The sequence below is a fragment of the Burkholderia crassaminum genome, assembly GCF_964265005.1.
In the GTDB taxonomy this organism is placed as follows: domain Bacteria; phylum Pseudomonadota; class Gammaproteobacteria; order Burkholderiales; family Burkholderiaceae; genus Burkholderia.
In genome coordinates this window covers 282,422-513,107 of sequence record NZ_OZ183800.1, presented here as the reverse complement: position 1 = coordinate 513,107, position 230,686 = coordinate 282,422, and the positions used below count along the sequence as shown (strand labels likewise).

General features: G+C 66.3%; 188 protein-coding genes, 2 tRNA genes, 3 rRNA genes and 1 riboswitch (2 of these 194 cut by a window edge). Of the genes, 94 read left to right on the top strand and 99 right to left on the bottom strand.

Annotated features, from left to right (window positions below):
• On the top strand, positions 1–611 hold the 3' portion of the coding sequence (locus ACPTTF_RS19395) for a DUF3999 domain-containing protein (RefSeq protein WP_423367807.1). 733 nt of this gene lie to the left of the window's left edge; 611 of the gene's 1,344 nt are visible here — the last part of the coding sequence; the start codon falls outside the window, past its left edge; its stop codon occupies positions 609–611.
• Positions 612–1,026: 415 nt separating this feature from the next.
• Complete coding sequence (locus ACPTTF_RS19390) at positions 1,027–1,674, top strand: lytic transglycosylase domain-containing protein (protein ID WP_423367806.1); 648 nt, start codon at positions 1,027–1,029, stop codon at positions 1,672–1,674.
• Between the two features lie 10 nt (positions 1,675–1,684).
• Here the strand turns inward: ACPTTF_RS19390 and ACPTTF_RS19385 are convergent, their stop codons facing one another.
• The 3 genes from ACPTTF_RS19385 to ACPTTF_RS19375 all read right to left on the bottom strand — a co-directional run bounded on the left by ACPTTF_RS19385 (position 1,685) and on the right by ACPTTF_RS19375 (position 5,679).
• On the bottom strand, positions 1,685–2,383 hold the full coding sequence (locus ACPTTF_RS19385; protein WP_423367805.1) for a response regulator: 699 nt from the start codon (positions 2,381–2,383) through the stop codon (positions 1,685–1,687).
• A gap of 64 nt (positions 2,384–2,447) precedes the next feature.
• On the bottom strand, positions 2,448–4,532 hold the full coding sequence (kdpB, locus tag ACPTTF_RS19380) for a potassium-transporting ATPase subunit KdpB (RefSeq protein WP_423369847.1): 2,085 nt from the start codon (positions 4,530–4,532) through the stop codon (positions 2,448–2,450).
• 358 nt (positions 4,533–4,890) lie between these two features.
• A complete protein-coding gene (locus tag ACPTTF_RS19375) occupies positions 4,891–5,679 on the bottom strand; it encodes a GNAT family N-acetyltransferase (protein ID WP_423367804.1) in 789 nt (262 codons plus the stop codon).
• Positions 5,680–6,011: 332 nt separating this feature from the next.
• Between ACPTTF_RS19375 and ACPTTF_RS19370 the strand changes: the two genes are divergently transcribed.
• From ACPTTF_RS19370 to ACPTTF_RS19300, 15 genes are all read left to right on the top strand, one after another.
• Positions 6,012–6,092, top strand: coding sequence for a potassium-transporting ATPase subunit F (locus ACPTTF_RS19370; RefSeq protein ID WP_423221133.1), 81 nt, complete (start codon positions 6,012–6,014; stop codon positions 6,090–6,092).
• Between the two features lie 72 nt (positions 6,093–6,164).
• Positions 6,165–7,967: a potassium-transporting ATPase subunit KdpA gene (kdpA, locus tag ACPTTF_RS19365; protein WP_423367803.1), complete on the top strand. Its 1,803-nt coding sequence runs from the start codon at positions 6,165–6,167 to the stop codon at positions 7,965–7,967.
• Positions 7,968–8,010: 43 nt separating this feature from the next.
• Positions 8,011–10,167 (top strand): potassium-transporting ATPase subunit KdpB, encoded by a 2,157-nt coding sequence (gene kdpB / locus ACPTTF_RS19360; RefSeq protein ID WP_423367802.1) that lies wholly within the window; start codon positions 8,011–8,013, stop codon positions 10,165–10,167.
• Between the two features lie 22 nt (positions 10,168–10,189).
• Entirely contained in the window at positions 10,190–11,209 is a 1,020-nt protein-coding gene (locus ACPTTF_RS19355) for a potassium-transporting ATPase subunit C (RefSeq protein WP_423367801.1), read from the top strand.
• Between the two features lie 86 nt (positions 11,210–11,295).
• Positions 11,296–11,601: an NIPSNAP family protein gene (locus tag ACPTTF_RS19350; protein ID WP_423367800.1), complete on the top strand. Its 306-nt coding sequence runs from the start codon at positions 11,296–11,298 to the stop codon at positions 11,599–11,601.
• 311 nt (positions 11,602–11,912) lie between these two features.
• Entirely contained in the window at positions 11,913–12,563 is a 651-nt protein-coding gene (locus ACPTTF_RS19345) for an NADPH-dependent FMN reductase (RefSeq protein WP_166965463.1), read from the top strand.
• A gap of 243 nt (positions 12,564–12,806) precedes the next feature.
• Entirely contained in the window at positions 12,807–13,025 is a 219-nt protein-coding gene (locus ACPTTF_RS19340) for a hypothetical protein (RefSeq protein ID WP_021157097.1), read from the top strand.
• Between the two features lie 95 nt (positions 13,026–13,120).
• On the top strand, positions 13,121–14,023 hold the full coding sequence (locus ACPTTF_RS19335; RefSeq protein WP_423367799.1) for a ferritin-like domain-containing protein: 903 nt from the start codon (positions 13,121–13,123) through the stop codon (positions 14,021–14,023).
• Between the two features lie 1,219 nt (positions 14,024–15,242).
• Complete coding sequence (locus tag ACPTTF_RS19330; protein WP_423391198.1) at positions 15,243–24,236, top strand: YadA-like family protein; 8,994 nt, start codon at positions 15,243–15,245, stop codon at positions 24,234–24,236.
• Positions 24,237–24,360: 124 nt separating this feature from the next.
• Positions 24,361–25,023, top strand: coding sequence for an OmpA family protein (locus ACPTTF_RS19325; protein ID WP_423367796.1), 663 nt, complete (start codon positions 24,361–24,363; stop codon positions 25,021–25,023).
• 403 nt (positions 25,024–25,426) lie between these two features.
• Positions 25,427–26,572 (top strand): DUF2827 family protein, encoded by a 1,146-nt coding sequence (locus ACPTTF_RS19320; RefSeq protein WP_166965881.1) that lies wholly within the window; start codon positions 25,427–25,429, stop codon positions 26,570–26,572.
• 14 nt (positions 26,573–26,586) lie between these two features.
• Positions 26,587–27,741, top strand: coding sequence for a DUF2827 domain-containing protein (locus tag ACPTTF_RS19315; protein WP_423367795.1), 1,155 nt, complete (start codon positions 26,587–26,589; stop codon positions 27,739–27,741).
• Between the two features lie 26 nt (positions 27,742–27,767).
• Entirely contained in the window at positions 27,768–28,235 is a 468-nt protein-coding gene (locus ACPTTF_RS19310) for a DUF4019 domain-containing protein (RefSeq protein WP_423367794.1), read from the top strand.
• Positions 28,236–28,265: 30 nt separating this feature from the next.
• On the top strand, positions 28,266–29,402 hold the full coding sequence (locus ACPTTF_RS19305) for a DUF2827 family protein (RefSeq protein ID WP_166965887.1): 1,137 nt from the start codon (positions 28,266–28,268) through the stop codon (positions 29,400–29,402).
• A 24-nt stretch (positions 29,403–29,426) separates the two neighbouring features.
• Entirely contained in the window at positions 29,427–31,394 is a 1,968-nt protein-coding gene (locus ACPTTF_RS19300; RefSeq protein WP_423367793.1) for an FkbM family methyltransferase, read from the top strand.
• Positions 31,395–31,527: 133 nt separating this feature from the next.
• On the opposite strand, the gene ACPTTF_RS19295 is transcribed toward ACPTTF_RS19300, so the two are convergent.
• From ACPTTF_RS19295 to ACPTTF_RS19285, 3 genes are all read right to left on the bottom strand, one after another.
• Positions 31,528–31,950: a hypothetical protein gene (locus tag ACPTTF_RS19295; RefSeq protein WP_407062455.1), complete on the bottom strand. Its 423-nt coding sequence runs from the start codon at positions 31,948–31,950 to the stop codon at positions 31,528–31,530.
• Positions 31,951–32,037: 87 nt separating this feature from the next.
• Positions 32,038–32,853, bottom strand: a complete 816-nt coding sequence (locus ACPTTF_RS19290; protein WP_423367792.1) for an EAL domain-containing protein — start codon at positions 32,851–32,853, stop codon at positions 32,038–32,040.
• Positions 32,854–33,637: 784 nt separating this feature from the next.
• Positions 33,638–34,780 (bottom strand): DUF2827 domain-containing protein, encoded by a 1,143-nt coding sequence (locus ACPTTF_RS19285; protein ID WP_423367791.1) that lies wholly within the window; start codon positions 34,778–34,780, stop codon positions 33,638–33,640.
• A gap of 432 nt (positions 34,781–35,212) precedes the next feature.
• Here ACPTTF_RS19285 and ACPTTF_RS19280 point away from each other — a divergent pair, with 432 nt between their 5' ends.
• Positions 35,213–36,535, top strand: coding sequence for a galactosyl transferase GMA12/MNN10 domain protein (locus ACPTTF_RS19280; RefSeq protein WP_423367790.1), 1,323 nt, complete (start codon positions 35,213–35,215; stop codon positions 36,533–36,535).
• A 203-nt stretch (positions 36,536–36,738) separates the two neighbouring features.
• Positions 36,739–37,437, top strand: coding sequence for a hypothetical protein (locus tag ACPTTF_RS19275; RefSeq protein ID WP_423367789.1), 699 nt, complete (start codon positions 36,739–36,741; stop codon positions 37,435–37,437).
• A 100-nt stretch (positions 37,438–37,537) separates the two neighbouring features.
• Here the strand turns inward: ACPTTF_RS19275 and ACPTTF_RS19270 are convergent, their stop codons facing one another.
• From ACPTTF_RS19270 to ACPTTF_RS19250, 5 genes are all read right to left on the bottom strand, one after another.
• Positions 37,538–39,652 carry a phosphocholine-specific phospholipase C gene (locus ACPTTF_RS19270; protein WP_423367788.1) on the bottom strand — a complete coding sequence of 705 codons (2,115 nt, stop codon included), beginning with the start codon at positions 39,650–39,652 and terminating at the stop codon, positions 37,538–37,540.
• Between the two features lie 564 nt (positions 39,653–40,216).
• The gene (locus ACPTTF_RS19265) at positions 40,217–42,214 is read right to left on the bottom strand and encodes an acetyl/propionyl/methylcrotonyl-CoA carboxylase subunit alpha (protein WP_423367787.1); all 1,998 of its coding nucleotides are present in this window, start codon (positions 42,212–42,214) and stop codon (positions 40,217–40,219) included.
• A gap of 45 nt (positions 42,215–42,259) precedes the next feature.
• Entirely contained in the window at positions 42,260–43,045 is a 786-nt protein-coding gene (locus tag ACPTTF_RS19260; protein ID WP_166965906.1) for an enoyl-CoA hydratase/isomerase family protein, read from the bottom strand.
• 19 nt (positions 43,046–43,064) lie between these two features.
• Positions 43,065–44,672, bottom strand: coding sequence for a carboxyl transferase domain-containing protein (locus ACPTTF_RS19255; RefSeq protein ID WP_423367786.1), 1,608 nt, complete (start codon positions 44,670–44,672; stop codon positions 43,065–43,067).
• A gap of 31 nt (positions 44,673–44,703) precedes the next feature.
• Positions 44,704–45,885: an isovaleryl-CoA dehydrogenase gene (locus tag ACPTTF_RS19250; RefSeq protein WP_059238999.1), complete on the bottom strand. Its 1,182-nt coding sequence runs from the start codon at positions 45,883–45,885 to the stop codon at positions 44,704–44,706.
• 170 nt (positions 45,886–46,055) lie between these two features.
• Here ACPTTF_RS19250 and ACPTTF_RS19245 point away from each other — a divergent pair, with 170 nt between their 5' ends.
• Positions 46,056–46,802, top strand: coding sequence for a TetR/AcrR family transcriptional regulator (locus tag ACPTTF_RS19245; RefSeq protein WP_423367785.1), 747 nt, complete (start codon positions 46,056–46,058; stop codon positions 46,800–46,802).
• A 73-nt stretch (positions 46,803–46,875) separates the two neighbouring features.
• Here the strand turns inward: ACPTTF_RS19245 and ACPTTF_RS19240 are convergent, their stop codons facing one another.
• Positions 46,876–47,364: a MarR family winged helix-turn-helix transcriptional regulator gene (locus ACPTTF_RS19240; RefSeq protein WP_423367784.1), complete on the bottom strand. Its 489-nt coding sequence runs from the start codon at positions 47,362–47,364 to the stop codon at positions 46,876–46,878.
• 199 nt (positions 47,365–47,563) lie between these two features.
• Between ACPTTF_RS19240 and ACPTTF_RS19235 the strand changes: the two genes are divergently transcribed.
• From ACPTTF_RS19235 to ACPTTF_RS19215, 5 genes are all read left to right on the top strand, one after another.
• Entirely contained in the window at positions 47,564–48,643 is a 1,080-nt protein-coding gene (locus tag ACPTTF_RS19235) for a Rieske 2Fe-2S domain-containing protein (RefSeq protein WP_423369845.1), read from the top strand.
• Complete coding sequence (locus ACPTTF_RS19230; protein WP_423367783.1) at positions 48,640–49,605, top strand: PDR/VanB family oxidoreductase; 966 nt, start codon at positions 48,640–48,642, stop codon at positions 49,603–49,605. Before ACPTTF_RS19235 ends, ACPTTF_RS19230 begins: the two co-directional genes overlap by 4 nt.
• 56 nt (positions 49,606–49,661) lie before the next feature.
• Positions 49,662–50,717: a Rieske 2Fe-2S domain-containing protein gene (locus ACPTTF_RS19225; protein WP_423367782.1), complete on the top strand. Its 1,056-nt coding sequence runs from the start codon at positions 49,662–49,664 to the stop codon at positions 50,715–50,717.
• Positions 50,718–50,869: 152 nt separating this feature from the next.
• On the top strand, positions 50,870–52,213 hold the full coding sequence (locus ACPTTF_RS19220) for an MFS transporter (RefSeq protein ID WP_423367781.1): 1,344 nt from the start codon (positions 50,870–50,872) through the stop codon (positions 52,211–52,213).
• 102 nt (positions 52,214–52,315) lie between these two features.
• Positions 52,316–53,413: a porin gene (locus ACPTTF_RS19215; protein WP_423367780.1), complete on the top strand. Its 1,098-nt coding sequence runs from the start codon at positions 52,316–52,318 to the stop codon at positions 53,411–53,413.
• Between the two features lie 22 nt (positions 53,414–53,435).
• Here ACPTTF_RS19215 and ACPTTF_RS19210 read toward each other — a convergent pair whose 3' ends face one another.
• Positions 53,436–53,882 carry a hypothetical protein gene (locus ACPTTF_RS19210; protein WP_423367779.1) on the bottom strand — a complete coding sequence of 149 codons (447 nt, stop codon included), beginning with the start codon at positions 53,880–53,882 and terminating at the stop codon, positions 53,436–53,438.
• A 399-nt stretch (positions 53,883–54,281) separates the two neighbouring features.
• On the opposite strand from ACPTTF_RS19210, the gene ACPTTF_RS19205 reads away from it, so the two are divergent.
• A complete protein-coding gene (locus ACPTTF_RS19205; protein WP_423367778.1) occupies positions 54,282–56,450 on the top strand; it encodes a TonB-dependent siderophore receptor in 2,169 nt (722 codons plus the stop codon).
• Between the two features lie 298 nt (positions 56,451–56,748).
• Here the strand turns inward: ACPTTF_RS19205 and ACPTTF_RS19200 are convergent, their stop codons facing one another.
• A complete protein-coding gene (locus ACPTTF_RS19200; RefSeq protein ID WP_423391171.1) occupies positions 56,749–57,066 on the bottom strand; it encodes a hypothetical protein in 318 nt (105 codons plus the stop codon).
• A 35-nt stretch (positions 57,067–57,101) separates the two neighbouring features.
• Here ACPTTF_RS19200 and ACPTTF_RS19195 point away from each other — a divergent pair, with 35 nt between their 5' ends.
• Positions 57,102–58,304 carry a multidrug effflux MFS transporter gene (locus ACPTTF_RS19195; RefSeq protein ID WP_423367777.1) on the top strand — a complete coding sequence of 401 codons (1,203 nt, stop codon included), beginning with the start codon at positions 57,102–57,104 and terminating at the stop codon, positions 58,302–58,304.
• 44 nt (positions 58,305–58,348) lie between these two features.
• Here ACPTTF_RS19195 and ACPTTF_RS19190 read toward each other — a convergent pair whose 3' ends face one another.
• Positions 58,349–59,224 (bottom strand): LysR family transcriptional regulator, encoded by an 876-nt coding sequence (locus ACPTTF_RS19190; RefSeq protein WP_423367776.1) that lies wholly within the window; start codon positions 59,222–59,224, stop codon positions 58,349–58,351.
• A 414-nt stretch (positions 59,225–59,638) separates the two neighbouring features.
• Here ACPTTF_RS19190 and ACPTTF_RS19185 point away from each other — a divergent pair, with 414 nt between their 5' ends.
• The 4 genes from ACPTTF_RS19185 to ACPTTF_RS19170 are packed head-to-tail and all read left to right on the top strand — an operon-like array spanning position 59,639 to position 63,182.
• Complete coding sequence (locus tag ACPTTF_RS19185) at positions 59,639–60,430, top strand: transcriptional initiation protein Tat (protein ID WP_423367775.1); 792 nt, start codon at positions 59,639–59,641, stop codon at positions 60,428–60,430.
• 8 nt (positions 60,431–60,438) lie between these two features.
• Positions 60,439–61,503, top strand: coding sequence for a molybdate ABC transporter substrate-binding protein (locus ACPTTF_RS19180; protein WP_423367774.1), 1,065 nt, complete (start codon positions 60,439–60,441; stop codon positions 61,501–61,503).
• A 60-nt stretch (positions 61,504–61,563) separates the two neighbouring features.
• Positions 61,564–62,250, top strand: coding sequence for a c-type cytochrome (locus ACPTTF_RS19175; protein ID WP_423367773.1), 687 nt, complete (start codon positions 61,564–61,566; stop codon positions 62,248–62,250).
• The gene (locus ACPTTF_RS19170) at positions 62,247–63,182 is read left to right on the top strand and encodes a c-type cytochrome (RefSeq protein ID WP_423367772.1); all 936 of its coding nucleotides are present in this window, start codon (positions 62,247–62,249) and stop codon (positions 63,180–63,182) included. Before ACPTTF_RS19175 ends, ACPTTF_RS19170 begins: the two co-directional genes overlap by 4 nt.
• Positions 63,183–63,234: 52 nt before the next feature.
• Here the strand turns inward: ACPTTF_RS19170 and ACPTTF_RS19165 are convergent, their stop codons facing one another.
• The 3 genes from ACPTTF_RS19165 to ACPTTF_RS19155 form a co-directional block, all read right to left on the bottom strand.
• Positions 63,235–65,157, bottom strand: coding sequence for an SMP-30/gluconolactonase/LRE family protein (locus ACPTTF_RS19165; RefSeq protein ID WP_423367771.1), 1,923 nt, complete (start codon positions 65,155–65,157; stop codon positions 63,235–63,237).
• 457 nt (positions 65,158–65,614) lie between these two features.
• Positions 65,615–66,046 (bottom strand): GFA family protein, encoded by a 432-nt coding sequence (locus ACPTTF_RS19160; RefSeq protein WP_166965938.1) that lies wholly within the window; start codon positions 66,044–66,046, stop codon positions 65,615–65,617.
• 105 nt (positions 66,047–66,151) lie between these two features.
• Entirely contained in the window at positions 66,152–67,345 is a 1,194-nt protein-coding gene (locus ACPTTF_RS19155) for a porin (RefSeq protein ID WP_423367770.1), read from the bottom strand.
• Between the two features lie 309 nt (positions 67,346–67,654).
• Here ACPTTF_RS19155 and ACPTTF_RS19150 point away from each other — a divergent pair, with 309 nt between their 5' ends.
• From ACPTTF_RS19150 to ACPTTF_RS19135, 4 genes are all read left to right on the top strand, one after another.
• Positions 67,655–68,287, top strand: coding sequence for a LysE family translocator (locus tag ACPTTF_RS19150; RefSeq protein WP_423367769.1), 633 nt, complete (start codon positions 67,655–67,657; stop codon positions 68,285–68,287).
• Between the two features lie 12 nt (positions 68,288–68,299).
• The gene (locus ACPTTF_RS19145) at positions 68,300–68,836 is read left to right on the top strand and encodes a GNAT family N-acetyltransferase (RefSeq protein ID WP_423367768.1); all 537 of its coding nucleotides are present in this window, start codon (positions 68,300–68,302) and stop codon (positions 68,834–68,836) included.
• 111 nt (positions 68,837–68,947) lie between these two features.
• Positions 68,948–69,682 carry a metallophosphoesterase family protein gene (locus tag ACPTTF_RS19140; protein WP_423367767.1) on the top strand — a complete coding sequence of 245 codons (735 nt, stop codon included), beginning with the start codon at positions 68,948–68,950 and terminating at the stop codon, positions 69,680–69,682.
• Positions 69,683–69,737: 55 nt separating this feature from the next.
• Positions 69,738–70,349, top strand: coding sequence for an alpha/beta fold hydrolase (locus ACPTTF_RS19135; RefSeq protein WP_423367766.1), 612 nt, complete (start codon positions 69,738–69,740; stop codon positions 70,347–70,349).
• A 150-nt stretch (positions 70,350–70,499) separates the two neighbouring features.
• Here the strand turns inward: ACPTTF_RS19135 and ACPTTF_RS19130 are convergent, their stop codons facing one another.
• Both ACPTTF_RS19130 and ACPTTF_RS19125 read right to left on the bottom strand, forming a co-directional pair.
• Positions 70,500–71,822 carry an ATP-binding protein gene (locus ACPTTF_RS19130; RefSeq protein ID WP_423367765.1) on the bottom strand — a complete coding sequence of 441 codons (1,323 nt, stop codon included), beginning with the start codon at positions 71,820–71,822 and terminating at the stop codon, positions 70,500–70,502.
• Positions 71,819–72,559, bottom strand: coding sequence for a response regulator (locus ACPTTF_RS19125; protein WP_166965951.1), 741 nt, complete (start codon positions 72,557–72,559; stop codon positions 71,819–71,821). The genes ACPTTF_RS19130 and ACPTTF_RS19125 overlap by 4 nt, the downstream gene beginning before the upstream one ends.
• Before the next feature lie 234 nt (positions 72,560–72,793).
• Here ACPTTF_RS19125 and ACPTTF_RS19120 point away from each other — a divergent pair, with 234 nt between their 5' ends.
• A complete protein-coding gene (locus ACPTTF_RS19120; protein WP_423367764.1) occupies positions 72,794–73,375 on the top strand; it encodes a thioredoxin family protein in 582 nt (193 codons plus the stop codon).
• A gap of 96 nt (positions 73,376–73,471) precedes the next feature.
• Here ACPTTF_RS19120 and ACPTTF_RS19115 read toward each other — a convergent pair whose 3' ends face one another.
• Entirely contained in the window at positions 73,472–74,110 is a 639-nt protein-coding gene (locus ACPTTF_RS19115; RefSeq protein WP_423367763.1) for an FMN-binding negative transcriptional regulator, read from the bottom strand.
• A gap of 122 nt (positions 74,111–74,232) precedes the next feature.
• On the opposite strand from ACPTTF_RS19115, the gene ACPTTF_RS19110 reads away from it, so the two are divergent.
• On the top strand, positions 74,233–75,726 hold the full coding sequence (locus tag ACPTTF_RS19110) for a PLP-dependent aminotransferase family protein (RefSeq protein WP_423367762.1): 1,494 nt from the start codon (positions 74,233–74,235) through the stop codon (positions 75,724–75,726).
• Here ACPTTF_RS19110 and ACPTTF_RS19105 read toward each other — a convergent pair whose 3' ends face one another.
• The gene (locus ACPTTF_RS19105; protein ID WP_166965959.1) at positions 75,727–76,623 is read right to left on the bottom strand and encodes a LysR family transcriptional regulator; all 897 of its coding nucleotides are present in this window, start codon (positions 76,621–76,623) and stop codon (positions 75,727–75,729) included.
• Between the two features lie 372 nt (positions 76,624–76,995).
• Between ACPTTF_RS19105 and ACPTTF_RS19100 the strand changes: the two genes are divergently transcribed.
• On the top strand, positions 76,996–77,847 hold the full coding sequence (locus tag ACPTTF_RS19100; RefSeq protein WP_423367761.1) for a DMT family transporter: 852 nt from the start codon (positions 76,996–76,998) through the stop codon (positions 77,845–77,847).
• 456 nt (positions 77,848–78,303) lie between these two features.
• Positions 78,304–80,535: a penicillin-binding protein 1A gene (locus ACPTTF_RS19095; protein WP_423367760.1), complete on the top strand. Its 2,232-nt coding sequence runs from the start codon at positions 78,304–78,306 to the stop codon at positions 80,533–80,535.
• Between the two features lie 34 nt (positions 80,536–80,569).
• Here the strand turns inward: ACPTTF_RS19095 and ACPTTF_RS19090 are convergent, their stop codons facing one another.
• Together ACPTTF_RS19090 and ACPTTF_RS19085 are read right to left on the bottom strand one after the other, a co-directional pair.
• Entirely contained in the window at positions 80,570–82,456 is a 1,887-nt protein-coding gene (locus ACPTTF_RS19090; RefSeq protein WP_423367759.1) for a WG repeat-containing protein, read from the bottom strand.
• A 60-nt stretch (positions 82,457–82,516) separates the two neighbouring features.
• Complete coding sequence (locus tag ACPTTF_RS19085) at positions 82,517–83,779, bottom strand: hypothetical protein (RefSeq protein ID WP_423367758.1); 1,263 nt, start codon at positions 83,777–83,779, stop codon at positions 82,517–82,519.
• Between the two features lie 278 nt (positions 83,780–84,057).
• Between ACPTTF_RS19085 and ACPTTF_RS19080 the strand changes: the two genes are divergently transcribed.
• Complete coding sequence (locus ACPTTF_RS19080; RefSeq protein ID WP_423367757.1) at positions 84,058–84,510, top strand: nuclear transport factor 2 family protein; 453 nt, start codon at positions 84,058–84,060, stop codon at positions 84,508–84,510.
• Positions 84,511–84,540: 30 nt separating this feature from the next.
• Here ACPTTF_RS19080 and add read toward each other — a convergent pair whose 3' ends face one another.
• Positions 84,541–85,641: an adenosine deaminase gene (add, locus tag ACPTTF_RS19075; RefSeq protein ID WP_166965969.1), complete on the bottom strand. Its 1,101-nt coding sequence runs from the start codon at positions 85,639–85,641 to the stop codon at positions 84,541–84,543.
• A 46-nt stretch (positions 85,642–85,687) separates the two neighbouring features.
• Positions 85,688–87,037 carry an NCS2 family permease gene (locus ACPTTF_RS19070; RefSeq protein WP_423367756.1) on the bottom strand — a complete coding sequence of 450 codons (1,350 nt, stop codon included), beginning with the start codon at positions 87,035–87,037 and terminating at the stop codon, positions 85,688–85,690.
• Positions 87,038–87,131: 94 nt separating this feature from the next.
• Between ACPTTF_RS19070 and ACPTTF_RS19065 the strand changes: the two genes are divergently transcribed.
• A complete protein-coding gene (locus tag ACPTTF_RS19065) occupies positions 87,132–88,043 on the top strand; it encodes a LysR family transcriptional regulator (protein WP_423367755.1) in 912 nt (303 codons plus the stop codon).
• A 41-nt stretch (positions 88,044–88,084) separates the two neighbouring features.
• Here ACPTTF_RS19065 and ACPTTF_RS19060 read toward each other — a convergent pair whose 3' ends face one another.
• The 6 genes from ACPTTF_RS19060 to ACPTTF_RS19035 form a co-directional block, all read right to left on the bottom strand.
• Positions 88,085–89,137, bottom strand: coding sequence for a nucleoside hydrolase (locus ACPTTF_RS19060; protein WP_423367754.1), 1,053 nt, complete (start codon positions 89,135–89,137; stop codon positions 88,085–88,087).
• 10 nt (positions 89,138–89,147) lie between these two features.
• The gene (locus ACPTTF_RS19055) at positions 89,148–90,260 is read right to left on the bottom strand and encodes a porin (protein WP_423367753.1); all 1,113 of its coding nucleotides are present in this window, start codon (positions 90,258–90,260) and stop codon (positions 89,148–89,150) included.
• Positions 90,261–90,421: 161 nt separating this feature from the next.
• Positions 90,422–91,741: a hypothetical protein gene (locus ACPTTF_RS19050; RefSeq protein WP_423367752.1), complete on the bottom strand. Its 1,320-nt coding sequence runs from the start codon at positions 91,739–91,741 to the stop codon at positions 90,422–90,424.
• A gap of 396 nt (positions 91,742–92,137) precedes the next feature.
• Entirely contained in the window at positions 92,138–93,565 is a 1,428-nt protein-coding gene (locus tag ACPTTF_RS19045) for an MFS transporter (protein WP_423367750.1), read from the bottom strand.
• Between the two features lie 403 nt (positions 93,566–93,968).
• A complete protein-coding gene (locus ACPTTF_RS19040; RefSeq protein WP_423367749.1) occupies positions 93,969–94,544 on the bottom strand; it encodes an imm11 family protein in 576 nt (191 codons plus the stop codon).
• Between the two features lie 212 nt (positions 94,545–94,756).
• Complete coding sequence (locus ACPTTF_RS19035) at positions 94,757–95,140, bottom strand: DUF2750 domain-containing protein (protein ID WP_423367748.1); 384 nt, start codon at positions 95,138–95,140, stop codon at positions 94,757–94,759.
• Between the two features lie 686 nt (positions 95,141–95,826).
• Between ACPTTF_RS19035 and ACPTTF_RS19030 the strand changes: the two genes are divergently transcribed.
• Positions 95,827–98,274 (top strand): DUF3772 domain-containing protein, encoded by a 2,448-nt coding sequence (locus ACPTTF_RS19030; RefSeq protein WP_423367747.1) that lies wholly within the window; start codon positions 95,827–95,829, stop codon positions 98,272–98,274.
• A 6-nt stretch (positions 98,275–98,280) separates the two neighbouring features.
• On the opposite strand, the gene ACPTTF_RS19025 is transcribed toward ACPTTF_RS19030, so the two are convergent.
• The 3 genes from ACPTTF_RS19025 to ACPTTF_RS19015 form a co-directional block, all read right to left on the bottom strand.
• The gene (locus ACPTTF_RS19025) at positions 98,281–98,649 is read right to left on the bottom strand and encodes a hypothetical protein (protein ID WP_423367746.1); all 369 of its coding nucleotides are present in this window, start codon (positions 98,647–98,649) and stop codon (positions 98,281–98,283) included.
• A gap of 255 nt (positions 98,650–98,904) precedes the next feature.
• Entirely contained in the window at positions 98,905–99,408 is a 504-nt protein-coding gene (locus ACPTTF_RS19020) for a hypothetical protein (protein WP_423367745.1), read from the bottom strand.
• A gap of 105 nt (positions 99,409–99,513) precedes the next feature.
• Positions 99,514–101,025, bottom strand: a complete 1,512-nt coding sequence (locus tag ACPTTF_RS19015; RefSeq protein WP_166965990.1) for an aldehyde dehydrogenase family protein — start codon at positions 101,023–101,025, stop codon at positions 99,514–99,516.
• 634 nt (positions 101,026–101,659) lie between these two features.
• Here ACPTTF_RS19015 and ACPTTF_RS19010 point away from each other — a divergent pair.
• The 3 genes from ACPTTF_RS19010 (at position 101,660) to ACPTTF_RS19000 (ending at position 105,453) form a co-directional block, all read left to right on the top strand.
• Positions 101,660–103,240 carry an amino acid permease gene (locus tag ACPTTF_RS19010; RefSeq protein WP_423367744.1) on the top strand — a complete coding sequence of 527 codons (1,581 nt, stop codon included), beginning with the start codon at positions 101,660–101,662 and terminating at the stop codon, positions 103,238–103,240.
• Positions 103,241–103,393: 153 nt separating this feature from the next.
• Entirely contained in the window at positions 103,394–104,662 is a 1,269-nt protein-coding gene (locus tag ACPTTF_RS19005; RefSeq protein WP_166965994.1) for an NAD(P)/FAD-dependent oxidoreductase, read from the top strand.
• A 116-nt stretch (positions 104,663–104,778) separates the two neighbouring features.
• Positions 104,779–105,453, top strand: coding sequence for a TetR family transcriptional regulator (locus ACPTTF_RS19000; protein WP_166965996.1), 675 nt, complete (start codon positions 104,779–104,781; stop codon positions 105,451–105,453).
• 75 nt (positions 105,454–105,528) lie between these two features.
• Here ACPTTF_RS19000 and ACPTTF_RS18995 read toward each other — a convergent pair whose 3' ends face one another.
• Both ACPTTF_RS18995 and ACPTTF_RS18990 read right to left on the bottom strand, forming a co-directional pair.
• Positions 105,529–107,334, bottom strand: coding sequence for a phospholipase D-like domain-containing protein (locus ACPTTF_RS18995; protein WP_423367743.1), 1,806 nt, complete (start codon positions 107,332–107,334; stop codon positions 105,529–105,531).
• A 104-nt stretch (positions 107,335–107,438) separates the two neighbouring features.
• Positions 107,439–108,197: a DeoR/GlpR family DNA-binding transcription regulator gene (locus ACPTTF_RS18990; protein WP_039339705.1), complete on the bottom strand. Its 759-nt coding sequence runs from the start codon at positions 108,195–108,197 to the stop codon at positions 107,439–107,441.
• Between the two features lie 208 nt (positions 108,198–108,405).
• Between ACPTTF_RS18990 and ACPTTF_RS18985 the strand changes: the two genes are divergently transcribed.
• The 3 genes from ACPTTF_RS18985 (at position 108,406) to nadE (ending at position 110,842) form a co-directional block, all read left to right on the top strand.
• A complete protein-coding gene (locus ACPTTF_RS18985) occupies positions 108,406–108,591 on the top strand; it encodes a hypothetical protein (protein WP_006480515.1) in 186 nt (61 codons plus the stop codon).
• Positions 108,592–108,913: 322 nt separating this feature from the next.
• Positions 108,914–109,783: a DMT family transporter gene (locus ACPTTF_RS18980; RefSeq protein WP_423369844.1), complete on the top strand. Its 870-nt coding sequence runs from the start codon at positions 108,914–108,916 to the stop codon at positions 109,781–109,783.
• A gap of 210 nt (positions 109,784–109,993) precedes the next feature.
• Entirely contained in the window at positions 109,994–110,842 is an 849-nt protein-coding gene (gene nadE, locus ACPTTF_RS18975; RefSeq protein ID WP_166966000.1) for an ammonia-dependent NAD(+) synthetase, read from the top strand.
• Positions 110,843–110,974: 132 nt separating this feature from the next.
• On the opposite strand, the gene ACPTTF_RS18970 is transcribed toward nadE, so the two are convergent.
• From ACPTTF_RS18970 to ACPTTF_RS18960, 3 genes are all read right to left on the bottom strand, one after another.
• A complete protein-coding gene (locus tag ACPTTF_RS18970; protein ID WP_423367742.1) occupies positions 110,975–112,651 on the bottom strand; it encodes a S10 family peptidase in 1,677 nt (558 codons plus the stop codon).
• Positions 112,652–112,726: 75 nt separating this feature from the next.
• On the bottom strand, positions 112,727–114,331 hold the full coding sequence (locus tag ACPTTF_RS18965) for a S53 family peptidase (protein WP_423367741.1): 1,605 nt from the start codon (positions 114,329–114,331) through the stop codon (positions 112,727–112,729).
• A gap of 249 nt (positions 114,332–114,580) precedes the next feature.
• A complete protein-coding gene (locus tag ACPTTF_RS18960) occupies positions 114,581–115,207 on the bottom strand; it encodes a LysE family translocator (protein ID WP_166966006.1) in 627 nt (208 codons plus the stop codon).
• Between the two features lie 134 nt (positions 115,208–115,341).
• Here ACPTTF_RS18960 and ACPTTF_RS18955 point away from each other — a divergent pair, with 134 nt between their 5' ends.
• Complete coding sequence (locus tag ACPTTF_RS18955) at positions 115,342–115,806, top strand: Lrp/AsnC family transcriptional regulator (protein WP_043180815.1); 465 nt, start codon at positions 115,342–115,344, stop codon at positions 115,804–115,806.
• Between the two features lie 126 nt (positions 115,807–115,932).
• Here the strand turns inward: ACPTTF_RS18955 and ACPTTF_RS18950 are convergent, their stop codons facing one another.
• A complete protein-coding gene (locus tag ACPTTF_RS18950) occupies positions 115,933–116,844 on the bottom strand; it encodes a LysR substrate-binding domain-containing protein (protein WP_166966027.1) in 912 nt (303 codons plus the stop codon).
• Positions 116,845–116,983: 139 nt separating this feature from the next.
• Between ACPTTF_RS18950 and speB the strand changes: the two genes are divergently transcribed.
• Positions 116,984–117,940 carry an agmatinase gene (speB, locus tag ACPTTF_RS18945; protein WP_011353980.1) on the top strand — a complete coding sequence of 319 codons (957 nt, stop codon included), beginning with the start codon at positions 116,984–116,986 and terminating at the stop codon, positions 117,938–117,940.
• A gap of 54 nt (positions 117,941–117,994) precedes the next feature.
• A complete protein-coding gene (locus tag ACPTTF_RS18940) occupies positions 117,995–119,320 on the top strand; it encodes an MFS transporter (RefSeq protein ID WP_423367740.1) in 1,326 nt (441 codons plus the stop codon).
• A 170-nt stretch (positions 119,321–119,490) separates the two neighbouring features.
• Here ACPTTF_RS18940 and metE read toward each other — a convergent pair whose 3' ends face one another.
• Complete coding sequence (gene metE / locus ACPTTF_RS18935; RefSeq protein WP_423367739.1) at positions 119,491–121,785, bottom strand: 5-methyltetrahydropteroyltriglutamate--homocysteine S-methyltransferase; 2,295 nt, start codon at positions 121,783–121,785, stop codon at positions 119,491–119,493.
• Positions 121,786–121,910: 125 nt separating this feature from the next.
• Here metE and ACPTTF_RS18930 point away from each other — a divergent pair, with 125 nt between their 5' ends.
• Complete coding sequence (locus ACPTTF_RS18930) at positions 121,911–122,819, top strand: LysR family transcriptional regulator (protein WP_423367738.1); 909 nt, start codon at positions 121,911–121,913, stop codon at positions 122,817–122,819.
• A gap of 22 nt (positions 122,820–122,841) precedes the next feature.
• Here ACPTTF_RS18930 and ACPTTF_RS18925 read toward each other — a convergent pair whose 3' ends face one another.
• Both ACPTTF_RS18925 and ACPTTF_RS18920 read right to left on the bottom strand, forming a co-directional pair.
• Positions 122,842–123,564 carry a CbtA family protein gene (locus ACPTTF_RS18925; protein ID WP_166966013.1) on the bottom strand — a complete coding sequence of 241 codons (723 nt, stop codon included), beginning with the start codon at positions 123,562–123,564 and terminating at the stop codon, positions 122,842–122,844.
• Positions 123,565–123,577: 13 nt separating this feature from the next.
• Positions 123,578–123,787 (bottom strand): CbtB domain-containing protein, encoded by a 210-nt coding sequence (locus tag ACPTTF_RS18920; RefSeq protein ID WP_006488502.1) that lies wholly within the window; start codon positions 123,785–123,787, stop codon positions 123,578–123,580.
• 33 nt (positions 123,788–123,820) lie between these two features.
• Positions 123,821–123,959, bottom strand: a riboswitch (cobalamin riboswitch).
• A 50-nt stretch (positions 123,960–124,009) separates the two neighbouring features.
• Here ACPTTF_RS18920 and ACPTTF_RS18915 point away from each other — a divergent pair.
• The 3 genes from ACPTTF_RS18915 to ACPTTF_RS18905 all read left to right on the top strand — a co-directional run bounded on the left by ACPTTF_RS18915 (position 124,010) and on the right by ACPTTF_RS18905 (position 127,424).
• Positions 124,010–124,597, top strand: a complete 588-nt coding sequence (locus tag ACPTTF_RS18915; RefSeq protein WP_423367737.1) for a histidine phosphatase family protein — start codon at positions 124,010–124,012, stop codon at positions 124,595–124,597.
• 185 nt (positions 124,598–124,782) lie between these two features.
• Positions 124,783–126,375: an inorganic phosphate transporter gene (locus ACPTTF_RS18910; protein WP_423367736.1), complete on the top strand. Its 1,593-nt coding sequence runs from the start codon at positions 124,783–124,785 to the stop codon at positions 126,373–126,375.
• Between the two features lie 305 nt (positions 126,376–126,680).
• Positions 126,681–127,424: a 2OG-Fe(II) oxygenase gene (locus ACPTTF_RS18905; protein ID WP_423369843.1), complete on the top strand. Its 744-nt coding sequence runs from the start codon at positions 126,681–126,683 to the stop codon at positions 127,422–127,424.
• 595 nt (positions 127,425–128,019) lie between these two features.
• On the opposite strand, the gene ACPTTF_RS18900 is transcribed toward ACPTTF_RS18905, so the two are convergent.
• From ACPTTF_RS18900 to phnS, 13 genes are all read right to left on the bottom strand, one after another.
• On the bottom strand, positions 128,020–129,444 hold the full coding sequence (locus ACPTTF_RS18900; RefSeq protein WP_423369842.1) for a DHA2 family efflux MFS transporter permease subunit: 1,425 nt from the start codon (positions 129,442–129,444) through the stop codon (positions 128,020–128,022).
• Between the two features lie 633 nt (positions 129,445–130,077).
• Positions 130,078–130,190, bottom strand: a 5S ribosomal RNA gene (rrf, locus tag ACPTTF_RS18895).
• 154 nt (positions 130,191–130,344) lie between these two features.
• Positions 130,345–133,226 (bottom strand): 23S ribosomal RNA (locus ACPTTF_RS18890).
• A gap of 280 nt (positions 133,227–133,506) precedes the next feature.
• Positions 133,507–133,582, bottom strand: a tRNA-Ala gene (locus ACPTTF_RS18885).
• 44 nt (positions 133,583–133,626) lie between these two features.
• Positions 133,627–133,703 (bottom strand) — tRNA-Ile (locus tag ACPTTF_RS18880).
• 62 nt (positions 133,704–133,765) lie between these two features.
• Positions 133,766–135,298 (bottom strand): 16S ribosomal RNA (locus ACPTTF_RS18875).
• The 16S, 23S and 5S rRNA genes sit together here with 2 tRNA genes alongside, the layout of an rRNA operon.
• A gap of 506 nt (positions 135,299–135,804) precedes the next feature.
• Positions 135,805–136,356 (bottom strand): phosphonate degradation HD-domain oxygenase, encoded by a 552-nt coding sequence (locus tag ACPTTF_RS18870; RefSeq protein ID WP_423367735.1) that lies wholly within the window; start codon positions 136,354–136,356, stop codon positions 135,805–135,807.
• Positions 136,357–136,360: 4 nt separating this feature from the next.
• The gene (gene phnY / locus ACPTTF_RS18865; RefSeq protein ID WP_423367734.1) at positions 136,361–137,815 is read right to left on the bottom strand and encodes a phosphonoacetaldehyde dehydrogenase; all 1,455 of its coding nucleotides are present in this window, start codon (positions 137,813–137,815) and stop codon (positions 136,361–136,363) included.
• Positions 137,812–139,119 (bottom strand): phosphonoacetate hydrolase, encoded by a 1,308-nt coding sequence (gene phnA / locus ACPTTF_RS18860; RefSeq protein ID WP_423367733.1) that lies wholly within the window; start codon positions 139,117–139,119, stop codon positions 137,812–137,814. The genes phnY and phnA overlap by 4 nt, the downstream gene beginning before the upstream one ends.
• A complete protein-coding gene (gene phnV, locus ACPTTF_RS18855; RefSeq protein ID WP_423367732.1) occupies positions 139,116–139,976 on the bottom strand; it encodes a 2-aminoethylphosphonate ABC transport system, membrane component PhnV in 861 nt (286 codons plus the stop codon). The genes phnA and phnV overlap by 4 nt, the downstream gene beginning before the upstream one ends.
• The gene (gene phnU, locus ACPTTF_RS18850) at positions 139,966–140,886 is read right to left on the bottom strand and encodes a 2-aminoethylphosphonate ABC transporter permease subunit (RefSeq protein WP_423367731.1); all 921 of its coding nucleotides are present in this window, start codon (positions 140,884–140,886) and stop codon (positions 139,966–139,968) included. The genes phnV and phnU overlap by 11 nt, the downstream gene beginning before the upstream one ends.
• Positions 140,864–141,967: a 2-aminoethylphosphonate ABC transport system ATP-binding subunit PhnT gene (gene phnT / locus ACPTTF_RS18845; protein WP_043180847.1), complete on the bottom strand. Its 1,104-nt coding sequence runs from the start codon at positions 141,965–141,967 to the stop codon at positions 140,864–140,866. Before phnT ends, phnU begins: the two co-directional genes overlap by 23 nt.
• Positions 141,968–142,001: 34 nt before the next feature.
• Positions 142,002–143,090: a 2-aminoethylphosphonate ABC transporter substrate-binding protein gene (gene phnS / locus ACPTTF_RS18840; protein WP_423367730.1), complete on the bottom strand. Its 1,089-nt coding sequence runs from the start codon at positions 143,088–143,090 to the stop codon at positions 142,002–142,004.
• A gap of 258 nt (positions 143,091–143,348) precedes the next feature.
• Between phnS and ACPTTF_RS18835 the strand changes: the two genes are divergently transcribed.
• A complete protein-coding gene (locus tag ACPTTF_RS18835) occupies positions 143,349–144,458 on the top strand; it encodes a 2-aminoethylphosphonate--pyruvate transaminase (RefSeq protein WP_423367729.1) in 1,110 nt (369 codons plus the stop codon).
• A 106-nt stretch (positions 144,459–144,564) separates the two neighbouring features.
• Here ACPTTF_RS18835 and ACPTTF_RS18830 read toward each other — a convergent pair whose 3' ends face one another.
• The 3 genes from ACPTTF_RS18830 to aroQ are packed head-to-tail and all read right to left on the bottom strand — an operon-like array spanning position 144,565 to position 147,247.
• The gene (locus ACPTTF_RS18830) at positions 144,565–145,908 is read right to left on the bottom strand and encodes an MFS transporter (RefSeq protein ID WP_423367728.1); all 1,344 of its coding nucleotides are present in this window, start codon (positions 145,906–145,908) and stop codon (positions 144,565–144,567) included.
• 32 nt (positions 145,909–145,940) lie between these two features.
• Positions 145,941–146,795 (bottom strand): shikimate dehydrogenase, encoded by an 855-nt coding sequence (locus ACPTTF_RS18825; RefSeq protein ID WP_423367727.1) that lies wholly within the window; start codon positions 146,793–146,795, stop codon positions 145,941–145,943.
• Entirely contained in the window at positions 146,792–147,247 is a 456-nt protein-coding gene (gene aroQ / locus ACPTTF_RS18820; RefSeq protein WP_423367726.1) for a type II 3-dehydroquinate dehydratase, read from the bottom strand. The genes ACPTTF_RS18825 and aroQ overlap by 4 nt, the downstream gene beginning before the upstream one ends.
• 257 nt (positions 147,248–147,504) lie before the next feature.
• Here aroQ and ACPTTF_RS18815 point away from each other — a divergent pair, with 257 nt between their 5' ends.
• Together ACPTTF_RS18815 and ACPTTF_RS18810 are read left to right on the top strand one after the other, a co-directional pair.
• Positions 147,505–149,397, top strand: coding sequence for a bifunctional sugar phosphate isomerase/epimerase/4-hydroxyphenylpyruvate dioxygenase family protein (locus tag ACPTTF_RS18815; RefSeq protein ID WP_423367725.1), 1,893 nt, complete (start codon positions 147,505–147,507; stop codon positions 149,395–149,397).
• A gap of 288 nt (positions 149,398–149,685) precedes the next feature.
• The gene (locus ACPTTF_RS18810) at positions 149,686–149,949 is read left to right on the top strand and encodes a hypothetical protein (RefSeq protein WP_011353956.1); all 264 of its coding nucleotides are present in this window, start codon (positions 149,686–149,688) and stop codon (positions 149,947–149,949) included.
• Between the two features lie 86 nt (positions 149,950–150,035).
• On the opposite strand, the gene ACPTTF_RS18805 is transcribed toward ACPTTF_RS18810, so the two are convergent.
• On the bottom strand, positions 150,036–150,830 hold the full coding sequence (locus ACPTTF_RS18805; protein WP_423367724.1) for a helix-turn-helix domain-containing protein: 795 nt from the start codon (positions 150,828–150,830) through the stop codon (positions 150,036–150,038).
• A 661-nt stretch (positions 150,831–151,491) separates the two neighbouring features.
• Here ACPTTF_RS18805 and ACPTTF_RS18800 point away from each other — a divergent pair.
• Both ACPTTF_RS18800 and ACPTTF_RS18795 read left to right on the top strand, forming a co-directional pair.
• Positions 151,492–152,628, top strand: a complete 1,137-nt coding sequence (locus ACPTTF_RS18800) for a branched-chain amino acid ABC transporter substrate-binding protein (protein WP_166956589.1) — start codon at positions 151,492–151,494, stop codon at positions 152,626–152,628.
• A 470-nt stretch (positions 152,629–153,098) separates the two neighbouring features.
• Entirely contained in the window at positions 153,099–154,409 is a 1,311-nt protein-coding gene (locus tag ACPTTF_RS18795) for an MFS transporter (protein WP_423367723.1), read from the top strand.
• A 106-nt stretch (positions 154,410–154,515) separates the two neighbouring features.
• On the opposite strand, the gene ACPTTF_RS18790 is transcribed toward ACPTTF_RS18795, so the two are convergent.
• The 5 genes from ACPTTF_RS18790 to ACPTTF_RS18770 form a co-directional block, all read right to left on the bottom strand.
• Positions 154,516–154,953 carry a DoxX family protein gene (locus ACPTTF_RS18790; RefSeq protein WP_166956583.1) on the bottom strand — a complete coding sequence of 146 codons (438 nt, stop codon included), beginning with the start codon at positions 154,951–154,953 and terminating at the stop codon, positions 154,516–154,518.
• Positions 154,954–155,148: 195 nt separating this feature from the next.
• Positions 155,149–155,604: an RbsD/FucU family protein gene (locus ACPTTF_RS18785; RefSeq protein WP_423367722.1), complete on the bottom strand. Its 456-nt coding sequence runs from the start codon at positions 155,602–155,604 to the stop codon at positions 155,149–155,151.
• Positions 155,605–155,683: 79 nt separating this feature from the next.
• Entirely contained in the window at positions 155,684–156,076 is a 393-nt protein-coding gene (locus ACPTTF_RS18780) for a nuclear transport factor 2 family protein (protein ID WP_423367721.1), read from the bottom strand.
• 138 nt (positions 156,077–156,214) lie between these two features.
• On the bottom strand, positions 156,215–157,705 hold the full coding sequence (locus ACPTTF_RS18775; protein WP_423367720.1) for an aminotransferase class IV: 1,491 nt from the start codon (positions 157,703–157,705) through the stop codon (positions 156,215–156,217).
• The gene (locus ACPTTF_RS18770; RefSeq protein ID WP_423367719.1) at positions 157,702–158,853 is read right to left on the bottom strand and encodes a branched-chain amino acid ABC transporter substrate-binding protein; all 1,152 of its coding nucleotides are present in this window, start codon (positions 158,851–158,853) and stop codon (positions 157,702–157,704) included. The genes ACPTTF_RS18775 and ACPTTF_RS18770 overlap by 4 nt, the downstream gene beginning before the upstream one ends.
• Positions 158,854–158,979: 126 nt before the next feature.
• Between ACPTTF_RS18770 and ACPTTF_RS18765 the strand changes: the two genes are divergently transcribed.
• Positions 158,980–159,462, top strand: a complete 483-nt coding sequence (locus tag ACPTTF_RS18765; protein WP_166956571.1) for an Lrp/AsnC family transcriptional regulator — start codon at positions 158,980–158,982, stop codon at positions 159,460–159,462.
• An 85-nt stretch (positions 159,463–159,547) separates the two neighbouring features.
• Here the strand turns inward: ACPTTF_RS18765 and garD are convergent, their stop codons facing one another.
• Entirely contained in the window at positions 159,548–161,101 is a 1,554-nt protein-coding gene (garD, locus tag ACPTTF_RS18760) for a galactarate dehydratase (RefSeq protein ID WP_423367718.1), read from the bottom strand.
• Positions 161,102–161,331: 230 nt separating this feature from the next.
• Here garD and kdgD point away from each other — a divergent pair, with 230 nt between their 5' ends.
• The gene (kdgD, locus tag ACPTTF_RS18755) at positions 161,332–162,246 is read left to right on the top strand and encodes a 5-dehydro-4-deoxyglucarate dehydratase (protein ID WP_423367717.1); all 915 of its coding nucleotides are present in this window, start codon (positions 161,332–161,334) and stop codon (positions 162,244–162,246) included.
• A 183-nt stretch (positions 162,247–162,429) separates the two neighbouring features.
• On the opposite strand, the gene ACPTTF_RS18750 is transcribed toward kdgD, so the two are convergent.
• The gene (locus ACPTTF_RS18750; RefSeq protein ID WP_423367716.1) at positions 162,430–162,981 is read right to left on the bottom strand and encodes a hypothetical protein; all 552 of its coding nucleotides are present in this window, start codon (positions 162,979–162,981) and stop codon (positions 162,430–162,432) included.
• Positions 162,982–163,228: 247 nt separating this feature from the next.
• On the opposite strand from ACPTTF_RS18750, the gene ACPTTF_RS18745 reads away from it, so the two are divergent.
• Together ACPTTF_RS18745 and ACPTTF_RS18740 are read left to right on the top strand one after the other, a co-directional pair.
• Positions 163,229–163,426 carry a type II toxin-antitoxin system VapB family antitoxin gene (locus ACPTTF_RS18745; RefSeq protein WP_006752328.1) on the top strand — a complete coding sequence of 66 codons (198 nt, stop codon included), beginning with the start codon at positions 163,229–163,231 and terminating at the stop codon, positions 163,424–163,426.
• A complete protein-coding gene (locus ACPTTF_RS18740; RefSeq protein ID WP_423367715.1) occupies positions 163,423–163,794 on the top strand; it encodes a type II toxin-antitoxin system VapC family toxin in 372 nt (123 codons plus the stop codon). The genes ACPTTF_RS18745 and ACPTTF_RS18740 overlap by 4 nt, the downstream gene beginning before the upstream one ends.
• 146 nt (positions 163,795–163,940) lie before the next feature.
• Here the strand turns inward: ACPTTF_RS18740 and ACPTTF_RS18735 are convergent, their stop codons facing one another.
• Complete coding sequence (locus tag ACPTTF_RS18735; protein WP_423367714.1) at positions 163,941–165,518, bottom strand: aldehyde dehydrogenase (NADP(+)); 1,578 nt, start codon at positions 165,516–165,518, stop codon at positions 163,941–163,943.
• Between the two features lie 246 nt (positions 165,519–165,764).
• Here ACPTTF_RS18735 and ACPTTF_RS18730 point away from each other — a divergent pair, with 246 nt between their 5' ends.
• Positions 165,765–167,144 carry an MFS transporter gene (locus ACPTTF_RS18730; protein WP_423367713.1) on the top strand — a complete coding sequence of 460 codons (1,380 nt, stop codon included), beginning with the start codon at positions 165,765–165,767 and terminating at the stop codon, positions 167,142–167,144.
• A 64-nt stretch (positions 167,145–167,208) separates the two neighbouring features.
• Here the strand turns inward: ACPTTF_RS18730 and ACPTTF_RS18725 are convergent, their stop codons facing one another.
• A complete protein-coding gene (locus ACPTTF_RS18725) occupies positions 167,209–167,934 on the bottom strand; it encodes a site-2 protease family protein (RefSeq protein WP_423367712.1) in 726 nt (241 codons plus the stop codon).
• Positions 167,931–168,884: a DUF2167 domain-containing protein gene (locus ACPTTF_RS18720; RefSeq protein WP_423367711.1), complete on the bottom strand. Its 954-nt coding sequence runs from the start codon at positions 168,882–168,884 to the stop codon at positions 167,931–167,933. Before ACPTTF_RS18720 ends, ACPTTF_RS18725 begins: the two co-directional genes overlap by 4 nt.
• Before the next feature lie 196 nt (positions 168,885–169,080).
• Between ACPTTF_RS18720 and ACPTTF_RS18715 the strand changes: the two genes are divergently transcribed.
• Entirely contained in the window at positions 169,081–169,929 is an 849-nt protein-coding gene (locus ACPTTF_RS18715) for a helix-turn-helix domain-containing protein (RefSeq protein WP_423367710.1), read from the top strand.
• 52 nt (positions 169,930–169,981) lie between these two features.
• Here the strand turns inward: ACPTTF_RS18715 and ACPTTF_RS18710 are convergent, their stop codons facing one another.
• Positions 169,982–170,608 (bottom strand): LysE family translocator, encoded by a 627-nt coding sequence (locus ACPTTF_RS18710; protein ID WP_423367709.1) that lies wholly within the window; start codon positions 170,606–170,608, stop codon positions 169,982–169,984.
• 155 nt (positions 170,609–170,763) lie between these two features.
• Between ACPTTF_RS18710 and ACPTTF_RS18705 the strand changes: the two genes are divergently transcribed.
• The gene (locus ACPTTF_RS18705) at positions 170,764–171,228 is read left to right on the top strand and encodes an Lrp/AsnC family transcriptional regulator (RefSeq protein WP_048245841.1); all 465 of its coding nucleotides are present in this window, start codon (positions 170,764–170,766) and stop codon (positions 171,226–171,228) included.
• Here the strand turns inward: ACPTTF_RS18705 and ACPTTF_RS18700 are convergent.
• Genes ACPTTF_RS18700 through zigA form a run of 5 tightly spaced genes read right to left on the bottom strand, consistent with a single transcriptional unit; the run spans position 171,225 to position 175,924 of the window.
• The gene (locus tag ACPTTF_RS18700; RefSeq protein WP_423367708.1) at positions 171,225–172,601 is read right to left on the bottom strand and encodes a dihydroorotase; all 1,377 of its coding nucleotides are present in this window, start codon (positions 172,599–172,601) and stop codon (positions 171,225–171,227) included. The two genes, ACPTTF_RS18705 and ACPTTF_RS18700, sit on opposite strands and share 4 nt — an antisense overlap.
• A 3-nt stretch (positions 172,602–172,604) precedes the next feature.
• A complete protein-coding gene (locus ACPTTF_RS18695) occupies positions 172,605–173,165 on the bottom strand; it encodes a carbonate dehydratase (protein WP_166956536.1) in 561 nt (186 codons plus the stop codon).
• Positions 173,165–173,743, bottom strand: a complete 579-nt coding sequence (locus ACPTTF_RS18690) for a 6-pyruvoyl trahydropterin synthase family protein (RefSeq protein WP_423367707.1) — start codon at positions 173,741–173,743, stop codon at positions 173,165–173,167. The genes ACPTTF_RS18695 and ACPTTF_RS18690 overlap by 1 nt, the downstream gene beginning before the upstream one ends.
• Positions 173,737–174,657: a GTP cyclohydrolase FolE2 gene (gene folE2 / locus ACPTTF_RS18685; RefSeq protein ID WP_423367706.1), complete on the bottom strand. Its 921-nt coding sequence runs from the start codon at positions 174,655–174,657 to the stop codon at positions 173,737–173,739. The genes ACPTTF_RS18690 and folE2 overlap by 7 nt, the downstream gene beginning before the upstream one ends.
• A gap of 58 nt (positions 174,658–174,715) precedes the next feature.
• Positions 174,716–175,924, bottom strand: coding sequence for a zinc metallochaperone GTPase ZigA (gene zigA / locus ACPTTF_RS18680; protein ID WP_423367705.1), 1,209 nt, complete (start codon positions 175,922–175,924; stop codon positions 174,716–174,718).
• Positions 175,925–176,132: 208 nt separating this feature from the next.
• Between zigA and ACPTTF_RS18675 the strand changes: the two genes are divergently transcribed.
• The gene (locus ACPTTF_RS18675; RefSeq protein ID WP_423367704.1) at positions 176,133–176,942 is read left to right on the top strand and encodes a hypothetical protein; all 810 of its coding nucleotides are present in this window, start codon (positions 176,133–176,135) and stop codon (positions 176,940–176,942) included.
• A gap of 16 nt (positions 176,943–176,958) precedes the next feature.
• On the opposite strand, the gene ACPTTF_RS18670 is transcribed toward ACPTTF_RS18675, so the two are convergent.
• From ACPTTF_RS18670 to ACPTTF_RS18645, 6 genes are read right to left on the bottom strand one after another with little or no spacing between them, the layout of a single operon-like run.
• Positions 176,959–178,170 (bottom strand): acyl-CoA dehydrogenase family protein, encoded by a 1,212-nt coding sequence (locus ACPTTF_RS18670; RefSeq protein ID WP_423367703.1) that lies wholly within the window; start codon positions 178,168–178,170, stop codon positions 176,959–176,961.
• On the bottom strand, positions 178,167–179,009 hold the full coding sequence (locus ACPTTF_RS18665) for a hypothetical protein (RefSeq protein WP_423367702.1): 843 nt from the start codon (positions 179,007–179,009) through the stop codon (positions 178,167–178,169). Before ACPTTF_RS18665 ends, ACPTTF_RS18670 begins: the two co-directional genes overlap by 4 nt.
• A gap of 55 nt (positions 179,010–179,064) precedes the next feature.
• Positions 179,065–179,721 (bottom strand): methionine ABC transporter permease, encoded by a 657-nt coding sequence (locus ACPTTF_RS18660; RefSeq protein WP_166956514.1) that lies wholly within the window; start codon positions 179,719–179,721, stop codon positions 179,065–179,067.
• The gene (locus ACPTTF_RS18655) at positions 179,714–180,907 is read right to left on the bottom strand and encodes a methionine ABC transporter ATP-binding protein (RefSeq protein ID WP_423367701.1); all 1,194 of its coding nucleotides are present in this window, start codon (positions 180,905–180,907) and stop codon (positions 179,714–179,716) included. Before ACPTTF_RS18655 ends, ACPTTF_RS18660 begins: the two co-directional genes overlap by 8 nt.
• Before the next feature lie 18 nt (positions 180,908–180,925).
• Positions 180,926–182,344, bottom strand: a complete 1,419-nt coding sequence (locus ACPTTF_RS18650) for an LLM class flavin-dependent oxidoreductase (protein WP_423367700.1) — start codon at positions 182,342–182,344, stop codon at positions 180,926–180,928.
• A gap of 13 nt (positions 182,345–182,357) precedes the next feature.
• Positions 182,358–183,188 carry a MetQ/NlpA family ABC transporter substrate-binding protein gene (locus ACPTTF_RS18645; protein WP_423367699.1) on the bottom strand — a complete coding sequence of 277 codons (831 nt, stop codon included), beginning with the start codon at positions 183,186–183,188 and terminating at the stop codon, positions 182,358–182,360.
• 440 nt (positions 183,189–183,628) lie between these two features.
• Between ACPTTF_RS18645 and ACPTTF_RS18640 the strand changes: the two genes are divergently transcribed.
• The 5 genes from ACPTTF_RS18640 (at position 183,629) to ACPTTF_RS18620 (ending at position 189,807) form a co-directional block, all read left to right on the top strand.
• A complete protein-coding gene (locus ACPTTF_RS18640; RefSeq protein WP_166956502.1) occupies positions 183,629–184,993 on the top strand; it encodes a 2-hydroxycarboxylate transporter family protein in 1,365 nt (454 codons plus the stop codon).
• Between the two features lie 103 nt (positions 184,994–185,096).
• A complete protein-coding gene (locus ACPTTF_RS18635) occupies positions 185,097–186,980 on the top strand; it encodes a sensor histidine kinase (RefSeq protein WP_423367698.1) in 1,884 nt (627 codons plus the stop codon).
• Positions 186,970–188,331 (top strand): sigma-54-dependent transcriptional regulator, encoded by a 1,362-nt coding sequence (locus ACPTTF_RS18630; protein WP_166956496.1) that lies wholly within the window; start codon positions 186,970–186,972, stop codon positions 188,329–188,331. Before ACPTTF_RS18635 ends, ACPTTF_RS18630 begins: the two co-directional genes overlap by 11 nt.
• Before the next feature lie 25 nt (positions 188,332–188,356).
• Entirely contained in the window at positions 188,357–188,686 is a 330-nt protein-coding gene (locus tag ACPTTF_RS18625; protein ID WP_423367697.1) for a DUF3579 domain-containing protein, read from the top strand.
• 269 nt (positions 188,687–188,955) lie between these two features.
• Complete coding sequence (locus ACPTTF_RS18620; protein WP_423367696.1) at positions 188,956–189,807, top strand: alpha/beta fold hydrolase; 852 nt, start codon at positions 188,956–188,958, stop codon at positions 189,805–189,807.
• 140 nt (positions 189,808–189,947) lie between these two features.
• Here ACPTTF_RS18620 and ACPTTF_RS18615 read toward each other — a convergent pair whose 3' ends face one another.
• The gene (locus ACPTTF_RS18615) at positions 189,948–190,388 is read right to left on the bottom strand and encodes a PACE efflux transporter (RefSeq protein ID WP_423367695.1); all 441 of its coding nucleotides are present in this window, start codon (positions 190,386–190,388) and stop codon (positions 189,948–189,950) included.
• 98 nt (positions 190,389–190,486) lie between these two features.
• Between ACPTTF_RS18615 and ACPTTF_RS18610 the strand changes: the two genes are divergently transcribed.
• Positions 190,487–191,377 carry a LysR family transcriptional regulator gene (locus tag ACPTTF_RS18610; RefSeq protein WP_423367694.1) on the top strand — a complete coding sequence of 297 codons (891 nt, stop codon included), beginning with the start codon at positions 190,487–190,489 and terminating at the stop codon, positions 191,375–191,377.
• A gap of 74 nt (positions 191,378–191,451) precedes the next feature.
• Here the strand turns inward: ACPTTF_RS18610 and ACPTTF_RS18605 are convergent, their stop codons facing one another.
• Positions 191,452–191,883: a Tautomerase enzyme gene (locus ACPTTF_RS18605; protein ID WP_423367693.1), complete on the bottom strand. Its 432-nt coding sequence runs from the start codon at positions 191,881–191,883 to the stop codon at positions 191,452–191,454.
• Between the two features lie 127 nt (positions 191,884–192,010).
• On the opposite strand from ACPTTF_RS18605, the gene ACPTTF_RS18600 reads away from it, so the two are divergent.
• Complete coding sequence (locus ACPTTF_RS18600; RefSeq protein WP_423367692.1) at positions 192,011–192,607, top strand: TetR/AcrR family transcriptional regulator; 597 nt, start codon at positions 192,011–192,013, stop codon at positions 192,605–192,607.
• 96 nt (positions 192,608–192,703) lie between these two features.
• Here the strand turns inward: ACPTTF_RS18600 and opcM are convergent, their stop codons facing one another.
• From opcM to ACPTTF_RS18580, 4 genes are read right to left on the bottom strand one after another with little or no spacing between them, the layout of a single operon-like run.
• Positions 192,704–194,239 (bottom strand): multidrug efflux transporter outer membrane subunit OpcM, encoded by a 1,536-nt coding sequence (gene opcM, locus ACPTTF_RS18595; protein WP_166956475.1) that lies wholly within the window; start codon positions 194,237–194,239, stop codon positions 192,704–192,706.
• Between the two features lie 10 nt (positions 194,240–194,249).
• Positions 194,250–197,450: a multidrug efflux RND transporter permease subunit CeoB gene (gene ceoB, locus ACPTTF_RS18590; protein ID WP_423367691.1), complete on the bottom strand. Its 3,201-nt coding sequence runs from the start codon at positions 197,448–197,450 to the stop codon at positions 194,250–194,252.
• A 45-nt stretch (positions 197,451–197,495) separates the two neighbouring features.
• A complete protein-coding gene (gene ceoA, locus ACPTTF_RS18585; protein WP_166956469.1) occupies positions 197,496–198,713 on the bottom strand; it encodes a multidrug efflux RND transporter periplasmic adaptor subunit CeoA in 1,218 nt (405 codons plus the stop codon).
• Between the two features lie 32 nt (positions 198,714–198,745).
• Entirely contained in the window at positions 198,746–199,606 is an 861-nt protein-coding gene (locus tag ACPTTF_RS18580) for an alpha/beta hydrolase (RefSeq protein ID WP_166956466.1), read from the bottom strand.
• A gap of 174 nt (positions 199,607–199,780) precedes the next feature.
• Here ACPTTF_RS18580 and ceoR point away from each other — a divergent pair, with 174 nt between their 5' ends.
• The 4 genes from ceoR (at position 199,781) to ACPTTF_RS18560 (ending at position 203,674) form a co-directional block, all read left to right on the top strand.
• Entirely contained in the window at positions 199,781–200,785 is a 1,005-nt protein-coding gene (gene ceoR / locus ACPTTF_RS18575; protein ID WP_166956464.1) for a putative multidrug efflux transcriptional regulator CeoR, read from the top strand.
• 468 nt (positions 200,786–201,253) lie between these two features.
• The gene (locus ACPTTF_RS18570; protein ID WP_166956461.1) at positions 201,254–201,547 is read left to right on the top strand and encodes a DUF4148 domain-containing protein; all 294 of its coding nucleotides are present in this window, start codon (positions 201,254–201,256) and stop codon (positions 201,545–201,547) included.
• A 744-nt stretch (positions 201,548–202,291) separates the two neighbouring features.
• Positions 202,292–202,903 (top strand): M35 family metallo-endopeptidase, encoded by a 612-nt coding sequence (locus ACPTTF_RS18565; RefSeq protein WP_423367690.1) that lies wholly within the window; start codon positions 202,292–202,294, stop codon positions 202,901–202,903.
• A 12-nt stretch (positions 202,904–202,915) separates the two neighbouring features.
• A complete protein-coding gene (locus ACPTTF_RS18560) occupies positions 202,916–203,674 on the top strand; it encodes a hypothetical protein (RefSeq protein ID WP_423367689.1) in 759 nt (252 codons plus the stop codon).
• A gap of 115 nt (positions 203,675–203,789) precedes the next feature.
• Here ACPTTF_RS18560 and ACPTTF_RS18555 read toward each other — a convergent pair whose 3' ends face one another.
• The 3 genes from ACPTTF_RS18555 to selD form a co-directional block, all read right to left on the bottom strand.
• Positions 203,790–204,869: a purine-nucleoside phosphorylase gene (locus tag ACPTTF_RS18555; protein WP_423367688.1), complete on the bottom strand. Its 1,080-nt coding sequence runs from the start codon at positions 204,867–204,869 to the stop codon at positions 203,790–203,792.
• Between the two features lie 236 nt (positions 204,870–205,105).
• Positions 205,106–205,696 (bottom strand): LysE family translocator, encoded by a 591-nt coding sequence (locus ACPTTF_RS18550; protein ID WP_423367687.1) that lies wholly within the window; start codon positions 205,694–205,696, stop codon positions 205,106–205,108.
• Between the two features lie 72 nt (positions 205,697–205,768).
• Positions 205,769–206,833, bottom strand: a complete 1,065-nt coding sequence (selD, locus tag ACPTTF_RS18545) for a selenide, water dikinase SelD (protein ID WP_423367686.1) — start codon at positions 206,831–206,833, stop codon at positions 205,769–205,771.
• A 115-nt stretch (positions 206,834–206,948) separates the two neighbouring features.
• On the opposite strand from selD, the gene ACPTTF_RS18540 reads away from it, so the two are divergent.
• Positions 206,949–207,785: a DMT family transporter gene (locus tag ACPTTF_RS18540; RefSeq protein WP_166956444.1), complete on the top strand. Its 837-nt coding sequence runs from the start codon at positions 206,949–206,951 to the stop codon at positions 207,783–207,785.
• Between the two features lie 32 nt (positions 207,786–207,817).
• Here ACPTTF_RS18540 and ACPTTF_RS18535 read toward each other — a convergent pair whose 3' ends face one another.
• On the bottom strand, positions 207,818–208,921 hold the full coding sequence (locus tag ACPTTF_RS18535) for a porin (protein WP_423367685.1): 1,104 nt from the start codon (positions 208,919–208,921) through the stop codon (positions 207,818–207,820).
• A gap of 350 nt (positions 208,922–209,271) precedes the next feature.
• Between ACPTTF_RS18535 and ACPTTF_RS18530 the strand changes: the two genes are divergently transcribed.
• Genes ACPTTF_RS18530 through ACPTTF_RS18520 form a run of 3 tightly spaced genes read left to right on the top strand, consistent with a single transcriptional unit; the run spans position 209,272 to position 212,461 of the window.
• The gene (locus tag ACPTTF_RS18530; RefSeq protein WP_423367684.1) at positions 209,272–210,171 is read left to right on the top strand and encodes an N-formylglutamate amidohydrolase; all 900 of its coding nucleotides are present in this window, start codon (positions 209,272–209,274) and stop codon (positions 210,169–210,171) included.
• Complete coding sequence (locus ACPTTF_RS18525) at positions 210,168–210,941, top strand: IclR family transcriptional regulator (protein WP_423367683.1); 774 nt, start codon at positions 210,168–210,170, stop codon at positions 210,939–210,941. Before ACPTTF_RS18530 ends, ACPTTF_RS18525 begins: the two co-directional genes overlap by 4 nt.
• Positions 210,942–210,970: 29 nt before the next feature.
• Positions 210,971–212,461: an SLC13 family permease gene (locus tag ACPTTF_RS18520; RefSeq protein WP_423367682.1), complete on the top strand. Its 1,491-nt coding sequence runs from the start codon at positions 210,971–210,973 to the stop codon at positions 212,459–212,461.
• A 118-nt stretch (positions 212,462–212,579) separates the two neighbouring features.
• Here ACPTTF_RS18520 and ACPTTF_RS18515 read toward each other — a convergent pair whose 3' ends face one another.
• A complete protein-coding gene (locus ACPTTF_RS18515; protein WP_166956428.1) occupies positions 212,580–214,091 on the bottom strand; it encodes a PLP-dependent aminotransferase family protein in 1,512 nt (503 codons plus the stop codon).
• A 126-nt stretch (positions 214,092–214,217) separates the two neighbouring features.
• Between ACPTTF_RS18515 and ACPTTF_RS18510 the strand changes: the two genes are divergently transcribed.
• The 6 genes from ACPTTF_RS18510 (at position 214,218) to ACPTTF_RS18485 (ending at position 219,901) form a co-directional block, all read left to right on the top strand.
• Positions 214,218–215,501, top strand: a complete 1,284-nt coding sequence (locus ACPTTF_RS18510) for a 4-aminobutyrate--2-oxoglutarate transaminase (protein WP_423367681.1) — start codon at positions 214,218–214,220, stop codon at positions 215,499–215,501.
• Between the two features lie 92 nt (positions 215,502–215,593).
• Positions 215,594–217,063 carry an NADP-dependent succinate-semialdehyde dehydrogenase gene (gabD, locus tag ACPTTF_RS18505; protein WP_423367680.1) on the top strand — a complete coding sequence of 490 codons (1,470 nt, stop codon included), beginning with the start codon at positions 215,594–215,596 and terminating at the stop codon, positions 217,061–217,063.
• 540 nt (positions 217,064–217,603) lie between these two features.
• A complete protein-coding gene (locus ACPTTF_RS18500) occupies positions 217,604–218,263 on the top strand; it encodes a hypothetical protein (protein WP_423367679.1) in 660 nt (219 codons plus the stop codon).
• A 10-nt stretch (positions 218,264–218,273) separates the two neighbouring features.
• The gene (locus ACPTTF_RS18495; RefSeq protein WP_423367678.1) at positions 218,274–218,810 is read left to right on the top strand and encodes a PAAR domain-containing protein; all 537 of its coding nucleotides are present in this window, start codon (positions 218,274–218,276) and stop codon (positions 218,808–218,810) included.
• Between the two features lie 4 nt (positions 218,811–218,814).
• Positions 218,815–219,462: a M35 family metallo-endopeptidase gene (locus ACPTTF_RS18490; protein ID WP_423367677.1), complete on the top strand. Its 648-nt coding sequence runs from the start codon at positions 218,815–218,817 to the stop codon at positions 219,460–219,462.
• The gene (locus ACPTTF_RS18485) at positions 219,452–219,901 is read left to right on the top strand and encodes a hypothetical protein (RefSeq protein ID WP_423367676.1); all 450 of its coding nucleotides are present in this window, start codon (positions 219,452–219,454) and stop codon (positions 219,899–219,901) included. The genes ACPTTF_RS18490 and ACPTTF_RS18485 overlap by 11 nt, the downstream gene beginning before the upstream one ends.
• A 71-nt stretch (positions 219,902–219,972) precedes the next feature.
• Here the strand turns inward: ACPTTF_RS18485 and ACPTTF_RS18480 are convergent, their stop codons facing one another.
• Positions 219,973–221,517 (bottom strand): methyl-accepting chemotaxis protein, encoded by a 1,545-nt coding sequence (locus ACPTTF_RS18480; RefSeq protein WP_423367675.1) that lies wholly within the window; start codon positions 221,515–221,517, stop codon positions 219,973–219,975.
• 326 nt (positions 221,518–221,843) lie between these two features.
• Here ACPTTF_RS18480 and ACPTTF_RS18475 point away from each other — a divergent pair, with 326 nt between their 5' ends.
• The 3 genes from ACPTTF_RS18475 (at position 221,844) to ACPTTF_RS18465 (ending at position 223,876) form a co-directional block, all read left to right on the top strand.
• Positions 221,844–222,701 (top strand): class I SAM-dependent methyltransferase, encoded by an 858-nt coding sequence (locus ACPTTF_RS18475; protein ID WP_423367674.1) that lies wholly within the window; start codon positions 221,844–221,846, stop codon positions 222,699–222,701.
• Positions 222,698–223,258 carry a GNAT family N-acetyltransferase gene (locus ACPTTF_RS18470; protein ID WP_423367673.1) on the top strand — a complete coding sequence of 187 codons (561 nt, stop codon included), beginning with the start codon at positions 222,698–222,700 and terminating at the stop codon, positions 223,256–223,258. The genes ACPTTF_RS18475 and ACPTTF_RS18470 overlap by 4 nt, the downstream gene beginning before the upstream one ends.
• Before the next feature lie 117 nt (positions 223,259–223,375).
• Positions 223,376–223,876, top strand: a complete 501-nt coding sequence (locus ACPTTF_RS18465; RefSeq protein ID WP_423369841.1) for a DUF523 domain-containing protein — start codon at positions 223,376–223,378, stop codon at positions 223,874–223,876.
• 108 nt (positions 223,877–223,984) lie between these two features.
• Here the strand turns inward: ACPTTF_RS18465 and pcaF are convergent, their stop codons facing one another.
• Positions 223,985–225,187, bottom strand: coding sequence for a 3-oxoadipyl-CoA thiolase (gene pcaF, locus ACPTTF_RS18460; protein WP_166956407.1), 1,203 nt, complete (start codon positions 225,185–225,187; stop codon positions 223,985–223,987).
• Between the two features lie 227 nt (positions 225,188–225,414).
• Between pcaF and ACPTTF_RS18455 the strand changes: the two genes are divergently transcribed.
• Positions 225,415–226,203: an IclR family transcriptional regulator gene (locus ACPTTF_RS18455; RefSeq protein WP_122948127.1), complete on the top strand. Its 789-nt coding sequence runs from the start codon at positions 225,415–225,417 to the stop codon at positions 226,201–226,203.
• Between the two features lie 145 nt (positions 226,204–226,348).
• Here ACPTTF_RS18455 and ACPTTF_RS18450 read toward each other — a convergent pair whose 3' ends face one another.
• Positions 226,349–227,863 carry a M81 family metallopeptidase gene (locus ACPTTF_RS18450; protein ID WP_423367672.1) on the bottom strand — a complete coding sequence of 505 codons (1,515 nt, stop codon included), beginning with the start codon at positions 227,861–227,863 and terminating at the stop codon, positions 226,349–226,351.
• A gap of 97 nt (positions 227,864–227,960) precedes the next feature.
• Positions 227,961–229,280 carry an MFS transporter gene (locus tag ACPTTF_RS18445; protein ID WP_423367671.1) on the bottom strand — a complete coding sequence of 440 codons (1,320 nt, stop codon included), beginning with the start codon at positions 229,278–229,280 and terminating at the stop codon, positions 227,961–227,963.
• A 151-nt stretch (positions 229,281–229,431) separates the two neighbouring features.
• Between ACPTTF_RS18445 and ACPTTF_RS18440 the strand changes: the two genes are divergently transcribed.
• On the top strand, positions 229,432–230,418 hold the full coding sequence (locus ACPTTF_RS18440) for a LysR family transcriptional regulator (RefSeq protein WP_423369840.1): 987 nt from the start codon (positions 229,432–229,434) through the stop codon (positions 230,416–230,418).
• Positions 230,419–230,566: 148 nt separating this feature from the next.
• Here the strand turns inward: ACPTTF_RS18440 and ACPTTF_RS18435 are convergent, their stop codons facing one another.
• On the bottom strand, positions 230,567–230,686 hold the end of the coding sequence (locus ACPTTF_RS18435; RefSeq protein ID WP_423367670.1) for a succinylglutamate desuccinylase/aspartoacylase family protein. It continues 996 nt past the right edge of the window; 120 of the gene's 1,116 nt are visible here — the last part of the coding sequence; its start codon lies off the right edge, out of view; its stop codon occupies positions 230,567–230,569.

Below are 230,686 nucleotides of genomic sequence, written 5' to 3'. Positions count from 1 at the left end.
CCGGCGGCGCGCCCGGCGAGTATCTGTTCGACACCGACGGCGCGTATCCCGTCGACCGCGTGCGCATCGACCTGCCGCAACCGAATACCGTCGCGCGCGCGACGCTGCAGAGCCGCGCCGACGCGCAGGCGCCGTGGCGCGACGTCGCGGGCGCCGTGCTGTTCCGGCTGCAGGGGAAGGCCGGCGAGCAGCGCAACCTGCCGCTCGAGTTCGCGGCGAATACGGATCGCGCGTGGCGCATCGTCGTCGACATGCGCAACGGCGGATTCGGCGGCGGCCAGCCGGCCGTCGCGATCGGCTGGCATCCGGCCGCGCTGACTTTCGTTGCACGCGGCACGCCGCCGTTTACGCTCGGCGTCGGCGACGCGTCGCTCGTGTCGTCGGCCGTCGGCCGCGACGCACTGCTGGTCGGCATGGCGCCCGAAGTGCGGCCCGCGCGCGTCGGCGCGGCGTTGCCGATATCGGCGGTCGTGCCGGTGCCGGCCGCCGATACGGACGCACCGCGCCGCTACGTGCTGTGGGGCGCGCTGGTCGTCGCGGTCGGGGTGCTCGGCACGATCGCATGGCGCCTCGCGAAAGGCGGCGGCGAGTCGAGCAGTCGCGACGAGTGATGCGGCACGAGCATGCTGGGTGCTGGGTGCCGGTTGCCGGTTGCCGGTTGCCGGTTGCCGGGTGCCGGGTGCCGGGTGCCGGTTGCCGGGTGCCGGGTGCCGGGCGCCGGGCGCCGGGCGCCGGGTGCTGGGTGCTGGGTGCTGGGTGCTGGGTGCTGGGTGCTGGGTGCTGGGTGCTGGGTGCTGGGTGCCAGGTGCCAGGTGCCAGGTGCCAGGTGCCAGGTGCCAGGTGCCGGTTGCCGATCGCCGATCGCCGGTCTGCGGTCGCCGGTCTGCGGTCTGCGGTCTGCGGTCTGCGGTCTGCGGTCTGCGGTCGCCCATCTTTACGCGCCGTTTATCGGGCGTGCCGGTTTCTTTCGACGGTCGCAACGCATAACTGCGTACAGTCGTCGCATCGGAACCACGATGCGACGACATGCAGGAAACCTATTCATCGCATGACCTACCGGCGCCGCGCGCGCGCCCGGCGCTCCCGCTGAAGCGGCTTCTGCTGCGCCTCCCGATCGCGCTATCGCTGGCGCTTGCACTGCCCGCGCATGCCGACGACACGCCAGCATCACCGGTCACCGCCGCCAGCACACCCGACGTATCGCTTCCCCCCACCGTCGACACGATCGTCACGACCCTGCGCAACCGCTTTCACGTCGCGTACGCCGAAGCGCGCACGATCGCGCGTGCCGTGCAGACCGAATCGGATCGCTACGGGCTGGCACCGGCGCTGCTGCTCGCGATCATCGCGGTCGAGTCGGGCTTCGATCGCCACGCGGTCAGTGTGGCCGGCGCGCGCGGGTTGATGCAGGTGCTGCCCACCGCCCATCGTGATCTCGTCGCGCATGTGAAGGACCTGTCCGATCCGGCCATCAACGTGCGGATCGGCGCGGCCATCTTCCGCGGCTATCTCGACGATGCAGACGGCGACGTCGAAACCGCGCTCGTGCGCTACAACGGCGGCACGAAACGCTATGCGCAGCGCGTCGCGCTGCGCGTGCAGCAGTTCGACGCGCAATTGCGCCTGGCGAACGGCACGGCGAACGACGCACTGCGCACGGCCGCCAACCCCTGACCGCGCTACGCTACACGGCGCCGGCGAGCCGATAGCCGACACCCGTCTCCGTCACGATGTGCTCGGGCCGCCGCGGATCGCACTCCAGCTTGCGCCGCAGGTGGCCGACATACACGCGCAGGTAGTGCGCATCCTTGCCGTGCGCCGCGCCCCACACCTCGTTCAGCAGGCGGTCGTGCGTGAGCAGCCGGCCCGCGTGATGCGCGAGCACGGCCAGCAACCGGTATTCGATCGGACTCAGATGCACGCGCACCCCGCCGCGCAGCACCTGGCGATCGCCGAGATCGACGCTCACGTCGCCGAAGCGCACGCGCACCGCGTCGAGGCGCCCGCCGCCGGCCTGCCGCCGCAGGTGCGCGCGAATCCGCGCGATCAGCTCGGCCGCGCCGAACGGCTTGGTCAGGTAGTCGTCCGCGCCCGCGTCGAGCGCGGCCACCTTGTCGCTTTCCGCACTCAACGCCGACAGCACGATCAGCGGCGCGGCCGAGCACGCACGTAGCGCACGGATCAGGTCGGTGCCGCCAAGATCCCGCAGGTTCGTGTCCGCGACGATCAGGTCGGGACGGCGCGCACCGACGGCCGCCACGCCCGCGGCGCCGGTCGCGGCCTCGCACACGTGCATGTGTTCGGCCTTCAGCGCGACACGGACGAAATGCCGGATGAACCTGTCTTCGTCGACGATCACGATGACGACGGTCGGTTCGCTCATGTGGCCGCGCCTTCGTCCGGTGCGTCATGCGCGCCTGCGCGCGCGGCGGGGTGAGTGCCCATGTTCAGGCCCATCCGCATGCCACCAGCACCATGTCGATCAGCTTGATGAACGGGAACGGCAGCAGCACGCCGCCGAGGCCGTACAGCAGCAGGTTGCGGCGCAGGAGCGGCGCCGCGCCGAGCGGACGATAGCGCACGCCCTTCAGCGCGAGCGGGATCAGCGCGACGATGATCAGTGCATTGAAGATCACCGCCGACAGGATCGCCGACGCCGGCGACGCGAGGTGCATCACGTCGAGCACGCGCAATTGCGGATACGTCGTCGCGAATGCCGCCGGAATGATCGCGAAGTACTTCGCGACGTCGTTCGCGATCGAGAACGTCGTCAGCGAGCCGCGCGTCATCAGCATCTGCTTGCCGATCTCGACGATCTCGATCAGCTTCGTCGGGTTCGAATCGAGGTCGACCATGTTCCCGGCTTCCTTCGCCGCCTGCGTGCCGGTGTTCATCGCGACCGCGACGTCGGCCTGCGCGAGTGCAGGCGCGTCGTTGGTGCCGTCGCCCGTCATCGCGACGAGCCGGCCGGCCGCCTGATGCTCGCGGATCGTCGCGAGCTTGGTTTCCGGCGTCGCTTCCGCGAGGAAATCGTCAACACCCGCTTCCGCCGCGATCGCCGCGGCCGTCAGCCGGTTGTCACCCGTCACCATCACGGTCTTGATGCCCATCTTGCGCAGCTCCGCGAAGCGCTCCTTGATGCCGCCCTTCACGATGTCCTTCAGCTCGATCACGCCGAGCACGCGAGCGACACCGTCGACGCGCTCCGCGACCGCGAGCGGCGTGCTGCCGCGACGCGCGATGTCGGTCACGACTGCTTCGACTTCGCGCGTGACGCGGCCGCCGTGGGACTCGACGTAATGCGTGATCGCATCCGCCGCACCCTTGCGGATTTCGCGGGCGGGCGCCCCGGTGGAAGTCCCGTTGGGGGAAAGGTCGACGCCGCTCATCCGCGTCTGCGCGCTGAACGACAGGAACACCGGATGCAGTGCCTGCAGGTCACGCTCGCGCAGGTTGAAGCGTTGTTTCGCGAGCACGACGATGCTACGGCCTTCCGGCGTTTCGTCGGCAAGCGACGACAGCTGCGCGGCATCGGCCAGCGCTTCCTCAGTCACGAACGGCGCGGGCACGAACGCCGACGCCTGGCGGTTGCCGAGCGTGATCGTGCCGGTCTTGTCGAGCAGCAGCACGTCGACGTCGCCGGCCGCTTCCACCGCGCGGCCTGACGTCGCGATCACGTTCGCCTGCATCATCCGGCTCATCCCGGCCACGCCGATCGCGGACAGCAAGCCGCCGATTGTCGTCGGGATCAGGCACACGAGCAGCGCGACGAGCGCGGTGATCGTCACGACATGGCCGGCTTTCATCGCGTCGACCGCGAAGGTCGAGAACGGCAGCAATGTGGCGGTGGCGAGCAGCATCACGATCGTCAGGGCGACCAGCAGGATCGTCAGTGCAATTTCGTTCGGCGTCTTCTTGCGCTTCGCCCCCTCGACCATGGCGATCATCCGGTCGAGGAACGCCTCGCCCGGATTGACGGCGACCCGCACGACGATCCAGTCGGACAGCACGCGCGTGCCGCCCGTCACCGACGAGAAATCGCCGCCCGATTCGCGGATCACCGGCGCGGATTCGCCGGTGATCGCCGATTCGTCGACCGACGCGACGCCTTCGATCACGTCGCCGTCGGCGGGGATCACGTCGCCGGTTTCGATGAGAACGACGTCGCCCTTGCGCAGGTCGGTCGACGCCATCACTTCAACGGCCGCGCTCGCATGCGGCGCCGCGAGCTTTTTCGCGACCACGTTGTGCTTCGCACTGCGCAGCGATGCGGCTTGCGCTTTCGATCGGCCTTCGGCGAGCGCTTCGGCGAAGTTCGCGAACAGCACTGTGAACCACAGCCACAGCGCGATCGCGACGATGAAGCCGGCGGGCGCCTCGGCCTGGCCGAACAGCGCGGCGATCCACAGGATCGTGGTCAGGATGCTGCCGACGTACACGCAGAACATCACCGGGTTGCGGAACTGCGTGCGCGGCGTGAGTTTCCGGAACGAATCGGCGATCGCCGGGCGCACGAGCGCGGGATCGAACATCGAGCGCGCGGCGGTGCGCGCGCGGCCGGGCTGCGCGGGGCGCGGGTCTGTCACGGGTGCGAGAGACATGGCGGTTTTCCTTTTGCCGGCACGCCTTGCGCAGCGGCACCCGGCATCGCTCGGGCGATGCCGGATGCCTTCGCGCGAGTTCGCGTGCGGCTTTCCGTTTCCACGCAACCATCTTATGAAGGTTCGCGTGAAGATCGCGGCAAAGGATCGCGTCGGAGCATAAAAAGCGCGTAAACGTCCGTTTCGCCGCGGCGCGGCGGGGGTGTCTCAAGGGCCGTACACGAGCGGGAGCGCCACACTCCGCTCATTCGACGTTTACGCGGCAAAACGGGAAAAATGAGGGCGGCGTTCAGCTCAACGCGTAGCGCCCGTGCTGGCGCGGGCGCCACGGCGACGAACGGCAGCTCGCGGCGCCGGCCGCGCGTCGCGCCGCCCAGCCGGCGCCCCGGCGCACTTGCCGGTCGCGGCGGGCCACCGCGGCCACGCGCAACGGCAACGCATACGCGGCTCGCCGCACGGCCGCCACGCGCGCAACCATTCGCGACGCCGGCGACACGCGGCGCGCGACATGCAGGACGGGCCGCTTGCAAAGGATCGCGCTGTCGTAGCGCTTGCCGTCGAAGCGCATCACGTCGACGACTTCAAAACCCTGCGCGCCGTAGAACGCGAGCAGATGCGAAGCGGGATGCGGCGTATCGAGCGCGAGCAGCGTATAACCGCGCAGCGCGGCCCACTGCTCGGCGAACGACAGCAGCAGCGCGCCGATCCCGCGGCTCTGGCAATCAGGATCCACCGCTACCTGCCGCACGCTCGCGACGCCTTCGCGCCGGTACAGCGAGCACGCCGACGACGGATCGGTTGCATACAGTGTGGCCGTGCCAATCACGCGTCCGCCGCACACGGCGACGTAGCACTCGCCCGCTTCCGCGCGGCGGCGTGTGACGTCCTCGTCCTGGTCGACACACGTGCAGTTGAGTCCCATCGCACCGAGCCGCGCGAACGCGCGATGCAGCATCGGCGTGAGTTGCGCATAGCTGTCGAACGCCGGATCGAAACGCCGCACGATCACCCGATCGGCGCACACGGAAGGCGGCGCGGCAGGTGTGTGTTCGGCGATCGCGTTCCAGGGTATCGACATTGCCTTGCTCCGTGGTTGGGATGCCGGAAGTCTATGAGCGCGCCAGCCGCCCTCGCAAGAAAAAATGTCGTAAAACTTTCAGGCCGCACACGCTCGCCGCGCCGGATTTACGACATTTTTATTTGCGCCGCTCTATACCGTGATCAGGCGATCCACGCACGTCGCGTCACACGGCGCCGGGATCATCGATGCAAGGAAATCGTCGATTTTCATCGGGAGAAACACGATGAACCTGGTTTTCTGGCTGCCGTTCCTGTTCACGCTCGGCCTCGGCGGCCTCGTGCTGTGCCTGCTGTTCGTCGACGCGTGCGAGCGCATCTGAGGAGACGGTCATGGCCTGGCTTGCTGCAATCGTTTCCGCGTTCGCCTTCGTCTATCTGTTCGCCGCGATGATCCGGCCGGAATGGTTCTGACGTTCCGGCGCCGGCACGCACGAGCGTGCCCGATTCGCACGTCGCACTTCACTGACGCAGGGGGAATGGCCCATGTGGACCCTACCGCTATTGATCGTCGTCGCGGCGATCGCCGTGTCGATTCCGCTCAGCCGCTACATGGCGTGGATCATGGACGGCCGCTATCACGCGCCGCGCGTGCTGCGCTGGTTCGAGACGAAGCTCGACAGCGGCCAGCAGAACTGGAAGCAGTACACGGTCGCGCTGCTCGTGTTCAACGTCGCGCTGTTCGTGTTCGGCTTCGTCGTGCTGTCGCTTCAGCCGCTGATGCCGCTGAACCCGCTCGGCCGCGGCGTGCTCGCGCCTTCGACGATCTTCAACACGGTCATCTCGTTCATGACCAACACGAACCTGCAGCACTATTCAGGTGACCAGCACTTCTCGAACTTCAGCCAGATCTTCTTCATCCTGCCGAACATGTTCCTGTCGGCGGCGGTCGGGCTGTGCGCGCTGACCGCGATCATCCGGCTGTTCCGCGGCGAATCGCAGATCGGCAACTTCTTCGTCGACATGTGGCGCGTGGTCGTCTACATGTTCGTGCCGATCGCGCTCGTCGTCGGCACGATCTTCATCCATGAAGGCATGCCGATGACGCTGCGGAGCGACGTGCAGGTGACGACGCTCGAGCCGGCCGCGATGGGTACGGCCGACAACGGGCAGGCGAAGCAGCAGACGCTGATCGTCGGCCCGGTCGCGGCCGTGATTCCGATCAAGATGCTCGGCACCAACGGCGGCGGCTTCTACGGGATGAACTCCGCGCACCCGTACGAAAACCCGAGCGCGCTGTCGAACTTCCTGACGACGCTCGCAATGATGATCTTCCCGTTCTCGCTCGTGCTGATGTACGGCCGCATGCTCGGCCGCGTGCGGCACGCGATCGTGATCTACAGCGTGATGCTGTCGATGATGATCGGCCTCATCGCATGGGCCGTGTACTTCGACACGATGCAGCCTAACCCGGCGTTCACCGCGCACTCGGTCGCGCGCACGTATCCGCTGGCGGGCACCGCGCACTCGGTGACGATCCCGCCCGTCGCGGCGCTGCCGGTCGACCAGCATCTCGGCAACCTCGAAGGCAAGGAATTGCGCTTCGGCACATCGGCCGGCGCGACGTTCGCGGCGATCACGACCGACGTCACATGCGGAGCCGTCAACGCCGAGCATGACAGCCTGAACCCGCTCGCGGGCCTGTCGCCGCTGGTCGGCATGTGGCTCAACTGTGTGTTCGGCGGCAAGGGCGTCGGGATGATCAACCTGCTGCTGTTCCTGATCGTCGGCGTGTTCCTCGCGGGCCAGATGGTCGGTCGCACACCTGAATATCTCGGCCGCAAGGTCGGCGCGCGCGAGATGAAGCTCGCGATGATCGCGCTGCTCGTGCACCCGATCCTGATTCTCGGGCCGACCGGCGTGTTCTCCGGAACCGACTGGGGCACGAAGGCCGAGGCGAACCCCGGCGCGCATGGCTTCAGCGAAATCACCTACCAGTTCTCGTCGGCATCCGCGAACAACGGCTCCGCGTTCGACGGCCTCGGCACCAACTACGGGTTGAACGCGAACCCGAACCCGGCGCCGACCGCCGTGCAGTGGGATGTGTCGACGGGCCTCGTAATGCTGTTCTCGCGGTACCTGCCGATCGTCGCGCCGGTCGCGATGGCCGCGTTCCTCGGCCGCAAGAAGCGGGCGCCGGCGACGCTCGGCACGATGCGCGACGACACCGCGACGTTCGGCTTCCTGCTGCTCGGCACGATCGCGATCGTCGGCGCGCTGCTGTTCCTGCCGGTCGCCGCGCTCGGCCCGCTCGCGGATCACCTGGGCCCGATGCCATTCGGCGGATGACGCACGCCGTGCCTCGACAACCTGCCCACAGGACGGAGTCATCATGAAAACCACGCCCCTGACGCCCGATACCCTGCACGCACCGCCGGTCGCGCCGAAGCCGCCGCGCAAGCCGCGCGACCGGCTGTTCGCGCCGGAGCTGGTTCGGCTGGCGCTCAGGCAGTCGCTGATCACGCTGCGGCCGGATATCCAGTGGAAAAACCCGGTGATGTTCGTCGTCGAGATCGGCGCGGTGCTGACGCTCGTGTTCATCGTGCAGATGGCGCTCGGCGCCGCACACAGCCAGGCGCCGCTCACCTACTTCATCGCGCTGTTCTGCTGGCTCGCGCTGACCGTCGTGTTCGCGAACTTCGCGACCGCGATCGCGGAAGAGCGTGGCAAGGCGCAGGCCGATTCGTTGCGTCGTGCGCGGCACGACACGCAGGCCTACAGGCTGCGCGACGACCGGTCGTACGAAACCGTGTCGTCGGGCGCACTGCGCCGCGGCGACCTCGTGCGGGTGCGCGCCGGCGAAGTGATCCCGGGCGACGGCGAGATCGTCGAGGGCACGGCATCGGTCGACGAATCGGCGATCACCGGCGAATCCGCGCCGGTGATCCGCGACGCGGGCGGCGACCGCTCGGGCGTGACGGGCGGCACGACGGTGCTGTCCGACGAGATCACGGTGCGCATCTCGGCCGGCCCCGGCGAATCGTTCCTCGACCGGATGATCGCGCTCGTCGAGGGTGCGGTGCGCCAGCGCACGCCGAACGAGATCGCGCTGACGCTCGTGCTGTCCGCGTTCACGCTGATCTTCCTGATCGTCGTCGTGCCGCTGTGGCCGATGGCGCTGAACGCCGAGCGCTACATGACGAGCTACCTCGGGCTGTCCGAGCCGCTGCACAGCCTCGGCACCGACGTGCCGACACTCGTCGCGCTGCTCGTCTGCCTGATTCCGACGACGATCGGCGCGCTGCTCGCGGCGATCGGCATCGCCGGGATGGACCGCGCGCTGCGCGCGAACATCATCGCGAAGAGCGGCAAGGCGGTGGAAGTTGCAGGCGACATCGACACCGTCGTGCTCGACAAGACCGGCACGATCACGATCGGCAATCGCCGCGCGACCGGCTTCATGCCGGTCGGCAGCGCGGACGAGAACGAACTGAAGCGGCTCGCGTCGCTCGCGTCGTTCGGCGACCTGACGCCCGAGGGCAAGAGCATCGTGTCGGTCGTGTCGCCGCTCGCGCCGTACGCAGGCGGGCATCCGGTACCCGACGGCGCGGTCGTGATCCCGTTCAGCGCGCAGTCGCGCATGAGCGGCATCGACCTGCCTGACGGCCGCACGATCCGCAAGGGCGCGCCCGATGCGGTCATCGCATGGGTCCGCGAACGCGGCGGCGACATCCCGTACGGCCTCGCGCCGATCCTCGAGCATGCGGGCAAGCAAGGCGCGACGCCGCTCGTCGTCGCGAACGGCAACGAGATCACCGGCGTCGTGATTCTCGAGGACATCCTGAAACCCGGCATCCGCGAGCGGATCGGCCACCTGCGCAGCATGGGCCTGCGCACGGTGATGGTGACGGGTGACAACGCACTGACCGCGGCGACCATCGCGCGGCTCGCCGGTGTCGACACGTTCATTGCCGAAGCGACGCCGGAGCGCAAGCTCCAGTACCTGCGCGAAGAGCAGGCCGAAGGCAAGCTCGTCGCGATGATGGGCGACGGCACCAACGATGCGCCCGCGCTCGCGCAGGCCGACGTCGGACTCGCGATGAACTCGGGCACGCAGGCGGCGAAGGAAGCCGGCAACATGGTCGATCTCGACAGCGATCCGACCAAGCTGATCGAGGTGATCGAGATCGGCAAGCAGTTGCTGATGACGCGCGGCGCGCTGACGACGTTCTCGATCGCGAACGACGTCGCGAAGTATTTCGCGATCGTGCCCGCCTTGTTCGCCGGCACGTTGCCGTGGCTCGGCGCGATGGACGTGATGCACCTGCATTCGCCGACGTCGGCGATCCTGTCGGCGGTGATCTTCAACGCGCTGATCATCCCGCTGCTGATCCCCGTCGCGCTGAAAGGCGTGCGCTACCGCCCGCTCGGTGCCGACGCGCTGCTGCGCCGGAACCTGCTGGTCTGGGGACTCGGCGGCGTGATCGTCCCGTTCGCGGGCATCAAGCTGATCGACGTCGCGATGACTGCGCTCGGCCTCGTGTCTTGAGCGCGCACGCAAGGAGAGCATCATGTTGCGCCATCTGTCGAAGAGTCTCTGGCTGCTCGGCTTCATCGTCGTGCTGGTATGCGGCGTTTATCCGGCCATCCTGTGGACGATCGGACAAACCGCGTTCCCGTTCCAGGCAAACGGCAGCATCGTCGCGGGCCCGGACGGCAAGCCGGTCGGCTCGTTGCTGATCGCGCAGCCATTCACGCGCGACGAATACTTCCAGAGCCGCCCGTCGGCCGTGTCGTACGACGCGTCGGCCTCCGGCTCGTCCACGCTCGCCGCGGCCAACTACGCACTGCGCGACCGCGTCGCGCGCGCGATCGCGCCGGTCGCCCGCTACGCAGGCGGCCCGAAGGCCGGCCAGCTCGTCGCGCCTGACGTGGAAAAGTGGTTTCAGGCCGACCTGGCGGGCGGCAAACCGCACATCGTCGCGCAATGGGCCGACGCGCACAATGCGCTCGCGCAAGCCTGGGTTAGCGCCGACGCGACGCACGGTGCGACCGTCGATGCATGGGCGAAACAGCATCCTGACGCGGTGAAGCAATGGATCGCGGCAAACCCTTCGACGCCGCAGCCGAAAGCGCCTGACCTCGCGGTGCCATTCTTCGAGTCGTTCTCGGCGGATCATCCAGGGATGTTCCCGTCGGCCGTCACGCACACCGCCGCCGACGGCAAGAAGAGCACGGCGATCGAGCCCGTCAACACCGGCACGGACATCCAGACGATCTTCTTCGACACGTGGCGGCAAGATCACCCCGACGTCGCGCTGCAGAACGTGCCCGGCGATTTCGTGACGACGTCGGGCTCGGGGCTCGACCCGGACATCACGCTCGCGAACGCGCTGTTCCAGCTCGATCGTGTGGCCGGCGCGTGGGCGAGCGATACGAAACGGCCGGCGGTATCGATCCGCGCGGAAATCGCCGCGCTGCTTCAGCGCGACGCGCACGCACCGTTCGCGGGACTCGCGGGCGAACCGATCGTCAACGTGCTGCAAACCAATCTCGCGCTGCGGCGCATGTACGGTGCACCGCCCGCGTGACGGCGCGGTGTTGGGGGCACCGTCGTTGACACACTGCGGCGTCCGCTCCAGACTCGTGCGTTCCGCTTCCCGAATGGTGCGCCACAGTGATTACCTGCTTCCTTCGCTACGTCATCGATCCGTACAAGCTCGACCAGTTCGAAACCTACGGCAAGATGTGGATTCCGCTCGTCGAACAGTTCGGCGGCACGCATCACGGCTACTTCCTGCCGTCCGAAGGGGCAAGCAACATTGCGCTCGCGATGTTCTCGTTCCCGAGCCTCGCCGAATACGAGCGCTACCGCGAACGCTCGAAGGACGATCCGGCCTGCCAGGCCGCGTTCCGCTACGCCGAGGAAACGCGCTGCATCGTCAGCTACGAGCGCAGCTTCTTCCGGCCGGTGTTCGAATAACGGGCAACGTCCGCCGGCATCACGCCCCCTTTTCCTGACCGGGACAAAAAAAAGCCCCGCCTGCATCCGCGCGGCGGGGCCAACCCATGTCAGTAGAGACATCATGGAGGAGACGGGCCCATCTTATCGACCACGGCCGGCCCTCCCAACCAAGCATTTCTGCTATCGATCCGCGCGGGCGCGCACACGATTGCCCCCGCCGCCCGGCATATCGATAGAACGAAAAGTCGTTTTCAGAGTGGCGACGGGGTCGTTACCATCTGGTTTTAAGCCTGTGCTTAGCCGGGCAAGCCATCCCCAAGGAGCGCCCCTTGACTGCATTCGATCAACACCGCCGCCCGTTCGTCGTCGGCATTGGCGGTACCACCCGGGCAGCGTCGTCGACCGAACGCGCGCTGTCGTTCGCCTTGCGCGGCGCGCAGGCGGCCGGCGCACGCACGCGCCTGTTCGACGGCCCGTTCCTGCATACGCTGCCGCACTACGCCCCCGAACACAAAACGCTGACCGACGCGCAGCGCGAACTGATCGACGCCGTGCGCCAGGCCGACGCGATCATCATCGCGACGCCCGGCTATCACGGCGGCGTCTCCGGCCTCGTCAAGAACGCACTGGACACGCTCGAGGAACTGCGTGCGGACGATCGCCCCTATCTCGACGGACGCGCGGTCGGCCTGATCGTCACCGCGTATGGCTGGCAGGCAGCCGGCACCGTGCTGACGTCGCTGCGTTCGATCGTGCACGCGCTGCGCGGCTGGCCGACGCCGTTCGGCGCGACCGTGAACACGCTCGAAACGCGCTTCGACAGCGCCGACAGCTGCTCGGATCCGAAGGTTGTGGCCCAGCTCGAGACGGTCGGCGCGCAAGCGGCCGAGTTCGCGCTCGCGTTCGCATCGCATCGCGCGGCCGCGCATGCGGCATCGGTCGATGCGCTCGCGCCCGTGCTGAAGATCGCCAACCAGTAACTTCCCCGCCTTCCACCGCCCGCGCCCGGCCGACCTGGTTCTCCGGCGCGGGCGGTGCTCGTTCGGACGAGCGGCCACGCGCCGTACACGCCGACACCTCTCCCCGGTTGCCCTTTCCCTGCGCGTCGCGCCCCGCGCCGATAACGATTCGGCCCGCCGCGTGATTTGCATTGGCCGAAAGATTGGTTCACGCGGCAGGCGGGTTTTCGTACGCTGAATCTCCGAACTTTCTCCGCGCACGCCATGAACCGTACGATCCGCTACAAGGGCTACGAAGTCGCCCCCGCTGCCGCCCGGTTGCCGAACGGGCTGTTCGCCGCCAACCTGACGATCGCGAAGGCGAGCAGCGGCCCGTCGCCGCGCTCGGTTTCGTTCGACGCGATCGATTTCTTCTTCGAGGAAGAGCACGCGCTTGCCTACGCGTCCCGCTGGGGCCGCCTCTGGGTCGACACGCACGCGTGACGCACGCCTGGCCGGCGTGCACATGGCCGCTCGAAAATACGCGTTTACGGAAGCTATGCAAAAATCTTTCGGTCCGTAATCGCACAACAATAGCCATGAGTGACACGCTGCAGGAAGCGCATGCAGCCGCAGATCACGCAATGCGCAACTGGACCTTCGAGAGGCAAGGTCCGGTCCGGATCGGTTCCGATGCGCACATGCAGATGTTCTGCCGCATGCTGCTCGACACACACAACCCGTACAAGCCGGCGGTGATCGACTGGCCGGCGCTCAAGCCCGACGAACTCAAGCGGCTCACGTCGCTGCCGATCTGGGACATCGCGGTGCAGACCGAGGGTCGCGCATCGATCCGCGTGGCAACCTACGCGGAGTCAATCGACGATCCGCTGCTGCGCCGCGCGCTCGAGATGGACGGCGGCGAGGAAGCGCGCCACAAGGTCGTGCTGTCGAAGCTCGTCGAGGCATACGGTATCCGGCTCGCCCCCGAGCCGCCCTACCCGGCACCGAAGGACCCCGAGTGGTCGTGGATGATGACCGGCTTCAGCGAATGCATCGACAGCTTCTTCGCATTCGGCCTGTTCCGCTCCGCGCAGCGCTCCGGCTATTTCCCGCCCGAACTCGTCGACACCTTCGAGCCCGTGATCCAGGAAGAAGGACGCCACATCCTGTTCTTCGTGAACTGGTATGCGTGGTACTGGCGCAGCCTGCCGTGGTGGCGGCGGCCCTGGTTCTTCGCGCGGGTCGCGGCCGTATGGGTCCATTTGATCCGGGACCGCATCAGCATCGCGCGCGGCATCGACACCGACGGCGTCGCGCACGACGCGAACTTCCCGGCGACGAACACCGCCGACATCGGCGAAGCGTTGAACCCGCGCGAGCTGATCGCACTGTGCCTCGCCGAGAACGATCGGCGGATGGCCGGCTACGACAAGCGCCTGTTGCGTCCGATGTTCGTGCCACGCATGGCGCGGCTCGCGCTGCGGTTTCTCAAGAAGTAAGGCGAGTGCTCCGGGCAATGGCCCGGCGGCCGGATGGCCCGGTCGAGTAACCGGGCAACGCCACTCGGCGATCAAAGCGTCGGGGCGGCTGAATTCCGACCGGAGGCCAGCCGCTGGCTATTGCATCGTCCGCATCCGGGCGCGCAACAGCGCGATACGCAGCGATCGACGCATCCGTTCTGTTCCGTGACCCGAGTCCCGAGTCCCGTTCGAACCTCGGAGCGCGTTCGCCGCACTCGCATGGCGGGCCGCATCCCTTGGCCCGCGGCCCACTAGAAGTCGCGACATCGCATGCGGTGCGGAACCTCACCGACAGGCATCCGCCTGCCGGATGTGGCGCACCCGACACATTTACTCCCGCCCTTTTTTCGCGGCGCTTCGGGGCGCGCGGACAAATTGTCACACCCAGGATTTGACGATTCGGGAACGTCGCAGCCGACGCCGGCCAGCGCCTTTAACAACCTGTCGCCGGCACACGCAAACTGAAGCGGGGAACGCCTCCCGGACGGGTTCGCCCCCTCTTCGAATCTCACCAAAACGTCAACTTCATCGAAATAGTCAATAGGACAAATTCGAAAGATGAATGATGACGGCCCCGTCCAATGCCCTGTAGCACTTTTTTACAACTTCGACGCGCCAACCCGCCCGGAACGCCCGTCACGCGGGCCATCGCAGCGACCGAGATGCGCAAATCAGCACAGCCCGATGTTCGGCATTTCAAATTAAATCGATTTACCATTAACCCAATAAATCAACAGAAAATCGACACTCAAATCCTGAATTAACAAATTAACAAGACAGCAATCATATTATCCATCAGCACATCCACACACATTACAATTACGAAAGAAACACGTCGGCCGCAAACGTTTGCTATTTCATTTGTCTTACGTTTGAGTCACCCCAATGTGTAACCTACCGCACAAAACAAACGCAACACATTGATTTTTATAAGAAAAATAGATGATCTGGCGGGAAATTCGAACCCTACTTTAAACATTCTTACATCTTTCAAATTCATTCTTCGTTGATACATCAAAACGCGATGTATTAACCATCCTTTAACTTTCCAAACCCGCTATTTATCACTTTTTATCAATCTAAAAAAACCTCCTCCAATAAACTCCGCCCATCAATTTTGAGATTCGCGCGAGCGCACGGAGTATTCCTCTAACGAAAGAGACCGGTGTGTGGCGTGCACATTTGGAGGTAGCAGGACATGAACCGCACATACCGCTCGATCTGGAACGAAGCCCTCGGCGCCTGGGTCGCTGCGTCCGAACACGATTCGGCACGGGGCAAGCCGAACAAGTCGGCTGTCGTGAAGGCCGTCGCGGCCGCTGTGCTCGTGGCGGGGGCGGGCGTCGCGCACGCACAATATGCCGCGGGCAATGGCGGCGGTGGCGTGACTGCGCTTGGCGCACAGTCGATCGCAATCGGCGGTAACAACAGCAGCACGACGACGGCCAGCGGGTCGACGTCGATCGCGATCGGCGCGAACGCGACGGCTGCGGGCAATTATTCCCAGGCTTTCGGCCAGGCCACGACGGCGACCGGCGCCAGCGCGATCGGTATCGGCTCCGGCGCGAAGGCGCTGAACACGGGCGCAACCGCAGTCGGCAACGACACCACGGCATCGGGCCAAAGCGCAATCGCAATCGGCGGCGGCAACAGCTCGGGCACGGGCGGCGCCGTGGCGTCTGGCACCAACTCGATCGCGCTCGGCCGGTTCTCGAATGCGTCCGCCAGTGGCGCGAACGCAATTGGCTCGAACGCGACGGCGACCGGCACCGATTCCATCGCTTTCGGCACCAACGCCACCGCGAACAATACGTCCGTCGCAGTCGGCCGCGGGGCATCGGCCACCGGCACGAACGGCTCGGTCGCGATCGGCAATTCGGCCACGTCGTCGGGCCTGGGTTCGATCGCGATGGGTACGGTCGGCAGCTTCTCGGCCACCACGGTAGCGACCGGCACGGACGCCCTTGCACTCGGTAACGGCTCGACGGCCAGCGGCAGCTCCGGCGCCGTGGCTGTCGGCTCGGCCGCCGTGGCGTCGAACTCCTATGCGACTGCCTTCGGCTCGAACGCGACCGCGTCGGGTTCGGGCTCCGTTGCATTCGCGCAAAGCGCCACTGCATCGACCACCAACGCCATCGCCATCGGCGTCGGCTCGACCGCGAACGTCGCGAATTCGGTCGCACTCGGCAGCAGCTCCGTGACGAACAGTGCGCTGACGACGACGTCCGGCGGCAGCACCGCCGTCAACAGCACCACGATCGGTGGTCAGTCGTTCGGCACTTATCAGGCCGGGACGCCTACGGGCGGCATCGTCAGCGTCGGCCAACCGAATGCGGAACGCCGCATCCAGAACGTCGCGGCAGGCCTCGTCAGCGCAACCAGCACCGACGCGATCAACGGCAGCCAGCTCTACGCCGTGGCGAGCACGACGACGTCGAACATCACGAGCCTGTCGACGTCGACGTCAACGGGGCTTTCGTCGGCGAATAGCTCGATCGGTTCGCTGTCGACCTCCACGTCGACGGGTCTGTCGTCCGCCAATAGCTCGATCGGTTCGCTGTCCACGTCGACCTCGACTGGTATCACCTCGCTGTCCACTGGTATCAGCTCGGCCAACAGCTCGGTCGGCTCGCTGTCGACTTCCACGTCGACGGGCTTGTCGTCCGCCAATAGCTCGATCGGTTCGCTGTCCACGTCGACCTCGACTGGTATCACCTCGCTGTCCACCGGTATCAGCTCGGCCAACAGCTCGGTCGGCTCGCTGTCGACTTCCACGTCGACGGGCTTGTCGTCCGCCAACAGCTCGATCAAGTCGTTGTCCACGTCGACCTCGACCGGCCTGTCGTCCGCGAACAGCTCCATCACTTCGCTCTCGACTTCCACGTCGACGGGTTTGTCGTCGGCCAACAGCTCGATCGGTTCGCTGTCCACTTCGACTTCGACCGGTATCACCTCGCTGTCTACCGGCATCAGCTCGGCCAACAGCTCGGTTACTTCGCTGTCGACTTCCACGTCGACGGGGCTGTCGTCCGCCAACAGCTCGATCGGTTCGCTGTCGACGTCGACTTCGACCGGTATCACCTCGCTGTCCACCGGCATCAGCTCGGCCAACAGCTCGGTTACTTCGCTCTCGACGTCTACGTCGACGGGTCTGTCGTCGGCTAACAGCTCGATCGGTTCGCTGTCGACGTCGACTTCGACCGGTATCACCTCGCTGTCTACCGGCATCAGCTCGGCCAACAGCTCGGTTACTTCGCTCTCGACTTCCACGTCGACGGGCCTGTCGTCGGCTAACAGCTCGATCGGTTCGCTGTCCACGTCGACCTCGACTGGTATCACCTCGCTGTCTACCGGCATCAGCTCGGCCAACAGCTCGGTTACTTCGCTCTCGACTTCCACGTCGACGGGCCTGTCGTCGGCTAACAGCTCGATCGGTTCGCTGTCGACGTCGACTTCGACCGGTATTAACTCGCTGTCCACCGGCATCAGCTCCGCCAACAGTTCGGTCACTTCGCTGTCGACTTCCACGTCGACGGGCCTGTCGTCGGCGAATAGCTCGATCGGTTCGCTGTCCACGTCGACTTCGACCGGCATCAACTCGCTGTCCACTGGCATCAGCTCAGCCAACAGTTCGGTCACTTCGCTGTCGACCTCCACGTCGACGGGCCTGTCGTCGGCGAATAGCTCGATCGGTTCGCTGTCCACGTCGACTTCGACCGGCATCAACTCGCTGTCCACTGGCATCAGCTCAGCCAACAGTTCGGTCACTTCGCTGTCGACCTCCACGTCGACGGGCCTGTCGTCGGCTAACAGCTCGATCGGTTCGCTGTCCACGTCGACCTCGACCGGCATCAACTCGCTGTCCACCGGCATCAGCTCGGCCAACAGCTCGGTCACTTCGCTCTCGACTTCCACGTCGACGGGTCTCTCGTCGGCCAATAGCTCGATCGGTTCGCTGTCCACGTCGACTTCGACTGGTATCAACTCGCTGTCCACCGGCATCAGCTCGGCCAATAGCTCGGTCACTTCGCTCTCGACTTCCACGTCGACGGGTTTGTCGTCGGCCAATAGCTCGATCGGTTCGCTGTCCACCTCGACCTCGACCGGTATCAACTCGCTGTCCACCGGCATCAGCTCGGCCAACAGCTCGGTCCTGTCGCTGTCGACCTCGACGTCGACGGGTCTCTCGTCGGCCACGAGCTCGATCGGTTCGTTGTCCACCGGCCTGAGCACGGTCACGGTCAAGACGGACAACCTCGGCACGAGCACGGCATCGGCACTCGGCGGCGGCTCCACGTACGACCCGACGACCGGGACGGTCTCCGCACCCGCATACACGACTTACAACGCGAACGGCACGACGTCGACCGCGAACAGCGTCGGCTCGGCGATCAACAACATCAACAGCCAGGGCATCAAGTACTTCCACGCGTACTCGACTGGCCCCGACAGCACCGCGACCGGCACCGACGCCGTCGCAATCGGCAGCAGCGCCGTCGCCAGCACGAACAATTCCGTCGCGCTCGGCGCCGGCTCGCAGACGGCCCCGGCCGTTGGCACGAGCAGCGCGACCGTCGACGGCGTCACGTTCGGCGGATTCGCAGGCACCTCGCCGGTTGGCACCGTCAGCGTCGGCAGCGCCGGCAACGAACGACAAATCACCAACGTCGCGGCCGGCCAGGTGACGTCGACCAGTACCGACGCGATCAACGGCAGCCAGCTCTATTCGGTCGCCCAACAGGTTGGCACCGCAACCAGCGCCATTTCGTCGCTGTCGACTTCGACGTCGACGGGGCTGTCGTCGGCGAATAGCTCGATCACGTCGTTGTCGACGTCGACCTCGACGGGCCTCTCGTCGGCTAACAGCTCGATCGATTCGCTGTCCACCTCGACGTCGACTGGCCTGTCGTCGGCTAACAGCTCCATCACGTCGCTGTCGACCTCCACGTCGACCGGTCTGTCGTCGGCAAATAGCTCGATCACGTCGCTGTCCACCTCGACGTCGACGGGCCTCTCGTCGGCTAACAGCTCGATCACGTCGCTTTCGACTTCCACGTCGACCGGCCTCTCGTCGGCGAATAGCTCGATCACGTCGCTTTCGACCTCGACCTCGACCGGCCTCTCGTCGGCGAATAGCTCGATCACGTCGCTGTCCACGTCGACCTCAACCGGCCTCTCGTCGGCCAACAGCTCGATCACCTCGCTGTCGACTTCCACCTCGACCGGCCTGTCGTCCGCGAACAGCTCCATCACGTCGCTGTCGACCTCCACGTCGACCGGCCTGTCGTCGGCCAACAGCTCGATCACGTCGCTGTCCACCTCGACGTCGACTGGCCTGTCGTCGGCCAACAGCTCGATCACGTCGCTCTCGACCTCGACCTCGACCGGCCTCTCGTCGGCTAACAGCTCGATCGATTCACTGTCCACGTCGACCTCGACCGGTCTGTCGTCCGCGAACAGCTCCATCACGTCGCTGTCGACCTCCACGTCGACCGGTCTGTCGTCCGCGAATAGCTCGATCACTTCGTTGTCGACCTCGACCTCGACTGGCCTCTCGTCGGCGAACAGCTCGATCGATTCGCTGTCGACCTCGACCTCGACTGGCCTGTCGTCCGCGAACAGCTCGATCACGTCGCTCTCGACGTCGACCTCGACCGGCCTCTCGTCGGCCAACAGCTCGATCACGTCGCTCTCGACGTCGACCTCGACCGGCCTCTCGTCCGCGAACAGCTCGATCACGTCGCTCTCGACCTCCACGTCGACCGGCCTCTCGTCGGCGAATAGCTCCATCACGTCGCTCTCGACCTCGACGTCGACCGGCCTCTCGTCGGCTAACAGCTCCATCACGTCGCTGTCGACTTCCACCTCGACTGGCCTGTCGTCGGCTAACAGCTCGATCGATTCGCTGTCCACGTCGACCTCGACGGGCCTGTCGTCGGCGAACAGCTCGATCACTTCGTTGTCGACCTCGACCTCGACCGGCCTGTCGTCGGCCAACAGCTCGATCACTTCGCTGTCCACCTCGACGTCGACCGGCCTCTCGTCGGCCAACAGCTCGATCACGTCGCTGTCCACCTCGACGTCGACCGGCCTCTCGTCGGCTAACAGCTCGATCACGTCGCTGTCCACGTCGACGTCGACGGGTCTGTCGTCGGCCAATAGCTCGATCGACTCGCTGTCCACGTCGACCTCGACGGGCCTGTCGTCGGCTAACAGCTCGATCACTTCGTTGTCGACCTCGACCTCGACCGGCCTGTCGTCGGCTAACAGCTCGATCACTTCGCTGTCCACCTCGACGTCGACGGGTCTGTCGTCGGCCAATAGCTCGATCGACTCGCTGTCCACGTCGACCTCGACGGGCCTGTCGTCGGCTAACAGCTCGATCACTTCGTTGTCGACCTCGACCTCGACCGGCCTGTCGTCGGCTAACAGCTCGATCACTTCGCTGTCCACCTCGACGTCGACCGGCCTCTCGTCGGCGAATAGCTCGATCACGTCGTTGTCCACGTCGACCTCGACCGGTCTGTCGTCGGCCAACAGCTCGATCACTTCGTTGTCGACCTCGACCTCGACCGGCCTGTCGTCGGCCAACAGCTCGATCACGTCGCTGTCCACCTCGACCTCGACCGGCCTGTCGTCGGCGAATAGCTCGATCGATTCGTTGTCGACCTCGACCTCGACTGGCCTGTCGTCGGCGAATAGCTCGATCACCTCGCTCTCGACCTCGACCTCGACTGGCCTCTCGTCCGCGAACAGCTCGATCACGTCGCTGTCGACCTCGACCTCGACCGGCCTCTCGTCGGCGAATAGCTCGATCGACTCGCTGTCGACTTCGACCTCGACTGGCCTGTCATCCACGAACAGCTCCGTCACGTCGCTGTCGACCTCGACCTCGACCGGCCTCTCGTCCGCGAACAGTTCAATCACGTCGCTGTCCACCTCGACCTCGACGGGCCTGTCGTCGGCGAATAGCTCGATCGATTCGCTGTCGACTTCGACCTCGACGGGCCTCTCGTCGGCTAACAGCTCGATCACTTCGCTGTCGACTTCCACGTCGACCGGTCTGTCGTCGGCCAACAGCTCGATCACTTCGCTGTCGACTTCCACCTCGACGGGTCTGTCGTCGGCCAACAGCTCCATCACGTCGCTGTCGACTTCCACGTCGACCGGTCTGTCGTCGGCCAACAGCTCGATCACATCGCTGTCGACCTCCACGTCGACCGGCCTGTCGTCGGCCAACAGCTCGATCACATCGCTGTCGACTTCGACGTCGACCGGTCTGTCGTCGGCCAATAGCTCGATCGACTCGCTGTCGACTTCGACCTCGACGGGCCTGTCGTCCGCGAACAGCTCCATCACGTCGCTGTCGACTTCCACGTCGACCGGTCTGTCGTCGGCCAATAGCTCGATCGACTCGCTGTCGACTTCGACCTCGACGGGCCTGTCGTCGGCCAACAGCTCGATCACGTCGCTGTCGACTTCCACGTCGACCGGCCTGTCGTCGGCGAATAGCTCGATCACTTCGCTGTCCACCTCGACGTCGACTGGCCTGTCGTCCGCGAATAGCTCGATCACCTCGCTGTCCACGTCGACCTCGACCGGCCTGTCGTCCGCAAACAGCTCCATCACGTCGCTGTCGACTTCCACGTCGACCGGCCTGTCGTCGGCGAATAGCTCGATCACCTCGCTGTCGACTTCCACCTCGACCGGCCTGTCGTCCGCGAACAGCTCCATCACGTCGCTGTCGACCTCCACGTCGACCGGCCTGTCGTCGGCCAACAGCTCGATCACCTCGCTGTCGACATCGACCTCGACCGGCCTCTCGTCGGCCAACAGCTCGATCACATCGCTGTCGACCTCCACGTCGACCGGCCTGTCCTCGGCTAACAGCTCGATCGATTCGCTGTCGACTTCCACGTCGACCGGCCTGTCGTCGGCCGACAGCTCGATCACCTCGCTGTCGACCTCCACGTCGACCGGCCTGTCCTCGGCCAACAGCTCGATCACGTCGCTGTCGACTTCCACGTCGACCGGCCTGTCCTCGGCCAACAGCTCGATCACGTCGCTGTCCACGTCGACCTCGACCGGCATCAGCTCGCTGTCCACCGGCCTGAGCTCGACCAACAGCTCGGTGTCGTCGCTGTCGACCTCGACCTCGACGGGCCTGTCGTCGGCGAACAGCTCGATCACGTCTCTGTCCACGTCGACCTCGACCGGCATCAACTCGCTGTCGACCGGCCTGAGCTCGACCAACAGCTCGGTGACGTCGCTGTCGACCTCCACGTCGACCGGCCTGTCCTCGGCCAACAGCTCGATCACCTCGCTGTCGACCTCCACGTCGACCGGCCTCTCGTCGGCGAACAGCTCGATCACCTCGTTGTCCACCTCGACCTCGACCGGTATCAGCTCGCTGTCCACCGGCCTGAGCAGCACGAACAGCACGATCCTGTCGCTGTCCACGTCGACCTCGACCGGCATCGGCTCGCTGTCCACCGGCCTGAGCACGACGAACAGCTCGGTGACGTCGCTGTCGACTTCGACCTCGACCGCGATCAACGCTGCGAAGACGCACTACTACAGCGTCAACGACAACGGCGTGCAGCAAAGCAACTACGCCAACGACGGCGCCACCGGCACCAACGCCCTCGCGGCCGGCGTCAACGCCAGCGCGGCGGGTACGAGCAGCGTGGCAGTCGGCGACGGTTCGAACGCGCAGTCGGCAGGTGCGGTCGCGATCGGCCAGAACGCATCGGCCACGGGCGGCAAGGCCGTGTCGATCGGCTCCGGCAACACGGCAACCGGCGACGGCGCAGTCGCGATCGGCGACCCGAGCATCGCGACGGGCACCGGCGCGGTGGCGATGGGCGCGAACGACACGGCGACCGGCAACGGCGCAGTGGCGCTCGGCAACGCGAACACCGCAACCGGCGCGAGCGCACTTGCCCTCGGCAGCTCGAACCAGGCCACCGCGGACAACACGATCGCGCTGGGCAACCAGTCGACGGCCAGCGCCGTCGGTGCACAGGCCTACGGCTCGAGCGCCACGGCCAGCGCGGCCAACGCGCTCGCACTGGGTTCGAACGCCACCGCGAACGTCGCCAACTCGATCGCACTCGGCGCGAACTCGGTCACGGGCAACGCAGTCGGCACGTCGAGCGCCACGATCGGCGGTGTCACGTACTTCTTCGCGGGCAGCTCGCCGGTCGGCGTGGTGAGCGTCGGCGCACCGGGCCAGGAACGCCAGATCACGAACGTCGCCGCCGGCCAGATCTCGGCCACGAGCACGGACGCGATCAACGGCAGCCAGCTCAACGCGACGAACAACGCGGTCAACGCGCTGTCGACGTCCACCGCCTCGAACGTCGCATCGCTGTCGACCGGCATCAACTCGCTGTCGACGGGCCTGAGCGCGACGAACAGCTCGGTGTCGTCGCTGTCCACGTCGACCTCGACCGCGGTCAACTCGCTGTCCACGGGCCTGAGCACGACGAACAGCAACGTCAACTCGCTGTCGACGTCGACCTCGACGGGCATCGGTTCGCTGTCCACCGGCCTGAGCACGACGAACAGCAACGTGGCCTCGCTGTCGACCGGCGTGACCAACATCAACAACACGTTGAACTCGCTGTCGACGACGATCAACAACAACACGACGCGCGCCGCCAACAACAACGGCGTCGCCGCCGACATGAACGGCACGGGCTCCGACGCACCGAAGGTCACCGCCGGCTCGAACTCGGTGGCGATCGGCGCGAATTCGAATGACGGCGGTCGTTCGAACGTGGTGTCGGTTGGCAGCGACACGCAGCAGCGCCAGATCGTGAACGTCGCGCCGGGTACGCAAGGCACCGACGCGGTGAACGTGAACCAGCTGACGCAGGTGCAGACGACGCTGTCGACGGCACTGTCGGGCCAGCAGGCGCAGATCAACTCGCTGGGTTCGCAACTGCAGCAGACCGACCAGATGGCGAAGCAGGGTATCGCGGCCGTCGGCGCGATGGCGTCGATCCCGCAGCTCGATCGCGACGCCAACTTCGGGATGGGTGTGGGCACGTCGACCTTCCTCGGCCAGAAGGCGATGGCGGTCAACATGCAGGCCCGCATCACGGAGAACCTGAAGGCGTCGATCAACGGCGGCTTCAGCGGCGGTCAGAAGGTGATCGGCGCCGGCATGCTGTACCAGTGGAAGTAACACGTCGCGCCGCCAGGCCGCCCGGCTCGCCAGCCGGACGGCCCGCGGCGGCCCCGACGGCCGGACGAGCCCGCCGCGCAACCCGTGGCGGGTTTCAGTCAACCCAAGCATTGAGGATGTAACCGTGAACAAACTCGCTCTTGCGCTCGCACTTTCCGCAACGGCCCTCGCCGCGTGCTCGACCGCATCCGGCCCGACCTACAGCGCTTCCGAACTGCAGCCGCGCGACGGCGTGCGCACCTTCCAGGTGGACTGCCATGGCCTGTTGTCCGGCCCGCAAACGTGCATGAAGGCTGCCCGCAAGATCTGCGGCGAAGAGCCGGTGCGCGCCGTCGACTCGGCCCGCGCGCTGCGCGACAAATCCGATCCCGCGACGCTCGTGTTCCAGTGCGGCGCGGCACCGGCCGAAGCGGCCTCGGCCGCCACGCCGGCGGCCGCCGTCGTCGAACAGGTCAACCTGTCGGGCGACGCGCTGTTTGCCACCGACCACGCGACGCTTGCCCCGACCGCGCGCGAATCGCTCGACCGTTTGCTGAGCGAGCGTGCAGACCACACGTACTCGCAGGTGAGCGTCACCGGCTTTACGGATTCGGTGGGCAGCGACGACTACAACCTCGCGCTGTCGAAGCGCCGCGCCGAATCGGTCGCGGCGTACCTGAAGGCACACGGCCTGAAGACCGACTCGTTGACGGTCTCGGGCCGCGGCAAGGCCGATCCGGTCGCGTCCAACGCGACGCCTGAAGGCCGAGCCAGCAACCGCCGCGTCGAAATCCGCCTGCAGCACTGAGCGGGCCGCCGCCGCGCGCGGCGCCCCGATCCGGCCGGCCTCCAGCGCCGCGCCGGACCCGCATCCGACCTCTGCCGGACAACCCGGGCGCCGCTTCGCCGGCACCTGGCTCCCATTGACCGGCAGCTATGTCAAAGTTCGTCACACCCCGCCAAAACCGGCGGTTTCCGTGCCACAATCGCCGCAGACAGTCGCCGGGGCAACCTGCCCGAATCGCGCGCCGTGCCAGGCGTGCCCGATGACACGCCGGGAACCGGCTGCCGCCTTCGCGAACCAGGTCGCCCGATTCGCCCGCTGCGGCGCACCGGCGCAACTGCAACCATGACAATCCACGGCGCGCCGCTTCCAGGCCAGACGCTCGACGCGATGCCCGGACGCACGCCGCCGCAGAGGAAACCAACCGGTGACGGACATCAATGAAGCCGCCTCGGGCGGCACCCGCAAGCAACGGCCGGCCGTCGGCATCTCGCTGTTTGCGCGGGACGGCCAGGCGATCTGGGAAAACGGGATACACCAGAACATCGCGTTCCTCGCGATGATGCTCAAGCGCTCGGATCGCGTCGGCCCTGTCTACTTCCTGAACGGCGGCGACGCCAACGCGCTGCCGGCCGGCCTCGAACTCGACGGCCTCGACATCCCGCTCGTGAAGCCCTCCGACGTCACGCACGAACTCGACGTCGTGATCGAAATGGGCGCGCAGTTGCCGGTGGAGTGGCTCCGACACATGAAGGCACTCGGCAAGAAAATCGCCGCGTTCTTCTGCGGGCACGTGTACGCGGGCCTGTGCGAAACCCCGATCTTCGGCAAGCCGTCGGGGCACGTCTTCAACGGCGCGCCGTTCGACGAAGTTTGGCTGCTGCCGCAATACGACAAGACCGCGGCGCCGATGCTGCAGACCATCCTGCGCGCGCCCGTCCACCTGATGCCGCACATCTGGTCGCCGTACTTCCTCGAGCGGCGCATCGCCGCGCTCGCCGCGGAAGGCGCGACGTTCGGCTATCGGCCCGGCCGCCGCCCGTGGTACCTGGCGATGCTCGAGCCGAACATCTCGGTCGCCAAGTCCTGCCACTACCCGATGCTGGCATGCGACGAGTTCTATCGCGCGCGGCCGGACGCGGTGCAGCACATGTTCGTCGTCAATGCGATGCACATGAAGGAGCATCCGACCTTCGTGCACTTCGCGAACAGCCTCGATCTCGTGCGCCAGCACAAGGCGACCTTCGAGCCGCGCCTCGACCTGCCGGGCTTCATGGCGCGCCACGCGGATGCGGTCGTGTCGCACCACTGGGAAAACGGGCAGAACTATCTGTATTACGACGTGCTGTACGGCGGCTATCCGCTGATCCACAACTCGACGCTGATCGGCGACGCCGGCTATTACTACCCGGACTTCGATTCCGCCGCGGGCGGCCGTGCGCTGCTCGACGCGTGGCTGCATCACGACGAACGCCTCGACGACTACCGCGCGAAGGCCGGCCGGCTGCTGCAGTCGGTCTCGATCGACAACCCCGCGAACCTCGACGCGTTCGTCTCGCGTCTGGTCGCCTGAACCGGAGAATACGCATGTCGGACTCCAATGCCCGTCAAGCGCCCGGCGAGGGCAAGCGTCTCGTCGTCGGCGTGTCGCTGTTCGTGCGCGGCGCCGGCCAGTCGCTGTGGGAAAACGGCATCTTCCAGAACTGCCTGCTGCTGATCCTGCTGCTGCGCCAGTCGCCGCTCGTCGCCGAAGCCGTGATGGTGAACGGCGGCGAACAGGTCGCCGATCCGCAGATGATGCTCGGCGAATGGAACGTGCCGTTGCTGTCGATGGACGAAGCGCTGGAACGCTGCGACGTGCTGATCGAAATGAGCGCGCAGTTCGGCGCGGATTACCTGCGCGCGTTCCGCGAGCGCGGCGGCAAGGTCGTCACGATGCGGGTCGGCAACGACTACGTGATCGACATCGAACGCGCGATGTTCGACAAGCCGTCGGGTTTCCTGTTCTCGGGCGCGCCGTACGACGCCGTGTGGACGATTCCCGAATTCGAGCGCTCGTGCCTGCACTATTACCAGACGGGCCTGCGCGCGCCCGTGACGATCGTCCCGCACATCTGGCACCCGATGCTGTTCGACAAGGCGCGCGCGACGCTCGGCGCCGGGCTGTCGTTCGGCTATGAGCCCGGCAAGCCGCGCTGGCGCGTGACGATGTTCGAGCCGAACATCTGCATGGTGAAGACGAGCGTCATCCCGATGCTAGTGGCCGAGGAAGCATATCGCGCGAAACCCGATTTCCTCGAGTTCGTGCGCGTGTGCAACACGCTGCACCTGAAGGAACATGCGACGTTCGTCCATTTCGCGAAGAGCCTCGACATCGTGAACCACGGGATCACGACGTTCGAGAGCCGCTACGCGGTGTACGAGTTCATGGCCGCGTACGGCGATGCGGTGGTGTCGCACACGTGGGAAAACGCGCAGAACTACCTGTACTACGAGCTGCTGTACGGTGACTACCCGCTGATCCACAACTCGCCGTTCCTCGGCAAGGCCGGGTATTTCTATCCGGACTTCGACTGCCAGGCCGGCGGCCGCGCGCTGCTGCAGGCGTTCGCCGAGCACGACGCGAACCTGGAAGCGTACCGCGAGCAGTCGAGGCACGTGCTCAGCTCCGTGAGCATCTACAACCCCGCGAACGTCACCGCCTATACGGACGCGATCGCCACCCTCTATCGCGACGCGTGACGCGCCGCCTTCTTCCGGACTCCGACATGACCGCACGCACGACCCTCACCCGCGCCAAATGGCTGATCGGCTGCGCCGTTGCTTCGATCGCGATCGGCGCGCATGCGCAAGCCGAAGGCGAATCGGCCGACGCGCTGCTCCGCGACTCGGACGCCGTGTTCAAGCAGCTCGACGCCGGCCAGTACAGTGCGGTGTGGACCGATGCCGCCGGGTTCGTGAAGGCGCGCATCAAGCAGGACCAGTTCGCGTCGGACATGCAGCGTGCGCGCCAGTCGGTCGGCACGGTCCGCCATCGCGGCTGGGCGCAGATCACGCGTATCCGCTTTACCAACGCGTCGACGACGCCCGACGGGCTCTACGCGAACGTCGATTACGCGACGACGCTGACGAGCGGCACGACCATGTTCGAGAAGCTGAGCTTCCGCCTCGAGGACGACGGCCGCTGGCACCTGACCGGCTATGTGCCGCGCCAGTCGCAGAACTACACGCCGTAAGCCGCGCAACGCCCGCACCACGGAGCCGTCATGAAACTCAATGTCGCGATAACGATGAACGTGCAGCGCGACGCGACGCAGTCGATCTGGTACAACGGCGCGAACCAGCACTGCGTGTACCTGTACATGCTGCTGAAGCAGTCGCCGCTGATCGGCGAGGTCTGGCTCGCGCACGACGAAGGCGTCACCGAGTATCCGCAGGCGCTGATGATGGACGCGTTCGGCGACGCGCTGCGGCCGCTGTCGGCCGTCGTCCACCAGACCGACCTGCTGATCGAGATGAACGCGTTCATCGACTCGTCCCACACGGAAGCCGTGCGCCGGCGTGGCGGCAAGTGCGTGTCGTACCGCTTCGGCAACGACTACGTGATCGCCGTCGAGACGATCAACTTCGAGAAGAACCAGTGGCGGCCGAACCCGCACCGTGTGCAGTTCGACGAGATCTGGACCAACCCGCAGCACATGCACACGTGCGCAGCGTATTTCCAGGCCGTGTACCGCGCGCCGGTGATCGAGCTGCCGCACATCTGGTCGCCGTATTTCATCGAGCGCAGCCTCGATGCCGATCCTGAACTGAAGGCGCGCTTCGGCTATCGCAACCACGGCCCCGCGAAGCGCATCGCGTTCTTCGAGCCGAACCTGAATGTCGTGAAGAGCTCGATCGTGCCGATGCTCGCCGCAAACGCGTGCTACGTCGAACATCCGGAGCTCGTCGAGCACGTGTACATGACCAACACGTTCGACAAGAAGGAAAACGTCGCCTTCAAGCATCTCGCGCTCGGGCTCGAGATGGTGCGCGACGGCAAGGCCACCGCCGACGTGCGCGCGCCGTTCGTCGCGTGGGCCGCGCATCACACCGACATCGTCGTGTCCCATCACTGGGAAAACGGCCTCAACTACCTGCTGTACGACGCGCTGTACGGCAACTACCCGCTCGTGCACAACTCGCCGTTCCTGCGCGACGTCGGCTACTACTATCCGGATTTCGAGATCTTCGATGCGGCACGCGCGATCGCGACCGCCGCGCAGACGCACGACGCGCGGCTCGACGACTACGCGGCCGCAGCCCGCCGCTGCCTGCACCAGGTCGACACGCTCGCCGAACACAACGTCCGCGCGTATTCCGCGCAAATCCAGCACCTGTTCGCCGATCGAGTGCTCGGCTGACCTCATTCGTCCCCGCTACTACCCATGAATCAGACCGTCCGCAATTTCGTCGTGATCGATTCGATTCACGGTCCGTTCGTCATCAACCGGCACTGCGCGTATCAGGCCGAGGCACTGATCAAGACCGGGCGGCCGCACATCCAGGCCGAGCTCGACACGATCCTGAGGGTGATCGACCAGTTGCCGGACGATGCGATCGCTGTGGACGGCGGTGCGAATGCGGGGCTCGTATGCGTGCCGATCGCCCACCGGTTGCGGGCGCGCGGCGGCCGCGTGTACGCGTTCGAGCCGCAGCGCACGCTGTTCCATGCGCTCGGCGGCACCGTTGCGCTCAACCAGCTCGACAACGTCCACCTGCTGAACATGGGGCTGGCCGGCGCCAACGGCACGATGAAGGTGCCCGACGTCGACTACGGACAGGACGCCGACTTCGGCCAGGTCTCGCTCGTCGACGCGCACGCGGAAGGCGGCACGCCGACGCCCGTCATCAGGCTCGACTCGCTCGGCCTGCCGCGGCTGGATTTCCTGAAGCTTGACATCGAAGGCATGGAGATCGACGCGCTGCGCGGCGCACGCGGTCTGATCGAGACGCATCTTCCCTGGTGCTGGATCGAATACTGGAAAGTCGGCGAGGCGCCGATCATCGCCACCTTTGCCGGCCTCGACTATACGTTCTACCGGATCGACCGGCTGAACCTGCTTTGCGTGCCGAACCCGCGCTGGGACCGGCAGCGGCTGGTCATCTCGATCGAGCCGATCGCCGTCGCATCGCCGGCCGAAAACGATACGAACCCCGCGGCAACCGCCGACACCGACGCGCCTGAAACGAACTGGAACCGCGCGCTCGACCATGAGTCGCGCTGCGAGTGGGGACATGCAATCGGCCGCTGGCAACGTGCGCGCGGCCGCGGGCTCGACGACGATGCGATCGCGCTGCAACTCGCGTCGTGCTACGGCTTCGCCGGGGCACCCGACGCCGGGCTCGCGGCGCTCGAACACTTCGGCGATCCGGCCGCGCTACCCGACTCAACGCGCGGACGCATCGAGCTGTCGCGTTCGTTGCTGCTGCTGCGCGCCGGCCGGCGCGACGAAGCCGCTCGCGCCACCATTGCGAGCGAAAACGTCCTGACGGCCGCGCAGTTCGGACTGCCGACGGAGCGGCTCTACCAGGGCCAGCCGCTGCAGGGCAAGCGGCTGCTGGTGCTCAGCTACGGCGGTGTCGGCGACCAGCTCCAGTACGCGCGCTACCTGCATGCCCTCGACACGCTCGGCTGCGCGAGCGTGACCGTCGTCGTTCCGGACGCGCTGACGGGCCTGATGCGTCATTCGTTCCCGCACATCGAATTCATCGGCGCGCACGGCGCGTGGGTCGACGCGTCGCAGATCGCCCACGACTACTGGTGTTCGTTCCTGGTGCTCGCCGCATTGTTCGGCTACGCGCCGGCGCCCGCAGGATCGGCGGCCGCGTACCTGTCTTGCCCGCCCGAGCACGCGGCCGCGTGGCGCGAGCGCGTGTCACGCGACGGCCACGGCGCCGGCATCCGTCGCATCGGGCTCAACTGGCGCGGACGCGACGAAAGCGACGCGCGCTTCCATCGCGCGGCCAGCCTGCGCGACTTCGCGCCGCTGACGCGGATGCACGGCCACGCCGCGTACTGCATCAACCGCGACCTGTCCGCGCAGTCCGAGCAATCGGACCTGCCGGTGACATTCCCGCATCACACGATCGGCAATTTCAGCGACCTGGCGGCGCTGATGCTCGCGCTGGACGCCGTGGTGACCACCTGCACCGCGCACGTCCACCTCGCCGGCGCGCTCGGCGTGCCGGCCGTGCTGCTGCTCAGCCCGAAAGCCGACGCGCGCTGGGAAACCGGCTCGCGCACCGCCCTGTATCCGGGGGTCCGGATCGTGCGCGCCGCGCACGTCGGCCAATGGGACGACGCGGTCGACCGCGCGATGGCGTTCGTGCTCGGCGGATTCGGGAAGGATTGATCGGTTTGCCGGGAGGTTCGCCGGGAGATTTGCCGCGAGTCCGGGCCGCTACGCGCGAATGATGCCGACGCGGGCCACGCGCATCGCGCTGTGCCGGGGGCACGCCACCGGCACGAACAGGCGTGAAAAGGCGCTACACCAGCACCCGGTCGCCGCTCTGCGCGGCGAACACACGGCCGTGCCGCCGGCCCGTCCGTGCGAGCACGGCGAAGCAACGCGCCACCAGCCGGCTGGCGCCGCCGGACTGCTTGACGAGGCTGTCGGATACACCACGCGCGATCGCCGAATCGTCGCCGCACGCGCCCGCGATCACACCCGCGTAATAGTGCCGCGCGGCCAGTTCGCGGCCGCCGGCATCGAGCGGCTTCATCCGCCGAATGCGACGCGCAATGGCTTTCAGGCCGTCGAGATACGGCGCGACGTCGATCGGCACTTCGGTCGATTCGGCGCCCAGCTGCCACAGCATGTCGGCCAGCTCGGCGATCGCGACGAGCTCGCGTGCACCGGCCACCTGCGTGCCCGTTCCGCCTCCGGCCTTCGTCCCCGCCATGCCCATGCCCCTTTGCGATTCGTCCCGGCCACGCGCCGGCCACGCCCGACACCGGCGTGCATCGTGCACGCCGCCCCGCCTGTTACCGCGCCGTCACGCGGCAGCCGGCGACCGCCATGAAAAGCGGATGCCCTGCGCCCAGGCGACGCCGGCATCCACGATGATCTGCCGGTCGATCTCGCTCTCCACGCCTTCGACGACGACGTGCCGCGCGCCTTCATGCGCGAACGCGATCAGCCTGCGGAACTGGTAGCGCCCGATCGCGTTGCGCTTGATCATCGACAGGATCGAACGATCGAGCTTCACGATGTCGGGATTGCCGACCACCAGGTTGTTCAATGCGCTGAAGCCGACCCCGAAATCGTCGATCGCGATGCGGCACCCGGCCTGCCGGAAGCGGTTCACGAACGAACGACCCGCGACGGGATTCAGCGGCCCCGTCTCCGTGATCTCGACCACGAGCCGCGCCGCGACCGACGGCTCGCGCTCGAGCCGCCTGAAGATGGCCAGCCACGCGTCGTCGACGACCGCGCTCGTCGCCGCCACATTGCAGCCGTAGACGGCAGCCGGATCGGCGCGCAGCGCGTCGATCGTCCGGCCGACCACGAGCCGGTCGAACCACCGCATCAGCCCGAGCGCCTCGAGGCGCGGCAGGAACGCGAGCGGCGGCAGCGCATCGCGCTCGCCCCACCGCAATCGCGCCAGGCATTCCTGGTACAGCACACCGCCCGACAGGTCGGCCCGGCACACGGGCTCTTGCGCGAACCCGAGGCGGCTTTCCACGAAACTGCGTACCGACGCGAGGTCGGGATGATCGTCGGGGGAGCCGAACACGAGATCGATGTCGTCACGATTCACTTCCCGATTTGCTTCCTGATTCGCCCCCTGGCGAGCTTCGACCGCATTCATCCGGCGCTCCGGCAAATGGCGAGCCGCCGTTCGCGGCTCGACCTCAAGAAACATGCGGAGCAAGCCGACCATGACGCGCTCCGCCGCCTACCCGGCCCATCCTGTTATGTCGATCTTTTCCGGGAGCGTACTTTTCGCTTCGGCGCGCCGTCAAATTCGATATTTTCAACGATATCCAGTTACTGGAAATACACCATGCATGCACGATACCGAATGTGCGACAGGTCACACTAACGCAAATCACCGAACCCCGATCCGGATATTGTTTATTCCGACCACCTAAACAAGCTTATCCGAATCAATTCCCACGTAATTTGCGGGCCTCGCAAATCGGGAAATCTTCAATTAATCTGATAAATACCGGCCTGTGAGCACCACCCCGCTCGCTACCATGCCGGCCGTGAAGGCTGGCCACCCGGTTTGCTCTTCGCTGAAAACCGGCCGCCGCACGTCATTCGATCGTCGCAGCGTTCAATTTTCCCGTTTCAAACGAATTATTAAATTTCTAAACCGAATAAAACAGCCTTTAATCGATAATATCAAGTTAAATCATATGATGATTATCAATTGAACCATTTTTAACAATCTTAAAGACTTGTTAACCTCTAAAATGATTTCCGACGGACTTCCCTCGGAGCCGTCAATTTCGTGCCTTCAAAAACCGTCGAACCGATCGGGTTCGGCGGTTTCTTTTTTAACGGCATTATTTCGTCAGACATTAGGGCGGGACAATCCCGATGGCGGACCGCGGCGCAACGGTGTGCGCCGCGGGAAAAATCGGGCCTTATGCGGCCGATGCGCCGACCAGGTTCGCGAGCAGTGCGTCGTATTCGGCGACGAGCGCCGGATTCGCCGACGTATAGCGGCCAAGGATCTCGCGCTGGCGCCGCGTGTACGCTTCCCAGTCGTCATCGTGCGTATGCAGCGCACGCAACAGCGCATCGGCGCCCTGCTGCACGTCGTTGTCCGGATAGTAGTAGCCGAGATCGGGCGCGAGGCTCGCGTTGTGCACGAGCGGATAGCCCTGCCAGCACACGTCGAAATAAAAGTAGTTGAGCGGGTTCGACCATTGGTGCGACACGACGATATCGGTCAGGTCGGCGAGGAACAGCGGCGTGTCGAAGCGCCCGACGAAACTCGCCTTGCCCGCGCGCACGATGTCCAGGTAGTTCATCAGCATCACGAACTCGGGGCTGTCGTGCGCGAGGCGATCGGCGTTCGTCACGTGCGTGAAGCAGATCGCGTCGGGGTCGCGCCGATACGCTTCGTCGATGATCAGCATCGGATACACGCAGAACTTCACGACGTTGTGGTTCGGCTCCATCACCGTCAGCCGCTTGCCCGGCTCGCTGCGCGGCCGGTATTCGCCCTGCTCCGGCAGCGACTGCGCACGCGCGCTCAGGAACATCGGATCCCACACGAACGGCACGACGCGCCCCGGGCAGCGGCGCAGCGACTGCAGGAACGGCAGCGACGACGGCGCGATCTGCGGAATCGCCCACACCTCGTCGTAGCCGCGGTTGATGAACAGCGAATCCCACAGCCGGCGGCCGAACAGCATCGATTCCATCGCGTTGATGTACTCGACGCCGCAGCAGTAGCTGACGAGCTTCGCGCCGCGTGCTTTCAGGTAGGCCGTCTGCTCGGCGTCGATCTGCCCGCCGAGCTCGATCACCACGTCGAGCGAATCCTTCATGTCGGCGAACGCGCGCGTGTCGAACACGTTGCGATCCCACGGCAGCGCGTCGGTGAGCGGCACGTCGGTGGTGTTGACCAGCGTCACGCGGTAGCCATGCGGCGAAGCCATCAGCAGCTTCGCGAGAAACAGCGCGTTCTGCTTGATGCCGTTGATCCACAGGCTTTCGTCGGGGGCACGCAGGCCGATCGTGATACCGATGCGCAGGCCGTTCAGGACAGGAGACGTCATCGTCGGCGGGATGAGAGGTTGGATGGGGATGGAATGGATGCAGTGTAGCGCGCGAAGCGCCGCCCGCGTCAAGCGGCGCACGCCCACGGCAACCCGGCATTTTAGCGGAGCACCGGCCGCATACTGTCAGGGATGGTCAGCGCCCCTCCGGCGCAAGCAAATCCGCGAGACGGTTGTGCGATACTCGGGCGACCCGCCGCGCCACCGGGTTGCCGGGCGGTATCGGCACCGGGGCCGGCAGAAAACGACCTCGCAGCAACGCTGCTGAAAAATGGCTGACAGAATGGAACGCGACGCCGCGCAAGTCTTCCGGGCAATCCGTCACGAGCAGGGGCGGCACGCGCGGCAAAGCATGCCCGGCCGCGAAGCCGCGCCGACACGCACCGCGCCCGGCGCCCGCCGTCCTCCGCTGCGCGACCTTCGGAGCGCACGATGATCGTCCTCAGCCATTTCAGTCAGGCCGCACCCGCCAGCCTCGACAATCACCGGCAATACGCACAGGCGCACGGCTATCGCCACGCATTCGTCGACGCCTGCGCGATGCCGCAGGCGCTGCCGCTGCGGCCGCTGTATCGCTACGAATCGCTGCTCCACGTGCTGCGCGGCGCGCAGCCCGACGAACTCGTGCTGCTGCTCAGCGAAGACGCGGCGATCATCGAGCCCGTCGCGCTCGATCGCCTGATGCGCGGCCGCGACATGCTGTTCGTCGACGCGTTCGCGCCCCCGCTGCCGCAGGTCGACGTGCAGATCTGGCGCAACACGCCGGCCGTGCGGGCGATCGTGATGCAACTGGTGCAGCGCTGCAAGCTCGGCAGCGAACCGCGGCTGACCTCGGAGGCCGCGCTGTTCGCGGCGCTCGACACGCATCACTACATGACGCAAATCGACGGGCTGTATCCGGTCATGCCGTCCAGCCCCGACCTCGATCCGATGTGGAGCCGCGAACCGACGTTCGCAATCAGCATCGACGACACCCCGGACGATCCCGAACGGAAAGGCGCGACGCCCCGCTTCCGCGACACGCTCGTGGCGTACGTCAATCGATGCCGTGCGGCCGGCCGGCCGATGTTCTCGTTCGATCACGACGCCGCGCGCACGCCGGACGAAGCCGCCGAGCGCAGCACCTACAACCCCGGCCGTTCGATTGCGTTGATGACGCTCTACACGCCGAACATCGGCAGCTATGCGCGCATCGCCGAACGGAATTTCCGGCGCTACAGCGACGCGCACGGCTACACGCTCTACGTGCATCGCGACATTCCCGCCGAAATCGGCATGAAGGCGACCGGCAACTGGTTCAAGCCGTGGCTGCTGCATGCGTACCTGCAGCATCATGAATGGGTCGTGTGGCTCGATGCCGACGTGCTGATCGCCGATCAGCAGCAAGCGCTGGAACCGCTGCTCGAAGGCCGCGACTGGCTGCTCGCGCAGGACATCGGCCAGTGGGCGTTCAACTCGGGCGTGATGGCGTTCCGCCGCACCGAGCGCAACGACGCAATGCTGCGCGACATGATGGCGACGATCGCCGCGCTGCACGACCGGTCGAGCGTCTATGCGAGCGACGGCGACCAGCTGCATTTCATTCGCGCGATGGAGCGCGACGGGCAATTGCACGGCGAAGGCGTGGCCGATCTCGTCAGCTTCAACACGCCCTGGCTGTTTCGCCGCACGGACAGCTACATCGTGCATTACTACGGGATGTGGTCCGCGATGCGGGCGCTGATGATGGCGCAGGACGACGGGCTGCTACGCTGACGCCTTCGTCCGGAGCCGCTCGCACGACTGGACGTTTGTTCTATCCAGCCGCATGGGTTGTCGCATGTCGGGAAGAAAGACGAGCAACGCAGTGTGATGGGGCCTCGAACCGTTGATCGCGGCGTTTGCGACTGCGCACGAATAGGTGGATCCGTTACATCGATACGATCATTTTTTCGAACCAGCCTTGATGGGAGGTCAGATTGGAACAGATCGGGTATTCATGGCCCACGTTTGATCAACTCACCCAGCACCTGGTCAAGTCGATCAATCCGAGCAATATCCTGGATATCGGGGCCGGAGGCGGGAAATACGGGCGCCTGCTCAAGAAGGTCGTGCCGGATTGCCGTTTCACGGCGCTGGAATGCGATGAGGAGACGCATCCGTTCCTGATCGAGAACGGGTACGACGACATCATTTCCGGTGTCAGCGACACGCTTTATGAACGATCCGGCGACGCGTACGACACGGTCATCCTGGGAGATGTCATCGAACACATGCGCCACTCCCACGGTCGCGATTTACTGGAATTTCTCAACTACCGATCGCGATACATCATCATCTCGACCCCCGAGTGCATGCCGATGAGCACCGCATCGTACTTCGAGAGCCACAACTCCGTATGGCGGCCCGACTCATTCATGTGGCATGACTTCTGGGCGCATCAGCAATGCGGAATCATGCATTTTTATTTGCTCAGGGGGCACCTCGACTGGAACGCAACGCGCCTCGACGCTCTCGTGAACTCCGCAAATGCTTCGAGCCTGTTCAATACGCGCGCCAGCAGCGAACTCGAGGCCACCAACGAGAAATTGCTCCAGCCAGTCAACCTGACGCTCCATGACTCCCGATACATGGAAAAAATCGATGGCGACCAATATGCGGTCTTTCGCCCCATGTGATTGCGTGACCCTGAATGAGAAAGGCGCCATGCGGCGCCTTTCTCATTTCTGACATACCCTCATCGCGTGCCGGCGCGGGCCCGGCACGCACGGATAACCGTCAGATCGGCGCGGTCGTCGGCGCCACGGCGGCCGGGTCGGTGATGCTGGCCTTGCCGGTTTCGACGTGCCCCGCGATGCGGCGCGTCCAGCCCGTATTCCCCGCCACTGCGAACTGCAGGTCGTACCAGTGGCTGCTGCACGACAGATCCCAGTGTGCCTCGACGCTCTTGCCCGGCGGAATCGTCAGCGTGCGTGCCGCGGTGCCGTACGCGACGTCGGTCGCCGTGACCGTCAGCGCGCTGGCGCCCGCATTGGCGAGCGTCACGTACACGTCGCCGTTGGCGACGTCGTAGCACGCGGTGATTTCAGGCTTCGCGCCGGCATCCGCGGCGGCCGATCCCGCGAAGCGCCGGAAATAGCCGTTCGGCCCCCACACGCTCACCAGGTAGTTCCCGCTCGCATCGAGCGTCCACGTATCGGTCAGCTGCTTGCCCGCTTCGACCGTGTAGCGGCGCGGCATCGCGGTGGGGTCGCCCGTATAGGCCCAGAAATGCGCGCCCTGCGTGCCGGTGTTCGCGAACGTCACCGCGTAGCCTTGGGCCTGCAGCTGGCCCGTCACGTGCAATTCGTACGGCAGCGCGCGCGCCAGCCGCGTGCCGGGCTCCTGCGCCGTCACGACCTGCTGCGCGGTGCTGGCCGGTGCGGTCTGCGACGACGCGCGCGAACATTGCAGGTCCGCCTGCGCGACATACGCCTGCGTGCTCGGCAGGGTCGGCAGTGTGGCATCCGATTTGGAGAAGTCGAGCGCCGACGTCAGGTCGCCGCAGATCGCGCGGCGCCACGGCGAGATGTTCGTTTCCATCACGCCGAAGCGCTTCTCGATGAATTGCAGCACCGACGTGTGATCGAAGACCTGCGAGCAGACGAAGCCGCCCTTCGACCACGGCGAGACCACGAACATCGGCACGCGCGGGCCGAGGCCGTACGGCAGGTTGTCGGCCGTGTAAGTGCCCGTCTGCGTCGAGGTCACGACGTTGTGCCGCTCGAGCGACACGTCCACGGTGCTCATGCCGGAGCCCGGCAGCGTCGGTGCCGACGGCGGCACGACGTGATCGAAGAAGCCGTCGTTCTCGTCGTACATGACGAGCAGGACGGTCTTGCTCCACACGTCCGGATTCGACGTCAGCGCATCGAGAATGGTCGACAGGTAGTACGCGCCGTAGAGCGGCGTGAACTTCGGATGCTCCGAATACGCGGCGGGCGGCAGCAACCACGAGACCTGCGGCAGCGCGTTCGCCTGCACGTCGGCCTTCAGCTGCGTGATCGGGCGCGTGCTCATCCCGCGCGTCTGCAGCGACGAACCGGCCGGCGCATTCACGAAGTTGTTGAAGCACGCGAGCATGTTCGTGCCGTAGTTGCCGGTGAAGTTGTCGAACCCGGTGCCCTGCTGATAGATCTGCCACGAGATGCCCGCTTTCTCGAGGCGCTCCGGATACGTCGTCCAGCTGAAGGGCGGCAACTGGATCTTGTCGAACTGGTTGTCGATGTAGTCGGTGTTGTCGAGCAGCGGGCCGCCGCCCGTGCCGAGCGGGTCGACCATGCCCGTCATCAGGTACATGCGGTTCGGGTGCGTGTTGCCCGGGATCGAGCAGAAGTAGTTGTCGCACACGGTGAACGCGTCCGCGAGCGCGTAATGGAACGGGATGTCGTCGCGGACGTGGTAGCCCATCGTCATGTTCGACTTCTGCACCGCCCATTGATCCGCGCGGCCGTTGTCGATCGCGCCGTGCGTCGTCGCCCACGTATGCGGCAGGCCGCCGATGCACTGCGCGTTCACGCCCGGGTTGGTCGTGTCGTAGCGGAACGGCGCGATCACGCTCGTCTTGTCTTCCTGCCGCGGCTGGAACCACACCGGCTTGCCGTTCGGCAGCGTGACCGGGAAGCGGTCGTTATAGCCGCGCACGCCGCTCAGGTGACCGAGGTAGTGGTCGAACGAGCGGTTTTCCTGCATGAACACGACGATGTGCTGGACATCCTGGATCGTGCCCGTCACGGTATTCGGCTCGATCGCCAGCGCCTTGCGGATCGATTCGGGAAGGAGTGCGGTGGCGGCGGTCGCGCCGGCGAGGCCGGCGGAGAACTTCAGAAAATCGCGTCGCGAATGGGTGGCCATGCTGGTTGCTCTTGATTGGATTTCTGGTGGAAACGGCCGGGATCAGGAAGCGGGCGACGAGGCAGGCGCGGTGAAACCGGGCGGGCAGTGCATCTGCGCGGTGGCGACCACGCCGCCGCCGCATGCGGCCTTCTGCTGCGCTACAGGTGCGGCGGGTGCAGCCAGGTCGTCGTTGCAGGCACCGAGGAGTGCTGTCAGCGCGATCAGACCAACGACCGCGAAAGGCCGTAGGGCCGACTTTCGCATAACTTCTCTCCGTGGATGTGATGACGTGACACAGGCGCGGGTGCGCACCGGTCATATCGACGGCGAGATGCTAATTACGACGTGTTACACGACGGTGTCGCGTCAAGAGGCGCGCTGCGTGCATGCAGGGAACGGCACGTGTCGCAGCGGAAGGGATAGCGAAAAACGTAATGCAATCGAAAGATTCGTATTGCTTCGTTTTTGCCGATGCGATCGGAGCAAGTCCGTCGCGGTATCGGTCGCGCAACGAATCGCGACGCTTTTTTTGCGGGCCGGCAGCCGCAGCAACCGGCCCGCATACAGCGAAACAGGCCTTGCTCAGCCTTCCGCCATCATCAGCAACTGCGCGCCGTCCGAAACCTGGTCGCCGACGCCGTACAGCACTTCCGCGACGACGCCCGCGCTCGGCGCGCCGATCGTGTGCTCCATCTTCATCGCTTCCATCACGATCAGCGGCGTGCCCGCTTCGACCTTCTGGCCCGGCTCGACCAGCACCGCGATCACCTTGCCGGGCATCGGCGCGGTCAGGCGGCCGCCGCCCTGCTCCGTGTCACCCGCATGCGCGAGCAGGTTGCGCCATTCGAACGCCTCGGCCGCGCCCTGCGTGAACACGTGGAAGGTGTCGCCGTCCGCAACCACGCGGCCGCTGCTGCGCACGCCGCCGAGCGTCACGTCGAAATCGAGCGGCGTGGCGCCGCGCGTCCACACGAACGGTTGCGCGGCTGCGTCGCCGGCCGCGAGGCGCGCGACGGCGCCGTCGTCCTCGTACGTGACCGTCACGTCCGCTTCGCGCTCGGCCGCATGCCATTCGAGCGTGCGGCGATAGCCGCCGTTCAGTCGCCAGTCCGGCAGCGCGCCCCACGGCGATGCACCCTGCACGGCCGCGCCGCGTTCGCGCGCGAGCAGCGCCGCGCACGCGAGCGCGAGCATCGCGCGCGGCGGCTCTTGCGGCGCGAACAGCGCGTCGTGGTTGCGTTCGATCAGGCCCGTGTCGAGATCGGCCGTCGCAAACGGCTCGCACGCGACGATCCGCTGCAGGAACGCGGCATTCGTGTGCAGGCCGACCACTTCACATGCACGCAGCGCGCGCAGCATCAGGCTCAGCGCTTCCGCACGGTCCGCGCCATGGACGATCAGCTTCGCGATCATCGGATCGTAGAACGGCGTGATCGCATCGCCTTCGCGCACGCCGCTGTCGACACGCACCGATGCACCGATCGCGAACTCGACGCCTGCCGGCAGCCGCAGGTGCTTCAGCGTGCCCGTGGACGGCAGGAAGCCGCGCGCCGGGTTCTCCGCATACAGGCGCGCCTCGAGCGCATGGCCCTGCACGCGCAGTTCGTCCTGCTGCAGCGGCAGCGGCTCGCCGGATGCGACACGCAGTTGCCATTCGACGAGATCGAGCCCCGTGACCATCTCGGTGACCGGATGCTCGACCTGCAGGCGCGTGTTCATTTCCATGAAGTAGAACGCATCGCCCGTCATGATGAATTCGACGGTGCCCGCGCCGACATAGGCGACTGCGCGCGCAGCCGCGACGGCTGCCTCGCCCATCGCACGGCGCAGGTCGTCGGGCAGGCCCGGCGCCGGCGCTTCCTCGAGCACCTTCTGGTGACGGCGCTGCACCGAGCAGTCGCGGTCGAACAGGTACACGGTATTGCCGTGCGTATCGCCGAACACCTGCACCTCGACGTGGCGCGGGCGCGTCAGGTATTTCTCGATCAGCACGCGATCGTTGCCGAAGCTGCTCGCGGCTTCGCGCTGGCACGACGCGAGCGCCGCCGGGAAATCGGCGGAGCGCTCGACCACGCGCATGCCCTTGCCGCCGCCGCCCGCGCTTGCCTTCAGCAGCACCGGGTAGCCGATCTCGTCGGCTTCGCGATGCAGGTTGCCGGCATCCTGGTCGTCGCCGTGATAGCCGGGCACGAGCGGCACGGCGGCCGCGTGCATCAGCGCCTTCGCGGCGGCCTTCGAGCCCATCGCCGCGATCGCGTCGACCGGCGGCCCGATGAAGACGATGCCGGCCGCTTCGCACGCATGCGCGAAATCTTCGTTCTCGGACAGAAATCCGTAGCCGGGGTGGATCGCCTGCGCGCCGGTTGCACGCGCGGCTTCGATGATGCGCTCGATGCGCAGGTAGCTGTCGGCGGCGGCCGAGCCGCCGATGTGGACGGCTTCGTCGCACGCGGCCACGTGTTTCGCGTTCGCGTCCGCGTCGGAATAGACGGCGACGCTCGCGATCCCGAGACGTTTGCACGTCGCGGCGACGCGGCACGCGATTTCGCCGCGGTTGGCGATCAGAATCTTGTCGAACATGGCTTCGGTGTCGTCCGGAAAGAGGGGGTCACGCGTTCTGCGCGATCATTCACGCCACGACGGCGTGCGCTTTTCGAGGAAGGACGCAATCCCTTCGCGCGCTTCGGCGCCGGCGCGGGTTCGCGCGATCCAGTCGGCGGTCTGCTCGATCAGCGTCGCGTCGAGCGCACGGCCGGCCACGTCGGCGACGAGCCGCTTGCACGCCTTCACCGCATCGGGGCCGTTCGCGACGAGCGTCGCGGCCAGCTTCGCGACGGTTTCGTCGAGCGCTTCGGCCGGCACCGCTTCGTGAATGAAGCCGAGCGACGCCGCGCGCGTGCTGTCGAACACCTCGGCCGTCGTGAAGTAGCGGCGCGCCGCGCGCTCGCCCATCGCACGCACCACGTACGGCGCGATCGTCGCGGGGATCAGCCCGAGCCGCGCTTCCGACAGGCAGAACTTCACGCCGTCGGCAGCAATCGCGATATCGGCCGCGGCCACCAGGCCCACCCCGCCCGCGTAGGCATCGCCATGCACGCGGGCGATCACCGGCTTGCCGCAGCGATGGATCGCCTCGAGCATCCGCGCGAGCTTGCGCGCATCGGCACGGTTCTCGTCGTCCGAGTAACCGGCCATCTTCTTCATCCAGTTCAGGTCCGCGCCCGCGCAGAATGCCGCGCCTTCCGCGGCAAGCACGATCGCGCGCACGCCTTCATGCGCGTCGAGCCATTCGAACGCGGTGGTCAGCTCGGCGATCGTCGTCTCGTTGAACGCGTTGCGCACGTCGGGACGTGCGAGCGTGACGGTCGCCACACGGCCGGCTTCGCTTACCTTGATCGTTTCGTATCGCATCGTTCAGCCCTCCCGGCCGTTACATGCGGAACACGCCGAAGCGCGTCTCGTCGATCGGTGCGTTCATCGACGCGGCAAGGCCAAGGCCCAGCACATCGCGCGTCTGCGCGGGGTCGATCACACCGTCGTCCCACAGCCGCGCACTCGCGTAATACGGATGGCCCTGACGCTCGTACTGGTCGCGGATCGGCTGCTTGAACGCGTCCTCTTCCTCGGCGGACCACGAACCGCCCTTCGCCTCGATGCCGTCGCGACGCACCGTCGCGAGCACCGACGCGGCCTGCTCGCCGCCCATCACCGAGATGCGCGCATTCGGCCACATCCACAGGAAACGCGGGCCGAACGCGCGACCGCACATTCCGTAGTTGCCGGCGCCGAACGAGCCGCCGATGATCACCGTGAACTTCGGCACCTTCGCGTTCGACACGGCCGTCACCATCTTCGCGCCGTGCCGCGCGATGCCTTCGTTCTCGTACTTGCGCCCGACCATGAAGCCCGTGATGTTCTGCAGGAACACGAGCGGGATCTTGCGCTGGCAGCACAGCTCGATGAAATGCGCGCCCTTCACCGCCGATTCGGAGAACAGGATGCCGTTGTTCGCGACGATCCCGACCGGGTGCCCCCAGATGTGCGCGAAGCCCGTGACGAGCGTCGTGCCGTAGCGCGCCTTGAATTCGTCGAATTCGGAATCGTCGACGATGCGCGCGATCACCTCGCGCACGTCGAACGGCTTGCGCGTATCGACCGGAATCACGCCGTACAGGCTCTTCGCGTCGTAGCGCGGCGGCTTCGGCTCGCGCAGCGCCACCGGCGATGCGATCTTCGGCGCGAGATGATCGACGATGTTGCGCGCGATCGACAGCGCATGCGCGTCGTTCTGCGCGAGATGGTCGGCCACGCCCGACAGGCGCGTGTGCACGTCGCCGCCGCCGAGATCCTCGGCGCTCACTTCCTCGCCGGTCGCGGCCTTCACGAGCGGCGGCCCGCCCAGGAAAATCGTGCCCTGCTCCTTCACGATGATCGACTCGTCGCTCATCGCCGGCACGTATGCGCCACCGGCCGTGCACGAGCCCATCACGACGGCGATCTGCGCGATCCCCGCCGCCGACATCGTCGCCTGGTTGAAGAAGATGCGGCCGAAGTGGTCGCGATCGGGAAACACGTCGTCCTGGTTCGGCAGGTTCGCGCCGCCCGAATCGACGAGGTACACGCACGGCAGCCGGTTTTCCGCGGCGATCTCCTGCGCGCGCACGTGCTTCTTCACGGTGACCGGATAGTAGGTGCCGCCCTTGACCGTCGCGTCGTTGCACACGATCACGCATTCGCGGCCGGCGATGCGGCCGATCCCGGTGATGACGCCCGCGCCCGGCGCGTCGTCGTTGTACATGCCATTCGCCGCGAGCTGCGAGAACTCGAGGAACGGCGCGCCCGGATCGAGCAGTTGCGCGATGCGGTCGCGCGGCAGCAGCTTGCCGCGCGACAGGTGCTTGTCGCGCGCGGCCTGGCCGCCGCCCTGCGCGAGCTGTTCGATCTTCGCGCGCAGCTCGGCGACGACCGCCTCGAGCGCCGCGGTATTCGCGCGGAAGTCTTCCGAGCGCGGGTTCAGTTTCGATTCGATGATCGGCATCGACGGGGCTCCGTTCGCGTGTCGTGGGGCGTTACATCGTTTCCGCGAACAGCTCGCGGCCGATCAGCATCCGGCGGATCTCGCTCGTGCCGGCGCCGATCTCGTACAGCTTCGCATCGCGCCACAGGCGCCCGACCGGGTATTCGTTGATGTAGCCGTTGCCGCCGAGAATCTGGATCGCCTCGCCGGCCATCCACGTCGCCTTCTCGGCCGTATAGAGGATCACGCCCGCGCAGTCCTTGCGCACCTGGCGGATGTGGTCGCTGCCGGCCGAATCGAGGTGGCGGCCGACCGCGTACAGGTACGCGCGGCATGCCTGGAACGTGGTGTACATATCGGCGACCTTGCCCTGGATCAGCTGGAATTCGCCGATCGACTGGCCGAACTGCTTGCGGTCGTGGATATACGGCACCACCGCGTCGAGACACGCGGCCATGATGCCGGTCGGGCCGCCCGACAGCACCGCGCGCTCGTAGTCGAGGCCGCTCATCAGCACCTTCACGCCGCCGTTGAGCTGGCCGAGGATGTTCTCCTCCGGCACTTCGACGTCCTGGAACACCAGCTCGCCCGTGTGCGAGCCGCGCATGCCGAGCTTGTCGAGCTTCTGCGCGACCGAGAAACCCTTCATCCCCTTCTCGACGATGAACGCGGTGATGCCGCGCGAGTTGGCTTCGACGTCCGTCTTCGCGTAGACGACGAGCGTGTCGCAATCGGGGCCGTTGGTGATCCACATCTTCGTGCCGTTCAGCACGTAGCGATCGCCGCGCTTGTCGGCGCGCAGCTTCATGCTGACGACGTCGGAGCCGGCATTCGGCTCGCTCATCGCGAGCGCGCCGATGTGTTCGCCCGACACGAGCTTCGGCAGGTATTTCTGCTTCTGGGCCTCGGTGCCGTTGCGGTGGATCTGGTTCACGCACAGGTTCGAGTGCGCGCCGTACGACAGGCCGATCGACGCCGATGCGCGCGAGATCTCCTCCATCGCGACCATGTGCGCGGTGTAGCCCATGTTCGCGCCGCCGTATTCCTCGGCCACCGTCATGCCGAGCACGCCGAGATCGCCGAACTTCTTCCACAGATCCATCGGAAACTGGTCGGTGCGGTCGACCTCCGCCGCGCGCGGCGTGATTTCCTTCGCCGCGAACGTCGCGACGGCGTCGCGCAGCATCTCGATGTCTTCACCGAGCATGAATTGCACACCGGGCAGGTTGATCATGTCTCCTCCGTCTCCAGAAAGTGTGTGGCACCCACCGATTTCTGAGTTTCGCTCAAATCGAATGAATGCACCGATTCATTGACCAATACAGCGTAAATTTTGCACAGTTTCGCGCCTCGTCGGGTTCGGCGTCAATAGTTTTTTGAGTGACACTCAGATATCATGCCGAGATGACAGCCGCTACCGCCGACACCATGACCGCCACCGTCAAAGCCGACCGCGCCGACACGTCGCGCGCGCCCGCCGGGCGCAAATCCCAGCAACGCGTGCAGGACATTTTGCGCGCCGGCCGGGAAGTGTTCGCCGAAAAAGGTTACGAGCATGCGACGGCCGCCGAGATCGCACAGCGCGTGGGCGTATCGGAGGCGACGGTGTTCAGCTACTTCCGCGGCAAGCGCGAGCTGTGCGCGCGGGTCATCGCGGATTGGTACGACGAAAACATCGCCGCATTCGAGGAAGGGATGCCGCAGGACGCGTCGGTCCAGCAGCAGTTCGCGTTCATCGTGCGCACCCACCTGCGGCTGATGCTGGTGAACGGCACAGGCCTGTGCGCGCTGGTGCTGTCGGAAGGCCGCGCGAAGCAGCATGCGCTGAGCGACGAGCTCACCGCGCTGCAGCGCCGCTACACCGCGCCGCTGATGGATGTGCTCGCGCGCGGCCAGGCGGCCGGGCAGGTGCGTACCGACCTGCCGCTGAGCCTGTTGCGCTCGATGGTGTTCGGGCCGATCGAGCACGTGCTGTGGGATGCGATCCTCGGGCACCGCAAGCTCGATACGGAAACGACGGCTACGCAGCTCGTCGACATGCTGTGGGCCGCCGTACAGCCGCCGGCGCCGGAGCAGGCGGCGCTCGTGCGGTTCAGAAATGAAGTGGCGGAAGCCGTGCGGCGGCTGGAAGGGGAAGGCACGCGCGGGTGACGCGCGGCAGGCAGCGCGCCCGTCGCCCCGTCGCCGCTTTCCGCTTTCCGCTGTCGCGCAGGGCTCGGGGCCGCTACGACTCGTCGCTGACGCGCAGCGGCGCGCGGCTCTGCTCGTTGTTCAAGTGGACGAACTTGCGCAACAGGCGCACCAGTTCCTGCGAATCGTCCTCTCCCATCCCGTCGAACAGGCCGGCACGCAGTTCCTTCACCGACGGAATCAGGTGCGTGAGCAGCTCGACGCCAGTCGGCGTCAGCAACAAGCGGCGCTGACGTCGCGGCAACACTTCCCGCACGATCAATCCTTTCGCTTCGAGCCGGACCGCTAGATCCGCGGTCGTCGACGTGTCGAGCGCCACCCGCTGCGCCAGCGTCACCTGATCGAGCCCCGGGCACTCGTAGAGCATCCGCAGGACGGCGTACTGCACCGGCGTCACGTCCCGGCCCAGCTTCTCGTAGAACATCGCGACGGCAATCTGGTGCGCGCGCCGGATCAGGTGCCCAGGCTCGTCGTACAGGTCGAGCGGGAAAGCCGGCGCGTCGGCGGGATTCGTTTTTTCCATGAATGAGTCGATGACAGAGGCGACGCGCGCCGGTTGCGCGCGCCGACGGCATGGCGCTGCCTCGCGCCATTTCCCGGGAAAACCAGTATACCGCTCGCCTTGCCCCAGCCAATCTCGATGAGTACACTGAATCTCATTCAGTACACGGAATGAAGAAATGCCGCATACCAGCGGCACCGCCCTGAAGGAGACGAGGAACGTGTTTCTCAAGAACGCTTGGTATGTGGCGTGCACGCCCGATGAAATCGACGGCAAGCCGCTGGGTCGCAAGATCTGCAACGAGTCGATGGTGTTTTACCGCGCGGCGGACGGCCGGGTCGCCGCGCTCGAGGATTTCTGCCCGCACCGCGGCGCGCCACTGTCGCTGGGATTCGTGCGCGACGGCGTGCTCGTGTGCGGCTATCACGGGCTGGAAATGGGCTGCGACGGCAAGGCGACCGGCATGCCGGGCCAACGCGTCGGCGGCTTCCCCCCGATTCGCAGCTTCCCGGTGGTCGAGCGGTACGGATTCGTGTGGGTCTGGCCGGGCGAGGCGTCCGCCGCCGATCCCGCCAAACTGCCCGCCCTGGCGTGGGCCGAGAATCCGGCCTGGGCGCACGGCGGCGGCCTGTATCACATCCGTTGCGACTACCGGCTGATGATCGACAACCTGATGGACCTCACGCATGAGACCTACGTGCATGCGACGAGCATCGGCCAGAAGGAAATCGACGAAGCGCCGCCGAAGACGACCAGCCACGGCGACGAAGTCGTCACGAGCCGCTTCATGGAGAACGTGATGCCGCCGCCGTTCTGGCAGATGGGGTTGCGCGGCAACGGGCTGGCCGACGACGTGCCGGTCGACCGCTGGCAGATCTGCCGCTTCACACCGCCGAGCCACGTGATGATCGAAGTGGGCGTCGCGCACGCGGGTCACGGCGGCTACGATGCGCCGGCCGAGTTGAAGGCCTCGTCGATCGTGGTCGATTTCATCACGCCCGAAACGGACACCTCGATCTGGTATTTCTGGGGCATGGCGCGCAACTTCCGGCCCGACGATCACGTGCTGACCGCCGAGATCCGCGAAGGCCAGGGCAAGATCTTCGCCGAGGATCTCGAGATGCTCGAGCGCCAGCAGCTCAACCTGGAAAAGTGGCGCGACCGCAAGCTGCTCAAGCTCAACATCGACGCCGGCGGCGTGCTGTCGCGCAAGGTGATCGAACGGCTGCTCGCCGAAGAAAACGCGGCGAGCCCGCAGCGGCCCGTGATTCCGGTCGTGCAGATCAAGGAGGCGTCATGAGCGCCTCGACATTGACCGTCCGGGTAGCGCGCAAGTGGCAGGAAGCGCGCGACATCTGCGGCTTCGAATTCGTCAGCGACGACGGTTCGCCCTTGCCGAGCTTCGACGCCGGCGCCCATATCGATGTGCATCTGCCGGGCGGGCTCGTGCGTCAGTACTCGCTGTGCAACCACCCGGAACACGGCGATCGCTATCAGATCGCCGTGCTGCGCGATGCCGATGGCCGCGGCGGGTCGCGCGCGATTCACGACGCAGTCCGGCAAGGCGATACCGTGCGGATCGGCGTGCCGCGCAACCAGTTTCCGCTCGCCCCCGACGCCCCGCATCACCTGCTGCTCGCGGGCGGGATCGGCGTCACGCCGATTCTCTGCATGGCGGAACGGCTGTTCTCGTCCGGCATGCCGTTCGACCTGCACTACTGCGCGCGTTCGAGCGACCACATGGCCTTCGTCGAGCGAATCAACGCAGCCGGGTTTCACGATCGCGCCCGCTTCCACGTCGACGACGGTGCCCCCGAGCAACGCTTCGACCTGGCCGCCGTGCTCGCCGCGGCGCCCGACGGCACGCACCTGTACGTATGCGGCCCGCGCGGCTTCATGGATGCAGTGCTGAACGCCGCGCGCGAGCGCAACTGGGGCGAAGCGCGCCTGCACTACGAGTTCTTCGGCGGCGCAGTTGCGTCGTCCGGTGCAGACCGTGCGTTCCAGGTCCGGATCGCGAGCAGCGGCAGGGTGATCGATGTGCCGGCCGAATGCACAGTCATCGCGGCGCTGGCCGCGAACGGCGTCGACGTGCTGACGTCGTGCGAGCAAGGCGTATGCGGCACCTGCGCGACGCGCGTGCTCGAAGGCGAGCCCGATCATCGCGATTCGTATCTCACCGAAGCGGAACAGGCGGCCGGCGACCAGTTCATGCCCTGCTGTTCGCGATCGCGAAGCGACCTGCTGGTACTCGATCTGTAGATCTGTAGACGGACCGCCCGACACGCGGCGGCCAACCACAATACTGGAGACGATCAATGGAGCAACATGCCCGACCACCGATCAATACTACTAAATTCCCGATGGACCGATGGTGGGTTGCCGCGCTGTCATCCGAACTGACGGACAAACCCGTCGCCCGCACGCTGCTCGGCCGTCCGGTCGTCCTGTTCCGGTTGCCGTCCGGGGAAGTCGGTGCGCTGGAGGATCGCTGCTGCCACAAGTCGCTGCCACTGTCGTGCGGCTCGCTCGAAGCACGCGGCCTGCGCTGCGGCTATCACGGCCTGCTGTTCGACCGCGGCGGCACGTGCGTGGAAATTCCCGGCCAGGCGCGCATTCCGGCGAAGGCGTGCGTGTCGTCGTATCCGGTGCAGGAACAGGACGCGATCATATGGATCTGGATCGGCGCCGACGCGCACGCTCAACCGACCTGCGCGCCGCCGCGCTACGCGTTCCACGCGGATCCACAATACCGGTTCGGCGGCGGCAACTACCATTACGACGCGCCGTATCAACTGATTCACGACAACCTGATGGACTTGAGCCACCTCGGCTATGTCCATCTGAAAACGATCGGCGGCAACGCGCCGCTGCACATGGGCGCGGAAACCCGCGTCGGCAGCGACGGCGACACGGTGACGCTGGTTCGCCGGATGCCGGATTCCGACCCGCCGCCGACCTACACCGCTGCGTGGCCGTTCGCAGGCCGCGTCGATCGCTGGCAGGAAATCGAATTCCATGTGTCGCACATCCGGATCTGGACCGGCGCGATGGACGCCGGCACCGGCGACCTGCACGATCCGGCGCGCGGCGGCTTTCACATGCGCGGCTTCCACGGCATCACGCCCGAGACGGACACCACGACTCACTACTTCTGGACCGTCGCGACCAATCCGCAACACGACGTCGAGCGCGTCGCGCAAACGGTCATAGAGCAATCCGCGGCGACGTTCGATGAAGACAAGAGCGTGATCGAAGCGCAATACAGGAATCAGCTGCGGTTTCCCGGCGGCCACCAGATCGACATACACGTCGACGCGGGCCCCAATCGCGCGCGGCGCGTGATCGAGCGGTTGCTGCTCGAACCCGCGTAAGCATCGCGCCGACGACGCCCGCCAGCCGACGGTCGCGACGGGCGTTCCACGGGTTGCCCGTCAGCCCGTGCAATCGCTTTCGTCCCATTCGCCGTGTCCGGCTTCGATGTCATCCCATTTAATTAGTCATACTATTCACAAGGATCTTTGACGTGAGCGCAAACATCCGCAATACGATCGACGAATCCCCGATGAGCGCGTTCCAGACGATGGCGGTCACGGCCTGCGTCGTGCTGAACATGCTCGACGGCTTCGATGTACTGGCCATCGCGTTCGCCGCGCCGCATCTGGCGGCCGAATGGAAGCTGAGCGGCAAGGAAATCGGCCTGCTGCTGAGCGCCGGGCTGGCCGGCATGGGCATCGGCTCGGTGCTGATCGCGCCGCTGGCCGACCGCGTCGGCCGCCGCCGCATCATCCTGCTCTGCCTCGCCGTGATCTCGACCGGGATGCTCGCCTGCGCGGCCACGCACAGCACGCTGCAACTCGCCGTCGCGCGTGCGTACACGGGGCTCGGCATCGGCGGCATGCTGGCGAGCCTGACCGTCATCAGCGGCGAGTACGCGTCGAACAAATGGCGCAGCGCCGCGATCGGCATGCAGTCGACCGGCTACGCGATCGGCGCCACCGCCGGCGGCGTCATCGCCGGCTACCTGCTGTCGACGTGGGGATGGCGCAGCGTGTTCGCGTTCGGCGGCATCCTGACCTTGCTGTCGATCCCGATGGTGCTCGCACTGCTGCCGGAATCGCTCGACTTCCTGCTGGCGCGGCGTCCAGACAACGCGCTGCGGAAAATCAATCGCATCCTCGCAAGAATGAAGCGCGCGCCGATCGACACGCTGCCGGCCGCGACTTCTTCCATCGACACGGCGAACCCCGCGTCGAGCTGGATGGCCGTGTTGCGCGCACCGCTCGCGCGCCGCACGATCGCGTTGTGGATCGCGTTCTTTCTCGTGATGGGCAGCTTCTATTTCGTCGTGAGCTGGACGCCGAAGCTGCTGGTCCAGGCCGGGCTGTCGGCATCGCAGGGCGTGACCGGCGGCGTGCTGCTCAATCTCGGCGGCATTGCGGGCGCTTCCCTCTTCAGCCTGCTGTCGACGCGGTTCGGCCTGCGCAACCTGCTCGGCGCGACGCTGCTGCTCGGCGGCGTACTGATGGTCGTGTTCGGCGCGAACACGGGCTCGCTCGGCATCGGGCTGACGGTCGGCGTGTTCCTCGGCGCCGTGATCAATGCGTGCGTGGCCGGCATGTATGCATTGTCGCCGACGCCGTACCCAGCCGAGATCCGCACGACCGGCATCGGCCTCGCGGTCGGCATCGGCCGCCTCGGCGCGATTCTGTCGCCGATGACGGTCGGTGCGCTGCTGGACGACGGCTGGTCCGTGTCCCACCTCTATCTCGCGTTCCTCGTGCCGATGGCCGGTGCGGCAATCGCCGTCGCCGTGGCGGGCACGCGTACGGCGGTACCACGCAGGCAACGCGACCCGGCGATGTCGTAACGCGCGACGCCCGCAGTCTTGCCGATACCCGTCGGCATCCCGGATACGTCCGGGTCATTAAAACAATCGATAAGCATATCTACATACTGTTTGGAGACAGCCATGAAAACGAAACTGGGTGCCGCACTCGCGACGACGGCGCTGGCGCTGGCCGGACCGGCCTGCGCGCAAAGCAGCGTGACGCTTTACGGGATCATCGATACCGGCGTGTCCTACTACAACAACGCCGCGCACGGCGGATCGTTCACCGGCATGCCGACGCTGACCGGCGAAGTGCCGTCACGCTGGGGGCTGCGTGGCACGGAGGATCTCGGCGGCGGCTACCAGGCTTTCTTCGTGCTCGAAAACGGCTTCCAGCCCGGCACCGGCGCACTGAACTATGGCGGGCGCCTGTTCGGGCGACAGGCGAACGTGGGCGTGAACAGTCCGTTCGGCGCGCTGACCCTCGGCCGCCAGATGAACATGTCGATGATCGTGCTGACCAACGCCGACGTGATCGGCCCGTCGATTCATTCGATGGCGGATTTCGATTCCTACCTGCCCAACGCGCGCAGCGACAATGCGATCGGCTACAAGGGCACGTTCCACGGCGTGACGCTCGGCGCCACCTACAGCTTCGGCCGCGATGCGGCCGGGCCGGCAGGTCCGTCAGCGACGGGCTGCGCCGGACAGGTGCCCGGCGACTTCGTCGCCTGCCGCCAATACACGGCGATGCTCGCGTATGACACCAGCAACTTCGGGCTGGCCGCGTCGCACGACGTGATGCGCGGCGGCGGCGGTGCGCTCGCGCCGCTGAACAATCCGGCGTACACCGACACGCGCGACATCGTCGCCGGCTACGTGAAAATCGGCCCCGCGAAACTGGGCGCCGGGTGGATCCGCCGCAACCTCGCGGCGGCCGAACACCTGCAGGCCGACATCGTGTTCGCCGGCGGCACGTACTACGCGACGCCCTACCTCGCGCTCGACCTTCAGGGCGTCCGCTACCTGCAACGCCGAGAAAACAGCGAAGGCGGCACGAATGCCACGCTGTTCGTCGGACGCGCGAACTATTTCCTGTCGAAGCGGACGACCGTCTATACGTCGGTGGGCTACATGTTCAACAGCACACTGGCCGCGAACGCGGTCGCCGCCGGCGGGACGGTCGGCACCGGGATGAACCAGCTCGGCGTGATGGCCGGCATCCAGCAGAAGTTCTGAACGCCGCGCGCCCGCGCGCCGGTCAGTTCGCCAGACGGCAATGCGCCAGCTTCAGGCCCGGCAACACGGGTGCATCGATATACCCTTCGTTCACGCAGCTGAAGCGGAAAGCCGTCGACGTCACGAACGGCTTGATCTCGCCGCCAGGGAATTTCGGCTTCAGCGCATCCTGGTCGGCCACGTCGAAATGCGTATCGAACTGCTCGCCGTCGGCCGTCAGCGCACCGAAGTACGTGCCGCCCGGGTCGCCGCCCATCCGGATCACGGCGCCGACGAACGCGAGGCGCTTGCCGTCGTACTTCGCCTTCGCGGCGGCCATGTCCTGCGTATAGGCCTCGATCACGGCGCCGTAGTGCGCGTCGATCGCGGGTTCGGCGTCCGAAGCCGCGCAAGCGGCCTGGTGAACGCCCGCCAGCAGCGCGCAGGCCGCAAGCGCGGCCGCCGCGAACGGCGCGGAAATCTTCTTCATGGGTGGTCTCCCGTCTAGCGTGGTGGTTGAAGTGATTGAAGCCCGGCGCAACGCCGGATGAATTCGCTTCCGTTGCTTTAATCGTTCGAATGGCGGAATACGGCTGCGATCACTTCATCACCCGCATGGTCGTGCGCGGTGCTTGGCGCCGCGCGAAACGCGACGTGACAGGAAGATGACATGGTGCGGCCCCCGGCTCTCTCATTGAATTTCACTGCGTCTGATTTTGGTCGCTACGGTAGCAGACGGCCAACGGCCCGGCAACCAACGCCCGCGCGCCGCCGGGTCGCATCATTACAATTGCAAATGATTCTCATTACATATATCATGCGGACCTTGGTCGCCACGAAACGTCGCGGCCCGAAACACGATCCTTAGTACTCCGTCCTGCATCGATTCATGCCATCCCGTCGAACGCCCCGCCGCGTCCGGACCCTGCGTCCGTGGCGCTCGAGCCTGCCTGCCCTGATTTCCCTTTGCGTCGCGAGCGGCGCGCATGCGGCCAACGCCGAAGCCGCTGCCCCCGCATCGGCGCCCGCGACGCCCGCCGGGAAAGCACTCCCCGCCATCAACGTCAACGCATCGTCGGCCGTCGACCCGACGATCGGCTATCAGCCGCGCACAACGAGCATCGCGGGCGGCAGCGACCGTCCGCTGAAGGAGATTCCGCAATCGGTCGCGGTGGTGAGCAGCAGCGTGATGCAGGACCAGCAGGCGCGCTCGCTCGACGACGTGCTCGGCAACATCAGCGGCGTCACGCAGACGAACACGCTCGGCGGCACACGTGACGCGTTCATCAAGCGCGGCTTCGGGTCGAACAACGACGGCTCGGTGCTCGTCGACGGCGTGCGCACGCCGGTGCTGCACAGCTATCTCGCGACGATCGACCGCGTCGAGGTGCTGAAGGGCCCGGCCTCGCTGCTGTACGGGATGCAGGATCCCGGCGGCGTGATCAACCTCGTCACCCGCAAGCCGGAAGACACGTTCGGTGGCTCGATCTCCGCGTCGCGCACGAACCACGGCGGCAGCAGCGCACAGTTCGATCTCACGGGCCCGCTCGGCAAGCCGGGCCAGGTCGCGGGCGGCACGCTCGCGTTCCGGCTGACCGGCGAATACGACACCAGCCGCTACTGGCGCAGCTTCGGCCGCGAACGCAACGCGCTGATCGCGCCCGCGCTGTCGTGGCACGACGCGAACACGTCGATCGACGTCAGCTACCAGTACGTCGACTACACGATGCCGTTCGATCGCGGCACCGTGCTCGTGAACGGCCAGCTCGACGATGCGTTGCGCTATCGCCGCTACGAGGAAGCATGGTCGCAAAGCAGCGGCATCCAGGAAACGCTGCGTACGCGCATCGAGCACCGCTTCTCCGATGCATGGCGCGTGCGCGCGACCTACGGCTGGGGCCGCGATCGCTACGACCAGTACATCACCCGCGCGACCGCGTTCAACAGCCGCACCGGCGCGATGACGCGCTCGTCCGATGCGAACCTCGGACGCAACGACTCCGACCAGATCGCGACGCTCGGCCTGCTCGGCAACGTGACGCTCGCGGGGATGAACCACGCGATCTACATCGGTGGCGAATACGAACGGCAGCGCAGCTTTCGCGGCGACACGATCCGCGGCAAGGCGACGACGGGCTTCAATCTCTACGATCCCGTGTACGGCCTGCTCGCAGCGGGCGGCACCCCCAACGCGAAGCAAAGCGATTCGCGCTCGGTCGTGCATGCGTACTCGACGATCGTGCAGGACTCGGTGAAGATCACCGACCGCCTCACCGCGGTGGGCGGGTTGCGCTGGGAAAACTGGCAGCAGGAATCGGGGATGGGGCGGCCGTTCGCGTTCGCCGACCGCTCGCGCGGCACCGTCTGGCTGCCGCAGTTCGGGCTCGCGTATGCGCTCACGCCGGCGCTGACCGCCTACGCGAACGTGAGCCGCTCGTTCAAGCCGAACGTCGCGACGAATGTCGCCGCACCGCTTGCGCCGGAATACGGCCGCGTGCTCGAAGCCGGGCTGAAGTTCAGCCTGAAACCCGCGATCACCGGCACGCTCGCGGTCTACCAGATCGACAAGCGCAACGTCGCGGTCACGGTCGGCGACATCACGTCGACGATCGGCACCGCGCGCTCGCGCGGGATCGAGCTCGACGTCGCCGGGCAGATCACGCGTCATCTGAGCGTGATCGGCAGCTATGCCTATACGAATGCGACCGATCGCGACAGCAACACGCCGCTCGCCAACGTCGCGCGCCACACGGGCAGCCTGTTCGCCGTGTACGACACGGCCATCGCGAATCTGCCCGGCCGCTGGCGCTTCGGCGGCGGCGCACGCCTGGTCGGCGCACGCTCCGGCGACACGGCGAACAGCTTCACGCTGCCCGGCTATGTGACCGTCGACGCCTTCGCAGCCTACGAAACGACGATCGGCAAGTTCCCGACGCGCTTCCAGCTCAACGTGAAGAACCTGCTCGACAAGACCTACTACCCGTCGAGCAACAACAACCTGATCGTCGCGGTCGGCGAGCCACGGCTCGTCACGTTGACGACGACGGTGTCGTTCTGACGTTCCGACGTTCCGACGTTCTGACGTTCTGACGTTCTGACGCTCTGATGCTCTGACGCTCTGACGCTCTGACGCTCTGACGCTCTGACGCTCTGACGCTCTGACGTTCCGACATTCTGACGTTCTGACGCTCCGACGCTCCGACGCTCCGACGCTCTGATGGCCTGATGGCCTGATGCGTGCGTGGGCCGGCCCGAATACGGCGGCCCACGCGCAACACCCGCATTCGCGGCCACTCGCTACGCGTAGCGGCTCGCCCCTTCTCCCCGGTGCAGCATCCCGGCCGCTTCGTGATCGGTCACTGCGAATCCGCGCGCGTTGTGCCGGACAACGCGGACAACGACGCGGCGACGAAACTGCGCCCGATCATCCGGCGAAACACGAACGACAGCGAATCACCCCGTTGCTCGCCGCCGACACCCTCGCCCGATTCTTCTTGACCGGCGCTTCGCGCGACACCTGACGCCGTCATCCACACGCCTTCCCGGCCCCCACTTTGCCGCCCGCAAAAATGCATCCGGGCGATGCAATTCCGCCCGCTCCCGAACCGCATCGCACGCCGTATGATCGCCCCGGCCTTTTCTCGAGGCGGCCCAATGCGCGCCGCCATCTGCATCCGCTCACGCGCTCCGCCCCAACCACCCAGCGACCATGTCCAACTTCTCACTCATCCTCGTCGTCTCCATGTTGAGCGCCTTCGGCCTGATCGCGTCCGACGTCTACCTGCCCGCGATGCCGTCGATGGCCCACGAGTTTTCGATCGGTGCCTGGCAGATGCCGCAGACGGTATCGGCTTACCTGATCGCGCTCGCCTGTGCGCAACTGGTCTACGGCCCCCTCTCCGATCGATGGGGGCGCAAACCCGTGCTGACGGCCGGCATCCTCCTGTACATCGTTGGCTCGATCGGCTGCGCAAGCGCAGCCGGCTTCGCAAGCTTTCTCGGATGGCGCGTGCTCGAAGCGCTCGGCGCGGCGTCCGGCCTCGTCATCGGTCGCGCGATCATCGCCGACACCTGCGACAAGCACGCATCCGCGAAGGTCTACAGCATCGTGTATCCGCTCGTGTCGCTGTCTCCGGCACTCGCCCCCGCAATCGGCGGAAATCTGGCTGCGTGGTTCGGGTGGCGGAGCGATTTCATTTTCGTCGCCGCGTTTGGCGTCGTCGCGCTCGCGCTCGTTCAGCTTCTGCTGAAGGAAACTCGTCCGCCCGTCGCGCCGGGGCAAAATCGCGCCGCGCCGCTGGCCGGCTTCGCGGACGTGCTCGGGGACCGGGCATTCATCCGCTACACGCTCGTCGTCTGCGCGATCTATTGCGCGTGGTTCGTTTACCTGACGCAGTCGCCGTTCATCTTCTCCGGCCTTGGCCTTTCGGAACAGCAAAGCGGCTGGCTTTACCTGCCGCTGACCGCCGGCATCATTTCCGCCAACATGATTGCGCGCCGCATGCTCGACCGGATGTCCTACGACTCGATCGTCGTGGCCGGCGTGAGCTGCTTCGTTGCCGGCGGCATGGCGTTCGCCCTGTGCGAATCGTGGCACGTCAAAGGCATCCTCGCGATCGTGATGCCGATGTTGCTCATCAGCCTGTCGAATGGATCGTCGCTGTCGCTTGCGGTCTCGGGCGCCATTGCGAGCGGACACGGGCGCGCGGCCACGGCGTCGGGGCTGGTCGGCTTTTTCCAGATCGGCAGTGCCTCGCTCGCTGCCACCGTGTCCGGCGGCCTGCTCGGCACCGGCAGCCACGTGCTGGCTGTGGCCATCCCGTTCTTCGCGATCGTCGCGGCAATCGCGATCATGCCGCGCTGGTATGCCGCGCGGCGCACGCTCTCGACGCGCAACTCCCTGACCCGTTGAGCACCCGCGCCTGCACCGTCATGATTCCGGCGTGATCCCGGCCGCTATCGATAGCGGTCGAACGAAGCCGCGATCTCGGCGGTAACCGCCCGGACGCGCGCCGTCCGGTTCAGGTCGGTATGCGATACGAGCCAGACCTGATACGGCGCGGCTCGCGTCCTGTCGGGCCAGAGTCGCACGAGCGAATCGTCCTCTTGCGCCATATACACGGGGAGTTCGCCTATACCGATACCCGACCGGATCGAGGTCGCCAGCATCAGGCTCGAACCCACTTGCGCAACGATACGCCCGCGTTCCATCGACTCGCCGCACAGCGTGTACCCCTGGTTGGACGTCGTGCCGGGCTGGTAGACGACCAGGTCATGCCCTTCGAAAGCGGACCCGATCGCGGGCGCGCCATGTGCATCCAGATACTCGTGACTCGCGAACAGCCCGACGTCCCATTCCGCGAGCTTCCGGCGCACGAGATCGGGATTTTCCGGCATCACGGTGCGAATCGCGAGATCCGCATCGCGTCGCGTCAGGTTGAGCACCTGCACGGACGTCGTCAGGACCACGTGTATCGCCGGACATTTCCGGCGCAATTCCCGTATCGCGGGAACGACGAAATCCATCGCGAGGGAATCGGTCGTCGTCACCCGAACCTCGCCTTCGAGGCGATCGTCCGAGCCCTGGGCGCGACGCTCGAATTCGCACGCCGCTTGCTCCATTGCTTGCGCGGCCTGCAGCGAGTGCTCGCCGATCTGCGTCACGACATAGCCGGACGACGTCTTGAGAAACAGCTTCGCCCCGAGCGCCTTCTCCAGTGCCGTCAACCGTCGCCCCACGGTGGCCTGATCGACATCGAGAACGGCCGCGGCCTCGCGCAGCGTCCCGGTTCGATGAACTGCCAGAAAAACGCGGGCATCGTCCCAATTCATGAGTATCGTTCTCTCTCGGCAAGGCATGTGTGAATTCCAGGGAGGCAATTATACAAGTCGGTCCTCTGCTACCCATCACACATAATCAGTCATCCATATCAACAGGATGATCGACTCTCCGATCGACTCTCTCCGATCGACGCCGAAACCGAAACCGTCCGCAGGAAGCCCCTTAACGACTCGCGCGCCGACAGAGGCCGGTTGCAACGATCGAACTGATGGCCGTTGCACCGACCGCCCCGCCTCCAGCCTCCCGCCCTCTCGCCCAATCATCAGACCCCCGAATATCTCCCATCCGATATCGCGATTTTCCGTACCGGGCGCGCGCCGCTAGACTGGCTACGCATTCGCGACGCCGCGTCGCTGCACGGCAACGCGACACGCCCCCACAAAAACGATTCCGGGAGATACCCCATGTCCGACCGGCACGCGCGCCGAGGCGCGCTCAAGACACTCGGCCTCGCGGCCGGCACCGCGCTGCTCGCCGCCGCCCGCCCCGCTCGCGCCGCCACATCTGAAACCGGCGCGCTGCTGCCCGGCGGCGCCACGCACCTCGCCGACCTCACGCGCCGCCTCGCGGCCGCGCCGCGACGGCGCGACTTCAAGACGGTGCCGATGATCCTCGAACGCCCCGACCAGTGGGATCACGCGGCGCTCGCCGAACTGACCGGCTACCGCGGCGGCCCGAAGCAGGTATGGGACAACACCGAGCTCGGCGGCCCGTGGCTGAACCTGATGCGCAATTCGCTGAACGCGCAGATCTGGTCATACCGTCATCCGGATTTCCTCGTCGTATCGGCCACGCACGGCAGCGCGCATCTCGCGCTGTTCGACCAGGCCGCATGGGACAAATACGGCCTCGCGACATTCGCCGGCGCCGCGTTTCCGGCCAACACGCTGCTCGACGCGAAACCCGCGCAATCGAAGGGCGCACAAGACCACGAGTTGCCCGACGGCGCGTTCTCGTCGCACGACAACAGCATCGCCGCGCTGCAGCAGCGCGGCGTCGTGTTCCTGTCGTGCCACAACGCGATCTGGGAACTCGCGGAACGGCTCGACGGCGCGAACGCGAATCCCGACAAGCTGCCGCTCGATGCGCTCGCGGCCGACCTGACCAACCACGTGATCCCGTCGGCAATCGTCACGCCCGGCGCGGTCGGCACGCTGCCCGAACTGCAACAGGCCGGCTTCACGTACGCAAAATGAACCCCTCGATGACATCGATCCCCATGCAACCGCCATCGCCATTGCACCGCCGTCGGCGCACGCTGCGCGCCGCGCTGGCCGCCTGGCTCTGCTGCGCCTCGGCGCTGTCGCTCGCCGCGCCGGCCGGCCCCGCCGCGAACATCTTCCCGCCCTGGCAGGACGGTCGCAACAACGACGCAACGCACCGTGGCCTCGAATTCACGGTGCCGCAGGTCGACGTGCTCGCCGATTTCCACGGCGACCTCACTGCGCCGAAGCTCGTGCTGTTCGTCGGCGGCAACTATTTCTTCGCGATGGCGCCGCTCGTCGCGAAGTTCGAGGAAGATCATCCCGAGTACCGCGGCCGCATCTACTGGGAGACGATCCCGCCCGGCCTGCTCGTGAAACAGATCCAGGCGGGCGGCACGATCACCGTCGGCAACATGACGTGGACGGTCAAGCCCGACGCGTATTTCGCGGGGCTCGGCAAGATCAACGGGTTGATCGCGGACGGCACGCTCACCGGCCCCGCCGTACCCTACGTGACGAACCAGCTGACGATCATGGTGCGCGCAGGCAATCCGAAGCGCATCGCGTCGCTGAACGACCTCGCGCGGCCCGACGTGCAGCTTGCGATGCCCAATCCGGAATTCGAAGGCGTCGCGCGGCAGATCCGCGCGTCGCTCGTGAAGGCCGGCGGCGACGCGCTCGCGCGTACCGTCTACGACGACAAGGTGCGCGCCGGCACGACCGAGCTCACGCACATCCACCATCGGGAAACCGCGCTGTTCCTGATGCAGGGGCGCGCGGACGCGGGTGTGCTGTGGCAATCGGAAGCGGCGTTCCAGGAGCAGGTCGGGCATCCGCTGATGCACATCGACATTCCGGCCGAGCAAAATACGACTGCGATCTACGCGGGGGCGATGGTGAAGGACGCGCCGCATCCGGAGGCCGCGCGCGCATGGCTCGCGTTCATCCGGTCGCCGGAAGCGTTCAGGATCTTCCAGCGCTACGGCTTCGGCCGATATGATGCGGCGACACCGGCGCAGCATCTCGCGCCGGAGCAGAAGGAGAAGCAGCCCGACGCGGGCTGACCGCAAGGCCGCGCCGGCAGTCCGGCGGCGCACCCGCGGCCTACAACAAGGAGGGGACACGTGAACGATACGGTGGACACACCGCGGCGCCGGTTCGCGCCGCTGCTGCTCGCTGCGGCAACGCTGCTGGCCGGCCACGCGCGCGCAGACGACGCGGCACTCGGCAAGACGCTCGCGACGCAGGGCTCGACGACGGGCGTCGCCGCCTGCATCGGCTGCCACGGCAGCCAGGGCGAAGGCAACGCGGCGGCCGGCTTCCCGCGCCTCGCGGGCACGAACGCCGCGTACCTGTCCGCGCAGCTTGCCGCGTTCGCCGACGGCAGCCGCCAGAATCCCGTCATGCAGCCGCTCTCGAAACTGCTGACGCCGCACGAGCGCGATGCGGTATCCGCGTACTTCGCGAGCCTGCCCGCACCGGCCGGCATCGTCGCCGCCGACGACACGTCGATCGATCCGGCGAACACCGGCGCGTGGCTCGCGACGCGCGGACGCTGGTCGCAGGGCCTGCCCGCGTGCGCCCAGTGTCACAGCCCCGGCGGCCTCGGCGTGGGCACCGCGTTTCCGCCGCTCGCGGGCCAGCCCGCCGCCTACATCGCCGGCCAGTTGAACGGCTGGAAACACGGCACGCGCCCGCCCGGGCCGATGGCGCTGATGCAGGCGATCGCCGGCAAGCTGTCCGACGCCGACATCGACGCGGTGGCCGCCTACTACGCGCGCGGCGGCGCCGCACAAGGAGACAAGCGATGATCGACCGCACGACGCTGATCCGCCGCACCCGCGCGGCACTGCTCGGCGCGGCCTGGATGCCCGCGCTCGCGTTCGCGGCCGCACCGCAGGATGCACCGGCCACCGCTTCCGCACCCGCGCCTGCCGCCGCTGCGACGGCAGCCAGACCGTTCGCGCCGCCCGCCGAATCCGCGATACCCGCCGACGAGTTCGGCAAGACCGTGAAGCTCGGCGAGCAGATCTTCCTGCACACGCCCGAGTTCGCGGGCAAGTACGTCGGCAACAAACTGACCTGCGCGAGCTGCCACCTCGACGCGGGCCGACGGCCCGACTCGAGCCCGATGTGGGCCGCATACCTGCTGTATCCGGCGTACCGCAGCAAGAACGGCCACGTGAACACGTTCGCCGAGCGCCTGCAGGGATGCTTCCGCTACAGCATGAACGGCAAGGCGCCGCCCGCCGGCGATCCGATCCTCGTCGCGCTCGAAACCTATTCGTACTGGCTCGCGAAGGGCGCGCCGGTCGGCACGAAGCTGCCGGGGCAGGGTTTCCTGAAACTGCCGCCGCCCGCGCAGAAGGCCGACTATGCGCGCGGCGGGGCCGTCTACACGCAGCACTGCGCGCTATGCCACGGCGCGGACGGCCAGGGGCAGTCGGGCGGCGGCAAGGCGGTGTTCCCGGCGCTGTGGGGCGCGCGTTCGTTCAACTGGGGCGCGGGGATGGGCGACATCCGCAACGCAGCCGGCTTCATCAAGGCCAACATGCCGCTCGGGCTCGGCGGCACGCTGACCGATCAGGAGGCGTGGGACGTCGCGACCTTCATGGACAGCCACGAACGGCCGCAGGACCCGCGCTTCACCGGCTCGGTGCAGGACACGCGCGCGAAGTTCCACGATTCGCCCGATTCGATGTACGGGCTCAGCGTGAACGGCCGCGTGCTGGGCGCACCGTGACGCGGGCGCCGAGCAGGCCCTGCGGCCTGCTCGGCCCGCACGACCTGCGCGTTCACGGATGCCAGCGGTACACGATCATGCTGGTGCCGTTGTAGTTGTCCTTCGTGATCACGTATTCGCCGGTCGAGCGCAGGTACGCGCGAATCCCGTACATCGAGTCGACGTCGTTGCCGACGTCCATCGCCGACGTGTTCGAGTTGGTCAGCGTCGTGACGAGGGCGCCCGTGTTGAGGTCGAACACGTCGACGTTCGGCACGGTGTGCACGTAGCCGACGAACAGGTAGTGGCCGGCCGCCGCGATCGATTTCGGGTTCGCGCTCGTCAGGTTGATCACCGGGTTCGGCGCGCTCGTGTTGCCGTTCTTCCAGCCGTGATAGACCTCGATGTGCCCGTTCATCGCGGTCCAGTCCCAGTTGCCCGCGAGGCCCTGCGCGAGGATCATCGTGTCGCTGTCCGCCTGGTAGAGGATGCGCGTGACCGGCGCCACGGTGCCCGGCACGGCCGTCGTGACCGGCTTGCCCCACGACGGCTTGCCGGTCGCGTCGAAGCCCGTCATCGGGTAGCGGGTAATCACGTTGGAGCCGTTCAGCCCGGCCCACACGTCGCCGTTGCCGTCGATGTCGAAACCGGCCGTGACCTGCAGCGTCGTGTTGAACGGCTTGCCCGGCAGCGAGCCGGCCGGATTCGCGATATAGCCGGTCGCCGGCGTGAAGTAGTAGAAGTTGAAGTTGCCGGGATTCTGGCCCGACGCGACGAGAATCCGGTTGCCGCCGACCGTCACGAGCTGGCCGAAGTGCTGGCCGCGCTGGTAGTCGTTCATGTCGAGGCGCGGGTCCTTCGGATAGGTGAACGGATCGACCGTGTTCGCGACGAACGTGCCGCCCGCCGAGCCCGTATACACGTTGTTGCCGCTGTAGAAGAACGCGCCGTCCGTCGCCGGGTCGGGCGCGGCGATCGCCTCGAAGTTCAGCGCCTGCAGCTTCCATTGCAACGCGCCCGTCGGGCCGTATGAATGCAGGTCGGTGCTGCCGTTGCGCCCGAGATCCCAGCCCCCGCCCCACGCGTTGTTGAGCACGTACAGGTTGCCGCCGGAATCCTTGCCGATGCCGACCACGCGCGTGAAGCGCTTGTCGCCGACCTGCCCCTTGATGCCCGACGTCGTGTCGAGATAGCCGCCCTGCACGCCGAACGTGCCGACCTGCTGCGGCAACCCGGCGAGGCTGTAGCGCTTGATGTTCATGTCCGGGCCCTGGTCGCCCACCAGCAACTGCCCCGTCGACGCGTCGAAATACAGGGCCGACGGCCGTGCACCGGCCGCCATCTGGATCGTGTTCATCAGCGTGCCGGTCGCGCCGTACTGCACGACCACGCCCGCGCTCATCCGGGCAACCCACAGGTTGCCCGCCGCATCGATCGCCAGCGCGCCGGGCCCGGTCACGCCGATGTCGCGCTGCCAGACGCCGTCGGTCGTATAGACGCGCACGCGGTTGCCGTAGAAATCGCTCGCATACAGCAGGTTGCCGGCCGTTGCGAGGCCGGTGATCACGTCCGGGTTCGGGAGGCCCGTCCACGTGCTGACCGGGATGCGCAGGTCACGCTGGTTCGTGCCGCGGTTGTAGCGGCCCACCGAGCCGCTGCCGAAGTTGCGGTTGTAGCCAAGCGCAACGAAGATCGACGTCGCGTTGCCGGTGATCGCGCCGCCCTGGAATTCGTCGTGGATGCCGATGGTGCCCATCGGCTGGCCGTTCTGGTAGAGCGCGACGCCGCCCGCGTTCTCGTCCCAACGCGACGCCGTGTAGATCACGCCCTCGGGCGCGACCCACATCGAGCGCGCGGCGTTGCCGACGTGCTGGGCCAGCGTGCCGTACGTGTTCGCGAGCCAGTCGGTCGAGTATTGCGCCTGCGCGTGACTTGCCGGCGCCAGCATCGCCATGCACATTCCCAGCAATGCCGCCCGAATTTGTTTCATTGACATGAATAATGCTCCCGAACGTTCAATTGTCGACACTGTAAATCGCGGCGCATGAAATATTGGTGATTACGGCTAAATCGCATTCGCCGTCATCCCGAATTATTCACTCCGCTCTTTTTGCCGTCCGGCGCTTTTCCGTCAACGATGGTCAAACCCGCTCACCGCGCCGTAACGGCTTGCCGGCCGCACGATTTCGGTGCTTTTTCCCCGGCATTTTCTTCCGGATTGTTCAATACGGATGCGTCATTTTTTCTGAAATGCCCGCATTGCCTTTTTCATTCCCCGGAAATGGGCTCGATGATTACAAATCGAAATTGAAATGAAAGAGAAAAAATATTATCCGGTGCGATCGCGTCGATGCGATTCAGCGCAGCGGCATGCGGCGGGAGGAAGGGAGGAGAAAGCGGGATACGGCGGAGAGAACCGCGCGCCAGCCGTGCCGGCACGCGGCCGCGATCGTTCAGTTCGCGTCGTCGAGCGTCGGGCCGTCCCAGCCGTCGAGGAATTTCGGCAGCGCGTCCACGACGTCGATCACGCGGTGCCGGTAGAACAGGTGCATCGTCGGCTGCAGGTCGCCGGGCAGTTGCCCGCCGTGCGCACGCGCCGCCAGGCTGTTCGGTACGACGCGCATGCCGAGCCGGTTGGTGCCGAACACGATCTCGCCGCAGGACGCGCAATACGTGCGCGACATCGACTTCGCCGGATGCGGGAACGTCGCATGGCCGCCTTCGACGGCAACCTGCTCCGGCGGCCACGCGGTCGCGGACAGCACCGGCGTGCCGTAGAAATCGCGGCAGGTCGCGCAATGGCAGTTCGCGCGCGCCGCCGGCTCGCCACGCAGCGTCACGGTGACGGTTCCGCAAAGGCAACTCGCGGAATGCGTTCGGGTCATGTCGTCTCCTCGAAGAAGGGAGGTGACAGTATAGGATAGGAGCATGCGTGCAACGTCGCCTGCATCAGCTGCGGGCAACGTTGCGGCCGCAACGATCGCTGCGCGTCAGAACTTCTGGCGCAGGCCGAGGCTGACGATGGCCTGCGACCGCGAATCGGACGAGTGGCCGTTCGCCTTGTCGGATACCGACGCGGTCGCGGCCACCGGCCGGCCGAGCGCGTCGAGCGTCATGCCCGATGCATGCTGGTACGCGCCGAGCAGGTACACGCTGGTGCGCTTCGACAGGTCGTAGACGGCGCCGAGCGTGACGTTGTGATACTGCGCGCGGTCGTCCACGCCATCGACATCGCTGCCGCGCGTGTAGCTGTAGCCCGCGAAGAGTTGCGTCTGCGGGCGCACGTTCCAGCGCGTGAACACGCCCGCGACGTTGAACGTCGCGTGGCCCGTGAACAGCGACTGGCCGCCGCTGCGGTACTGCACGTTGCTGTAGTTCACCCCGACGACGGCCGGGCCGAAGTCGTAGGTCGCGCCGGTCGCGATGATCTGCTGCGACTGTGCGCTCGCATAGCCTTCGTTGATCGACGAGTTGAACAGCCCGTCGTCGGTGCTCTGCCACTTGCCCGCCGTCGGGTCGGTCGCGCCCGTCTTGCTGTTGTCCGAACGCTCGTAGCCGACACCGACGCGCAGCGGGCCCGCCGCGTACGCCGCGCCGACGCTCCACGTGTTGCGCTGCTTCATGCTGCCCGGCTGGCTGCCGAAGCCGTACAGCGCGCCGAACGTGAAACCCGAGTAGTTGGCGCTCGTGTACTTGATCGAGCTGTCGACGCGCGCCGTCTGGTCGAGGTCGTCGATGTCGCCCGGGTGGGCGCCGAAACCGCCGATGTACGACGACGGGCCGACCGGGCTCACGAAGTCGTCGAGCGACGTGTACTGGCGGCCGAGCGTGACCGTGCCGTAGCGGTCGCTGCCGAGGCCGACGAACGCCTGGCGGCCGAACTGGCGGCCGCCCTGGCCCGACGTGCCGTTCGTGATGTCGAAGCCGTTCTCGAGGACGAACAGCGCGCGCATCCCGCCGCCGAGATCCTCGGAACCCTTGATGCCCCAGCGGCTGCCGGACAGGTTGCCGGTCGTGAGCCCGACGCTCGAATGGCCGGTGTACGCGCCCGCGGAGCCGACCCGTTCGTTGCTGCGATAGGTCACGCCCGCATCGACGATGCCGTACAGCGTGACGGAGCTTTGCGCGGCGGCGATGCCCGCGAACGAGAGCAGCAGCGGGGCTGCGATCAGTTGCTTGTTCATGATTGTCGTGTCTCCGGGCGGTGAACCCGTTGTTCTGGCTGTCAGTTGCGAGTAGCGCGCGGGCGGCGAGATCCGCCGGCGGTGCGAGGCCGGCGGCGTCCGCGCGCGACGACGCGGCGGGCATGCCCGCTGCGGCCTCCATGCTAAATGGAACCGGTTTCAATCGATAGCGGAATAATGAAAACAGTTTCTTGCCAAAATCGAGATAGTCGAACGGGCGGCCGTGTGCGCAACCCGCCGTCCCTGTACAGCCCGTGAGGGCGCAGCCGATAATCGAACCCGCGCCGTCCATCCATCGGGAGTGCCTGCATGCATGAAACGACCCTGCTGATCTTCGCCGCCGTCGCCTTCGTCGGCATCGCGACACCCGGCCCGACCGTGCTGCTCGCGCTGACCAACGGCTCGCGCTACGGCGTGCGCCGCGCGGCCTACGGCTTCGTAGGCGCGATGCTGTCCGATTTCGTGCTGATCGTCGCGGTCGCGCTCGGCCTCGGCGCGCTGCTGATGGCGTCGGCGTTCTGGTTCTCGGTGGTGAAGTGGCTCGGCGCCGCGTACCTCGCGTATGTCGGCATCCGGCTGCTGATGTCGAAGGGCTCGCTCGACGTCTCCGCCGCGCACGCCGGCGCGGCATCCGGGCGCAACGCGTCGATCTTCGCGAAGAGTTTCCTCACGGCGGTGACGAACCCGAAGGGCTATCTGTTCTTCTCCGCCTTCCTGCCGCAGTTCCTCGACCCGTCCGCGCCGCTCGCGCCGCAATACGTCGCGCTCGCGGTCACGTTCGCGATGCTCGACGGCGCGGTGATGTTCGGCTACGCGCTGCTCGGCGCACGCGCGGTGCGGCTGCTGAAGCGCGCGGGCGCGCTGTGGCTCGAACGCACGTGCGGCGCGATGCTGCTCGCGCTCGCCGGATCGCTGGCGCTGTACCGACGTCATGCTTCGTAGGAGCGGACGCCGATGAAAATCGCTGCGCCGCCCCGCTCCGGCTTTCCTGGCCTGTCGCTCCGCCAGATCGAACGTGCCGACCTCGACGCGTGGTACGCGTACCTGTCGAACCCCGACGTGTTCCGCCACACGAGCTGGAACCTGCGCTCGCCCGCCGATCTGCTGCCGCTGTTCGACACCATCGAATCGACGGACCCGGATTCGGTCCGGCGACTCGCCGTGATCGACGACGCATCGGGCGCGCTCGCCGGGACGATCGGCCTGCATACCGTATCCACCGTGAACCGCTCGGCGGAGATCGCATACGATCTCGCGCCGTCGCACTGGGGGCGTGGAATCGCGAGCGCGCTGTGCACGGCCGTCACCGCGTGGGCATTCGCCGACGGCGGCTTCATACGCATGCAGGGCGTCGTGCTGACCAGCAACGCGGGCTCCGCGCGCGTGCTGCAGAAGTGCGGCTATCGCTACGAAGGGCTGTTGCGCGCGTACAAGATGGTGCGCGGCACGCCGGGCGATTTCGCGATGTACGCGCGCCTCGCCACCGACTGACGCGCCACCCGCGGCTTCACGCCAAACGGCTCACGGCGTCGCATGCGCGCGCCATTGGACGGCCTGCGCCGAATTGGCGACAATCGCCGTTCCCTTCCCCGACGATCCGCCATGAAAATCGCCGCGCTGTCCGACATCCACGGCAACCTCGCCGCGCTCGACGCGGTGCTCGACGACGTCCGCCGCCGCGGTGCCGACGTGATCGTCAATCTCGGCGACATCCTGTCGGGCGCGCTCCATCCGCCCGAAACGGCCGACCGCCTGATCGCGCTCGACCTGCCGACCATCAAGGGCAATCACGAACGGCAACTGCTCACCGGCGATCGCGAATCGATGCGGCTGTCGGATCGCTGGGCGCACGACACGCTGCGCGCCGAGCATCTCGACTGGATCGCCGCGCTGCCCGAACGCGCGACGCTCGACGGCGACGTGTTGATGGTGCACGGCACACCCGGCAGCGACCTCGTCTATTTCCTCGAAACGGTCACGCCCGACGGCTGTCGCGCGGCGACGCCCGATGAAATCGCGCGGCGCGCGGGCGACGAACCGGCGTCGCTGATCCTGTGCGGCCACACGCACATCCCGCGTACGGCCAAGCTCGACGACGGCCGGCTGATCGTCAACCCGGGTAGCGTCGGGCTGCAGGCGTACGCGGACGACCTGCCGCATCCGCACCGCATCGAGACGGGTTCGCCGCATGCGCGCTACGCGATGGTGTCGCGTACGGCGGCCGGCTGGAACGTCGAATTCCATGCGGTCGAATACGACTGGCACACGGCCGCGGCCACCGCGGCAACGCGCGGACGCGACGACTGGACCGTCGCGCTGCGCACCGGCCGGTGCTGATGCCCGCGCTGCCCGATCACCCCGCTTCGCTTCTTTCGAAAGGAAACCGAGCGCCATGCCCGTTCCGTCGCAACTGCTGTTCCTGCCCGGCGCATCGGGCAGCACCGCCTTCTGGCAACCGCTCGCCGGGCGCCTGACGCATCCGGCCGAGCGCCGGATCGTCGGCTATCCAGGCTTCGGCGACACGCCACGCAATCCGGCCGTCGACGATTTCGACAGCCTCGTGCGTCATGTCCTGGAAACGATCGACCGGCCGACCGCCGTGATCGCGCAATCGATGGGCGGCGTGATCGCGATGCGCGCGGCGCTCGACAAGCCCGGCCTGATCACGCACCTCGTGCTGACGGTCACGTCCGGCGGACTCGACATGGAAGGGCTCGGCGCGCAGGACTGGCGCACCGGTTTCGCGCAAGCCAACCCGCAGCTTCCCGACTGGTTCCTGACGTTCCGTGCCGACCTGTCGCGGGATATCGACCGCATCGCGCAGCCGACGCTGCTGCTGTGGGGCGACGACGATCCGATCAGCCCCGTCGCGGCCGGCCGGCGCCTGCTCGAACGGTTGCCCGACGCGCAGCTGCATGTCGTGGCGGGCGGCCGGCACGATCTCGCGGCCGTGCATGCGCAGACGCTCGCACCGCTCGTCGATGCGCATCTGCAGCGCGTGTGATGTCGCGCGCTTCAACGTCAGCTTCGGTTTCGACGTCGGCTTAGGCTTCGACTTCGACTTCGACTTCGACTTCGACTTCGACTTCGACTTCGACTTCGGCTCCGACTCCGGCACGAACCTGACACTACGCGGCTCGCGCACCGCTCCCCGTCACCCCGCATTGCGCAGCGTGAGCCGCGCCTCCAGCCCGCCACCGTCCGTCCGGTTGTTCAGCGTAAGCGTGCCGCCCATCGCGAGCGCGAGTTGCCGTGCGATCGCCAGGCCGAGCCCCGTGCCGCCCGTCTCCCGGTTGCGCGACGTCTCCACGCGCCGGAACGGCTCGAACACCGCGTCGAGCTGATCGTCCGGAATGCCGGGCCCGCGGTCGAGCACGGCGATCACCGCGCCGCCGTCCGGCGCGGCGTGCACGTCGATCTCGGCCGCCCCCGCGAACTTCAGCGCGTTGTCGACGAGGTTGCCGACGATGCGGCGCAGTGCCTTCGGCCGCGTGACGAGCGCGAGCGGCGCGCGGGCGTGCAGCGCGACGTCCTGCCCCGCATCCGTGTAGTCGCACACGATGCTGTCGAGCAGCGCGTCGAGATCGATGCGGCGCGCGGCCTCCTCGGTGCCGTGCAGCGTCCGCGCGTACGCGACGCCCTCCTTCACCAGATGCTCCATCTCGATCAGGTCCTGGCGCAGCTTCGCACCCTGCGTATCGTCGTCCATCACGTCGACGCGCAAGCGCATCCGTGTGATCGGCGTCTGCAGGTCGTGCGAGATCGACGCGAGGATCTGCATGCGCTCGGCCATGTACTGCGCGATGCGATCCTGCATCGCGTTGAACGCCCGGGCGGCGCGCGCGACTTCCGACGGCCCGCCCTCGTTCAGCCGCTCGCCCTTCAGGTCGGGGCCGAGCGCGTCGGCGGCCTGCGCGAGCTGCTTGAGCGGCCGCGTCGCGAGCCGCACCGCGAGCCAGCAGCACGCGGCCAACACCGCGAGCTGCAGCACAAGCACGACCGGCAGCCAGCCCGACAGCGGCACCGTCGACATCGGATGGATGTCGATCGTCAGCGGCGACCCGTCGGTCAGGCGCAGATGCACCTGCAGATGTTCGCGGTCGCCGGGAATCGCGTTCGCGGTCAGCGGGTAGTCGCCGCCGATGCCGTCGGAAATCGACCGCTCGACGCGCGCCGACAGCCGCGCTTCCGGCGGCGTACCGGTCTCGCCGGGCCCGAGGATGAACGCATAGCTGCGCCGCGCGAGGCGCGGCAGCCACGCGGCCCGCTCGGCCGGCGGCAGGTGGTCAAGCAACGCGACCGAGCTCGCGACCTCGCGCTCGATGTAGCCCATCATCAGGTTGGTGGTCGCCTGGTCGCGCTCGGTGACGGTGAGCCAGAACGACAGCGTCTGCGCGAGCGCGAGGCCCACGCACAGGATCAGCGCGAGCCGCGCGAACAGCGAGCGCGGCCAGTGCCACGACGTGCGCGCGCTCATGGCGTACCGTCGACGGCGGTCACGGCCGACGAGAACACATAACCCTCGTTGCGCAGCGTCTTGATGTAGCGCGGTTCGCGCGCGCCGTCGCGCAGGCGCTGGCGCAGCCGGCTCACGAGCAGGTCGATCGACCGGTCGAACGGGTCGGACTGCCGCCCCTGCGTGAGGTTGAGCAACTGGTCGCGCGTCAGCACGCGCTGCGGGTTGTCGAGGAACACGCGCAGTAGCCGGTATTCGGCGCCGCTCAGCGCGACCAGCGTGCCTTCGGTATCGAGCAGGTGGCGCCCGGTCGTGTCGAGACGCCATTCGCCGAACGCGAGCATCGCGGCCGTTTCCGTCACCTGCATGCCGGGCGGCAGCATGCGCGCGCGGCGCAGCACCGAGCGGATCCGCGCGAGCAACTCGCGCACCGCGAACGGCTTGGCCAGGTAGTCGTCGGCGCCCATCTCGAGGCCGATGATGCGGTCGGTTTCCTCGCCGCGTGCGGTCAGCATCAGCACGGGCACCGTCCGGAACTTGCCCGCCCGCAGGTCGCGGCACAGCGTGAGGCCGTCCTCGCCCGGCATCATCAGGTCGAGCACGATCAGGTCGGGCGCGCCGTCGTCCAGCACGTTGCGCATCTCGCGGCCGTTCGCGGCCAGCGACACGCGCATGCCGTTCTTCTCCAGATAATCCGCGATCAGTTCGCGGATCGCGCGATCGTCGTCGACGATCAGCACGTGGTCGATCTTGTCCATGGGTCGTTTCGGTATCGAGATGTCGGTGTGTCAAGGCAGGCGATGTCCCCTTTTATACCGCACGGCAGGCACGCGTTTGTATCCCAATGTATCGCGCCGCCGTGACGACACACAACATTGCACATGCGCGGCCTGCCGGACACATCGCAGATACGTCGGCGCCGCCTAATGGGGCCTGTCGAAACCCGTCCGGCCGCCGCCATCGAGCGCCGGCCTCCCGCTCAGGAGAACGCCATGCTGCCCCGACTCAAGACCGCCGCCCTCGTCATCGCCCTTGCCGCCACGGCCGGGCTAGCCGCGTTCGCCGGCACCCGCGACGACGCGAGCATGCCGGCCTCGCAGGCCGGAACGGCGGCACCCGATTTCACGGGCATCGACCGCTGGCACAACAGCGCGCCGCTGACGCTCGGCCAGTTGCGCGGCAAGGTCGTGCTCGTCGATTTCTGGACGTATTCGTGCATCAACTGCATTCATACGATTCCGTACGTGAAGGAGTGGGACCGCAAGTATCGCGACCAGGGGCTCGTGGTGGTCGGCGTGCATACGCCCGAGTATCCGTTCGAGCGCGACGCGGGCAATGTCGCCGATGCGATCAGGCGCTTCGGCATCCGGTACCCGGTCGCGCAGGACAACCGCTACGACACGTGGCGTGCGTACGGCAACCAGTACTGGCCCGCGCTGTACCTGATCGATGCGAACGGGAAGGTCGTTTATACGCGCTATGGCGAGGGCGGGTACGACAAGACCGAGGCCGCGATTCGCGGCGCGCTCGCGCAGGCGGGAGAAGGCATGAAGGGGGTGACGCGCGCGCAGTAACGGGCGGCGAGCGGGGGTGGCACCCACCCGCGCTCGCCCCGCGCGTCATGCACGTCATGCACGTCGCTTGTGCGTCGCTTGTGCGTCGCTTGCGCGTCACCCGCGTTTCGCGTCGGCCGCCGCGAGCATCGCCTCCCCGATCGCGAGGTTGCCGTCCGCGACCAACGCTTCGCCGGCGCCGCGGATATCGGCTTCGTCCTTGTTCTGCCCGAGCTTGCGCTTGCCGACGAGCCGCGTGATCTCGATCTGCAGCCCGACGATCGACTCCAGCATCATGTCGATGTAGTCCTTCGGCGCGTCGCCCATCTTCCACGGCACCGGCTGCGACGCCTCGTGCGTACGCGTCAGCCGGGCGACCACGCCGCGCACGAACTTCTCGTCGTCACGCACCGTGATGCGGCCGTGCGCATGTACGACCACGTAGTTCCAGGTCGGCACCTGCCGGTGCGCAACATGCTTGCTCGGATACCAGGTCGGCGAGATATACGCGTCGCCCGCGCGGAAGATCGCGAGCACCTCGTCGCCGTTCGCGACCTCCTGCCAGACCGGATTCGCGCGCGAGACATGCGCGTGCAGCTCGCCGAGCCCGCCGTCGGCGGGCAGCAGTTCGAACGGAATGTGGTTTGCGTCGAGCCCGTTCCTGCCATGCGTGATCAGGCTGCCGAACGGATGCTGCACGATCAGCTCGCGCAGCACGTCGGGATCGGGTTCGTTGAAATCGGCGGGGACGTACATGTCGGCTCCACGGTCGTACGGGTTGGAAATGGCGCAGGCGCGAGCCCGTCATGCGGCGATTGTGATCCCAAACTGGTTTATGCTGTAGAGCCGGTTTGGAACAATTTCAGCAGACCAGAATCATGGCAAGAACGGCCCGGATCGTCGAAATCCCGTCGCTCGGCGCGCTCGACCGCGCGGCCGGCGACCTGAGCCGCCAGCTCGCGCAGGCGCTGCGCGAAGCCGTGCGCCGCGGCGACGTGCTGCCGGGCGACACGCTGCCGTCCACGCGGCTGCTCGCAACATCGCTGCAGGTTGCACGCGGCACCGTCGTCGATGCGTATGCGCAGCTCATCGCCGAAGGCTTTCTCGAATCGCGCGGCGGCGCGGGCACGCGGGTCGCAAACGCGCTCGCCGAACCGCCGCCCGGCAACGAACCCGCCCCGCCGGCGCCACGCCAGCGCCCGGCACATGCGGGCCTGCCCGAGCCGGCCGCCGCCTTCGCGCGAATCGCCCGCGAATTCCGGCCGCTGCCGGCGATGCCGTTCGCGATCTCGGTGCCGATCGGCCTTACCGCGCCCGACGACATCTGGCGCCGGCTCGGCAACCGCCTGCGCGCGCGCGGCGCCGGCGCACCGTCCGGCTATGCCGATCCGCAAGGCGCGCTGCCGCTGCGCGAAGCGATCGCCGACTACGTGCGCCGCTCGCGCTCGGTGCGCTGCGATGCCGGCCAGGTCGTGATCACGAGCGGCACGCAGCAGGGGCTGCATCTCGCGAGCCAGCTGCTGCTCGGCGCGGGCGACCGGGCCTGGGTCGAGAACCCGGCCTATCGTGGCATCACCGCGCTGCTCGAGAGCACCGGGCGACACGATGCAATGGTGCGCGTGCCGGTCGACGCCGACGGTCTCGACGTCGACGCCGGTATCCGCCTCGCGCCCGATGCGCGCGCCGCGTTCGTCACGCCGTCGCACCAGTATCCGCTCGGCATGCCGCTCAGCATGGCGCGGCGCAATGCGCTGCTCGCGTGGGCGCGTGCTCGCCACGCGTGGGTGGTCGAGGACGATTACGACAGCGAGCTGCGCTACGAAGGCTATCCGTTCCCGTCGCTGCAGGGTCTCGCCCCCGATCGTGTGATCTACCTCGGCACGTTCAGCAAGATCCTGTTTCCGTCGCTGCGGCTCGGCTACGTGATCGCACCCGACGATCTCGTGCCCGCGTTCTGCGGCGCGCGCGTACTGATGGATCGCCACGTGCCGACCGCCGACCAGCACGTGCTGGCCGCGTTCATCGCGGAAGGCCATCTCGACCGCCACATCCGCCGCGTGCGCGGCGTGTATGCGGAGCAGCGCGCGCTGCTGATCGACACGCTCGGTGCGCGGCTGCCGCGTGAACGCGCGTGGGTACAGCCGGGCGATCAGGGCATGCACGTCGTGCTGTGGCTCGCGGAAGGGATCGACGATCTCGACGTGGTCGAGCGTGCCGCGCAAGCCGGCGTCGCGGTGCGCGCGGTGTCGCCGATGTTCGCGCCGGGCACGGCCCGCCCGGGGCTCGTGCTGGGCTTCGGCGGGTTCGGCCGCGCGCAGATGGAAGCGGCCGCGCAGCGGCTCGCGGCGGTGGTGTCGTCAGCGGAACCTTGATCAGCGCTCATGTCCGCCGCCATTCCAGGCCGCATCGGCCAAGGCCAGAAGTTTGCTGGCAGGTGCCGAAAGCGGTGTCGACATGTTGTGAATTGCAAGGGTGTTGAACCATATGGGTTCGTCGACCTCGACGAACTTCACTCCGTGCCAGTCGAACATCTCGACGGAAAGCGGATCGACCACCCCTATGCCTGCACCATGACACACCATGGATGCAACGGTCAGCGCGTAGGCGACCTCGATGACGACATTGAGTTTCTCGCCCCGATTCGCCAGCAATGCATCGAGTTGACGGCGTGACGTATCCCTCGACGAAAGCGCAATGAACGGGTAGTCCACCAGATCGAACAGCGACACCCTGGATTGTTGTGCAAGGACATGATCCGCTGGCACTGCAAGGACTGCTCGCCGCCTTGCGATCGATCGGGCAACCAACCCATGCGTATCGATCAATTCGGCGGCAAATCCTACGTCGCATTGCCCGCTCGAAACACGCTCGCGTACTTCCTGGGACGAGTAAATTTCGTAGCGGACAAGCAGATCCGGCATGTCGCAGCGCAATTGCGTGATCAAGGCAGGCAACGGCCCGTATCCCAGCGCGGGCAGACTCGCAATCGTCAGGATTCCGCTCCGCCCTTCCCGCAGGCTCGTTGCCCGCTCCCGGATCACATCCATCCCGGCGAACATGCGATCGACTTCGATCAGGAGCGCCTTGGCCTCCGGCGTCGGGCGCAGCCGGGCGCCATCCCTGTCGAACAACTTGAGGCGCAACGTCGCTTCCAATTGGCTGACGAGCCGGCTGATCGCCGATTGCGACGTGTGCATCAGATCCGATGCGCGGGTTGTCGTGCCGGTCGTCATGACAGCCCGGAAAGCTTCGAGTTGGCGTGGATTCATCGACATCACCCATATCAATGGCGACTACCTGCAAGTCAAAACTGCATTGGGAACAAAGTATCTGATCACGCATTATCTACGCGTCAGGTATCCACTATCGATATAGATCGGCCAACAAGGTCGACATGACCGAGAGTGCTTGTCGAATCGACAGGCAATGCAGATTCCCCGAGGACTGGCCCCATGAGCGTATGTATCGACGAAACGGAAATGCTTCGGCAACTCGAACCTGCAGATGCCGCACGCGCACGACCTGCTATCCAACTACGAAACCGCCATACAGCGCTTCATCAGCGATAAAGGAGTGGGCAATTGTCATCCGACCATCCTTCAAGAGACCACACAGGCACAGGCGGCAACGATCTACCGTCAATGGTCAACGACCTTTGGAAAAGCGGAGTCCTGCTAGCGGTCCTGGCCTCCTTCACCTTCAGCATCATGAATGCGCTGGTAAAGGAAATCAGCGCGACACTGCCACCGGCCGAAATCGGTTTCTTTCGCGGCACGATTGGTGCGGTACTCGTGTACCTGTTGATGCGACGCGGCAACGTGTCATTTTCCCGCAGCGACCTGTCGATGCTGATCGTGCGCGGGTTGCTCGGCGCGTTCTATCTCGTCTGTTACTTCTATGCAATCGCGCATATTCCTCTCGCCGATGCGAGCATCCTCGCGCACCTTTCCCCGGTTTTCATCATCCTGCTCTCGGCCGTCTTTCTGAAGGAGCATATTCCCAGACAAGTGTGGTTGCTGCTCCCGGTCATCCTTGCCGGCGCCTTTCTGATCATCAAACCCTACCAATACTCGAGCTACTCGATCTATGCAGGGCTCGGACTGTTGAGCGCGGTGTTTGCGGGGGGCGCACACGTCGCCATTCGCCAGCTCAGCACCAGGCATCACGCGTACGAGATTGTTTTCTACTTTCTTGCCATTGCGGCGCTCGTTTCGGTTCCGCTGATGTGGAATGATTTTGTCTGGCCGGATACGCCGCGCGAATACGGCCTCTTGCTGGCACTCGGAGGCGTTTCGCTGTTCGGACAATTGTTTCTCACAAAAGCATTTACACACGAAAAAGCATCCGTCGTCGCTGTAACACGCTACATCGGCATCGTGTTCAATGCGTCATGGGGCTGGATCTTCTGGCATGAATCAATGGACATTGGATCAATCGCCGGCGGCATCCTGATCATCGTTGCCTGCATCAATTTGTCTCGACTCAAAACCTGAATCGTCGCGATGGCTTGTCCGGATCTATCGGGACCATTTCACATCGGCTCCGACCACCGCTTTGCGTCCGGCCTCCCGAGTATCGCGAGGGCTGCCGGCGTGCGTTCATCCAAACCAGCCCGTTCTCGTTTACACCGGAACCGTAAGCCGACGAGTACACCTGTCCACCAGGAACATGTGAAGTAGACGGCCTGCACCGGCAGCGTACCGACGCCAGCGTCTACACATGCGCTTCTGACACCGGTCAGCGGAGCAGCGCACTGATGGAGGCCGCCGCGCAGCGGCTCGCGGATGGGGTTTCGTCTGCGGAATCGCGGCCGCGCGCGCCGCAAAAGGTTGTCGGCAAGCAACAAACGTAATCGTCTGTAAATCCTGCAAGCAAACGGCCGTTTTGGCCCGCGTCGCACGTGTGTCGTTTGCTAGGATCGCGCCTCTTCCATCCGCGCTCCTGCCGCCTTGAACCGCTTCGTGCCGCTTCTCCGAGACGCCTGGCTCCGTTGCCGCGCCCGCGTCGCCCCGTTCGCCGCCGCCTGCGGCGCGCGCCTCCGCACGCTGTGCGCCGGCGCGCTGCACCGCCTGCGTCATCCGACGCGCCGCGGCGTCGCGCTGACGCTCGCCGCGATACCGGTGCTGGGCCTGCTGGTGCTGCTCGCGTTCGTGCCGTTCACGCCGAGCATCGGCGACATCCGCAAGGCGCGCATCGACCGCCCCGCGCGCGTGCTGTCGGCCGACGGTCAGGTCATCGCCGAGTTCCGGCCCGTCAACCGCGAATGGGTGCCGCTCAAGCAGATCTCGCCGCACATGGTCGACGCGCTGATCGCGACCGAGGACCACCGCTTCTACTCGCATCACGGCATCGACTGGCGCCGCACGCTCGCGGCCGGGCTGCATACGTTCTCGGGCAGCCGCCAGGGCGGCTCGACGATCACGCAGCAGCTCGCGCGCAACCTGTATCCGGACGAAGTCGGCCGTTCGCTGACGCTCACACGCAAGGTGAAGGAACTGATCACCGCGTTCAAGATCGAGTCGGTGTACAGCAAGGACGAGATTCTCGAGACTTACCTGAACACCGTGCCGTTCCTGTACAACGCGTACGGCGTCGAGATGGCCGCACGGACCTATTTCGGCAAATCGGCCGACCAGCTCGACATCGTCGAAAGCGCGACGCTCGTCGGGATGCTGAAGGGCAACAGCTACTACAACCCGGTGCTGAATCCGGAGCGCGCGGTCCAGCGACGCAACATCGTGCTCGGCCGGATGGCGGCGATGGGCATGCTGTCGCCGCGGCAGCTCGCGCAATTGCAGCGCCGGCCGCTGCGCGTCGACTTCGAACCGCAGACCGCGCAACCGGGCCCGGCGCCGCACTTCGCGGTGCAGTTGCGCAAGTGGCTGATCGCCTGGGCCGACCGCAACAACTACGACCTCTACTCGGACGGCCTCGTCGTGCGCACGACGCTCGATGCGCAACTGCAGGACATGGCGACGCAAGCGCTGACGCAGCAAACCGACCGCCTGCAGGCAGTCGCCGACAGCGCATGGCGCGGCCCGTCCGGCTGCGGGCTGCGCAACGACCTGTTCCGCGGCTTCATCCGCCAGACGCCCGACTATCGGCAAGCTCGCGACACCGGTCTCACCGATGTCGCCGCGCTGAAGCAGCTCGGCGCCGACCGGGCGTTCATGCGCGCGCTGTGCGAGCGCAAGACGCAGGTGCAGGCCGGCTTCGTCGCGATCGATCCGCGCAACGGCGCGATCCGCGCGTGGGTCGGCAGCCCCGATTTCGGCAGCGAGCCGTTCGATCACGTCGTGCAGGCGCGGCGTCAGCCGGGCTCGACGTTCAAGCCGTTCGTCTATGGCGCCGCCTTTGCCGACGGCATGCACCCGGGCGATACGTTCGTCGATCGCCCCGTCGCGATCCCGATCGGCGCACACGCAGTGTGGCGTCCGACCGATGCCGAGCCGCCGACCGACGCGCCGATGACGCTGCGCGACGCGCTCGCGCTGTCGCGCAACCGCATCACCGCGCAGGTGATGCAGCGCGAAGGCGCGGCCAGGGTCGCGCAGCTCGCCCGCGCGATGGGCGTGCGCGAGAGCCCGCTCGACGCGGTACCGTCGCTCGCGCTCGGCACGAGCCCCGTCACGCTGAAGGAAATGGTGTCCGCATACGGGACGATCGCGAACCGTGGCGTGTACGTCGCGCCGCAGATGATCACGCGCATCGAGGATCGCGACGGCAAGGTGCTCGCCGCATTCAACAGCGCGCCGCCCGAGCGCGCGTTGCCGGTGGCGGCCGCGCAGACGCTGGTCGACGTGATGCGCGGTGTCGTCGATTACGGGACCGGCGCGGACATCCGGTCACGCTACGGGATCCGCGCCGACGTCGCGGGCAAGACCGGCACGACGCAGGACAACACGGACGGCTGGTTCATCCTGATGCATCCGCAACTGGTAGCCGGCGCATGGGTCGGCTTCGACGACGGCAGCGTGACGCTGCGCAGCGACTACTGGGGGGCGGGCGCGCACAGCGCCTTGCCGATCGTCGGGTCGTTCTACGACGCCGCACTGCGTGCGCGCGCGATCGATCCGCATGAGCAGTTCTCGCCCGACTTCCGGCCGCGCAGCGCACCGGCGCCGACGCCGAAGCGGCGTCCGCATCCCGGCCTGTTCGACTGGCTGAGAATTTTCCGCTGAGCGTGCGGCCGGCGGATCACGCCGGCCGCACGTGTCATCGACGCGACGTCGACACGTGCCCGTCCGCGTACAGCCAGACGGGCGCACCGTCGTCGCGTAACGCCGCGACCGGTTCGCCGCTACTCCAGTTCCGCGCGATCGCGACGCGACGCACGAACCACGGCATCAGTGTCGTACGCGCCGCGTTGCCGTCGAACAGCGCATCGTCACCGATGCGCGTGTAACGCGCGGGGTGCAACTCGGTGCCGTCCGCGCGAAACACGGCCACCCGCACGTCGTCGCCCGCTTCGTCCTCCACCCCGGCCAGCCAGCCGTGACCAGTGCCCCAGTACAGCCCGGACACGTCGTCACAGCGTCCCAACGCGATCGTTGTGCCCGCATCCAGATCGCAGATCGCGACCCGTATCGGCTCGTCCGGCAGGATGCCGATCGCATGACGCCTGAGCAGCGCGTGCGGCACGGTGCCATCGTCGGGCAACCACGACAGCGCGCCCATGTTCACGAAATCGAACGGCGTCAGCACGCGGCCGAGCGCGTCGACGATCGCGCAGCGCCCGTCGTCGCGCCGCACGATATGGCGGATCGCGCCGAGTTCGGCCACCGTCTCGGTCCGTTCGCCGTCGATCAGCCGGGCGATTTCCGCGTAACGCGGCTCGACGACCACGCGGCCCTTCAGGTCGACGAGGCCGACGTGATCGTCACGCTGCGCGAGAAACGCGCCGTGCTCGAACGACCATTCGAGCGACGCCCATTCGGGCCGCGCCAGCCATTGCCCGTCGCGACCGACCAGCCCCCAGCGCTCGCCTTCGCACACCGCGACGGCGGTGCCGTTCACGAATTCCTGCACGTCGTCGAAACGCGGCGGAATCACCCACGCGCCGTTCGTGTCGACGAAGCCCCAGCGGTCGTCCACGCTCGCCGACGCGAGCCCGTCGGAGAATTCGCCGAAATCGTCGAGCGACGGTTCGAGCACCCATGTGCCGTCCGTGCGCACGAGCCCGAACCGCTCGCCGACGCGCACGCATGCGATGTCCTCGCTGAAGTCCCACACAGCGTCGAACGCCGGCTCACGCACGACGCGCGCGCCGGCTTCATCGGCAAGCAGCAGGCCGACCTTGCCGTCGCGCGCCACCCATAGCAGCCGGTCGTCGTGTGCGCCGCTGCGCCACAGGTTCGTCCACTCGGGCGGCACGATCACGTCCCACGCATCGTCGGTTTCACGCCGCGCGCCCCACAGGCCGTTGCGTGCGCGAAAGCTGAACGTGTTGTAGTCGAGCCAGTTTCCATGCACTTCGCCGGCGTCGAACATCTCGGCGAACGTCACGCCGCGCGGCGGCTCCTGCCGGTCGAAATAGTGATGCGACACGCCGCCGAACCCGAAGCCCCACGCCCAGTCGGGCCAGGCGGCGGGCGTGCCGATCTCCAGCGCAGCGCGCACGCCGCGCACGTCGCGGAAGTCCATGCAGTTCGCGACCTGCCACCACAGGCGCGTGCAGTTGGCACGCTCCCGCTCGATGAAGTCGGCCGGATCGCCGCCGTCGAGCCACGACAGCTCGTCGAGGTTAGCCGAAAACCGCGGCGCATCGTGCGCATCACCGAGCACGTCGATCGACTCGCCGAGGTGACGCACGAGCGCGTCGAACTGCCGTGCGAGCGCCGGATCGTCGCCGGGCAGCGGATGCGCGACGACGAACGACGCGAGCCGGCTGATTCGCGCATGCGCCGCGCGTGCGTCGCTGGCGAGATCCGGCGTGCCGGCGTCGCCGAACACGCGCTGATCCGTAATCGCGTCGCCCGCGCCACCGTCGGCGAGCAGCACGCGCCACAGCAGCGGAAAGTGATTGCTGGATTCCGCGAACTCGATCGTTCGCGCGTCGTCGCCGTCACCGGACTGGAGATAGAGCCATGCTCGATTGCCCATCGGAAGGGTCGCCCTCGTTGTTGTGTCGTCGTGCGTCGCGGTACGCCGGGTCGGGCGCCATCAGCGCGCCGCTGCCGCCTTCAGCAGCCGCAGGATCTCCGGATCGTCGCCCGCATCGGCCAACACCTTCGCCGTCGGCTTCACGCCGACACCCAACAGCCGTCGCACGCCCTCGACATGATGCTCGATCACCTCGCCGTGAAGCAGCGTGTCGCTCTGCAGCACCACCGGGTTCGTATCCTTCACGAGCAGCGCGAACACCGCCGCCGACACGGGCGGATTCAACGCGTCGGACAACGCGGCGTCGGCGAGATGGTACGGATTGTTGTCGTGGATCTGCCAGCCCAGTGCGCCGCTCGCGTGCAGCTTGCCGAGCGCGGCAAGCGCGTCCGCTTCCGGCAGCTTCACGAGCTCGGTGACGAGGTCGCTCGCCTGCTCCTCGCGGCCGTCGCGCAACGTGTCGGGCGGCGGCAGGTTCGGCACCAGCAGGTCCAGCACGAGCGCCTGCCGGCGTGCGCGGTCCGGCGACGCCTTGGCACCGTCGTCCGAACGGTTGTGGCGCAGCAACTGGCCGGCCACGCGCCAGCGATCGTCGCTGCCATGCTCGTCGCGCGGCACCTGGTGTGCACGCAGCATCACGTCGAGCCAGCGCCACATCGCATCGACCGTCTTCGCGTCGTTCGACGACACCCCGTCGCCGACGATTTCGTCGAGCGTCTGCCCGCACACGAACGCGCGCTGCTGCACCGGGTCGAGACCGGCGAAGTAAGTGTGCACGCGGTCCGACAGTCCATCGAAGTCGGCCTGGCTCATGTCGGGCGCATGGTAGCCGGGGCACGGCCCCGCGCTGGCGACCTCGCGGCCCCGCACCGCCTTCACCGCGGCCGGCGGCGAATCGCCGCTGCGCGCGACCGGATACAGCTCGATACCGTCGACCTGGAAGCCCTGCTCCATGCGCAGCAGGACGCCCGTGGTCGAATGTTTCGTTGTGAAGTTGCTGCCCGTGATCGACGTGACCTGATACGGCGCGCCGATCGGCATCTTGATCAGCTCCCCACCCGGCACGTCGAGCACACAGGCGCCCGGCGGCGCCTTGTCAGGGCCGTCGGTTTCCAGCTCGGCCTCGTGCGTCGGTGCCGTTTCGACACTCCACCGGCCGGCGTCGCGCCCGCGCAGCACGATCTCGCCGCCCACTTTCTCGACGCGCAGCGTCGCGGGTTTGCCGGCGGCCGGCGCGTAATCGCCGAGCAGCCCGTCGCAGGCACTGCCGGCTCGCGCGGACAACGAGACGAACATCATCAGACAGAAAACAGGAATGCGCACGGCGGGCCTCTCAGGATTCGAATTGTTGTCGGAATGCCGGCGCGGACGCGCACGGCGGCAGCGACACGACCGGGCGCCGCCGGACGCCAATATAGCGAACGCGACCGATGTATGCCAGCCCGCAAGGCGGCATGTCGCGCAACGCGGTGCGCAGCGATGACGCAACGCGTGCACGGCATCGTGCCTGAACGATGCGCCGCCTTAGTCCACCTGGACGAAGCGGCCCGGCCACGCACCGCGCACCATCGCCGTCATCGTCCATCGATGCCGGAGGCCGCATGACCGCAAGCGCTGTCGAAATCGCAAACCTGCTGTACCGCTACGCGGAATTGCTCGATGGCGGCGACCTGCCGGGCGTCGCCGAGCTGTTCCGGCACGCTCGCATCAAGACGAAAGAAGGTGCGCCGACGATCGGCGCGGATGAATTGCTCGCGCTGTTCAGCGCGAGCGTGAAACGCTACCCGTGCGGCACACCGCGCACGAAGCATGTCGTCACGAATCCGATCATCGAGATCGACGAAACCGCGCATCGCGCGACGGCGCGCTCGTACTACACGGTGCTGCAGGCCGTCTCGGGATTCCCGCTTCAACCGGTCGCGGCAGGCCGCTATCACGACGCATTCGAGCGCGTCGACGGCGTGTGGCGTTTTTCATTTCGCGACTACACGCTGTTCGATTTTGCGGGCGACCTGCGCTACCACCTGAACCTGAACGAACCGCCGGCCGGTTGACGCACCGGCCGGCAGCCAACACGGTCGCGCTCAGCCCGCCGCGAGCGTGGCGGCCAGCGCATCGAACTCCGGCGCCCATGCCGCGCGCCACGCGGCCTTCGTCGCATCATCCGCCCACGCGCCGTCGATCCCGTTCAGCATGAACTGCTTCAGCTCGGCGACGGTAAAGCCGAAATGGCTGAACATCAGCTCCCATGCCTCAGACGGGTTCACCTTGTGCAGCGTCGGATCGTCGGTGTTCGGATGGATCTTCAACCCGAGGCCCGGCATCTTGCGCATCGGGTGCAGTTCCGCCCACTGCTCCGGCGGCAACGTACGCAGGTAATACGAGTTCGTCGGCACGACGGTGAAGACGATCCCGCGTTCCGCGTAGCGTGCGCACAGCTCGGGGTTATCGACGATCGTATAACCGTGATCGACACGATCGACCTGCAGCAGATCGACGGCCGTCTCGACGTTGCGCCACGGCATCCCGAACTCGCCCGCATGCGCGGTCGTGCGAAAACCGGCCGCGCGCGCGTTGCGGTAAGCCTTCCAGAACAGTTCCGGCGGCCGGTCGTTCTCGCGATAGTCGATCCCGAGCCCCGCCACTTCATCCGCGCGATGCGCCTTCATCCATTCGACGATCGCCACCGCCTCGTCGGGATCCTGCTCGCGGTCGATGCTCGGGATCAGGCGCGCGCCGATCCCGAAGTCGCGGGCGGCGTCGCGGATCGCCGTCACGATCGCGGCCTGCGCGTCCGCATACGCGATGCCCGACACACGCACCGTGCCCGTCGGATTCCAGAAAAATTCCGCATGCCGAACGTTGTGCGCGGCCGCATCCTCCAGATACTCGTAAGCGATCCGCCGCAGGTCGTCGGGCTGCGTGAGCAGATACTTGTCGAGCGCGCGCAGCACGTGCAGCACGCCGACCGGCTTCTCGCCGCGCGCATAGAACGCGTCGATCTCCGCGCGCTCGATCGGCGCGCCGCTGCGCTCGGCGAGCGCGACGAACGTGTCGTGCCGCACCGCGCCGAGCAGGTGGCAATGCAGCTCGACCTTCGGCAGCGCGTGGAAGAAGGCCCGATGGGCCGGCGTGATGTCGATGCCCGTGCGCGCGGCCGGGACGTTGCCTGGTGTTCCCTTCATTTCAGTCTCTTTTGCGGTAGTGCCATTGCATCGCGAATGCCGTCTCTCAATGCGGCTTCACGACGGTCCAGAAGTAATAGCCGAGCGGCAGCGCGAGCACGACGAGCCCCCACGACACGTCGCGCCAGCGGCCGGCCAGCAGCTTGACGAGCACGTAGCACAGCAGCCCGCCCGCGATGCCGGTGCCGAAGCTGTTCGACATCAGCGTGAGCAGCACCATCGACATCACGGGCAGCGCATCGGTGAAGTCGTCGAAATGCGTATGACGGATCGTCGCGAACATCGACAGCCCGATCAGGATCAGCGCCGGCGCGGTCGCCTCTTTCGGGATCGCGAGCGCAACCGGCACGAACAGCAGCATCGCGGCGAACAGCACGGCGGCGGCCAGCGACGACAGCCCGCTGCGGCCGCCGGCCTCGACGCCTGCCGCCGATTCGATCAGCGCGGTCAGCGCGGGAATGCCGAACACGGGCCCGATCGTCGCGGCGAGCGAATCGACGAGGAACGGCCGGTTGATGTTCGGCAGGTTGCCCTGTTCGTCGAGCAGGTTCGCCTTCGCGCCGACCGCGAGCGCGGTGCCGAGCGTCGAGAAGAATTCCGCCGCGAAGAACGCGAACAGGTACGGCGCGGCCGCAAGGCTCAGCGCGCTGCCGATGTCGAGCTTGAACGCGATCGGCGCGATGCTGTGAGGCAGCGACACGAACGACGCGGGCAAATGCGTAACGCCGAGCGGCACGCCGGCCGCTGCCGCGACGAGGATCGCGATCAGGATCGCACCGGGTACCTTGCGTGCCTGCAACACGATCGCGATCGCGAGGCCGATCAGCGCGACGAGCGCACCCGGCCGCGAGAAATCGCCGAGCGCGAACGCGTTGGTCTTCGCGTTCGCGACGACCATCCCCGCATTGCGCAGCCCGAGCATCGTGACGAACAGGCCGATCGACGCGCCGAGCCCGAGCTTGATCTGCACCGGTATCAGCTTCATCACGACGCTGCGCGCGCCGAGGATCGTCAGCAGGAAGAACAGGATGCCCGACACGCAGGCGATGCCGAGGCCCGTCTGCCAGCCGACATGCTCCGTCGTCGCGAGCGTCACGCCGATGATCACCGAGCCGCCGATGCCGGGGCCGACCAGGAACGGCAGGTTCGCGTAGAGCCCCATCAGCGTGGTGAACAGCACGAACACGATGATCGTCGCGGTCGTCGCCGCGCCGCGCTCCATGCCGCCCGTCGCGAGCAGCGACGGGATCACGACGAGCAGGTACGCGGCCGCGAGAAACGACGTGACGCCCGCGATCGTCTCGGTGCGCACGCTCGTGCCGCGCGCGGCGAGCGCGAAGCGGCGTTCGAGCCAGTTGGCCGGCGCTCGCGCCGGGATCGTGTCAGTCGCTGACATGGTGGTTCTCCTGTGATTCCGAATATTGTCCTGTGTCGATTCACGCAGCGCGGTCTTATACTGCCGCGTACCGCATTCCGACCGTTATTGCCCGATGTCGTCCGACCGCTCGTCGCTGCTGCCCGCGCTCACGCTGCGGCAGGTCCAGCACTTCGTCGTGCTCGCCCACGCACGCAGCTTCACGCAGGCCGCGCAGGCGCTGTCGCTCACGCAGCCCGCGCTCACCGCGTCGATCCGCCAGATCGAGTTCCTGCTCGGCGGGCGCCTGTTCGCGCGCTCCGCGCACCGGCTCACGCTCACCACCGCGGGCGAGGCCGTGCTGCCGCTCGCCGAACGCCTGCTCAACCAGGCGCGCGGCACGTTCGACGACATGACGCGGCTCATCGGCGAACGCATCCAGACCGTGCGCATCGCCTTCATCCCGTCGGTCGCGGGCCGCCTGCTGCCCGCGCTCAACGCACTGCGCGACGCCTACCCGACGCTGCGCTTCACGCTCACCGACCTGCCGAACAGCGCGCTCGTCGAAGCCGTGCGCGACAGCGTCGCGGATCTCGGCATCGGCGTGCGCGAACCGGACAGCGACGACGGCACGCTGCGCTACCGGCAGCTCTTCGAGGACGAGATCGTGATCGTCGTGCGGCACGACGATCCGCTCGCCCGCGCGAAGAGCGTCACGTGGGCGAAGCTCGTCGATCGCGAGCTCGCGGTGTTCGTGCGCGGCAGCGTCAGCGAATCGCTGCATCGCACCGGCGGCGCCGAGAAGCTGCGCCTGAACGTCACGTACCGGATGGAATACACCGAGCCGCTCTACGCGCTCGCGCGCAACGGCCTCGCGACCGCCGTGCTGCCAAGCCTCTACACGATGCATCTGCACGATCCCGAACTCGTCGCGCTGCGCGTCGACAAGCCGCGCGTCACGCGCGCGATCTCGCTGATCTCGCTCGCCGGCGACGATCGCGGCCCGCACGTGCGCGCATGCCGCGAGTGGATTGCGAAGCACATCTGATTGCGTTGACCGTTCGCCGTTCGCCGCATGACCGCCCAGGCTCAGGGCAGCTTCGCGATACGCTCGACGAGCGTCGCGTAGAAGCGGTCCGCGTCGACCTCGTTGATCCACGTCGCGTTCGCCGCGCGGCCGCTGCGCCCGTTCCAGTCGACGACGGTTTCGCCGAGCGTCCACTGCCCGGTCGTCTCGACCATCACGTTCACCTTGCGCCCGCCGAACAGCGTCGGGTCGACGAGGTAGCCGACCGCGGTCGGGTCGTACATCGGCGCGTCTTCGACGCCGCGCCGCTTCTTGTTGTACGCAAGCTCGGCATCCATGATGTCCGCGACGATCGCGCCGCAGCGGTTGCCGAGCGCGCGGAACGGCGCGACACGTGCCGGCGTGATCGGCGCCTTCACCGCGACGTCGCGCGGCAGCACGACGATCGGCACGCCGCTGCCGAACACGACTTCGGCCGCCTGCGGATCGACGTAGATGTTGAACTCGGCGGCCGGCGTAATGTTGCCGCGCTCGAAGAACGCGCCGCCCATCAGCACGATCTCGCGCAGCGCACCGCGAATCTGCGGCGCTTCGACCAGCGCGGTCGCGAGGTTCGTCAGCGGCCCGAGCGCGCACAGCGTCACGCTGTTCGGCGCCGCGCGACTCAGCGTATCGACGAGATACGACACCGCGTGGCCCGCAGCGAGCGGCGCGCGCGGCTCGTGCAGCTCGACGCCTTCGAGCCCCGTCTTGCCGTGCACGTTCGCGGCCGTCACGAGCTCGCGCACGAGCGGCCGCGGGCAGCCCGCGTAGACCGGCAGCGTCTTCGTGCGGCCGGCCCAGTCGCGGATGATCCGCGCATTGCGTTCGGTCAGGTCGAGCGGCACGTTGCCCGCGACGGCGGTCAACGCGCGCACGTCGAGCCGGTCCTGCGCGCCGAGTGCGAACAGGATCGCGATGGCGTCGTCCTGCCCCGGGTCGGTATCGATGATCACCGTGCGGCGCACGGCATCGCCACCGGCCGCGAACGCGCCCGTTTCGGGCAGCAGCGCGGTGCCGGCCAGCGCGGCGGACAGTTTCAGGAAGGTGCGGCGGGATGCGATCGGATGGGTCATGGTCTGGCGCTCAGAAAACGTGCCGGACGCCGAGCGTCGCCATCATCTGGCGCGTGCTGGTCGAGCGCGCGTACGCGAAGATCTGCGCATGGTCCGCGTCGCCGGCCGCCTGCTGCGCGATCACCGTCAGCGCGACGTCGGTGCGTTTCGACAGGTAGTAATCGGCCTGCAGGTTCACCTGATGCCATTTCGGCCGCTTGTCGATCACGTCGTACTTGCCGTTCGTGAACGCATACGCGGCGCCGAGAAAGAGCTGCGGCGTCATCGTGTAGACGACGTTCACGCCGAGGTTCTGCAGGTGCAGGTGCGAATTGTCGAGGTAATCGTAGCGCACGTCGGTAAACATCGCCGCGAACTGCGCGCGGCCGATCGTGTAGAAGCCGCCCGTGCCCGCGATCCGCTGCCGGCTCGCATACGCCGCGGGCGACATCGCGCTCTTGCTGAATATCAGCAGCGGCGACGCATAGTCGTTCGCGATCGCGCCGTCCTGGTTCGTCGCGCTGTAAGGATGGTTGTACTGCGCGTAGACCGCGCTCCAGCGCAGCGGGCCCTGCTCGTAGCCGAGCCCGAAGCTGTATGCGCTGTTGTTCGCGAAGCCCGTCGCGTTGCTGAAGCCGTACAGCGCGGTGAATTTCAGGCCGTAGTAGACCGGGCTCACGTACTTCACCGAGTTCTGTACGCGGATGTCGTTGTAGCCGTTGTCGTTGTCGCCGATGTTCACGCCGTTGCTCGCGATGATCACCGGCCCGATGTAGTCGTGGATCGCGTCGTACTGGCGGCCGAACGTCAGCGAGCCATAGGTGCGGTCGGCAAGGCCGACGTAGGCCATCCGTCCGAATTCGCGACCGTTCTGCGCGGCCGTGCCCGTCATCACGTTGAAGCCGTTCTCCAGCTGGAAGATCGCGGACAGCCCCTGCCCGAGATCCTCTTTGCCCTTCAGCCCCCAGCGCGGGTTCTGGTTCGTGCCGGACAGCGCCTGCCAGGCGTTCTTGCCGCCCTGGTTGGTCGCGAACCCGACACCGGCCGAGATGAGACCGTACAGTGTGATGCTGCTTTGCGCACAGGCATGCGTCGCGAAGGCGCCGAGCATCGCGAGCGGAGCGAGCTTGTAGAGAGTTTTCATGCGGGTCGTGTGATCGGTGGTGGTCCAGGCGCGGCAGGGTTCCGCGAAACTGGCCTCGACTATACGAACCCGGATCGGATAATAAAAGTTTGCTTTTCTTATGTATCAATAAAACGGATTTATTCTCATCCTGGCATCGCCCACCCACGGCGGGCCGGCGGTCAATCCGCCGTGTCGCCGCCCTTCGGCACCTTCGACCACGCCTTGTGCCCCGGCATCGGCGACCAGGCCGGGCGGGCCTTGCGCGCGCTGTCGATCACGACCAGGTAGCGGCCCGCGATCGGCGTGATGTCGCGGTCGCGCCGCAGCACCCACAGCGACTTGCCGGCCTCGACGCGCGCCTGGTAATCGTCGTCGAGCAGGCCGTGACGATCGAAGAACGTGTTCAGCGAGGCGGGAATCCGCACGCAGCCCTTCGAATGCCGGATGCCGAGCAGCGATTCGAGGCGGTCAGGATCCGTCGCATGCATCTGGAAACGCATCGGCGACACGCCGCCCTTGCCCCAGCCGCGTTCGCCGTCCACCCAGCCGAAGTCGTAGATGCGCATGTCGCGGCGGCCATAACCGCGTATGCCGTTCTCGTTCGTCGTGCCTTCCGCGCGGAAATCCATGTTGTCGGGCGAGTGATGGAACACGCCGAGCGGCGTCAGGAAATGGTCGTACTTGCCCGGCAGCCCGGTGCCGACCGGCGAAGCGCCGATCAACAGCCATGCGTTCGCCGGCGTTGCACGGAAGTAGATGAAAAGCGCCTGCACGTTCGGCGCGCGGTCGACCATCGCGACGTATTCGCCGGCGAGGTTGCCGAGATCCGCGTCGGTGAGCGCCGCCTGGAGCCGCTGGCCGTAGGCGCGTTGCTCGCTTGCCGGCACGTTCAGGCGCCGCGTGACTTCCTGCGTGAAGCGCTTGCGCATGTCGATCGCGCGCGCCGTCGCATTTTTCGCTTCCTCGGCCGATAGCGGCGGATGCTGGCGCGGCGGGGTTGGCGCGGGTGTCTCTGCCTCGCTGGCCGGTACGGCGGATGCAGCCGACGCGGCGGAAGCCGCCGACGAAGGCGCTGCAGTGGACGCGGCAGAAGCTGCCGATGCGCCCGACGCCGCGCTGGCAGGTTCCGCATGATGCGCATGCGATGCCGCGGGCGCGGGCTGCGCGGCCGATGCGCCCGACGATACATGCGCCGGCGACGCCGGATGGACACGGGACGCCGCAGACGTGGGCGACGCAACTGCTGAGGATGACGTAGCAGCGGACGACGGTACGTCGGACGCGGCAAGGGCAGGCCGCTCGGCAAGAACGGAAATCGGCAGTGCGACAGCGAGCCATGCATACGTGGCGACTGCGCGGGTAAGGCAACGCGGCTTCGCAAATCGCCGCGTCAGATTGGAAAGCATCATACGTTCGAAGCCATCGGCCGATCCGGCCGCCGCATGCTGCTGTTGCGAGCGGTGCATCTTCCGCGCGAGCCATCGATACGTCCGGCGCATCGTGTGCGCCCGGCGCCGACGCCTCTTCGCGGCGGAGCCGCTCGCTGATGCAACGCGTACGATCCGATGGCGGCTAATGAGTCGTCAGACGTTTCATTCTACTCGTCTGCGCAAGAATCGGCAGCGACGAAAGCTGCGGTTTCACGGCGGATTTGCGCTTCGTCACGCTTTGTTTCAACTCGTTGCCGCTCGCGTTGTCGTTGCGTGGCAAGCTTGTTTTTTTGGGGCGTTTTGGCGTGTACCGGGATGCGAGCCGTAGGCTTGTATTTTTCGCTACGATGCGATGTCTTCTCCACATCGATTCGCATGCCATATCATTTTCTATGCGGCTCGCTCAGTGCAATCACATTGCACGCACGCCGCATGAACCGTGCGACATGCGTGCACATTCCTTGACTACTTCGAGATGGTTTCGAGCGCGATGCCCTTCGTGCGCGGCCCCATGAGCCCGATCGCGGCCATCACGACCACCATCGCGCCCGCGATGAACGCGAACACGCCGAAGGTGCCGAAGCCCTTCAGCACGGCCGCGATCACGAACGACGAGAAGATCGCCGAGAAGCGGCTCCACGAATAAACGAAGCCGACGGCCCGTGCACGGATCGACGTCGGGAACAGCTCGGCCTGATACGCGTGGAAGCTGTACGACATGATGTTGCTGGCGAGCGTGAGGCCGATGCCGAGCACGATCAGGAATGCGCCCACCGTCGTCTGGCTGAACAGCAGCCCGCAGACGACGATCGCCGCCGCCATCGCGACGATCACCGACTTGCGCTCGAAGCGGTCGGCGATCACGAGGCCGATCAGCGGGCCGACCGGCGCGGCGAGTGCGATCACGCTCGAATACATCAGGCTCGACGTGATCGTGATGCCCTGCTTGATCAGCAGCGTCGGCACCCAGTTCGCGAAGCCGTAGAAGCCGACCGTCTGGAACACGTTGAAGATCGTCATCATGATCGTGCGGCTGCGATACGGCTGCACCCACATGTCGCGGAAGCTGCCGCGCGGCGGCACGGGCTCGGCGGGCGCGGGTGGCGGCAGCGGCCGGCCGTACTCGGCTTCGACCTTCGCCTCGAGCGCGCGCATGATGCGGTCGGCTTCGTCGACCCGGCCCTGCTGCGCGAGCCAGCGCGGGCTTTCCGGCAGTCCGCGGCGGATCCACCATACGAACAGCGCGCCGTGCGCACCGATCAGCACGACCCAGCGCCAGCCGTCGAGGCCGAACGGTGCATGCGGCACGAGCAGGTAGGCGAGGAACGCGACCACCGGCACCGCGACGAAGCCGACCGCCTGCTCGCACGCGAATGCGCGGCCGCGAATCTGCTTCGGTACGAGCTCGGAGATGTACGTGCCGATCGTCACCATCTCGACGCCCAGGCCGAGACCGACGACGAAACGCCAGAAGTTCAGCCCGGCGGCGGTGTCCTGGAACGCCATCACTACGTTCGCGGCGGTGTACCACAGCAGCGACCACGTGAAGATCGCGCGGCGGCCGAAGCGGTCGGCGAGGAAGCCGCATGCGATCGTGCCGATGAAGAGCCCGGAGAACAGCGCGGCGATGAAGCTCGCGACGCCCGTGGTGCCGAACAGGCCGTGCGTCGTCGCCGAGAGGATGCCGCTTTTCACGAGGCCGGGCGCGACGTAGCCGCTATAGAGCAGGTCGTAGAGCTCGAAGAAGAAGCCGAGGCTCAGCAGGACGACGAGCTTCCAGACGGTACGTGTGGGCGGCAGGCGGTCGAGGCGGGCCGAGATGGAGCCGGGGTCGATCGCCGCAGGGTGGGCGGCGCCTGCTGCGGTGAGCGAGTCGGGCTGGGTGGATGCCATGGTGGCAAGTCTCCGGATTCTTGATTGTCTTTGGCGCTGGCAGAGGGGAACTGGCGAGCGGCTTCGCGCATTTTAGCGAGGCGCGCGTGAGCACATCAATCGGCTGAAGCACGGCCCGCGCGACAGGGTTGCCTACCACTGGAAATATCCGACACCGACACTCGCGGCATCCTGATAGTACCGGTCATACAGCGCGCCATTCAGCATGCCGACCGGGCATCCCGGTGCCGCACGTTGAGACAGGACGTAATACCTCACGGTAGGCTGCTCCTCACCTGACAAGCCCGACGATCGCCGATCATCGACAACGGACCGCGATTCCGAAGCGGGACGCGTACTGTTCGCCCCGCATCGGTTCGATGGCTCACACGGAACCTTCCTGAGACTGCCGCCCGGTCCGGCGTCAACCGACCGGCGGGATGCCGGTGGTGAACCTGACACCCTTGTTCGCGGCGCGCAGTACCGCATCGGCCAGTTGATCGCCGACGACGATGTATGACGCGGAGTCGCATTGTCGGCCCATGCCGTTGGCCGGAAAGTCGGCGCGCAAGACCAGCCTTCTGAAACCGACCGTGGCGTCGGGGAACCCCGGGATTTTCACCACGATCGGCTCGGACGCGTCGCGATCGACCACGTCGACTGTCGTCGTCGGGTTGAGCAGGAAATACGAGCCTTCAATCGCCTCGCCGCCCGATCTGATCACTGCCGGGATGAACTGCACATCATCGTTATCCACCCGCGCTTCGATCGCCATACGTACCGCTTCGTTGACGAGCGGAACCAGGATGTCCGACCAGATGACGCCGTAATCCCGAATCCTCGACCGCCCGTTTCGCGGCAGTTCGAACGACAGGGGCACGGGTGTAGCGACGCGCGTTGCCGCCTGCAGCTCGAACCGATCCATCTTGCTCGCGGCCTCGTCGTAGCGGGCCATTCGGCTTGCCGGATAGTCCGCTTCCGTGGTCCAGATTTTCGTCATGCTTCCTCATCCGGTTCGGACGTACCCGTCGCGCTGACCCCATCATTGCCCCTGAAGCTCGGTGCTATGTTCCACCAGCCTCGGTTCATGCAGAACGATCCAATGCATTGGCCGGCCGGGGCGCCGAGTGAATGACTTCGCATTGATTGACGGAATACCCCGTGCCCCCCCCTCTCGACCCGATTCGCGCCCGGTAACGGGCGCGCATGAATTTACTCATACTGCGTCAACTCCGCGCGGATCGACGCCAGCAGATCGAGCGGCAATACAAGCGACCCGCTGTCTTCCGGCGTCGGAAAAACGGCACATACCCTTTGATCCCTTCCCATCCCGGGCAACCAGCGCGACAGAAACGCGTCGAGAGGAATCGCCTGCGCATGAAAGCCCGCCCATTCGTCACCGGCACAGATCGCCGCGAAGTCCTGCTCGGGCCAGAATGGAATCACGATGCGCCCCTCCGCGGCCGCGGTCGCCCAACCCGTATTGAACAGGCCCCAGACAACTTCAGAGTCGGCAATCTTGCGAATGAAATAATCGGATCGGGCGTGAGCGTCGAGCCGCAGAACGCTTTCGATCTTTCGTGGGTGAGCCGCCATCAAACGCCTCCGCGTCGATGTCGAGCCTGGCGGAAAGCGGCGGCGGGCTTGCCCGGGATAGACATCGCGTCGGCCGCCGGCGCCGGCCGTCCGACGTTCGCACGGCCGATACGCCGCGCGCCACTGTCACCGAACGGCTCGATGCAGTCCGAACCGGCATCGGTCGGCCACGGCGCAGCCCGTTCGTCCGCCGTGCCCACGGGAAGTGTTTGATCTGCCACGCTCTAAGGATGCCTGTCGTTGTTCGTGTTCGGATGCCCGGCGACGGCTTCCGCGTCTCGTGCCGCGGATGACCTGCCGGCGGCTCGCGGCATTGTACGACGGCCACGCAGCCGGGAAATGTCCGGTCGCCGGTCCGCCCCGGGGCCCCTCACGGAGATCATGCCCCGTTTATCCGGCTCATCGGCGCGCCGACTTTATGTAAATGTCGTAACCGTCTGTCCCGCCGCTTGCCCCGACCGACTGCAGAAAACGCGCCCTTTCCGCCGCGACTCGCGCCGACAGACCCCCGGTAAAACAAGGCGACCGGGATTTCCCGTAGTCCGTCGCGCATGCCTACCCCGGAGACGCCACAGATGCAGATTCGGAAATGGTTCGCCCCACACCCCGGTAACATGCTACCGGGCCAATCACCGGCTTCCGGCTGCCTTTCGGCACCCGGCACTGTCGGCAAATCGTAAGCATTCATGTTCATACAACGACTATCCACGTACGCCCGCCGGATCGCGCTGATCGCGCTGCTGCAGTTCGCGGCGATCGCGACCGCGTCGGCGTTTCCGGAGGCTGCTTCCGCCCCGGGCGCAAGCGGCGTCGGCGCGCCCGTGCCGGCCATCTCGCTGAACGACGCCGTCGCGCAGCTCAAGCAGATGCAGGTCGAGCTCGACCGCATCAAGCAGCAGACCTCGACCGCGTCGAGCAGCAAGGAGCTGGACGGGCTCGACGACTCGGCGCAGGAGCTGAGCACCGACGTCGTGAAACTACAAAGCGATCTCACGCCGCAACGCGCCCAGATTCAGGCACAACTCGACGTGCTCGGACCGCCGCCCGCCGAGGGCGCTGCGCCGGAAACGGCAGCCGTCGCGAAGCAACGGGCCACGCTGAACGCGCGCAAAACACAGCTCGATGCGGCGCTGAAGCAGGCCGCCGACCAGAAAACCGGCCTGACGAACCTGGCCGAGCAATTCGCAAAGCTCCATCGCGGCCTGCTGAAGAACCAGCTCGCGTTCCGTTCGGGCGGCATTTTCAGCGCGCAGTTCTGGCTGCCGCTGTTCCATCTTTCGCCGGACGACACCCAGCGGCTCGGAGATTTCGACGAAGAAATACACGACATGCTGCGCTCGTCGTGGGTGCCCGGACAAAAGGCGATCACCGTGCTGCTGCTGATCGCCGCGTTCGCGGCATGGATGGGCGGCCGCCGGCTCATCGAGCGCGGGCTCGCCTGGCTCTGCGTCAACCGCCTGCCGGCCACCCGCTTGCGCCGCAGCGCACTGGCGTTATCCATCGCGCTGTCGACCCTGCTGGCGACCGCCATTGCCGTTCAGATCCTTTATCTCGCCGTCGCGCGCCGTTACGACCTCACGTCGGGACTGACCGATCTGTGGGACCAGTTCGCGAAGCTCGCCGCGACCTGCGCACTGATCGCCGGGCTCGGCCGCGCACTGCTCTGCACGAAGCATCCGTCGTGGCGCCTGCCCGCGCTCGCCGATCCCGTAGCGCTCGCGATGAAGCCGTTCCCCGGCATCCTGGCCGCGCTGCTGCTCGTGTCCGGCACGCTCGAATCGATCAACCGGATCGTCGACACCAGCCTGTCGGTCACGCTGTTCGGTCGCGGCATCGTGTCGCTCGTCGTCACGCTGACGGTCGGCGCGTCGCTGTTGCGCGCCAACCGCGCGCGCAGCGTGCTCGCGGCGGCGGGCGAGGCACCCGAGCAGCGCTCGACGCTCGCGGGGCTGATCCATGCCGGTGTCACGCTGGCGATCGTCGCATCGCTGATCGCACTCCTGATCGGTTACATCACGGTCGCGCGCTTCATCACGTACGAGCTCGTGTGGTTCGAGATCGTGCTGTGCACGACCTACATCCTGATCCAGTTGACGCGCGACGCGAGCGAAAGCCTGTTCTCGTCGAGCCTGGCGACGGGTCAGCAGATCAAGCACCTGTTCGCGCTCGAGGATCGCCACCTCGACCAGGCGCGCACGGTGCTGTCCGGTTTCGGCACGAGCCTGCTGATGCTGATCGCGGCCATCGCGCTGCTGACGGGCGGCTTCGGCACGACGCCGAGCGACCTGCTCGACAGCGCGGTCGCGATGATCGGCAGCCAGCGGCTGCAGAGCCTGAACATCATGCCCGACCGGATCCTGAACGCGACAATCGGGTTCGCGATCGGCTTCTATCTGTTGCGCTCGCTGCGGCGCTGGCTCGACAGCGAGTTCATGCCCGCGCTCGGCATGGATACCGGGATGCGTGTATCGCTGATCACGCTGTTCACCAACGTCGGCTACGTACTGCTCGTGCTGATGACGCTCGGGCTGCTCGGCGTGCGGTGGAACAACCTCGCGTGGATCGTCAGCGCGTTGTCGGTGGGTATCGGCTTCGGCCTGCAGGAGATCGTGAAGAACTTCGTATCCGGGTTGATCCTGCTGACCGAGCGCCCGGTGAAGGTCGGCGACATGGTCAGCATCGCGGGCGTCGAAGGCGACATCCGCCGCATCAACGTCCGTGCGACCGAGATCCAGCTCAGCGACCGCTCGACCGTGATCGTGCCGAACTCGCAGCTGATCTCGCAGAACGTGCGCAACGTGACGATGGGCAACAGCACGCAGGGCGTCGCGACGCTGGTGCTGACGTTCCCGCTGAACACCGATCCCGAGCAGGTGCGCGACCTGCTGCTCGACGCGTATCGCTCGCACCAGGCGATCCTCGAGAAGCCGGCGCCGTCGGTGACGTTCAGCCAGCTCACGCCGGACGGAATCACGCTGAGCGTGACGGGTTACGTGTCGAGCCCGCGGATCGCGAGTTCGACGAAGAGCGATCTGCTGTTCGAGATCCTCAAGCAGTTGCGCGCGGCGGGGATCACGCTGTCGAGCCCGCAGATGCTGGTCGTGCAGAACATGCCGGCGGCGGCGGAGAAGTGATGCAGGCTACGCGCCGGGTGGCGTCGCGCTGAACGGTCGGGTCGGCTGTCCGCGGTCGATGCGAAGGTTCACAACATCGTCTGCGGATACCACCCATGCATCGCCGGCCTGCGTCACGAATGCGATGGCGCCGTCCGTACGCCGGGCGGCGACGAACGGGTCCAACGTCGTCGACATCACGACCCAGTCGACATGGTTTCCCGTGCGCTTGTAGAAGAATCCGTATGACCCGTGCGACGCGCCCTCGCCGCCTGCATAGATCGCGCCGTCGATCTCGATCGAGAATCGTTCGAATGCATCGGTGACATCCGATTCGTCGATACCGATCAAATCATCCAGCGCCAGCCGCGCACCAGCAATCGTGTAGCCGATCACGCGCGTGCGGCTCAACGCGATGCAGTCCGCGTAGAAAAACGATTCGCTTCGTATCAGATCCGCGAGCGTGTCCATTCGTGTCCCCGTCCCGATCGGTCAATCGATCGTGACCGTCTCTTCCCAGCCGTAGACGATCTCGTCGCTCGCCTCGTCGTCTTCGTGACAGGTAATCGTGATCAGGTTGTCGCTCGGATCGCGCAGATGCGCCGCTTAGCCGGCAATCATCCGTGCCACCACGTCGAACCGTCCGCCGCATCACACGCACGCACGCGGCGGTAGCGGAATCCCACTCTGTTCCAGAACGGCGATCGCCTTGCGAAGAAACGCCAGCGGAAGATCGGTGTTCGCGCCGTACAGATCGACGATTCCAACCTCGACGACGGCTTCGACCAGCGCCGCGAATGTCTGCGACTCGCCATCCGGCAGCACCGATTCGATGGCTGCCGGAACGGGATCGCCTCTACCGTTCAGTTCGAGCAATGCACCTTTCCGCTCCCACTCCGGCAGGCTTCGAGCACCCGCGACGGCGTCGAGATGAGCCAGGAGCGCATCGATGGCCACGTGCGACACCCCTTTCGCGTCGCAATAGCGACGCAAACAGGAAGACGCATAAACCTGCATGCCGACCGGCGACGACCCCGCCAGGCTCGCAAGACATTCATTTCCGTTCACGATCTCTGCACCGTCGACCCGGGCCGGCACGCACGCGCGCCGTTCCCGGCATGTCATCGAAAAAGCACCGGCGCCGAACGACGCCAACGCGCACGATACCGCATTGCGCCGCGCCAAACACAACGGGCCGGCACCGCAACGCGGCAACCGGCCCGATTCATCGTCAAACGGTGCGACACGCACCGCGCGACATCACACGTCGAACTTCACGCCCTGCGCCAGCGGCAGCTGCCGGCTGTAGTTGATCGTATTCGTCGCGCGGCGCATATACGCCTTCCACGCGTCCGAACCCGACTCGCGGCCGCCGCCCGTTTCCTTCTCGCCGCCGAACGCGCCGCCGATTTCCGCGCCGCTCGTGCCGATGTTCACGTTGACGATCCCGCAGTCGCTGCCCGCTGCCGACATGAACTGCTCGGCCTCGCGCATGTCGTTCGTGAAGATCGCCGACGACAGGCCTTGCGGCACCGCGTTATGCAGTTCGATCGCGTCGTCGAAGTTGTCGTAGACCATCACGTACAGGATCGGTGCGAACGTCTCGCGCTCGACCACGGCCGATTGCTTCGGCATCCGCACGATGGCCGGACGCACGTAGTACGCATCCGCGTGACCGACGTCGACGCGCTCGCCGCCCTTCACCTCGCCGCCCTGCTCGCGTGCATCGCCCAGCGCCTTCTGCATCGCATCGAACGACGCGCGATCGACCAGCGGGCCGACCAGCGTGCCTTCTTCGAGCGGGTTGCCGACCTTCACCGACACGTAGGCCTTCTCGATGCGCGGCAGCAGTTGCTCGACCAGGCTGCGATGCACGATCAGGCGACGCAGCGTCGTGCAGCGCTGGCCGGCCGTGCCGACCGCCGCGAACGTGACCGCGCGCACCACGAGGTCAAGATCCGCGCTCGGCGCGACGATCATCCCGTTGTTGCCGCCGAGTTCGAGGATGCCGCGCGCGAGGCGCTGGCTCAGCACCTTCGCGACTTCCTGGCCCATCCGCACGCTGCCCGTCGCGCTGACGACCGGCACCTTCTTCGACGCCGTCAGCACCTCGCCGACATCGCGCATGCCGAGCACCAGCTGGCTCAGGCCCTTCGGCGCGACGCCCGGATGCGTCTTCTCGAACTCGCGCAGCGCCTTCTCGAGCAGCACGTGGCACGCAATCGCGGTGAGCGGCGTCTTCTCGGACGGCTTCCACACGACCGAATCGCCGCACACGAACGCCAGCGCCGCATTCCAGGCCCACACCGCAACCGGGAAGTTGAACGCCGAAATCACGCCGCACACGCCGATCGGGTGCCACGTTTCCATCATCCGGTGGCCCGGGCGCTCCGACGCGATCGTCAGGCCGTAGAGCTGGCGCGACAGGCCGACCGCGAAATCGCAGATGTCGATCATTTCCTGCACTTCGCCGAGCCCTTCCGACGTGATCTTGCCGGCTTCGAGCGTGACGAGACGGCCCAGTTCGGCCTTGTGCTCACGAAGCACGTTGCCGAACACGCGCACGAACTCACCGCGCACCGGCGCCGGCACCGTGCGCCACTTGAGGAATGCGTCGTGCGCGGCGTCGATCTTGCGCTCGGCGTCGGCGGGCGTGTCGACGGCCAGCGTCGCGAGCGTCGCGCCGTCGAGCGGCGAACGCGCGGTCAGCGCATTGCCTTTCCACTGGGCGAGATCGATATCGAGCGCGGCAAGAATGTCGTTGAATTGCATCACTTCCTCTTCAGGGACAGATTGATCGGTGCGGCGGCAGCGCCGCCCGCGTGATTCGATTGGAGCGCGTTCGCGCGCCCGGTGCAAGCGGATGCGCAGCGCGGCGGGCCCGGTGCGCCGTACGGCGCATCGCGCTGCGCCGCCGCCGGAAGCCCGGCCGGACGGCGCGCCCCCGCCTCGCAAGGCACGATCCATGAAACACATTGTCGGTGGCCACAAGTCGGGCCGCTATTGATATTAACTCACGACTTCATTCCCAAAACGCAACAACTCGATAGGCCCACCCCACGCGCTTCTGCGCCGATATAGGACGTTTCCAAAGCCCGTAGCCGGGCCGTCGGACGCATCGCGACACGATGCAAGTTGATGACAAACCTGCATCACCCTGTGCGGAAATATCGTTTGCCGGCCGTGCATCGGGCACACACAATCGTTGCGACGTCGAGGTGCAACGCACCCGGCGCGCCGCCGGCCGCCACGACTGCAGCCGGACGCCAGACGAAGGCGACACGCATCGCGATCCGGCTCATCAGGCCCGCTTCCGCACCGCATCACCGCTGCCCGGCCCACGGCCGGCAACGCGTCGCGCTTCGTCACCAAAAAACAATCCCGGAGACAGCGCCCAGCGCCCGCCATGCATTCAGATGCCCGCCCCGATTCACCCCGTCCGTCCGGCTCGCCGCCCGCGAAGCCGTCCCTCCACCGTGCGCTGCAGGCACGCCATCTGCGAATGATCGCGATCGGCGGCTCGATCGGCACGGGCCTGTTCGTCGCGTCCGGCGCGTCGATCTCGCAGGCCGGCCCCGGTGGCGCGATGCTCGCGTACATGGTGATCGGGCTGATGGTCTATTTCCTGATGACGAGCCTCGGCGAAATGGCCGCGTTCATGCCGGTGTCGGGCTCGTTCGCGACCTACGGCGCGAAGTTCGTCGACGAAGGCTTCGGTTTCGCGCTCGGCTGGAACTACTGGTACAGCTGGGCCGTGACGCTCGCGGTGGAGCTCGTCGCCGCGCAACTCGTGATGAACTACTGGTTTCCGCACGTACCGGGCATGTGGTGGAGCGCGCTGTTCCTCACCTTGATCTTCGCGCTCAATGCGTTGTCGGTGCGCGGCTTCGGCGAAGCCGAATACTGGTTCGCGTTGATCAAGGTGCTGACGGTGCTCGCGTTCGTCGGCGTCGGCCTGCTGATGATCTTCGGGATCATGCAGGGCGGCCCGAGCGCGGGCTGGGGCAACTTCACGATCGGCGACGCGCCGTTCGCCGGCGGCTGGGCGACGATGCTCGGCGTCGCGATGATCGCGGGCTTCTCGTTCCAGGGCACCGAAATGATCGGCGTCGCGGCCGGCGAATCGGAAAACCCGCGCACGACGATCCCGCGCGCGGTGAGCCAGATCTTCTGGCGGATCCTGCTGTTCTACGTGTTCGCGATCTTCGTGATCGGCGTGCTGATTCCCTATACCGACCCGAGCCTGCTGAAAAGCGACGTGACCGACATCGGCGTGAGCCCGTTCACGCTCGTGTTCCGCCACGCGGGCCTCGCATTCGCGGCCGGCGTGATGAACGCGGTGATCCTCACGGCCGTGCTGTCGGCCGGCAACTCGGGCATGTACGCGTCGACGCGGATGCTCTACAACCTCGCGGTCGAAGGCCGCGCACCGAAGATCTTCGCGAAGCTGTCGCGCGGCGGCGTGCCGCGCAACGCGCTGTATGCAACGACGGCCGTCGGCGCGCTGTGTTTCCTCACGTCGCTGTACGGCGACAAGACCGTGTACCTGTGGCTGCTGAACACGTCGGGCATGGCCGGCTTCATCACGTGGCTCGGCATTGCCGTCAGCCACTACCGGTTCCGCAAGGGGTTCCTGAAGCAGGGCTACCGGCTCGACCAGCTGCCGTACCGATCGAAGTGGTTCCCGTTCGGCCCGCTGTTCGCGTTCGCGTTGTGCGCGGTCGTCGCGCTCGGCCAGGATTACCAGGCGTTCCTCTCCGACAAGATCGACTGGGTGGGCATCGCCGCGACCTACATCGGCCTGCCGTTCTTCCTCGCGATCTGGCTCGGTTACGCGCTCGTGCGCAAATGCCGCCTCGTGCGCTACGAAGACATGGAGATCGCACCGTGGATCGAACGCAACGCGACGCCTGAAACCGCACCGCAGGCCGAAACCGGCTACGCGGGCTACGTCGCCCGTCCGGCCAACCCGACGCAGGGCGCCTGAGCGCCCGGAGCGGCCCGCATCGGCCGACTTCGCACCGGCCGCCGCCCACGCGCGGCAGCCGGTGCGCTGCCCCCCATTCGACGCGGCGCGCGCGTTCAGGCAAGATCGACGCGCGCCGCCTGTTTTTCCGCCGTTACGAGTCAACGAAATCGCATGCAGAACTTCTACGAAGCCACCGTTACCCGCCAGCCCTACCCGCAACTGACCGGCACGATCGACACGCAGGTCTGCATCGTCGGCGGCGGCCTCGCCGGCCTGTGCACGGCGCTCGGCCTCGTCGAGCGCGGCGTGCATGACGTCGTCGTGCTAGACAGCGAACGGGTCGGCTTCGGCGCATCGGGCCGCAATGGCGGCTTCGTCTTCGGCGGCTACAGTCTCGACAACGCCGACCTGCTGCGCACGCTCGGCCGCGACGAAGGGCGCCGGCTCTACCGGCTCACCGTCGATGCGGTCGAACTGATCCGCGCGCGGATCGCACGCTACGACATCGACTGCGACATCGTCGACCAGGGCGTGATGCTCACGAACTGGTTCGACGATCCTTCGCGGCTCGACAGCGTGCGCACGCTGATGAAGGACGAACTCGGCGTCGACTGGGAACCCGTTTCGACGGACGCGCTGCGCAAGCGGCTGAAGACGCAGCGCTATTACGGCGGCCTGTTCGAGCCGAATGCCTTCCACTTCCATCCGCTCAAGTACGTGCTCGGCGTCGCGGCGGCCGCATCGCGCGGCGGCGCGCGCGTGTACGAACGCTCGGCCGCGCTCGGCATCGCGCGCGAAGGTGCCGGGTACGTCGTGCGCACGGCGCAGGGCACGGTGCGCGCGAAAGACGTCGTGTTCGCCGGTGGCGGTTATGCGCGCGGCGTGTCGCCGCGCATCGAGCGCGCGGTGCTGCCGATCGCGACCTACGTGATCGCAACCGAACCGCTCGGCGCACGCCTGCCGGACGCGATCGACGCACCGTACGCGATCTACGACACGCGTTTCGCGTTCGACTATTACCGCCCGCTGAAGGACACGCGCATCCTGTGGGGCGGCCGGATCTCCGTGCTCGACCGCGGCCCCGACGCGATCGCACGGCTGCTGCGGCGCGACCTGCTGCGCGTGTATCCGCAACTGGAAGGCGTGAAGGTCGACTACGCGTGGGGCGGGCTGATGAGCTACGCGCGGCACAAGATGCCGCAGATCGGCCGCGACGCGGACGGCGTGTGGCACGCGATCGCGTTCGGCGGCCACGGGATGGCGCCGACCACGGTTGCCGGCGAAGCGCTCGCGGCCGCACTGGCCGAAGGCCGGCCGGTGCCGGAAGGCTTCAACGCGTTCGGGCTCACGCGCACGTTCGGGCTGGCGGGCCTCGCTGCCGCACAGCTCACGTATACGGCGTACCAGGCGCGCGACGCGCTCGCATCCTGCCGTCGCTGAGCGGCGGCCACGGCGGCCGAAACCGCCCTGCCGATTAGAGCGGAAGGTCGGCCGGGCGGGGATTTCCCACATGCTAGAATGGCTTTTCCAAGCCGCCGAAGCCACAATAAATTCACATGAAAGCAGGAAGCAAGGCCGCCACGTCCGACACCCGCGCGCTTCCGTCCGATACGCGGCGCAAATACGATCCCGAGCAAACCAAGCGCAACATCCTCGACGTCGCCACGCAGGAATTCTCCGCGATGGGGCTCGCCGGCGCGCGCGTCGATGCGATCGCCGAGCGTACCAACACGACGAAGCGGATGCTCTACTACTACTTCGAAAGCAAGGAAGGCCTGTACGAGGCCGTGCTGGAGAAGGTGTACGGCGACATCCGCGCACTCGAGCAGGAACTGCACGTCGGCGACATGGAGCCGCGTGAAGGCATGCGCCGCCTCGTCGAATTCACGTTCGACTATCACGACAAGCATCGCGACTTCGTTCGCCTCGTGTCGATCGAGAACATCCACGGCGCGAAGTATCTCGAACAGCTTAAGTCGTTCAAGAACCGCAACGTCAGCATCATCAAGACGCTCGAGGAACTGGTCGAGCGCGGCGCGGCAAGCGGCGCGTTCCGCCAGGACATCGACGCGTTCGACCTGCACCTGCTGATCAGCTCGTTCTGCTTCCACCGCGTGTCCAACCGCTACACGTTCGGCGCCGCGTTCGGCCGCGACCCGTCGGCGCCGCGCCTGCGCGCACGGCATCGCGACACGATCGCCGACGCCGTGCTGCGCTACGTCGCCGCATAAGCGGCGGCGGCAGCCGGTTTCCCGGCCAGCCTCACGTCGGGCGCGCGACATCCGCGCCCGTCGCGCTCGCGTGCATCAGTCCGTCGGCGCGGTCGACGCAAGTGCTATCCGCGCCTTTTCTTCCGGGCTTCCCGCCACGTAATACTTCTTCGCCCAACTCGAATCGGGCGCAAGCGCGAGCCGCGCATGCGTACCCGTGCCCGTATCCGCGCCCGCGCCCGTGCCGTGCTGCTTCGCATTGATCGCCAGCGCCCGCGCGCGATAGTGCTCGTAAAACCGCAGGAATTCCGCGAGATAGATCGCCGAGATCCGCGAGTCGCGGATCTCGAGCAGGTTCTCGTCGTTGTACTGCTCGGAATTGCGGCTCATGTTCGCCGAGCCCGTATAGACGACCGGATGCGCGCCCTCCGCATCGATCACGATGAACTTGTGATGGATCACGACGGGCGGAAAGGCCGGTGCCGGTTCACCCGGGAAGAGGCGCAGCTCGGGCTCGAAACCCTGCGGCACGGTGGCCGGCGAGAAATACGCGGCATCGATCACGTCGTGGTTGTCGCGGCTGCGGTGGTACAGCTCGAGGTTCGCGAGCGTGGCCGCATCGAGCGTCTGGCCGGCCTGCTGCTGGGCATCGGCCTTCGTCGCGCTGCCTGCGTTGATTTTGTTCACCAGGCCGAACATCATCAGCCCGCGGTCGCCGGCCGCGAAGCACGCGTCGCGCAGCGCCGCGTCGGTCGGCATGAACAGGCAGAACGACACCGAATGCTTCGCGGCCGCGATCGCGGCGACGATCGTGTCGATCTCGGTGCGCTGCCCCGCCGGCTCCGGCGAAAACGCGAGCCGCACCTGCGCACTGCCGATCGTCATCGGCTCCGACCACCCCGGCGACAGCTTCGCCGTCTCCGCGATCGACGGATTCCCGGCCAGCGCCTGCGCGCGATCGTTGTACAGCGCGGCAAGCGCGGGCGAATCGAACGCGTGCAGCACGTTCGCCTGTTCCGTGAGCCCCTCGGTCGTGAAGTTCGCGGAGCCGGTCAGCACGCGTGAGGGCACCGCGTTCGACGCCGCATCGGTCACGATGAACTTGTCGTGCATGATGTGCGTCTTGTCGCGCGGCGCGAGCGTCGCGAGGCCCTGCAGCGCGTCGACGGCCGGCTGGTTCGGCGACGGCAGCGGCGGCTTGCCCTTGCGCGCCGTCGTGTGCGCGTCGTAGACGATCGCGAGCGACGCTTCGCCGTGCTGGCGCCCGAATGCTTCGAATGCGGGCAGCACCCACAGCGTGTCGGTCAGGTGATAAACGGCCGACGCCGCGCGCGACGCGGGGTCGAGCATCTCCGCGAACACCTGCTCCATGTCGTTCGCGAGCCACGTGCGCAGCTTCAGCGCCTGCGCGTCGCTCGGGGCCGCATTCGGCGCGAGGCCCAGCGCCGCCACCTGCTTCGCGAATGCCTGCGAGCTGACCACCGCGCGGTTGAACCACGTGCCGATGCCATCCTCGACATGCGCGGGCAGCACGACGTTGCACACGCCGGCTTGCGCGTCGAGTACCTGCAGGTTCGCCGGCGTGCCGACGACCGGATAGACGTCGTAGCGGAACGACGCACCGCGATCCTGCGGATCGATGCGCGCGTCCCACCACATGAATTTCTGGATCGGCGCCTGGTCGGTCGGCGCGTCGCCCTGCGTGTGCGCGGCCGGGCCGTCGAACGTCAGGCGGTTCGGCAGCCAGCTGTCCGGCGCGCGCGTCTTGCCGTCGGCCGACCAGAAGCCCGGCGTGCGCCGGATCGCGAAGCCGAGGAAATCGGCACGCGACGCCGCATCGGGCCAGTCGAAGGCCAGCAGGACCAGGGTGGGGGAAAGATAGCTGCGCACACTGACGGTCATTCGTTGCTCCCTGGCTTGCGGCCGGTCGAGATGAATGGGTCAGTCTTGACGGCGGTTCTTCCCGCGCAATGACGGTTCGATGAACCTTGTATGTCGGACGCGCGTCAGTCGCACACGAGCAGCTCGATCCCGCGCGCGGTCAGCGCGCGGCGCACGGCCTTGTCGGGCGCGCGTTCGGTCACGAGATAGCGGGCAGCGGCCGTGCCGTTGATCCTCACCGGCGTCACGCGGCCGAATTTCGAATGGTCGGCAACGATCATCGCGGTGCCGGCCGCCGCGATCATCCGGCTGCGCACCTCGGCCGCGAGCCGCGAGTAGTCGGTGCATTCGCCGTCGGGCGTGATGCCGCCGGCGCCGACGAACGCGAAATCGACGTGGTACTGCGCGAGCTGCTGGATCGTGTCGAGCCCGAACGTGGCGTCCTCGTCGTCGGACAGCTCGCCGCCGAGCAGCGTCACGCGATTGCCGTTGCGCCGCGCGAGCACGAACGCGGTGCGCCAGTCGTTCGTGTAGATCGACAGCCGGTGCCGGTCGGCGAGCGCGAGCGCAACCGCATGCGGCGTGCTGCCCGAATCGATCAGCACCGATGCATCGTCGGGCACGAATTCGGCCGCGCGCCGCCCGATCGTGCGCTTCGCTTCGGCGTTCGCGGCTTCGCGCTCCGACAGGCTCGGCTCACGGCGATCCGCGGCCAGCGCACCGCCGTGCGTCATCACGAGCAGGCCGCGTGCGGCCAGTGCGTTCAGGTCGCGCCGCACGGTCTCGCGCGACACGTCGAGCGAGCGGACGAGTTCCGCGACCGACAATGCGCCCGATCGCCCGAGCTCCGACAGGATGAATTGATGACGTTGTTCCGCCAGCATCGCGTGTGCGCCCGAGGCGACTGGTAATGGGTAAGCCGACCATTGTATTACGGCCGTTTGACCGGGATTTGACTGCGGCGGGAAACCGGGCAGGCCGCGTTTCCCGAAAGCGAAATTCTGTATTGCCTGACGCGCGCGAATCGGCGCGGCGCCGGTTGCTACACTTTGCGCTTCGCCGAATGACAGACCAAGCAAAGGGGCTCGCGCCATGTATCGCAAAGGCAGTGTGATCGAAATCCAGTTTCCGCCCGAACGTCTCAACGACGCGGCCGGCGATCCGTACTGGATCGACCTGACGCTCGACGAGGCTCGCCGGCTCTACGAACAGCTCGCCGCGCGCTTTGCGACCGACGCACGCGCCAACCAGCCGCTCGACACGTTCTCGATCGACTGATCTTCGCTGCTTCACGCTCGCCCGCTCCGCATGCCGGGCGGCGCCTCTCCCCTTCCCGCGGCATCGCCCGGCCCACACCGACGGCCGCATGTGCGACACATTCGGCACGTTCGGCACATTCGGCACATTCGGCTCGTTCGGCTCGTTCGGCTCGTTCGGCTCGTTCGGCTCGTTCGGCTCGTTCGGCTCGTTCGGCTCGTTCGGCTCGTTCGGCTCGTTCGGCACGCAGCATGAGTGCAGGATTCGACAAGACGCCGGCATCGCTTCCCCCGATACTGGCCGACTTCACGATTCTGTCCGGCCGCATCGCGGCCCGTCACGCATGCTTACCTCGATCGTCGCCGCCGCTTTCGTCGCACTCTGGTCCACCGGCTTCATCGTTGCGCGGGCAATCAAGCCCTACGCCGATCCCAACCTGTTCCTGCTCGCGCGTTTTGCGGGCACGGCCGCGCTGTTCGGCGTGGTGGCGCTCGTCGCGCGCGCGCCGTGGCCGGCCCGGCGCGAATGGCCGCGTCACCTGATCGCGGGCGCGCTGCTGCAGGGCGTCTATCTCGGCGCGAGCTACTGGGCCGTCGCGCAAGGGCTGAACGCGGGCGTCATGGCGCTGCTCGGCGCGCTGCAGCCGCTCGCCACCGCCGTGCTCGCCGTCCCGCTGTTCAACGAGCGCCTGCCCAGGCGCGGCTGGTTCGGGATGGCGCTCGGGCTCACCGGCGTCGCGCTCGTGCTGGCGCCGAAGGTTACGGGCGGTGTCGCGACGCCGCCGGGCGCCGCGCCTGCGTGGCTCGTCGTCGCCGTCTCGGTGCTTGCGGTCGGGTCGATCACCGCCGGCTCTCTGTATCAGAAAGGCAAGCTCGCGAAAAGCGACCTGCGCACGGCGGTTGCCGTCCAGAACTTCGGTGCGGCGATCGTCGCGGCCATCTTCGTCGCGCTGCTGCACGAGACGCGCTGGATCGGCGCGCCGGCGCTGTGGGTCTCGCTCGTATGGGGTGTCGTGTTCCTGTCCGGCGGCGCGGTCACGATGCTGATGTGGATGCTGCGGCGCGGCAACGCCGCGCGCGCGACGTCGCTGCTGTTCCTCGCGCCGCCGCTTGCCGCGCTCCAGGGCTACTGGCTGTTCGGCGAAACGCTCGCGGCCATCCAGCTCGCCGGCTTCGCGCTCGCGCTGGTGGGCGTCGTGCTCGCGCGGCGCTAAAGCGCGCCACCGGGCCGGTACCCGCATCGGAGCGGCACGCAAGGAGGCCCATCGCGCGGCATCCTGCACCCGCCCGGCGCACCGTGCACCACGGCGATGCAGCCCGTCTCGCCGAAGCAACGCGAAACCGCCGGATCGCACGCCCGGCGCGGCGCCGCGCCGCGATTGCGCTTATGATGGGCGCCTTGATTTCGTTCCGGAACTCCCTTCATGACATCCGCCGATTACGCCAGCCGCCAACGCGCGATCATTGCCGAACTGAACGTCGCCCCGCACTTCGACGCCGAGGCCGAGATCGCCCGCCGCGTCGAATTCCTCGCGCAATATCTTCGTTCGACCGGCCTGCGGACCTACGTACTCGGCATCAGCGGCGGCGTCGATTCGTCGACGGCCGGCCGGCTCGCGCAACTGTCGGTAGAACGCCTGCGCGCCGACGGCTACGATGCACGCTTCATTGCCATGCGCTTGCCGAACGGCGTGCAGAACGACGAAGCCGATGCGCAGCGCGCACTCGCGTTCATCCGCGCGGACGAGGAGCTGACGGTCAACGTGAAGCCGGCCGCCGATGCAATGCTCGGCGCACTGGCCGCGTCCGGCCATGCCTTCGAGACGCCGGCGCAGCAGGACTTCGTGCACGGCAACATCAAGGCGCGCGAGCGCATGATCGCGCAGTACGCGGTGGCTGGTGCGCGACGTGGCATCGTGATCGGCACCGATCACGCGGCGGAATCGCTGATGGGTTTCTTCACGAAGTTCGGTGACGGCGGCGCGGACATCCTGCCGCTCGCGGGGCTGAACAAGCGTCGCGTGCGCGCGGTGGCCCGTGCGCTCGGCGGCGAGGAACTGATCGTGATGAAGGTGCCGACGGCCGACCTCGAGGAACTGCGCCCGCTGCGCCCCGACGAGCACGCGTACGGCGTGAGCTACGACGAGATCGACGATTTCCTCGAAGGCAAGCCGGTCAGCGACCATGTGTACGAGACGGTGCTGCGCTTCCACGAAGGTTCGCGCCACAAGCGCGCGTTGCCGTACACGCCGTTCGACTGGCCGACCGCCTAAGCGGCTAGCGCGGCGGAACGACCGCCGCGTCGCAATCCGGCGCTGCGGCCTGGCAACCGGCCGGCGGCGTCGGGGCCCATCCGCCGCGCGCGGCCGTGACGGCCACACGCGGCAACCCGGCGACGGGCACCGCTACGCGTGCCCGCCCGTCTTCGTCGCCTGCAGCGCGCGAATCCGCATCCGCGCCCCCGTGTCGCTGACCGTCGCGTCGTACATCGTCGCGAGATCGCGCTTGAGCGCGGTGCGCGATCCGCCGTCGAGATACACCATGTGCCCCGACGGATAGAAACGCGCGGACAGGTTCTGCCGCACCTTCTGGTCCTCGAGCGGCATCTGCTGCAGGTCGATCACGGTCTGGTAGAACGGCGTGACGAAATCGTAGAAGCCGTTCGCCGACAGTACCTTCAGGTCGACGTTCAACGCCATCACCGCGGCGAGATCGCCGGCCGTATAGAGGATCACGTTCCCCTGCGCATCGATGCCCTGCTGCGCGCCGGTCGGGTCGATGTGGCTGAAATCCCAGTTCTGGAACGCCTGGTCGTTCAGGTCCGTGAACGCGGAATTCGACGTGAACTTCAGCTGCTCGTTCAGGTAGCTGTTCCACATCGCCGTGTAGACGCCCGTCACGGCCGTCATCGTCGGATCGTTGCCGCCCGAGTTCGGGTCGATCTTGCCGGCGATGCCCGACGAGATCCCTGTCACGCGGCCGTCGTACGAGCCGAGCGCGAGCCCCTGCGCATGCAGCAGCGTCGTCAGGAACAGCGAATTGCCGCGTGCGTCGTAGCCGGCGATATTGAGGCTCCACGATTGCAGCGTCGCGGTATCGATGCCCGTGTATTGCGACAGTTTCTGCACGGCGGCCGGGTCCGCATGCGGGACCGCGCGCAGCGCGTTCAGGTAGTCGGTACGCGAGAACTGCGCGACTTCCTCGACGAACGCGCCGAGATCGGTCGGTGCCGGCGTGACGCCGAGTTTCTTGTGATACCACGCATCGGCGGCCGCGGTCGGCAGCGCGCCGACCGGGTTGCCGGCCTGCCGGTAGTCGAGGATCGACGATTGCAGCGTGACGCCGTTCAGGTCGACACCGTCCTCGTGCAGCTTGTACGCGAGCACGCAGCTGCGCGCGGTGCCGTACGATTCGCCGAACAGGTATTTCGGCGAATTCCAGCGGTTGTTCTTCGTCAGGTAGCGCTTGATGAACTGCTTCAGCGAATCCGCATCCTGGTCGACGCCCCAGAAGTTGCGGTTCTTGTTCGGCGCGACGGCCGCCGAATAGCCGGTGCCGACCGGGTTGATGAACACCAGGTCGCTGTGGTCAATCATGCTGTCCGGGTTGTCTTCCATCTGGTACGGCGCGGGCGGCGTGAACCCCGGCATCGACGTCTTGATGCGCTTCGGCGCGAACGAGCCCAACAGCACGAACACCGACGACGAGCCGGGCCCGCCGTTATAGAAGAACGTCACGGGCCGCGTTTCTTCCTTCGCGCCGTCGGCCGTAAACGCGACGTAGAAGAGCTTCGCGGCCGGCTGCGAACTGCTCGGGTCGACCGTCACGAGATGGCCGGCCGTCGCCGTGTAGGCAATGCGCTTGCCGTCGATCAGGATCGTGTGATGCGTGATCGCGGCCGCCTCGGTCGTGTCGGTCACCGAGTCGTCGGGGCCGTTGCCGTACGCGACCGGATCGAAGAACGGCTGGTCGCGGCCGTGGGCCAACGCGACCGGATTGACGGTCGGCGGCACGCCATGCGAATTGTGGTCGCCGTGATGCAGCGGATACACGCCGCCGGAAGATGCGGAATCGATGCCCATCGTGCTGCTCCTGGAGGTGAGAAAAAGGCGCGGGCAAGCAGCCCGCGCCATACGGAAAGCCGTGTACCGCGGCCGTCAGCTCGACGGCTTGCGCACAAGGATCGCGGCGAGCTGCGCGCCGTTCGGGCTGCCGAGGCCCGTGCAGGCATCCCAGCCCTGCGCGGCCGCATACGTACCGTTCGAGCCCTGCGTGATGTCGCGCAGCGCACCCGGATTCTTGTACAGCACCGGATTGACCCAGCCGGCGGCCGCACCGCCCGCCGCGCTCGCCGCCGCATTGATCCGCGCGATCAGCGCGGCCCACAGCGGCGCGACCGCACTCGTGCCGCCCATCACCGTGGCCGTGCCCGCGATCGACACTTCGTAGCCTGTCTGCGGCGACGCATCGCCGGCAACGTCCGGCACGCCGCGCTTCGCGAGCGGTGTGCTGCTGCCATCGGCGCGCGTGACGGTCAGCCCCTGCTGCCACGCCGGCAGGTCGAACAGCGTGCTGACGCCGCCCCCGCCCGCGCCGCCGCCGGCCGCCTCGTCGTTCCACGTGACCTCGCTGCGGATGCCCTGCCCGGGCAGCGCGTCGAGCTGCGTGCCGCCGCAGCCGAGCACATACGGGCTCGATGCGGGGAAGTCGACATGGTCGGCGCCGTCCTGCAGCCCGTCACCCGAGCCGCTGTCGCCGGATGCCGCGCACACCGTGATGCCCTGCGCGGCCGCCGCCTGCAGCACGCGGTTGAACGCCTGCGCGGACTGCGCCTGCCAGATCGCTTCGGGGCCGCCCCAGCTGATCGAGATCACTGACGGCTTGTTGGTCGTGTCGCTGACGGCCGCGTTCACGGCCTGGATGAAGCCTGCATCGCTGTTCGACGCGAAATAGACGGCGATCTTCGCGGCCGGCGCGATTGCGCCGGCGATCTCGATGTCGAGCGCGACTTCACCGTCCGGGCCGCTCGGGTCGCCGGTCGGCGTGTTGCGGCCGGTGCCGACGTTGACGTCGACGAGCGTCGGCGGCGTCGTGATGCCGAGCCCGCGGAAATACTGCTGGATGTCCGCCGCGCGGTAGCCGCCGCCGAGCTCGATGATCGCGATGCACTGCCCGGCGCCGTCGCCGGCCGGAAAGCCGTACAGCGATGCCAGCTGGATCGGGGTGAACGTGACGCCCGCCGCGCCGCCGCGCGCGGGCTTGAACGGTGGTCGCAGCCGGAAGTGCGGCCGCGCCTGCGGACGGCTGTCGAGGCCGAGCACGGCCGTGACGGCGTCGCCGAGATCGTCGGGCAGCGCGATCGGGCCGGAGCGGCCGCGATACTGGCCGATCGACTGATGCTCGAAGCGCTCGAGTTTGACGCCGAACGCGGCTTCGAACTGCTGGATCGTGCCGGACAGCACGACGACGCTTTCGACCGGATCGACGCGATCGACCGTCAGTTGGTGGCGACGCGCGAAGTCCTCGGCCTTGCGAATGTCGTCGGGATTGGCGGAAAAACGTTGCGCGAAGGTTTCGCGCGACACCGGTTTCGCTTGCGCGTCGCCGGTGGCGAGCTGGTGAAGCAGCGTATCGAGTTGCCCTTCTTCCTGCCGCCGCAACATGATCGTGACGTGGATGCGTTCTGCCGGATCGCACGGGCCGAGGCACTTGGACTCGGCGACGATTCGGGGTTCACGGTCGGCGTGAAGATGCCTTGCCATGTTCAGACCCTCCTTGGTACCGCGTTGCACGGAACAGCCAGGAAATCGGACAGGGCCAGCGGGAGACGGTTCCGTTCGGTCGGTCGGGTTCGCGACAGCGCGAAGTAACAGGGAGTTTAGAACAGTCAGACGATTTGCGCGCACGTCCTTCTGCGGCGGGGCGCACGCGCGGGCCGGCGTTGCGCGCGGCCCTCATCCGCTGCGGCGACACGCCGCGCGACCTGCGCGGGCGCAACACCGCAGCGGCACTCAGTCCATCGACAGGCGCAGCGCAAAGCCGATCAGCGCCGCGGAAAACGTCCAGCGCTGCACCGTCTGCGCGAGCGGATGCGCCCGCATCCACGCGGCGATCCGCGACGCGCCGAACACGCACGCGAGGTCGAAGCACACGCCGGCGGCCACCAGCAGCGCGCCCAGCTCGAACATCTGCAGCACGACCGGCCCGGCCTCGGGGCGCACGAACTGCGGCAGCAGCACCGAGCAGAACAACAGCGCCTTCGGGTTCAGCAGGTTGGTGAGCAGGCCCTTCACGAACGACTGGCGCAACTCGCCCGCCGTGGCCGCCGCTTCGCCGTCGCCGAGCGCGAACACGGGCGAACGGAACACCTGGATCGCGACATAGGCGAGATAAAGCGCGCCGCCGTAGCGAATCACTTCGTACAGCCACGGCGCGCTGCGGATCAGCGCCGCGACGCCGCAGGCGGACAGCGTCACGTGCGCGGTGCGGGCGAGCGACAGGCCGGCGGCGGCCGCCATCCCCGGCCGCACGCCGCGGCCGATGCTGGTCTGCAGCACGAGCGCCATGTCCGGCCCCGGCACCGCGTAGATGGCCGCCAGCGCGGCGAGATAAATCAACAGCAAATGCGTGGAAATCATGGTCTGCCCCTGTCCTCTTACGGCGATATGTTGCCGCCAGAGTGCGAGGGATTATTGGCCATCTTTGGCTCAGGATTGGCGATTCGTAGGGGAATCCGCCACAATCGTCGAATCCGCACCAGGAATCCGCCACCATGACCGAACTCGACAAAACCGACCGCGCCATCCTTGCCGCGGTGCAGCGCGACGGCCGCCTGCCGATCGCCCGCCTCGCCGACACCGTGGGCCTCTCCGAGACCCCTTGCGCGCGCCGCCTGAAGCGCCTCGAAACCGACGGCTACATCGAGCGCTACCGCGCGCAGCTGTCGCGCCAGGCGCTCGGCTTCGGCGTCGTTGCATTCGTGCTCGTGCGGTTCGCGACGCACGACCGCAAGACCGCCGACCGCTTCGAGCGGGAAGTGCTCGGCATCGAGCGGATCCTGGCGTGCCACAACGTGGCGGGCACCGCCGACTATCTGCTGCAGGTCGTGGCGCGCGATCTCGACGATTACGGCACGTTCCTGCGCGAATCGCTGCGGATGCTGCCGGGCGTGACGTCGATCGAATCGGCACTGTCGCTGCGCGAGGTCAAGCACGACGCGGGGCTGCCGGTACCGTGATGCCGGCGGGCGGACGGCACACGCGCGCCGCGCCCGACGCCCGATTTGTCACTTCGACGCCGATCGATGTGGGCCGCATCGGGCCGCGTCGCTGCAACACTCGCTGACATTGTTGATGCCGGCGGCCTACGCGATGTCGGACGGTTGGTGTGCGCGTTCGAGATCCTCGAGAAACGCTTCCACGAGCGGATTGCCGCGCCCGTTGCGCGCGACGACCATGTGGAACGTGACGTCGTAGCGCAGTTGCTCCGGATTGAGCGGCGTGAGCAGCCCCTGCGCGACGTAAGGCGCCGCGAAGTGCTGCGGCAGATAGCCGAGGTGGTGGCCGGACAGGATCAGCAGCGCGACGGCCTCCATGTTGTCGGCCGTCGCGGTCACGCGGTCGGGCGTCGTCGACATCTGCGCTTCGGGTAACGGATACGAGCGCCACGCCCATTCGAAGCCCGCGACGTCGGCCGGCGTCAGCGCGCCGGCGCCGTCGAACAGCGGATGGCCGCGGCCGCAGTACGCGACCTGGCGCTCGATGAACAGCGGCGTGTAGTGCAGCGACGGCACCCGGTGCCAGAAGTAGCCGACCGCGATCTGGATCTCGTCGCTCAGCAGTTTCTCTTCGAGATCGCCCGGCGCGCGCACGGAGATCGAGAAACGCACGGCCTCGTCGCGCGTGCGGAACGCGGCGATCGCCTCGGCGATCCGCGCGTTCTGGCTTACCGGCGTATGGCCGATCAGGCCGATGTGCAGCGTGCCGACCAGTTGGCGGTCCATGTGCCGCGCGGCCATCCCGAATTCGTCGAGCGCCGCGAGCAGCTTGCGGCTCATCGCGTGGAACCGCTCGCCCTTCGGCGTGAGCCGGAAACCGCTGCGGCCGCGCTCGCAGAGCCGGTAGCCGAGCCGCGTTTCGAGCGACGAAAGCTGCGCGCTGATCGTCGACTGCCCGACGTTCAGCACGGCCTGGGCGGCCGACACACCGCCCGCATCCGTGACCGCGAGAAACACGCGGATCAGCCGCAGATCGAGGGTCGACAGATTTCCCAGCACGTTCATCCCCTTCTATACATCGATGAAAATCGATGTTTACGTCGATATCTTCGCATTCTTCTTTCCCGGCTGAGCGCGTAAAACTGTGCGCCAAGCCGCGTCGGATGATACGGCAACCCCACATCGGAAGAGACAGCCCATGAACGACCACACCCATTTCCAGCCGCTCGGCGGCAATGAAATGCCGCGCTGCGGCGGCATCGCGACGATGATGCGCCTGCCGCACGTGGCGAGCGCCGAAGGCCTCGACGCCTGTTTCGTCGGCGTGCCATTCGATCTCGGCACCTCCAACCGCACCGGCGCGCGCTTCGGCCCGCGCCAGATCCGCACCGAATCCGTGCTGCTGCGCCCGTACAACATGGCGACGCGCGCAGCCCCCTTCGATTCGCTGCAGATCGCCGACATCGGCGACGTCGCGATCAATCCGTACAACCTGCACGATTCCATCGCGCGCATCGAAGCCGCGTACGACGCGATCCTCGAACACGACTGCAAGCCGATCACGCTCGGCGGCGACCATACGATCGCGCTGCCGATCCTGCGCGCGATCCACCGCAAGCACGGCAAGGTTGCATTGATCCACGTCGACGCACACGCCGACGTGAACGACACGATGATGGGTGAAAAGATCGCGCACGGCACGCCGTTCCGCCGCGCGGTCGAGGAAGGCCTGCTGCACGGCGACAAGGTCACGCAGATCGGCCTGCGCGGCACGGGTTACGCCGCCGAGGATTTCGACTGGTGCCGCGAGCAGGGCTTCCGCGTCGTCCAGGCCGAGGAATGTTGGAACAAGTCGCTCGCGCCGCTGATGGAAGAAGTGCGCGCACGCGTCGGCGATACGCCCGTCTACATCAGCTTCGACATCGACGGCATCGACCCGGCCTACGCGCCGGGCACCGGCACGCCGGAAATCGCGGGCCTCACGGTGCCGCAGGCACTCGAGATCATCCGCGGCGCGAAGGGGCTGAACATCGTCGGTTGCGATCTCGTCGAAGTCGCGCCGCCGTACGACCCGTTCGGCACCACGGCGCTGCTCGGCGCGAACCTCGCGTACGAGCTGCTGTGCGTGCTGCCGGGCGTCGCGTACCGCGACTGATCCCGGCACCACCACTATTCCAAATCAAAGGATTCCAGAGGAGCACACATAAAGATGGGGACTTCCGTCAAGCAACCCAAGCGGGCGGCGCTCGCGTCGTTCGTCGGCACCACGATCGAGTGGTACGACTTCTATAGCTACGCGACCGCCGCCGCCATCGTGTTCGGGCCGCTGTTCTTTCCCGGCGAAAACCGCTTCATCAGCCTGCTCGCATCGTTCGGCTCGTTCGCGGTCGGCTTCTTCGCGCGGCCGCTCGGCGGCGTGATGTTCGGCTATCTCGGCGACCGCTTCGGCCGCAAGCGCTCGCTGCTCGCGACGTTGATGCTGATGGCCGTGTCGACGGTCGCGATCGGCCTGCTGCCGACCCATGCGCAAGCCGGTGTGATCGCACCGATCCTGCTCGTGCTGATGCGGGTGCTGCAAGGCATCGCGGTCGGTGGCGAATGGGGCGGCGCGGTGCTGCTCGCCGGCGAGCATGCGCCGGAAGGCAAGCGGACCTTCTTCGCATCGTTCGCGCAGCTCGGCAGCGCGAGCGGCCTGATCCTGTCGATGCTCGCGTTCGGCGCGATCAGCACGCTGTCGAAGGAAGACATGATGAGCTGGGGCTGGCGCGTGCCGTTCCTCGCGAGTTCCGTACTGCTGATCGTCGGCTTCGTGATCCGTGCAAGCGTGTCGGAGTCGCCCGAGTTCGAGGAAATCAAGAAGAGCGGCAACATCGCGCAAAAGCCGCTGCGTGAAGCGCTCAAGTACTGGCCGCTGCTGCTGCTCGCGATCGGCGCGAACGTGTACGGCATCGCCGGCGTGTATTTCAGCAACATCTTCATGATCAGCTACGCGACGCAATTCCTGTCGCTCGACCGGTCGATGGTGCTGCATTGCATGACGATTGTCGCGGTGCTGCAGTTCGTCGTGCAGCTCGCGGCCGCGTTCCTCGCGCAGCGCTTCGGCACCACGCGCGTGCTGCTGATCACCGGCGCATGGGCCGCGATCGTCCCGTTCGTCATGCTGCCGCTCGTGCACATGGGCACGCCGCTGTCGATCACGGTCGGCGTCGGCCTCGCGACACTCGCGGAATCGGGCTATTACTCGGTGGTCGCGGGCTTCGTCAGCGGCATCTTCGTCGCACGCATCCGCTACACGGCGATCTCGATCGCCTACCAGGTGTGCGGCGCGCTCGCCGGCGGCCTCACGCCGCTGGTGGCGACCATCATCGCGCAGAACACCGCGCCGCAATGGTGGCCGCTCGCGATCCAGTACACGAGTGCCGCCGTGCTGTCGTCGCTGTGCGTGTGGCTGATCTCGCGCCGCGTCAGCATCGACGATGCCGGTGCGCCCCGCAAGCAGGACGACGCGCTGCCGCGCGGCGCGCGCACCGTGTAATACCCGCGCACCGGCGCAGGCAGCTTCACCCGCCCGCCCGGTCGTCGCAAGCAAGGGCAGCGCACCGCGCTGCCCTTTTTCATTTGCCCGTACGGAAGTACGAGCGCAAGGCAGGCATCGCGTTGCGCATGCCACCGAGCGCGCAATACGACAGGCCCGCGTTGCCCGCGTCAATGCACCTGGCTGCGCAGCGTCTTCGCGGCGGCGACCATGTTCGTCAGCGCCGGGATCACTTCCGCCCACTGGCGCGTCTTCAGGCCGCAATCCGGGTTCACCCACAGGCGCTCCGCCGGAATCCGTTCGGCCGCCTTCTTCATCAGGCCGACGATATGCGCCTGCGTCGGGATGTTCGGCGAATGGATGTCGTACACGCCCGGCCCGATTTCGTTCGGATACTTGAAGTTGTCGAACGCGTCGAGCAGCTCCATGTCCGAGCGCGACGTCTCGATCGTGATCACGTCCGCATCCATGTCGGCGATCGACGCGATGATGTCGTTGAACTCCGAATAGCACATGTGCGTGTGGATCTGCGTATCGTCCTGCACGCCGTTCGCAGTGATGCGGAACGATTCGACCGCCCAGCGCAGGTACTCGCCCCATTGCGCGCGGCGCAGCGGCAGCCCTTCGCGCAGCGCGGCCTCGTCGATCTGGATCACGCGCACGCCGGCCTTCTCGAGATCGAGTACCTCCTCGCGGATCGCAAGCGCGAGCTGGTAGCACGACACCGAGCGCGGCTGGTCATCGCGCACGAACGACCAGTTCAGGATCGTCACCGGGCCGGTCAGCATCCCCTTCATCGGCTTGTTCGTCAGCGACTGCGCATACGTGATCCATTCGACCGTCATCGCCTTCGGGCGGCTGATATCGCCGAACAGGATCGGCGGCTTCACGCAGCGCGAACCGTACGACTGCACCCAGCCGAACTGGCTGAACGCGTAGCCGTCGAGCTGTTCGCCGAAGTATTCGACCATGTCGTTGCGCTCGGCTTCGCCGTGCACCAGCACGTCGAGTTCCAGTGCTTCCTGCTCGCGCACGCTGCGTTCGATTTCAGCCTGCATCGCGGCCCGGTAGCCCGCATCGTCCAGCGCGCCGGCCTTGAACTGGCTGCGCGCGTGACGGATTTCGCCGGTCTGCGGGAACGAGCCGATCGTCGTCGTCGGGAACGCCGGCAGGTTCAGTCGCGCCGACTGCTTCGGCGCACGCTGCGTATAGGGGCTCACGCGGTTGCCGAGCTGCGCGTCGATCCGCGCGATCGCGGCCTTCACCGCCGGGTTGTTCACGCGCGGCGAGTTGCGGCGCGAATGGATCGCGGCAGCGTTCGCGGCCAGTGCATCGGCCACCTTGTCGCGGCCTTCGTTCAGCGCGGTCGCGAGCACCTTCAGCTCGTCGAGCTTCTGCAGCGTGAACGCGAGCCACGAGCGGATTTCCGCATCGAGCTTCTCCTCGCTCGCGAGATCCACCGGCACGTGCAGCAGCGAGCACGACGGTGCGACCCACAGGCGCTCGCCCAGTTGCTTCGCGAGCGGTTCGAGCCAGTCGAGCGTCGCGTTCAGGTCCGTCTTCCAGATGTTGCGACCGTTGATCGCGCCAACCGACAGCACGCGCTCGGCCGGCAGTTCGCGCACCAGCGCGTCGACTTCGTCGCGGGCGTTGATGGCATCGACATGCAGGCCGTCGACCGGCAGCGAAGCCGCGAGCGTCAGGTTGTCATGAAGCTGGCCGAAGTAGGTGGCGAGCAACAGCTTGATGCGGCGCGTTTCCAGCGCCTCATAGGCGGTGCGTAATGCCTGACGCCACTCGGCGTCGAGTTCGGTGACGAGAATCGGCTCGTCGATCTGCACCCATTCGACGCCCTGCGCGGTCAGCGTGTCGAGCAGCGCGCCGTACACGGGCAGCAGCTTCGGCAGCAGCGCGAGGCGGTCGGAATCGTCCTTCGCTTTGCCGAGCCACAGGTACGTGACGGGGCCGATGATCACCGGCTTCGCGTTCACGCCCTGCGCCTTCGCTTCAGCCAGTTGCTGCAACAGGCGCGACGGGTCGAGCGAGAAATTCGTGTCCGCGTGGAATTCCGGGACGATGTAGTGGTAGTTCGTATCGAACCACTTCGTCATTTCGCCGGCCGCGACGCCGCCGCAGCACGCCGCATGTTCTTCCGCCGACTGTGCCGAACGGCCGCGCGCGACGCGGAAATAGTTGTCGAGCGCATCGCCATGGAAATCCTGCACGCGCTTCGGCAGGTTACCGAGCGTGAAGCTCATGTCGAGCACCTGATCGTAGAACGCGAAGTCACCGATCGGGGCCAGGCCCAGGTCGCGCTGGTCGTTCCAGTGACGCTGCCGCAACTCGGCGCCGAGCGCCTTCAGCTCGTCGCGCGACGATTCGCCCTTCCAGTAGCGTTCGAGACCGAACTTGAGTTCGCGCTTCGCACCGATGCGCGGGAAACCGAGGTTGTGTGTCGTGACCATGAGCTGCCGTCCAGAAGAAGTGAAGATCCGGCAGCCATCATAGGGATTTCAAACCATGAAATAAAATGGCATTATTTCATTCATCCATTAAAGTTGCTCATGCATCTGTTACGCGAGCGATATCCATGCTGGAACGATTCCATCTCGTCGTCATTCGTGAGGTCGAGCGTCAGGGCTCGCTGACCGCGGCCGCCAATACGCTGCACCTCACGCAATCGGCACTCAGCCATACCGTCCGGAAAATCGAGCAGCAGCTCGGCACGCCGATCTGGGATCGGGAAGGTCGCGGCCTGCGGCTTACCCAGGGCGGGCAGTATCTGCTGAAGCTGGCGAACCGGCTGCTGCCGCAGTTCGAGCTCGCAGAGGAGCGGATGAAGCAGTACGCGAAGGGCGAGCGCGGCACGCTGCGCATCGGGATGGAGTGCCACCCGTGCTACCAGTGGCTGCTGAAGGTCGTGTCGCCGTACCTGTCGCGCTGGCCCGACGTCGACGTGGACGTGAAGCAGCGCTTCCAGTTCGGCGGCATCGGCGCTCTGTTCGGCTATGGCATCGACGTGCTCGTGACGCCCGATCCGCTGAACAAGCCGGGCCTGCGCTTCGACCCTGTGTTCGACTACGAGCAGGTGCTGGTGGTCGCCGACTCACACCGGTTCGCGAACGCCGACTACGTGACACCCGAGCAATTGACCGACGAGATCCTGATCACCTACCCGGTCGAGACCGACCGGCTCGACATCTACAACCAGTTCCTGACGCCGGCCGGCATCGTACCGAGGCGGCACAAGTCGATCGAGACGACCGACATCATGCTGCAGATGGTGGCGAGCGAGCGCGGCGTGGCCGCGCTGCCGAGATGGCTGGCCGACGAATACGCCGACCGGATGCCGGTCGTGCCGGTCAAGCTCGGCAAGAAGGGAATCGCGAAGCAGATCTTCCTCGGCATCCGCGAGGCGGATGCGTCGATCGACTATCTGGCCGCGTTCGTCGCGCTGGCGCGCGAATCGACCGGGAGCGCGCCGCGCATGCTGCGCTAGGCGCGCCCCGTTGCAATGCGCGTCAGGCGGCGCGCAGGCCGGTGCGTTCGCCGCGCTCGACCCATGCGCCGAACAGCAGGCCGATCGTCGTCCACATGATCACCTGCATGCCGATCGCCGCAACGCGGAACTTCCACAGCAAGGCCGCCGGGAAATCGGCCGGTAACTCGCTGATCGACGGCAGCCCGATCTGCACGGCCGCGATGATCGCGACAAACACGAGCCCGGCGACGATCGACGCGTTCCACTGGCCGAGCTTCGCCAGCAAATGGCGGCGCACGCTGACCGAGAACACCATCGTCGCGACCGAGATCGCGATCATCAGGAAGAACAGGCCAGTGCGATAGCCGATCGTGTCGGGATCGCCGACCGACGGCGGATTGGCCGGGTACTTGAGGTTCGGCACGATCACGAGCGCGACGAATGACGCCAGTGCGAGCCAGGCGGCCAGCGGCCGTGCCCGGAGGCGGCTGCCTCGCCCGTAGGCATACGCGAAGACCAGCGAGAACAGCCCGCCGAATGCCGCGCCGTAGGTCACGACGCCCGTCAGCAGACCGAGGCCGGCCTGCGTGTGGCGGCTGACCAGCTCGGGCTCCGGTGCGTCGCCCTTGGCGGCGTCGGCTTTTTCTTCGAAGGAGATTGCCTGATCGACTTGCGGTTCGCCGACGACTCTCGCGAAACCGAACGTGAGGAGGCCTGCGGCGATGCCTGCGAGCATCCCGCGCATGAGCAGCTTTCCGACCATCATGAACTCCGCGTCAGTGGCAGGGGAAGCCGAGCAGATGGCGGCCGTCGTGGACGAATTCGTGGACGTACATGCCCGGCACGAGTGACGTCGCACCTTGTTCCGCACCCACGAAATAAAGGGCGAGCAACAGGATCAGGCCGACGAACACGGCCCACGGCAACAGTTCACGGACGGGGATGGGCGCCGGCACGACCGCCGGCTTCAGCACTGCTTCGCTCATGGATGCACCTCAGGGGAATCGCGCCCCGGCAAATGTTGAATGGGTACGAAGGCAGGTCTGGCTTCCGGGATCATGGATTCCCCGGTTACAGTGGCGCGACCGCGCCGGAATTGCACCGGCTTCCGCGTTTCGTATCGGGCGAATTGTACGCGCGAACGTTCGCGTATTGAAGTAATCGCACGGTGGCGATCGCGTCCCGCCCCGGAGCCCCCGAAAACCGACATGAACATGCATGCCTCGCTGCGCCTGATCGCACACGCATCGACCCGGGCGATGCGCACCGGCACGTTTCCCGACGACGATCCGCTCGACGCGCACGGGCTCGCCGAAGCCGCGGCACTGCGCAACCGCTGGACGGACGTCGCCGGCTCGCTCGTGCTGTGCAGCCCGGCCCGCTGTGCGGTGCAGACCGCCGATGCATTCGGACTACGCGCCGACATCGACGACGCACTGCGCGACGTCGACTACCGGAACTGGCGCGGCAAGCGGCTGCACGACCTCGCGCGCGACCTGCCTGACGAATTGAGCGCGTGGATCGGCGATCCGTCCGCGTCGCCGCACGGAGGCGAATCGTTCGACGCAGCCATGCGCCGCGTCGGCGCATGGATGAACGCGCTGCAACACGGCCGCGACATCGTCGCCGTCACGCATGCGCCGATCGTTCGCGCGGCCGTCGCGCATGCGCTGCAGCTGGATCCCGACGCGGCAACCCGCATCGACGTTGCGCCGCTGTCGTGCACGACCTTCGCTGCGTCGCCGCACGGATGGAAGTTGATCGCCGACGACGATCGGCGCGACACTGCCACCTAGCCTCCTGCCGTGTTGCGTTCGCGATATCGCGCACGACGCAAGCCGACGTGCCGCGTCGTATCGCAATCGCATGGCGACGACCACCTTACGTCGCCGTAAGACATACCGTTCGCCATCCCTGCTGTCATCAAACTGACTGCTAGCCGAAGCTAGGATCAGTCGCGGTTCCCTTACGAGATACCGTCATGAATCAACCTGCTTCGTCTGCCCCGAACTCGCCGGGTTCCGTCGAGCGCACCAGACAGCTCGGCTATGCCGTCTTCCTGCTGGTGCTCGCGATCGGCGCGATCTATATCGCCACGCACCTGATCGACGATCTGTCGCCAGTGCGCGAAGGATCGCTGTTCCCGTACCTGATGCTCGGCGCCGCGTTGCTGATCGCGCTCGGCTTCGAATTCGTCAACGGTTTCCACGACACCGCGAACGCAGTGGCCACCGTGATCTATACGCACTCGCTGACGCCGAACGTCGCGGTGATCTGGTCCGGCATGTGGAACTTCCTCGGCGTGATGGTCTCGAGCGGCGCCGTCGCGTTCGGCATCCTGCAGTTGCTGCCGGTCGAGCTGATCCTGCAGGTCGGCAGCGGCGCGGGCTTCGCGATGGTGTTCGCGCTGCTGATCGCCGCGATCGTGTGGAACCTCGCGACCTGGTATTTCGGGTTGCCGTCGTCGAGCTCGCATACGCTGATCGGGTCGATCATCGGCGTCGGGCTGATGAACCAGTTGATGCACGGGCCGTCCGGCACGAGCGGCGTCGACTGGGGCCAGGCGCTCGGCGTCGGCAAGTCGCTGCTGTTCTCGCCGATCGTCGGCTTCCTGTGCGCCGCGCTGCTGCTGCTCGTGCTGAAAGCCCTCGTGCGGGTTCCGGAGTTGTACAAGGAACCGCCGAAGGATCAGCCGCCGCCGTTCTGGATTCGCTGCCTGCTGATCCTGACCTGCACGGGCGTGTCGTTCGCGCACGGTTCGAACGACGGGCAGAAAGGGATGGGCCTCATCATGCTGATCCTGATCGGTACGGTGCCGACTGCCTATGCACTGAACAAGGCCGTCACGCCGGCCGAGACGCAGACCTTCGTTGCGGTCGCAAACCAGGCAGCCACGACGTTCGGGAAGTACACGAACGGCGTCGCACCGTCTGCGAACCCGCGCGCCGACGTCGAGCTTTACGTGCAGCATCGCGAACTGACGCCGGCCGTGATCCCCGCCGTTCAGCAGTTGTCCACGTCGCTCGCGACCGCGGTTGGCGCGTCGGGCTCGATGGCGGCCGTGCCGCAACACGACATCGACAACGTGCGCAATACGATGTATCTGGTGTCCGAAGCAATCCGCCTGATCGAGAAGTCGGGTCAGCCCGCGTTCGCCGCCGACGACAAGCTCGCGATCGACAACTATCGCAAGCAGCTCGACCACGCGACCAAGTTCATTCCGACATGGGTGAAGGTTGCGGTCGCGATCGCACTGGGCCTCGGCACGATGGTCGGCTGGAAGCGGATCGTCGTGACCGTCGGCGAGAAAATCGGCAAGCAGCATCTGAAGTACGGACAGGGCGCGTCGGCCGAACTCGTCGCTATGCTGACGATCGGCGCGGCCGACGTTTACGGATTGCCCGTGTCGACGACTCACGTGCTGTCGTCAGGCGTCGCGGGCACGATGGCGGCGAACGGCTCCGGGCTGCAATGGAGCACGGTGCGCAGCCTCGTGCTGGCGTGGGTGCTGACGTTACCGGCGTCGATCGTGCTTGCCGGCGGGCTCTATTGGCTGTTCCGGTCGGTGGCGTGATTCGCGTTGCGACGGGTGGCCGGTGTGAGCCGGCCGCCTGTCGTGGAAGATTCGCCGCTCGCTTCTCTGCTTCTCTGCTTCTCCGCTTCTCCGCACTGATACGTCGCAGCCTTCGATGTGTCCGTGCGCGTCCCGTGCCCTCTCCTTTCACTTCCGAATTGAAGCGCAAGATCTGGAGCGCACCTGCGCACGAACGTCGCTAGACTGGGTTCATCGACTTTCTTCGTGGCTCCAACCGCGCACGCAATGCTTCCGAGCATTTCGCACGGTTCGGCGCCACATCGCTGACGAACCGAGGGATGCCCGTGAACATCGCCGATCTGCCACCTGCCGTCGAATCGCCGGACATCGCACAACGCCTCGACGCCATCGACTGGCCGACTGTCGGCGCCGAACTCGATCGCTATGGATGCGCGCGCGTGCCGAGCCTGATCTCGGCAAGCGAGTGCGCAGCACTCGCGTCGCTCTATCCGCGCGATGCGCTCTATCGCTCGCGCGTCGTGATGGCACGGCACGGATTCGGCCGTGGCGAATACAAGTATTTCGCGTACCCGCTGCCCGCGGTCATTGCCGAGCTGCGCGCGACGATCTACCCGCATCTCGCACCCATCGCGAATCGCTGGAACCAGGCGCTCGGAATCGACGTCCGCTATCCGAAAGACCACACGACATTCCTCGATCGCTGCCATGCGGCGGGGCAGACGCGACCGACGCCGCTGATCCTGCAATACGGTCCCGACGACTACAACTGCCTCCATCAGGATCTCTATGGCGAGCACGTGTTTCCGCTGCAGGTTGCGATCCTGCTGTCGGCGCCCGGCCGCGATTTCACGGGCGGGGAATTCATGTTGACGGAACAGCGGCCACGCATGCAATCACGAGCGGAAGTGGTGCCGCTGATGCAAGGCGACGCGGTGATCTTCGCCGTGCACGGCAGACCCGTGCAGGGGACGCGCAGCGTCTATCGCGTCAACCTGCGCCACGGCGTGAGCCGGATCCGCAGCGGCCACCGCCACACGGTCGGCATCATCTTTCATGACGCGCAGTGACGACGATCGGGATATGCACGACGCTGCCATGTCGTCCATCATACGCGCGGATCCACGCGGGAAATGCCGCGCATCTGACATGCCAATCGCGCGTGATCGATCAGGGTTCTTAGCGAACGGGTATCACCGCGCGATCAGCTCGTTCATCCGCTGTGGTGGATGACCGCTTTCGCTTCCCGCGATACCTTCACGACACGATAGATCGATGTTCCGAGTGAGCGACAGTGAGCCCAGGCACTCACTTGTCGCAGCACAAAGTCGGCGGAAAATCGGTCTATCCTCGCGCTACATTAACCCGCAGTCTGTCTCCCGAATCGGGAAGTGAGCGACAAGGAGCCCAAACACGCACCTGTCGCAGCACAAAGTCGGCGGAAAATCAGCCTATCCGCGCGCTACATTAACCCGCAGTCTGTCTCCCGAATCGGGAAGTGAGCGACAAGGAGCCCAAACACGCACCTGTCGCAGCACAAAGTCGGCAGAAAATCAGCCTATCCGCACGCTACATTAGCCCGCAGTCTGTCTCCCGAATCGGGAAGTGAGCGACAAGGAGCCCAAACACGCACCTGTCGCAGCACAAAGTCGGCGGAAAATCGGCCTATCCTCGCGCTACATTAGCCCGCAATCTGTCGCCCGCATCGGAGGCGAGCCGTGCATAGCCCGGCAACGTCAGCAGCGCGAGCACGCCCGCCGCGACAAATGCCCAGCGGAAATCGTCGAGCACGTAATGCATGCCGGCAGCATCGCCGCGCACCAACGCCGCGAGCCGCAGCGACAACGCACCGAACGCGATCCCCATCCCGATCGTCATTTGCTGTGCGGCACTCCACAGCGTGCTGGCTGCACTCGTCTGATGAGCCGGGATATCCGCATAGGCGAGTGTCGCGAGCGTCGTGAACTGCATCGACCGCGTGAGTCCGTAGACGAATACGACGAGCAGCGTGATCGTCAGCGGCGTCGACGCGGTCAGCCAGCCGCACGCAATCGTGAAGATGCCGACAATTGTCACGTCGACGAGTGCAACGCGCCGGAAGCCATATCGGTCGAGAATCCAAGACGTTCCCGCCTTCATCCCAAGATTGCCGAGCGCGCTCGCGAGCAGCAACAGGCCGGACTGGAACGGCGACAGCCCGAAGCCGATCTGGAACAACAGCGGCAGCAGGTACGGCACGGCGTTGATCGCCATCCGCGTGATCGAACCGGTGATCACCGTCACCGAGAAGGTCGGCACCTTCAGCGTGGTGAAGTCGAGCAGCGGATGCGCGCAGCGTCGCGCATGCAACCACGCTGCCGCGCCGAACAGCACGCTCGCACCCACCAGGACGCCCGCGCGCGTGAAGTCGACATCCTGCTGGCCGGCCGCTTCTGTACCGATCAACAGACAAGTCAATGCGCCACCGGCCAGCACGAATCCAACCCAGTCGAGCGGCCGTTGCTGGTCGGCCCGCGTGTTCCGGACGATCAGCCAGGTACAGACCAGCGCGGCAATACCGAACGGGACATTCAGCAGGAAGATCCAGCGCCATGACGCATAAGTTGTGATGAAGCCGCCGATCGGCGGCCCGACGACAGGCGCGACGATGCCCGGCCACGTGATCGTCGTGATCGCTCGCATCAGCTTGGCCTTTTCGGTGCTGCGCACGACGATCATCCGTCCGACCGGCACCATCATTGCTCCGCCAACGCCCTGCAGCAGCCGTGCAGCCGTGAACGTCACGACGCCCTCGGACAACCCGCACAGCACCGACGCGCCGGTAAAAACGACGATTGCACTAGCGAACACCGTGCGCGAGCCATAGCGGTCCGCGATCCAGCCGCTGATCGGGATGAACACCGCCAGCGCCAGCATGTAGGCCGTCATCCCCAAGCTCAGCGCGTTCGGCCCGACGCCGAACGAGCGCGCCATTTGCGGCAGCGCAGTCGCGATCACGGTCGTGTCGAGGTACTCCATGAAGAACGTTGCGGCGACGAGATACGGCAAGAAGTCGGTCGTCCGACCACCTTGGGCAGGGCTGTCAGTCATGAACGATGCAGGAGACGGAATGCGAAAAACACCGATCGCCGGCAGATGTGGACAAGCGCCGCGAATCGGGACGAATGGCGATATTACCCCGAAGGGCTTGCTCTCCGCTCTGTAGCGCATGTCGCGTAAACGGACTTTATGCGCATAGATTTCCATGCGGAATTCAGTCCGTGCTCGCCGAGTGTCGCCTGCGATCAGGTCGACGCAGCACGTCGAAAAATGGATGACTCACGCAGTCTTTCGCCAATACGCACCATTCATTGCGCATTTTCGACGAACGTCGTGCATCGTCCGCCATTACAACTTCACCTGTAGACAGAACGATATTGGCTGGGCGCCAACTGAAGGAGTCAGGTATGTGCTGGGGCCGCCGCTCGACCTGATCACCATTGTCGTGAACAGCGGGTGGCTGGATGTTTGAATGGTGGTCTCGGCCCGCGCCGGCTAGCGGTGCGAGGCCAGGCCGATCGGGCCGACCACCTTTTGCGCTGTCCCGTAGATGGCAATCCTGGAGAATCCGCACCCCGGCCCCAGCTCGAGCTGCAGCCTAGCGGCCCATCCCGATCCCCCACGTATTTCCGTCGCCGAAATGCAAGAACCCCGCCTTTCGGGCGGGGGTTCTTGGCTTAGGGAGCCTGACGATTACCTACTTTCACACGGGAATCCGCACTATCATCGGCGTAGAGTCGTTTCACGGTCCTGTTCGGGATGGGAAGGGGTGGGACCGACTCGCTATGGTCATCAGGCAAAGAGGGTTGTTGCGCTGCTTCGCAGCACAACCAATCTTGGAAGAAGCAGTAATTTAGGTTGTGTGTATCACACACGAGAATCCAACTTGTCGCTCTGGATCTTGCGGCCAGTGCTGTCGCACGGCGCCGATCTACAAGGCAGACTTGTTATAGGATCAAGCCTTACGGGCAATTAGTATCAGTTAGCTGAACGCATTACTGCGCTTACACACCTGACCTATCAACGTCCTGGTCTCGAACGACCCTTCAAGGGGATCTAGTCCCCAGGGATATCTCATCTTAAGGCGAGTTTCCCGCTTAGATGCTTTCAGCGGTTATCTCTTCCGAACATAGCTACCCGGCGATGCCACTGGCGTGACAACCGGTACACCAGAGGTTCGTCCACTCCGGTCCTCTCGTACTAGGAGCAGCCCCCTTCAAATATCCAACGCCCACGGCAGATAGGGACCAAACTGTCTCACGACGTTTTAAACCCAGCTCACGTACCTCTTTAAATGGCGAACAGCCATACCCTTGGGACCGGCTACAGCCCCAGGATGAGATGAGCCGACATCGAGGTGCCAAACACCGCCGTCGATATGAACTCTTGGGCGGTATCAGCCTGTTATCCCCAGAGTACCTTTTATCCGTTGAGCGATGGCCCTTCCATACAGAACCACCGGATCACTATGACCTGCTTTCGCACCTGCTCGACTTGTCGGTCTCGCAGTTAAGCACGCTTATGCCATTGCACTATCAGCACGATTTCCGACCGTACCTAGCGTACCTTCGTACTCCTCCGTTACGCTTTGGGAGGAGACCGCCCCAGTCAAACTGCCTACCATGCACTGTCCCCGACCCGGATCACGGGCCAAGGTTAGAACCTCAAACAAACCAGGGTGGTATTTCAAGGACGGCTCCACCGAAACTAGCGTTCCGGTTTCATAGCCTCCCACCTATCCTACACAGATCGGTTCAAAGTCCAATGCAAAGCTACAGTAAAGGTTCATGGGGTCTTTCCGTCTAGCCGCGGGTAGATTGCATCATCACAAACACTTCAACTTCGCTGAGTCTCGGGAGGAGACAGTGTGGCCATCGTTACGCCATTCGTGCAGGTCGGAACTTACCCGACAAGGAATTTCGCTACCTTAGGACCGTTATAGTTACGGCCGCCGTTTACCGGGACTTCAATCAAGAGCTTGCACCCCATCATTTAATCTTCCGGCACCGGGCAGGCGTCACACCCTATACGTCCACTTTCGTGTTTGCAGAGTGCTGTGTTTTTATTAAACAGTCGCAGCCACCAGTTTATTGCAACCCCTTCACCCTTTGCCCGCAGGGGCATCAAGCTACAAGGGCGTACCTTATCCCGAAGTTACGGTACCAATTTGCCGAGTTCCTTCTCCCGAGTTCTCTCAAGCGCCTTAGAATACTCATCTCGCCCACCTGTGTCGGTTTGCGGTACGGTCATCGTTAGACTGAAGCTTAGAGGCTTTTCTTGGAACCACTTCCAATTGCTTCGCTCCCTAAGGAGCTCGCGCCACACCCTTGAATTACGCACCCGGATTTGCCTAAGTGCCTTCTCCAATGCAGCGACCGGGACTTCCAACACCCGGACAACCTTCCGCGATCCGTCCCCCCATCGCATCTAACAATGGTGCAGGAATATTGACCTGCTTCCCATCAGCTACGCATTTCTGCCTCGCCTTAGGGGCCGACTCACCCTACGCCGATGAACGTTGCGTAGGAAACCTTGGGCTTACGGCGAGGGGGCCTTTCACCCCCTTTATCGCTACTCATGTCAGCATTCGCACTTCTGATACCTCCAGCATCCCTTCCGAGACACCTTCGCAGGCTTACAGAACGCTCTCCTACCATGCGTGCAAAGCACGCATCCGCAGCTTCGGTATATAGCTTAGCCCCGTTACATCTTCCGCGCAGGACGACTCGATCAGTGAGCTATTACGCTTTCTTTAAAGGGTGGCTGCTTCTAAGCCAACCTCCTGACTGTTTTAGCCTTCCCACTTCGTTTCCCACTTAGCTATATTTGGGGACCTTAGCTGGCGGTCTGGGTTGTTTCCCTCTTGACACCGGACGTTAGCACCCGATGTCTGTCTCCCGTGATTGCACTCTTCGGTATTCGGAGTTTGCTATGGCGGGGTAATCTGCAATAGACCCCCCAACCATGACAGTGCTCTACCCCCGAAGGTGAGACACGAGGCACTACCTAAATAGTTTTCGGAGAGAACCAGCTATTTCCAAGTTTGTTTAGCCTTTCACCCCTATCCACAGCTCATCCCCTAACTTTTCAACGTTAGTGGGTTCGGACCTCCAGTACGTGTTACCGCACCTTCATCCTGGCCATGGATAGATCACTTGGTTTCGGGTCTACGCCCAGCAACTGAACGCCCTATTCGGACTCGCTTTCGCTACGCCTGCCCTATACGGTTAAGCTTGCTACTGAACGTAAGTCGCTGACCCATTATACAAAAGGTACGCCGTCACCCCTTACGAGGCTCCGACTGTTTGTATGCATGCGGTTTCAGGATCTATTTCACTCCCCTCCCGGGGTTCTTTTCGCCTTTCCCTCACGGTACTGGTTCACTATCGGTCGATCACGAGTATTTAGCCTTGGAGGATGGTCCCCCCATCTTCAGACAGGATTTCACGTGTCCCGCCCTACTTGTCGTACACTTAGTTCTTTCATACTGTTTTCGCCTACGGGGCTATCACCCGCTATGGCCGCACTTTCCAGAGCGTTCGGCTAACAATACAAATAAAGAGTACAAGGCTCATCCCATTTCGCTCGCCACTACTTTGGGAATCTCGGTTGATTTCTTTTCCTGCGGTTACTTAGATGTTTCAGTTCACCGCGTTCGCTTCACATGGCCTATGTATTCAGCCATGGATACTCCAAAAGGAGTGGGTTTCCCCATTCGGACATCTACGGATCAAAGCTTGTTTGCCAGCTCCCCGTAGCTTTTCGCAGGCTACCGCGTCCTTCATCGCCTGTGATCGCCAAGGCATCCACCACATGCACTTGTTCGCTTGACCCTATAACGAGTCTGTCTCGTTACAGGTTGAGTTCTCGCGTTGTGCCGTATTCCAATTGAGTCAAACATAGAGTTCGAATCATCTTGAGATACATCGATACAATCACAACCCGGATAACTTTCACGTCCATCTCAAGACGCTTCCGCTATCCAAATTACTTACTTCTTCCAGATTGTTAAAGAACGACAGCCGATACATACTACGTATCACTCTGACTGGCTCAATCGCCAATGCAAAATTCTCGGTTCATCGTATGAACCAAGCCCTTAGCGTTGGTGATTGGTGGAGGCAGACGGGATCGAACCGACGACCCCCTGCTTGCAAAGCAGGTGCTCTCCCAGCTGAGCTATGCCCCCATTGAGTACAGATGACCTCAGGTACCTACCATCAGACAAGACATTGGTGGGTCTGGTTGGATTCGAACCAACGACCCCCGCCTTATCAAGACGGTGCTCTAACCGACTGAGCTACAGACCCCTGAGTCTGTCTTTAATTTACAGCCGATAAGCGTGAGCGCTCAATTTTGCGAGAAGCTCTGGAAAGGAGGTGATCCAGCCGCACCTTCCGATACGGCTACCTTGTTACGACTTCACCCCAGTCATGAATCCTACCGTGGTGACCGTCCTCCTTGCGGTTAGACTAGCCACTTCTGGTAAAACCCACTCCCATGGTGTGACGGGCGGTGTGTACAAGACCCGGGAACGTATTCACCGCGGCATGCTGATCCGCGATTACTAGCGATTCCAGCTTCATGCACTCGAGTTGCAGAGTGCAATCCGGACTACGATCGGTTTTCTGGGATTAGCTCCCCCTCGCGGGTTGGCAACCCTCTGTTCCGACCATTGTATGACGTGTGAAGCCCTACCCATAAGGGCCATGAGGACTTGACGTCATCCCCACCTTCCTCCGGTTTGTCACCGGCAGTCTCCTTAGAGTGCTCTTGCGTAGCAACTAAGGACAAGGGTTGCGCTCGTTGCGGGACTTAACCCAACATCTCACGACACGAGCTGACGACAGCCATGCAGCACCTGTGCGCCGGTTCTCTTTCGAGCACTCCCACCTCTCAGCAGGATTCCGACCATGTCAAGGGTAGGTAAGGTTTTTCGCGTTGCATCGAATTAATCCACATCATCCACCGCTTGTGCGGGTCCCCGTCAATTCCTTTGAGTTTTAATCTTGCGACCGTACTCCCCAGGCGGTCAACTTCACGCGTTAGCTACGTTACTAAGGAAATGAATCCCCAACAACTAGTTGACATCGTTTAGGGCGTGGACTACCAGGGTATCTAATCCTGTTTGCTCCCCACGCTTTCGTGCATGAGCGTCAGTATTGGCCCAGGGGGCTGCCTTCGCCATCGGTATTCCTCCACATCTCTACGCATTTCACTGCTACACGTGGAATTCTACCCCCCTCTGCCATACTCTAGCCTGCCAGTCACCAATGCAGTTCCCAGGTTGAGCCCGGGGATTTCACATCGGTCTTAGCAAACCGCCTGCGCACGCTTTACGCCCAGTAATTCCGATTAACGCTCGCACCCTACGTATTACCGCGGCTGCTGGCACGTAGTTAGCCGGTGCTTATTCTTCCGGTACCGTCATCCCCCGACCGTATTAGGGTCAAGGATTTCTTTCCGGACAAAAGTGCTTTACAACCCGAAGGCCTTCTTCACACACGCGGCATTGCTGGATCAGGCTTTCGCCCATTGTCCAAAATTCCCCACTGCTGCCTCCCGTAGGAGTCTGGGCCGTGTCTCAGTCCCAGTGTGGCTGGTCGTCCTCTCAGACCAGCTACTGATCGTCGCCTTGGTAGGCCTTTACCCCACCAACTAGCTAATCAGCCATCGGCCAACCCTATAGCGCGAGGCCCGAAGGTCCCCCGCTTTCATCCGTAGATCGTATGCGGTATTAATCCGGCTTTCGCCGGGCTATCCCCCACTACAGGACATGTTCCGATGTATTACTCACCCGTTCGCCACTCGCCACCAGGTGCAAGCACCCGTGCTGCCGTTCGACTTGCATGTGTAAGGCATGCCGCCAGCGTTCAATCTGAGCCAGGATCAAACTCTTCAGTTTAAACCTGTTACTGTTTTCGGTTCAGTTAAGAACCGGTCGCTCACTCAAAGCTGACAGGAATATGAATCACTTCATAAACCTGACTTACTTTAGTGTGAGACTCTTGATACTTTCGCTATCTGATCCGAGGATCAGCTCGCTGCCATCAAGCGCCCACACTTATCGGCTGTTAATTTTTAAAGAACATTTCTGCGAGGAACTTCGTGTTTCTCAGCAGCGCTGCGTTTTCAGCAGCAGAGAAGCGAGATTATGAACCGTGTTTCGCAGCTCGTCAACAACTTTTTTACACCATCGTTGCGACTGCGGGGTTCAACTTCCAGGCCAGTTGCGCGCTCCAGACTGCAGCACACCGCCAACCCTGCTTCCCTCTTCCGCGCCGCGTTTCCGTTAGCGCGAAAGAGGCGTGATTGTAGGCACGCTTGTCGAACTGCGCAAGGGGTTTCGCAAAAAATATAAGGCCCCGCACGCTATCGCGTGCGGGGCCTTATATACAGGCAGCCTAACCGTCAGGCCGCGCGCACCTGGCGCCCGACGATCTCCATATAGTGATCGAGATCAGGCGTCACTTTTCCTTCTTCCTTCGCCGTATCGTCCCAGCGGCGCAGACGCAGTGCGTCCTCCGCGAACGGGCGCTGCAGGAATGCCGCCGTCTCCTCTTCACTGAAGATGCCGCCCTGCAGCGCGAGGCTGCGCACCGAGTCCGGCGACAGGCTCTCGAAGTAGCCGGCGTCCGTGCGGCACAGGCAGCGCTTCGCGTCGACGTGCAGCCGGATCGGCTCCAGCACCGCGTCGGAGAACAGCGGCCGCAGGAACGGCAGCACATAATACTGATGCAGATCGTCGATCCCGCGTGCGCTCGGCGTCTCACCCTGGCGATTCAACAGATGCCCGAGGTCATGCAGGAACGCCGCCGCGACCAGTGCCTCGTCCGCACCCGCCTCTTCCGCCAGCAATCCGCTCTGCAACGCATGCTCGAGCTGCGTCACCGGTTCACCGCTATAGGCCACATGGCCATGTTCACGATACAGCCCGTGGATCTCTTCCACCGTCAATGCCATTCATTCACTCCCAAGGCAGCGAAAACGTCTTCAGGTTCGTAAAGCTCTTCATCGCCTCCTGAACGCCTTCCTTGTAACCGAGCCCCGAATCCTTGATCCCGCCGAACGGCGACAGCTCGATCCGGTATCCAGGCACTTCCCATACATTCACCGTGCCGACGTTCAGTTCGTTCACGAACCGCACGACCGCCGCCGTGCTGTCGGTACACACACCCGACGACAGCCCGAACGCCGTCCCGTTGCTGATCCGGATCGCGTCGTCGATCGTATCGAACGTGATCACCGGCGACACGGGCCCGAAGGTCTCCTCGCGCACGATCGTCATCGACGGATCGACGTTGTCGAGCACGGTCGGCGAATACAGCGCGCCGCGCCGCACGTTGCCGGTCAACAGGCGCGCGCCCTGCGCGACCGCCTCCCCGACGCGCGCCTCGAACAGCCGCGCCGCCTCCTCGTCGATCACCGTGCCCATTTCGTTCGCGGGATCGAACGGATCGCCGTACTTCCATGCGCGCGTCTTCTCGACGAGCAATTCGGTGAACGCGGGCGCGATCGAGCGCTGCACCAGCATCCGCTTGACGGCCGTACAGCGCTGGCCCGAATTCCGGTACGACCCGAGCACCGCCAGCGACGCCGCGCGTTCGAGGTCGGCGTCGTCGAGGACGATCAGCGGATCGTTGCCGCCCAGCTCCAGCACGATGCGCCGGTAGCCGGCCCGCGCGGCAATCGCCTTGCCGATCGCCACACCGCCTGTGAACGTGATCAGCGACGCATGCGGGTGCGTGACGAGCTCGTCCGCGATCTCGCGCGGATCGCCGGTCAGCACCTGCAGCATCGGCTCCGGCAGCCCGGCTTCGACCAGCAGGTCGGCCAGGTAGAACGCCGACAGCGGCACCTTCTCCGACGGCTTCACGATCACGCGGTTGTTGGTCGCGATCGCCGGCGCAATCTTGTGCGCCACCTGGTTCATCGGATGATTGAACGGCGTGATCGCGACGATCACGCCGTCGAGCGGCTGCCGCTGCGAAAACACGCGGCGCGCCTTGCCATGGGGCGTCAGGTCACACGAGAAACTCTGCGCGTCGTCGCGCAGCGCCTCGACCGCCGCAAACTTCAACACGTCGGCAACGCGGCCGATCTCGTAGCGGGAGTCCTGTTTCGACAGCCCCGATTCGAGCGTGATCAGGTCGGACGCTTCTTCAATGCGCTCGCGCAACAGCGCGGCCGCGCGTTCGAGGATCTGCGAACGCTCGTAACGCGTGAGCTTCGGCCGATACGCCATCGCATAGTCGAATGCCGCGCGCACGTCGTCGACGCTCGCCAGCGGCACCGTACCGACACGCGTGCCCGTGTAAGGATCCATGACGTCGAGCGTGCGTTCGCGCGTCGCGCGCGTGCCGCACCAGCGCAGCGCCTCCGCGCGAAACGCCGGGTGATCGTGTCGGGGATGAGCCATCATGTCGCGACCCGGTTCAGCACGAAATCGAACACGTCGAAGTTGCGCGGGCGACGCGCAGGATCGACCGGCTCGATACGGCGATTGAACAGCAGCGGGACTTCCTGCTCCGACACGCCGCCATGCGAACGCAACGGCACGGTGAGGCCCGACAGATCGTGTTCGCGCTCGCGCGTGCCGAGCGTCATGTCGCGGCGGCCGATCACGACGAGATCGCCGATCCGGTCGGCCGGCAGCTCGAAACGTGCGGCGGCTTCCGCGTTGTCGAGCACGAGCTCGACGCCGTCGAGGCTGCCGACGCGCCACATCGCCTCGGCCTGGTCGACGCCCGGCGCCAGATAAATGGTCGCGAACGAGCCGAGCGCGCCGTGGTGCACGACGTACGGATCCGTGATCGGCAGGATCACGCGCGCAGCCTGCGCGCCATACCAGCCGTCGAATGCATCCTGCAGATAGATGACGTTCGGCCGGCCCGTCGCAGGATCGTGCTTCGCGTTCATCCCGTGATCGGCCGTCAGACCGATCGCCCAGCCGAGCGCGTCGAGCTGCGCGAGATAGCCGTCCATCATCGCGTAGAACGCGTTCGCGCCGGCACTGCCCGGCTCGCACTTGTGCTGCACGTAATCGGTGGTCGACAGGTACATCAGGTCGACCTGGCGCGTCTGCGCAAGCCGTACACCGGCTGCAAACACGAATTCGGACAATGCCGCGCTGTAGACGTCCGGCGACGGCAGGCCAACCCAGTCGAGCACGTCGACGATCCCGTTTTCCGCGAGATTCGCCTGCGCGGCCTTCTCGGCCGAAAAGCAGATGCCGTTCAGCTGCCAGCCGAGCAGCCGGCGCAGCTTGTCCTTCGCCGTCACGACGGCGACCCGCGCACCGGCGTCGGACGCCGCCGCGAGCAGCGTGCCGGCCCGCAGGTAGGCCGGGTCGTTCATCATGACTTCGGCGCCGCGTCCGCCGTCGGCGGCCGGGTCCCAGAAATAGTTGCCGCAGATCCCGTGGACCGACGGCGGCACGCCGCAGACGATCGACAGGTTGTTCGGGTTGGTGAAGGTCGGCACGACACAATCGGCGCGCCAGGCCGTGCCTTCCGCGATCATCCGGCCGATGAACGGCGCGACGCCCGCTTCCACCGCCCGTTCGAGATAGTCGTACTCGCAGCCGTCGACGCAGACGACGACGGTCGGCTCGACCGGCAGCCGGTAGTGCCGGCCGTTGACGTCGACGGAGCGTCCCGCGAGACCCGTCGCTGCGCCGGCTGCCGACACGTCACCGGGTTGGCGCAATGCAAACGCGGCGTTCATGATGCCCCCCGCTTGCCGCGCGGCACGCGCGCGGCGATCAACAGCAGCGCCGCGAGCGACGCGCCAAGCATCAGCAGCGACAGCGCCGATGCCGGAAGGTAATACCCCCGCTCCACCTGGCCGATCACGACGATCGGCACGGTTGCGAAGCCGGGCGGATAAACCGTCAGCGTCGCACCGAGCTCGCCGAGCGACAGCGCGAAGCCGAGTGCGAGGCTCGCACGCAGCGCCGGCACCAGCTGCGGCAACAGCACGCGGCGCAGCACCATCGCGGGCGGCGCGCCGAGGCTCGCCGCCGCTTCGCGCAGCACGGTCAGTTCCGGACGCAGCGCGGCGGCCGCGCAGCGATAGCAGAACGGCAAGATCAGCGCGAGCTGCACGAACACGACGATCGCCGCCGAGCTCGACAGGTCGACCGGCTTCTGGTGATACGCGATCAGCACCGCGAGCCCGAGCACGACGCTCGGCACACCGTTCGGCACCATCACGAGCGCGTCGACCACCGCGCCAAGGCCGCGCCGGTCGCGCCCTTCGAGCGCCAGCGCGAGCCACAGCCCGAGGATCGTGCCGACCGCCGACACGCCGAAGCCGATTTCGAGGCTCGTCAGCAGCGCGTCGTATTCCGGCGACCCCAGCCGCTCGAACCAGCGCAGGCTGTAGCCGGCCGGCAAAATCGTGCCCGACCACTGGGTCGACACGCTCGACAGCGCGACGACGACGACCGGCAACACGAACAACCAGAAGCACGCGAACGCGGCCAGCGCGAGCGCCGCGCGCGACGCATGCTTGAGCACCGTGTCGCCCCAGCCGATCTGGTGGCGCGGCACGGCTTGCCCGATACGGAATTCAGCGGACATCGTTCCCTCCCGTCGCACGCCGGTTCACCCGGCGATAAACCGCATACAGTGCCAGCGACAGCGCGAGCATCACGACCGCACCGGCCGACGCGGTCGGCAGGTCGAGGTCGACGGTCGCGCTGCTGTAGATCGCAACCGGCAGCGTTACCAGCCGTGCGCTGCCGAGCACGAGCAGAATCCCGAATTCGTTCAGCGTCAGCAGGAAGCACAGCACGGTGCCGGCGGCGATGCCCGGCCACGCGATCGGCAGTACGACGCGGCGGGAGAGCATCCAGCCGGAAGCGCCGAGGCTGCGCGCGGCTTCGATCAACCGCAAATCGAGCGTCGCGAACGACGCGAGCGTCGGCCGCACGACGAATGGCGTATAGAACACGGTCTGCGCGAGGATCACGCCGCCGATGCCGAACAGGAAATCGAGCGGCGGATTCTCGAGATGGAACAGGTGCTGCAGCGCGATACTGATCGAGCCTTGCGAGCCGTACAGGAAGATCAGCGTGAACGCGACGAGAAACGACGGGAACGCGACGTACAGCTCCAGGAAGCGCGTGACGAGCGATGCGCCCGGAAACGGCTTGAAGAACAGCAGCGCGGCCAGCAGCACGCCGAGCACCGACGCGGTGCCCGCGCTCGCGAACAGCACGCCGAGCGTGGTCAGCAGCACGTTGCGCGTGTCGGGGTTGCCGAAGAACGTGCGGTACGCGGCGAAACTCAGCCCGTGGTCGCCCGACACGCTCAGCAGCACGAGCCGCACGAGCGGGTAGACAACGAGCGGGCCCAGCACGACGATCGCGAGCGCGGCCAGATGCAGGTCGCCCATGCGCTTGCGGCGCCGCGCGGCGGCGGCGTGCGCGGCGGCCGACGCGAGCACGTGCGGCGGCAGGCCGGCTTCAGGGCTCGATAAGGACGACATCGTCTGCCTCGCAATGCAGGGAAACGCGCGCACCGCGCTCGGGAGCCGCACCGCGGCCGCGTTGCATCGTGACACGCACGGGCTCGTCGGGCGCCGCATCGATCGTGACCGCGATCGACAGATCCGCGCCCTGCCATTCGACGGACGACACCGTGCCGTGCAGCCCGCCCGCGGCGGGCGGCATCACGGTCAGGCGCTCGGGGCGCACGCAAGCCACCTTGCCGCGCACTTCATGACGCGGATCGCCGAGCGGGAAGATCACGTGCGGCGGCAGCAGGTTCGCCGGGCCGAGATAACGCGCGACGTAGCCGTCCTGCGGCGCGTCATACAGCTGCTGCGGCGTGCCGAGCTGCGCGATGTGGCCGTCGCGCATCAGCAGCGCGCGGTCGGACAGCACGAGCGCGTCGTCGCGGTCGTGCGTCACGCAGACGACGGTCAGGTTCGGCAGGCGCTCGTGCAGCGCCTTCAGTTCGCTGCGCACCGAGGCGCGCAGGTTGGCGTCGAGCGCCGACAGCGGCTCGTCGAGCAGCAGCACGTCCGGCTCGATCACGAGCGCGCGCGCCAGCGCAACGCGCTGCTGCATCCCGCCCGACAGCTGCGCGGGCAGGTGATGGCCCGCATCGCCGAGCTGCACGAGCTTCAGCGCATCGGCGACGCGGCGCGTCACTTCCGACGACGCCATGCCGCGCGCGCGCAGCCCGAATGCGACGTTCTCGAACACCGACAGGTGCGGGAACAGCGCGTAATTCTGGAACAGCAGACCGAGGTTGCGCTTGTGCGGCGGCGCATAGGTCAGGTCACGCCCGGCAACGGTCAGCGTGCCGGTCAGGCCGTCGGCCTTCACGAACCCGGCGATGAAGCGCAGCAGCGTGGTCTTGCCGCAGCCGCTCTTGCCGAGCACGGTCAGAAATTCACCGGCACCGATCGACAGCGACAGATCTTCCAGCACCGTGCGTGCGCCGTAGCGCACGCTCAGGTGTTCGATCTGCACGCCGCCCGGCGCGCCGGACCGCAGCGTTGCTTGCGGTTCGGCGGCGCCGAATGCGCCGGGATGGGTCAGGGTGGTTTCCACCGGGTTCATCCTCTTGCTCACTAATACAGGCGGCGTGCGCCGATCACTTCGGCTTGACGACGTCGAGCTGCTTGCCCGAGCTGCCGATCACGTCCTTCTTCCAGCGCTCGATCCACACCGGCTTCTTCGCCATCACCTGGGTCCAGTCGACCGGGATCAGCTTCACGCCCGCGATCGCCTTCTTGACCGCTTCGCCGTTCTTGCCCGCCAGCGGCACGTCCGTGCGGCCCGGGATGCCGTACATGTCCGGCACCTTCGACTGCACTTCCGTCGACATCAGGTAGTCGATCAGCTTCTTGCCGGCGTCCTGGTTCGGGCCGCTCTTGATCAGGCCGATGCCGTACGGGAGCTGGAACGTGGTCGGCTGGTCGCCTTCCTTCGCGGCCAGGAAGATCGGCTTGACGGACAGCGCGCCGTGTTCGGCGTCGTCGAGGTCCATCTGCAGGTCGCCGTTCGCGACGCTGATCTCGTTACGCGACAGCAGCACGTTCAGGTAGCCCGTGCCCTTCGTGTGGAACTTCACGCTTTGCGACAGCTTCGCGAGGTAGTCGAACGCCTTGTCCTCGCCCATCAGCGACGTCGTCAGGATCAGCACGGCCATCCCGTCGCCGGCCGTGGCCGGGTTCGAGTAAGCGACCTTGCCCGCGTAGGCCGGCGACAGCAGGTCGGCGAACGTCTTCGGCTGGTTCTTCACGACATCCGGGTTGATCGCGAACGAGAAGTAGTTGTTCACGAACGTCGCCCACGTGCCGTCTTCCGCCTTCGCAATGGCCGGCACGTTCTTGTAGTTCACGCTCTGGTACGGCTGCAGCAGGCCCATCTGGCCGGCTTGCTGAATGAACGGCGGCAGCGTGACGATCACGTCGGCCTTCGGGGAATTCTTCTCGATGTTCGCGCGGTTGACGACTTCGCCGCTGCCCGCCGTCACGATGTTGACCTTGACGCCTTCCTTCTTCTCGAAGGCCGGCAGCACATCGCGATAGAGGTTCTCGAGACCGTCTGCCGTATACAGCACGACCGCGCTCGCCGCATGCGCGGGCAACGCGGCGCCCATCAGCCCGGCGACGCTGGCGGCCAGCGCAAGCTTGCGGAACGCGCCGGCAGCGGCGCGCGAGGAATTCTGCAGTGTCATCTCACTTCTCCGTAGGCGGAACACCAAATGGCCGGGGCACGATCCGGCTCTCCTGTTATCTCGGGCAAGGCCGATCAACGGCCTGCCTCGCCGCCGCGCTGAAGTCTGGTTTCTCGCGGCAAGCGAAGGATCACAGCGTTCGATGACAAACCCGTGACGAGTGCCACAATTTCCAAAAAATGACACATTTTGCCAATATCATGCAAGTCATTCAGAAATGCCGCCCGGCGTTTCTTCCAACCTTTGCAAGGGAAAACCATGTCCGATCCGATTCTTCTTACGCCCGGCCCGCTCACCACGTCCGCCACAACCCGCCACGCAATGCAACATGACTGGGGCTCGTGGGATGCTGCTTTCAATCAACTGACGGCCAGCGTCTGCGCGGATCTCGTCGCCATTGCGCACGGCGGCGACGAGTACGTGTGCGTACCGATGCAGGGGAGCGGCACGTTCTCGGTCGAAGCCGCGCTCGGCACGCTGGTGCCGCGAGACGGCGTCGTGCTGGTGCCCGACAACGGCGCGTACTGCACGCGCATCCTGAAGATCCTCGGCCGGCTCGGTATCGAAGCGATCGCCTTGCCGTTCGGCGAGGACGCGGCCGTCGATCCGGCCGCGATCGAAGCCGCATTCGCACGCGAGCCGCGCATCACGCACGTCGCACAGGTGCATCTGGAGACGAGTGCCGGCATCCTGAACCCGCTCGACGATATCGCCGCCGTGTGCCGGCGTCACGGCAAGCGGCTGATCGTCGACGCGATGAGCTCGTTCGGCGCGCTGCCGATCACGCTGGCCGGCAGCGGGATCGATGCGCTGATCTCGGCGAGTGGCAAATGTCTAGAAGGCGTGCCGGGGATGGGGTTCGCGATCGTGCGGCGCGACGCGCTCGACGCGAGCGAAGGCAACTCGCCGTCGCTCGCGCTCGATCTCCATGATCAGTACGCGTACCTGCGCAAGACGGGCCAGTGGCGCTTCACGCCGCCGACGCACGTGATCGCCGCACTGCGCGCCGCGCTCGACCAGTACCTCGCCGAAGGCGGCCAGCCGGCGCGCGGCGCGCGCTACGTGGACAACTGCCGGACGCTGGTCGAATCGATGCGTGCGCTCGGCTTCACGCCGTTCCTCGACGCAAGCGTGCAGGCGCCGGTGATCGTCACGTTCCATGCGCCCGACCACCCGGCCTACGATTTCCGCCGCTTCTACGACGCGGTGCGTGACGCGGGCTTCATCCTGTATCCGGGCAAGCTCACGCAGCTCGAGACGTTCCGCGTCGGCTGCATCGGCGCGATCGACTCGAACGATATCCGGCGCGCGGTCGCGGCGATCGCGCAGGCGGTCGAATCGCTCGGCATCGCGGTGCAGCGCGCATAAGCGCGGCACTATGCGAGCCGGCGGATCCGCCGGCGCGTGCAAGCAAAAAAGCCCGGCGGCCTTGCGGCTGCCGGGCTAACGCACTGGATGTGCGTGGAGCCGGTGCTTACAGCTCGATCCGCTTGATGTCGCCGACGACGAAGATGTACGACGCCGCGCCGACCAGCGCGATCACGCCGATGAACACGAGCGCGCCGACGAACGAGCCGGTCGACGCGACGATGAAGCCGACGACCAGCGGCGTGACGATCCCCGCGAGGTTCGCCGCGAAGTTGAAGATGCCGCCCGTCACGCCGAGCAGGCCGTCCGGCGCGATGTCCGACACGAGCGTCCAGCCGAGCGCGGCCATCCCCTGCGCGAAAAACGCAACCGACATGATCGCGATCACGGCTTCGTTGCTCTTCACGTAGTTCGCGAGAATGATCGTCGATGCGAGCAGCAGGCCCGCGATGATCGGCAGCTTGCGTGCAAGGTTCGCGGACTTGCCGCGGCGCAGCAGCCAGTCGGAGAAGATCCCGCCGAACATCACGCCGACCGACGCGGCGATGAACGGCATCACCGCGAAGAAGCCGATCTTCAGCCAGCCCATGTGGCGCTCGGTGGCGAGGTAGGTCGGGAACCAGGTCAGGAAGAACACGAGCGTCGAGTTGCCGGCGAACTGGCCGAGGCAGATGCCCGCGAGCTGGCGCTTCTTCAGCAGTTTGCCGGCCATCGCCCAGCTGAACTTCTTCTGCCCGCCCTTGCCGCCTTTGTCGCCGTCCTTGCGTGCACCGTGCACGAGACCGCCACCCGCCTCGATATACGCGAGCTCCTCCGAGTTGGCGCCCGGATGGTTGCGCGGCTCATGATAGAACTTCCACCAGACCAGGCCGAACACGATGCCGATCGTGCCGACAACCCAGAACAGCGAGCGCCAGCCGAACGCGCCCATCAGCGCGAACAGCACCGGGCTGAAGAACGCGAGGCCGATGTACTCGCCGACGGTATAAGTGCCGGTCGCCATCGCGCGCTCGTTCTGCGGAAACCACGTCGCGACGACCCGGCTGTTGGTCGGGAAGCACGGCGCCTCTGTCACGCCGAGCCCGAGCCGGCATGCGAACAGCGTCGCGATGCCCGGCACGAAGCCCTGCAGGAACGTGCACAGCGACCACAGTGTCATCGACCAGTAATAGGTGATCTTGCTGCCGAAGCGGTCGAGGAACAGGCCGCCGGGCACCTGCATCGCGACGTAAGTCCACGAAAACGCGGAAAACATGATGCCCATCACGGCCGCGTTGATGCCGAGCTCCTTGGTGAGCTGCGGCGCAGCCACCCCCAGCACGGTACGGTCGAGATAGTTGATCATCGTGCCGATCGCGAGCAGCGCGAGAATCTTGTAACGCGCCGAGGTGCGCCGGACCGTGCCGGCCGCCTGCGCCGGCGCGGCGCTCGTGTGGGTGGTGTGCTGCATGGTCGTCTCCTGGTCTCTCTTTCTGTAAGGGGTCAGCGCGTGACGAGCGACTGAAAGTGATCGAACATCCGCTCGGCATCGGGCGGGCGTCCGGTGAAGATCTCGAACGCGTCGACGGCCTGGTAGACGGCCATCCCGCCGCCCGGCAACGTGGCGCAGCCGGCCGCGCGCGCGGCGTGGATCAGTTCGGTTTCGAGCGGGAAGTACACGATGTCGGCCACCCACATGCCGGCGTGGAGCAGCTCGGCCGGCAGCGGCAGGCCCGGATGCTTGGCCATGCCGGTCGGCGTCGCGTGGATCAGGCCCGTCGCGACACGCATCGCGTCCGCGAGATCGCCGCCCTGTACAACCCGTGCCGCGGGGAAGCGCTGCTGCAGCTCGGCCGCGAGCGCGGCGGCGCGCGTGCCGTCGACATCGAAAATCGTCAGTTCGGCCGCGCCCATCTGCAGCGCAGCATGCGCCACGGCCGCGCCCGCGCCGCCCGCGCCGAGCTGGACGACGCGTTCGAGCGACGCGTCGGGCAACCCGCGGCGGAACGATTTCGCGAAGCCCGACCAGTCGGTGTTGTGGCCGATCCGCTTGCCGTCCTTGAACAGCACGGTGTTCACTGCGCCGAGCGCACGCGCATCGTCCGACAGCGCGTCGAGGTGCCCGATCACGCGCTGCTTGCACGGGTGCGTAATGTTCAGGCCGTTGTAGCCCATCCGCTGCGCGTCATCGAGCAGTTGCGGCAGTGCGTCGGCGGTCACGCCGAGCGCGTCGAGATCGATGCGCCGGTAGACATAGCCGAACCCCTGGCGGAATCCTTCTTCCTCGTGCATCGCGGGCGACAGCGAGCCGCCGATGCCCTGGCCGATCAGGCCGATCAGAAACGACGGGCGGCTCATCGTGCGGCTCCCTGCGCGAACAGCGTCGCCAGACGCTGCAGCGCGAAGGCGTAGCCTTCGGTGCCGCAGCCGCAGATCACGGCTTCGGCGACCGCCGACACATAGGAATGGTGGCGGAACACTTCGCGACGATGCACGTTCGAGATATGGACTTCGATCACCGGCTTCGCGATCGCGGAAAGCGCATCGGCCAGCGCCACCGACGTATGCGTATAGGCAGCCGGGTTGATCACGATGCCGTGCGTGTCGTGACGCGCGGCATGCAGCCAGTCGATCAACTGGTGCTCGGCGTTCGACTGGCGGAAGTCGATGTCCAGCCCGAGCCCCTCTGCCGCCGTGCGGCAGCGCTGCTCGACGTCGGCGAGCGTTTCCGCGCCGTAGATATGGGGCTCGCGCGTCCCCAGCAGATTCAGGTTCGGGCCGTTCAGCACCAGCACCTTGTGCTTGCTCATGGTGGTTCTGCTCCTAAAACAGGGGCGGACCGTGACCGGCATCGCCCCGAAAACATCGGAATTTGGCGCTAGTGTGCGCCCGGGAATGCGGACTGTCTTTTCGGGTTTTCGCTAATTTGTACCACCTAGTTAGTTTGTACAATACGCATCACTAGCCCAGTAAATTCGGGATATGGCGTTCGCCGGGAATTCAACGACTGGTTCATTCAGGGCCGGTTCGATCGACGCCATGCCCCGCTCATCCGCAGGATTCGCCCATGCAGCGCTCGATCGCCACCGTGTCACTTTCCGGCACGCTCGCCGAGAAACTCGCCGCCATCCAGGCCGCAGGCTTCGACGGCGTGGAAATCTTCGAAAACGACCTCGTCTACTTCGACGGATCGCCGGCCGACGTCCGGCGCATGGCCGCCGATCTCGGCCTCGACATCGTGCTGTTCCAGCCGTTTCGCGACTTCGAAGGCGTGAGCGCGGCCCAGCTCGCCCGCAACCTCGACCGGATCAAGCGCAAGTTCGACGTGATGCATGCGCTCGGCACCGACCGCATCCTGGTGTGCAGCAACGTGTCGGCCGACACGATCGCCGACGACGGACTACTCGTCGACCAGCTCGGCGCGCTCGCCGAGGCCGCGCGGCAGGCCGGCGTGGTCGCCGCGTACGAAGCGCTCGCGTGGGGCCGCGTCGTGAAGCGGTACGGCCATGCGTGGAAACTCGTGAATGCCGTGAACAGTCCGCACCTCGGCCTCGCGCTCGACAGCTTCCATACGCTGTCGCTCGACGACTCGCCGGACGCGATCGCCGACATCCCCGGCGACCGGATCGCGTTCGTGCAGATCGCCGATGCGCCGAAGCTCGCGATGGACGTGCTCGAATGGAGCCGCCACTACCGCTCGTTCCCCGGCCAGGGCGACTTCGACCTCGCGCGCTTCACCGCGCGCGTGATCGAATCGGGCTATACGGGGCCGCTGTCGCTCGAGATCTTCAACGACGGATTCCGCGCCGCGCCGACCACGGCCACCGCCGCCGACGGCCATCGCTCGCTGCTCTATCTGGAAGAACTGACGCGCGGGCGGCTCGCGCAGGACGGCCGCGCGCCGGCCGCCAGCCAGCCGCTGTTCGCGCCGCCGGCACCGCCCGCGCACGTCGGGTTCCAGTTCATCGAATTCGCGGTCGACGCACAGGCGGCGGCGACCGTCGGCGAATGGCTCGGCCGGATGCGCTTCCGGCTCGCGGGCCGGCATCGGTCGAAGGACGTGACGCTGTTCCAGCACGGCGCCGCGTCGATCGTGCTGAACGCGGAGCGCGACTCGTTCGCCGACGCGTTCTTCCAGCAGCACGGGCTGTCGCTGTGTGCATCGGCATTCCGCGTCGACGACGCGAAAGTGGCGTTCCAGCGCGCGGCCGGCTTCGGCTATGCGCCGTTCTCCGGCCGCGTCGGGCCGAGCGAACGGGTGCTGCCGAGCGTAAAGGCGCCGGACGGCAGCCTCGAGTATTTCGTCGACGAAACACCGAACGCGCCGACGCTGTATGAATCGGATTTCGTGCTGACCGACATCGACGGCCCGAGCGAAGTCGGCCCGCTGACCGGTATCGACCACGTGTGCCTCGCGCTGCCGGCCGACGCGCTCGATACGTGGATCCTGTTCTTCAAGACGGCGTTCGGCTTCGAGGCCGAGCGCAGCTGGCTCGTGCCCGACCCGTACGGGCTGATGCGCAGCCGCGCGGTGCGCAGCGCCGACGGTTCGGTGCGGATCGCGCTGAATGCGTCGGTCGACCGGCACACGGCGGTTGCCGAATCGCTCGACCGCTACCACGGCACGGGGCTGAACCACGTCGCGTTCCGCACGGACGACATCGTGAAGACGGTCGCCGCGTTCGCGGCCGACGGCATTCCGTTCCTGCGCATTCCGCCGAACTACTACGACGACCTTGCCGCACGCTACGCGCTGCCTGACGAACTGATCGACACGCTGAGCACGCATCACCTGCTGTACGACCGGGACGAGCACGGCGGCGAATTCCTGCACGCGTATACAGAACTGGTCGACAACCGCTTCTCGCTCGAGATCGTCGAGCGGCGCGGCGGATACGACGGCTATGGCGCGGCAAACGCGGCCGTACGCCTGGCCGCGCAGGCGCAGCGCAGGAAATAAGGGAAGGAAAAGAAGCGGGATTTTGGGGCCAAACCGTATCGGCAGCCCGTAGCTAACTTAAAGGGCCGCATCCCGCGCGCACCATCGTGGTGAATTGCGCGGCGGTGCCCCCGCCCGTGCGGCTGGCCGCGATCGGGCCGGAAGCCGCGCGCCGTATGACGTTACATCCCGTAACCCATACCGCAGCGCAGCATCCCATCGCCCGCCACGGTTTTAAGAATCGCTTAAGTCTTCGACGGCACCATCCGCAACCAGTACCCGATAGTTATCTCGAAAAGGAGGAAAGCGATGAGCGCCGTAGAAGCACCCGCGGGCCGCCAGGCCGCGCCCCCTGCAAAGAAGACGATGCTGCGCCGCCTGCTCAGTCATCATGAAATCGCGACGCTGCTCGTGCTGCTGCATGCACCGATCGGCGCAAACGCCAAACCCGAACTGCCTGCGCTGCAGGAAGCCGGCCTCGTGGAGATGGTCAAGCTCGACGCCGATACGGCACCCAGCTTCCGGCTCACCGAAAACGGCACCGCCGTCCTGAAAGGGCTCGGCTACCGCTGAGCCACGGTTTTCACCGCTTCACCGTTACCCCGTTTCCCCGCATCGCCCCGATCCCTGCGACTCGTCGGCTCTTCCGGCGTGTCGCGTCACCCTGCCCGATCCTGCAGCATCAACCGGTATTCCGTCGGCGTCACGCCGACCGTCGCCTTGAACTGGCGCGTGAACGCGCTGTGATCCGTATAGCCGCATAGCGCCGCGACGTCGGTCACCTTGTCGTGCGTGACGAGCAGCGCGGTGGCCGCATCGAGCCGCGTCTTCAGCAGCACCTGGCGCGGCGTCAGGTGGAACACCTTGTGGAAGTAGCGTTCGAGCTGCGCGACCGACATCCCGGCCATCTGCGCGAGCTGCTTCAGGTTCAGCGGCTGCACGTAGTGATCCTGGATGTGCTGGACCACGTCGGCGAGCCGGCTGTACGCCGGGTGCGATCCCTCGTGCGCCTTCAGGTCGCGCGAGATGCCCGCGAGGCCGACCACCCTGCCTGCGGCGTCGCGCAGCGGTTCCTTGCAGGTCAGGCACCAGCCCGGCTGACGGCCCGGATACAGGTGCAGCTCGAGCTGGTCCATCAGTTGCTGGCCGGCGTTGATCGTCGCCATGTCCTGTTCGAAATAGCTCCGGCCGAAACGGCGCGGAAACACTTCGTCGGTCGTCTTGCCGAGCAGGTCGCGCTTGTCCTTGTAGCCGCAGCGCATCGCCAGCGTGCGATTGACGAGCGCGTAGCGGCCGCTCGCGTCCTTCACGAAGAACGCGACGTCCGGCAGCGCATCGAACACCGGTTCGAGCAGGCGGAAGTGCGCGAGCATCGCGCCGAGATCGGCGTTGTCGGGCTGGTAGCGCAACGTGTCGGACAGGCTCATGGGCGGTACGGCAAGCAAGGGCGTCATCCCGGCAACCGCAATGCGAGTGGCAGATGGCGTCGATTATAGAAGCGCCCCTTCGATCGCGTCGCGCCGATCGCAAAGGCGGGCAAGTTGGCGGTGGCCGTCACGTCGCGCCGCCGATCGTCCGGCATCGGCACGCGACATTCGTTGCATGCACAACCACTGCGCCGCGCGCATGGCGGCCGGCCACGGATCCGCTTGGGTCGACGCTGCAGCAACGCATGCGCCGATGCCGGCCTGCCATGAGCACATGGGCTCACCGACGCCCCGGCACCGCGCGCCCGGACTCGCCAGCATAAAAATGAGACGGCGCAGCGTCTTGGCGCGTTTGCGCATTCTCCATGACGATTTCGGCACATATCAGGGTTATCGACGATATGCCGATATCGTCGCCGCCCGCGCACCGAACGCGCAAGACGCCCGCATTTTCGCTATCTAGACTTCGCTTCACGGTCACGAGACGACCTTCCGCCGCGGCAGCAATCGGCGTGCACGGCCTGCGGCATCGGCCATCATGCGCGCCGATTCCGGCACAGCCCGGGCAGCCCGCGGCAAGCACGCACGGCCCTCGCATCGGCCTGCCGACCGAACCGTCTCGCCCGGTTTACCGGTGCCGGCCCGCCAGCCGGCGGCGGCCCAACCACGCCATCAAGGGGAAGTGAAAGTGAAGCTGAAGGTATCGCACGTCGCGCTGGCCGCTGCCTGCGCACTGTCGGGCGCACACGCCATTGCCGCCGACGTCGTCAAGATCGGTTTCGCCGCACCGCTGACCGGCCCGCAGTCGAACTACGGCACGGACATGCAGAAGGGCGTGCAGCTCGCGATCGCCGATTTCAACGCGACGCGTCCGACGATCGGCGGCAAGCCGGTCACGTTCCAGCTCGATTCGCAGGACGACCAGGCCGACCCGCGCACCGGGACGACCGTCGCGCAGCGGCTGATCGACGACAACGTCCGCGGGATCATCGGGCACTTCAACTCGGGCACGAGCATTCCCGCGTCCGACCTGTACGATCGCGCGGGGCTGCCGCAGATCTCGATGGCCACGTCGCCGCAATACACGGCGCGTGGCTACAAGACAACCTACCGGCTGCTGACGAGCGACGCGCAAGCGGGCCGCATCGTCGGCACGTACGCGGTGAAGACGCTGCGCTTCAAGCGCATCGCGATCATCGACGACCGCACGGCCTACGGCCAGGGCATCGCCGACGAATTCGCGAAAGCCGTCGAGGCGGCGGGCGGCACGATCATCAAGCGCGACTTCACGAACGACAAGGCGCTCGATTTCTCCGCGATCCTGACCAACCTCAAGGGGATGAACCCGGACGCGATCTTCTACGGCGGCGGCGACGCGCAATCGTCGCCGATGATCCGCAAGATGCGCCAGCTCGGGATCAAGGCGGCGTTCGTGACGGGCGAGATGTCGCGCTCGCCGACGTTCCTGAAGGTCGGCGGCGACGCGGCCGAAGGCGCGATCGTCTACATGGGTGGCCTGCCGAAGGAGAAGATGCCGGGCTTCGCCGGCTACGCGGCACGCTACAAGGCGCGCTTCAACGAAGACGTGATCACCTACTCGCCGTACTCGTATGACGGCACGATCGCGCTGCTCACCGCGATGAAGGACGCGAACTCGACCGACCCGAAGGTGTACACGCCGTATCTCGGCAAGGTGTCGGTCAAGGGCGTGTCGGCCCCGAGCATCGCGTACGACGCGAAGGGCGACCTGAAGGACGCACCGGTCACGATCTACAAGGTCGAGCACGGCGCGTTCAAGCCGGTCGATACGATCGCCGGCAACTGATACGCCAGTGTAGTGTTCGGTGCCAAGCGGTGCTTATGGGCCTGCGGATTCGCGTTCGCGGCAACGCGCAAACCGCAGCGATGCCCAGTGGCATCGCGAGGATTTGCAACGCCGCCACGGGCGCGAAGGCGCGGCTCATAAGTGCCGATTAGCGCCGAACACAGCACTGGACCCCGCGCGGCGCGTCAGCGGCTCACCGGCCGCCCGCGCCGCGCGCGCTTCGGCGCACGCTACGAAACCTTCCCCGGCGCACACCCGCGCGCGCATTTCGCGCTCCTGTAGAATCCCCCCACCCGCTTTGACGCTTCGTCCCCGCCGCGCCCCATCCCGGTGCGGCGGCGCGTGTTTCGTGCCTCACCCGGCACACGACACGCTTCGACGACGCAAGCCGCGCCTTGTCAGTCCATGCCGATAGCGGGCCCTGGAGACGCAGCACCGACAACAACATTCGAAAACCGATCGTCCTGACCATGCAAGCTTCCGAATTGAGCGGCGTGCCTCGCGCCGCCGAACGCGCGCTCACGCGCAGCGACTACAAGACCCTTGGCCTTGCCGCACTCGGCGGCGCCCTCGAGTTCTACGACTTCATCATCTTCGTATTCTTCGCGCCGGCAATCGGGCAACTGTTCTTCCCGCACGACATTCCCGACTGGCTGCGCCAGCTGCAGACGTTCGGCATCTTCGCGGCCGGCTATCTCGCGCGCCCGCTCGGCGGCGTGATCATGGCGCACTTCGGCGACCTGTTCGGCCGCAAGCGGATGTTCACGCTGAGCGTGCTGATGATGTCCGTGCCGACGCTGCTGATGGGCCTGCTGCCGACCTACGACACGATCGGCATCCTCGCGCCGGTGTTGCTGCTGCTGTTCCGCGTGCTGCAGGGCGCGGCGGTCGGCGGCGAAGTGCCGGGCGCGTGGGTGTTCGTGTCCGAGCACGTGCCGTCGCGCCACATCGGCTATGCGTGCGGCACGCTGACCGCGGGCCTCACGGCCGGCATCCTGCTCGGCTCGCTCGTCGCGGCCGGTATCAACAGCCGCTACTCGGCCGCCGAAGTCGGTGCGTTCGCATGGCGCATCCCGTTCCTGCTCGGCGGCGTGTTCGGGCTGTTCTCCGTGTACCTGCGCCGCTGGCTGCATGAAACGCCGGTATTCGCCGAGATGAAAGCGAAGAAGGCGCTCGCGGCCGAAATTCCGCTGAAGGCCGTGCTGCGCGACCACGGCCGCGCGGTGATCGTGTCGATGCTGCTCACGTGGATGCTGTCGGCCGCGATCGTCGTCGTGATCCTGATGACGCCCGCGCTGCTGCAAAAGCAGTTCCACCTGACGCCCGCGACGACGCTGTTCGCGAACAGCGTCGCGACGCTGTGCCTGACGGCCGGCTGCATCACCGCGGGTTCGCTCGCGGGCTGGATCGGCGCGAAGCGCGTGCTCGGCATCGGCGGCATCGGGCTGGCCGCATGCTACTACCTGTTGTTCGTGCAGGTCGCGGCCGACACGTCGACGCTGCCGCTCTACTACGGGATCGCGGGCTTCATGGTCGGCACGATCGGCGCGGTGCCGTTCGTGATGGTCAAGAGCTTCCCGGCTGTCGTGCGCTTCTCGGGCATCTCGTTCTCGTACAACGTCGCGTATGCGATCTTCGGCGGCCTCACGCCGATAATCGTGTCGCTGATGATGAAGTCGAATCCGCTCGCGCCGGTCGTGTACGTCGCGGCGATCTGCGTGCTCGGCGCGATCGCCGTGCAGTTCTCGAAGGATGCGAAGGACGTGAAGGACACGCATTGAGCACCGCCGCGCACGCGGCTTCGTGAATGCATGAACAAAGGGCCGAATCCCGCGGGATTCGGCCCTTTTGTTTTGCTTCAGCGCAACGGCAACGGCGCGTGTGCGATCAGCGCAGGCTACCGTACGTCGAACTCGGCCGGCGCAGGCCGTCGATGCTCGCGCCGCCCGCGCCCGTGACGAACAGCAGCAGGAACCCGCCGGCGATCGCAATGTTCTTCCAGAAATGGATCACCATGTCGTGCTGGACCGCGGCGTCCGTCGCGTCCCAGAAATTGTGCCCGACCATCGCGGTTGCGACCGTGTAGAACGCCATCAGCAGCGCGAGCGGCTTCACCTTGTAGCCGACGATCAGCAACAGCCCGCCGAGCCCCTCGATTGCGACGACGATCGGCCCGATCACCTGCGGATACGGCACGTTCAGCCCATGCAGGTAACCGATGAAATCGCCGTAGCCGAGCAGCTTCATCACGCCGCCCCACAGGAACAACGCCGCCAGCGCCAGGCGCGCGAAAAAAATGACGCCGGAATCGACGGAACGCGTCATGCCTCTCTCCTCGTATGCAATTCGGCCGCGGCCGCCCGGGGCATGCCCTGACGGCCTGGCGCCGCGCAGCCCTGCGGGGCCCGCGGCAAATGGGCCAGCATAGACAGAGTTTCGGCCGTGTCCAAGAAAAAGGTTGTAGCAAATCTTTACACGGCGGCGGCCGCGCGGCCCGAAGGCGCGGTATGGAAAAGGCGTTTACCCCGCGTCGCTCAACAGCACGCCCTTCTTGAAGATGAAGCAGCCATAGCCGCGCAACTCGCCGGTGACGATCACCGCGTATGCCTGCTGCGCGCGCTCGTAAAACGCGAACCGGTCGATACCCGCAAGCGGCACCGAACGGCCTTCCGCGCGATCGATCTCGGCTTGCACTTCGCGTTGCACGGGCGGCACCGCCGCCGCATCGCCGACGACTTCCATCCGCCACGCGGGCGTGTCGACGAACGTATCGAGCGGCAGCACGGACAGCACCGCGCGCACGACGCGCGCCGAATCGGCGCCGTCGATCCGCAATGCGCGGCCGACCACCGTGTGCTCCGCGACGGATTCCGCCGGGAAATTCGCGTCGCAGATCGCGATTTCATCGCCGTGGCCCATCGCACGCAGCGTGTGCAGGATGTCGGCGTGCAGCAGCGGGTCGAGATTTTTCAGCATGTCGGCAAGTCTCCGGGATCAGGAACGAACCGCGTAACGTTACCCGATCCCGGTGGCTGCTGCGCATGCATCGCTCGCGTCACGACGCCGCGGCCGGCATTTCGTCGATGAAACCCGTGATCGTCGCGAGGCGGCCCGATGCGTCGACCGTGCCGAAGTCCGAACCCTTCACGATCGCCGCGCCGTCAGGCGACACGAGCGCCCACGAGAACCGCAGGTGCTGGCCGAACGTGTCGACGTCGGTCGTGCGGCGGAAGCGGAACGCAGGGAAACGCTCCTGCACGGCCGCGATCATCGTGTCGATGCCCGCATGGCCGTCGCCGGCCATCAGCGGATCGCGATAGGCCGCGTCGCTCGCGTAGGTCGCATCGATCAGCGCGCGGCGGCGTGCGACGTCGGGTTCGTTCCATGCGTCGAAGTAGCGGTCGATCAGGTCGGCGTGAACGGACGAAGCGGATTGGGCGGTGTTCATAGCGAGGCTCCTTGTGTCGATGAGGTGACGGTGTCGCGAACGTTGCGTGTTTCGTATTCGCGTGCAGTCATCGTCGCCGGCCTCGCGCGGGCGGTCGATTACGTACGAGGTAAGGAAATCGCGCCCGCGCCGCCGCGATCAGCCGGCCGCGTAGTCGACCGCCAGGCTCCACGCCGGATCCTCGTGCTTCGCCCAGTACGCATCGAACAGCCGGCGCGTCATCGGGCCCGGCCGGCCGTCGCCGATCGGCACGCGGTTCAGCCGCGTGACGGGCATGATCCCGCCGGCCGTCGACGTGATGAACACCTCGTCCGCTTCGCGCAGTTGCGCATCGTCGACGCGACCGGCCTGCGCGTCGATGCCCATCGACGCCGCCAGCTCGAACACGGTCTGCCGCGTGATGCCGTGCAGCACGCCGCGCTCGGGCGTCCGAAGCCGGCCGTCGCGCACGATGAAGACGTTGAACCCGGGCCCTTCGGCGATGCTGCCGTCCGTGCACTTCAGCACGACCGACTCCGCGCCTGCGTCATAACCCTTCAGCAGCCCCGCGACGAGGTCGAGCCAGTGGTAGTTCTTGATCTGCGGATCGACCGATTCGGGCGGAATCCGCCGCACGTCGTCGACCAGATGCAGGTGCAGGCCCTCGCACAACTGCCGCTCGTTCGCAACCGAGCCGTACGGCACCGCGAACGCGATGAACTGGTTCACCGCGTCGCGCGGGTCACGGCTGAAGGTGGGCGATACGCCGCGCGTGCACAGCATTTCGACGTACGCGTTGCGCAGGCCCGAGCGGCGCACGCATTCGACGAGGATGTTGCGCAGCGCGTCGTCGCTCAACGGTACGTCCAGCCGCAGCCTCGCCAGCGAGCGCCTGAACCGCGCGATGTGCTGGTCGAGACGGAAGAAGCGGCCATTCCACACGTGCACGGTGTCGTACGTGACGTCGGAATGCAGGAAGCCCCAGTCGAGCACCGACACGCGTGCATCGGCGATCGGAATGAAGCGGCCGTTCATGTACGCGGCGCCCGGCGGATACACGGGTGCTCCGGCAGACTGAATGCTCTCCGGCGCCGTACGTTTTGCGTCGGGCGCGTGCGGCGCATAGTCGACCTGCGCGGCAAACGACGCACGATCGGCGTCGAACACGCTGCGATGCACGACCGCATTCGGCCCCGCCGCGCGATCGAACGACAGCTTGCCGTCGAGGTGGTCGATCTCGTGCTGCATCAGCTCCGACACATCGGGCGACAGCGCGTCGCGCCGATGCAGCTCGCCGTCGAGCGTCGTGTACTGCACGCTCACCGACGCATGGCGCTCGACACGCACGAACAGGTCGGGAAAGCACATGCAGTCGTCCCACAGCGTCATCCGCGCCTCGCTGCGCCACACGATTTCGGGGTTCGCGATCACGTCGGGCCAGCCGTCCAGCGCGAGCGCAATCATCCGTTGCCCGACGCCGATCTGCGGCGCGGCGACCGCGCGGCCGAAACCGTGTTCGTCGCGAAACGCACGCAGCGCGGCGCGCAGTGCGCTTGCCGCTTCGCGCACGGCGGGATCGGTAACGTCGCCGACCGGCCGCGCGACGTCGCGCAGCGATGCGGTGCCCACGGGAAGAATCCGCGTATTCATTTCACTATCTCCGACAAAGTCACCTTGTTGCCTCCTTTGAACGTCGAAATCGTCGCCGCCGGGTTGCGCAGCTCGCCGTTCGCGTCGAACGCGATCCGGCCGGTCACGCCCTGGAAGTCGACGCGATGCAGCGCGTCGACGATCTTCGCCGGATCGGTAGACTGCGCGAGCATCACCGCGTGGTAGACGGCCATCATCGCGTCGTAGGCGTACGGTGCGTAGAGCTGCACGGGGGCGCCGTACTGCTGCGTGAAGCGCGCCGCGAACGCGGGGCCGCCCGGCATCTTCGCGAGGCTTCGGCCGCCGTCCGCGCACACGAGGTTGCCGTCAAGCGCATCGCCGGCCAGTTTCAGGATCTCGTGCGTGCACAGACCGTCGCCACCCAGCAGCGGCGCGGCGATCCGCAGCTTCTTCATCTGCTTGAGCATCGGCCCGCCCTGCGTGTCCATGCCGCCGAAGAAGATCGCGTCGGGCGCACGGCCCTTGATCAGCGTCAGCGGCGCGCCGAAGTCGAACGCCTTGTCGGTCGTGTATTCGCGTGCGACCACGGCGGCGCCTGTCTTCCCGAGCCCATCGGCGAACACGTCCGCGATGCCCTGCCCGTAGGCCGTGCGATCGTCGACGACACCGATGCGGCGCGCGTGCAGCTGCTCGACCGCATAGCGGGCGACGGCCTGCCCGAGGAAGTCGTCATTCGCGAGCATCCGGAACGTGGTGCGATAGCCGAGACGCGTGAACGCCGGGTTGGTGGCCGACGGCGTCAGCTCCGCAATGTTCGCCGTCGCGTAGAGCCGCGCGACGGCGATCGACGTCCCCGAATTCTGGTGGCCGATCACGGCGCTGACGTGCGTATCGACGAAGCGCTGCGCGACCGTCGTCGCGACCTTCGGGTCGGCCTGGTCGTCCTGCGCGTCGAGCGCGAACGTGACCGGATGCCCGGCGACGCTTGGATGCGCCGCGTTGATTTCGTCGATCGCGAGCCGGATGCCGCGCGCGCTGTCCTCGCCGAAATGCGCCTGCGCACCCGTGAGCGCGCCGGCAAAACCCACGACGACCGTGTCCGCGCCGAACGCGGGAACGGCCGGCACAAGCGACACAAGAGGCACCAGCAGCACAAGCGGCGCCAGCAGCAGACGTCGGGAACGCATGATGTTTTCCTCGCAGCTTCGTCGTTGACGGATGCTACGATTATCGGCAGCCGTCGCGAAATCCGATAAACATCGGGCGACCTCATTCGTGCGTTTGTTTCGTTTTTTCTCTCCGAAGGAAATCCGATGAACCCCGCCGCCGCGCCGCTCGACGATTTCGACCTGCGAATCCTCGCCCGCCTCCAGCATGACAACCAGATCACCAACCAGGCGCTCGCCGCCGAGATCGGCCTGAGCCCGCCCGCGTGCCTGCGCCGCGTGAAGCGGCTGCGCGACGAGCGCTATATCCAGCAGGACGTTTCCGTCGTCGATCCGACCAAGGTCGGCCTCCCGTTGACGATGCTCGTGCTCGTGCAGGTCGAACGCGAACGGGTCGACCTGCTCGACGAATTCAAGCGGTTCCTGAAATCGCTGCCGGAAGTCATGCAGTGTTATGTGGTGACGGGGCGCGCCGATTTCGTGCTGATGATCGCGATGCGCGACATCGACCATTACGAGGAGTTTTCCACGCGTGTATTCCGGCAGCACCACAACATTCGTCACTTCGAGACGATGGTCGTGATGTCGCGCGTCAAGGTCGGGCTGTCGCTGCCGATTGACATCGCGTAACGATCGCCCGTCGCGGCCACACGCGCCGCAATGAAAACGGGCGCCCTCGGGCGCCCGCATCGTCCGGCGGCAACGGCCGCGCGTGTCAGGTCACCGGCGCCGGGTTGAACAGCGTCAGCGCATTCGCGAGCTTCCATTGCTCGGCCCACGTGCGGCGCTTGCCGCTCGCGACGTCGAGCATCAGCCGGAACAGTTCCCAGCCGGTGTCCTCGATCGTCGCCGCGCCGGTCGCGATCTGCCCCGCATCGAGATCCATCAGGTCGTGCCAGCGGCGCGCGAGATCGCTGCGCGTCGCGACCTTGATCACCGGCACCTGCGCGAGGCCGTACGGCGTACCGCGGCCGGTCGTGAAAATGTGCAGGTTCATCCCCGCTGCGAGCTGCAGCGTGCCGCATATGAAATCGCTCGCGGGCGTCGCCGCGTACAGCAGCCCCTTCTGCTTCGCGCGATCGCCGGGACGCACGACGCCGGCGATCGGCGCGCTGCCCGACTTCACGATCGAGCCCATCGCCTTCTCGACGATGTTCGACAGGCCGCCCTTCTTGTTGCCGGGCGTCGTGTTCGCGCTACGGTCGACGCGGCCGCGCTGCAGGTAACGGTCGTACCAGTCCATCTCGCGGATGATCTCGCGCGCAACGTCCTCGTTCGCCGCACGCGACGTGAGCTGCGCGACGCCGTCGCGCACTTCCGTCACTTCCGAGAACATGATCGTCGCGCCCGCCCGCACCAGCAGGTCGGCCGCAAAGCCGACGGCCGGATTGGCAGTCAGCCCCGAGAACGCGTCGCTGCCGCCGCACTGCACGCCGACGACGAGATCCGACGCCGGGCACGTCTCGCGCCGGCGGCGGTTCAGCCGCTCGAGATGCGATTCGGCCATCTTCATGATCGAGTCGATCATCGAGTTGAAACCGACGTGCGCGGCGTCCTGCAGGCACACGACACCGCCGTTGTCCGTCGCGCCGTCGGCGGTCACCGGAATCGTGCCGGGCGGCAGCAGGCGCTCGGGCTGCAGCTTCTCGCAGCCGAGGCTCACCGTCATCACCTCGCCGCCGAAGTTCGGATTCAGGCTGATGTTGCGCAGCGTGCGGATCGGGATGTCGGCGTCGGGTGCGTCGATCGCGACGCCGCAGCCGTACGTGTGCTCGAGCCCGACCACGTCGTCGACGTTCGGGTAGCGCGGCAGCAGTTCGTCCTTGATCCGCTTCACCGCGTGCTCGACGACGCCCGACACGCACTGCACGGTCGTCGTGATCGCGAGGATGTTGCGCGTGCCGACGGAGCCGTCGGCATTGCGGAAGCCCTCGAACGTATAGCCTTCGAGCGGCGGCAGCGGCGGCGCGGCACGGGTCGCAAGCGGCAGGTCGTCGAGCCCCGGCGGCTCCGGCATGCGCATCGTGCGCTCGTTGACCCAGCTGCCGCGCCGCAGGTCGGTCAGCGCGTAGCCGATCACCACGTTGTAGCGGACGACCGGGTCGCCGGCCGCGAGATCGACGAGCGCGACCTTGTGCCCCTGCGGTACGCCTTCGCACAGCGTCAGCCCGTCGGCGAACGTCGCACCTTCGGGCAGGCCGCCGTCGTTGACGACGATCGCGACGTTGTCGTCCGGGTGCACGCGGATGTAGAGAGGGGAAGCAGTCATTGCAATTCCTGGAGGCTATCGGCCATATTGTTAGTCATCATACGACATTCAACCTCACCCGACGATGCTGCGTAAACCCTTATCCGGAAAGACCCTACCCTTGAGCGACCAGCAAACCGCTTGCGTCACCTTTCCCCTCGTTGTACGATGACATACAACGACATCGCCAATTCGGCTCGTATGCCGTTCCCGACGAACCCAGCACTCGCGCTAGACGGACGACCCCAACCATGACTTCACCGCAAGAACTCAAACAGATCATCTCCCACGGCCTGCTGTCGTTTCCGCTGACGGATTTCGACGCCGACGGCAGCTTCCGCCCGAGCACCTATGCCGAGCGCCTGGAATGGCTCGCGCCGTACGGTGCGAGCGCGCTGTTCGCGGCCGGCGGCACCGGTGAATTCTTCTCGCTCACGCAGCGCGAGTATTCGGACGTGATCCGCGTCGCAACGGAAACCTGCAAGGGCAAGGTGCCGATCCTCGCCGGCGCGGGCGGTGCGACGCGCGTCGCGATCGAGTATGCGCAGGAAGCGGAGCGCCTCGGCGCGAGCGGCGTGCTGCTGATGCCGCACTACCTGACCGAGGCGAGCCAGGAAGGGATCGCCGATCACGTCGAGCAGGTGTGCCGCGCGCTGAAGATCGGCGTCGTGGTGTACAACCGCGCGAATTCGAAGCTGAATGCCGACATGCTCGAGCGCCTCGCCGACCGTTGCCCGAACCTGATCGGCTTCAAGGACGGTGTCGGCGAAATCGAGAGCATGGTCACGATCCGCCGCCGCCTCGGCGACCGCTTCGCGTACCTCGGCGGCCTGCCGACGGCGGAAGTCTATGCGGCCGCATACAAGGCGCTCGGCGTGCCGGTGTATTCGTCGGCCGTGTTCAACTTCATCCCGAAGACGGCGATGGAATTCTACGAAGCGATCGCGAAAGACGACCACGCCACCGTCGGCCGCCTGATCGACGACTTCTTCCTGCCGTACCTGAAGATCCGCAATCGCCGCGCAGGTTATGCGGTCAGCATCGTGAAGGCGGGCGCGAAGCTCGTCGGCCATGACGCAGGCCCGGTGCGTGCACCGCTCGTCGATCTCAACGACGAAGAAGTCGCGCAGCTCGACGTGCTGATCAAGAAGATGGGCCCGCAGTAAGCGGGGATGGCCGGCGCGGGGCCCTGATCGGCGCCGCGCCGGCCGGTTGTTGCGTCGCGCGCCGGTTCGACGGTGTTGCGACCGTTCGCAGCACTATCCGCGCACGCACCCGCCGCGATGCGTGACGCCTCCGGCGCAGCGCTTCGCCTGACGCCGCCCCGCCTTGCAGGCCGTCCGGCCCCGTCACATCTGCGCGATGATCCCGACGATCCGGTGACGCACGTTCGCGAGCCTCACCCGCGTCGCCTCGATCTGGCCCTGCGTGCCCGCACGCGTACGAGCATTCGATTCGCCGTCGAGGATCTGTCCGAGCACGTCGCGGTCGACGACCGCATCGAAGAACCGGCCGACCGTGATCGTCGCCGACTGCTTCGCAGTCGCGAGCTGGCTGTTCGCCTGCATCAACGCTTCGGTGCGCAGATTCGAGTCGCGTTCGTCGATGCCGCGCCGATACTGGAGCGCGAACACCAGCGCTTCCATGTCCTGCCGGAAACGGCGCACGGCCTGCCCGAACACGAGCGAATGCGTGTCGGCGCCCATGACGAGCCGCCCCTGGTTAATCGTCACGTCGAATTCGCTGCCGCCCAAGTCGCGCTGAAATTCCAGCAGCGCATTCGCGAGCACGCGCCCTTCGCTGTATTGGCCGATCTGGGTGCGCACGGATTTAGCGACGTCGCCGATCGCTTTCCACAATCCGGCCGCGAACAGGTGATCGCCACGCTTGTTGATGTTCATTGGAGGTTCCCTCGGTGTTTTTTTCGGTCTCTCAGGCTTGCCTGCGGGCCGGCTGGGCCGAGGCTTCGCTACTGTAGGAGAAATTCGGGGAACGGGGAAGGCGCCATTTACGACCGTTTTACACTCGGTACCGCCACGCCGACCACCCGATCCGACACCACGCCTGCTCACCCCCTATCGGCACACCGCATCACGAGCGACATCAATCGGTGACATAACTGATGCCTCGATCTTTTCGGAGCCGATCATGCGCACCACCTTATCGCTGGACGACGCCCTGCTCGCCAAAGCGCAGCAGTTGACCGGCGTCACCGAAAAATCGGCGCTGGTCAGAGAAGCGCTGCGTGCGCTGATTGCTCGTGAAAGCGCACGACGGCTGGCGCGCCTCGGCGGCACCGAACCCGATCTCGAATCCGTCCCGCGCCGTCCATCGGAGCCAGCATGATTCTTGTCGACACTTCGGTCTGGATCGATCACCTGAGCGCTGGCGATGCAACGCTCACCACGCTGCTGGAAGCCGAACGGGTATTGATCCATCCGTTCGTCGCCGGCGAACTTGCGCTCGGCAGCTTGCGTGATCGCGAAACCGTGCTGGATGCGCTACGCGACCTCCCCGCCGCCGCGGCAGCAACCGATGACGAAGTTCAACGCATGATCGACGTCGCGCCACTTTACGGACTCGGCATCGGTTACGTCGATGCCCACCTGCTCGCGTCGGTCCGACTGACCAGCGGCAGCAAGCTGTGGACACGCGACCGCCGTCTGCTGGCTGCGGCCGAACGTCTGCAACTCGCCGCCCACCCCGCTCACTGACCGAACAAACCCGGCAGCACCGAAATCCATCATGCAAAAAAGGCGGAAGCGGCCCACCGGCCACTTCCGCCTTTTGGTTTCCGCGTGCAGACACCGACCCCGACGCACCGGCCGCCGGGAATCCCGCCCTCAGCCGATCCTGCCCGTCACTCCACCTTCCCGTCCCGCAGCCGCGGAATCGCGAGCGGATTCTTCTCCTGCAGCCCTTCCGGCAGCAGATCGTCCGGGAAATCCTGGTAGCACACCGGCCGCAGGAAACGATCGATCGCCGTCGCGCCGACCGACGTGACGGCCGGGTTCGACGTCGCGGGGAACGGCCCGCCATGCACCATCGCGTCACACACCTCGACGCCGGTCGGGTAGCCGTTCACGAGCAGACGCCCGGCCTTGCGTTCGAGGATCGGCAGCAGGCGGCGGGCGAGCGGCTTGTCGTCGGCGTCCATCTGGAGCGTGGCCGTCAGCTGGCCCTCGAGCGCGTCGAGCACGCGCGCGACTTCGTCGAGATCGCGGCAGCGCACGATCAGCGACGCCGGCCCGAACACCTCGTGGCTGAACGCCGGCTCGGCCAGGAATGCCTGCGCGCCGACTTCGTACAGCGCGCCGCCGGCCTGGCAATCGGTCTGCGCGGCTTCGCCCGCGCCGATTTCGCGCACGCCCGGCAGTTCGGCCAGCTTGCCGCGGCCGTTGCGATACGCATCGGCAATGCCGCGCGTAAGCATCACGCCGGCCGGCTTCTTCGCGAGCGCCTGCGCGGCGATGGTCTCGAAGCGGTCGAGATCGGGGCCGTCGATCGCGAGCACGAGGCCCGGGTTGGTACAGAACTGGCCGACGCCGAGCGTCAGCGAATCGACGAAGCCCGTCGCGATCGCGTCGCCGCGCGCGGCGAGTGCCGCCGGGAACAGCACGACAGGGTTGATGCTGCTCATTTCCGCGTAGACGGGAATCGGCTGCGGCCGCGCGTTCGCGAGCTGCACGAGCGCCATGCCGCCCTGCCGCGACCCCGTGAAGCCGACGGCCTGGACCGCCGGATGGCTGACGAGCGCCGCGCCGACCACACGGCCGGGGCCGACCAGCAGCGAGAACACGCCGGCCGGCATGCCGGTTTTCGCGACGGCGGCGCGGATCGCGCGGCCGACCAGCTCGGACGTGCCGAGGTGCGCCTCGTGCGCCTTCACGATCACCGGGCAGCCGGCCGCGAGTGCCGACGCCGTATCGCCGCCTGCCACCGAGAACGCGAGCGGGAAATTGCTCGCACCGAACACGACGACGGGCCCGAGCCCGACTTTCTGCAGCCGCAGGTCCGAGCGCGGCAGCGGCGTGCGGGCAGGCTGCGCGGGATCGATCGACGCGGCGAGGAAGCGGCCGTCGCGCACGACGCGCGCGAACAGCCGGAGCTGGCCGACGGTGCGGCCGCGCTCACCCTGCAGCCGCGCGACGGGCAGGCCCGTTTCGGCGTGTGCGCGCTCGATCAGCGCGTCGCCGAGTGCGACGATTTCATCGGCGATCGCGTCGAGAAACGCCGCGCGGGCCGCGAGCGGCTGCGCGCGGTACGCGTCGAACGCGTCACGCGCGAGTTCGCAGGCGCGCTCGACATCGGCCTGCGCCGCGACGCCGAACGCCGGCGCGTCGATCGGCGCGCCCTTCGACGGGTTGAACGCGCGCAAGGTACCGGCCGAGCCGACTACCGCTTCGGCGCCGATCAGCATCTCTCCTGTCAGTTGCATGGGTGTGCTCCGTGGTTCGGGAATAGGTGGCTCATTGTAGCCCAACAGATATGATGTCCGCCCACCAAACATCAATATTCACGCCAACTGCCGGACCAGCGCCAATGCGCGAGAAATCCTTATTCCACGAGAGAATCCCCGGAGTTATTACCATTTCACGTCATCATCGCGAGGGAAAACCCGAGGTTTCTGCGTTTGCTTATTGCCAATAAACTGCCGTCATGTCATACGACGACGTACATTAAAGTGCCTAATCAGACCACCTCCCGCGACCTTCCGCTCGACCTCGCCCGCACCGCGCGCCGGACCGCCGTGCGCTACTGGATCCTGGCAATGCTGTTCGTCGTCACGACGCTCAACTATGCGGACCGCGCGACGCTGTCGATCACCGGCACGCCGATCCGCAAGGCGTTCGGCATCGATCCGGTGACGATGGGCTACATCTTCTCGGCGTTCAGCTGGGCGTACGTGCTCGCGCAACTGCCGAGCGGCTGGCTGCTCGATCGGTTCGGCGCACGGCGCGTGTATGCGGCAAGCATCTTCCTGTGGTCGGCATTCACGCTGCTGCAGAGCACGATCGGCCTCGGCGGCAGCGCCGCGTTCGCGGTCGCCGCGCTGTTCGCGATGCGCTTCGCGGTCGGTATCGCCGAAGCACCCGCCTTTCCCGCGAACGCGAAAGTCGTCGCGAGCTGGTTCCCGACCGCCGAGCGCGGCACCGCGTCCGCGATCTTCAACGCCGCGCAGTACTTCGCGGCCGTGGTGTTCTCGCCGCTGATGGCGTGGCTCACGCATGCGTACGGCTGGCACCAGGTGTACCTGTGGCTCGGCCTCGCGGGCGTCGCGCTCGCGTTCCTGTGGCTGCGCGTGATGAAGGACCCGGCCGACCATCCGGCCGTGAACCGCGCGGAACTCGAGCACATCGAGCAGGGCGGCGGCCTCGTGCGCACGACCGTGCGCGGCACCGACGGCCAGCGCTCGGAAGGCAGCCGCGTCGCCGGCTGGTACTACGTGCGCCAGCTGCTGTCGAACCGGATGCTGATCGGCGTGTATCTCGGCCAGTATTGCGTGAACGTGCTCACGTACTTCTTCCTCACGTGGTTTCCGATCTACCTCGTGCAGGCGCGCGGGATGTCGCTGCTGAAGGCCGGCTTCATGACGTCGCTGCCCGCGATCTGTGGGTTCCTCGGCGGCGTGCTCGGCGGGATGCTGTCGGACGGGCTGATCCGCCGCGGCGTGTCGCTCACGCTCGCGCGCAAGATCCCGATCGTCGGCGGGATGGCGCTGTCGATGGTCATCATCGGCTGCAACTACGTCGATAGCGAAGCGCTCGTCATCGTGCTGATGGCCGTGTCGTTCTTCGGCAAGGGCATCGGCTCGCTCGGCTGGGCCGTCGTCGCGGATACCGCGCCGAAGGAAGCGATCGGCCTGTCGGGCAGCCTGTTCAACATGTTCGGCAACACGGCCGGCATCGTCGCGCCGATCGCGATCGGCTACCTTGTCGGCGCGAGCGGCTCGTTCAACGGCGCACTCGTGTTCGTCGGGCTGAACGCACTCGTCACGGTATTCAGCTATCTCGTGATCGTGAAGGACATCAGGCGCGTCGAATTGCGCCATCGCGACGCGTGAGATGCGACGAACAGGAAGGAAATGGAACACGACGGCGGCCGCGAAAACGGCCGCCGTTTTTGCGTCAGGTCGACGAATGCGCGACGCGCAGCATGTCGTGCACGCCGGACGTCATCAGCGCGAGAAACGCGAGCAGGCCGACATAACACAGCGCGTACGTCGTCTTCGTCTCGATCGACGTCGCGTAGTACACGCGGTTCTCCGGCGCATCGGGATCGTAGCGCCACGCGCGCCGTAGCTGCGGCAGCGCGAGGATCGCCATCACGATCAGCAGCGGGCTCGGGCGGTACACGAACAGCGCGATCAGCACGGGTACGCCCGCGAACCAGATGCGCGGCGACAGCACCGCGGTGATCCGCCCGCCGTCGAACGGCGACAGCGGAATCATGTTGAACAAGTTGAGGAAGAAGCCTGTGTACGACAGCGCGAGCAGCAGGTTGCTGTCGTAGTGGCGCGCGGCCGCGTAGCAGGCCAGCGCACCGAGCGTGCCGACGAACGGCCCGGCGAGCCCGACGTACGCCTCGGTTTCCGCGTCGTGCGGCATCTCCTTCAACTGGATCCACGCGCCGACGAACGGGATGAAGGTCGGCAGCCCGACGTCGAGCCCGCGCCGCTGTGCGGCCATGTAGTGGCCGGCCTCGTGCACCAGCAGCAATGCAACGAAACCGGCCGCGAACCGCCAGCCGTAGAACAGCGCGTAGACCGCGATCGACGCCAGCATGGTGCCCGCCGACACGAGCACCTTGCCGAGCTTGAGGCCGCCGAAGATCAGCAGCAACAGCTTCGTCATTCCTTGCGCTCCGTGCCGGATGCGTCGGATGCGTCGGCGACGGCCGGCACCGCGGCCGGCTTCGGCTTGCGCCCGAAGAAGCGCTTCAGCGCCGCGCCGCCGGCCAGCAGCGCGACCGCGCCGACCTTGAAGAACTTCACCGCGAACGCGCCGATCAGCGCGAGCAGGCCGAGCTTCTTCGCGCCGACGCCGACGATCAGCGCCGCGAGGCCATACTCGGCGACGTGGTCGGTCGACTTGTTGAAGTCGGCGTAGCGCTTGCCGTCGTTGAAGCTGATGTTCGACAGCAGCTCGTCGGCCGACGCCTTGTATTTCGGCAGATCGGCGAGCGTCGACGCCATCGTCAGCGACAGGTAGCCGTCGCGGCCGAGCACGAGCGTCCGGTAGTTCACGCCGTCGTTCTCGGCGTTCGGGGCCGCGCCCTTGTCGCGGATGATCGCGGACCATACGAGCCGATGCGTGGCCGCATCATATGCGGGCGCCTTCGCCCAGCCGACCACCTCGGTTTCCGGCAGGCCGCGTTCCTTGCGCCCGGGGTTGTCTTCCTCGGTGCCGGACTGCAGGCTCTTCAGCAGTTCGTCGGGCTTCCAGTCCTTCGCGTCGTCGTCGCGAATATAGCCGCTCGGCTCGAACGACACGACCGAGATCCAGTCGGCGTCGGGATCGTCGGGCAGCACGAGGCCGACCAGCTTCGTTTCGTCGATCGAGTTGCCCATCGAGCGCAGGTAGCGGCCAGCTTCGGCAGCCGGCACGAACGATTCGCCGGCTTTCAGCTTCAGCACGGCTTCGTGTTTCACATCGATGTCGGTCGGGCCCTTCACGACCGCGTCGTTGGCGGCCGCGGCGGCGGCCCTCATTTCCACCTGAGCCGCTTCGGTCTGCGCGTGGCCGCTGATCGCGGTGAATGCAAGCGTCGCCACGCAGGCGAGCCGGACGGCAAGTTTTTTCATTGTTGGATTCCCCTGGAATGCCTTGTCGTAAATATGCACGGCGTCGGCCCATGCGTTTTCAATCGCGGGTCCGGCGTCGTCTCTCAGTTGGCACGGGGGCTATGGTAACGCAGCGCCGTGATACGCCCGGGGAACGGCGCGACGCTTACGTCGCAGGTAATGCCCAAGGTGCGCGGGATTGCCTATCATCTGCTGCATGAACCCGACCGCCGCCCTCCATTCGCCCTCCCCGTCCGCCGGCCGCGCAGCCGGCATCGGCCCGCTGCTGCGCACGTGGCGCCAGCGCCGGCGCCTGAGCCAGATGGCGCTCGCGCTCGACGCGGAAGTCTCCGCGCGTCACCTGAGCTTCGTCGAGTCGGGCCGCGCGCAGCCGAGCCGCGAGATGGTGCTGCATCTCGCCGAGCGTCTCGACGTGCCGCTGCGCGAACGCAATGCGCTGCTCGTCGCGGCCGGCTTCGCGCCGCTGTTTCGCGAACGGCCGTTTTCGGATCCGCAGCTCGATGCCGCGCGCCATGCGGTCGAAGCCGTGCTGCGCGGCCACGAGCCCTACCCGGCGCTCGCCGTGGACCGCCACTGGACGTTGCTCGCCGCGAACCGGATGCTCGGCGCACTGGTCGCGCAGGCCGATCCGTCGTTGCTGCAACCGCCCGTCAACGTGCTGCGGCTGAGCCTGCATCCGGATGGAATCGCATCGCAGATCGTCAACTGGCATGAATGGCGCGCGCACATCCTGCATCGGCTGCAGCGGCAGATCGATGCAAGCGGCGACCGCACGCTGCACGCGCTACGCGACGAGCTCGCCGCGTATCCGGCGCCGGCCGGGCAACCCGACGACCCGCCGGCGCGCGCCGACTTCGCGGATATCGCCGTGCCGCTAAGGCTGCGCACGGCGGCCGGCGAGCTGACGTTCTTCAGCACAACGACAGTGTTCGGCACGCCGGTCGACGTGACACTGTCGGAGCTGGCGATCGAGGCGTTTTTTCCCGCGAATCCGGAGACGGTGGAAGCAATGCGGGCGCTGGCGGACGCATTGCCGGTGCAGTAACGCGTGCTGTCGGCGCCATCGCGCCGGCGGCACGCGTACGAGGTAACGGCGATCAGCGGCGCTCGAGCGCCAGCTTCACACCCAGCCCCAGCAGGACCACCCCGCTGACGCGGTGCATGCGCGTCAGTATCCGCGGGTTGCGGCGGATCGATGCCGACAGCAGGCCGGCGAACACGGCAACCGGCCCCTTGACGAGAAACGTCAGGCCGGCAAAGGTCGCGCCCAGCACGAACAGCGACAGCATCGGATGCGCGGCGCCCGCCGGCACGAATTGCGGCAGGAACGCGAGATAGAAAAGCGCGACCTTCGGATTCGACACGTTGGACAGCGCGCCTTGCGCGAACGTGCGAAGCCGCGATGCCTGCGCGCCGTCGCCGCTCGCGAGCGTCAATTCGCCCGACGAGCGCAACAGCGTGATGCCGAGGTACAGCAGGTACAACGCGCCGACCACCTTCAGCGCCGTGAACAGCCATGCGGATGCCTGAAGCAGCGCGCCGAGCCCGAGCGTCGCGAGCATCGTGTGCACGAGCAGTCCGACGCTGACGCCCGCGGCGGTCACGAGGCCCGCGCGCGTGCCGCCGGACAGCGTGCGCGACATCACGAGAACCATGTCCTGACCCGGCGTGACGATGATCAGCAGCGACGTTGCGATGAATGGAAGCCAGGATAGATGCGACATGGGATAGCTCCTGAACGGGATGGCCGACGGGCGGGAATCGCCCGGCCTGTCGTCAGATTATCGGCGCCTTCCCATGGAGATTGGATGCGTATTCGGCTACTTCGACTCTCGTAATTGGCGCTATTCTCTAGCATTCACCGATCGGGTAGTCAAAAATGCCAACCAAACTGGACGCGATCGACCGGCGCATTCTGCGTGCTTTGCAACAGAATTCGAACCAGACGAATGCGGAACTCGCGCAACAGGCCGGGCTGTCCGCCACGCCCTGCCTGCGCCGCGTGCACTTGCTCGAAGAACAGGGCGTGATCGACGCGTATGTCGCGCTGCTGAACCCGGCCGCCGTCGACCTGCGATTCACGGCGTTCGTGCGCGTCACGCTCGAGCGCCAGGACAAGAAGACGGTCGAACGCTTCGCGCGCGAGATGGAACAAGCGCCCGAAGTGCTCGAATGCCACCTGATGGCCGGCAGCTACGACTACCTGCTGCGCGTGATCGCCCGCGATCTCGACGATTACCAACGCTTCCAGATGGAGACGCTCACGCAGATCGAAGGCGTCCGCAACGTCGAAACCGAGATTCCGCTGAAGCGCATCAAGCAGACGGTTCGCTTGCCGATCTAGGTGTCGAGGAACGTCACGGCCTGCCCCTGCGGCTCCCCGTTCAGCGCACCGTCGCGCACCACGACCTGCCCGCGCACGACCGTATGCACGGGCCAGCCCGTGACCGCGCACCCGTCGTACGGTGTCCAGCCGCATATGCTGGCGATCCATTCGTCGCGAATGATCCGCCGCGCGTGCAGGTCGACGATGCTGAAATCGGCGTCGTAGCCCACCGCAATGCGCCCTTTGCCCGCGATGCCGAAAACGCGCGCCGGCCCGGCGCTGGTCAGGTCGACCAGCCGTTCGAGGCTCAGGCGGCCCGCATGCACGTGATCGAGCATCAGCGGCAGCAACGTCTGCACGCCGGTCATCCCGCTCGGCGACTGCGGATAGGGCCGGCGCTTTTCGTCGCGCGTATGCGGCGCGTGATCGCTGCCGATCACGTCGACCACGCCGTCGCGAACGGCCTGCCACAGCGCGTCCTGATGATGCCGCTCACGCACGGGCGGATTCATCTGCGCGAACGTGCCGAGCCGTTCGTAGCAATCGGGCGCATGCAGGCTCAGGTGATGCGGGGTGACCTCGACGGTCACGCGACGCCGATGCCGAGCGAGCCACGCCATTTCCTCGGCGGTGGACACGTGCAGCACATGCAGCCGGCGGCCCGTCTCGGCGGCCAGCCCGACGATGCGCCGCGTCGCATCCAGCGCGCTTTGCGGGTCGCGCCAGCGCGGATGGTCGCGCACGTCGCCGCTTGCCTCCACGAGCGCCCGGCGTTCGCGTAGCCGCGCTTCGTCCTCCGCGTGCACGGCCATGCGCCGCCGCCCGTTGCGCACGATCCGGCGCAGCACGGCTTCGTCGTCGGCCAGCAGGTCGCCGAACGAACTGCCCATGAAGACCTTCACGCCCGCGCAGCCCGGCAGGGTTTCAAGCGTCGGCAACCATTCGGCGTTCACGGCCGAGCCGCCGATGTAGAACGCGTAGTCGCACCACGCACGGCCGCGCGCCCGCTCCAGCTTGGCCTGCAGATCCTGCGCGGTCAGCGTCAGCGGATGCGTATTGGGCATCTCGAAAATCGTCGTGACGCCGCCGAGCACCGCGCCGCGCGTGCCGGCCTCGATGGTCTCCTTGTGCGTCAGGCCCGGTTCGCGGAAATGCACCTGGCTGTCGACGACACCCGGCAGCACATGCAGGCCGCCGGCATCCAGGAGGACGTCGGCGCTCCAGGTGCCGTGCAACGCACCCAGCGCGACGACGCGGCCGTCCACGCACGCGACGTCGATCCGCTCGGCACCGTTGGGCGTCATCGCCGTGCCACCGTGCACGAGCAGGTCGACATGGCGTCGCTTCAGCGCGTCGGTCGCGCCTCCTTCACGTCGAACGGATTCGTCCATGACTCAGAACTCGTTCTGGATGTGCTTGTAGCCCAGCACCAGGGCATTGTTCGTACGCGCGACGTCCTCGGAGAAGTCGCTCGCGTCGGCCGTCACCTGCGGCAAGGCGGCGAGATCGGTTTCCGGCCCGATGCGCTCGGTCGAGCGCACGTAGAAACCCGGCGGCAGGTGGCAGCCGTCGACGACGGCGTTGTAGCGCACCACGCAGCCGTCGTCGATGGTGCAGTTGAACAGCACGCTGTTGAAGCCGACGAACACGCCGTTGCCGACCTTGCACGGCCCGTGGACGATCGCGCGGTGCGCAATCGACGTGTGCTGGCCGATGGTGACGCTCGCGCCCGACTTCGAATGGATCACCACGCCGTCCTGGATGTTCGAATGCGCTCCGATCACGATCGGCGCGATCCGGCCGCCATCGTCCGTTTCGTCGGCTCGGATCACCGCGTACGGGCCGATGAACACGTTCTCCTCGACGATCACGAGCCCGCACAGAATGGCGGTCGGATCGACGAATGCACTCGGATGTATCTGCGGCAAGTCGCCGCGCGGATTCTTTCTGATCATCAGGATTCCTGCGTTGAAATGGAGCGACCGCGCTTGATGCGCTCGAACAGGCCCGGATCGCGCCACTGCCCGGCGATGGCCGGCGCGAACACGATGTCGTCCAGGTCGATGCGGCCCATGCGCGGGTTGAACGCATCGTCGCGAAAACACTGCGCGTAACCGGTCTCGGTCTCGTGAACGATGATCGAATGCAGCCGCACGCCGGCTTCGCCGTTCGACATGCGCGTGCAGGACAGCGCCGCATCGACGAGGCGAAACAACACGCGCGAGAACTGCTCGGCGCTCGGCGACACGGGCAGCAGCACCCAGCGCTCGGAATGCCGGCGCATGCTCTCGACATAGCACGGGTCGTCATCCGACCATAGCGTCACCGCATGGTCGAACGCGTCGATCAGGTCGCGCACGTCGCCCTTGAGCAGCCCGAAGTCGTAGATCATCTGCCCGTGATCCAGCGCATGCGCTTCCAGCAGCAACTCGACACGGTACGAATGGCCGTGAATCGAATGCGAGCAGCGCCGCGTGCTGCAGCCGCGCACCACGTGCGCGTTCTCGAACCGGAACAGCTTGCGAATCAGCATGCGTCGGCGCCTTCGCGAACCGGCGCGGCCCAGGCCACCGCATCGTGCGGATGCAGGCTTTCCAGATGGCGCACGTGCACGCGCGGGTTCGCATGGCGGCCGTCGAGCGCGGCCTGGACCCGGCGTGCGGCATCCTCGACGAACATCAGGTTCCCGCCGTTCAGCACCGCGAACGCCTGCTCGTCCGCGCGCTTGACGGCCGTCTGCACCGGCGTGCCGAGCGCGTGCTCGATGCGATCGATCAGGTCGATCAGCCCCAGCGTCGCGCCATCCGCCGGCAGCCCCACGCTGACGACGGCTTCGCTACGCTGGCTGTGCGGCGTAGCCGCCGTCGCATGCCGTTTCAGCCACGCGGCGACCGCCTCCGGTTCCACGCGATCGTCGCGGCCGAACGCAGCCAGGAACGCCTGCTCGACCCAGTGCCGCGACAGCGCGGCCGAGCACGGGCACGTCGACGAATAGACGACCGTCACCTCCGAGCGCAACTCGAACCCGAAGTCGGTCAACGTCGCGTCGATCCGAACCGGATAGGCCTTCCACCCGGCGAGCCCGTCAGTCACCAGCGCGGCGCGGCGCGCCAGCAGGTCGAAGCGCAGCCGTAGCCGCGCACTGCGCGTGTCGCAGTCGCGATGGCTGTCGACCATCGCATGCAGCACATGCCGGAGGCCGGCCGGCGACAGCGCCGCACCATCGCCGAGCCCGTCGAGCAGCCGGTACAGCCGCGACATGTGGATGCCCTTCACGTGCGGCGCGGGAAGGTCGACCTGCACGTCGGCGCGTGCATGCACGTCGCGCCGGCAGCCGGGCTCGGCCACCGCAACGGGCAGGTCGATGCCCTGCATGCCGACCCATTCGAGCGGGCGGCGGCCCGGCGCGGCATCGGTCAGGGAGATATCGGGAAGGGGTGCATTCATGCTCGGGGTCCGGTGGAGCGCCTTCTCCATCCGGATCGATGCAGGAAGCGCGTTCAGGTCAGGGCCAGTCGCGAAACGGGTTGTCCCACGTGGTCCAGTGTTCGGGGCCGGTGGCCATCTCGGCGTCGGTCAGCAGACACGCGTCGAAGCGCGCGCGCAGCGCGGGCTCGTCCATGTCCATGCCGATCAGCACGAGTTCCTGCCGCGCGTCGCCGACGCGTTCGTCCCAGCGCGCGCGGATCTGCGCGACGGCTTCCGCGTCCTGCGGCCAGCGCTCGGGCGGCACGGCCGCCCACCAGTGGCCGGCCGGCCCGTGCCGCGCGACCGCGCCGGCCTGCGACCACGAACCGGCGACGGTCGGATGGGTGGCGAGCCAGTAAAACCCCTTCGAGCGGACGACGCCCGGCCATTCGCTTTCGACGAGATCGAAGAAGCGCTGCGGATGGAACGGCCGCCGCGCGCGGTAGACGAAGCTGCGGATGCCGTACTCGTCAGTCTCGGGCGTGTGCGTGCCGCGCAGCTCCTGCAGCCAGCCCGGCGCGCGCGACGCCGCGTCGAAATCGAACAGGCCCGTGTCGAGCACGCGCTCGAGCGGCACCTTGCCGAATTCGGCGATCTCGATCCGTGCCCGCGGGTTCAAGCCGCGCAGCAGCGCGACCAGCCGCTCGCGTGCGCTGTCGTCGATCAGGTCGATCTTGTTGATCACGATCACGTCGCAGAACTCGATCTGGTCGATCAGCAGATCGACCACCGTGCGCGCATCCTCGTCGCCCATTGATTCACCGCGCGACTGCAGGCTGTCGCGCGATGCGTAGTCGCGCAGGAAATTGAACGCATCGACCACCGTCACCATCGTGTCGAGCCGCGCGACTTCGCCGAGGCTGCGGCCGTCCTCGCCTTCGAACGTGAACGTCTCGGCCACCGGCAACGGCTCCGAGATGCCGGTCGACTCGATCACGAGCTGGTCGAAACGCCCTTCGCGCGCGAGCCGGTCGACCTCGATCAGCAGATCCTCGCGCAGCGTGCAGCAGATGCAGCCGTTGCTCATCTCGACCAGCTTCTCGTCGGTGCGCGACAGCCCCGCGCCGCCGTCGCGGACGAGCGCCGCGTCGATGTTGACCTCGGACATGTCGTTGACGATCACCGCGACGCGCCGGCCCTCGCGATTGTTCAGGATGTGGTTGAGCAGCGTCGTCTTGCCGGCGCCGAGGAAGCCGGACAGGACGGTCACGGGAAGACGCGTGGACGGAGGGAGTGCGAGGCTCATCGGGCGATTCCGGAAGGGACGTGGACGATCATCGAGTGATACATTGTATCGCAACGATATAACATATCATTTTGGGCGTCCAGCAGATCGGTCGCGAGGCATCGCTTTCGCACGAACGGACGGCGGCATCCGCACCGCGCGTGGCATGCCGATTGAAAGGTGTGGTTGATAAGCTTGCCGGCGAGACCGTTGGCCGACTCCCCACACGATGAACAAGAAAATACTGTCCGCGCTGTCACTCTGCGCCGCGCTGCCCTGCGTCGCGCTCGCCCAATCGATCGCAGCCCCGACGCTGAAGCCCGGCGATACCTGGACCTACATCAACACCGTCGAACTCGGCCCGAACGGCTGGCGCCAGTCGCGTGACGAGATTTCCGTGCAGCGCACGACACCCGGGCACATCTACGTCGAAACCCGGCAAAGCGGCACGACGCAAGCGCCGCGCGAATTGATCGTCGACGCGGACTGGAGCCGGGCGCGCAGCGTCAACGGCACGGAAACCGTGGTGAACCGCCCGCTCGCGTTTCCGCTGACGGTCGGCAAGACCTGGGCGATCAGTTACACCGAGTCGCACCCGAATCCGCAGCACGCGTCGGAAGCGTACGACACGCATTACAAGGTCGTCGGCCCCGACACGGTCACGGTGCAGGGCGGGAAATTCGATGCGATCAAGATCGAGGCCGAAGGCACGTGGAAGGCGCAAGGCGCACCGGGGCAGTCGATCACGTCCGGCGTGTCCCGCAACGTGAACGGCTCGACGATCGTGATGCAAAGCCGCAACAACGGCACGGCGGAACAGACCGGCAAGACCTACAAGGCGTTCTGGTATGTGCCGGCGGTCGGGCGCTGGGTGAAGTCGGTCGAGGAGTACTACGACACGAACGGCGTGCGCACCGCGCGCTATTCGAACGAACTGGCGTCGTACCGGCGCGCGGGAACGGAAGGCAGCGCGCCGCTGGCCGCCCAGCCCGCGCCGGCAGCGGCGCCGCCGGAAGGCACGCCTCCCGGCGATCAATGACCCGGCGCGCGCCCGCTTACGTATAGAGCGACGCCGGCGGCAGTTCGCCCGCCAACGCGAACCGGCCCACATCGCGCAGCCGGTAATCGAGCGGATCGTGCAGCGTATGCGTGCGCGCGTTCCGCCAGAAGCGGTCGAGCCCGAGCGACGCGGCCGTCGCACGCGCGCCGCATGCATCGAACAGTGCCTCGCCGTTGTCGAGCGCCGCGCGCTGCGCGACGATCTTCGCCTCCGATACCGCGAGCGCCGCCTCGGCGCGCTCGTCCGCCGTCAGCGCCTCCTGCCGCGCCCACGCGTGCTGCAATGCGGCCGCCGCGCGATCGGCGAGCGCCGCCGCGGCGAGCGCCCGCACGCGCATGTCGCCGAAGCGCTGCAGCGTGTACGGATCGTCGCCCGCCTGTGCGACATCCGACTGTATCCATGGGCGACCATGCTTCAGCACGTAGTCGCGCGCTTCCGCCAGCGCGCCTTCCGCGAGCCCGACGAACAGGTTCGTCAGCACGAGCTGCGACACGAGCGTGCGCAGCGTCGCGCGCGGTGTCGGCGGCGCTTCGGAGCGGTGCAGCACCTCGTCCGGCGCGAGCGTCACGCCGTCGAAGCGTACGCTGCCGCTGTCGGTCTGGCGCTGGCCGATCGGATCCCAGTCTTCGTTGACCGTGATCCCCGCGCGATCGGTCGGCACCACGCCGAACACGGTGCGGCCGGTGTCCGGATCGTGCGCGGACACCGTCATGCGCTGCGAGCCGCGCGTGCCGGAACAGAAGCCCTTCACGCCGTCGAGCCGGTAGCCGCCGTCGGGCGTCGCCGTGGCCACGAGCCGCGTGTCGAGCGGATTGACCGCATTGCCCCACCACCAGCCGTGCTCGACCGTGCCGCGCAGATAGCGTTCGCGCTGCGCGGCGCTGCCCCACACGTCGACGCTCACCACCTGCAGGCACTGGAACCCGACGAGATGCGCGAGCGCACTGTCGACACGCGCGATCCGCCGGATCGCATCGTAGATCTCGGGCCACGCGGCGTCCTGCCCGCCGAATGCACGCGGCACCGCAAGCGTCAGCAGGCCCGCGTCGGCGAGCCACTGTTTCTCCTGCGCCGCATGACCGCCCGCGCGGTCGCGGGCGGCGGCGGTCGTGCGCAGCGCGTCGATCGCGCGCGCCAGCGCATCGCGGTCGAACGCGCGTGCACGGGAATCCGGCGCGAATGTTGCCGGGCCGCGTGGATCGTTCATGCGAGGGCTTCCTGTTCGACTGCTTCACCCGACAGCGGCACGAGCGCGTCGAGCCGGCGGCCGGTCAGCCGCGCCAGGATCTCGCGCCGCCAGTCGTCGTAGATCGCGCGGTAGTCGGCGATATCCGCGCCGAACACGTGCGCGGTGTGCGCGTACTCGTCGTGCAGGTAACCGTCGAGCCGCGCCTGCATTTCCTCGTCGGCCGCGATCACGCGATCGATCAGCGCGTCGCGCTCGGCCGCCGGCAGCGCCTTCAACGTGTCGAACCACCACTGGACGATCTGCACGCGATGCCACTCCTCGTCCGGCCGGATCCGGTTCTCGCCATGCTCGCGCATCGCGCTGTCGCCGATACGGCCGGTCTTGCGCTGGATCCACAGCTTCGCGAGGATGTGCAGCTCGTAATGCCACTCGAACGCGAGAAAGCCCGCGACGTCGCGTACCGCGATGTCGCCGATGCGCGCCCAGTGCGCGGCGACGAGCCGGTCGACTTCCGGCAGCGGATCGCGCCCCGTCAGTTCGGTCACGCGCTCGCGGCCGATCACCGCGTGTGCGCCGTCGTCGCCGAGCTGGCGCGACAGGATCAGCTGGAAATGCGGATCGTCGCGGAACAGCGTGTCGATCGCCTTCGCGACGACCTGCACGATGAACAGGTCGTGCGACGCCATCTTCGTGTAGTAGTCGGCGACGGCGGCCAGCTCGTCGTCATTGCGCGGCTCGCGCGGCGGCGTGGCCAGCTTGGCCGGGAAGCCCGGACGATGGCGTCGCGCCACGTCGAGAAACAGCGCTTCCTCGAATTGTCCGGTCCATTCGCGCGGCGCGCCGATGGGCAAAGTCATGATGTATCGGTCTCTCAGGATCGTTGATAAGGCGAGCGGACGCTTGTGGCGTCGCTCAGGTACGCCGGGTCACGCGTCGGACCAGACGGTCGCCCGTGATTTGCACGGCCGAAACGAGTGCGATCAGGATCACGATCACGGTCACCATGACGGTCGTGTCGAAACGCTGATAGCCGTAGCGGATCGCGAGATCGCCGAGCCCGCCCGCGCCGACGGCGCCCGCCATCGCGGTCGAGCCGATCAGCGCGACGACGGTAATGGTGAAGCCGCCGAGCATGCCGGGCAGCGCTTCGGGCAGCAGCACGTGCCAGACGATGTGGCGGCGCTTCGCGCCCATCGCGAGCGCGGCCTCGATCAGCCCGCGATCGACTTCACGCAGGCTCACCTCGGCGATGCGCGCGAAGAACGGAATCGCTGCGATCGACAGCGGCACGACGGCCGCCCATACGCCGATCGTCGTGCCGATCAGCACGCGCGTGAACGGCAGCAGCGCGACGAGCAGGATGATGAACGGCGTCGAGCGGAACACGTTGACGAGCGCGCCGAGCACCGCGTTCACGCCGCGCCGCGCGTAGATGCCGCCGGGTGCGGTCGTCACGAGGATCACCGCGAGCGGGATGCCGATCAGCGCCGCGATCGCGGCCGACGCGGCGACCATCGACAGCGTGTCGCGAATCGCGTCGAGCAGTTCGGGCCACCAGAGATCAAACATAGCCGAGCACCTCCGCGTGATTCGCGTGGCGGCGCGCGCGTTCGAGCAGTGCGGCCACCGCGCCGCCGCGGGCCAGCGATTGGTCAGCATCATCCACGCGCGGTGCTGCCGCGATCACGAGCCGCCCTTGCGCATGCCCCTGGATGCGCTCGATCCCGCCGTGCAGGAACCGCACGGAGCCGCCGAGCGCCGCCGCGAGCGCGCCGACATCCGGCTCGCCGCCGCTCTCGCCCGTATAGCGGACGTCGAGCACGACCTGCGCGCCTTCAGGCAACGCGGCCTGCTCGGGCAACGGCTGCACGCGCGCGGCCAGTTCGGCCGGCAGGTCGTGCACGAGCGTGCTGAGCAGCGCGCGCGTCGCGCCGTGGCGCGGATCGCCGAACACGCGCCACACGGGGCCCGTTTCGACGACTTCGCCCTGTTCGATCACCGCGACCGTATCGCACACCGCGCGGATCACTTCCATCTCGTGCGTGATCAGCACGATCGTCAGCCCGAGGCGACGGTTGATGTCGGCGAGCAGCGCGAGGATCGACTGGGTCGTCTCGGGATCGAGCGCCGAGGTCGCCTCGTCGCACAGCAGCACCTCGGGATCGTGCACGAGCGCACGGGCAATGCCGACGCGCTGCTTCTGCCCGCCCGACAGGCTGGCCGGATACGCGTCGCGTTTCGCGGCCAGCCCGACGAGTTCGAGCAGCGCCTCGACCTTGCGCACGCGCTCGGCCTTCGGCACGCCGGCGATCTTCAGCGGCAGCGCGACGTTCTCGAACACCGTCTTCGCGGACAGCAGGTTGAAATGCTGGAACACCATGCCGGTGCGACGCCGCAGCGCGACGAGCCCGTCCTCGTCGAGCGCGCCGACGTCGACGCCCTGCACGCGCACGCGGCCCGAGCTCGGCCGTTCGAGCCCGTTCACGAGCCGCAGCAACGTCGACTTCCCGGCGCCGCTGCGGCCGATGATCCCGAATACCTCGCCGCGCCGCACGTCGAGCGTCACGTCGCGCAGCGCAGCGGCCTGGCCGCGCGGCGTCGCGAACACCTTGCCGACCTGCTCCAGCGACACGGCGGCGCCGCCGGCCGATTCGGCCGACACGGCCGCTGCGTCATGCGCCGCGGCAGCGGCACCGGCACCGGCACGCGCGGCCGATGCGTCGATAAAACCCAGCGTATCGAACAATTGCGTCATCGCTTCGCTCCGTCACGTTCAGGCATGCGCGGGATGCGCGGGTTCCGTTGCCGGCGCGGCGGCCGGCCGGTGCTGCGCGCCCGTGTGCCACGCGGGCAGGCGCGGGCCCGCGCCGAACAGCTTCTCGCGCAGCGTCGGCGCGGGATCGTAGTCTTCCTTGTAGACGCCGCGGTTCTGCAGCTCGGGCACGACCCAGTCGACGAAATCCTCGAACGACTCCGGCATCACGGTGCGCGTCAGGTTGAAACCGTCGATGCCGGTCTCGTCGATCCACGACTGCAGTTCGTCCGCGACCTGCGACGGCGAGCCGACGATCGGCGCATAGCGCCCGCCGAGCGACATCTGTTCGAGCATCCGCCGTACCGTCCACGTGCCGGCCGTGCTCTTGCGCGAGATCGCGTCGACGGCCGACTGGATCGAGTCGGTCTTTACGTACGAGATCGGCTCGTCGAGGCCGTACTTCGCGAAGTCGATGCCGGTCGAGCTCGCGAAATGCGCAAGGCCGGCTTCGGGGCTCGCATAGCGCCGGTATTCGTCGAACTTCTCTCGTGCGAGCAGCTCGGTCTCCGCCGTCACCACGCTCACGCCCGCGAAGATCCTGATCGATGCCGGGTCGCGCCCCTGCCGCGCGGCAGCCGCACGGATGTCGAGCGCCGCCGCACGCGCGGCGGCCTTGCTTTGGCCATTCACGAACACGCATTCGGCATGACGGCCCGCAAACTCGACGCCGCGCGCGGACGCACCGGCCTGGTATAGCACCGGCGTGCGCTGCAGCGACGGCTCGCTCAGGTGGATCGCATCGATCGAATAGAACGGCCCGTCGTGCTTCACGCGCCGCACCTTGCCCGGCTGCGCGAACACGCGCGCCTGCGCATCGCGGATCACCGCGTCGTCGTCCCAGCTCTGCTCCCACAGCTTGTAGACGACGTCCATGTAGTCGTCCGCGCGCGCGTAGCGGTCGTCATGGCCGATCTGCTGCGCGAGGCCCATGCCGCGCGCGGCGCTGTCGAGATAGCCGGTGACGATGTTCCAGCCCACGCGCCCTTTCGTCAGGTGATCGAGCGTCGACATGCGGCGTGCAAACAGGTAAGGCGGTTCGTAGGTCAGGTTCGCGGTCACGCCGAAGCCGAGATGCTTCGTGACCTGCGCCATCGCCGGCACGAGCAGCAGCGGATCGTTGACGGGCACCTGTACCGATTCGCGCAGCGCGGCATCGGGGCCGCCGCCGAACACGTCGTACACGCCGACGATGTCCGCAAGGAAGATCCCGTCGAACTTGCCGCGTTCGAGCGTTTTCGCGAGGTCGGCCCAGTAGTCGAGATCGGTGTAGTGCGCGGAGCGGTCGCGCGGATGCGTCCACAGCCCGTGGTTGATGTGCCCGACGCAGTTCATGTTGAACGCGTTGAGCAGGATCTTCTTGCGGTTCGCCGTCGTCATATGCCCGCCTCGATCACCACGCGATCGCGTACAGCGAGCCGAACGCGTTGTCGAGCGCACGGCGCACGGCCGGCGACTGCTGGTAGATCGCGATGAACTTGCGGATGCGCGGATCGTTCACGCTGTCCGGCCGCACGACCCACTGGATCGCGAAGATCTTGTTCTCGGTGCCGTCGAACAGCAGCGCGCTGTTCGGGTCGGTCGTGCCGGCGAGCTTGATGAAGCTCGGGTAGCCCTGCGCGAGATCGACGTCGTCGAGCGAACGCGCGAGTTGCGACGCCTCGAGCGGGATGATCTTCAGGTGCTTCGGATTCGACACGATGTCGTGTGTCGTCGCGCGGTAGTCGGCGCCCGGCTTCAGCGTGATGAGCCCCGCGCGCTGCAGCAGAAGCAGCCCGCGCCCGCCGTTCACCGGATCGTTCGCGATCGCGACCTTCGCGCCGTCCTTCAGCTCGCTGAAGTTCTTCACCTTCTTCGAATAGAGGCCGATCTTCATGATCGTGCCGGGCGCGATCGACACGAAGTTGTAGCCGCCCTGCTTGTTCGCGTTCTCGAGGAAGGGGATGTGCTGGAAGTAGTTGACGTCGATGTCCTTGTTCGCGAGCGCCGCGTTCGGCGTATTCCAGTCGGTGAATTCGATGATCCGCACGTCGAGCCCCTGCGCCTTCGCCTCCTTGGCGGCAACCTTCAGCGCCTCGATCTGCGGGCTGGTCGAAATGCCGACCTTCAGCGGCGCGGTGTCGGCCTGCGCACCATTGAGCAGCGCGACGCCAAGCAGCGCGGCGGCCAGCAGGCGCGTGATGCGGCCGGCGGAAAAGCGGGCGGAAAAAACGGCATGCAGCATGGAAACCACTCTCCTGTCCAAAGACGGTATCGACTGATGCGCGACGCCGCGGCGAACGCGCGGGCGTTCTCCGGACAGGGGGCATCACGTCGGAAAAGGATCAGCCGATGATAGAGAGCGGCGCGGGGACGGTCTACGAAGCGATTGTGCGAAGAAAATCGCGCGCGGCGATATGGCGGGCGGCCATGCCGGATCGGGGGCCTGACCGGGCGCCCGAATCCCGCGTGGCCGCGTGGCCGAAATCTCGGCCTGGGCGCCGGGAGAATTCCGAAATCTCGGCCAGCCGGTCGGGCCACACATTCCACAGACGAAACAAACGCCTTATAAATCAATGCATTAAAAAATCTCCGACAGGCCGGATTCCTGGCACGAGGGTTGCGTAATAGACGGCACACGATGCCGCGAAGCCATGCAGGCATTCCAACATCAGGAGACACGTCTTGCAGACCTCTATCCATACCCCGTCCCATCCGGAGCCGGCTTCCGACGCCGTCGCCACCCCGCGCGAGCGCTTCTGGCCGGAAGGCTGGTGGAAACTGATGGAAATCCGCATCGGCATCATTCCGCTGCCCGTCTACTTCATCCTGCTCGCGCTGATCGTCGGTTTCGCGGTGACGGGCAAGGTGCCCGGCGAGATCTCGATGGCGATCGCCGTGCTCGCGTTCTTCGGCTTCACGTGCGCGGAACTCGGCAAGCGCCTGCCGCTGTTGCGCAACATCGGCGCGGCCGCGATCTTCGCGACCTTCGTGCCGTCGGCGCTCACGTACTACCACCTGCTGCCCAAGCCGGTGCTGAACCTGACGGTCGAATTCACGAAGTCGACCAACTTCCTGTACCTGTTCATCGCGTCGATCATCGTCGGCAGCATCCTGAGCATGGACCGCCGCGTCCTGATCCAGGGCTTCCTGAAGATCTTCATCCCGCTGGCCGCCGGTTCGGTCGCGGCCGCGATCGTCGGCACGGCGGTGGGCACCGCGCTCGGCCTCGGCGCGCGCCACACGCTGCTGTACATCGTCGTGCCGATCATGGCGGGCGGCGTCGGCGAAGGCGCGATTCCGCTGTCGATCGGCTATTCGGAACTGATGCACCTGCCGCAAGGCGAGATGTTCGCGATGGTGCTGCCGCCGGTGATGCTCGGCAGCCTGACCGCGATCATCCTGTCGGGCGCGCTCGACATGCTCGGCAAGCGCATGCCGCACCTGACCGGCAACGGCCGCCTGCAGGTCGGCGAATCGGGTGACATGACGCCGGAAAGCGAAGAGATCCGCGGCCACGTCGACGTCACGCACATCGCGGGCGCCGGCATCACGGCGATCACGCTGTACCTCGTCGGCCTGATGGCGTTCAAGCTGTTCGGCCTGCCCGCGCCGGTCGCGATGCTGTTCCTCGCGGTGCTCGTGAAGCTCGCGCGCGCGGTGTCGCCGCCGCTGCAGGAAGGCGCGTTCGTCGTCTACAAGTTCTTCTCGACCGCCGTCACGTATCCGCTGCTGTTCGCGATCGGTGTCGCGATGACGCCGTGGGACAAGCTGACCGCCGCGTTCACGATCGTCAACGTCGTCACGATCGTGTCGACCGTCGCGACGCTGATGGGCACCGGTTTCGTGGTCGGCCGCCTGATGAAGATGTACCCTATCGACACCGCAATCGTGAACGCCTGCCACAGCGGGCAAGGCGGCACCGGCGACGTCGCGATCCTGACTGCCGCGAACCGGATGCAGCTGATGCCGTTCGCGCAGATCGCGACCCGCATCGGCGGTGCGATCGTCGTCACGGTCACGCTGATCCTGATCGCACACTTCGGATGACGCGCCGCCGCGCGCACCGTCGCGCCGGCCGCTTCGCACGCGCCGCCGCCGGCCTTGCCGGCGCGCGGCGCGCGTCGTTCGGGGCGGCCGGTTGCGGGCTTCGATGAGGGCGAACGTGCAGAAGAGCTTCAAGGGAATCCCGTGGTGGGGCTGGGCATCGGCCGGCGTGCTGTATGTGTGCGTGGCAGCCGCGGCCGTTGATTTCGCGTGGGAACGCGCGATCGACGCGCTCGAGGAAGCCGGCGCGCACCGGCTCGACCTGTATGCGTCGAGCCTGAAGAGCGAACTCGGCCGCTTCGAGATCCTGCCCGGCCTGGTCGCGCGGCAGGACGGCGTGCGCACGATGCTGAAAGCCGCGCCGCACGATGCCCCCGAACTCGTGCACACGGTCAACACGTACCTCGAAGCCGTGAACCGCGACGCGGGCAGCGGCGCGGTCGACGTGATCGACCTGCAAGGCGACGTGATCGCCGCCAGCAACTGGAACGAGACGCTCAGCTTCGTCGGCACTAACGTGTCGTACCGGCCGTATTTCAAGGACGCGCTCGCGCGCGGCAGCGGCCGCTTCTTCGGCATCGGCACCAACACCGGCGTGCCGGGCGTCTACTTCGCCAGCGCGGTGCGCGACGACGGCGTGCCGATCGGCGTGGCCGCCGTGAAGATCAGCGTCGATCCGCTGGAATCCGCATGGCGCGCGCCGGGCGTCGCCGCGATGGTCGTCGACGGCAACGGCGTGGTCGTGATCTCGACCGAACCCGCGTGGAAATTCACCGCGCTGCGCCCGATCACCGCGCAGCAGCAGCGCGACATCCAGGCGTCGCGACAATACGCGGGCCGCACCGTCGACGCGCTGCCGTACCGCCGCATCGGCGACCGCAGCGCGGCCTCGTGGTTCGGCACCTTCCCCGATCCCCGGCACACCGGCCGCACCACACGCTATCTCGTGATGTCGCGCCCCGCGCCGCAGACCGGCGATTCGCTGATGGTGCTGCTCGACATCGCGGGTGCGCGGCGCCAGCAGCAGACGGCCTTCGTGTTCGTCACCGGCGCGTTCCTGATCGCCGCGCTGCTGGCCGGCTACGCGATCCAGCGCCGCCGCGCGATCGTCGCGCGGCTGAACGCGCAGGACGCGCTGCGGCGCGCGAACGACCGGCTCGAGCTGACCGTCGCGCAGCGTACGGCCGCGCTGACGGCCGCGAACGAACAGATGCAGCGCGAGATCGTCGAGCGCGAGCGCACCGAGCAGCGGCTGCGTGCATCGCAGCAGGAAGTCGTGCACGCGGGCAAGCTCGCGGTGCTCGGGCAGATGGCCGCCGGCCTGACGCACGAGCTGAACCAGCCGCTCGTCGCGATCCGCACGCTGTGCGACAACGCGCGCACCTTCTTCGAGCGCGGCCAGCCGGCGCCGGCGCTCGCCAATCTCGAACGGATCGGCAAGCTCGTCGACAGCATGGCCGTGCTCACCGGCGAGCTGAAGACCTTCGCGCGCAAGCCGGACGTCGAGCGCGTCGCGGTCTCGCTGAACGAGGCCGTCGCGCATGCGCGGCTCATCTACGATGCGCGGATTCGCGACGAAGGCGTGCGGCTCGACGTGAACATCGCGCCCGGCACCGCCGTATCGGCCGAGTCGAGCCAGTTGCAGCAGGTGATCGTGAACCTGCTCGGCAACGCGCTCGACGCGGTGCACGATGCGCCCGTGCGCCGCATCGTCATCGAGGCCACCGGGCCGGACGAAGCCGGCCGCGTGCGCTTCACGGTCGCCGACAGCGGCGCGGGCATCGCGCCCGAGGTGCTGCCGCACCTGTTCGAGCCGTTCGTCACGACCAAGCCGCGCGGCCAGGGCCTCGGGCTCGGGCTCGCGATCACATCGCGCATCGTCGAGGCGTTCGGCGCGAAGATCGCCGCGACGAACCGCGACGAAGGCGGCGCGCAGTTCAGTATCGAATTCGCGGCGGCCACGCTGCAAAGGACAGAGCATGGAAGATGAGATTCGGGTGCTGGTCGTCGAGGACGATGAAAACGTCCGGATCGGCGTCGAGCAGGCGGTGGCGCTTGCCGGCTTCGCGGTCGATGCATTCGCGTCGGCCGCCGACGCGCTTCATCACGTCGCGCCCGGCGCGCCGGTCGTGATCGTGTCGGACGTGCGGATGCCGGGCATCGACGGGCTGCAGCTGCTCGATCGCGTGATGGCCATCGACGCGCAGATCCCGGTCGTGCTGATCAGCGGCCATGCCGATATCTCGACAGCCGTCGGCGCGATGCAGGTCGGCGCGTACGACTTCATCGAGAAGCCGTTCTCGTCGGACGTGATCGCAGGGCGCGTCGCGCGCGCGGTCGAGAAGCGCCGCCTGACGCTCGAGGTGCAGGGCCTGCGCGCGGCGCTGAACAACTGGCAGGGCATCGAGGCGTTCGTGCTCGGCAAGTCGCCCGCGATGGCCGACGTGCGCAAGAAAATCCTGCGCCTCGCCGGTACGTCGGTGTCGGTGCTGATCACCGGCGAAACGGGCACCGGCAAGGAACTGATCGCGCGCAGCCTGCACGACTTCGGCGGCCGGCGCGACGCGCATTTCGTCGCGCTGAACTGTGGCGGCCTGCCCGAACAGGTCTTCGAAAGCGAGCTGTTCGGCCACGAGGCCGGCGCGTTCACCGGCGCGATCAAGAAACGCATCGGCAAGATCGAATGGGCGGACGGCGGCACGCTGTTCCTCGACGAGATCGAGACGATGCCGGTTCCGCTGCAGGTCAAGATGCTGCGCGTGCTGCAGGAGCGCGTGGTCGAGCGGCTCGGCGCGAACGAGCTGATTCCGGTCGACTGCCGCGTGGTCGCCGCGTCGAAGGCCGACCTTGCCGAGCTCGCGGCCGACGGCCGCTTTCGCGCGGATCTTTTGTATCGCCTCAACGTCGCGCAGATCGAACTGCCGCCGCTGCGCGAGCGGCGCGAAGACGTGCCGCTGCTGTTCGAGCATTTCGTGCTCGCGGCTGCGCGGCGCTTCGGGCAGCCGGCGCCGGTCGTCACGGCTGCGCAGGTGTCCGAACTGATGACGCATGCGTGGCCCGGCAACGTGCGCGAGCTGCAGAACGTGGCCGACCGCTTCGTGCTCGGGCTGACCGGCGACAGCCTGCTGTCGTCCGGTGAGGCGCCGGCCGTGGGCGGCACGCTCGCGGAACAGCTCGCGTATTTCGAGCGGATGCTGATCGAGGACATGCTGCAGCGGCACAACGGCAACGTCGCGGATGCCAGCGTTGCGCTCGGCATGCCAAAGAAAACGCTCTATCACAAGCTGCGCAACCTGCGGATTCCCGCGCGCGGCGACGCGGCGGCCGATGGCGGCGAATGACGCGAACGAGGATACGCAGAACAGCATGGATCGCATCGAAGTCACCGAACACGGCCGCGTCACCGGCCATCTGATCCGCGGCGTCACGCGCGCGCAGAAAACCTTCCGGCCGAGCGACTGGCCCGAGCGCCTCGCGGGCGTCATCACGTTGTTCGTCGGCGAGCGGCGGCCCGGCTATCCGTGCGCGCTGTCGCGGCTCGCGATGCCCGTCGTCGACGGCAACGTCAAATGCCTGTTCGTGTCGGACGAATTGCGCACCGTCTGCGCGGACGCATTCGACTTCGCGATGCAGTTTGCGACCGACAACGACCTCCCCGTCGAACTTCAGACTGCGCCTGCGTTGACGGTGCGCTGAAACGCGGGCCGCTTTCGCGGCTCGCGCCCTTCCCTTTTCCCGGTTGCGATGCGCAGATGCGCAGGCCGCCACACGCCCTTTCCAGGCGTGTCCGGCTTCACGACCAATCGTTAGACGATTGAAAGCATCGACACCCATCCCCCTCCGACAAGGGTTTGCGGCCGAGCCATCAATAAAATTGATCGTCACGATGAAAATTATGCGTTTTCCTTGCAGGTCGCCGTGATGCATAGTTGCGTCGTGTTGACGCACCTTTGAGTCTTTCAGTCATGAACATGCGAATCGAGCCGTCCGTGCTCGCGAACCCCGACCTGCAATTTGCGACGCTTTCGTCAGGCATCAGCCTGCCGTATGTCGAGCGGGGCAGCGGTGCGCCGATGGTGTTCGTGCACGGCTCGCTGTGCGACTACCGCTACTGGGATCCGCAACTCGCCGCGCTGTCGGCCCACTACCGCTGCATCGCGCCGAGCCTCAGCCACTACTGGCCGGCCGTCGAAGCGGGCATCCAGGACGAATTCAGCTGGCAGAACCACGTCGACGAACTCGCCGAATTCATCGACGCGCTCGATCTCGGCCCCGTGCATCTGGTCGGCCATTCGCGCGGCGGCAGCGTCGCGTTCAACGTCGCGCGCCAGCATCCGCACCTCGTCGAGTCGCTGACGCTCGCCGATCCCGGCGGCCCGCTGCAACAGCCGGGCGTGCGCGAAGCCGCGCTGCCGGCCGCCGCACTTGCGCTGCGCACGAAGGCCGTGAACCTGATCGGGCAAGGCGACGTCGAATCGGGCCTCGAGATGTTCGTCGATTCCGTGAGCCTGCCCGGCGCGTGGAAGAAAAGCACGTCGCGCTTCCGCACGATGGCGATCGACAACGCGAGCACGCTGCCGAAGCAGCTGCGCGACCCGCTGCCCGCATATTCGCAGCAAACGGCCGGCGATATCGCATGCCGCACGCTGCTGATCGACGGCCAGCGCAGCCCGAAGATGTTCCGCAACAACGTCGACACGCTGTCGCAATGGATCGGCAATGCGCAACGACAGACCGTTGCCGGTGCGTCGCACGGAATGAATGCGGCGAGCCCCGCCGTGTTCAACCGCTTCGTGCACGAGTTCGTCGCCGCGTAAGTACCGTCGCATGAGGCGGCTTCAGAGCCGCCTTGCTGCAAGCCTCTCCCAAGACGATGCGGGCACTGCCCGCATCGCTTCTCCATCGGCCGGCGTGTGTCGTCGGCGCATCCGTTTCGTCACGCACGCTGCGCGCCGCATCAAGCCGCCGGTTCGACCTTGCGCGTGACCGCATCCGGCAGCCCGAACACGCTGTCGAAGGCCCAGTTGTACGTGAACGTGAAGATCGGGAAGAACACGATCAGCACCGCGTCGTACAGGAACGCCTGCAGCAGCGACACGTCGAGCCACCACGCGATCAACGGGATCAGGAACGTCACGAGCGCGACCTGGAAGCCGATCGCATGCAGCACGCGGCGACCGACCGTGCGCGTCATCGCCGCGCTGCGCCGCTCCCACGCCTCGAACGCGAGGTTGTACAGGAAATTGACGGTGACGCCCGTCGTCGAGATCATCACGCCCAGCAGGCCGCTCGTCGCCGCGCTCGCGCCGCTCAGCATGCCGAGCACCGACGATGCGACCAGAATGCCGAGCACCTCGAACATCACGACGTAAACTACGCGTCTCTTCCACCCTTGCATGACCATCCACCTTCATCTCGAACAAGGTGGCGAGACTATCAGCGGGCCTGCGTCCGCCAAAGTCAGGTCCTTTCAATTTTTCTGACAGGAGGCCGCCGATGCTGACCAGCGACCACATCGACATGCTGCTGACCGTCATCGACAAAGGCTCGTTTTCCGCAGCCGCGCGTGCGCTCGGCCGCACACCGTCGGCGGTCAGCATGGCGATCGCGAACCTCGAGGCCGAACTCGACCTCGTACTGTTCGACCGCGGCACGCGCGAACCGACACCGACCGCCGCGATGGCCGCGCTGCTGCCCGACGCGCGCTCGATCGCCGAGCAATTGCAGGTGCTGCGCGCACACGCGCAGCACTTGTCGGAAGGTGTCGAAGACACGCTGCGGCTCGGCGTCGCGGCCGAAATCGACAGCGCGCCCGTCGCCCGCGCGCTGGCGGCAGTCGCCGCGAAGTATCCGGCGCTCGCGGTCAGTGTCGTCACGGCGCCGCAGGACGCGATCGTCGACGCGCTGCATCGCGCCGCCGTCGATCTCTGTGTGGCGTACTGCGGGCTCGACCTCCATCCGCAGGAACAGATCCACGCGCTGTGGACCGAGACGCTCATTGCCGTCGCCGCGCCGGCCCATCCGCTGATCGCCGAAGGCGCGCATCCGGAAGCGATCGAGCGGCTGTCGGGCTTCCGGCAGATCGTGATCGCCGATCCGGAGCGGCCGTTGACCGACGTGCGGCCGTTGATCGGCAACCGCACGTGGAAAGTGACCGACATGGCGACCGCGATCGCGCTCGTGAAGGCCGGTCACGGTTGGGCGAACCTGCCTGCATCGGTGATCGGCGGGTACGTCGCCAACGGCGAACTCGCGCCGCTCGTGTTCGAGAACATCCGCAACGGGTTACCACTGCCCGTGTACCTGCGGCGGCCGAAGCATACGGGGCTCGGCAAAGCGGCGAGCGAACTGATTCGCGCACTGCGAACTGCATGCGACTGCAGGTAACCGGTGCGGCGGCGGTACCGCCGCACCGTCGGTCAACGCCCGAGGGCTTGACCGTTAGTTGCAGCTAGTCGCAGTCAGCGCGAGGCAGCCGCCGCACTCTGGATCGAATCGACGAGCGAAGCGTTGTCGTACCGTCGCCCGGCAATGCCCCATCCGCCATCGACGGCATGCACGACGTTCACCCACACTTGCGCGGGCGTCAGCCGCCCGCCCGCCCGATGCAGCACGATCTCGGTCGCCCGTTCGACGAATTGCCGCTGCTTGTCGGGCGCCGCGAGCGCCACGGCAGGCAGCTTCAGCTCGACGAACGCGGCGGGCTCCGCGCGGCCGTGCACGAAGGTCCGGTTGCGCGGCAGCACGTTGAGCGTGCCCACCACGTTCGGCGCCAGGAAGCCGTTCCCGGTCAACCCTTCGACGTCCAGCAGCGCATCGGTCAACTCGGCAAACACCGGCCCTTCGTCGTCCTGCGTGAAAACCCCTTCGGATACTGTCAGCGTAATCGGCATCGCACTTTCTCCAGGTCAGGTCATCGGAATCGTGACGTGATATAAATATCAGTCACTCTCTATACATTAGACACTGATCACTCTCTATGCAAGCGATAAAGAGCGATCGCTCTGAAGCGAGCCTGTCATGCGTTATTCCGTCGAGCACAAACACGAAACCCGCACGCGAATCCTCGAGGCCGCGAGCCGCCTGTTCCGCGAGGAAGGCTATGGCGGCTCCGGCATCGGTCCGCTGACGAAGGCGGCGGGCGTCACCAACGGCGCGTTCTACGGGCATTTCAAGACGAAGGGCGAAGCGTTCCGGCAGGTCGTCCTTGATGGCCTCGACCAGCTCCGGCAAGGCGTCGCGACGTTCAAGGCCGAGCACGGCGCACGCTGGCGCCGCCCGTTCGTGTCGTTCTACCTCGGGCCGCGGCGCACCTGCGCACTCGGCGAAAGCTGTGCGCTGCCGAGCCTGTCCCCGGAAGTGATGCGCGCCGACGACGAGACGCGCGACGCCTATGAGCAGGCGCTGCGGCAGATCGTCGACGACGTGTCGGCCGGGATGGGCGACACCCCCGACGACGACCGCGCGATCGCGTTCCTCGCACTGCTGTCGGGCGGCGTCACGCTCGCGCGCGCGGTGCGCGATCCCGAACTGGCGCAGCGCATCGCCGATGCGGTCGGCCGCTACGCGGTGGTCATCGCCGAGCGCACGGACGTGAAGCCCGACGAGCAGCCGTAACGCGCGGCCAATAAAAAACCCCGATCCGCATTGCCGCGAATCGGGGTTCTGCTTCGATCAGCCTTCTGTCTGAACGGCCCTTGGCGGGCCTCGGCATCAACGCGCGGCGACCTCCGCCTTGACGGACGCCGCATCGCCAACCGCCGTCGGCGCCGCACCCCACCCGCCGCCGAGCGCGCGGATCAGGTTGACGGTCGATACGGCCTGCGCGCCGGTAAGCTGGTTCGCCTGCAGTTGCGACTGCAGCACCGAGCGCTCGCTGTCGATCACGTCGAGATAGGCGACCTCGCCTTCCTGGTACTGCGTGCGCGACAACGTCGCCGCGCGCCGCGACGCGTTGACAGCCGCATCCTGCGCGCGGATCTGGTCGTCGAGCAGGCGCAGGTCGGCGAGATTGTCCTCGACCTCACGGAACGCGACGAGCACCTGCTGCCGGTAGTTCGCGACCTGCTCGTCGTACTGCGCGCGCGCCTGCTGCACGCCGGCCGCACGGCGTCCGCCGTCGAACAGCGGCAGCGTCAGCGCAGTGCCCGCGAACGGCCCGAGCAGGAACGTACGGCTCGACCACAGGAACAGGTTGCCGAGCGTCGACGCTTCATAACCGAACGCCCCGGTGATATCGAGCTTCGGGAAGTACGCGGACTTCGCGAGGCCGATCCGCGCGTTCGCGGCCGCCATCGCACGCTCGGCCGCCGATACGTCCGGACGGCGTTCGAGCAGCGCGGACGGCAGGCCCGGCGGCACCTTCACCGCGACCGGCACGATCGGCGTTTCCTTGAACCCGAAATCCGCCGGCGCCTTGCCGAGCAGGATCGCGAGCGCATGCTCGGACGCCGCACGCCGGCGCGCGACGCCGACCGCATCGGCCTGCGCGCTGGCCAGCTCGTTCTTCGCGCGCGACACGTCGAGTTCGCTGATATCGCCTTCGTTGAAGCGGCGCTGCACGAGCTTCAGTGCCTGGTCGCGCAGCTCCACCGTGCGGCGGTACAGATCCTGGTCGGAATCGAGCTGGCGCAGTTCGAAGTAGTTCTGCGCGACATCCGCCTGCAGCGCGAGCTGCACCGAACGGAACAGCGCTTCGCTCTGCGCCTGGTCGGCACGCGACGCCTCGACGTTGCGACCGACACGGCCGAACAGGTCGGCCTCGTACGACACCGTACCCTGCGCGCGCCACAGCGTCGCATTGGTCGGGCCCGTGCCCTGCGGCTGGAACTGCGACGCCGACGACAACCCTTCGCGCGTCGGCCCGAAGCCGGCACCGACCTGCGGGAACCATTGCGAGCGCGCGGTACGCGTCGCCGCACGCGCTTCCTCGACGCGCGCGGCCGCAGCCTTCAGGTTCTGGTTCGCGGCGAGTGCCTGCGTCTCGAGCGAATCGAGCACCGGGTCGCCGAACACCTTCCACCATTCGCCGCGGTGTTCGCCGTCCGACGGCTCGGCCGTCTTCCACGTGCCGGCCTGTTCGCCCGCGGCGAGCGTCGGCGCTTCCTTGAACGCGGCGGGCGTCGACACATCCGGGCGCTTGTAGTCGGGCCCCACCGCGCACGCGGCGAGCAGCGTCGCGAGCAGGGTGCTCGCGGCCGCCACCTTCGCGAAGCGCATCAGGCCGTTCGTGTTGTGCATGTAGTCCATCTTTTTATCCTCAAGCATCCGGAGCCGGTACGCCGGGGGGCGTCACGCCATAACCCGCCGAGTCCTTGCCGGCGACGTGAATCTTGCCGCCCGCGAGCGTACGCAGCACGACGTAGAACACCGGCGTCAGCATCAGCCCGAACAGCGTCACGCCGAGCATCCCGAAGAACACCGCGACACCCATCGCATGGCGCATTTCCGAACCGGCGCCCGTCGACGTGACGAGCGGCACCACGCCCATGATGAACGCGATCGACGTCATCAAAATCGGGCGCAGCCGCAGCCGGCTCGCCTCGATCGCGGCCTCGAGCGGCGTCCTGCCGTCGTGTTCGAGCTCACGCGCGAACTCGACGATCAGGATCGCGTTCTTCGCCGATAGCCCCACCAGCACCATCAAGCCGATCTGCGTGAAGATGTTGTTGTCGCCCTGCGTGAGCCACACGCCTGTGAGCGCCGACAGGATGCTCATCGGCACGATCAGGATCACCGCGAGCGGCAGCGTCAGGCTTTCATACAGCGCGGCGAGCACGAGGAACACGAGCAGCACGCTGATCGGGAACACATACATCGCCGAATCGCCTGCAAGAATCTGCTGATACGTGAGGTCGGTCCATTCGAACCGCACACCGCGCGGCAGCGTTTCATGCGCGATCCGCTCGATCGCGGCCTGCGCCTGCCCCGACGAGAAGCCCGGCGCCGGGCCGCCGTTGATGTCGGCCGCCGTGTAGCCGTTGTAGCGCACGACCATTTCCGGGCCGAACGTCGGCGTCACCGTGACCAGCGACGACAGCGGCACCATCTCGCCCTTGTCGTTGCGCGTCTTCAACTGCAGGATGTCGTCCGCGCGCTGGCGGAACGGCGCGTCGGCCTGCACGCGCACCTGGTACACCCGCCCGAAGCGGTTGAAGTCGTTCACGTACAGCGAGCCGAGATACACCTGCATCGTGTTGAACACGTCGGTGACGGGCACGCCCAACTGCTTCGCCTTCACGCGGTCGAGATCGACGTTGAGCTGCGGCACGTTGATCTGGTAGCTCGTGAACAACGGGCCGAGTTCAGGCGCCTGCTGCGCACGCTTGATGAAATCGTTGGTCGCATCCGCGAGCCGCGCGTAGCCAACCGCGCCGCGATCCTCGATCTGCATCTTGAACCCACCGAGCGTACCGAGGCCCAGCACCGGCGGCGGCGGGAACACCGCGACGAACGAGTCCTTCATCGCGCCGTACTGCTGGTTCAGCGCACCCGCGATCGCGCCCGCCGACAGCGCCTTGCCATGCCGTTCCGAGAACGGCTTCAGCGTGACGAACACGATGCCCGCGCTCGAGCTGTTCGTGAAGCCATTCACCGACAGCCCCGGGAACGCCACCGCGCTCTCGACACCCGGCTGCTTCAGCGCGATCGAGCCCATGTCGCGGATCACCTTCTCGGTACGGTCGAGCGACGCACCGTTCGGCAGTTGCGCGAACGCGATCAGGTATTCCTTGTCCTGCGCGGGCACGAAGCCGCCCGGCACGACCTTCGACACCAGCACGGTCGCGCCCACCAGCACGAGGTACACGCCCAGCATCGCCGTCTTGCGCGACAGCACGCCGCGCACGCCTCGGCCGTAGTTCTCCGCGCCGCGATGGAACACCTTGTTGAAGCCGCGGAAGAACCCGCCGAGCACGCGGTTCATCACGCGCGTGAGCCAGTCTTCCTTCTCGCCGTGCCCCTTCAGCAGGATCGCGGACAGCGCCGGCGACAGCGTCAGCGAGTTGAACGCCGAGATCACCGTCGAGATCGCGATGGTCATCGCGAACTGCTTGTAGAACTGGCCGGTCAGGCCCGACATGAATGCCAGCGGCACGAACACGGCGACGAGCGTCAGCGCGATCGCGATGATCGGCCCGCTCACTTCCTGCATCGCCTTGTAGGTTGCCTGCCGCGCGTTCATCCCGCTCTCGATGTTCCGCTCGACGTTCTCGACGACGACGATCGCATCGTCGACCACGATCCCGATCGCGAGCACCATCCCGAACAATGACAACGCGTTGATCGAATACCCGAACGCGAGCAGCAGCGAGAACGTGCCGATGATCGACACCGGCACCGCGATCAGCGGAATCAGCGACGCGCGCCAGGTCTGCAGGAACACGATCACGACGATCACGACCAGCGCGATCGCTTCGAGCAGCGTGTGCACGACGGCCTTGATCGACGAGCGCACGAACTGCGTCGGGTCATAGACGATCTTGTAGTCGATGCCCGCCGGCATGTCCTGCTTCAGCTCGGCCATCGTCTTGCGCACTTCGTCCGAGATCTGCAGCGAGTTCGCGCCCGGCGACTGGTTGATCGCCATCGCGACGGCCGGCTTGTTGTCGAGCAGCGAGCGCAGCCCGTATTCGGACGCGTCGAGCTGGATCCGCGCGATGTCGCGCAGGCGCGTGACGCCGCCGTCCGGCGTCGTCTTCACGACGATGTCGCCGAATTCGTCTTCCGTCTGCAGGCGGCCTCGTGCGTTCACCGACAGCTGCAGCGGCGTGCCGGGCAGCGACGGCGAAGCGCCGATCACGCCGGCCGCGACCTGCACGTTCTGCTCGCGGATCGACTGCACGACGTCCTCGGCCGACAGCCCGCGCTGCGCGACCTTCTGCGGATCGAGCCACACGCGCATCGCGTAGTCGCCCGAACCCCACAGCTGCACCTGGCCGACGCCCTGGATCCGCGACAGGCGATCCTTCACGTTGATCAGCGCGTAGTTGCGCAGGTAAGTCATGTCGTAGCGGTTGTCCGGCGAGATCAGGTGGACCACCATCGTCAGCGTCGGCGAGCTTTTCACCGTCGTGATGCCGAGCCGTTGCACGTCTTCCGGCAGGCGCGGCAGCGCCTGGTTCACGCGGTTCTGCACGAGCTGCGTGGCCTTGTCCGGATCGGTGCCGAGCTTGAACGTGACGGTGATCGTCATGTTGCCGTCGCTGTTCGCCTGCGACTGCATGTAGAGCATGTCCTCGACGCCGTTGATCTGCTCTTCAAGCGGCGACGCGACCGTCTCGGCGATCACTTTCGGGTTCGCGCCCGGGTACTGCGCCTTCACGATCACGGAAGGCGGCACGACTTCCGGATACTCCGAGATCGGCAGGAGGAACATCGCGATCACCCCGCCGAGCAGGATGATCACCGATAGGACTCCTGCGAAGATCGGCCGGTCGATAAAGAATTTTGAAATGTTCATGTGTGGCTCTGTCTGGTTGAACGCGGATGCGAAGCGGCGGGCCGCTTACGAATCCGCCTTCGCCGGTGCGGCCGGCTTCGCGTTGTCCGCCAGCGGCGCGGACGGCGCGTCACCGCCCGTCATCGGGACCATGTGCGGCTTCACCTGTTCGCCGGGGCGAACGCGCTGCGTGCCGTTCACGACCACGCGATCGCCTGCCGCGAGGCCGCTCACGATCACGCGCCGGTTGCCGTGCTGCATCCCCTGCTGCACTTCGCGGTACGACACGCGGCCCTGCTGGTCGACGACGAACACGAACTTCTTGTCCTGGTCGGTGTTGATCGCCGCGTCGTCGACGAGCAGCGCCTCGTGCGGCGCGCTGCCGCCCACCTTCACGCGTGCGTACAGGCCCGGGACGAGCGCACCGTCCGTGTTGTCGAAGCGCGCGCGCACGCGGATCGTGCCCGACGACGTGTCGAGCCGGTTGTCGACCGAGTCGATCTCGCCGCTGCGCGAGTAGCCGGTTTCGTTCGCGAGGCCGAGCTCGACCGGCACCTTGCGGCCGTTGCGCGCGCCGTTGATGTATTGCAGGTAGGTCTGTTCATCCGCGTCGAACGACGCGTAGATCGGCGACACCGACACCAGCGTGGTGAGCGGCGCGGCCGACGCGCCGGCCGACACGACGTTGCCGAGCGTGATTTCCGCACGCGACACGCGACCCGAGACAGGCGCGGTGATCCGCGTATAGCCGAGGTTGATGCGCGCCGTTTCCAGCGCAGCGTCGGCGGCCTTCAGGTTCGCCGCCGCCTCACGCGCCGCGTTCTGCTTCTCGTCGTAGTCGCGCTTTGCGATCGCGTTGTCGCCGATCAGCCGCTGCGCGCGCTGCCAGTCGGTCTGCGCGTAGCCGTTGCGCGCCTGCGCGGCCGCGAGCTGCGCGGCCGCGCGATCGGTTTCGGCCTGGTACGGGCGCGGATCGATCACGAACAGCACGTCGCCCTTCTTCACGAGCGCGCCGTCCTTGAAGTTCACCGCGACGATCGTGCCCGACACCTGCGGGCGCACGTCGACCTTCTCGACCGCTTCGAGGCGGCCCGAATAACTCTGCCAGTCGGTGACGGTCTGCGGCACGACGGTCGCGACATCGACTTCGGGAAGCGGCGCTGCCGATTTCTCGGGCGCGTTCGCGTTCACGCGCATCGCGCCGAACGTTCCGAGGCCGACGACGGCGAGCGTCACGATCGCCGCTGTCGCGATTCGGGAGCGGGAGGTGCGTAGGATGGCCATGTGGATCTCCAGTAAACGTGGATTGGTTTTGGTTATTCGGAACGGTTCGGCTGGCGCGCCTGGAAGCGGCACTGGAAGAAGCGCACGGCTTCCTCGAAGGCGGCTTCGTGCGTCGCGAGCGCGGCGTGCGTGATGTCCGGATAGCGGATCACCTGCGTGAGCACGCCCGACGAGATCAGGCAGCCCGCATATTTCTCCGCCTCGACATGCAGCACGTCGTTCTGCGCGGTGACGACGAGCGTCGGCGGCAGGCCCGCGAGGCGCACCGATTCGAGCGGCGCCGCGTACGGATGCATGCGTTGCGCGGCCTGCGGCAGATACGCGCGATAGCATGCCGCGCATTCGCGCGCGGTGATGTCGGAGGCGAGGCGCTCGGCGTCGCCGATGCGCGTCATGCTCGGGTCGAGCATCGGCCCGAACAGCGCCTGCGCGACGATCGACACTTCACCGCGGTCACGTGCGATGAATGCCAGGCAGTTCGCGAGCTGGCCGCCGGCATCATGGCCGGCGACACCGATCTTCTTCGGGTTGCCGCCGAACGCGCGGGCGCGCGTCGCGGCCCACACGGCGGCGCGATACGCATCCTCCGGCGCGGCCGGAAAGGGATAGGCCGGCGCGAGCGAATAATCGACCGACACTACGAGAGCTGGTAAGCGTTCTGCTAAAAAACGCGCGGCGAAATCGGCGTCTTCGAGCGAACCGCGGACGAAGCCGCCGCCGTGGAAATAAAGCACTACTGGCAACCCGGTTTTGTCCGGGCGCCGGTAGAGGCGCAGCACGATGTCCTGCGCGTAGCCGGGAATTTCCACTTCGGCGACCGTCAGCGCCGCGCCCGCCGTGGCTTGCGCGGGCAACGCGGCTTTCAGGAATTTGCTGAATTCAGAAGCGTCCATGACGATGCAGCATCCATTTCGAGATGGAACGAATTCTGGGTCCGGCAGACATTGGGATAAATGCCTATAATCCGGCAACACAATTCAACGCCCCCGAACAATCCGAGGCTGCGTTTACCCACGAGGTAGCGCAGCCTTGTTGTTCCGGCGGCAAATTAGATTGCGGAGGTTGTGATGGACCGGCTTCAGGCCATGCAGGTGTTTACTCGCGTCGTCGATACAAGCAGCTTCACCAAGGCAGCAGAAACGCTCAGCTTGCCGCGGGCGTCCGTCACGACGATCATCCAGAATCTCGAAGCATTCCTCGGTGTGCGGCTGATGCACCGGACCACGCGCCGGCTGTCGCTCACGCCGGACGGCGCCGCGTACTACGAACGATGCGTGCGGATCCTCGCGGACGTCGAGGAAACCGAGGCGAGCTTCCAGGCGAACAACCGGAAGCCGCACGGAAAGTTGCGTATCGACATGCCGGGTTCGATCGGGCGGCTGCTCGTGATTCCGTCGCTGTGCGAATTCCATACGCGCTATCCGGACATCGACCTGCAGCTCGGCCTGTCCGACCGGCCGGTCGACCTGCTGCAGGAAGGTGTCGATTGCGTGATCCGCGTCGGCGCACTGCAGGACTCGTCGCTCGTCGCGCGCCGGGTCGGCCTGTTCGAATGCGTGACGGTCGCGTCGCCCGACTATCTCGCGCGCCACGGCGAGCCGAAGACGATCGACGACCTGAGCCAGCACAAGGCAGTCAACTACTTCTCGAGCCGCACCGGCCGCACGATCGACTGGACGTTCCTGACCGGCGGCGAGGAAGTCGAGATGAAGATGGAGGGCATCGTGTCGGTGAACGACGCGGATGCGTACGTGACCTGCGGAATCGAAGGCTTCGGGCTGATCCAGCCGCCGCTCTTCATGGTGCTGCCGCATCTGCGCGAAGGCCGGCTCAAGGAAGTGCTGCCCGGCGTCAAGCCGCTGCCGATGCCGATCTCCGTCGTGTATCCGCACAGCCGTCATCTGTCGCCGAAAGTGCGCGTATTCGTCGACTGGGTCGCCGAGGTGTTCGACCGTTGCCCGCTGCTGAGCGGCAAGGGCAGCCTCGACGCAACGTGCAGCAAGCGTACGTTCGAGGAAGCCGAACGCGCGCCGGTGCTCGACACGCCGGTCATCAACGAGTGGGTCGCGTAAGCGACTGAACCGCGCGGCTGAATTGCGCACCTGAACCAGACGCGCGGGCTGCGAGGCCCGCGCGTCGTCCCGCCTCCGCGCCACGCTCCCGCCCGGCGCGCCAGATCCTTCCCGAATCCGCAGCAAACCTTTGTGCAGTGCGACGCAATCGTTCGCATGCGTCGTCACGCGCCGCCGCCGCACCCTTGCGAGGCCCGCTGCAAGCGGGTTTGAGCGATTTCCGCATAACCCTGCCACGCGTGCGGATGTCGATTGTTCCACTGACACGACAATTCAATTCGCATCTGCCGCATTTATCGCGACGGAACAGATACCTAGAGTAAACCCTGTCGCGCACCTCGTTGCGCATCGAACAGATCCCGCTTGATGGGACCGGAGTAAGCGCCGAAGCGCCAACTCCGACTGCGCAAAGCATGGGATCTGAGTAAGCGCTGAAGCGCTAACTCATATCGACACAGGAGCTACACCATGAACCGCCGCCATCTTCTCTCCGCCCTCGCGCTTACGCTCGCCGTGTCCGCTCCGGCCTTCGCCGATTCGGGCACGCCGCACGCCGGCGACTACGGCAATACGTCGTGGTACTCGCAGCACTACGGCCCGCGCACGCGCGCCGAAGTGAACGCGGAAGTCGAGCAAGCACGCAAGGACGGCACGCTCGCCTACCTGCGCAAGGCAAATTCGTATCCGCAAGGGCTCGAACTGGCGCAAGGCCCGTATCGCTCGATGCCGGAAAGCAACCAGCTCGCCGGCGGAGGCCGGTAAACGCGCAACGCCGTGCAACGGGTTGCCCCGTGCACGGCGTCGCGATTCCCCTCTCGACGACTCGCCGAGTCATTCAGCTAGATAGTTAGTTGCAGGAGCACATGATGAACGATCAACTTCCTTCGCCGCTCGATCACTGGGACGACACCACGCCGGTGTGGACGCCGTTCCGTTCGGCCCCGCACGCGCATTGACCTCTCTGCCGCCGGGCCCTCATCCGGCGGCCGTCAACGACACGGCACGCCGTCGCGCCATTCGCTCCAGTGCGTGACGATGTCCTGCATGAGCGGGTTGCCGGCGTGATGATGGTTTCACGCGCTCGGCAGCGAGCAGATTTTCCCTTATCGCTTTGACGTGTCCGCGTCGAGCCGATGCTGCTGCCACGACATCCATCGCAGCGACACGATTCGTGACGTTGCCCGCCGGAAATCCAGCGACCAAGTCGTGCCAATACCCGACACGTCAATTGACACGGGGGCATTCATATGCCGGGTCATGCTGTGACGTAACACTCGACGGTCTAACGAGCGCACACAGCAAGTCCAGGCGGTTCGGTGCAACCGCCACGCAGGTTGAGCCTGTGAACGCACACCTCTTCGTTGCGAGAGGTTTGGGGACTTGCGCTCCTCCCGATTCACACTTCCCAAGATTTGTTCACCTCGTCAACGGCAATTTGGCGCGCTGACGGTCGACGCCTGATGCCTAGCATGAGCACTCCCAACAAGTTCCATGCGGAGAGTACCCATGACTACGTCGTCAGAGCCGGGTGTATCGCTCGGCGTGCCCACGATATGCCCGAACATGCCGGATTCGGAGTTCAGGAAACGAATACTTGAATTGCGAGACGAGGCGGTGACGATCACCGAGCAGCGCCGGAGGGATTTGGTTCGATGGAGCCCCGCCACTGAAGCTCGGGTTGTCGAGTGGTTCGGGTCGGCGCATTTCGATACGACACGAAGGCTGATATTGGGACTCGGCGCGCTGGCCAGCGTAATGGCTAGTCTCGGCCCACGAAACTTCGTCCGCATCGGCTCCGAGGCCGATCGCGCAACAGGATGTCTGCCGAACACGAAACATGTCGACGCCGAGGTCGCACACGTCTGTCGTCCGGACACGTCAACCCATACCATCGCCATCAATCTCCCTTTTTGCTCACTGCCCCAACGATCGGCCGGCAATCTCTCGTCGCAGCAACTGACGATCGTTCACGAATGCGCACATTTTGCAGACACATTCGATGCGGACGACCATCCCGGCGCATACGGGCGTTCGGCTTGCGCCCAGTTCGCGAGGCGTCATCCGGACAAGGCGATCAGCAATGCGGACAATATCGCCTGGTTCATTCTGGCGCGGTAGATCGGAGAACCCATGCGACATGCTTTCCCGACAATATTGAGCGCTGTCCTGTTACTCCCGATACAGGCGGATGCATGCAAGATCCTGCTGACCGATGGCATGCAACTGCCAATGAATTCATCCGAAATCAGCAATGCCGACAGGCTCTCGGTCGTCAGGCATTACCTGACGGCCAGGGAATGGACGCGCGAAGGTGCAACGGCATCGGTGGAGGCGGCGGCCTACGATTCGGAACACAACCCCATGCAACTGGCGCGGCAACGTGGGGACCGGATGAGGTCCTTTCTCGTGCAACTGGGCATGCTGCACGAAGACATCTACGTCAGCGAGCGCATCGTGTCTCGCAGGAACGGCAAGCTCGATCCCGACGATGCAAAGCAGCTTTGGGTTCAGTTCGTTCCCAAATGCCCGCCCGCCGGGTGCCAGAGTCTCTGCAATTCGCCTGCTACACCGGGCGTCGCCAGTTACGCACTGACACCCGAGACCCCCGGCCCCGCGCCCGGCTCGAATCGCTTTACGTGCAACGACAACAGGGAGCCCACGCCAGCGCGTTTCGCGACATCGGAGCACTGGACCGCTCGCACACGTAACCAGACCTTGTTTTTACGGGATGAATACAAGAAGCCGCTCGCACATATCTGCTATCGGATCAGCACCAGCGCAGCGCAATACATCGGAATGACGGATGAGCGCGGCCAGACCGCGACTGTGCAGCTATTGGGGCCTGAATATACGCGAATTGAACTCAAGCTCGCCCAGCCCACGCGGTGAGTCCCTGCGTCCGGCGCCCGGGGCCTGGGGTCGGGTTGCCCCGGGCGACACTGAATCGCCCGGAGCCCGACCACGCGCGATCAGTCGAGTGACTCCCGCGCGTCGCTACATCAACTCAGCGGCGCGGCACCCCATCGCGCCACTCGCCCCAGTGCGTCACGATGTCCTGCACGAGCGGGTTGCCCGCGCGATACAGGTTTTCGGTCGCCGGGGCGAAGCCGCCCTGGTCCGCGTAGTTCAGCAGGTTGTCGGCACTCGTCTGCCCCGCATACGGCCGGTCGAAATCGGACCCGGTGCGCAGCACCGCGACACGCGACAGGTCGACCCGCTTCACGCTCGCCGCACGCTTGAGCGCTTCATACGTCGCGTTGTCTTCCTGCGCGGTCATGCAGTAGGTGCCCTTGCCGTCGGTCAGGATCTTCGTCCACTGGCGCGCGCGCTCGCCGATCAGCGTACCCGAGAACCACGTGTTGCCTGATGACGTATCGCACTGGATCACCGTCGGCGGCCGGTTCGCCGGCGCATACGTGAACTTCGCGCGCGCGGCCTGCGCCTGTGCACTGTCGGCGAGCACGACGTTGCGCGACAGCGCGACAGCGGCGTCGGTCAGCTGCGGGTTGAGCTGGAACACTTCGGTGCGATAGTCGAGCGGCGGCTTGTCGTTCGGGCTCTTCGTATTGATGCCGAGAAAGCCGGTATTCCAGCCGGCCGGAATCTCGCGTGCATCGAGCTCCCACTGCAGGCTGAAATCGACGAGGTACTTCGACCACGCGGCCGAACCGACCGTGCCTTGCGCGGGATCAACACCCGCGATGCCGGAGATCAGGAAATACGTGCGGCGCAGATCGAAGCGCTGCGAGAACGTGAGCGCCATGATCGTCGCCGACGCGTTCGCGTAGCCCATGCCGGTCGTGACCACGCACACGTCCTGCTTGTTGCAATGAACGTTCGGGTAGTCGGGCGACAGGCCGGGCACGGCGATGTCGCGCCACGGGCCGATCCGGTCGAGCCATGCCTGGCCCTCCGGACCGAACATCGTGATGATCATGACCTTGACCGGGCGGCCCTGTGCACCGGTCTCGGCGAATGCATTGTTGCCCGCGTTGTTGCCCTGGTTGTCCTGCGCGATCGACGGCGCGGTCGCACAGGCTGCGAGCGAGAATGCAGCGGCGGAAAGAATGGAGCGAGTCAGCATCGGCGTTCCTTGTTTCGAGGATGTTGGGTGAGAACGGCTCTCGTAGACTGCGCGACGGAGTATAGAACGGGCGTGCCCGATGCGGAACCCGACTACGAAACGACGGCGGGTGCGGGTGCGCGCGGGAATCGCACAGGAAATGCCCTCCGCGCGCCGCGCATACCTTCAGGAATACTATCCGGTTGATCGACAACGATACGTCGATCGCACCTGCACGCTCGTCGCCCGGCAAACCGCTACAGCCGCGCCAGCCCCGCCACCCCGTAACCCAACACGACAAGCGCGGCGACCACATGGCTCGCCGCGAGCAGCCCCGGCGACTTCACGATACGGCCGATCACGCTGCCGCCGAATGCGAACACGAGCTGCCCCGCGAGACTGCCTGCAAACACGCACGCGGCACCGAGCAGCCAGTGCCGATGCGCGCCGGCGGCGGCCGTTGCATACCCGTAGAACAACAGGATCGTCAGCGGATTCGCCAGCGTGACGAAGAACATCGATGCAAACGGGCGACTGCCCGGCGGCCGCGCTTCGCCGTCGAGCGTGCGGCGGCGATCCCGCAGCGCCTGCCACAGCATCCGCGCCCCCATCGCGAGCAGCACGAGCGCGCCGACCAGGCGAAACCACGACAGGTGCGCCGCGAGCGTGCTCGCGAGCATCGCGCCGAGCGTGAACGCGACGACCGCATAGCAGCCGTCGGCCGTCGCGACACCCACCGCCGCGCGCACGCCGCTGGCGGTGCCGGCGCGCATCCCGTAGTTCGCGATCATCAGCGCGACGGGCCCGACCGACAGCGCGATCATCAGCCCGAACAGGAAATCGTTCATCGGTCGTCGATGCCTTCGATGGAAGGCATCGATTCTAGCGACCGCACAATAATCCGCTGTGGCGATTCGGCGTCACGCGACATCGACGCGCGCAGGCCCGTCCACCATCTCGCCGATCACGCCCGCGCGGTCGAAGCCGTCGGCACGGAAGCACGCGAGCACGTCGTCGACAGCCTCGGGCGCGCATGCGACCAACAGGCCGCCCGATGTCTGCGGATCGGTCAGCAGCGCCTGCGCGACGGGCGGCAGCGTGTCGGCCAGTTGCACGTCCGCGCCGTACGCGGCCCAGTTGCGGCCCGACGCGCCGGTGAACACGCCGTCGGCCACGAACGCCTCGACGCCCGTGAGCCACGGCAGCGACGCATAGTGCACGCGGGCGGTGAGGTGCGCGCCGCGTGCGAGCTCGAGCGTATGGCCGAGCAGGCCGAAGCCCGTGACGTCGGTCAGCGCGTGCACGCCCGGCAGCGCGGCGAGTTCGGTGCCCGGGCGGTTCAGCTTGGTGGCCGTCGCGACCATCTGCGCATAACCCGCGGCATCGAGCTGGTTCTTTTTCAGCGCGGCCGACAGCACGCCGACACCGAGCGGCTTGCCGAGCACGAGCACGTCGCCCGCACGCGCGGCCGCATTGCGCTTCACACGCGACGGATGCACGACGCCGATCGCCGCGAGCCCGTAGATCGGTTCGACCGAATCGATCGAATGGCCGCCCGCCACCGGAATGCCGGCGTCCGCGCACACCGATTCACCGCCGCGCAGCACGGCCGCGATCGTCTCGTGCGGCAGCACGTTGATCGGCATCCCGACCAGCGCGAGCGCGAGGATCGGCTTGCCGCCCATCGCATAGACGTCGGACAGCGCATTGGTGGCCGCGATGCGGCCGAAGTCGAACGGATCGTCGACGATCGGCATGAAGAAGTCGGTGGTCGCGACGATCGCCTGCTCGTCGTTGAGGCGGTAGACGGCCGCGTCGTCGGACGTCTCGGTACCGACCAGCAGATCAGGAAACAGCGCGGGCGGCGTCGCGCGCTTCAGCAGCTCGGACAGCACGCCCGGCGCAATCTTGCAGCCGCAGCCGCCGCCGTGCGACAGGCTCGTGAGGCGCGGAACGGCAGGCTGGGCTTGAGTGGCTTCGGTCATCGTCGGCATCCGGTGAATAACAACACGCCATTATCGACAATTCCGTGCGAGTGCGCCCGATACCCACATAATGACGGCGCGCTCCCCGCTCCCGCCGCCTTCCACACCTCCGTCCATGGACCACCTCTTCATCGGCCTCGTGCTGTGCTCCGCGTTGCTGCACGCCATCTGGAATGCCTTCCTCCACGTCAGCGAAGACCGGCTCGTCCAGCTCGGCACGATGTCGCTGCCCTATTTTGCGTTCGGCGTGGTCGGCGCCGCGCTGCTGCCCGCGCCGGCACCCGCCGCGTGGCCGTACATCGCCGCGTCGGCCGCGCTCGAGGTCGCGTACTGCTTCACGCTGGCGCGCGCATACCGCAGCGGTGAGTTCGGCCAGATCTATCCGATCGCGCGCGGGATCTCGCCGCTGCTCGTGTCGGTGCTCGCGCTCGCCTTCCTCCACGAACAGCCGACACCGTTCGGCTTCGCGGGCATCGCGCTCGTGTCGTTCGGCATCATGTCGCTCGCGCTGCGGCGCGGCTTCCGGTTCTCCGGCGAAGGCGTGCCGTTTGCGCTGCTCACGGGTGTGTTCATCGCCGCATATTCGATCTGCGACGGCATCGGCTCACGCGCATCCGGCAGTGCGCTCGGCTACATCGCATGGGTGTACGTGCTGTGGAGCGTGCCGCAGTTCGTGCTGGTCTGCGCGGTGCGTGGCGGCCCGCGCGCGGTACTCGGCTCGCGCACCGCACTCACGCAGGGCGCGATCGCGGGCACGATCTCGCTCGCCGCGTACGGGATCGTGATCCTCGCGTACCGGTACCTGCCGGTCGGGACGGTGTCGGCGCTGCGCGAAACGAGCTCGATCTTCGCGGTCGCGATCGGCTGGCTCGTGATGCGCGAGCGGCCCGGCGCGCAGCGGCTCGCCGCGTGTGCGCTGGTGGTCGCGGGCGCGGCGCTGATCCGCCTCTAGGCGGCGCGCCCGGCCCGCGGCCTGCCGCCGTGTCAGAACTTGTGGCGGATGCCCGTCACCGCGACGATCTGCGTGCGTGTGCTCGACGGATTCGAGATCCCTTCGATCGCGGCCACCGTGTTCGATGAAGCGCGCTGGTAGAACGCGTTCACGTAGACATCGGTGCGCTTCGACAGGAAATACTGCGCGCCGACGCTCGTCTGCAGGTAGTGCGAGCTCGGCTTCGGCCCCTGCGACGCGAGCACCTGCGTATAGGTTTCGCCAAGCGCGAACTGGAGCGCGGGCGTCATCAGGTAGCGCACGCTGCCTTCGTAGTTGTTGAAGCGCATCGCGCCGCCCGTCTGCAGGTTGAACAGCGAGCTCGTGTACAGCAGCCCGAACGTCGCGGCGCCCCATGCATACGCACCGCCCGCGCCCCAGATCTGCTGGCGCGTCACGCCCTTGATGAACGTGTAGTAGTTGTCGGACGCCGCCGCGCCGGTCGTGTCGAGCGCCGGATGATCGACACGCACGTACGCCGCGCCGAGTTGCAGCGGCCCGTTCTCGTAGCTCGTACCGATGCTCCACACGCGGTTCTGCGAGAACGACGTCGAATTCGAGAAGCCGTACAGGCCGACCGCGCGCAGCCCGTACCACGTGGGCGTCTGGTACTGCACCGAGTTGTTGGTGCGGAACGTGTTGTTCAGGTCGTCGGTGTCGAACGGATGCAGCGCGTACTGCGTGAGCGCGGTGGTCGCGCCGATCTGCAGCGGCTCCAGCACTTCCTGCGCCGCGTTGTACTGGCGGCCCATCGTCAGCGTGCCCCAGCGGTCGTTTTCCAGCCCGACGTACGCCCGGCGCCCGAACAGCCGGCCGCCCTGGCTCGCGGCGCCGCTCTCGATGTTGAAGCCGTTCTCGAGCCGGAACACCGCGCGCGTACCGCCGCCGAGTTCCTCCTTGCCGAGCAGCCCGAAGCGCGTGCCCTGCTCGTTGCCGCCGGTCGCCTGCCACGCAGCGTGGCCGTTCTGGTTGTTCGTGTACGTGATCCCCGAATCGACCACGCCGTACAGCGTCACGCTCGATTGCGCCTGTGCATGCGTCGCGCCTGTCGCCATTGCGATACCCGCCAGCGCGACCGTCATCCCTTTCCGCTTCATCTCCGACCCCTTTTTGTCGATTGAATATGGGGAGCGATTTATCTCGCCCTTAACGTGTTTTATTGAATAAAACATCGTCTTATTCATTGTCGAATTCGGCGATTTGAAGCGTCAAGCGATGCCAAAAATCGCACGCGGGAGTCAAATACCCCTGAATCGCAACGCGTTTCGAGGAACGAAACAAGCCCAATAACCACGGGCATGACAGACCGATCGCGACGCGTAATCCCGGTATCGCAAAAAGCCCTTGACCGCGATTTTCAGTCGTTGTGAAATATTGATACGCTGTTTTAATGATTAAAACAAACGAACGAGACGCTCCAAGAAACTAGGTAAAGAACCTGATCCCCATGCTGACGTTTAATTGCAACAACGCGACTGCCGGCGCATCGCCCTCGCATTTCGTCGCGACGCCGACGGTGCCGGCCCTGCCGATCGTCGTCGACTCGCCGCACAGCGGCATCGCCTATCCGCCGGACTTCGCCACCGTCGCGCCCGACGACGCGATCCGCACGACCTGGGACGCGTACATCGACGAACTGTGGGCCGGCGCCCCCGCGCGCGGCGCCACGCTGCTCGGCGCGACGTTTCCGCGCGCGTACATCGATCCGAACCGCGCGGAAACCGACATCGACGCGACGCTGCTCGCCGAGCCGTGGCCCGAGCCGCTCGCGCCGCAGCCGTATACGCAGCGCGGGATGGGGCTGATCCGGCGCGACGCGTTGCCCGGCGTGCCGCTGTACGACCGCAAGCTGTCGCTCGCGGAAGTGCGTCACCGGATCGACGCGTACTACCTGCCGTACCGCCGCGCGCTCGCCGGCATCGCCGAGCCGCTGCATGCCACGCACGGTGCGCTGTGGCACATCGACTGCCATTCGATGAAGTCGCGCGGCAACGCGATGAACGTCGACGCGGGTGCGTTGCGGCCGGACGTCGTCGTCAGCGACCGCCGCGGCACGACCGCCAATCCGGCCTTCACCGCGTGGACCGCGCAATGGTTCGTCGATGCCGGCTATCGCGTACAGGTCAACGACCCGTACCAGGGCGGCGATCTGCTGACCGCGCTCGCCGATCCCGCCCGGCAACGCCACAGCATCCAGATCGAATTCAATCGCGCGCTGTACATGGACGAGGCCGCGTTCGCGAAACACGCGGGCTTCGCCACGCTGAAGCGCTCGGTCGACGCGTATCTCGACGCGCTCGCCGATTACGTCCGTGCGCGCATCGCGCCGCAGGGAGAGACAGCATGACGACCTACATCGTCGACGCCGTCGACAGCGCGCTGAAGCTGCTGACCTACGTGGCCGAGCATCCGCACCTCGGCGTGACCGAGCTGGCGTCGCAACTCGGCATCAACAAGTCGCGCACGTACCGGATGCTGTGCACGCTCGAACTGCACCGCTTCGTCGTGCAGGACCCGCGCACGTCCACCTATGCGCTCGGCCCGCAGGCGTTCGTGATCGGCGTGGCCGCATCGCAGCAGAACGCGCTCGTGCGCGCCGCGCACCGGCACATGCTCGCGCTCAACCAGGCGATCAACGAGACCATCGTGCTGCGCGTGCGCGAAGGGCTCGAATCGGTGTGCGTCGCGCGTTGCGAAACCACGCACGCGGTGCGTACCGTCGGCGCGGTCGGCAACCGCCGGCCGATCAATTTCGGCGCATCGGGCAAGGTGCTGCTCGCGTTCGCGCCGGATGCCGTGCGCGACGAATATCTCGCGCAACTGCGCCGCAACGGCCAGGCCGACGACCCGGCGAAGCTCGCCGCCGAACTCGACGCGGTCGCGCGCAAGGGCTACGCGGTGAGCAGCGGCGAGGTGACGCCAGGTGCGGTCGGGATCGCGGTGCCGGTGCCCGACCTGACGGGCGCGACGGTCGCGTCGGTCAGCGTGACGGGGCCCGAGGTGCGCGTGAGCCATGCCGACATTCCCGACTATCTCGAACGCCTGCAGGCGTGCAGCCTCGCCATTTCCGCCGAACTCGGCTACGTCCCGGCGCGCGCCGCGCTGCAACCGGCCTGACGGCCCGCTTCTTCTTCGACGAGGATCCGATGTCCGCTTCTTCCCCGAACCCGGCCGGCGCGCCCGGCGCCGACACCGCCGCACGTGCGGCCGACGATCCCGCGGCGCCTGCCGCTCACGCGCCGCATCCGCACGGCAAGATGCTGCACCCCGTCGTGATGATGTTGTGGGTGCTCGCCGCCGCGATCGCACTCACGTGGCTCGTCGACTCGGGCCAGTTCGCCCGCAACGGCCGGCTCGTCGTACCCGGCACCTATCACGTGGTACCGAAGACGACTGCGCTCACGACGCTCGTTGCGCCGGCCGTCAGCCACAGCACGTCCGCGCAGGCGCTGCCGGCAAGCCTCGTCTCCGCGTTCGTCGCGGTGCCGCAAGGGCTGCTGAAGAACGCGCCACTGATCGTGATGGTGATGTTCGTCGGCGGGATGTTCGGCGTGATGCGCCGCACGGGTGTCGTCGATGCCGGCATCGACCGGCTGCTGCAACTCACCGGCAACAATGCGTACCTGCTGACGCCGCTGCTGATGATCCTGATCGGGCTCGGCAGCACGCTGCTCGGCTTCATCTCCGAGTATCTCGTGATCATTCCGATGGTGGTCGTGATCGCGCGGCGCCTGGGGCTCTCCGACCTGTTCGCGGTCGCGCTCGTCGCGCTCGCCGCGAAGATCGGCTATATCGCGTCGGTCACGAACCCGCTCGCGCTCGCCGTCGCACAGCCGCTCGTCGGCGTGCCGCTGTTCAGCGGCGTTGCGCTGCGCGCGGCCATATTCGTCGTATTCCTGACGATCGGCATCCTGTACCTGCTGCGCTACGTGCGCAACACCGGCTATCGGGCCGGGCAGACCGCGGCGGGCCACGCCGCGCACGCGGCCGCGAAGCTGTCATTGCGCCACAAGGCGACGCTGCTGGTGTTCGCCGCGGCCGTCGCGATGCTGATCTACGGCACGCGCGAACTGAAATGGGGCAACGTCGAACTCGCAGCGTTCTACGCGGCCGTGAGCATCGCGACGGCCGTCATCGGCCGGCTCGATTCGCGCAGCGCGGCCGATGCGTTCGTCGACGGGATGAAGAACATGATGCTCGCCGCACTGCTGATGGGGCTCGCCGCTTCCGTCGAACTGCTGCTGCAGAACAGCCTCGTGCTCGACACGCTGATCCATTTCTTCACGCGGCTCGCGGACGGGCAATCGCCGGTGTGGGTCGCGAACGGGCTGATGGGTGTGCAGATGGTGCTCGACGTCTTCATTCCGTCGGTGTCGGGCAAGGCCGCGGTCAGCATGCCGATCATCGGGCCGATCGCGCAACTCTCCGGCGTGAGCGGGCAGACGTCGGTGCTCGCGTTCGTGCTCGGCGGCGGGCTGACGAATCTCGTCACGCCGACGTCCGGGATGCTGCTCGCGTATCTGGCAACGGCGCGCGTCGATTTCGGCGCGTGGATCCGCTTCGTGCTGCCGCTGTTCCTGACGCTGCTCGCGCTGTCGTGCGTCGTGCTGACGTTCGCGGTGTGGATCGGGTATTGAGGTTCGCGACAGGGTCGGCAGAACGCGCGTGCGCTCGGCGGTGCGCAGCGCGTGCCCCCTACCCGGCTCGATGGCGGCGGCGGGCATCGCAACCCAATACCGCAACCGGAAGCGCCGTTCAAGCCACCGCCACCGCCCCACCGAACGCCCGCTCGTCGATCGCCTCGGCGAGCGTCGCGAACGCCGTCGCGATCTCGTCCTCCGGCACGCACGCATAACCGAGCAGCAACCCCGACGCCGCACGTTCGCGGTCCGCGTAGTAGCCCGACAACGGTCGCACGACGATATTGCGTTCGAGCGCGGCCTGCGCGACCGCGCGATCGTCGACACCCTCCGGCAACTGCGTGACCAGATGCAGCCCCGCATCGCTGCCGAGCGCGTGCAGCGTGTCGCCGTAGCGTTGCGCGACCGCGTCGAGCAGCATCTCGCGGCGCTGCCCGTACAGCGTGCGCATCTTGCGGATGTGCGACACGAAGTGCCCTTCCGCGATGAATTCGGCAAGCACGGCCTGCTGCAGCAACTGCCCTTCGCGATACAGCTCGGCGCTCGCGGTCGCGAAACTTTCCGCGAGCGGCTCGGGCGCGACCAGGTAGCCGACCCGCAGCCCCGGGAACAGCGTCTTGCCGAAACTGCCGACGTAGATCACCTGCCCGGCCGTGTCGAGGCCCTGCAGCGACGCGAGGGGCCGGCTGCCGTAACGAAATTCGCTGTCGTAGTCGTCCTCGATGATCCAGCAACCGTGCTGACGCGCGTATTCGAGCAGCATCCGCCGCCGCGCGAGGCTCATCACCATCCCGAGCGGGTACTGGTGCGACGGCGTGACGAGCATCAGCTTCGGCGGTTCGGCGAGATCGGCGGCCGACGGCGCGATCCCTTCCTCGTCGACCGGGATCGGCCGCGTCGTCAGCCCCGACACGTTCAGCACGCTGCGCACGCCCCAGTAGCAGGGATCCTCGGTCCAGATCGCGTCGCCCGGGTCGGTCAGCAGCCGCACGGCGAGGTCGATCGACTGGTGGATGCCGGTCGTGATCACGATCTGCTCGGGCGTGCAGCGCACCGAGCGCGACGTGCGCAGGTAGTCGGCCAGCGCCTCGCGCAGCAGCGCGAGCCCGCCGCCCGGCGCGTAGGTCAGCAGGTCCGGGCGCAACCGCCGCCAGTATTTGTTGTGCAGCCGCGTCCACACGCGCGCCGGAAATCGCGACACATCGGGCACGCCCGGCATGAACGCGCCGCCCTGCCGTTTCGACACGCCGGCCCCTTCGACGAGCCGTGTGCCGCGCGCGGACAGCCGCCGCGCGGACGGCTGCACGAGCGCCGGGTGTGCGGCGGCCGCGTCGGACGGCGCGCCGACGATCTCGTCCGGCGCGCTGTCGGCGACGAAGGTGCCGCGGCCGGTCGCCGAGTTCACATAGCCTTCGAGCGCAAGCTGTTCGTAAACCTGCGTGACCGTGTTGCGCGCGATCCCGAGTTCGGCGGCGAGGAGCCGCGACGACGGTACACGCGTGCCGGCCGGCAGTTCGCGCGACAGGATCGCCTGTTGCAGCAGCCGGTGAAGCTGCCGGTAGATCGGCTGTTCGCCGCCGCGCACGAGGCGCTGCGCCAGCCAGTCCGACAACACGCTCGCGCGCATGATTGGCTCCTGAATATTTATTGAAATGGCTCTGATTGCCAGAGCCAAATGTGATTATAGTCGCCTCCATGGGCTGTCGAAGCGCCCGATTTTCACCTCACCGGAAAGAACATCAAGGAGATGACCGTGAAGAATGCCGACCTGCAGGCCCGCAAGAACGCCGCCACCCCGCGCGGCGTCGGCGTGATGTGCGATTTCTACGCAGCCCGCGCCGAGAACGCGGAACTGTGGGACGTCGAAGGCCGCCGCTTCATCGATTTCGCCGCCGGCATCGCGGTGCTGAACACCGGCCACCGCCACCCGAAGATCGTCAAGGCAATTTCGGATCAACTGAACAACTTCACGCACACCGCGTACCAGATCGTCCCGTACGCGTCGTACGTCGAGCTGGCCGAGAAGATCAACGCACGCGCGCCGGGCGATTTCCCGAAGAAGACCGCGTTCTTCACGACCGGCGCCGAAGCCGTCGAGAACGCGATCAAGATCGCACGCGCGGCCACCGGCCGTCCGGGCGTCATCGCATTCTCGGGTGGCTTCCACGGCCGCACGATGATGGGCATGGCGCTGACCGGCAAGGTCGCCCCGTACAAGCTGAATTTCGGCCCGTTCCCGGGCGACGTGTTCCACGCCCCGTACCCGAACGCCGTGCACGGCGTGACGACGGCCGACTCGATCAAGGCGATCGAGATGCTGTTCAAGGCCGACATCGATCCGAAGCGCGTCGCCGCGATCATCTTCGAACCGGTCCAGGGCGAAGGCGGCTTCTACGCGGCGCCGGCCGAATTCGTGCGCGCACTGCGCAAGGTCTGTAACGAACACGGCATCCTGCTGATCGCCGACGAAGTGCAAACGGGCTTCGCGCGTACCGGCAAGCTGTTCGCGATGCAGCACTACGACGTGCTGGCCGACCTGATCACGATGGCGAAGAGCCTCGCGGGCGGCATGCCGCTGTCGGGCGTCGTCGGCCGTGCCGACCTGATGGACGCGGCAGCCCCCGGCGGCCTCGGCGGCACGTACGCGGGCAACCCGCTGGCCGTCGCATCGGCACACGCGGTGCTCGAGATCATCGACGAAGAGAAGCTGTGCGAGCGCGCGACGCAACTCGGCGACGTGCTGAAGGCGAAGCTGAACGCACTGCAGGCCGACGTGCCGCAGATCGCCGACGTGCGCGGCCCGGGCGCGATGATCGCGGTCGAGTTCCTGAAGCCGGGTTCGGGCGAGCCGGATGCGGATTTCACGAAGCGCGTGCAGACGCGCGCGCTCGAGCGCGGCCTGCTGCTGCTCGTGTGCGGCGTGTACTCGAACGTCGTGCGCTTCCTGTTCCCGCTGACGATCCCGCAAGCCGTGTTCGACGAAGCGCTCGTGATCCTCGAGGAAGTGCTGAAGGAAACGGTCGGCGTGCCGGCCTGAGTTCCCGTCGACTTCATCCATTGAATGCGCCGCCGCCGTCTTCACGACGGCGGCGGCCGTTTCATCCGTCCTTTTCGAAGCAGGTGATTCATATGAGCACGGTTCAGGAAACCCTGGCACTGAAAGACCCGTCGCTGTTCCGCCAGCAGGCGTACGTCAACGGCGAATGGCAAGGCGCGACGAACGGCGAGACGTTCGACGTCCGCAACCCGGCGACGGGCGGCCTGCTCGGCACCGTGCCGGCGATGGGCACGGCCGAGACGCGCCACGCGATCGAAGCCGCGAACGCCGCATGGCCGGCGTGGCGCAAGAAGACCGCGAAGGAACGCGCGGTCATCCTGCGCAAGTGGCACGACCTGATGATGGAAAACGCCGACGACCTCGCGCTGATCCTGACGACCGAGCAGGGCAAGTCGCTGGCAGAAGCGAAGGGCGAGATCGGCTATGCCGCATCGTTCCTCGAATGGTTCGCGGAGGAAGGCAAGCGCGTGTACGGCGACACGATCCCGACGCCGGCGAGCGACAAGCGCATCGTCGTGACGAAGGAAGCGATCGGCGTGTGCGCGGCGATCACGCCGTGGAACTTCCCGGCGGCGATGATCACGCGCAAGGTCGGCCCGGCGCTCGCCGCAGGCTGCCCGATCGTCGTGAAGCCGGCTGAAGCGACGCCGTTCTCGGCACTCGCGATGGCCGTGCTGGCCGAGCGCGCGGGCGTGCCGGCCGGCGTGTTCAGCGTTGTCACGGGCGACCCGAAGGCGATCGGCGGCGAAATGACGTCGAACCCGATCGTGCGCAAGCTGTCATTCACCGGCTCGACGCCGGTCGGCCGCCTGCTGATGTCGCAATGCGCGGCGACGGTCAAGAAGGTGTCGCTGGAGCTCGGCGGCAACGCGCCGTTCATCGTGTTCGACGACGCCGATCTCGACGCGGCCGTGCAGGGCGCGATCGCATCGAAGTACCGCAACAGCGGCCAGACCTGCGTGTGCACGAACCGCTTCTACGTGCATGAGGCCGTGTACGACCAGTTCGCGCAGAAGCTCGCGGCAGCCGTCGGCCAGTTGAAGGTCGGTCGCGGCACGGAGCCGGGCGTCACGCAGGGCCCGCTGATCAACGAAGCAGCGGTGCTGAAGGTCGAGGCGCACATCGAGGACGCGCTCGCGAAGGGCGCGACCGTCGTGACCGGCGGCAAGCGCCATGCGCTCGGCCACGGCTTCTTCGAGCCGACCGTACTGACGGGCGTCACGCCGGCGATGAAGGTCGCGAAGGAAGAGACGTTCGGGCCGCTCGCGCCGCTGTTCAAGTTCAGCAGCGACGATGAAGTGATCCGTCTCGCGAACGACACCGAGTTCGGCCTCGCCGCGTACTTCTACAGCCGCGACATCGGCCGCGTGTGGAAGGTGGCGGAAGCGCTCGAATACGGGATGGTCGGCGTGAACACGGGCCTGATCTCGAACGAAGTCGCGCCGTTCGGTGGCGTGAAGCAATCGGGCCTCGGCCGCGAAGGCTCGCACTACGGCATCGACGACTACGTCGTGATCAAGTACCTCTGCCTCGCCGTCTGACGGTTCAGGGCCTGCCGCGTCAGTGGCAGGCCCTGACCGCCCGGCCGGAACCGGGCGGTCCGACGCGGGCCGGTGTCCCTCTCCGCCGTGCCCGCGTCACCTTGGTACGCACGAAATCGCCCCGCTCTGCGCACCCAATTTCGATCGCTGTATTCGCCGATACGTCATATCGCGCGCCAATTTCATTCGAGTCTCGTTTCTCATTTCGCTGCACGCCGCTGGGTTGAGTGTTCCACCTCGATCTGGTTTGCCCGCGCGTGAACACTTCCCCCGACGGCCCCCAGTGTGCAGAGTCAGCGCACACAGGCACCGCTGCAGCGGGTGGTGCCGTGACACACGTTAACAGTCGCCAGTATGACGGACGGGCAGTTACACACCCGGCCGCGTTCTGCTCGATCTCCCGTCGCCTCAGCCTCGATGATCGTTTTTGATCATCAATCTCCGTCGGACTCCAAAACAAGAATCGTACTCGTTCTATAGACAGAGAAAATCCTGCCGGCCACTGTCTACAGCTCGTCCTTACATAAGGTATCCGAGTCCGTGGAAGAAGAACATGCCGCCTGCCCTTACTTTCTTCACTCATCGATCCGGCTTTACGCGATGGCGCAGCAGCTACACACGCCGCCGACCGATGCGCCCGATTCGATCGATCCGACGTATAGCGGAAACATGCAGATGATCTGCACGCACGATCCGTTCATTTGCACCTACCTCTCCCCACTTGACGCGGTCATAGGCTCGAAAACGCTCGCGCGTGACGATGACCACTATTGGCCGATCGATTTTCAACAAGTCGATACCCGTCGCTTCATGGAACAGCATGGCCGGTTACTGGTCGCCGTGAACTATGCATACGGAGCGACCAAAGGACGTCTGGTTGTTTCCGATGAGGGGCATCCCTTGATGGCCTACTTCGCTTCGTCGTTTGACGTGCCAATCGCTCGTCGTGACCATTTCACGATCCGCTTCGCGGACAACATGGTCGAGCAGATCGAAACAGCCTATCTGCGTGCTGGGCTATCCAGGTTCGGCGCGACGCTGGACTTGATGCATGCGTGGACCGCCGACCAGTTAGCCGAAGCAGAAGCTGAAGCATTGGCGTGCACACCGCCGACCATCGCAATTGAAGATGCCACGATCGATCAATACGCGATTTATGACCCGGAGTCAGCCGATTGGGTCTTTACCAACTTCAATTGAGGACATAGCCGTGAGCCGACGAGCGATCAGGAATGGCGACGCAACGACGACAGGTGGAATCGTCATCGCGGGCGCTTCAAGCATATTCGTGAACAACAAGCACATTGCCTTGGACGGCGACAAAGCGACGTGCGGAAATTGCGAGGGAATGTTTCCGATAGCCGGAAGCGCGGTATCCGTTGTTGGTAACGGACGTGCCGTAGCGGTGGAGGGCGACGCTGTACTTTGTCCATGCGGGCAAAATCTTTTGGTCGCGGGCAACGACTGCACGTTTTTCATTGGGGGGGACGGCGGCCGTGGCACGGCGAACGCCTTCACCGGATATTCGGGATTCGCACCCACGCGATACGCGCCGATATCGGATATTTACAACGATCAATTTGTGATCCGCGACGTGAGGACGAAGCAACCGTTAAGCAACGTGCGCTATTGGATCAAGGATCGATTTGGGAGCGTGCTTGCGTCCGGCGTGAGTGATCGGCACGGCTGTACCGTGCGCGTGCGAACCGAACGCGCACAGACGTTGAAGCTTGTAATCGAGGACTGAAACGATGGGAAACCAAACTACCGTCGCCGAGACGACAACAAACACCATCGCAGGATCGCAGACATTCGCGGACGTTGACTTGCGACCGATCTGCGAAAACATGACCAACTCGGAATTCCGTGCCGTGTTCGCGAAGGCACAAGCTAAAGCCGTCGAGAAGCTAGGCGTACGCACCGTCGCTTTACAAAGATGGGCGCAGTCCGAAAAAGATCGCGTGTTCAAGTGGTTCGGTCGTAACGACGAGCGAACGCGTATGCACCTGCTCACCGGCTTAACGAAAGTGCTTGGCGTAGTTCGAGCGTTCAACGAAAGCAATGTCGTTCGAAGCGGCAGCGCTGGCGATCTGGCCACGGGTTGCACGCCTCACCCGCGCGGAACAGCTGACGAAGCCGCACATGTATGCGCACCAGACACGGCAACGCATACCATCGCCATCAGCGCACGATTCTGCACGATGCGCCCATGGACCGACGGTGCTGACTCTCACGTATCTACTATCATCCATGAAGCAACTCACTTCCACGACACCATGTCTTCGACAGACGATCAATACACGATCACGCCATTTCTCGCGCCTTGGGGCCGGTCAAATCCTGACTTGGCAATCCACAACGCCGACAGCATTGCGGGGTATGTTGTCGATGGCGACTAAATTCCTAACCGCCGCCACGCTCGCGTTGACCTTCGCACATGCAGCGTTCGCCTGTGACGGCGCGTCGAACATGCCCGCCCATTACATCGATATTGTTTTCGATGCGGACTCGAGTGCGATTTCTCCGACCGAACTGTCGAGGTTATCGGCATGGTCGAGCGACATGCACAAGCGCTTTCCGATCATTGATACGGTATGGCTTATCGGACTGGCCGAGCAAACCGAACGTAACGCGCAACAGCTTGCAACGCAACGAGCGGAAAACGTGATGGCTGCTCTGGATCAGCATTCGATCCGTGGCGAGAAAAGCGCCTTGGCGGGAAAAATTTTCACGCCGGACGAGTTCGATCAATCAGGGCGACGCGTCGAAGTGAACGTCAGTCCAGGATGCCCAAACCACTGTTGCCCGAACCTGAATCCCATACCCAGGGCGCAATGACGTAGCACAACGTACTCACAGCGGCCCGCGCGAGGCGGGCCGCCGTCCTCCTGCCTCGCACGTTCGCGCGATTAGCGAAACACATTCACCGCATCCACCAGCCGCGTCGCCTGCTGTTGCAGGCTCTCCGACGCCGCCGTGCTCTGCTCGACCAGTGCCGCGTTCTGCTGCGTGATGTTGTCCAGGTGCACCACCGCCTGGTCGACCTGCGCGACGCCCGTACTCTGCTCGGCCGTCGACGAACTAATCTCCGCGATCAAATCCGACACGCGCTTCACCTGCGTGACGATGTCCTCCATCGTCTTGCCCGCCTCATCCACGCGCCGCGCGCCCGATTCGACGCGGTCGACACTCGCGCCGATCAGCGTCTTGATCTCCTTCGCCGCGTTCGCGCTGCGCTGCGCGAGCGCCCGCACCTCGCCCGCGACCACCGCGAAGCCGCGCCCCTGTTCGCCTGCGCGCGCCGCTTCAACGGCCGCGTTCAACGCAAGGATGTTGGTCTGGAACGCGATGCCGTCGATCACGCCGATGATGTCGGCAATCTTGCGCGAACTGGCAGTGATGTCGCTCATCGTCGTGACGACCTCGCCCACCACCTGCCCACCGCGCTCGGCCGCGTCACTTGCGGAAACCGACAGCTGATTCGCCTGCAGCGCCGTCTCCGCATTGCTCGACACGGTCGCCGTCATCTCGGCCATCGAGGCGGCCGTCTCCTGCACGCTCGACGCCGCCTGTTCGGTGCGCGCGCTCAGGTCGTTGTTGCCCTGCGCGATCTCGTTGCTCGCGCGCTGCACGTTGTGCACCTGCTCGCTGACGTCGTCGACGAGCCAGCGGAACATCAGCCCGAGCTGGTTGATCGTGCGCAGCGTCATGCCGATCTCGTCGACGCGGTTCATCCGCGCGCCGCGCCGGCTTTCGCCGGTCGCGACGTTCAGCGCCTGATCGTGCAGCCGCTTCAGCGGACGCACGATCTGCGCATCGAGCCACAGGCCGGCCGCCGCCGCCACGCCGACCGTCACGCCGGCAAACGCCGCGAGCCCGCCGCCGTCGAGCCCGCATGCCCAGCCCGCGCCGACCACCGCCGGGGCAAGCACGCACAGCGCCGAATGCACGCGCGCGCGCACCGACATCGTCTGCGACAGCGACGCGATGCGCAGCAGACCCGTGCGGATCACCAGCCCCTTGTGAAACCGGCGCTGGCCGGCCTTGCCTTCGCAGAACGCGCGATACACCGCATCGGCGGCTTCGGTCTCGTCGTGCGGCGCCTTCGTGCGCACCGACATGTAGCCCTGCGGCTCGCCGTTGCGCATCACGGGAATCGCGTTCGCACGCACCCAGTAGTGATCGCCGTTCTTGCGGCGGTTCTTCACGAGTGCGGTCCACGGCTCGCCGCGCCTGAGCGTCGCCCACATGTCGGCAAACGCCTCGCGCGGCATGTCCGGGTGGCGCACCACGTTGTGCGGCTGGCCGACGAGTTCCTCGTTCGTGAAGCCGCTCACCTGCGCGAACGTCGTGTTGGCGTAGGTGATGATGCTGTCTGCATCGGTCGTCGACATCAGGGTGACGTCGTCGGGAAAATCGAATTGCTGTTGGGTAACGGGCTGGTTATTGCGCATGCATGGCTCCGAAAGGCGGATCTATCGTCCGCGTCGCGCTGAAATCACGCTCAGTAGCCGAAAAAAGCGGTTTATCGCTTTACGACGGTCTTTATCTTACTGTCGGCACATTGGGGAAAAACCTTACCCCTTCCTCGCATAAAATATTCATTTCGGCCGCCGCCATGATTTCGATCAAATAATCCAGCAATAATCGCCGCGCATGTTCATCCGGATGTCACGTCACGCTGCCCTGCCACGTCGCGCGGCAGGTCAATGCCGTCAGCCATTGCACGTGGCGAAACGATTCCGTCTATCCTGCTCCATTCAACCGGTATTCGAATTCGATGAAAAAGGCATTGCACGAACTGAATCGGCTGTCCTGGAATACGGCGACAGTCGCGCATAACAGCCATAAAGGCGACCAGGCCGCGTTTTTCCGCGCGGGCGGCTCGACGCTCTTTCCGGAAGAACGCGAACTGCTCGGCGACGTCGGCGGGCTGCGGCTGCTGCACCTGCAGTGCAACGCTGGGCAGGACACGCTGAGCCTCGTGCGCGACGGCGCGGATGCGACGGGCGTCGACATCTCCGACGAAGCGATCGCGTTCGCACGGCAACTGTCGGCCGACGCGGGCCTGCCCGCGCGTTTCGAGCGCGCCGACGTGCTCGACTGGATGCCCGAGGCCGCCGCGCGCGGCGAGCGCTTCGATCGCGTGTTCACGTCGTACGGCGCGATCTGCTGGCTGTCCGACCTGAACGCGTGGGCGCGCGGGATCGCCGCGCTGCTCGCGCCGGGCGGCCGTTTCGCGATGGTCGAGTTCCATCCGTTCGCGCTGTATTTCGACGAACACTGGAAGCCGCACTATGACTATTTCAAGGGCGACGCGACCGAGGAGCCGGCAGGCGTCGGCGATTACGTCGCCGCATCCGGCACGGGGCTCGGCGCGCAGCACGACCATCCGGGTGTCGTCGATTTCGCGAACCCGCATCCGAGCTACGAGTTCATGTGGGGCATCGGCGAGGTCGTGAACGCACTCGTATCGGCCGGGCTCACGATCGACCGCCTGACCGAATATCCGTATGCGAACGGCTGGAAAGGCTTCGACGGCATGCGCGAGCTGGACGGCCACCGGATGGTGCCGCCCGGTCACATGCCGAGCCTGCCGCTGATGTATGCGATCGCCGCGCATCGGGAGGCCGCATGACGCGCCGCACCGCCGCCGAACGCGACGCGCTTTCCGCACGCCCGCTCGCACGCGACGAGGTGCCGCTCGTGTGGACCATTGACCGGCGCGAGATCATCGAGCACCTGTACGTGCTGCGCGACGGCGCGCTGCATCTCGTTCCCGAGTTCTACGACGTCGGCGGCTGGCCGGACGGCGAAGCCGACCACTACACGCCGATCCTGCTCGACTGTCACGATCGCGGCGGCTGGTGCCTCGGCATGTTCGACGATGCACGGCTCGTCGCGGCGGTCGTCGTCGACAGCCGGCCGCTCGGCCCGCATCGCGACATGCTGCAGTTGAAGTTCCTGCACGTGAGCCGCGACTGGCGCGGCTGCGGCCTCGGCGAGCAGCTCTACCGCGCGGCCCGTGAGCAGGCGCGCGCGATGGGCGCCGCGCGCCTGTATGTGTCCGCGACGCCGTCGCAGCGCACGATCGACTTCTACCTGCGGCTCGGCTTCACGGTCAGCGCAGCGCCCGACCCGGCGCTTTACGCACTCGAGCCGGAAGACATTCATCTGGAAGGACCGGCGGCCTGACGCACCGGCACATGGGTGAAGCGTGGACATTCCCGCGTTGCCCCAGCCGCGATCGGCCGTCGCGGAATCACGGAATCACGGAGAGCGAAATTGCAGAACGAAGCACAGCCGCAAGCCATGCCGAAGATCCTCGTCAGCATGTGCGTGGTCGGTCATCCGGTCCGTTACAACGGCTCGGCCAAGACTGCCGCGCACGAGGCACTCGAACGGTGGCAGCGCGAAGGGCGTCTCGTGCCCGTCTGCCCCGAACTGGCCGGCGGCTTCAGCGTGCCGCGCCCGCCCGCCGAAATCGCCGGCGGCGGATCGGGGCAGCAGGTGCTGTCGGGCGCCGCGCGCATCGTCGACGTAAACGGAACGGACGTGACGGCGCCGTTCGTCTCCGGCGCACAAACCGCGCTGGCCCTCGCGCGCACGCACGATTGCCGCTTCGCGATCCTGGCCGACGGCAGTCCGTCGTGCGGCAGCACGTTCATTTATGACGGGAGTTTCGAGAACCGGCGGCACGCGGGCACCGGTGTCACGGCGGCCTTGCTGCGCGAGCATGGGATCGAAGTGTTCGCGGACACCGAGATCGACGCGCTCGATGCGCGCCTCAAGCAACTGTCGCAGGCCGGTTAACGACGATGCGCGGCACGAGACTCCTCGTGCCGCGCATCGTTTCGAAAGCGGCGGAGCAACCAAGCAGCGAAGCGGCTCACACGCCGCCGCTTCACCACGTCACGCTGATCAGACGCGTTCGATCGCGATCGCGATGCCCTGGCCGACGCCGATGCACATCGTGCACAGCGCAAAGCGGCCGTTCGTGCGATGCAGCTGGTACATCGCGGTCGTCACGAGCCGGGCGCCCGATGCGCCGAGCGGATGGCCCAGTGCGATCGCGCCGCCGTTCGGGTTCACGCGCGGATCGTCATCGGCAACGCCGAGCATGCGCAAGACCGCGAGACCCTGCGATGCGAACGCCTCGTTCAGTTCGATCACGTCGAACTGGTCGATCGTCATCCCGAGCCGGGCGAGCAGCTTCTGCGTTGCCGGCGCGGGGCCGATGCCCATCACGCGCGGCGCGACGCCGGCCGTCGCGATGCCCAGCACACGTGCGCGCGGCGTCAGGCCGAAGCGCTTCGCGGTTTCCTCGTTCGCGAGCAGCAGCGCGGCGGCACCATCGTTGACGCCCGACGCGTTGCCGGCCGTCACCGTGCCGTCCGGACGCACGACGCCCTTCAGCTTCGCGAGCGCTTCGAGCGACGTTTCGCGCGGATGCTCGTCGCGCGAGAAGACGACCGGGTCGCCCTTCTTCTGCGGAATCGTGACCGCGACGATTTCCTCGGCGAGCGTGCCGTCCTGCTGCGCGCGCGCGGCCTTCTGCTGGCTGCGCAGTGCGAACAGGTCCTGGTCGGCACGGCTGACGTTGTAATCGGTGGCGACGTTCTCGCCCGTCTCCGGCATCGAGTCGACGCCGTACAACTGCTTCATCAACGGATTGACGAAGCGCCAGCCGATCGTCGTATCGTAGATGTCGGCCTGGCGCGCGAACGCGCTCGCGGCCTTGCCCATCACGAACGGCGCGCGCGTCATGCTCTCGACACCGCCCGCGACCATCAGCGCGGCCTCGCCGGACTTGATCGCACGCGCGGCCACGCCGACCGCATCCATCCCGGAACCGCACAGGCGGTTGATCGTCGAACCCGGCACGCCCTGCGGCAGCCCCGCGAGCAGCGCCGACATGCGCGCGACGTTGCGGTTGTCCTCGCCGGCCTGGTTCGCGCAGCCGTAGATCACGTCGTCGATCGCCGTCCAGTCGACGTCGCGATTGCGCTCCACGAGCGCCTTGAGCGGCACCGCGCCCAGATCGTCGGCGCGCACGCCGGACAGTGCACCGCCGTAACGCCCGATCGGCGTACGGATCGCATCACACAGAAAAGCTTCGGTCATCAGTGTCTCCGGTCCCAGGACTGGGTGGGAAATGAACAGGGCGCGCCCCTTGCATTGCCCGCCGGGATGCGCTTAAATGTTCTATATACGAACATAAGATCGTGTATCGAACGTTCAACGCATCATAGGGAGTGCGGGGACGACCTGTCAAGCGCCCGGTCCGCCGTGCGGTTGGCGTGTCAGGCCCCATGCGCTATCTTCTCGGCTGCACGATATTCCAGGCGCTCATGACAACCGAAGATACTCAGACGAAACCCGGCGACTCCTACGTCCAGTCGTTCGCGCGCGGCCTCGCGGTGATCCGCGCGTTCGACGCGGCCCGTCCGGAGCAGACGCTCACCGAGGTCGCCTCGGCCACCGGGCTCACGCGCGCAGGCGCGCGCCGGATCCTGCTCACGCTGCAGACGCTCGGCTATGTCGAGGCCGACGGCCGGCTGTTCCGGCTCACGCCGAAGATCCTCGAGCTCGGCTTTGCGTACCTCACGTCGATGCCGTTCTGGAATCTCGCCGATCCGGTCATGGAGCAACTGTCCGAGCAGATCCACGAAAGCTGCTCGGCGGCCGTGCTCGACCGCACCGAGATCGTCTACGTGCTGCGCGTGCCGACCCGCAAGATCATGACGATCAACCTGTCGATCGGCAGCCGGCTGCCCGCGTACTGCACGTCGATGGGCCGTGTGCTGCTGTCCGCGCTCGACGACGCCGCGCTCGACGAAACGCTCGCGCAAAGCGGCATCCGCGCGCATACGCCGCGCACGATCACGGATCTCGGCGAACTGAAGGCGGCGATCGCACAGGTGCGCCAGCAGGGCTGGGCCGTGGTCGACCAGGAACTCGAAGTGGGCTTGATGTCGCTGTCCGCGCCGATCCGCAACCGGCGCGGGCAGATCATCGCGGCGATGAACATCAGCGGCAACGCGCAGCGGCATACCGCGAAGCAGATGGTGAAGGAGTTTCTCGGGCCGCTGCAGCAGGCCGCGCAGACGGTGTCGGAGCTGGTGGCACGACGGGGGTGAATGCCGATCCGCGCGCGGGTACGGGTCCGTCCACGCCGCGCAGCGTGAAACGACGCGCGGCGCCGTGTGTTGGCCGCCGCGACGGCATTGTCCGGAACAGCCACCCGCTCGCCGGCGTACCGGCACGCCGGCGGCGTGCCCTGCTTCAGCCGTTGCCGGCGAATGCGTTGCCCATCGGCTTCGTCCGGATGCCCGGGGCCAGCCGGGTCCAGGGCAACTCGGCCGGATCGGCCGTCATCGGGCCCGGTGCCGTGGCAACGAGCACCGCCTCGGCGATCCCCTGGAAGTCGGCGCGAAAGTGCACCGAGCTTTTGTTAACGAGGATGCGCATCGCTTCCGGCTCGACGCCGCCCACGCGATAGAGATTGCGGTCGAGCATCTGCGCCTTGCCGCTGCTCACCACGATCAACACGCCATCGATCCGCAGGCAGGCAACAGGCCCGATATCCGCACGCATGCCGTTCATCATCGGGCCGTCGTACCGGCATACGCCGTCGGACAGCTTCACGACCTCGAAACGTGCGTGGACCGGCTCGTCGCCGGGCACGCCGGAGACACCGCCGAGCGCCACATCGATGAACGCGCCGACACCGGCGCGATGGGCCGCCGCCGCGGCAGCCGGATCCCAGATCAAACCGATCGCCGCGTCTCTCGCGCCATTGCGCAGCAACGCCCGCAGCATGCCCGTCGTGTTCGAGTCGCCGCCCGCGCCGGGATTGTCCTGCGTATCGGCGATGACGACCGGCTTGCCGGCCCCGTCGGCAAGCCGCATGGCTTCGCGCACGGCGGCATCGGGCGACAGGAACGGCACCTGCCACGCGGCCTCGTCCGCGAGCATCTTGTCGTAGAGTGCCTGCACGGCGGCCTCGGCCGACGCGGCGTCATCGCCGTAACCCCAGATGACCGGGCCGCATTCGGGAAAATCGGCCGCCGGAAAACCTGGCGCAAACGACAGCGACGCCACGGCCCCGGTTTCCAGCGCCGCGAGTTGCGCGTACATGCCGCGCGAAGGTTCCAGCAGCGTGCACATGCCGTTGATCGGGATCAGGAACGGCAGCCGGCGCACCGCGCGATGCAGCGGCCGGCCACCAGCCGCGCGTGAAACGAGCAGGCGCTCGAGCAGCACGGCCGCGCGTTCGCCGGTCTCGGCCATGTCGACATGCGGATAGGTGCGGAAGGCAACCAGCGCGTCGGCCTCGTGCAGCATCTTCCCGGTGACGTTGGCATGCAGGTCGAGCGACGCGACCACGGGTACATCCGGGCCGACCGCGGCGCGTACGCGCTCCAGCAACGTGCCTTCGCCGTCGTCGGTATGCTCGGCGACCATCGCGCCGTGCAGGTCCAGGTACACCGCGTCGTAGCCTCCGTTGCGAACCGCCGCGAGGATTTCGCCGGCAATGCGCTCGAACGCATCCTCGGTCACGTGGGCCGACGGGCTCGCACCCGCCCAGATGACCGGCAGCAAGGTCCAGCCGCGCCGTTCCGCCGCGACGATGAATCCGCCCGCGGGAATGTTGACGTCGCGCAGCGCAAGCACGTCGTCGCCCCGCACCATGGCCGGGAAGCCCTCGCCGCGCTCGAAGTTTGCGTAAGCGGCTTTCGACGGCGCAAACGTATTGGTTTCATGCTGAAAGCCGGCGATCAAAATGCGCGTATTCAAAAACGTGTCTCCGGAAATAGTGAGTCAATGCACCGGCACTAAGCGCCGTCAGCCCCGCACCGCGATGGATGTCACGGACGCTTGCGCGCCCGCGACGTCACGCTGTCGCCAACGCGTCGTGCGGCGCGGGAAGCCGGTTCGCCACGAGTACCGCGGCGCCCGCGACCAGCAGCGCGACCATGACCAGCAGGCCGGCTGCCATGCTGCCCGTCGCCGAGTGGATCGCACCGATGATGGTCGGGCTCAGGAAGCCGCCGATCAGGCCGATCGTATTGATCAGCGCGATGCCGCCCGCGGCCGCGTCGCCCTTCAGATATTGCGACGGAATCGCCCAGAACACCGTGTACGCAGCCCAGATCATCGACGTGGCGATCGTCATGCCGACCAGCGAGACGACGAGATTGCCGTTGGCAGTCGTCGCCACGGCTAGCGCGATCGCGCCGATCAGGGCCGGCACCGCGCTGTGGAAACGGCGCTCGCGGCGGCGGTCCGACCTGCGGCCGATGACGACCATCGCGATCGCGGCGCAAACGTACGGGATCATCGAGTACAGCCCGATCTGCATGGTATCGGTCACGCCGTCGGCCTTGATGATCGACGGCAGCCAGAAACTCACCGCGTAGATCCCGCAGATGATCGTGAAATAGGCGAACGCCAGCAGGTACACGCGCGGGTCGCGCAACACCTGTCCGAACGAGTGATGACCCGCGCCCGACGTGTGCAGCTCGGCGGCGAGCATCCGCTTCTCGTCGTCGCTCAGCCACTTCGCGTCGGCCGGCCGGTCGGACAGGACCTTGAGTGCAAGCACGCCGAACAGCACGCACGGCAGGCCTTCAACGACGAACATCCACTGCCAGCCGGCCAGGCCGTGGGCACCGGACAGCCCGGTCATCAGCCATGCCGACAGCGGCGACCCGAAGGCGCCGCCGATCGGGCCGGCGAGCATGACGACCGCCATCACGCCGGCCATGCGGCGCTGGCCGTACCAGTAGGTCAGGTAAAAGATCATCCCGGGCGCGAAGCCGGCCTCGAACACGCCGAGCAGGAAGCGCATCGCGTAGAAGGTGGTCTCGTTATGAACGAACATCATGCCCGCCGAGGTCAGGCCCCACAGCACCATGATCCGGCTGATGGTCTTGCGTGCGCCGATCCGCGGCAGCAGCAGGTTGCTCGGGATCTCGAACAGGACATAGCCGAGAAAGAAAATGCCCGCGCCCAGCCCGTACACCGCATCGGAGATACCCAGGTCGCTCTGCATCGAGAGCTTCGCGAACCCGATATTCACGCGATCGAGATAGGCGAACGTGTAGCACAGCAGCAGGAACGGCAGCAGGCGCCAGTTCAGCTTGCGGTACAGGGCCTGATGCGCCGGGCTGTCGGGCGCGACCGGGTCTTGAGGGGATGGAATGGCGGACATGCGCTCTCCTTTAGGGCGTATTGCTTCGAATCCCGCATCGATGATCGACTCTGTTCGAATCGTCGAGGAGCCGAAAAAGCGGCGCAAGAGCAACTTTGGCGAGTTATTGTTGCTCAACCGGCAACACCTCACCGACGAACGGACCGACACCATGCGCGAACTGAACCAGCGCCGCTTGCGCTATTTCCATGAAGTCCTGACGCACGGCTCCATCCGCGGCGCGGCCGACAGCATCAACACGTCGCCGTCCGTCATCACGCGGCAGATCCGGCTGCTCGAGGAAGAAATCGGGGCGCCGCTGTTCGAGCGCCAGCCTCGCGGCGTCCGGCCGACCGAGGCCGCGGCGCACCTGCTCGAATACTGGCACGGCTGCCGCTCCCAGCAGGAACTGTTCGAAGACCGCCTGCAGGCGCTGCACGGCCTGCAACACGGCCAGATCCGCATCGCCACCAGCGAAGGCTATATCGACTGCCTGATGGACGAGGTACTCACCGATTTTTGCGCGCGCTATCCGAAGCTCGACGTCACCGTCGACCTCCTGCCGGTCAGCAAATTGCTCCAGGAAGTCGCCGAGAGCCGCGCGCATATCGGCCTGGCCTACAATCCCCCGGCGCATCCGGAGATCGAGTGCGTCGCCACCGCGTCGCAGCCGGTGGTGGCGCTCGTGCATCCCGGGCACCCGCTCGCCGTGCGGGGCCGGCCGGTCGCGGTACGTGAACTCGCCGAGTATCCGCTCGCGCTGATGCCGCCGGCGTTCGGTCTCGGACAGGCGGTGCAGATGCTCGCCTACGCGGAGAACATCCAGCTCCACCCGACGCTCACCACCAACTCGCTCGCCGTGCTGCGCCACTTCGTCAAGCGCAACAGCGGCGTCACGCTGCTCGCCGCGTTCGCTGCGTATCAGGAACTGGAGGCGGGAGAACTCGTCGCGCTTCCCGTCGCGCATCCGCTGCTCGAGGCAGCCAACGCGCGGCTGCTGGTCAAGGCCGGGCGCACGCTCGGGGTGGCAGCCGATACGCTGCTGCGCGGCATCCTGCGGGACATGAAGATGTTTTCGAACGCGGGCGGGCGCAACGGCAAGACAACGGCGCGCAGCAAGGCCGGCAAGCGGTCGGCGGGGCATCACGGCGGGTCATGACTGTCCCCGCCGACGATGAAGCCCGCCTCGCCGGCTGCGAAAAGTCGGCCGACCTGGCGCAAGTCGACATCGAGCGGCAAGGGATTATTTGAGGAACCCGAAATTTCTCGCCGTTTTCGTACGGGTCAGGTTCGGCGCGCGCCGCTCGTCACGCGCCGAGCAGCATCCCCTTGCGCACCGGCACCGTGCCCGTCACGCGGCCGAGCGGCGCGCCGGCCGTCACGAAGCGGATCGCGCGCCGCATGTAGAACACGCCGTCGGTCGCGCT

Bases quoted from the DNA above. Each gene is read 5' to 3' on its own strand.
- ACPTTF_RS19015 (WP_166965990.1), bottom strand. From the start codon at position 101,025: ATGCAATTCAACGACATTCTTGCCGCGCTCGATATCGATCTCGCCCAG.
- phnU (WP_423367731.1), bottom strand. From the start codon at position 140,886: ATGTCGTCCTTATCGAGCCCTGAAGCCGGCCTGCCGCCGCACGTGCTC.
- ACPTTF_RS18910 (WP_423367736.1), top strand. From the start codon at position 124,783: ATGAATCAACCTGCTTCGTCTGCCCCGAACTCGCCGGGTTCCGTCGAG.
- garD (WP_423367718.1), bottom strand. From the start codon at position 161,101: ATGACTGCTTCCCCTCTCTACATCCGCGTGCACCCGGACGACAACGTC.
- ACPTTF_RS18465 (WP_423369841.1), top strand. From the start codon at position 223,376: ATGCCGAAGATCCTCGTCAGCATGTGCGTGGTCGGTCATCCGGTCCGT.
- ACPTTF_RS18790 (WP_166956583.1), bottom strand. From the start codon at position 154,953: ATGACGCGTTCCGTCGATTCCGGCGTCATTTTTTTCGCGCGCCTGGCG.
- ACPTTF_RS18805 (WP_423367724.1), bottom strand. From the start codon at position 150,830: ATGACGCCCTTGCTTGCCGTACCGCCCATGAGCCTGTCCGACACGTTG.
- ACPTTF_RS19150 (WP_423367769.1), top strand. From the start codon at position 67,655: ATGCATGAAACGACCCTGCTGATCTTCGCCGCCGTCGCCTTCGTCGGC.
- ACPTTF_RS18455 (WP_122948127.1), top strand. From the start codon at position 225,415: ATGACAACCGAAGATACTCAGACGAAACCCGGCGACTCCTACGTCCAG.
- ACPTTF_RS19200 (WP_423391171.1), bottom strand. From the start codon at position 57,066: ATGCAGATGGCGGCGCGCATTGGGCCGCCTCGAGAAAAGGCCGGGGCG.
- ACPTTF_RS19305 (WP_166965887.1), top strand. From the start codon at position 28,266: ATGAAACTCAATGTCGCGATAACGATGAACGTGCAGCGCGACGCGACG.
- ACPTTF_RS19215 (WP_423367780.1), top strand. From the start codon at position 52,316: ATGAAAACGAAACTGGGTGCCGCACTCGCGACGACGGCGCTGGCGCTG.
- gabD (WP_423367680.1), top strand. From the start codon at position 215,594: ATGAGCACGGTTCAGGAAACCCTGGCACTGAAAGACCCGTCGCTGTTC.
- pcaF (WP_166956407.1), bottom strand. From the start codon at position 225,187: ATGACCGAAGCTTTTCTGTGTGATGCGATCCGTACGCCGATCGGGCGT.
- kdpB (WP_423367802.1), top strand. From the start codon at position 8,011: ATGAAAACCACGCCCCTGACGCCCGATACCCTGCACGCACCGCCGGTC.
- ACPTTF_RS18530 (WP_423367684.1), top strand. From the start codon at position 209,272: ATGCTGACGTTTAATTGCAACAACGCGACTGCCGGCGCATCGCCCTCG.
- ACPTTF_RS18960 (WP_166966006.1), bottom strand. From the start codon at position 115,207: ATGATTTCCACGCATTTGCTGTTGATTTATCTCGCCGCGCTGGCGGCC.
- ACPTTF_RS19330 (WP_423391198.1), top strand. From the start codon at position 15,243: ATGAACCGCACATACCGCTCGATCTGGAACGAAGCCCTCGGCGCCTGG.
- ACPTTF_RS19210 (WP_423367779.1), bottom strand. From the start codon at position 53,882: ATGAAGAAGATTTCCGCGCCGTTCGCGGCGGCCGCGCTTGCGGCCTGC.
- ACPTTF_RS19185 (WP_423367775.1), top strand. From the start codon at position 59,639: ATGTCCGACCGGCACGCGCGCCGAGGCGCGCTCAAGACACTCGGCCTC.
- folE2 (WP_423367706.1), bottom strand. From the start codon at position 174,657: ATGAATGCACCCCTTCCCGATATCTCCCTGACCGATGCCGCGCCGGGC.
- ACPTTF_RS18475 (WP_423367674.1), top strand. From the start codon at position 221,844: ATGAAAAAGGCATTGCACGAACTGAATCGGCTGTCCTGGAATACGGCG.
- ACPTTF_RS19245 (WP_423367785.1), top strand. From the start codon at position 46,056: ATGACAGCCGCTACCGCCGACACCATGACCGCCACCGTCAAAGCCGAC.
- ACPTTF_RS19105 (WP_166965959.1), bottom strand. From the start codon at position 76,623: ATGAATCCACGCCAACTCGAAGCTTTCCGGGCTGTCATGACGACCGGC.
- ACPTTF_RS19240 (WP_423367784.1), bottom strand. From the start codon at position 47,364: ATGGAAAAAACGAATCCCGCCGACGCGCCGGCTTTCCCGCTCGACCTG.
- ACPTTF_RS19230 (WP_423367783.1), top strand. From the start codon at position 48,640: ATGAGCGCCTCGACATTGACCGTCCGGGTAGCGCGCAAGTGGCAGGAA.
- ACPTTF_RS19035 (WP_423367748.1), bottom strand. From the start codon at position 95,140: ATGGCGGCTCACCCACGAAAGATCGAAAGCGTTCTGCGGCTCGACGCT.
- ACPTTF_RS18660 (WP_166956514.1), bottom strand. From the start codon at position 179,721: ATGTTTGATCTCTGGTGGCCCGAACTGCTCGACGCGATTCGCGACACG.
- ACPTTF_RS19385 (WP_423367805.1), bottom strand. From the start codon at position 2,383: ATGAGCGAACCGACCGTCGTCATCGTGATCGTCGACGAAGACAGGTTC.
- ACPTTF_RS19170 (WP_423367772.1), top strand. From the start codon at position 62,247: ATGATCGACCGCACGACGCTGATCCGCCGCACCCGCGCGGCACTGCTC.
- zigA (WP_423367705.1), bottom strand. From the start codon at position 175,924: ATGAGCCTCGCACTCCCTCCGTCCACGCGTCTTCCCGTGACCGTCCTG.
- ACPTTF_RS18780 (WP_423367721.1), bottom strand. From the start codon at position 156,076: ATGAACACCGCCCAATCCGCTTCGTCCGTTCACGCCGACCTGATCGAC.
- ACPTTF_RS19110 (WP_423367762.1), top strand. From the start codon at position 74,233: ATGGCAAGAACGGCCCGGATCGTCGAAATCCCGTCGCTCGGCGCGCTC.
- ACPTTF_RS18715 (WP_423367710.1), top strand. From the start codon at position 169,081: ATGAACCCGACCGCCGCCCTCCATTCGCCCTCCCCGTCCGCCGGCCGC.
- ACPTTF_RS19030 (WP_423367747.1), top strand. From the start codon at position 95,827: ATGTTCATACAACGACTATCCACGTACGCCCGCCGGATCGCGCTGATC.
- ACPTTF_RS18965 (WP_423367741.1), bottom strand. From the start codon at position 114,331: ATGGCAAGGCATCTTCACGCCGACCGTGAACCCCGAATCGTCGCCGAG.
- ACPTTF_RS19335 (WP_423367799.1), top strand. From the start codon at position 13,121: ATGAGTGACACGCTGCAGGAAGCGCATGCAGCCGCAGATCACGCAATG.
- ACPTTF_RS18540 (WP_166956444.1), top strand. From the start codon at position 206,949: ATGGACCACCTCTTCATCGGCCTCGTGCTGTGCTCCGCGTTGCTGCAC.
- ACPTTF_RS18980 (WP_423369844.1), top strand. From the start codon at position 108,914: ATGCTTACCTCGATCGTCGCCGCCGCTTTCGTCGCACTCTGGTCCACC.
- ACPTTF_RS18990 (WP_039339705.1), bottom strand. From the start codon at position 108,197: ATGCTGGCGGAACAACGTCATCAATTCATCCTGTCGGAGCTCGGGCGA.
- ACPTTF_RS19260 (WP_166965906.1), bottom strand. From the start codon at position 43,045: ATGCGATACGAAACGATCAAGGTAAGCGAAGCCGGCCGTGTGGCGACC.
- ACPTTF_RS19270 (WP_423367788.1), bottom strand. From the start codon at position 39,652: ATGGCCACCCATTCGCGACGCGATTTTCTGAAGTTCTCCGCCGGCCTC.
- ACPTTF_RS18795 (WP_423367723.1), top strand. From the start codon at position 153,099: ATGCAAGCTTCCGAATTGAGCGGCGTGCCTCGCGCCGCCGAACGCGCG.
- speB (WP_011353980.1), top strand. From the start codon at position 116,984: ATGAACGACCACACCCATTTCCAGCCGCTCGGCGGCAATGAAATGCCG.
- ACPTTF_RS19205 (WP_423367778.1), top strand. From the start codon at position 54,282: ATGCCATCCCGTCGAACGCCCCGCCGCGTCCGGACCCTGCGTCCGTGG.
- ACPTTF_RS18740 (WP_423367715.1), top strand. From the start codon at position 163,423: ATGATTCTTGTCGACACTTCGGTCTGGATCGATCACCTGAGCGCTGGC.
- ACPTTF_RS18955 (WP_043180815.1), top strand. From the start codon at position 115,342: ATGACCGAACTCGACAAAACCGACCGCGCCATCCTTGCCGCGGTGCAG.
- ACPTTF_RS19055 (WP_423367753.1), bottom strand. From the start codon at position 90,260: ATGAAAACTCTCTACAAGCTCGCTCCGCTCGCGATGCTCGGCGCCTTC.
- ACPTTF_RS18720 (WP_423367711.1), bottom strand. From the start codon at position 168,884: ATGAAAAAACTTGCCGTCCGGCTCGCCTGCGTGGCGACGCTTGCATTC.
- ACPTTF_RS18635 (WP_423367698.1), top strand. From the start codon at position 185,097: ATGAGGGCGAACGTGCAGAAGAGCTTCAAGGGAATCCCGTGGTGGGGC.
- ACPTTF_RS19115 (WP_423367763.1), bottom strand. From the start codon at position 74,110: ATGTACGTCCCCGCCGATTTCAACGAACCCGATCCCGACGTGCTGCGC.
- ACPTTF_RS18650 (WP_423367700.1), bottom strand. From the start codon at position 182,344: ATGACGACGGCGAACCGCAAGAAGATCCTGCTCAACGCGTTCAACATG.
- ACPTTF_RS19290 (WP_423367792.1), bottom strand. From the start codon at position 32,853: ATGAATGCGGTCGAAGCTCGCCAGGGGGCGAATCAGGAAGCAAATCGG.
- ACPTTF_RS19080 (WP_423367757.1), top strand. From the start codon at position 84,058: ATGACCGCAAGCGCTGTCGAAATCGCAAACCTGCTGTACCGCTACGCG.
- ACPTTF_RS18625 (WP_423367697.1), top strand. From the start codon at position 188,357: ATGGATCGCATCGAAGTCACCGAACACGGCCGCGTCACCGGCCATCTG.
- ACPTTF_RS18810 (WP_011353956.1), top strand. From the start codon at position 149,686: ATGAGCGCCGTAGAAGCACCCGCGGGCCGCCAGGCCGCGCCCCCTGCA.
- ACPTTF_RS18560 (WP_423367689.1), top strand. From the start codon at position 202,916: ATGCGACATGCTTTCCCGACAATATTGAGCGCTGTCCTGTTACTCCCG.
- ACPTTF_RS18995 (WP_423367743.1), bottom strand. From the start codon at position 107,334: ATGACCGTCAGTGTGCGCAGCTATCTTTCCCCCACCCTGGTCCTGCTG.
- ACPTTF_RS19355 (WP_423367801.1), top strand. From the start codon at position 10,190: ATGTTGCGCCATCTGTCGAAGAGTCTCTGGCTGCTCGGCTTCATCGTC.
- ACPTTF_RS19065 (WP_423367755.1), top strand. From the start codon at position 87,132: ATGTCGTCCGACCGCTCGTCGCTGCTGCCCGCGCTCACGCTGCGGCAG.
- ceoB (WP_423367691.1), bottom strand. From the start codon at position 197,450: ATGAACATTTCAAAATTCTTTATCGACCGGCCGATCTTCGCAGGAGTC.
- ACPTTF_RS19265 (WP_423367787.1), bottom strand. From the start codon at position 42,214: ATGTTCGACAAGATTCTGATCGCCAACCGCGGCGAAATCGCGTGCCGC.
- ACPTTF_RS18920 (WP_006488502.1), bottom strand. From the start codon at position 123,787: ATGAGCGAAGCAGTGCTGAAGCCGGCGGTCGTGCCGGCGCCCATCCCC.
- ACPTTF_RS18675 (WP_423367704.1), top strand. From the start codon at position 176,133: ATGAACAAGAAAATACTGTCCGCGCTGTCACTCTGCGCCGCGCTGCCC.
- kdgD (WP_423367717.1), top strand. From the start codon at position 161,332: ATGACTTCACCGCAAGAACTCAAACAGATCATCTCCCACGGCCTGCTG.
- ACPTTF_RS18745 (WP_006752328.1), top strand. From the start codon at position 163,229: ATGCGCACCACCTTATCGCTGGACGACGCCCTGCTCGCCAAAGCGCAG.
- ACPTTF_RS19130 (WP_423367765.1), bottom strand. From the start codon at position 71,822: ATGAGCGCGCGCACGTCGTGGCACTGGCCGCGCTCGCTGTTCGCGCGG.
- ACPTTF_RS19225 (WP_423367782.1), top strand. From the start codon at position 49,662: ATGGAGCAACATGCCCGACCACCGATCAATACTACTAAATTCCCGATG.
- ACPTTF_RS18900 (WP_423369842.1), bottom strand. From the start codon at position 129,444: ATGACTGACAGCCCTGCCCAAGGTGGTCGGACGACCGACTTCTTGCCG.
- ACPTTF_RS19155 (WP_423367770.1), bottom strand. From the start codon at position 67,345: ATGAACAAGCAACTGATCGCAGCCCCGCTGCTGCTCTCGTTCGCGGGC.
- ACPTTF_RS19160 (WP_166965938.1), bottom strand. From the start codon at position 66,046: ATGACCCGAACGCATTCCGCGAGTTGCCTTTGCGGAACCGTCACCGTG.
- ACPTTF_RS18970 (WP_423367742.1), bottom strand. From the start codon at position 112,651: ATGGGCATCGATTCCGCATCTTCCGGCGGCGTGTATCCGCTGCATCAC.
- kdpA (WP_423367803.1), top strand. From the start codon at position 6,165: ATGTGGACCCTACCGCTATTGATCGTCGTCGCGGCGATCGCCGTGTCG.
- ACPTTF_RS19250 (WP_059238999.1), bottom strand. From the start codon at position 45,885: ATGATCAACCTGCCCGGTGTGCAATTCATGCTCGGTGAAGACATCGAG.
- ACPTTF_RS18725 (WP_423367712.1), bottom strand. From the start codon at position 167,934: ATGACGAAGCTGTTGCTGCTGATCTTCGGCGGCCTCAAGCTCGGCAAG.
- ACPTTF_RS19190 (WP_423367776.1), bottom strand. From the start codon at position 59,224: ATGAATTGGGACGATGCCCGCGTTTTTCTGGCAGTTCATCGAACCGGG.
- ACPTTF_RS18765 (WP_166956571.1), top strand. From the start codon at position 158,980: ATGAACCCCGCCGCCGCGCCGCTCGACGATTTCGACCTGCGAATCCTC.
- ACPTTF_RS19010 (WP_423367744.1), top strand. From the start codon at position 101,660: ATGCATTCAGATGCCCGCCCCGATTCACCCCGTCCGTCCGGCTCGCCG.
- kdpB (WP_423369847.1), bottom strand. From the start codon at position 4,532: ATGTTCGATCCCGCGCTCGTGCGCCCGGCGATCGCCGATTCGTTCCGG.
- ACPTTF_RS18775 (WP_423367720.1), bottom strand. From the start codon at position 157,705: ATGAATACGCGGATTCTTCCCGTGGGCACCGCATCGCTGCGCGACGTC.
- ACPTTF_RS18555 (WP_423367688.1), bottom strand. From the start codon at position 204,869: ATGCTGACTCGCTCCATTCTTTCCGCCGCTGCATTCTCGCTCGCAGCC.
- ACPTTF_RS19140 (WP_423367767.1), top strand. From the start codon at position 68,948: ATGAAAATCGCCGCGCTGTCCGACATCCACGGCAACCTCGCCGCGCTC.
- ACPTTF_RS19180 (WP_423367774.1), top strand. From the start codon at position 60,439: ATGACATCGATCCCCATGCAACCGCCATCGCCATTGCACCGCCGTCGG.
- ACPTTF_RS18470 (WP_423367673.1), top strand. From the start codon at position 222,698: ATGACGCGCCGCACCGCCGCCGAACGCGACGCGCTTTCCGCACGCCCG.
- ACPTTF_RS19295 (WP_407062455.1), bottom strand. From the start codon at position 31,950: ATGGGCATGGCGGGGACGAAGGCCGGAGGCGGAACGGGCACGCAGGTG.
- ACPTTF_RS18645 (WP_423367699.1), bottom strand. From the start codon at position 183,188: ATGCTGCATGCCGTTTTTTCCGCCCGCTTTTCCGCCGGCCGCATCACG.
- ACPTTF_RS18445 (WP_423367671.1), bottom strand. From the start codon at position 229,280: ATGTCCGCCATTCCATCCCCTCAAGACCCGGTCGCGCCCGACAGCCCG.
- ACPTTF_RS18665 (WP_423367702.1), bottom strand. From the start codon at position 179,009: ATGACTTTGCCCATCGGCGCGCCGCGCGAATGGACCGGACAATTCGAG.
- ACPTTF_RS18550 (WP_423367687.1), bottom strand. From the start codon at position 205,696: ATGAACGATTTCCTGTTCGGGCTGATGATCGCGCTGTCGGTCGGGCCC.
- metE (WP_423367739.1), bottom strand. From the start codon at position 121,785: ATGGTCACGACACACAACCTCGGTTTCCCGCGCATCGGTGCGAAGCGC.
- ACPTTF_RS18580 (WP_166956466.1), bottom strand. From the start codon at position 199,606: ATGGACGCTTCTGAATTCAGCAAATTCCTGAAAGCCGCGTTGCCCGCG.
- ACPTTF_RS18925 (WP_166966013.1), bottom strand. From the start codon at position 123,564: ATGGTCGGAAAGCTGCTCATGCGCGGGATGCTCGCAGGCATCGCCGCA.
- add (WP_166965969.1), bottom strand. From the start codon at position 85,641: ATGAAGGGAACACCAGGCAACGTCCCGGCCGCGCGCACGGGCATCGAC.
- ACPTTF_RS18705 (WP_048245841.1), top strand. From the start codon at position 170,764: ATGCCAACCAAACTGGACGCGATCGACCGGCGCATTCTGCGTGCTTTG.
- ACPTTF_RS19310 (WP_423367794.1), top strand. From the start codon at position 27,768: ATGACCGCACGCACGACCCTCACCCGCGCCAAATGGCTGATCGGCTGC.
- ACPTTF_RS19000 (WP_166965996.1), top strand. From the start codon at position 104,779: ATGAAAGCAGGAAGCAAGGCCGCCACGTCCGACACCCGCGCGCTTCCG.
- ACPTTF_RS18670 (WP_423367703.1), bottom strand. From the start codon at position 178,170: ATGAACGATCCACGCGGCCCGGCAACATTCGCGCCGGATTCCCGTGCA.
- ACPTTF_RS18655 (WP_423367701.1), bottom strand. From the start codon at position 180,907: ATGACGCAATTGTTCGATACGCTGGGTTTTATCGACGCATCGGCCGCG.
- ACPTTF_RS18700 (WP_423367708.1), bottom strand. From the start codon at position 172,601: ATGGACGAATCCGTTCGACGTGAAGGAGGCGCGACCGACGCGCTGAAG.
- ACPTTF_RS18630 (WP_166956496.1), top strand. From the start codon at position 186,970: ATGGAAGATGAGATTCGGGTGCTGGTCGTCGAGGACGATGAAAACGTC.
- ACPTTF_RS19090 (WP_423367759.1), bottom strand. From the start codon at position 82,456: ATGGGCAATCGAGCATGGCTCTATCTCCAGTCCGGTGACGGCGACGAC.
- ACPTTF_RS18515 (WP_166956428.1), bottom strand. From the start codon at position 214,091: ATGCGCGCGAGCGTGTTGTCGGACTGGCTGGCGCAGCGCCTCGTGCGC.
- ACPTTF_RS18620 (WP_423367696.1), top strand. From the start codon at position 188,956: ATGAACATGCGAATCGAGCCGTCCGTGCTCGCGAACCCCGACCTGCAA.
- ACPTTF_RS19060 (WP_423367754.1), bottom strand. From the start codon at position 89,137: ATGACCCATCCGATCGCATCCCGCCGCACCTTCCTGAAACTGTCCGCC.
- phnA (WP_423367733.1), bottom strand. From the start codon at position 139,119: ATGAACGCCGCGTTTGCATTGCGCCAACCCGGTGACGTGTCGGCAGCC.
- ACPTTF_RS19195 (WP_423367777.1), top strand. From the start codon at position 57,102: ATGTCCAACTTCTCACTCATCCTCGTCGTCTCCATGTTGAGCGCCTTC.
- ACPTTF_RS18750 (WP_423367716.1), bottom strand. From the start codon at position 162,981: ATGAACATCAACAAGCGTGGCGATCACCTGTTCGCGGCCGGATTGTGG.
- ACPTTF_RS19005 (WP_166965994.1), top strand. From the start codon at position 103,394: ATGCAGAACTTCTACGAAGCCACCGTTACCCGCCAGCCCTACCCGCAA.
- ACPTTF_RS19125 (WP_166965951.1), bottom strand. From the start codon at position 72,559: ATGGACAAGATCGACCACGTGCTGATCGTCGACGACGATCGCGCGATC.
- ACPTTF_RS18525 (WP_423367683.1), top strand. From the start codon at position 210,168: ATGACGACCTACATCGTCGACGCCGTCGACAGCGCGCTGAAGCTGCTG.
- ACPTTF_RS18825 (WP_423367727.1), bottom strand. From the start codon at position 146,795: ATGAGCCGCCCGTCGTTTCTGATCGGCCTGATCGGCCAGGGCATCGGC.
- ACPTTF_RS18520 (WP_423367682.1), top strand. From the start codon at position 210,971: ATGTCCGCTTCTTCCCCGAACCCGGCCGGCGCGCCCGGCGCCGACACC.
- ACPTTF_RS18610 (WP_423367694.1), top strand. From the start codon at position 190,487: ATGCTGACCAGCGACCACATCGACATGCTGCTGACCGTCATCGACAAA.
- ACPTTF_RS18735 (WP_423367714.1), bottom strand. From the start codon at position 165,518: ATGCAACTGACAGGAGAGATGCTGATCGGCGCCGAAGCGGTAGTCGGC.
- selD (WP_423367686.1), bottom strand. From the start codon at position 206,833: ATGACCGAAGCCACTCAAGCCCAGCCTGCCGTTCCGCGCCTCACGAGC.
- ACPTTF_RS19285 (WP_423367791.1), bottom strand. From the start codon at position 34,780: ATGACGTCTCCTGTCCTGAACGGCCTGCGCATCGGTATCACGATCGGC.
- ACPTTF_RS18440 (WP_423369840.1), top strand. From the start codon at position 229,432: ATGCGCGAACTGAACCAGCGCCGCTTGCGCTATTTCCATGAAGTCCTG.
- ACPTTF_RS19100 (WP_423367761.1), top strand. From the start codon at position 76,996: ATGGTCAACGACCTTTGGAAAAGCGGAGTCCTGCTAGCGGTCCTGGCC.
- ACPTTF_RS19375 (WP_423367804.1), bottom strand. From the start codon at position 5,679: ATGTCGATACCCTGGAACGCGATCGCCGAACACACACCTGCCGCGCCG.
- ACPTTF_RS18485 (WP_423367676.1), top strand. From the start codon at position 219,452: ATGGCGACTAAATTCCTAACCGCCGCCACGCTCGCGTTGACCTTCGCA.
- ACPTTF_RS19040 (WP_423367749.1), bottom strand. From the start codon at position 94,544: ATGACGAAAATCTGGACCACGGAAGCGGACTATCCGGCAAGCCGAATG.
- ceoR (WP_166956464.1), top strand. From the start codon at position 199,781: ATGGACCGGCTTCAGGCCATGCAGGTGTTTACTCGCGTCGTCGATACA.
- ACPTTF_RS18490 (WP_423367677.1), top strand. From the start codon at position 218,815: ATGGGAAACCAAACTACCGTCGCCGAGACGACAACAAACACCATCGCA.
- ACPTTF_RS18615 (WP_423367695.1), bottom strand. From the start codon at position 190,388: ATGCAAGGGTGGAAGAGACGCGTAGTTTACGTCGTGATGTTCGAGGTG.
- ACPTTF_RS18710 (WP_423367709.1), bottom strand. From the start codon at position 170,608: ATGTCGCATCTATCCTGGCTTCCATTCATCGCAACGTCGCTGCTGATC.
- ACPTTF_RS19315 (WP_423367795.1), top strand. From the start codon at position 26,587: ATGTCGGACTCCAATGCCCGTCAAGCGCCCGGCGAGGGCAAGCGTCTC.
- ACPTTF_RS18570 (WP_166956461.1), top strand. From the start codon at position 201,254: ATGAACCGCCGCCATCTTCTCTCCGCCCTCGCGCTTACGCTCGCCGTG.
- ACPTTF_RS19390 (WP_423367806.1), top strand. From the start codon at position 1,027: ATGCAGGAAACCTATTCATCGCATGACCTACCGGCGCCGCGCGCGCGC.
- ACPTTF_RS19370 (WP_423221133.1), top strand. From the start codon at position 6,012: ATGGCCTGGCTTGCTGCAATCGTTTCCGCGTTCGCCTTCGTCTATCTG.
- ACPTTF_RS19165 (WP_423367771.1), bottom strand. From the start codon at position 65,157: ATGTCAATGAAACAAATTCGGGCGGCATTGCTGGGAATGTGCATGGCG.
- ACPTTF_RS19135 (WP_423367766.1), top strand. From the start codon at position 69,738: ATGCCCGTTCCGTCGCAACTGCTGTTCCTGCCCGGCGCATCGGGCAGC.
- ACPTTF_RS19045 (WP_423367750.1), bottom strand. From the start codon at position 93,565: ATGGCATCCACCCAGCCCGACTCGCTCACCGCAGCAGGCGCCGCCCAC.
- ACPTTF_RS18930 (WP_423367738.1), top strand. From the start codon at position 121,911: ATGCTGGAACGATTCCATCTCGTCGTCATTCGTGAGGTCGAGCGTCAG.
- ACPTTF_RS18690 (WP_423367707.1), bottom strand. From the start codon at position 173,743: ATGCTGATTCGCAAGCTGTTCCGGTTCGAGAACGCGCACGTGGTGCGC.
- phnY (WP_423367734.1), bottom strand. From the start codon at position 137,815: ATGATGGCTCATCCCCGACACGATCACCCGGCGTTTCGCGCGGAGGCG.
- ACPTTF_RS18915 (WP_423367737.1), top strand. From the start codon at position 124,010: ATGAACATGCATGCCTCGCTGCGCCTGATCGCACACGCATCGACCCGG.
- ACPTTF_RS18565 (WP_423367690.1), top strand. From the start codon at position 202,292: ATGACTACGTCGTCAGAGCCGGGTGTATCGCTCGGCGTGCCCACGATA.
- ACPTTF_RS19255 (WP_423367786.1), bottom strand. From the start codon at position 44,672: ATGCCGATCATCGAATCGAAACTGAACCCGCGCTCGGAAGACTTCCGC.
- ACPTTF_RS19300 (WP_423367793.1), top strand. From the start codon at position 29,427: ATGAATCAGACCGTCCGCAATTTCGTCGTGATCGATTCGATTCACGGT.
- nadE (WP_166966000.1), top strand. From the start codon at position 109,994: ATGACATCCGCCGATTACGCCAGCCGCCAACGCGCGATCATTGCCGAA.
- phnV (WP_423367732.1), bottom strand. From the start codon at position 139,976: ATGTCCGCTGAATTCCGTATCGGGCAAGCCGTGCCGCGCCACCAGATC.
- ACPTTF_RS18535 (WP_423367685.1), bottom strand. From the start codon at position 208,921: ATGAAGCGGAAAGGGATGACGGTCGCGCTGGCGGGTATCGCAATGGCG.
- ACPTTF_RS18815 (WP_423367725.1), top strand. From the start codon at position 147,505: ATGCAGCGCTCGATCGCCACCGTGTCACTTTCCGGCACGCTCGCCGAG.
- ACPTTF_RS18600 (WP_423367692.1), top strand. From the start codon at position 192,011: ATGCGTTATTCCGTCGAGCACAAACACGAAACCCGCACGCGAATCCTC.
- ACPTTF_RS18940 (WP_423367740.1), top strand. From the start codon at position 117,995: ATGGGGACTTCCGTCAAGCAACCCAAGCGGGCGGCGCTCGCGTCGTTC.
- ACPTTF_RS18785 (WP_423367722.1), bottom strand. From the start codon at position 155,604: ATGCTGAAAAATCTCGACCCGCTGCTGCACGCCGACATCCTGCACACG.
- ACPTTF_RS18985 (WP_006480515.1), top strand. From the start codon at position 108,406: ATGTATCGCAAAGGCAGTGTGATCGAAATCCAGTTTCCGCCCGAACGT.
- aroQ (WP_423367726.1), bottom strand. From the start codon at position 147,247: ATGAGCAAGCACAAGGTGCTGGTGCTGAACGGCCCGAACCTGAATCTG.
- phnT (WP_043180847.1), bottom strand. From the start codon at position 141,967: ATGAACCCGGTGGAAACCACCCTGACCCATCCCGGCGCATTCGGCGCC.
- ACPTTF_RS18605 (WP_423367693.1), bottom strand. From the start codon at position 191,883: ATGCCGATTACGCTGACAGTATCCGAAGGGGTTTTCACGCAGGACGAC.
- ACPTTF_RS19280 (WP_423367790.1), top strand. From the start codon at position 35,213: ATGATCGTCCTCAGCCATTTCAGTCAGGCCGCACCCGCCAGCCTCGAC.
- ACPTTF_RS18870 (WP_423367735.1), bottom strand. From the start codon at position 136,356: ATGGCATTGACGGTGGAAGAGATCCACGGGCTGTATCGTGAACATGGC.
- ACPTTF_RS19120 (WP_423367764.1), top strand. From the start codon at position 72,794: ATGCTGCCCCGACTCAAGACCGCCGCCCTCGTCATCGCCCTTGCCGCC.
- ACPTTF_RS18480 (WP_423367675.1), bottom strand. From the start codon at position 221,517: ATGCGCAATAACCAGCCCGTTACCCAACAGCAATTCGATTTTCCCGAC.
- ACPTTF_RS19340 (WP_021157097.1), top strand. From the start codon at position 12,807: ATGAACCGTACGATCCGCTACAAGGGCTACGAAGTCGCCCCCGCTGCC.
- ACPTTF_RS18695 (WP_166956536.1), bottom strand. From the start codon at position 173,165: ATGATCAGAAAGAATCCGCGCGGCGACTTGCCGCAGATACATCCGAGT.
- ceoA (WP_166956469.1), bottom strand. From the start codon at position 198,713: ATGGCCATCCTACGCACCTCCCGCTCCCGAATCGCGACAGCGGCGATC.
- ACPTTF_RS18770 (WP_423367719.1), bottom strand. From the start codon at position 158,853: ATGCGTTCCCGACGTCTGCTGCTGGCGCCGCTTGTGCTGCTGGTGCCT.
- ACPTTF_RS19070 (WP_423367756.1), bottom strand. From the start codon at position 87,037: ATGTCAGCGACTGACACGATCCCGGCGCGAGCGCCGGCCAACTGGCTC.
- ACPTTF_RS18835 (WP_423367729.1), top strand. From the start codon at position 143,349: ATGTCCGATCCGATTCTTCTTACGCCCGGCCCGCTCACCACGTCCGCC.
- phnS (WP_423367730.1), bottom strand. From the start codon at position 143,090: ATGACACTGCAGAATTCCTCGCGCGCCGCTGCCGGCGCGTTCCGCAAG.
- ACPTTF_RS19050 (WP_423367752.1), bottom strand. From the start codon at position 91,741: ATGCGCCGGACGTATCGATGGCTCGCGCGGAAGATGCACCGCTCGCAA.
- opcM (WP_166956475.1), bottom strand. From the start codon at position 194,239: ATGGACTACATGCACAACACGAACGGCCTGATGCGCTTCGCGAAGGTG.
- ACPTTF_RS19145 (WP_423367768.1), top strand. From the start codon at position 68,300: ATGAAAATCGCTGCGCCGCCCCGCTCCGGCTTTCCTGGCCTGTCGCTC.
- ACPTTF_RS18830 (WP_423367728.1), bottom strand. From the start codon at position 145,908: ATGCAGCACACCACCCACACGAGCGCCGCGCCGGCGCAGGCGGCCGGC.